Below are 230686 nucleotides of genomic sequence, written 5' to 3'. Positions count from 1 at the left end.
AACTGTTCCCGTTCGACCCCCACTGCACGTAGAGGCGTCCGTGCCCGATTGCCGGTGCCTTGCTCCGGGAGGCCCCCGCGTCGGTCTCGACGCTGTCCAGGACCGTTCCGTCGGTCGACATTGCCTGGACGCGGCCGTCGGTCATCGTCGCGTAGATCACGTCGCCCGCCGCGACTGCCGAGGCAGTGGCACCTGGCACCGACCACTCGAGCGACCCGTTCGACCCGTCCACTGCGTAGAGGTGCCGGTGTTTCTCGTGCGATTCGCCACTTTGCGCCGGTCGGCCCACGCCACCGACGACGACCTGGCCGTCGATGGGAAGTGGCGTTCCGTGGAGCGCAGCGTACTCGGGTTCCTCACACGACTCATCGTCCTTACAGAAGTCAACTGCGTCCTGACCTCCGAGGATCTCGTTGTACGGGGCCGGCTCCGGCCGGAACTGCCACTGCGTCTGACCGCTATCGACTGCGAACGCGTGGAGAGGGCCGCCGTAGACGTCGTCTCGCCAGTAGCCGTCGAACGGCCCCGCCACGTACCCGCTGTCCCCGACGAGCGCCGGCATCCCGAGCGTTTCCGGGGCTGCGTACGACGGATGTGATTCACGTTCGGGAGTCTGACGCCACTGAACGTCTCCGGAGTCGGTAGCCAGCGAAACGAGGTCGATCGAATCGTCGTCGGTGTGGCCAGCGTAGAGCAGCGATCCGTCGTGTACTGCCAGTGGTTGTCCGTCTGCCGTCGGCGTCGGTGGGTCCACGGTCCAGCGCTGCGTGCCGTCCGACGGATCCATCGCCTCTAGCGCATAATCGGCTCCATTCGGGGCCATCAGGTAGGTACTATTTTCCGTGAACGTCGGCGCGCCCCGCGTCATGCCCGGGTGGGCATGTCTGTGCACCACGTCACCCGACGTCGCGTCGGCGACGAGAACGTGTGGCTCGTCGGTGTCGGCGGTCATCGGATAGATCACGCCGAGATAGAGCTTTCCGGCGGCGACGGAGGGTGCCTGCATGATCGCCGGAGTGCCTGGTATCGTCCACTCGATCGATCCGCCGGCAGCGTCGAGTGCAACGACGCCACCCCAGGACGTGCCGTCCGTTTCCTCCTCGTGTAGCTGATAGTACATCGAGCAGAGCGCGAGGTCGTCGGTCAGGGTTACGTCGGAGCAGTAGCCAGTGGCGGCGGGTTCGTCGTCCGCCTCCGCCGGTCGCTCCGCGGAGACGTTCTCGCGCATCTCGATCAGGTCGTACACTGAGGTCTCCCACGCCACCGATAGCGACTCACCTGGACCGGCCTCTGCGGGTGCGCGACCGGTTCGCTGTCGATCGCCACGGTAGGTTGGCCAGCCCTCACTCGGTTCGAAAGCGGCCTGGGTTCCCCCCGATCCGTCGCTACCGCGATCCAGACAGCCCGCGACCGCGGCTGCCGCGAGGCTCGTGGCTCCAGCGAGGAATCGTCGTCTCTGCGTGGAAACTGGCCCGGACTGAGGGCCGTCGCGATCGGAGCGTGCGTGGGGGACCCGTGATCGCATATCGAGGCCCTACGCTACTCCCGGTAAATTTCTTGTGGTGATCGTTTCGCGAATAGATATCTGATCATATCTGCGGACGGCCATTCGGTTTCGGCCGCCTCTCGGATCGTCGCCCGTCTGCAACAGCACCACCCGCTCGGCCGCTTCTCGACGGCCGACTCTCGACCGATCGCCACCCTCATAGCAACCGCCCGCGAGCACCCTGACATGAACGTCACCATCGGCGCATCGACGGTCGGCGGGACCGCGAGCGCGCCACCGTCCAAGAGCTACACCCACCGCGCGATCCTCGCGGCGGGCTACGCCGACGGCGCGGTCGTCGAGGATCCGCTCTGGAGCGCGGACACCCGGGCGACCGCCCGTGCCGTCGAAGCGTTCGGCGGATCCGTCGAGCGGGAGGCGTCCGATGGCAGCCTCACGATCAGTGGGTTCGACGGGACGCCGCAGGTCCCCGACGACGTGATCGACTGTGCGAACAGCGGGACGACGATGCGGCTGGTGACCGGTGCGGCCGCACTCGCCGACGGAACGACGGTGCTCACGGGCGACGAGTCGCTTCGCTCCCGGCCGCAGGGGCCCCTCCTCGACGCCGTCGAGCAGCTCGGCGGGCGTGCAACCAGCACGCGCGGGAACGGTCAGGCGCCACTCGTGATCGAGGGGCCGATCGCAGGCGGCACGGCGTCGATCCCCGGCGACGTCTCCTCGCAGTTCGTCACGGCCCTGTTGATGGCCGGTGCGGTGACGGAGTCTGGCGTCGAGATCGACCTCTCGACCGAGCTCAAATCCGCGCCCTACGTCGATATTACGCGAGAGCTGCTCGCCGATTTTGGCGTCGAGACCGCCGACGTCGACGGTGGCTACGACGTTCCGGGCGGGCAGTCCTTAGATCCCGAGGGCGGCGTCTATGCGGTGCCGGGCGACTTCTCCTCGATGTCCTACCTGCTCGCTGCCGGCGCCGTCGCCGCACCGAACGGGCTGACCGTCACTGGTGCACGGCCGAGCGCCCAAGGCGACAGCGCGATCGTCGAGATTCTCGACGCGATGGGCGCGTCGCTGACCTGGGCAACGGAGGACGGCGACATCGACGTCTCGCAGTCCACGCTGTCGGGAATCGAGGTCGGCGTCGCCGACACGCCGGATCTCCTGCCGACGATCGCGGTACTCGGTGCGATCGCCGACGGCACGACGAAGATCGTCGACGCCGAGCACGTCCGCTACAAGGAGACTGACCGCGTGAGCGCGATGGCCGAAGAACTCTCCACGCTCGGCGTCGCGGTCACGGAGCTCGAAGACGAGCTCCACGTCCACGGCGGCGAGTCGTCGCTCGGTGGCGGTACCGTGGACGGCCGTGGCGATCACCGCGTGATCATGTCTCTGGCCGTCGCCGGACTCGTCGCCGACGGGCCGGTCGAGATCACCGGCGCCCAGCACGTCGACGTCTCCTTCCCTGGTTTCTTCGACGTGCTCGAGGAACTCGGTGGCGACGTGACGCGGGCTGGCAGGTAACGACGGTCCTCTGGATCGTCCTCCGCCGTTCGTCGCGGCTCTTCTTCGATTCCCACAGGTCAATCGTCGCCGGCACCGACGGCAGCAGGACCGAGCGCCACTGCCTCGTGGAGCTGGTCGATCATGACTGTGGCCTGTCCGTCGACGACTGGCTCGTCCTCGTGGAAGACGGTCGTGAGGACGCGGAAACGGTTGCCACCCAGCGCCTCCGTGATCTCGCAGGCAGCGGTGACAGTGGCACCGATGGGCACGGGCGCGCGGAAACTGAGGTCCTGGGAGAGGTAGATCGTGAGCCCGGGGAGCCGCGCGAGTGCCGCGCTGATGACGCCCGCGAGGAGTGTGCCGTGGACGATCCGCTCGCCGAAGCGGGTGCCGACGGCGAATCCCGTATCGAGGTGGAGTCGGTTGGTGTCGCCGCTGGCCCGCGCGAAGTCGGTTACGTCGTCCTCGGAGAGTCGTTTGGTGAACCGAACCGTGTCGCCGACGTCCGGCTCGTCGTCGGTCTGGAGGTCCGACGTCCACTCCGCGTCGTCGTAGGCCATCTCGGGTCTGCTGGCCGGCCCCTGGCGCGTCCCATCGGTTGGCCGACCCAGTGCGAGCTGTGGGAGAAAGTAGGACAGGTCGGTGACGGTGACGATGCCGACGAGGCTGCCCTCCTCGACGACCGGGAGGCGCTTGATGCCCTCTCGCGAGAGTACGGTTGCAGCGGCCTCGACGTTCGCGTCCGGAGCGATCGTGATCGGCGGCGCGCTCATGCACGCGGAGACGGGCGTCTCTGCGGGGCCGTCCTCGCCCGCGACCAGATCGATAACGTCGGACTGTGTGAGGATCCCGAGCGTCTCCTCGCCGTCAGCGACGACGAGCGAGCCGACGTCGCGCTCGGCCATGCGCTCGGTGGCTGTGCGGATCGACGCGTCGGGCGGGATCGTCGCGACGCCCTCGATCATTACGTCGCGAACGGGGATCGGGCTGAGCATGTACGGTTCGTCGGCTGCCCGCGGCTTACGTGTGGCGACGAATCTGCTCGCTTGCAGTGCTGACCAGTTTGGCTGTCGAGAAGGAATCGTCCGCCTCGCTCAGAACGTGCCGCCGGGTCGATCGACGAGAGAGAATCCGCCGGCCTGCTCGTGGACGGTGATTCCGCCCTGGCCGATCTCCATCGGGAAGATGTCGGTGTCGATGTTCTGTTTGCGCATCTTCGAGACCCAGACGTACCGGCTCACCCCGCTGTCTGTCGGCGTCTGGATCAGATAGACGTTACCGTCGGTGAGGAAGTTCTCGAGGTCGAGATCGGTCTCCGGGAAGACGGCCTCCTGCTCGCTGATCAGCAGGGAGGTCAGGTCGTTGGCCTTCAGGATGTCCGAGAACTTCAGCAGATAGACGCGGCGCTCGTGTTCGTCCTCGAAGAACAGCTCGAACATCGTCAGCGAGTCGAGGACGAGCCGATCGTAGCCGCCCTCCTGAACGACCTCGAGCAAGAGCTCCACGGCACGGGAGAACTCCTGGTCTCGGAGCATCTCCTTCTTGTCGAGGATCGTGATGGAGCCGTCGTCGACGAACTCGCTCCAGCGATCGAAACCGATAGACTCTGCGGCCATGCGGACGTCCTCGGCGTCCTCCTCGAAGGTGACGTAGATCCCCTGCTCGTCGTCTTCGAGGACGCCGGTGTAGAGGTACTGAATGCCGAGGATCGACTTGCCGGTGCCGGGGTTGCCGGAGACCAGCACCGTCGAGTGCTCCGTGATCCCTCCGTTCAGGATGGAGTCCAACCCTTCGACGCCGGTCGAGACGAGATCGGGCATGCCCGGAGGGAGGCATGGGGGCACCAAAAAAGGCCCGTCCGGCTATAGCGAGGTGCTCACCCGGCGAGGACGACCGATCGGGACTGGTTTCGTTCGATTCGTCGGATGGCAGGTCGAGTTGCGGATTGGCTGATCGGGTCGCGGTCTGATGGATCGACTCACGGGCCGATTGGTTCTGGTCGGCGAAGGTCAGGTCGCGACTGATGGCAGACTCACGTACTGATGGCCGGCTCACCGACGAAGCAACGGCTCACTATCGATCTCCCTCTCTTGCTACACCTCTCCGAGATACAGGTCTGGAACGGTCGGTCGTACGTTATCGGCGGCGCTCGGTCAGCGCCCGAACGGTGTTGTTCTTCTCGTCCTCGATGCGCTCGAGGAGTCTCGTCCCTGCGGATAACACCGGGAAATCGACGTCGAGGTCGGCGTAGAGGTAGTTGCTCACCGCGGTGGGAGACTGCAGGCGAGTGCCCGAGGAGGGCGTCCTGTCGCGGAGCTGCGCCTGCCGGCGTTCTAGCATCGAGGAACACTCAGATTGGAGTCCATCGAGACGGCGCCAGCGAGACTGGAGATCGGGGAACGTTCGATCGACGAGCCCCTCGCCGCCGGTGATCTCGAACCGTTTGGAGATATCCGATAGCTGACCTTCGGCGTCTTCGAGGTCGTCGAGCTCGTCGTGAAGCTGATCGGCGAGCACGCGTCTGTCGTGCGCGGCGCTCTTGGCGCTCTTTACCAGCGGCTGGCGCAACGCCGGTGTGAACTGGGACCCCTCGACGACGGCCGAGGCGAGCTCCGGACTCAGCTCCGTCGCCATATGCTCCTGTAGCGATTCGTCGTAGTCCGTCTCGAAATGCGGAACGGACATCACGGTGTCGCGGTACGCGCTTCGCACCTCACTGAGGCCGCTGTCCTGCTTCGCGCCGGAGACCAGCGGGCCACTCATCGGCCGACCGCCGTCGGGGCGGGGCGCGACGGGGACGTTCGCGACGCGGTCCGCGAACTCGAGGAAGGCGTCGTACTCGTCGAGGAGGCGCTCGCGCTCGAAGGAGACCGCGCCGCGTGCCCGCCGCACGCAGCCGAGAAAGGCCACGGTGCCGAGCGCGATTGCGCCGAGTAGAACGATAACGGTGAGCATCGAGTTCGCCTCGCAGGCGATCCCGGAGCAGCCGCTCTCGAGGGTGGGCGGATCGATCGCGTGCCGAGAGCCACCAACCTGTGCCACTGTGCTAGGTATTGTGACGGCGGCGTATAACAGTTGTTGCTACCCGCCACAACGTGCCAGTAGTTTATTCAAAGATCGATGGATAGGACTGGGTGATCGGCGACAATTTCGAACATCTGGCAAACGCTACCCCTCCCCGTCCAATGGGTGGGTGGCAGTTCCTGTGGGGTCTATCGACGGGTCGTTCCCCGTCGCCGTGCTTCGAAATCCTTTTGCGTTACTTCGACGGAGTCGGAGGTGCGCGCCGCCTTAGCTCAGATTGGGAGAGCACTCGACTGAAGATCGAGCTGTCCCCGGTTCAAATCCGGGAGGCGGCATACCACCTTTTTCATCGTCGGGTCGCCTTCGGCGACCACTCCTCGAAAAACGTGGGCGAAAAAGAACCGGACACTCGCTTCGCTCGTGTCCGGGGAAACAGCGGCTCGCAGCGCTCGCCGCGGTATGCTGGAATATCGGCCACTATCTAGCTGTCACCGCCCCCGAGCGACGCGAGCGGATTTGAATCAGACGAGTCGTTGCCCCATTCCTGCCCCAACGGCAGTACCTTCAGGTGCACAGGGTGCTTCGCTGCTCCTATGTCGGGAATCGTGTTCTTCCGGACCGAGCATCGCGACGATGTGACCGAATTCTACACCGACCGACTCGGCTTCGACCGCTGGCTCGAACAGGAGGGTGGCTGTACCATCCTCCAGCACGGCAATCTTCTCGTCGGGTTTTGCGACGCACCAGCGACGGAGACCGACGGCATCGTCACCGTGGTCCTCGAAGACGACGCAGCGGTCGACGCCCTGTACCAGGAGCTGTCCGACGTCGCCCAGGGCTCACCGGAAGCGAACGAGGAGTTCGAGATCTACCAGTTCTTCGCCGAGGATCCCGACGGACGGACGATCGAGGTCCAGACGTTTCGCCATCCGACGCCGCCGATCCCCTTCGATCACTGACGAGCCGATCCAAACGAGGGAGGCACCATTCCGGCGTTTTCATTGCCGGAGTTCTTCTTCTCGCTCGATTCGCTCGCTACGGCATCGTCGGCTCCGGCGGTTCGATGACGGTCGTCGTCACGGTCGTTTCCTGCCCGTCGCGGATGATCGTGACCTCGATTTCGTCACCTGGCCGCGTCTGGGAGAGCAGTATCGACGCGACGTCCTCCCCGTTCGCGACCGGCTGCCCCTCGATGGCGACGATGACGTCGCCGCCGACGGGAACGATTCGACCGTTGGTCCGAACGCGCTCCTCACTTCCCTGGAGCACCTCGGCAGCGGGAGCGTTCTCGTCGACGGCGGCCACGAGAACGCCTCGGTTCACGTCGAGGTCGTTCGCCTGTGCGATGGCTGGGGTGAGCGTGACGCCGCTCACGCCCAGCGTCGTGTGGGTGAACTCGCCAGTCTGGATCAGCGACGGGATCACGAGCTCCACCGTCGAGGCGGGGACGCCGAAGCCGATGTTCTCAGCGCCCTGCGCAGCGATCCCGGCGGTGTTGACGCCGACCACTGCTCCCTCACAGGTCACGAGCGGACCGCCGCTGTTGCCGGAGCTGATGGCTGCGTCCGTCTGCACGACGTTGGGAATGGTGTAGCCGCGGTTCGTCGGCATCGACCGATCGAGGCCGCTGATGATGCCGTGGGTGATCGTCGCCTCGAGACCGAACGGGCTCCCGAGGGCAGCGACGCGCTGGCCGTGGGCGAGGCTCTGGTTGGTCAGCGGGAGCGCGTCGACGTACTCGGGAACGTCCGTGACCCGCACGGTCGCGAGGTCACTGGACACGTCGGTCCCAACGACCTCGCCAGTTATGGACTCGCCACGATCGAACTGGACGGTCGCGTTCGCCGCGTCGCCCACGACGTGCGCGTTCGTGACCACGTACCGCGCGGAGTCGTTCCCGCCCAGCTCCGTCACGAATCCAGAGCCGAGGCCACCGCCTCGCTGGATCGTGACGACGCCGTCGATCGTCTGCTCGTACAGCGCCGTGTAGTTACACGCCTCGCCGGTCTGCTGTTGCTGTTGCAGGACGCCGTCGACGCTAGCGGCGTTCGCAGTGCCGCCATCGTCCGGCGTGAGCGCAGGCGTCCCCGCTCCCAACGGCGCGACCAGCCCGCCGCCGAGGAGCGCGATCGTTGCGATCGCCGCGATCGCCATCGCGTAGAATCCGCTTCGAGACATCGCTCCGATCTTCACGGCCCCGTCGAAAAGTTAGCAGATCCGTACAGATCGCCGCATTCGAAGTACGGTCGGCCAACGTATCGATATGCTCAGCCAATGTCCGGTACGGTTGTCCAACGCGTCGGGACGCCTGGCAAGCGTGTCGGCCATCCAACGAGTCCGGTGAACCGGCAACACCAGGCCTCTTCGTCGGCTCTGTGGATACAACCGCAACGCAACGATCTGCGGATTCTCGCTATTGCTCGCGTGTGGCCACGGTTACGGCCGTTGAACCGTCTCCCGGGTTTTTGCGGATCGGTGGCCTCCGAATGCACGACGCCACCGACTCGTCGAGTGGTTCGGCGGTTCCGTACGATTCGTCACTACCCACCATGAACCGACGACAGTTCGTTCGGACGGCACTGACCGCAACGGCGACCGTCGGCGTCGCTGGATGCTCCGGCAGCGGAACGAACAGCGGCGGGGCTCCCGACGTCGACCCCGACACCGCCGACGTCGAGGTGGCTATCGGGCGCAACGCTCCCCAGAACCAATCGCCATACGAGGACTCCGTCGGGAACGTGGTTCCCCGGGAATCCGAGGAACTCTCGATGAGCGACGTCATCTTCCAGCGTGCGGGAGAGCGTGGGATCGTGGTCGCTGGCGACGCGACCAACACCGGCGATCGGGTACTCCGTCCGCTCAACGCCGAGGTCGTCCTCTACAACAGGGACGAGGAGGGGCACGGCGTCAGGGACGCGACCAGCACCCAGGCCGAACGCGACCGTCTCGGGGCGGGCGACACCTGGCAGTGGGCGGTGACGTTTGGTAGCGATCCGTCCTTCCCCATCGACTACTTCACCGTTCAGATCGTCGCGAACTTCGCGTGAGCTAGCTGGCGAAATCCTGTCGTGGCGCGTGAATCTTGCCTGCGAGCGGCGCGGCTTCGGTGGTCACAGGACCGAGCGTTCACCCGCATCAATGCTCCGTCAGGAGGGATTCGGCGTCAGTCGGTTCGAACTGCACGATTTCCTCGAACCACTCTACGGCGAACCTGTCGCCATCCGTAATTCCGCGAGCGGTCGATTCGCCCAGTTCCCGATCGACGAACCGCCGAGCGACGAGTGCCATCCGACCGTTCTCGTCTTCGGCCAGACTGTGCTGTGCTTCTTCGAGCAGCAGTCCGGCGGTGAACACTTCGAAGACGTAGTGGGCCAGCCGCTTGGCGGAGAGCTGTGCGTACTCCTCGTCCTCGCTCGCGAGAGTCGCCAACGCCTCGACGAAATCGTTGTACTCGGCCTCGACGGTCGCGGCGGCGTCCGACAGCGCGGGATGGTCGACGGCGTCGAGCCGTTCCTGCATCACCTCGAAGAAGGGTTCGTGAGCGTCCTCGCGGTCGATCGCCCGCAACACGTCCAGGGAGAGGACGTTCTCGGTGCCTTCCCAAATCGGGAGCACCTGCGCGTCGCGGAGCAGCCGGTGGGTGACGAACTCGTCGACGTAGCCGTTGCCGCCCTGGATCTCCATCGCGTAGGAGGCCGTATCGATCGCCATTCGGGCGGTCCGGAGCTTGGCGATCGGCGTGAGCAGTCGGAGCAAGCGATAGGTGTGCCGGGCGTCTTCGCTGTCGTCCGCTCCGGCACGCACGGCTCGCTCGCGCTCGGAGAACAGCCGACCTGCCTCCTGGGTGAACGCCGTCGCCGCCTCGTAGTCGACTGCCATGTCCACGAGATCTGCTCGCATGAGCGGGTACTCGTCGATGGTGCTCCCGAAGGCCTCGCGGTTCGCCGCGCGGATCTTGCTCTCCAGCAGCGCGCGGCCCATCACGCCACACGCCGCCGCGGCGTTCGAGAGCCGTTCGAGGTTGAGCATCTCCGCCATCTGTCTGAACCCCGCATCCCGCTCGCCGACGAGGAACGCCGTCGTGTCCTCGAACTCGACCTCGCCCGTCGGGACGGCGATCGTTCCGAGTTTGTCCTTGAGTCGCCGGTAGCACTGGTCGTTGAGCGCCTCGGGCGGCGGCGCGCCGTCGAACGCGGTGCGGCGACCCTTCGTCAGCACGTCGCCGTCCCACGACGATGCGAACGGATCGCCGTGGGGAACGAGAAACATCGAGAGTCCGTCGGTGCCCGAGGGCGCGCCCTCGATTCTGGCCAGCACGAGCGTGCCTTCGGCGTCGATATTCGAGCAGAACCACTTCTCGCCCGTGAGCCGCCAGCAGTCGGCGTCCTCGTCGTAGCTCGCCGTGGTCTCGATCGCGCCGACGTCGCTGCCGCCCTGTTCCTCGGTTAGGAACATGGCACCCTCGATCATGTCGTCGTACTCCCGGCTGACGAGCCCGTGGTAGTACGCGTCGAGCTCGCCGTCGTCGAAGCGGTCGAGGACGAGCGCCGCGCCGGCGGTCATCGCGACCGGACAGGCAAAGCCACCGCCCTCCGCGTAGGAGAGGAACTGGAGCGTGCCGAAATACTGCGAGAACGGCATCGGTTCGTCCCGCCCCGGCGGCGCCTCGAAGGCGTCGCCGACGATCCCCGACTCGTAGACGGCCCGTTCGTTCTCGAACTGCTCGGCCGGATAGCTGACGAAGTTCTGCACCTCGCCGAACTCGTCGTACGTCTCGAGTTCGGGCCCGTGATCGTCGATGTAGTCGGCGTTGTCCGCGACGGTGGTGCCCACGAGTGCGCCGAACTCGGAGAGCCGCGGCTCCGCCCAGTCGAACGCCTCGCCGGGGAGCACCAGTTCGAGTTCGCGCTGGAGGGTCCGGTCGACGGCCCAGTAGTTCAGGTGACGTCCAGCGTCGTACTGGCTGTAGTCGATGCCGGCGTCCATGCCATGCTAGTCGTTTCCACCATCTGATGATTGTTTGGGAGGATATCGACAGTTCGATCGAGTAGCGTCGCCTGACCTGCCTCCAGGTACTGTGTCGCTGTGAGGTGGACCGCCGCAGGATCCGTCGTCCTGGCTCACTCGCGCTCGATTCGCCATTGGTAGGCCGCGAGTCCGCCGACGCCCGCACCGATCCCAGCGAGTACCGCTGTGGCACCGACGATCGTCACCAAGCCGCCCGCGAACGCCCCTGCCAACACGACAGCGGTGAGCGCGACGTATGCGAGGTGGATCTGGTACCAGGCCCCTTCGTCACCGTCGTCGCCCTCGCAGAGGTACTGCTCGAGGGCTGGCCCCGCTGCCCCGAGTTCGACCGTTCCTGCGCTCTGGTCGAACTCCACGAACTCCATGTCGTCGAGCCGTGGGAGGTGGCTCTGGTAGAGGCCGACGTACACTCGTTTTCGCTGATCGGAGGTGAGCTCCGCCGGCGTGGTGTCGTTCTCGAGGGCCGCGACGTGGTCGACGAGGTGGTTGACGGTCTCGGCCTCTCCTCTTTCGTAGAGATGCTGGAGCGTGAGCCGCCGCCGGCTGTTCTTGAGCGCGTCGAAGATAGCGTCCCGCGAGACGTTTGGTGTCGATCTGTCCTCTGTGGTCGCTTCCCCGCCGCTGCTAGCGGTCGTCGATCCGTCGTCGTCCGAGGAGGCGTTCCTCGGCCCCTGTTTCGCGGTTTGGCGCGTCATTGTAGCTGGTCCGGCCCGTACTCTCCGTGCCAGTTGGTGTGCTACTGGTCATCTGATAAACATTATGGTTCACGTCATATGTGCTCAGGCCACACATTGGCGCCGAGTCGGTGGGCGGCCCCGCCCGTGAGGCGGGGCTGGCAAGGGGTGCTCAACTGAACAGCTGACCGACGTTGTCGGTGAGCCGTCTGGCGGACTGGCGAAACAGTGCCGTGCCCCATAGCGCCACGATGATCGCGCCAACGGTGTTGAAGGTCAGATCTTTCACGATGTCACTGACGCCGTACTGGGCGAGCACCTCCCCACCGAGTAGCCCCGCCGCGATACCGCTCGTGAACTCCATTATCTCCCAGAGGACCCCGACGGCGAGCACGAAGAGAACCACGAACACTCCCCGAAAGCGCGGCGAAAACGACACTCGGTCCGTGTGCAACTCGATGCTGTGAGCGATCGCGTAGCCGACCCCCGCGACGAGGGTCGAGGATAGCGCGTGGGTCACCGTATCGTACCAGTCGGTCTGCTGGTACGGTCCGAGTGCGCCGACCGCGTGCAGCGTGGCGGCGAGCGCGATCAGCAGGGCGAGTCCGGCGTGCATCGGATAGCCGTATCGCCAGCGCGCGATTGCTGGCAAGAAGCTCAGCGCGAGTGGTACCCCACTGTTGATCACGAGCGACCACTGGACGGTGACGACCGAGTAGAGAAAAATTGCGACGAGCACGACCTGCAACGCCCGGATCGCCACGTGGAACGCCGGCGCATCTTCGACCTCCTCGGTTGCAGCCGATCCCTCGACGACGTCGTCACTCTTGGTATCGTTACTCTCCTCGCTCATCTCAGTACCCTTCTCGTCACCCTCCCCTCCGCTCCCCTCATTAGCCCCGTTCGCGCTTGCCGCTCCACTCGTCTCCCTACTTCCCTTCCCGCTCATCTCACCACTTCCCTCGGTCGCTGTGGTCGGCGTACCGAGTACGAAGGGGAACCGACGCCCGGAGAGGGGCGCGTCACCGTCGGTTTCGCGGAAGTACGCAGCGAACACGATCCCCGCGATCAGTCCGACGAGCGTCGCCGTCAGGAGATTCACATTCATCTCGCGTTGTCCATCGATGAACGTCGTTCCCAGGAGGAGGTCGGCGGCGTACTCGCCCATCGCCCAGCTGCCAGCGAACGCCATCGTCGTCACGACGACGAAGAGGATGGCGAACCGCGGCACCATCTCCAACGACGTGAAAGCGTCCAGCACGAGTACGATCAGCAACGCAAGGCCGGCCATCGTCGCGAACGGCGTCGTCTGGGCGAACAGATCGGTCGCGCTGAGAACCACGGGAAACGCGACCAGCGTAACGAGCTCGCCGGGCAGGGTCGTCGTCACGTCCCGCGTGAGAATCGGCGGAAGCAGAACGACGGCGAGGACGAGCACCGCGAACACTGCCCAGAGCAACGCACCCCTCGCGAACAGTCCGATCGCGGCGAGCAGGATCGCGATCGTTGCGACCCAGGCGACGGCGGCGTTGACGCGGCGGTCGTCGAAGAGGGCTCGAAACTCGACCATGCGGCATTCTACAACGCGACCACAGAAAACGGCTGAGGCGTCGGGAAACGACCGGTGCAGAGTGCAACACGCGGGTTTCTCGCCGGGCGAACCTTTTTGACGAAACAGCCGTTGGGGGGTCCAATCGAGTCGCGGCCTGCGCTCGACGGGTCAGCCGTTACGCGACTCGGGGCTGTCGTGCAGCACGATGGCGTTACTCGAAGTCGAAACTGACGTCGACGAGCAGCGTGAGGAGATGAAAGAGCGCGTCCCGACCTCGATGGCCGATCCGCTCGTCGCGGTCGCCGCTGGATCGGTCCTCCTGTCGTGGTACGAGTTCTACGTCAAAGGGGAGAAGCTGGACGGCATTTTCGTCGGGCTCTGGGCGCCGACGATGCTCGCACTCGGGAGCTATCTCCAGCAAAAGAGCATCGTCCGGAAGTTCAAGCGCGGCCTCGCCTCGTTCTGAGCGAGGCTGGCGCAGTGTAGGCCAGACGGACATCATCGATCGGCGGCTGGCGTTCCCCTCCCCGTCGATCGCTCCGAACTGCTACTCCTACTGCTGCTGTTGCTAGGCGCGCTCCTCCTGCGACTGCTAGTACTACCACTACTTCTGCTGATACTACCGCAACTGCGACGCGGTAGCCGAGTACGGACCACGTAGACGGCAGTCCGTCGCGGTAGGCAGCGAGAAACAGAGTGAAGAGGCTCGGAAAGTGCGACCGGTGTCGCCGGGCCGAGCTCCCCTGCCCCATCACCGCCGTCGATCGACCGCTGGCACGCCGACGACACGGACTCGGCCGTGAGTTCCACATCGGAGACCGGTCACACTGTACAATGGATGCTTTCGACGATGGCGACCACGACCGTGGCCTCTGGATCGCGATCGGGGCCGTCGTCTGGCTCCTCGTCGCGTTCGCGCTGTTCCAGTACGTGGGCGTGCTCGTCGCCGCGATCTTCCTCTACTACGCGACCCGGCCGATCCACCGCCGGATCGACGAACGGATCGGCCATTCCAACCTCGCGGTGACGCTCACGCTGTCGACGATCGTCGTTCCGATGGCCCTCGTCCTCGGCTACGCGCTCTTCCTCATCGCCGTCGAGCTCGAGGGCGTCCTCCGTGGCGGTCAGATGGAGTCCGCACGGCCGTTTGCCCAGCCGTATCTCCGACTCGCTCGCCGGGGGGAGTTCCAGGCGCTGGCCGACGCGATCGCGTCCTCGGGCAGCGGTGGAGCGACGACGGGACAGGTCCGAAGCGTCGCGAACAGCGTGTTCGGCGTGGCGTCACTGGTGTTCGAGGTCATCGCGCAGGTGTTTCTCCTGGTGGTGTTGCTCTTCTACCTGCTCCGGGACGATCAGCGGATCAGTGAGTGGTTCTACGACGCGGTCGATCAGGACGAACGGATCGTCGCGTTCACCCAGGCCGTCGACGACGATCTCGAGACCGTCTTCTTCAACAATCTCGTGCTGGTCGTGCTCACCGCTATCGAGGCGGCGGTGTTCTACGCCGGGATGAACCTGCTCGCACCAGGAGGATCCGTAGTCGGGACGCCCGTATTGCTCGGCGCACTGATCGGAATCGGAACCATCGTCCCGGTCGTCGGCATGAAGATCGTCTACTTGCCCTACGCGGCGTATCTGGGCGTGCTCGCCGTGACGGCCGAGACGCCGCTCTGGCACCCGCTCGTCTTTCTCGCCGTCTCGGCGATCGTCATCGACACGATTCCGGACGTCTTCCTCCGGACGTATCTCTCCGCACGGGGATCGATCCACCTCGGGCTGATCCTTCTGGGCTACGTCCTCGGGACGATGGCTTTCGGCTGGTATGGACTCTTCCTCGGCCCGATCATCGTGGTCGTCGCCTACCACTTCGCCCACTCCGTGTTTCCGTGGCTGGCGAGTTCCCCGCTCGCGGGGTGACCGCCCCGTTTCGTGAATCGCGGAGCAGTCTGTCCCCCGATCCGTCGCACGTCGTCGCCTCGCGTCCTCACCGGTAGCCGCTCACGACCAGTGCGAGACCGAACGCGACACCCAGCGCGGCGAGGACGGCCCCGCTCACGCCGTAGAGTGCCGGCTCGCTGTAGGATAGTTCGTCTCCGTACTGCAGGATAGCGGCCGAGATCAGGAGGGTGAGCCCCGACCCAGTCAGCACGGTCGCGACGTCGAAGCCAGCCGGATTACCAAAATCGACCATGGCGGAGCCACACGGCCGAGTGGAATAGGTAGACGGCGAGTACACCGAGTGGGCTCTGGATAGCAGTTGCCTAGGGACGAACAGAGCGGGATATCCTTCGTCAGCGTCCAGTCGGTCGATTTGATCGGTTCAGTCGTCCATGCCGTCGATTCCGCCGTCGATCGCTCCAAGTAGCGCGTCGATGTGATCGTCCCGCGATCGAGAGTTGAACAGTTCGTGGCCGCCATCGAAGCTGACCCTGTTCGCGGCGGGAGCGTCGGCCTCGATGGCGGCACCGCTGACGATCGGATCGTCCGGATTGTAGAACACCGCGTCTCGGTCGTCGAACGGTGGCATCGACGCCTGTGCTCGCTTTGCTTCCCGGAGAAACGTCGGCGCCGCGTACGACGGCGAGTCTTCGACCCACTCGTCGGAGGCCAGTTCGCCCAGATCGGATCTGGTTGTGGACACCGGGAGGATGGGCCGGGCGATAGGCACCCGCATCAGCGAGGAGACGATGGGGTTCTGGAGTCCTTCGTGGAATCCCCACCACGGACTGAGGTACGTCCGCGTCTCGAGCCCGTCGTCGGCCGAGACGTACCGGGTGATCAGTCCGCCGGTACTGTGACTCAGGAGCCGGTACGTGTCGAGCTCGGCAAGATGCTGCTCGACCGGTTCGAGATACTCGGCCTCGAAATCCTCGATCGTGCGCGGGAGCTCGAAGACGTCGACGCAGTATCCGGCCGTCGTCAGCTGGTCGACGAGCCACTGAACGCCGTCGTGCTCCGGCCGATTGCCCCACCCGAGGACGACGACGAGCCGTCGGTCGCCATCGCCGTACTGGACGCGCTTCATGCATTGTCGACCGCAGGAACGACGGAAAAAGCCTCGGGCGGATGGGCCCGGTCGTGTTTAGTGAGCGTTCAAACTGGGACGCATCCGGACGACATAGCGGTAGAAAGCCCTCAGCAGCTGGCCTCCCGCGACTCGCCGCGAGACGTTCCCGGTCACTCGCTCCGCTCGTTCCCGGGCTGCGTCTCTCGAGCCATTCGCTCACTCACGTTCGCGAAGACGCTGCGCGCTTCGGCCGCTTCGCGGCCTGCAGTGCTTGCGTCGTCGGGGTTCGGCCAGCGACCTCGCCCTTTCAGTTTGCCAGAAGACGCGTCTTCTGGCCGCCCGGAAATCTCCGATTTCCGCAGGCCACCAGGATGGCGGTTCCGAGGTCGGCTATCGCTCGTATTACTCGCAGTTTTAACTAAACACGACGGATGGGCCCGAAACTGGCCTTGAAACCCTTTCTCTCTCCCCCTCTCTCCCCCTCTCCCCCTTTCGCCCGACGACGACTGGAAAGGTAGAAGTCGGAGACGGTCACACTGCCACGCATGGCCGACGCCACCCTGCAAGAACTCGTCGAACGCAACGATCGCCACGCCGAATCGCTCGCCGCCGACCACTTCGCCGACGTACAGGACGGTCAGCGACCCGCCGCCGTCTCGATCTGCTGCTCGGACTCCCGCGTCTCCCAGGCAGGGATGTGGGACGTCGACGAACCGGGCTGGCTGTTCACGCCGAGTACGATCGGCAATCAGGTCTGGGATCGCCACGACGGCGAACTCGTTCTCGACGGCAGCACTTGCTACCCGCTCGCATTTACCGACACCGAGGTCGCAATCGTCGTCGGTCACACGGGCTGTGGAGCGGTGACGGCTGCTCTCGAAAGCGTGCAGGACGACCAAGCTGGGAACGACGATGACGAGGGCGCGATGCCTGCCGGCGTCGCGAAGTGGGTCGATCTCCTCGCACCGGTCGTGGAGGACGGGCTCGCGGACGATCGCGTCGATCCCGGCGCCGACGTGGGCCTCGTCGACCAGCTCGTCGAGTACAACGTCGATCAGCAGGTTGCCTTCCTTCGGGAGAGCGAGGACGTGCCGGACGCGGTCGACGTCTACGGCTTCGTCTACGACTTCCAGCGCGTCTACGGGGACGTTCCTGGGCGTGCCTATCTGGTCAACGCGGACGGCGAGACGGACCCAGCCGCGCTCGAAGCGCTCCTCGACGACGGGTACGGGGATCACGTCCACCGCCTGCTGTAGCTCGGGTAGTGGAAATCGGAAATAGAGCGTCCCGGAGTGGGACGGTTCCATCGTAGATACCCTCGTGGGTCGACGGTGCCGACAGTGGGGCGTTCGGCGGCCGTCGGTCGCGTCGTTCGCTTGGTGGCTCCACGGAACGTGTCGCGTTTCGCCGCAGGTCTCCGTCGCGGGCGCCGTTCGGCAGGGGAGCGCGATCGTGGCGACCGAAACGGGGGCCAGGCGGCCTCTACTGCAGATGCGGGCGTACCCGAGCGCAGCCGCGCGCTCGCCCTCGCCTCGATCCCATGGACGAGGCACGCCCACCTCGTGGTAAGTTCTCGTTGACACATGAGCGCTCCCACGGGATAGCTGCCAGAGCGTGGCCACGTGCGCCTCGTGGGTGGCCGCGTACACGTCCAGTCTTGACGACGTGCTGTCTGTGTGCAGGCGGGATGCACTCCCTCAATTTTGCCGGCAGATCCCCGGGCAGAAGGCGTTCGTTACCGCCGACAGTACTCGGTAGGCAGTCCGAAGGCATCGGAGAGAAGCCGGCGAACAGGCGTGGCGTACGCGGTTCGGATTCGTTGCGATCGGCATACGGAACGGCCGGAAGTTCTTTTTGTACACACGGTAACGACAGGCCAATGCGGTCGAAAGAAGACGTTACGCTGGCAGCCTCTCTCCGGCACGCACCAGTTCGGACCGGGCTCGTCGCCGTCGTCCCGGTCGTGCTCGCGGTCGTGCAGCTTCTCAACGGAATTTTCACCGAACTCCCGATCCTCGTCGGCTTCGCGTTCGCCGCGACGATGGTGACTGCTGCCGTCGTGTTCACCCGGCACCATCTCGCCCAGCTACGGCTCGAGGTGCTGGAGACGCAGGATCACGCTCGGCCCGCCGACTGACTGTTTGGCCCGCAAATGTCGCGCGGTCTGTTCTTTCAGTGGGCATGCTCTGCCCGTAGAGCGCCCGAGCTGTCGCTCCTCCTACTCCTCTCCCCCTTCTCTCCTCCTCCCTCTCTCGAGACGAGTGACGACCCGCAGCCGGCTCAGGCGCGGGTCCCCATCCCGGAGGTCTGGGCTTCGCGGTTCGCGTAGGCGTCGTACGCGGCGATCACTGCAACTGCAGCACCGGCGAGCACGTTACTGAACAGGAGCGCGTTACTCTCGAAGTCCATCGCGTACGGTGCCGCGGCGGTCCAGAGTCCGAGAAGCACGACCAGCGAGAGCGCGCCGACGGCGGCGAACATTCCGTTCGCGAGCTGGTAGTACGTGAACCCCGCGACCAGGAAGATCGCGAGCCCAACGGTGGCGTTGTTCCAGGTCGCCATGGTGGTCGTGTCGTACACGAACGGCGACGCGGCGATCCAGAGGCCGATCAGCGAGACGATCCCGCTGACCCATTTCATCGCGTCGGTGTCGAACGTGCGGGTGGTCGCACGCGTTTCGTCCGGGTCGCGATCCGGGTCACGATCGGTGCCGCGCTGCGTGTCCGCCGGGGATTGGCTCATGGTATGATCCCACGATCACGTTCGCCGCCGCAGTGCATGAAGGGGCCCGACGGTTCACGCGCTAACGCCGTCTTACCCGCCGGTACGGTCGGGGACGTTGTGTGCCTGGCTCGACTGACCCTTCTGTAGACGAGAACGGAGACGATCGGCAGCGCGAGTGGTGACTCCGATGGTTTCAAGCCAACCTGGCATGGAATATGCGCCGATGTCAGGACTGGGCCGCTCCGGCGTTTCGATCGGGACACTGTTCAAGATTGCTGCGATCGCGGCGCTGGCGATCGCCGGCGGTCAGTTCCTTCTGGACGTTCTGATCGATCTGTTGCGACACAGTGAACTGCGATTCGACGAGGTCGACAGGATCGTCGGGCTACTGATCGGCGTGGTAAGCACGACGGCGATCGTCGCCGGTGCGTACTGGATCGTCCAGGACGGGACCCAGGAGGCAGTTGTCGCGCAGGCTGCCGCCGCGGTCTACGTCGCGGAAATCGTCGAGGCTTTCCTCCGGAGCGCCTACTTCGACTGGGCCGAAGTCGAGGTGTGGCTGTTCCTCACGAGTCTCTCTACGGTCCTGTATTTCCTCACCTTCGTGCTGGCCTACCGGATGGCCTTCGAGGACCGTGACGTGAGGGATTGGGACCTTTCCGCGATCACGAACTGAGGACTCCGACCGTCGCAATTGGCCTCGTTTTCAGGGTTCGCTGAGGACCTCGTGGCGACGGTAGAGGTAGACCGCCCCAACGACGACGTTGACGACCCAGACCAGCATGAGCAGCACCCAGAGAGCGATCTCCGGGTCCCACTCGCTGTTTGCGCGCACGTACTGTCCGTCGAAGTAGACGGAGAGCGGGAGTCCGACCCAGACGGCCAGGACCACGAACCCGCCCGCCGCGCCGAGATTGGCACCCATCCCGGAGAGCACCAACAGCGCTGCCCAGACGATCGTACCGAGCAGAACGCCGATCCACCAGCTGTCCGAGACGCTCGTCTGGTAGTTCGTCGGATCGTGTCCGCCGCTCGAGCGGCCCGATCCGCCGCTCTTCCCGTTGCGAACGCCACAGTTCGGGCACAGCTGGGCCTCTTTCTTGATCGCCTCACCACACGACTCACAGAACACTTCGTCCGGTCCCTTCGATCTTCCTGAAGACATATCCCTTGAACACTCCCTGCCGATTCGCGTCGTTCGCATTCGACCCCTGCGGCCTCAAGTATGTGCTGGCCTCCGTCTCGGTGCGGTGTGGGTACAACCGGACTGACAGTTACGAAGCGCTATCCACGCCCTTCCGCCCTCGAGCGTGGATCAGCACGCAGGCGGTGAGAACGAGCCACATTCCAACCGTCGGCGGGAGAATCACGGAGAAGACCGACCGACCGAGATCGACGAGGGACGCGCCCAGCGAATCGGGGAGCGGCCCCGCGACGGCCTCGACGGTCCCCGGTCCAGCGAAGGTGAACGTGTGCAGCGTTCCCGCAAAGAGCGCCCGTCGCGGCCATCCGGCCTCGAGACCGACCGCGAGGACCACGACCGGCAGGAAGAGGAAGGAGAAGTAAAGCGGCTGGAGCGGCATGACGAGCAAGGTTCCGACGAGCGTAGCGAGCACTGCCGCCTGCCGCCGTGCGTCCGTGGACACGTCACGATAGCAGTACGCGACCGGTGGAACGACGATCGCGAACGCCAGCGGCGTCACGATCGCCGAGGAGCCACCGAAGATGGCGGCGAGCATCCGGCGGACCGTCGTATGATTCCGGTCCGGATCCGGCGTGCCCTCGAACGTCTGGCCCTCGAACCGCTCGAGGAGCACCTCGCCGAGATACTCGACCGTGAGATCGGGCCCGAAGACGAGCGCGCCGAGCACCAGTCCCCCGACGCCGGTCGCGATCGCGGCACCGACCGCGCGATACCGTCGGCTGCGTACCAGCCAGAGTCCGAGCGTCGCCGGAAAGAGTTTCACGAGTGCAGCGAGCGCGAACGCGATGCCGGCCGGCGTCGAGCGGTTCGATTTACCCTCTCGGTCCGCGGATCCTTCTCGCTCCGACGATCGGTCGAACCACTCCGCGTCGAGCCAGTCGATCCCGAGTGCGATCACCAGCGCGAGCCAGAGGTTCACCTGACCCATGACGAACTGGTTCGTGGACCACGAACACAGCAACACAAAGGCGACGAGGAGTAGCCGGTCGAACAGTTCGAGGTCGACGCTACGACGGCCGAGTGCCCGCACGAGCACCACAGCGATCCCGAGCCCCGCGACGACGTTGAGGGCCGTCTGCAGGGCGAAGGCCGCGGTCTCGCTCCCGAGCAGCGCGTGCGGCACGAACAGCGCGACGACGATCGGCGGATAGATGAACCGATACCCGGGGAGTTCCGGCGGCGACGCGTCGTAGAGATCGCCGTTCTCGAGCATCGCACTCGCCGCGTGGAAATAGACGTCCGTCGCGAGCGATAGCTGCTCGGGCTGTTCGAGCACGAGGAGCGTCGCGGAGTTGAGCCCGCCGAGGATTCCCAGGACGAGGAGGAGCCGCGTGGACCGACGCAGGCCGCCCCGCGTCGTCGGGTCCGAATTGGCCCGGGTCTCCGAATCGGTCGGCTCCTCGGAAACGCTCACGGTGGACCGTTCGCCCGCCGCGGCCAAAGCGTTGTGGAGGCGGGCGATCCGTCGTGGGCCCGACCCCCTGCGATTTTTACCTTCGGGCGCGAAGGACGCCCATGGCCGACGTTCTGGACAACAAGCGGGTCGCGACCCGTTTTCGGATCCTCGTCGAGATCGCCGAGCGACAGCCGGCGGTTAGCCAGGGCGAGATCGCAGAGGCCGTCGGCGTGACCAGCCAAGCAGTCAGCGAGTACATCCGGGAGCTGGTCGACGACGGCCTCGTCGAGATGGAGGGTCGCTCGCGCTATCGCGTCACGAAGGAGGGCGTCGATCTCCTCCTGCGCGAAGCGACGGAAGTCCGGCGGTTCGTCGACCACGTCACCGAGGACGTGCTCGGTAGCGTCCAGGAGGACGCCGCGATCGCGACCGACGACCTCGAAGAGGGCCAGACGGTCACGCTGTCGATGCGCGATGGACTCTTCCACGCATCTCCCGGCGGAGAGGGCGAGGCGACGGGCGTGACGACGACCGCTGCAGAAGCCGGCCAGGACGTCGGCGTCACCGGGTTCGAGGGCGTCGTCGATCTCGATCCTGGCAGCGTCACCGTCCTGCAGATTCCGCCGATCCGCTCCGGCGGGAGCCGGGTCGTCGCGGACGACGCCGTCGCCGACGCAGTCGCCGAGATGGACCTCGTCGTCGCCTCCGGGGTCGAGGCAGTCGTTGCGCTCCGGCGCGTGGATACCGAACCGGCCGTGGCGTTCGCTGCCGGTGCCGTTGCCGCGGACGCTGCCGGTCGCGGTCTCGACGTCCTGGTCGCCGCGACGACGGACGCCGTCGGTCGGGTCACCGACGCGCTCCGGGACGCCGACGTCACCTACGAAGTCTCCGAGGCCCGGTGAGCATCGCAGGATAGCTCCGACGCTCCGCTGGCGGCACGAATCTCCGTCGGCGGCTCGAATCGGCCTCCCGCGGGCGGAAACGTTTTGAGCCAGGGGGTTGGACCGTGGTACAATGACGTGGGGCTGTGGGATCGAAGGCTGCTCGGAGGTTTTCGATGCCGTCGAGGACGTCGTGGTCCACCAGACCAACGATCACGAACGCCACGAGTGCAAGGTCTGTGGAACGGTCGTTCCGGACGGCTATCTCGCGATCAAGCACGCGTTCGAGGAGCACACGCGAGCGGAGTACGTCCGCGCGTACGGCGCCAGCGCGGAGGAGGTCCGCGAGCGCGAGCAGATTCAGGACGAGATCGAGGCGGCCGCGGATCTGCAGGCGATCGTCGACCAGATTGACGAAGCGCGAATTTGACAGCGGATCGTTTTTCGTCGTTCACCTGACGCAGTGACTTGCTAGTCGGGTGTTCGAGGGTCTTCCGCCGTGCCCGAATAGGAGCCTTCTCGGTCGGCCGTGCCTGACATTCACACTCGCTGCATGGCAACGTTCAGGGTCTCGCGATCGAACCGTGCGTCCATGGCCGAGGACGGCGCCGTGGACAACGAGTGGGACGCCGATCGGTACGACGACGATCACGCATTCGTCTACGAGGCGTCTCAGGATCTGATCGATCTCCTCGATCCGGAGCAGGGTGAGCGAATCGCCGATCTGGGCTGTGGCACCGGCCACCTCACTGCGACGATCGCGGAGGCGGTCAACGCAGCCGACCGAGCGGGCGATTCGGACGGCATGGCCGTCGGATTCGATCGGTCCCGGGAGATGATCGCAGAGGCAAGATCGACCTACCCTGCCGTCGACTTCCTGCGCGCCGACGCCCGTTCGCTCCCATTCGAAAACTCACTGGACGCCGTCTTCTCGAACGCCGTACTCCACTGGATTTCCGATCAGGAGGCCGCCATCTGGCCGATCCACGACGCGCTCCGTCCCGGCGGCCGGCTCGTCGCTGAACTCGGTGGCGTCGGCAACGTCGCCACGATCACAGATGCACTGGAAACGGAGCTCGCTGCTCGGGGCTATCCCGCCGAACACGGCTGGTACTTCCCGTCGCCTGGCGAGTACGCGTCACTGCTGGAGTCTCGTGGCTTCGAAGTGCGGGATCTCCGCCTGTTCGATCGGCCGACGCCTCTCGACGGCGAAGACGGCCTGGCGAACTGGATTCGCGGGTTCGGCGACGATCTTCTCGCGCCGCTTTCGGCTGATGCACGCACTGCGGTCGTCCGGGCCGTCGAGGATCGCTGTCGCGACGCGCTCTGGACCGACGGCGAGTGGGTTGCAGACTACCGGCGGTTGCGAGTCGTCGCGGTCCGACAGGACGGGTAGTGGCGTGCTGGTGTCGGAGCACAGGTTTACGCCACATTTCGGCCGATTCGAGCCTGCCCTGCACTTCCAAACGGCGGTTTCCACCGTCTCGTAGGGAACAGACGTCCGAACCAACACGGAGTGCGACGTTCGGAACTCCTTCCCCGGCCGAACGCCAGGGGGAGTCGATTTCACATTGGTGTATTGATGTGTATTCGAAACTATGGTCTGGGTGGAAAAGTTTTCTGTGGATATGGACGTTCGTAGTTCGGCTGTGGAACTCGCTTTTTGGACTGTGGCTGTGGCCGTCGTGGTCTATACCGCGCTGAACGACGTGTCGATCGTCCACGGAGTCGGTTTCGTGGTCGTTCTCCGTGCGCTACTCCTGGGCGAGCGCATCGAGAGGAACCTCCGATAACGAGACGGTATCCGCCGACTAGGATCTCCATTTTTGCGCAGCGAACGATCGGGGAGTATCGCTACGGTCCCTGCGCTGCTTGCGAACCCGAGCCTTTGAAGGCCGCTGCCTGCGCCACTCTCCACATGGCCGACATCATCGACGGCAACGCCGTCGCGCAGGCGATCCGGGACGAGCTCTCCGCGGAGATCGACCGGCTCGCCGACCAGGACGTGACGCCCTGTCTCGCGACAGTCCTCATGAGCGAGGACCCCGCGAGTGAAACCTACGTCTCGATGAAACAGTCCGACTGCGAGGAGGTCGGCATCGAGGCCCGCGACGTGACCCTCGACGCCGAGGATCCCGCGGAGGAGCTCTACGACACCATCGAGGAGCTGAATGCCGATCCGGAGGTCAACGGAATCCTCGTCCAGCTTCCACTGCCCGATCACGTCGACAAATCGCGAGTTCTCCGCTCGATCGACCCCGAGAAGGACGTCGACGGGTTCCACCCCGAGAACGTGGGTCGCCTGGTCGCTGGCGAGGCCCGGTTCAAACCCTGCACGCCCCACGGCGTGCAGAAGCTGCTCGAAGACGCCGGCATCGATCCCGAGGGAAAGGATGCCGTCGTCGTCGGCCGCTCTGACATCGTCGGCAAGCCGATGGCGAACCTCCTGATTCAGAAGCAGCCCGGCGGCAACGCGACCACCACGGTCTGTCACTCTCGGACGGAGAACCTCGCGGCAAAGACCCGCGGTGCGGACATCCTCGTCGCCGCGGCGGGCGTCCCCGAGTTCATCGACGGCGAGATGGTCAGCGAGGGGACGACGGTGATCGACGTGGGGATCAACTCCGTCGACGCCGACACCGAGAAGGGCTACGAGCTCGTCGGCGACGTCGACTTCGAGAGCGTCGAGCCCAAGGCCGAGGCGATCACGCCCGTTCCCGGCGGCGTCGGTCCGATGACCCGGGCGATGCTCCTGTACAACACCGTCAAGGCCGCCGGTCTGCACCACGACGTCGACGTCGAGCTACCCTGACCGACGAGCACACCGACGAATAGCACCGTGCCAGACGACGACCTCCTCGATCGCTATCGGATCGACGACGCCGCCAGCGACGAGGAGTTTCTCGCCGCCGCGAAGCTCTACGCGCGAGCGGTCGCCGATCAGCACGACCTCTCCGTCGACGTCTCCGCTCTCGAGTGGTCGGTGAGCAAGCGTGCGAAGCGCCGCGCCGGTGCAGTCAAACACCGCGACGGCAATCCCGAATCCGTCGTCATCACGCGAGCACACTTCACCGAACACGGCTGGGAAGCGGCTGCCGCGACCGTCCGCCACGAACTGATTCACGTTCATCTGCTCGCCACGGACGGCGACGCGACCCACGGGGCAGCCTTCGAGGCGCTTGCCGAGGAGCTCGACGCGCCGATCAACTGCGAGCGGTTCACCGACCCCGAGTGGTGGGTGATCTGCGAGAACTGCGGAGCGAAGATCGCACGCTATCGGCGTTCGAAACTCGTCGAGCAGCCCGGACAGTACCGCTGTCGGGACTGTGGCGGCGAGTTCCGGGTCGAAGCAGCAACTGACGCCGCCGACTGAGGGTGCGATTCGGAGCTGGCGGGAAGACATCGGTTCGTGAGAGCACCACCTCGGACGGCGATCATCCCGTCGGCGAATGCCAACCATTACTTTTGCCGATGAAAATGTGTAATCATGCGACGACGAACCTATCTACTCGGCTGTGCCGGCGCGACTGCGGCACTCGCCGGCTGTTCGGCGCTTGGTGGGGATGGGGACGACTCCGGAGACGGTGGAACCAGTTCGGCTGACGAGGAGGGTGCTGACGGAACCAGTAGCTCCGACGACGACGGTGGCGACGCCGATAGCTCCGAAGAGGCCGCAGGCCCGTCGGGCCCGGCCGAAACTGCGAGGGCGTTCTACGAGGCGATCATCGACGGCGAGAAAGCGACTGCCAACGGCCTTCTCCACTCCAAGTCCACACCGGCGGAGATCGACGACTCCCTGATCGAAATGTATCAGTCAGCAGATGCAACGGTGGAGGGCGCGACGCTCGTCTCCACCGACGACGACGTCGCCACGGTTCACGTCGAGTTGAATCTCAAAACGACGTCGGGCGATCGAACGACGAGGACCATGGACGTCGGGCTGCGAACCGAGAACGAGGAGTGGCGTGTGTACGGTGAGGACGACTCAGGCTCGACCATGCCGACCGTGTCCTGGAACATCGCCACAACGACGAACGCCGATGGACAGGTCACGACCGTCGCATTCACGCACGAGTCCGGGCAATCCATCGACCCAGCCACGCTTTCTGTCTCCGTCGGGGGCAGCGAGGCCACGGCACCGGAGTCCGCGACGGAACTGACCGCGGGGGATACGATCGTTGCGACGCTCGCTGGCGACGGGAGCGGTGTCGATGCTGGCGCGCCAGCCCTTCTCGTCTGGAATGCGCCGGACTCCGGACAGTCCGCACCGGTTGCGACGATCGACCTGGAAAGTGAAGCCGCGGGCTCTCTCGCATCACCGTTCGAAATCGAGGGGTGATCGTTGGGCAGTGCCGCGGTTGGTCTGGTTCCTACTCGCGCTGGGTAGGTCTCGGTCCCCGACAGCGTGCGACCCTCACTCCGCGTCGTCGAGCCCGTCCAGTCGCGCCCGAGCGCTCGCGAGGCCGTCGGGATCCTCGGCACGGAGGTAGGCACCGAGGTCGCGCGCGGCGGCGACAAGCGCCTCGGCCTGTTCCGGGGGAACGTCGCCCTGCAACGCACGGACCCGCCGAACGTGCTCGTCGATCGTACCGAGCACCGCCCCGGCATACTCCGGGCCGGGCGGATCGTCGGCTGCGTCGAGCCACTGGCGAACGTCGCGGCGGTACTCACGGACGGCGTTTCCGTAGGCGAGCCCGCGGACGGGCCACATCGATTCTGGCACCTCGCCGGGGGCTGGTCGGTCGCCCTCGTCGGCACCGCCCAGTAGTTCGAGGAAGTACCACTCTTCGTCGTCGGTCAGAGAGTGAGCGCGACGGATCACGTCCGCGACACCGGCGAGCTCCCGTGCCGCAAGATATGTGTCGTCGATCGCCAGCAGCTCCCCGCCGCGGACGAACCCGCGCTGGCGGAGGTAATCACGGCACGTCGTCGCGATGGACTCGGCGAGCTCTTCGCGGGGTAGTTCGTCGAGTTGGCTCCGGAGTGGCGTGAGGTCGAACTCCGTGGGGGAGTCGGTGTGTACGGCGCGCTCCTCGTCGACGGCGACGGTGTCGGGGCTCGAACACTCCGGACAGACGATCGCGCCGGTCTCGTAGTACGACCACCGCGCGCCACAGTCCGTGCACTCGCGTTCGCCCCGGATCTCCATGGTCGGGCCGAGGGACGTGGCGTCAAAAAGTCCACCGTGTGCGGATTCGCGTCGGTGGCGCCATTCAGGTGTGCCCCGCGGCGCGTCGTCTGAGCGTCGGTCCGACGGCTTTTCCCGCTCCCGGCGTTATGAGTGGGTATGAGCGATTCCGTAGAGCGCGTTGCGCTCGCCTGTCCGGCCTGTTCGCCCGAGGCGGAGACCGTCCACGAGGTGCTCTCTCCGGGCGGTCAGGCCACCGTCCGCTGTACCGAGTGTGACCACGTCCACAAGGAGGCGCTTCCCAGCGAGGAGACCGTCGAGCGAGACGTCGTCGTCTCCCAGTCCGGCGACTCTTTCACCGCACGGACCGACGTCGATCCCGAGGAATCCATCGCAGAGGGTGACGAGTTCGTCCTCGAGAGCGAGGAGGGTATCTTCACCGTTCGCGTCACCAGCGTCGAACTCGACGGCGACCGCCGTGTCGAGGAGGCGACTGCAGAGGATGCAGCCACGATCTGGACCCGCGCCGTGGGCAACGTCGCGGTCAAGGTCACGGTTCACCCCAGCGACGGCGGCCGCGAGAACACCTACAGCACGACGGTCCACGTCCCCGGCGATTACGAGTTCGTCGTCGGCGAGAGCGACTCCTTCGGCGAGGAGGCCTTCGGTATCGAGGGGATCGCAGTCCGCGACGACGCCTCGGGCTACGAGTTCGAGAAGCTCTCCTACGACGGGGACGACGCCGTCGCGAAGGACATCAAGCGAGTGTACGCACGCGACGAGACCTCCGACGCCTGGTCGGCCTGGTGAGCGTCGCCCTCGCTCCTCGCTGATTCGATCCACGCATGGGACTGTTCGACGGCGATTCGGCCGACGACTTCGCCACGCGGCGTGAGACGATGGTCGACCGGCTCCTCGAGCACGGCCGGATCACGGAACCGGCGGTCGCCGACGCCCTCCGTGCTGTCCCTCGCCACGAGTTCGTTCCCGCGAACCGACAGAGCGAGGCCTACGCCGACCGACCGCTCCCGATCGGCGATGGCCAGACCATCAGCGCGCCGCACATGGTCGGGATCATGGCCGAACTGCTCGACGTGGGTTCCGCGTCCGATGCTGCTGGGGATACTCGCGATACTGGCGATGGTGATGATGCTGCGGATGCCGGAGATTTTGGCGATGCACCCAACAGCGACACGGAGAGCGACGCAGGCCTCAGCGTCCTCGAAATCGGAACCGGCTGTGGCTATCACGCAGCGGTGACGGCCGAACTCCTCGGTGACGCGGGCACGCTATACAGCGTCGAGTACAGCGCCGACCTCGCCGAGCGTGCCCGATCGACCTTCGACCGACTGGGCTACGACGTTCGCATTCGAGTCGGCGACGGCGCCGAGGGGTGGTCAGAGCACGCGCCGTACGACGCGGCCTATCTCACGTGCGCTGCGGAGTTGCTTCCCGATCCAATCGCCGAGCAGACTGCCGTCGGCGGCCGCATCGTCGCTCCGATCGGGTCGTCCAGCCAGACGCTCTACCGCTACACGAAACGCGAGGACGGCACGCTCGACCACGAGAATCACGGCGGCGTTCGGTTCGTCCAGATGCGGTGAATCACCACCACTCAGATCGGCCCCGATCAGAGTCACGCCTCGACCAGAATCACCGGCGCGTCGAGTGCGGCCGCGGCGGCTGTAGCCGACGCGAACCACTCGCCAGCGACGACCACCGGCGCTGAAATCGGGGCAATCCGACAAACCGCCAGCGCTCCGATCGCGTCCGGACCGTCGACACTCGCGGGAGCGTTGGCGTCGCTGGCTCCATACCTGTCGCTGACCACGTCGCTGTCGTTGGCTCCATAGCCATCGCTGGCTCCGTCGACGGCACCCGATCCGCAGGCACCGAGCGCCGACAGCGCTCGTTCGAAGGACGACTGTAGTTCGCCCGCGAGCTCCCGTCGCGCGTCGCGTTCGAGATTCCGCTCGCGATCCTGGAGCCGGAGCCGCTCTTCGCGGCGGTCCCGTGCCTCTCTGGCGTCTGTTCGGGCGCGCTCCAACGACTGCTCGGCAGCCAGTCGCTCGGTGCGGCGTTCGGTGAGGTCAGCGACCGCCCGCTCGCGTGCATCGGCGAGTGCCGCGGGGTCCTCGCCCCGATCCTTCGCGGCCTCCAGCTCTCCGCGGAGCGTCGCGACCTGTTCCTCCAGACCAGCGGCGTCGTCCGTCTCGGCGACCTGCCGGCGCTTTGCTTCCAGAGAGACCGATGGCAGATCGAGCGCGGCGAGCTCCTCTCGAACGTCCGCGAGCGCCTCGTCGACCGAGGATTCGTGTCCCCGAACGCGTGCGACCTCGGCGAGTGCAGTCTGCAGGGGGTATGATCGATCCGGTTCGACGATGCCGACGTGATCGTGGATCTCTCCGGGTTCCGGGCAGCGGACCGTCAGAGGCGAGTCGTCTGAAGCGTCGGAATCGTCGTCGGAATTGCTGCGGATCGCCGCCGCGACGGCCGCTACCTCGTACTCGCTATCGCGGAGATCGAACGCTCGACCGCGCTCGCCGTCGACGATCGGCACGGTCAGTCTCGCCCGTCCTCGGTGAGGTCCCGTCCCCGGAGCGCGTCCGGCGACGGGTGGTCGGTCCCAGCAGCGAACTTCGCGTAGGGGGTGCTCGGATGCTCCCGGCTCTCGTAGGCCGCGGCCGCGCTTCGCACCTCCTCCCCGACGGTCTCGAACTCGTTGAAGGGGACAGTACGTTCGAGCTGTACGTCGGCGCCGTGTTTCTCTCGCAGGCGGAGCCCGAGAAACGCGCCCATCGCGGACTCCTCGAACATGGCCGCACGACCGAGTCGCCGGACGACGCTCTCCTCGTGTGCGTTACAGACGTTGCGGAGGGTCTGTCGGGCGGCTCGCGAGTACGTCACGACGAGCAGCACGCTGTGGCCGTCGAACTCCTCTGAGTAAAATTCACCGATTCCAGTTGCGCAGAGAAGACGAAGCAGCGGCGACGGAGCCGTCGTCGTCGAGCGTGAGCCGGCCGTCGACCAGCGACGCGACCTGTGCGACGAGCTGGTCGTCGTGCGCGCCGGGATCCATGTGGAAGTGGCCGATTGCGCCGTGGCGATGGAGTCGCCCGACGAACACGTGGAGGAACTCGAAGGCGGTGTCGAGGTCGACGTACTGCAACAGCGCGGTAACCGAGTCGAAACAGACCGCCGTGGAGCCGTCGGTGCCCGAGAGCAGCTCCGTCACGGCGATCCCGACGCCGGTGAGGTCCGTCGGCGAGTTCACCGTCTCGATGGCGTCGAAAGAGTCAGATGGCTGGTTGCGGACGTCGCCGATGATCACGCCACGGGCCTGGCCCGCAGGATCGGCGTGCTCGTAGACGTGTTCGAGCCTGTCGGAAGGGTCGCCCGACCAGCTGACGTAGAGGAGGTTCTCGGCATCGCTGTCCGCGATCAGCCCGGTACAGCCCGCCGTTCCCGCGTCGCCGAACCCGGGTGCGAGAACGAGCACCGAGGCTGGCTGATCGCCGTCTGGAAGCTCCGGAATGGACATCGAGATACATCGTGAGGCGGCGCGCCCGAGACTAAACGGTGTCGGCCAACCGAGTGTGCAACCTCGATCGCTTCGAACCGAGATTCGTGGCAACCGACGCAGCAGTAGTCAGTCGCCGTTCGCGACCCGCTCGACGTCGGCGTGGGCACAGTCGGCGTCGACGTGCTCGGCCGCTCGGTCCCGGGCGGTGCCGGGCGAGTCGGCGACGATCACGACTGCCCGGTCGTCCGGTGGATCGACGCGGTAGACGGCGGTGCGCTCGTCCTCGAAATCACTCGCGTAGGTGCGCAGGACGGCCTGGACCTGCTGTTCCATGCTGGCGAGATCGGTCTCGCCCTGCTCGAACTCGCTCAGGGCGTCCTCGACGTTGCGAAGGGTGGAGATTCGGTCCATTCAGGTCGTGCGGACGTGGTCGGTCTTCGGCTCGTACACTTCGCCCTTCTGTTTGAGCTTCTCGAGCTCGCGTTCGGCCTTCTCCGCGCCGATACCGATCTCGTCGGCGCGGTCGTAGACGGCGTCGACGGGGACGCCGCCCTCGTACTCCTCGGCGAGGTCGTCGATGAGCGCCTTGAGGTTCTTGATGCGATCGCGCTGGCTCTTCGAGGTGCCAGTCTCGATGACGTCCGCGTCGAACTGTCCGGTCTCGGGATCGACGCCGATGTCCTGCAGCGAGGAGCGGACGATCTCGATGACGCGCTCGGCGTCCTGCTGGGCGACCTCGTCGGCGAGGCGGACGCGGGCGCTGGCCTCGGCGAGCCGGACGAGCGCCTCCAGCTTTCGGGCGGTGACCGGCACGGGTGCGTCCTCGTCGGCGCCCTTCGATCGGAGGTCGACGTAGAACTGCTGGATCGTCTCCCGGGCCTCGTCGGTCATCCGCGGGTAGCAGTTCTGCTGGGCGTAGGCCACGTACTTCCGGAGCAGCTCGGGATCGATCGTCGGCTCGACGGTCTCCTGGGCGGACTCGACCTCTTCGAGCGTGACGTCCGGCGCGTTCATCTGCTCGCGCTGGGTGTTGAGCTGGCCGGCGTAGTTCGCTTCGAGAATGTGTTCGGCCAGCTCGCGGTCCTCGTCGGGGTCTGGCTGGTCGGTGACGGTGAAGATGATGTCGAACCGCGAGATCAGCGCGGGTTCGAGGTCGATCTGTTCGCCCATCGGCTCGTACTGGTCGAAGCGGCCGTACTTGGGGTTGGCAGCACCGAGCAGCGAACACCGACTCTTGAGCGTGGCGTTGATCCCGGCCTTCGAGATCGAGATAGACTGCTGTTCGAGTGCCTCGTGCATCGCGGAGCGGTCGTCGGCGGCCATCTTGTCCAGCTCGTCGACCGCGGCGACGCCCTGGTCCGCGAGGACGAGCGCGCCCGCTTCCAGGGTCCACTGCTGGCCGTCGCCGAAGTCGTCGCGGACGGCGGCGGCCGTGAGCCCTGCCGAGGAAGAGCCCTTCCCCGATGTGTACACCGATCTCGGGGCGATGTTCCGGACGTACTGGAGGAGCTGTGACTTCCCTGTCCCGGGGTCACCGATCAGGAGAATGTGGAGGTCGCCCCGGATCCGGCTCTCGTCTGGGAGATGTTTGGTGACGCCGGAGAACAATTGCAACGTCATCGCGAGCTTCTCCTCGTCGTAGCCGTGGATCGTCGGCGCGATCGCGCCGATCATCTGCTCGTAGACGTCCTCGCGCTGGGAGAGTTCGAGGATCTGCGCGCGGTCTTCCTCCGTGATGTCCATGTCCTCGAACTGCTCTTCCTCGACCTCGACGGAGACGCCCTCCATGTAGACGTCGAAGATCGCGGACTCGTTCTCGCCGTCTTGGTCGAGCCGCAGGATCCCCGTCACGACGACGTGGTCGCCCGGCGTCACGTCGCCGGTGACGTCGTCCTCGATGTTGACGTCGATCGCCTGGGGCGTCTCGCCGCCGCGCAGTCCCTCGGGCGATTCCTGGACCCGAATGCGCTGGGCGTCGACGAACTCAGACTGGTCCTCGTTGAGTCGGAACGGGCCCTGTCGCTCACACGATCGGCACTGGTGGGGCTCCTGGAACTGACCGCCTTCCTGTGGAACCCGCGTCAGCGTCTCACAGCGGACGCAGCGAAACGCCGCCTCGGTACATTTCGGGCGAACGTCGGTCGCCTTGCGGACGATTCCTCGCACCCCGACCATGGTGTTGACGTCGCTCGCACGGATCTCGCGGATGTCCGTCGAGGACGGGAGTCCGCGCAGACGGACGTGGGCCTGCCCGAGCGTGACGTCCACCGGGAGGTCGTAGAGACGAAGCGCCTCTTCCGCGGAGCGCTGGAGCTGTTCGGGCTGTTCGAGATACTGCTCGGCGAGCTCCCGATCGAATCGGTAGAGGTCGTCGTAATCGACGACGAGAGACTTCTGCTCGCTGGGGTAGCCCTCGGCGAGTTCCCCGATCTCGCTCCGGTAGTACTCCCGGAAGAACTGCTCGAAGGTGTCGACGTACTCCTGTTGGTCCACCCCGGTTGCCATCGACACGTAGTCAGTCGTCCTGGTGTAAAAAGGGTCGCCTACGCCCGTCGGGACGGTAGGCGGTACGTAGATCCTACCAAAGGGATCCCGTCGTGTACGCAGCTGTAGCGAATGAGTCGTCCGAACTCCACGTCGACCGGGTCGGAATCGGGCGGTTCGTCGCCGACTGACACAGGGGCGACGAACCGCCAGCGCTCCGAGACCGTGGTACGCAGCTCGTCGTCCGATCCGACGATTCGGTGGTACGAACCGGGCGACGTCGAGCAGTTCCTCACGCTCTACGAGACAGTCTGGGGGACGCAGAAAGGACCGGCATGGTTCGACTGGCGGTTTCTCGAGAATCCTGCGGCCAGCGGCGTCGAGATGGTTCTCGCCGAGACCGACGGTCAGCTGGTGGGCGCCGAGCCCGTCATGCCCTACCGGCTGCGCGCCGGTGACCGCACCGTCGCGGCTCGACAGCCCGTGGACTGGATCGTCCATCCGGAGTACCGCCGGATGGGGATCTTCAGCTCGATGACAGAGCAGCTCGTCGCGGGGCTCAGCGAGGACGCTTCGCTGTTGTTCAACTTCCCGAACGAGGCGCTGCGTCCGGGTATCGAACGGTATGGCTGGCGAATGATCGACACTGTTGGCGCACGCTATCGCGTTCAGGATCCACGGGCGGCGCTCGAAATGGGGCCGTCGTCAACATCTGTCGCCGTGTCAAAGCGGGCCGCTCGCCTCGGGTCGCCGCTCGTCAGGCGCGGGCTGGGGCTGCTCGATCGTGTCGGCTCGCCGAGTGACGCAGTCACCGTCGAGCGCGCCCGCGGGGTTCCCGCCGGGACGGTCAGCTCGCTGTACGCCGAGAACGTCCCCGAGCAGATGCACGTCCCGCGTAACCGGGCCTTCCTCGAGTGGCGCTTCGCGAATACCCGGTGGGACGTCGAAACGTACGTGGCCAATCGCGATAGCGACGTGGTGGCGACCGGCATCGTCGCCACCGAGTCCATCGACGGCCACGATCTCGTTCGGTTGCTCGACGTCCAGCCGATGACGACCGTCGCCGGCGACGCCGACGCGTTCGAGTCGATGCTCGCGGCCCTCGTCGAAGCGCACGCCGACGCCGCCGTCCTCAAACTCCCGACTGGCCTCTATCCCGGCGTCTGCAGGCGGCATGGCTTCGTTTGCGACGACGGCTTCCTCTTCTCACGACTCTCCGCGACGACCTATCATGCGGTCAGACCGCTGGGTGGAGAATCTGTCACCATCGCCGGTGATGCGGCGGACGGTTCTATCGCTGCCGGGTCGGAAGATGGGCCTCCGTGGACTGCCCAGATCGAGTCGGCCGACGGATCGTTCGACCTCGCGGATTCCGCGGACTGGCTCCTCGCGCCAGGTGATATGGACGTTGCCTGATCACATTCGTGCAGCAGACTGTCTCGAGAACGGGATCTCGACGAGAGCGGTCGGTAGGCGCGAGATCACAGCTACGACTGACACGAGTCGGGTGCGAGCGGCTCCGATCCCAGCCGTGCGAGCTGGTGACAGGACTGCCGCAACACCAATACGCTTGCTGCCCCTTACTCGAAGCGGTACGGCCGATTACTTCGATCCGAAGGCGATCAATGGGTTAAGGTGGGACGATCACTCACCTCCGACGAACCGATCGGCCTCCGCTTTCCGGTGTCCCTCCATCGCACGCGGGCACACGACACAATGAGCAACACACCATCCGACTCGGACAGCGACACACCATCCGCCTCGAACGTGCTGTTGGTCACGGTCGACTCGCTTCGAGCCGACGCCGTCGGCGCCTACGACGAAGACCGATCGACGCCGGTGATGGACGGCCTGGCGGCGAATGGCACTGTGTTCGAGCGCGCCTACGCGAACGGCAACTGGACGCCCTTCTCCTTCCCCTCGATGTTGGCCTCGCGACACGTGTTTAGCGAGGACGGCTCGATCGGGGTCCACTCGGGGACGACGCTCGCGGAGGTCCTCTCCGACGCCGGCTTCTCGACGGCCGGATTCAACGCCGCCAACGGATTTCTGAGCTCGCACTGGGACTACGACGCCGGCTTCGACGAGTACGACTCCTTCGTCGCCAACGTCGGCTCCGATCTTTACGGAAAGTACCTCTCCACGCATCCGACGGTCGAGGCGTGGCTCCAGGTCGCGACGGCACCGGCCCGCCGCATCGGCCAACTGCTTCGCCGCCAGACCGACGACCGGCCGTTCCTCGACACCGCCAGAATGTTCGACGTCGAGCACGCTGCGACGGACTTTCTGTCCGAGACGGCCTCCCAGGACGAGCCGTTCTTCCTCTGGGTGCACTACATGGACGTCCACACGCCGTACGTCCCGGCCAAACGCTACGTGCAGGAGGTCACGGACGACCGGCTCGGCATCCACCGCAAGCTGCTCGCGCACACGTACACAGGCCTCGGCTGGGAGGTCGGCGATCGGACGCTCTCGGACCTTCGGACGCTCTACCAGGCGACGGTTCGCCAGGTCGACGCGAGCATTGGTCGCCTCCTCGAATCGCTCGAGACTGCTGGGGTCCGCGACGACACCGCCATCGTACTGGCCGGCGATCACGGCGAGGAGTTCCAGGAGCACGGCCACCTCTCCCACTACCCCAAACTCTACGACGAGCTGATTCACGTTCCGTACATCGTGGACGTGCCTGGGGCGGAGTCCCAGCGAATCGAGGAGCACGTCGGACTCGACTCCATCCCACCGACGGCAGCGGAGCTGGTCGGCGTCGACGGCCACCCTGGCTGGCAGGGGACATCCCTCGCCCGCACGATTACCGAGGGCGAGCGCCCCTCGCCCGAGCCGGTCGTGTCGGTTACCGTCCAGGCCGATTCGGTCACCAAACAACCGATCCCACGGACGCTCGACGACGGTGATCTTCTCGTCAGCGTTCGAGAGGGCCCCTGGACGTACATCGAGAACGTCGATACGGGCGACGCGGAGCTGTACGACCGCACCGGCGACCCGGCCCAGCAGACGAACCTCTCGGACGATCCCACGCCGGACCAGCGCGACGTGATCGAGTCGCTCCACTCGGTCGTCGAGACCCACGTCGCGACTCTCGGCGACGGTGATTCGTCAGATACTCCCGGGGAGGAGGACGTCGACGAAGACGTTGAAGCACGTCTCACGGCCCTCGGCTACCAGTAGCTCTGCGTCGGTGGTTGACTCTCTAATTTAGTAGATGATACGGTCATTCCTGCGGGAGCTGGTGAGCGGTCCGATCGCGCCACAGCTCCGCAAGTTCGTCGTCGTCGGCACGATCGCGGCCGGGCTCCAGCTACTACTCCTCTGGCTGCTCGTCGACAGTGCCGGTCTCCACTATCTCGTCGGCGCAGTGGTCGCCATCGAGTGCACGATCGTCTTTCAGTACGTGCTCAACAACCGCTGGACGTTCCGTGCCGATCGCAACGAGGGAACGCGGGCGTTTTTCGTCGGGCTCGGCCGGACCAACGTCGTCCGCGCCACTGCCATTCCGATCCAGATTGGGGTGCTTTACGCGCTCGTGGCGTTCCAGGGTGTGCCGTATCTCCTGGCGAACGCAGCGGGGATCGCAGTGAGCGGCGTCTATCGGTACGTCTTCGACGCGCGCTGGACGTGGGGATGACCCACCTGCGGACGGATACGATGCGGAACGATGCGCCTTACGCCGACGGCTCGGACACCTGCACGACCTGCTTGCCGATGTTGTCGCCGGAGAAGAGACCGAGGAAGGCCTCCGGTGCGCGGTCGAGCCCTTCCACGATGGTCTCGCGGTGTTCGAGTTCGCCCGCTCCAACCCACTGAGCGAGCTGTTTGCTGGCCTCGCCGAAGCGCGTGGCGTAGTCGCCGACGAGTAGCCCCTGCACCGTCGCGCGCGGTGCGATGAGCATGGGGAGCTTGCGCGGCCCCATCGGCACCGACTCAGCGTTGTAGTGGGCGATCTGCCCGCAGACCGCGACGCGGGCGTCGAGGTTGAGCTTCGTGAACACGGCGTCCGTAATCGGGCCGCCGACGTTGTCGAAGTAGACGTCGACGCCACCGGGTGCTGCGTCGTCGAGCGCCGCGCGGTAGTCCTCGGTCGTCTTGTAGTTGATCGCGGCGTCGAATCCGAGGTCGTCGGTGAGCCAGTCGGTCTTCTCCTCGGAGCCGGCGAAGCCGACGACGTGACAGCCGTTCATGCTGGCGATCTGGCCGACGACGGAGCCGACGGCGCCCGCAGCGCCAGACACGACGACGGTGTCGCCGGGCTTTGGTTCGCCTTCCTCCAGCAGCCCGAAGTAGGCGGTGCGGCCGGGCATTCCCAGCACGCCGAGATACGCCTCCGGATCCGCGATCGAGGGATCGACTGGCCCCACGTCGTCGCCGTCGAGCACGCTGTACTCGGCCCAGGCGCCCTCGCCAGTGACGAAATCGCCTTCCTCGTAGGAATGGTGGTGACTTTCGACGACTTCGCCGACGACCGCTCCCTTGAGAACGTCGCCGACGTCCCACGGCTCGGCGTAGGACTCCCGATCGTCCATCCGGCCCCGCATGTATGGGTCGACGGACAGGTACTGAACTTCGACGAGAAGCTCCCCCGGATTCGGGGACGGTCGCTCTTCTTCCCGTAGATCGAAACAATCGAGATCCGGTTCGCCCTGCGGTCGCTCCGCGAAGTACCACGCGCTGTGAGTCTCCGGCATACTACTACCTGCGAGCGTCCGATGCAAGGTTCTTGGGCCTGCGGCACGGCTCGCTGTGTCCCCGCGGTGCAGAAATGCTGTCGTTCGACCGGCGATGCTGGCACGTCGGTTACCGTTTGAAGGCGGCGAGCCCAATGCCCACGAGGACGCCGACGAGTCCGATCGCCTCGAGCGGCAAGTGGACGACGTTACCTGGGACAGGGGGTTCCTCGTTCGCGTAGAGCCTACGGGCCGGAGGCCCTCCCCGGACACGAGTAACGGTGACACCGCTCACTATCGTTCGCGGGTCGCGTCAGAAATGCCGGGGAGGGCTGTCGAACCACGGAAAAACATCGTTCGATCGCGGCGCTACCGCTCGCTCTACTCGACTTCCTGGCCCTGCACTCAGTCGCTCCCGTCGGTCGCTCCATCGCGCAGGACCAACGGGTTCTCGCGGACCCGGGCACTGCTTCCGGCGTCGTCACTCACGAACGTTCGTTCCTCGCGGAAAGACAGTGCCCGGGGAGGGCTTCGAACCCTCGATCTCCGCATGTCCCAGGTTCGAGGCTCGGCAGTCCCCGTATCGGACATGCGAACTCCGCACCGAAGCTCGGAACCCTATGAGTGCGGCGCTATGTCCAGCTAAGCCACCCGGGCTCGGTCGAGATTTCATCGCTGGTGCTCTTAAGCCCTCTCATCTTCGGGCACCCGTACGTGCCACCCGCGACGCCCTCGGCGCTTCCCGCCGCGCTGTCGCCTCGGGGTTTTAAGCCACCGGGCTGTGAGACCCTCGTATGGACGTTCCTGGCATCGTCGAGGAGGCGCTCGACGGCGAGGAAGTCGCCGCCAGCGTCGATCTCGGCGGGGACGACGCGCTGTTCGTCACGCCGACGCGAACGCTAATCTACCGTAGCGAGGGACTGCTCAGCGACGAATCCGTCGAGTCCTACAGCCACGAGGCGGAGTCGCTCTCACTCTCGCATGGTCGACGCAAAACGCGCATCACGCTCGACCACCCCATCGACGGCGTCGAGGAGTTCACGCTACCCTCCGGTGCCGCCGACGAGGCGATTCCCTCGATTCTCGCGGGAATCCTCGGGATGAACGACGTGCTCGAGGACGGCGAGTCCGTCGTCGACTCGTACCTCTTCTCGGAGCTGACGCTCGTGATTGCGGACAACCGTCTCGTCAAACACGTCGGCGAGACGGTCTGGGACCTCGACTTCGAGGAGTACCCCTTCGCCGACGTCACGGGAGTCTACGCCGAGAAGGGGAGCGTCGCGACCCAGCTCGTCATCGAGATCGACGGCCGCGCCGAGCGGATCAAGACGCCCAGCGACCGCTCCCGCGAGGTCAGGGAAGAACTCGAAGGGGCGATTCGCCGGTACCACGGTCTGGCCGCCGACGCGGACCTGAACGACGCGCTCGCACCAGCCGAGCCCGGGGATACCGCCTCCGACGACGTTTCCGAGGAGTCCGACGATGGGTCGGGCGGCGGGATGGACTTCGGTGAAGGCGTCGACCCCCTCAGCGCCGGCGACACGACGCAGGACGGCAGAAATCCAGATCCGGCGGACCTCGATGGGCCTGGGACGAATACGAACGATACGACCGATCGAACCGGTACGGACGCCGTGCCCACCGAGGACTCGGTCGGTGCTGCCGATGCGGGTGCGAGCAGCCAGCAGTCCAGCGCTGGCGGCGCCGCTCCGCAGAGCCGATCGTCGAACGACGCAGCGGCAGCCTCGGACGAGGTCACGCAGGAGTCCGGTGCGACAGACCAGGCACAGCCCAGCGCGACGAACGAGTCCAACGACGGGCGGGCGAACCGAACTGCGAGCGGGTCGGACCCATCAACGCAGCAGCGATCCGACGACCCCGACCCGACCTCGCCCGCTGCGGACCCGCCGGACGGGCCGGCTGCCGGGGATGCGAAGGCAGTAGACACCGAGGCGGCTTCGGACCGAACCGACGAACTCGCCGAGGAGGTCGAGGAGCTTCGCGTCGCGGTCCAGAAGCAGAACAAACTCCTGACGCGCCAGCACAAGACCATCCAGAAGCTCGTCGAGGAGCTTCGGCGCGGTCGATAGCTGACACGATCCGCCGCTGCGTTCTCACCAACTCATTCACTCGCGTCCAGTGATTCACTTGCGTCCAGCGGCTCACTCGCGCCCAGTGACTTTCCTGATGCACGAGGAGCCGAAGGCGCCGATCTCCCCACCGTCGACCTGGATGAAGTGGCCTTCCGAGATCGTCGTGCCACAGCGCCGGCAGTCGAACTCTCCCTCTCGGACGACCACCTGGGAATCGAAGCGGACGAACGCGTCACCGGCGGGGCGGACAACTGCTTCGTCTCGTTCGATCGCGCCACGGGCCTCGGCCTCCCGAAGGATCTGGCGCTGCATCGCGGGATCGACCGTGATCATCTCGATTCGATCCATGGCGTCGGCGACGCTGAGCTCCTCGTGTTCGAGGTGCTCCAGCAGGGCGACGCCGAGCTCGACCGGATCTCCGTCCACGGTCTGGCTCTCGACGCCCACCTGCTAATTCCTTGCGTCGACCTGCGGGCTGATCCGTCATTAAGCGATCCGATCCCTGGCTGCTCCCTCGCACCGATGGGAAACGTTCACTTCGATGGCCCTCCGCCTCGGGGACGTGCACCGCGGCCTGCGGACGGTAACGCTCGCGCTTGTGGTGGCCGGCGTCTCGCTGGCAGCCCTGCTTCACTCCCCGGAGCCCTTGCTCGACGCCGCGGAGCGGGCAGCTTCGGATCCGTTGCTTTTCGCTGGCGTGATCGCCGTCCTGTACGCCGTTCGCCCGGCCCTGCTCTGGCCACCGACGCTCGTCGCCGTCGTCGTGGGCTATGGCTACGGCGTCGTTCTCGGATTCCCGATCGCACTCGCGGGCGCCGTCGCGACCTCGATTCTCCCCTTCTACGTCACGCGATGGCTGGGGACCGACGCTCCCGGCGCCGATCGCGTGAGCGCCATCGGCGAGCAGTATCTCGCCACCGCTGGTCCAGTTCGGGGCGTGACGGCCGCTCGACTGGCACCGATCCCAGCCGACGCCGTGACCGTCGGCGCCGCACTCGCGGACGTCCGCTTCCGATCGTTCGCGCTGGGTGTGATCCTCGGCGAGATTCCGTGGACGATCGCAGCGGTCGCCGTTGGAGCGTCGCTCGCGACGCTCTCTACGGAAGGTGCGACTGCTGGCGGTTTCAGGCTGATCGCGCTCACGACGATCGCCGCCATCGCGGTGCTCGTCGGTCCGGCCTACCGCCGGTACGGCGAGCGGATTGGCCTGCCCGTCGGTGCGGGAAGCGGTGGCGGTGAGAGCAGATAACCTGCGGACGGACGATGTTGGCGTTGGCGAAGTGTCTTAACCGCAGATAGTGAGCGACCTGAGCAGTCAGCGACGCTGCTCAGTAGAACGTATCCGCGCAGTCGTAGACCACGCCGTGCTTCGGGCAGACGTACTTGCAGTGACGCCGGTACATCGACTCGCCACAGGCTGGGCAGGGCCGGCCCGCTGACTCCTCCCCGTCTCTATCAGTCCTTGGGTCTGTACGTGCGGCCATATATCACGTTTCGTCGTCTTCAGGCAAGAGTGCTCGGCAACCGGAGTGAAAGTGATCGCGAGGGAGAGCGTCGCGATCGCTGTGTGACAGCGTGGCCCACTGAGTACCGCCTCCAAAGCCCCGAGCAGGCCACGACGCCGTTCCGACGTACTTTTGGGGCGTCCCCGATTTTTCACTGCCATGGCACCATTTCAGGTCGTCGTTGCCGATCCGGACTCGGGTCGGACCTTCCAGCGGGAAGTCGACGGACAGGACGCGAACCGATTCGCCTCGCGATCCCTCGGCGACGAGGTCGACGGAGACGCAGTCGGCCTCGACGGCGCTACGATCGAACTGACCGGCGGCTCCGACGACGCGGGTCGGCCGCTCCGCGCGGACGTCGACGGCCCGGATCTCAAGGAGGTCCTTCTCACCGGTGGCGTCGGCTTCGAGCCCGACCACGATGGCGAGCGCAAACGCGTCACCGTTCGCGGCCGCGAGATCAGCGACGCCGTCGCCCAGATCAACGCGAAGGTCGTCGACGCAGGCGGCGTGGACGTGGCTGCGGCATTCGGCGACGAAGACGCCGACGGCGACGACGAGGAGTAACGCCGTTCCGACCCCACTCGCGCGGTGCCGAGTGGTCCCCTCACCGCACGTTCTTTCACCGATCTCATTTTCCAGATGTTTCTCTCGACGCCCCGTGGACCGACCGTCGTCGCGGGGCTCCACGCGGGCCTCCTCTTCGGCGTCGTCGGCATCCTCGCCGTCGCTACGGGACAACCGGCGATCTTCCCGAGTCTCGGGCCGACCGCCTACGTGCTTGCCATCGAGCACCGCGGCCCCCGCGTCGAGCGTCGGCGCGTGATCGGCGGCCACGCCATCGGCGTCCTTGCCGGGCTGGCCGCGTACTATGCTATTGCCCAGGGGATCGCCGTGACCGGTGGTCTTTCGCCCGGTTCGATGGACGCGATCCGGCTCGCCGTCGCTGGCGTCGTCTCGGTGACGCTCACGACGTGGGGGATGCTGGCGACCGACGCGACCCACCCGCCCGCCTGCGCGACGACGCTCATCGTCTCGCTCGGTCTCCTCTCTGGCGTCGTCGAGGGCGCGATCATCCTCGCGAGCGTCGTGGTTCTTTCAGAGAGTCACCGGCTGCTAGAGGGCGTTGCCGCGGGCACGCTCGATCGCGTGACTGGCTGAGTATCGACTGCTGTTCGGTGCTCCTGCCAGCAAGAACTGTCTGATCGGTTCACGGAACTGCGTTGCCGCCGTGCTCGGTCTAGCTCCCTCGATAGCGGCCGGGGAGATACGTCGCGAGTACGCTCGGAACGAGTTCGACGACTTTCTCGACGACGTCCGCGAGCCACTTTCGCAACGCTGCGTAGGTGATCCCGACGACGAGGGCGGCGATCACCAGCCAGCGAACTGGGGTCTCGGTCAGCACGAGCAGGGGAATCGCGAGCACTCCTGTCGCGGCGAGGTCGCCCGGTGAGCCGTCGTAGCAAATCAGCCGCCGCGGCGTCCGCCACTCCCCGTTGTGGTGGTCGTAGACGCCGCGATCGGACGTTTCGGCCCAGGGACGGAGTTCGAGACTGCCACCCAGCTCGTCCATCCGGCAGTGCAGGGCGGCCGCAGCGAGGAGGAACGTAATCCCGACCGTGACGGGCGTCGGGACTGCGAGTGTCACCGCCGCTGCGATCGTGGCTGCGAGCGGATAGTAGACTGGGTAGTGTAGCGTCCGCCGGTGGCCGGCGTAGATGTCGAGGTCGGGAACGACGCTACCTGCGGCGGCGCCAGCGAACGCTGCCGGTGCCAGATCTGGCGCGATCGCCGCCACTGGCAGTGCGATCGCGAGCCCGGCCAGAACGTGCGTCGGCAGCATCATTTGTACCGGAGGAAGGGCCGCGAGGCTCCTAATGGTTCCGCAGGATCGTGCGACGTGGACCCATCCGGGATGGATCGGGCGCGTCGCCGGGAACTCCGGAGCGTCGATCGGCCCTCAGAGCGTCGCCTCGTACGCCGCCAGCGTCTCCTCGACGTCTTCCTCCGTGTGCGCGTACGTGACGAACTGGGATTCGAACTGGTTCTGGCTCAACAGGATACCCTCCTCGGCCATCGCCGGGCGGAAGATACTCCGCCACCGGTCGGTCTCGCCGTCTTTCACGTCTGCTGCGTTCTTGACCTCGCCAGCGCCCTCGCGCGTGAAGTGGACCTTGAAGATGCCGTCGACGCCGGCGACCTGGTAGCTCGGCGCCCGCTCGGCGACGATCTCTCGGAGTCCCTCCCGGAGCTGCTCGCCGAGCCCGCTGACGTGTTCGTGGACGTCGTTCTCGGCGGCGTATTTCAGCGACTCGAGCCCTGCAGCCATCGTCACGGGGTGGCCCGAGAAGGTGCCGGCCTGGAAGACGTCGCCGCTGGGCGTGAACCCCTCGACGATGCCCGCGGGGCCGCCAATTGCGCCGACGGGGAAGCCGCCGCCGATGAGCTTTCCGAATGTGGTGAGATCCGGTTCGATGTCGTACTTGCCCTGCGCGCACTGGAGCCCGCCGACGCGGAAGCCGGTGATGACCTCGTCCCAGATCAGCAGGGCGCCGTGATCCTCCGTGAGGTCCCGAACGGTCTCGTGGTAGTCCTCGACCGGCGTGACGATGCCCTGGTTGGCGAGGATCGGCTCGATCAGGACCGCAGCGATCTCGTCGCCGCGCGCTTCGAACACGTCAGTAATCGCGTCGTGGTCGTTGAACGGCACCGGGATCGTGTGCTGGGCGAAGCTCGCGGGGATTCCCGGGCTGGAGGGACGAACGTGGTCGCCCTCGCCTTCGACCAGCGTGGACTCCTGTGCACCGTGGTAGCCGCCCTGCATGACGACGACCTTGTCCCGGCCGGTGTGGCCGCGGGCGAGCCGCAGCGCGGAGACGGTCGCCTCAGTCCCGGAGTTTACGAACCGGAGCATCTCCACGCTCGGGACGTGCCGCGCGACGAACTCCGCGTGCTCGACCTCGATCTCTGTGGGCATGCCGAACAGCGGCCCCTGGCTCGCGTGGGACTGGATCGCGGCGCTGACCGGCTCCGGCGTATCGTGGCCGTAGAGCAGCGGACCGAGCCCCATCAGCCAGTCGACGTATCGGTTGCCGTCTGCGTCGACGACGTGACCGCCGTCTCCCGACTCCGCGAAGAAGGGGTACGGTTCGGTGGCGCCGCGGACGGCGGAGTTGACGCCCCCCGGGAGGACCGACAGTGCCCGATCGTAGAGCTCGCGGGACCGCTCGTGATTCATGGCTGCCCGTTGGTAGCCGTCCCTAAAGTCGTCTCGGGAACGAACCGACGGTCGGCTCGCCGAGCCGTACTGTTGGGGGCGACCGCTGGTTTCGGACTGGACGCGAGATTTATCACACCGGAAACCGCTCCTCCAACTGTGTCGCGAACGACGATTCGGGATCTGCAGGACCGCTACGAGTCCGGGGAGCCCATCACAATGTTGACGGCCTACGACGCGCCGATCGCACGGCAGGTCGACGCCGGTGGCGTCGACGTGATCCTCGTCGGTGACAGCGCCGGCGACAACCACATGGGGTACGACGACACCCTTCCCGTCACGCTCGAAGAAGCGCTCTCGAACACCGCCGCAGTGAGCCGAACGGTCGAGGACGCGATGGTGATCGGCGACCTCCCGTTCCTCTCCTATGGCACCTCGATCGCCGAGTCCGTGGAGAACGCCGGCCGGTTCATGAAGGAGGCCGGCGCCGACGCGGTGAAACTCGAGACCGCACCGTACGGCGAGACGACGATCGAAATCGTCGATCGCTGCACCGAACTCGGCATCCCCGTCCAGGGTCACATCGGCTACACGCCTCAGCGGACGAACGCAATCGGCGGCGCGTTCGTTCAGGGGAAGGACCGCGACGTCTCCGCCGGGACGGAGGCACTCGTCGACACGGCAGAGGAACTCGAAGCTGCTGGCGCCTTTTCGATCGTCCTCGAAACCGTCAGCGAGGCCGCCGCGAAGGCCGTCACCGAGGCTGTCGACGTCCCGACGATCGGCATCGGCGCCGGCCGCTACGTCGACGGACAGGTGCTCGTGATCAACGACGTGCTCGGCCTCGGTGGCGAGTCCTACAAGCTGTCGCGGCAGTACGCCGACCTCGATTCGGAGGTTCGCGGTGCGGTCGAGCAGTACGTCGCCGACGTCGAATCTGGCGACTTCCCAGCCGCGGAGAACGCGTTCGATCCGATAGAGGAGTGAACGGTACCGAACGTACGGGCGTCGGACTGTGGCGCGTCGTACTGAGAAGCCCGGGCTGATGATCGCTACATGACGAGTACAGTACTCGGGAGGGCGTACGGCTGCGTGAGGTCTGGTTCGATCCGAACGTTTTAGGACGAAAGATTCCGTAGTACGGGCCAATGGTCGAAGCCTTCGCCGTCGCGAGCGGGAAAGGGGGCACCGGAAAGACGACCTCCGCACTGGCCCTCGGGATGGCGCTGGCAGAAGAGCACGACGTCACCGTCGTCGACGCCGACACCGGAATGGCGAATCTCCTCTTTCACGCCGGGCTCGCGGACGTCGACACGACGCTCCACGATCTCTTGGTCGAGGATCCGGCGCTCCCCGTCGGGGACGCAGTCTACGAGCGCCACGGAATGTCCGTGGTGCCCTGTGGGACCAGCCTCGCTGGCTTTCGCGACGCCCATCCCGAACGGCTCCGACACGTCGTCGCGGAGCTTGCAGCCACCACCGACGTCCTGTTGCTCGATTCGCCCGCAGCACTCGGATCCAAGAGCGCAGTCCTTCCGATCGTGCTCGCGGATCGGACGATCACGGTGCTCCAGCCGACCGTGCCAGCCCTCAGTGACGGGCTCAAGGTCAGGGAGTACGCCCGTTCCTACGGCACCGAGGGTGCTGGCGTCCTGTTCAACCGCGTCACCGACGAGAGTGCGGTCGAGCGCGTCGCGGAGTCGAGCGACCGCTACTTCGACGGCCCGGTCCTTGGGGTCGTCCCGGAGTCTGGGGCCGTTCGAGCAGCACGGGAAGCAGGTAAACCACTCCTCGCGCACGCGCCCGACTCCCCCGCGGCCGCTGCCTATCGCGACGCGGCTCGAACGCTCGACGTCGACGCAGGGGACGCGGACGTGGTCGCGGATCGGTTCGCCAGCGCGGTAGTCCCCGATCCACCATGACGGTACACGGCGGCCGGCTGGTGCACTCCCGGGTCGTCGCCGATCTCGGCGACGTACTCGATCTCGCACTCGAAGAGGCGATCACCGGCTATGCGACCGTTGAACCACAGGACGCCCTGTTGCTAGACGCAGAGGGCGTCGGCGTACTGGCGCTGGAGGCCGGCGTTCCAGTGGCTGCTCGCCACACCGGCACGGGGCGCGTGGGCCGCGAGACGCTCGCAGAGCTGTCGGTTCCCGGTCCGTGCCGGGTCGAGCTGTATGAACGCGACCGCCCCGTTCAGTTTGCGGATGACCCTTCGAACCGGATACCTCCCGGGCTGCCTGCTGACAGACTGGTCCGCGACGCCGACCTCGCGAACCGGACTCGCTCCGCCGCTGCTGAGCGGGGCACTGGCGAGCGGACAGACGCCGACGCCCTGGAGGCGTTCCTCACGGACGACGATCGCGTCGACGCGATCCGGCGGGAGGCCAGAACTGAAGCACGACAGCGAGCGGCCGAGTGGGGACTGACTGACGCACTTGCAGAACCTGTGGACAGCGATGTGGCTGTCGACGAGTGAGGCCCGAACCGTCGCTCTCACGGCGAAACCCGGGCGACTGAGGGGCTCGCTATGTGGTTCGCGCAGGTGAGAATTCTGTTATTTTCAGTGAAAACGCCGGACAAAGCGCCTGGAAACCGGCAATAACTTATTTGAGGCGTTTCCGGCTACTACACGGACATGGATCCGGTGGCACTGTTGAGCACGCTCGGGAACAAGTACAATCCCGAGATCCTCCAGACGACATACGAGCCGAAGTCGGCGCAGGAGCTCAGCGAGGAACTCGACATCCCGATCGCGACGAGCTATCGCCGGGTCGAGCAGCTCCAGGAGCTGGGGCTGCTAGAGCAAGAGGGCAAGGAGTTCTCCGACGAAGGGCGCCAGCGGAAGGTCTACCGACGGAGCGTGGACGAGATCGTAGTCGAGCTGGGGACCGACGATCTCGACGTCGACACCACCGAGCGTACAGAGGCGAAAAACGCGCTCAACGACGTCTGGAGTGATCTCCGCGGCTGACGCGGTCTCGGTTCTCGGCAGCTATCACAGCAGAGAATTCCCGGCGTGGATTTATGAGTCTGTTCGGATCATCGGGAGATAGTCCGCAGACGCGGGTGTCACAAATGAAGCTCATCGAACTCCTCTATCTGGCGTTCAGCGGAACCCTGGCAGCCGCGGGCCTCACCATGGTCGGCATGGCGGTCCGCGCGTACGCCCAGACCCAGCACCGTCACATGGTCCACCTGTCGGTCGGCTTCACCCTCATCGTCGGTGCGGCCGTGGCGACCACGATTAGCGCGTTCATGAACGACTTCCAGAATCCGCAGTCGCTGTTGACTGTCAACTACTTCGTGACCACGCTTGGGTTCGTGTTCATCGTTTTCAGTCTGGTTGCGGAGTAGCTCAAACAGGTGTTTTCACAGATTGATAACGCCGCTTGGCTCGTTTTCCGGCATGATATTCCGATCCACTCAGTTCCCGTAGGGGTCTACTTCTGTCTGATTCTCTCCTCTCTGGGTTCCAGCTAACCGAATATCCGACACCAGTTGACGTATATTGGTCGAATGGCCAACAGGCTTAACATACTAATCACGGCTGGCTGCTGCAGAGTTATCACGAGAAAAAATACTGCCACTGCATTTATCACCCACTCTCTACCCAGTTGGTAGTACGCCCTCGCAGCAGGGCTGCTCAACCAATGAATCTGATTCCAGACGAAGACGACCGCGGTCAGGTGGGGATCGGTACCCTCATCGTGTTCATTGCGATGGTACTGGTCGCCGCGATTGCCGCGGGCGTCCTGATCAACACTGCAGGCTTCCTGCAAGACCAAGCACAGAACACCGGCGAAGAGTCGACTGCACAGGTCGCCAACAACATCCAGGTCCAGACACAGAACGGCATCGTAAACAGCGTTCCTACTGGAGATAACATCACCCACATCGAAGTTGGGGTGCAGCCGGCAGCCGGTGCCGAGGCGATTAATTTAGAGGATCTGACGATTCAGTATACGAACCAGAACAGCACGAACTTCAACCACCAAGAATCGGACAATGAGGGTGACGTGGGCAACTTTACCACCACTCCTGTATCCGTGCAAGACTCCTCTGACAACGTGATGAGTCAATCCGGAGACTTCTACATGATCAACATTAATCTGTCCGACCACAACACCACGAAGCTGCTTGAACCGTCCGAGGAAGCTGAACTGACGATTACGACGCCACAAGGGTCCCAGACAGTAGTCAGCCTTCGCGCACCGGACTCACTGGCCACTGCAGAACCTGGCCAGACCGTCGAACTATAACGGTTCGAACGACCTTCATTTTCGATTTTTCTCGCTTGACGCCAGATACTTCTCCATCCAGTACTGTACTTCTACGGCTGTTTTTCGGTCGATAAGGGGCTGAACGGGCAAGCTTGACCATCCACTCTAGGTGGCGGAGGGTACGCGATGGATCGGTGGCCCATGAAGTTATGTAATCTGGCCTGCTAGTACAGTTCAATGGATCCCGAACCGGATCCGACGGACGAGGAAGGGAAGGTCCTCTCGCCGCAGGAGCTCGAACTCGCCAACAAGGACGGCGTCGAACAGCTCGAAGAGGGTCGATTCGTCGTCTCGCCCGACGGCACCGATCCGGACGTTCCCACGGAGCTCTCCGTCGACGGTGCGGACGTCGAGTCCTCGGCGCGCGAGCAGTCAGTGGCAGCGACGAGCGCCGAGCCCGCGGCCGAGGAACCGGCGACTGTCGAGGCCGAATCGCCACGGCTCGATCGGACGTCGATTCAGGACTGGCACGAGCAGCAGCTGAGCGAATCACCGTCGGCCTATGGCTACCACCTCTCTCTGAAGGCCGGTTCGGCGATCGACCACCACACCATCCACTCAGACGACGTTACGATGACGTTCAACAATCTCCTGTTGTGGTACGCCAGGACCGTCGACGGTGATCTGCCACCGGGTGCCGTCATCGGAATTTTGCTCTCGGATGCGAGCGTTCCCGTTCAGTTCCCGGTGAAAGCGCTCGAGCAGTTCGTGATGGACCAGGGACTCTCGACGGAGGATTCGATTGCCGACCTACTGGAAGCGGTCCGTGACGATGGCGGAATCGTGTTTCCGCCTCGGACGGAGTAGTCGCGACTCTCGGTCGCAGTCGGTTCGTGGCCGTACCTTCCATCTTGTCTCTAACCCTGTGCATCGTTCGGGAGTGAGCACATTTTCCAGCTTTCTTCTCTGCTCTCTCACCCGTTTTCGGGCGTGTCGGGCCCGCGGGCCAGAACCGTTGCAACTTCAAAGTACTGGCCGAATTATCCTTGGAGATAATTGGCGGTTTCGTTTGTTCACTGATGCGAAGGTGCACTCCGATTCCGGACGCGCGTACGCACGGCAATAAGACCTTTAAGAACTCCAGCAGTACGGATTATCACGACTGTACGCGGTAGCTATCCACAGCAAACCTCTGCGCAACAGACGAGAATTCGAAGACTACAATGAACGATAATCGGGGGTGGTAACGATGGGCAACGAGGCGCCGAACGACGCCGCTGGGCTGCTCGGAACCGTACTTTCACGGCTCGGGGGCGAGCCCGAGAACAGGTCTGAACAACAGGCTGGCGCAACCTCGGAGTCCTCTGGTCCTTCGGAAGCCTCCGACGGTCGCGGCGACGACGGCCGCCCGCTCACCGACGGCGGCGCGGAGGACGCACCCATTGGCGACAGCCCGTGGGCTGAAGACGATCCGATCGTCTTCGGCGACGACGCCGATACCGATCACGGCGACGCGCTCCTCGATGCCGTCACCGACTCCGACGACGAAGCTGCGCCACCGTTCTCGGCGTCGTCCAGCGACGAAGTAGTGGCCGATGTCTCTGGCGATTCCGCCGGATCGACGGCTGACGATACGGAGACAGACCGCCTCGACTCCCAGCGCCTCGACGAGCTCGAAGCCAGGATCGGCGCGCTCGAGTCCGATCACGTTCAGCTCGAGACGTCTCTCTCCGACGTCGCCGCTGCAACGACTGGTCTCCAGACCGAGGTCGAGACGGTCGGAACCGACGTGCGACAGCTCGTAACGATGCTCGGCGGACTCGCGGTCGCGTCGGCGCAGTCCGACTCTGCGGAATCCGCTGCGGCCGGATCCCCCGAGGAGTTCGAGGACGCGGAGTCCCTCGAATCCAGGCTCGACGACGCTCTGGACGGTGCCGTCGAATCCGTGCTCGAAGACGTTGTCGAGGACGCGATCGCGGAGTTCGGTGAGGCCATCGTGGCCGACGCGGCCGCCGCGAGTGAAGCCGATGGGGGCTCCCCGGACGACGGGACGATTCCGGACGAAGCAGCGCCCCAGGAGGACCCGGTGTCTCCTGACGAATTGCCGGATTCACGAGACGAGGCTAACGGGGCCGAATCGGCCGACGGCGGAGACGAGACGTCGGAGTTCGACGTGACGGGCGTGCCAGAGGGCATCCATCGCGGCGCAGGCGAGCCCCCGACGCCCAACTCCGCTTCTGACACCTCCTCTGACACTATCTCCGGCGGCTCCGCAGCAGCCACCGATGCCGAGAGCGGCCAGGACGACGCAGAGGCGCCAGCTCCGAGCGCCGACGTGCGCGCCGAGGAGTCTACTGCGGCCGCGACGGAGACCGGGCCGTCTTCCGAGCAGCCGTCTCGAGATCTCGTCGATCCGCGAACGGAGGCCGTCGGCGCACGCCTCCGTCAGTTCCGGGAGGGGTTCGTCGACGATCCGACGGCCGACCTCCCGACGGGAAACACCGCCGACGAGTTCCGATTCGAGAAGATTCTGTTACCGACCGATGGCGCAGCAGCACCGGATCTCTCGGCAGACGAGCTGGCGAAACCGTATCTCGAAACGCTCCCCGACGGCTACGCCGCGGACGCCGTCGTACTCGAGTGGCTCGACTGGCTCGTCTCTGCAGCGGACTGTGTGAGTGCGGCGCACGCGGTCGGCTACTACGAGTCGATCGACTGGGTGACCGAGGACGTGCGGGCGGATCTGCTCGGCTATCTCGACGGACTCGGGCAGGTCGAGGGAGCCGCGGACAGCTACTCCGTCGACGAGCCGCCCGAGGCGCTCGATCTGCAGGACCACCTCAGGAGTCTCCAGTACGTGACCGAGCTCGCGTCGGGGGAGGTGGGAGCGGATGGGATTTAGCGTCAGCGGGGCGACCGCGATCATCCTCATCGGCGGACTGATCGCGTTCAGCTTCGCGTTCAGTGCGGTTAACAACGGGTACGAGCGGGTTTCCGAGGCCCAGCAACAACAGGAGGACAGGCAGCTCCTGCAGACGAACTCGGACGTCGGCATCGCGAACGCGACTCACGACGCGACGGCATCCGAACTCACCGTACACGTCAACAACACCGGCTCCGCCGTGTTGACCATCGAGGAGCTGTCGTTGCTCGTGGACGGGACCTACCGTGGGAATCTCACGACCAGCGTGGACGGTGACAACGAGACGTCGGTCCTGTTGCCAGGGGAGCAGCTGGTGATGACCCTGGCGCAGACCACCCAGCCCGACCGCGTCAAGGTCGTCGCGGGGACTGGGGTTGCCGCGACGGAAACCGAGGTGATCTCGCTTGGCTAGCGTCTCCGTCTCCCATCTCGTGATCTTCATCGCGAGCATGCTCGTCGCGGCCACGGTCGCCGGCGCACTCGTTACCGGGGTCGATCGCATCAGCGACTCGGTCACCGACAGGAGCGTCGGCACGAGCGAGGAGGTGCGGACGGATCTCGTGCTCATCTCCGATCCGGGCAGCGGCGCGATCTACAACGACTCCGGCGGGGACGGCGTCGTGACCGTGCTCGCGAAAAATACGGGATCGACGAACCTCGCGGCGACGACCGACCAGATCGACGTCCTCGTCGACGGTCAGTACGTCCCCGGGAGCGATTTCAACGTGACCTCACTCGAGGACGATCCACAGAACTGGGTGACCGGTACGGTAGTCCGGATCGAGATCGAACGTACGCTCGACGCTGGCGATCATCGGATCCAGGTGTCGACAAACGGTGACGAGGAGGTGTTGCGGTTCCGCGTATGAGTGGACGCAATCTCGTCTCGCTGGGGCTCGACGATCGCGATCGGCTCAACAGCGAGCTGGGCGGAGGGATTCCCCGCGGAAGCATCGTCATCATGGAGGGACAGTACGGCGCGGGGAAGTCGGCGCTGAGCCAACGGTTCACGTACGGTATCTGTGAGGAGGGCAACACGGCGACCTTCCTCTCGACGGAGCTGACGGTCAAGGGGTTCATCGACCAGATGCACTCCCTGGACTACGGCGTCGAGGATCACCTGCTGGACGAGCGACTACTCTTCCTCCACGGTGACATCGACTCGACCGACGCCCTCCGTGGTGGCGATGACGAAGAGGAGGGTGAGCGAATGCAACTGCTCAAGCGGCTGATGGACGCCGAGACGATGTGGCAGTCCGACGTAATCATCCTCGACACGTTCGACGCAATCCTGCGGAACGATCCGAAGTTCGAACACCTCGTTCGGCAGGGGGACGAGCGACAGGCTGCCCTCGAGATCATCTCCTTCTTCCGGGACGTGGTAGCGAAGGGGAAGATCGTCCTCCTGACGGTCGACCCGACGGCGGTCGACGAAGAAGCCATGGGGCCGTTCCGGTCGATCGCCGACGTCTATCTCGAACTGCAGATGATCGAGGTCGGTAACGACGTGCGCCGAAATATTGCAGTAAAGCGGTTCACGGGTATGGGTGAACAGGTCGGTGACTCGGTCGGCTACTCTGTCAGATCGGGCATCGGAATCGTCATCGAGAGCAGGAGCGTGGCCTAACATGGCAGATCACGGAACCAAACAGATTACGCCGGAGCTTCGGAAAGTCGCGGGGCGACGGCCACATCTCGCGCAGCATCTCAAGGAGTTCAAGCGGATCACCGGCGAGTTCCCAGAGCTGATCGAGGAGCCGACTGGCGAGTACGAGACCCACCGTCCGAACGTGCTCTACCCCGTCGGCGGCCCGATCTACTGCCACGTTTACGGCGACCTGGGTCGCGACACGAAGTATTACGCGATCGAGCCGACGCTCGACGACACCGAGGTCGGGCTCTACAACGACGTCCGCCGTCGGCTGCTCGAACGCAGCGCCTCGAAGCCGGCACCGGAGAGCGAGGAAGAGTACGACCAGCGGATCGACGAACTGCTCTCCGAGACCGTTTCCATCGAGGGGGCAGAGGTCGGCACCGTCGACCAGCTGCTCGATCGGATCAGTGGCGGTCCAAAGACGGTCGATCAGCAGACCTACGAGAACATTCGCTACCAGCTGACCCGGGACATCGTCGGGTTCGGCCCGCTCGAACCGGTCATGCGCGATCCGGCCAACGAGGACATTCACGTGATCGGCCCCCAGCAGTGTTTCGTCGATCACGACACGTTCGGCATGCTCGAGACGACCGTCGAGTGGGGATCCGACGAGGAGTTCGACAACTGGCTGCGCAACATGGGCGAGCGCATCGGCGATCCGCTGTCGGACTCCGACCCGATCGTCGACTCGACGCTGCCCGACGGCTCCCGTGTCAACATCATCTACTCCGACGACGTCTCGATCCAGGGCTCTTCGCTCACCATCCGGCAGGGCGAAGAGGTGCCGCTGTCGGTCCTCCAGATCACGAAGTGGGGAACGCTCTCCCCGGAGCTGGCGGCGTACCTATGGCTCTGTCTGGAGAACGAACAGACGGTGTTCGTCGTCGGGGAGACCGCGTCGGGGAAGACGACGACGCTCAACTCCATCATGTCGTTCATCCCCTCGGACTCGAAGATCTACACCGCGGAGGACACCGCCGAGGTGCTGCCCCCACACGACACCTGGCAGCAGCTTCTCACGCGTGAGGGCGGGAAGGAGGGATCGAACGTCGACATGTTCGACCTCGTCGCGGCAGCACTCCGATCCCGACCTGACTACATCATCGTCGGCGAGGTTCGTGGTGAGGAGGGGCGTATGGCGTTCCAGGCGGCACAGACGGGCCACCCCGTCATGTTGACCTTCCACGCGAGCGACATCGTCTCGATGATCCAGCGGTTCACGGGCGACCCGATCAACGTCCCGGAGACGTTCATGGACAACGCCGATGTCGCGCTGTTCCAGAACCGCGTCAAGCAAGGCGACGACGTGTTGCGCCGCGTGACTTCGGTTCAGGAGATCGAGGGCTACTCCAAGGAGATGGACGGCGTCGTCACCCGCCAGTCCTTCTACTGGGACCCCGCTGCCGACGAAATCGTCTTCCAGGGCATGAACAACTCCTTCGTGCTCGAAGAACAGATCGCGACGCTGCTGGGCTATGAAGACACCCGCGAGATCTACGACGAACTCCAGTTCCGGGCCGATCTCATTCGTCGCTTGATCGAGGAAGACGTTTTGGGCTACCACGAGGTCAACGACGCGATCGCCGACTTCCAGCGCGACGGCATCGAGGGCCTCCCCTTCGATATGGCCCGGACGAGGTGATCGTCGTGCTGGTCGCACTCTCCCGGGATCGAACGATTCGATCGAGGTGGTCGTAGCCGTGTCTACCTCCGGCACCAACCCCGGTGCAGTCCGTGGCAATCTGCTGCTCGGAGCCCGGGCAATCGCCGACTCCTACGACGAGATGGAGATGCCGATGGAGCGGTACCTCCTGCTCGTCATCGCGCCGGCTGCTTCCTTTTTCATCTTCACGCTCGTAGCAACGCTCCAGGTACCGCTGCCGCTCGTCCTCCGGCTACCGATCCCTGCGCTGGGCTTTCTGGGCGTCGTCGCGGCGGTGATATATCCGAAGCTCTCTCAGAACCGGGCGAAAGCCGCGATCGGCGATCGACTGCATCTGTTCGTCACGCACATGACGATCCTCGCGACGACGAACATCGACCGCGTGGTCGTCTTCCGGAAACTGGCGAACGAAGACGAGTACGGTCCTCTCGCCGACGAAATGCGACGCATCGTCGAACTGGTCGACACCTGGAACCAGAGCCTCGACGACGCCTGCCGGATGCGCGCTCGACAGGTGCCAAACGATTCGCTCGGCGACTTCCTCGAACGGCTAGCGTACACTCTCAACGCGGGGCAAGAGCTGGGCGACTTCCTGCTGGCCGAGCAGGACATGATCATCCGGAACTACGTGACGCACTACCGGAGCAGTCTGGACAACCTGGAGGTGCTGAAGGATCTCTACCTCTCGATGATCCTCTCGATGACGTTCGCACTGGTCTTCGCGGTCGTCCTCCCGATCCTCACCGGATCGAACCCGATGGTCATGGTGGCCGCCGTGATCATCATGTTCCTGATGGTCCAGATCGGGTTCCTCTACGCGGTCCGGGTGATGACCCCGAACGACCCGGTCTGGTACCAGGACAGCGACAAGCGCCTACCGTACGATCTTCGCGTCACGGTGACCATCGTCGTCGCCGTGGTGCTCGTGGTAGTGATCGGTCTCGTCGCGATTCTCTCGGCGCTGCGGATTCCGCCGCTCCCGCCGGGGCTTCACGAATCGATCCCGCTGCCGTTCTACATCGCGATTCCGATCACACCCCTGCTGCTTCCCGGGATCGTGATCCGGCAGGAGGAACAGCGCATTCGGGGTCGCGACGAGGAGTTCGCGAGCTTCATCAGGGCGCTAGGAGCCAGCGAGAGCGTCAAACAGTCCACGACCTCGAACGTGCTCTCGACGCTTCGAACCCGCAACTTCGGTGCGCTATCGGACGCCATCGACAACCTCTACAAACGACTCAACATCCGGATCGACACGCTCTGGGCGTGGGACTACTTCGCGGCCGAGTCACACTCCTACCTCATCCAGAAGTTCAGCGAGATGTACGTCGTCGGCCGCGAGATGGGTGGCGAACCGAAGGTGCTCGGCGAACTGATCTCGAAGAACATGAGCGAGGTGCTCCAGCTTCGCGAGCAGCGCGCCCAGTCGACGGTGACCTTCGTCGGTCTGCTCTATGGGATCACCGCCGCGGCAACCTTCGCGTTCTTCATCGGGCTGGAGGTCGTCAACGTCCTGACCGCGATGTCCGCCGGCATCCAGACCCCGGACAACATGGCCGTCGGGAGCATCATCTACCCCGACATCTACAACGTCGTCCTGATCGAGTATTTCCTCCTGATGCTCGTGTTGCTCAACGCGCTCATCTCCTCGCTGATGATCCGGGCCGCCGACGGCGGAAACAGTGCCAACGCCTACATGCACTTCGTCTTGCTCACCTGGATCGGAGCAACCGTCGGCTGGTTCACCCGGGTCATGATCGGCGTCTTCCTGACGGTCGGATAGATCGTCGGCCGCCGAACCGGCCCCATCGTCGCGTTCGCTTCGGCAGGGTCGCCGCGGGGTCTTCGCAGCGATCATCGCTCCAGCGAGGCGCGATGCGCGGACGTTTTGCCGTCGGCGCCCTACCACTCTCGCATGGACAGAGACGCGGCCGTCGATCGCGTCGAGCGCCTCGTCGACACCGTCGTCGAGGAACGGATGCCCGTTCCCGTTCGCGAGCTCTGGGTCTACGGCGATCTCGCGCTCGGCGTGGATCCCGTCGACAGGCTCGACGTCTACGTGACGAAGGACGTGCTGCTCGAGGACGATAGCGACGTCGACGCTGGCGGGGTCGCAGAGACCACTGGCGTCGAGGGGATCGGGTCGACCGTCCGCGCCGACTGGGCTGTCGACCATCCCGAGTATCTCCGGTCGAACCCCAACGGCTACGCCGCACCAGAACGCTGTCTGGCCGCGCATCTGATCGAGGACGACGAGCCCATCCACCTGGAAGTCTGCAACACCGGGTTCGAGGACAACGTCACCCAGCGGCTTCGCGGCGCCGCAGCGCGGGAGGCTTACGAGCAGGTGCTCGATCCCCGCGGCGTCTGTCTCTGGGCAGAGGGCATGCGAAGCGAGACTGCCTTCGAGAAACTCCGAGAGTCCGCACTCCCGTTCCCACCGCTCTCCGACGCGCTCGAACAGCTCGGGCTCGACGCCGACGCGGCCGAGACAGCGGCACAGTCCGTACACTCCTGGCGTGAGGAACAGGAGGGCGCGACTGTCCGCGGCGACGTCGTATAGGGTCCGAACCGGTCGAGTGGTGTCGATCGTCGTGGGCTACTCGTCGGTGTCGGTCTCCTGGCGTTCCTTGACGCGCTGCATCGTCTCCTGAAACACGGCCTCGATCTCGTCGTCGGAGAGCGCCGCGGACTCCTCTTCCTCGTCGTCTCCTTTCTCATTCTGATCGCCATCTGACGTGGCAGACGGCTCCGCTTCGTCCCCGCTCGGTTCGCTCATTTCCGTTTCGTCCGCGTCCGATTCGTCTCCATCCGCTTCAGCCACGCCCCTATCCTCCGTGCCAGGTTCCTCAGGATCCGCCGTCGGTTCGACTGGTGTCGCGTCGTCGGGTGCAGGTTCGACGGGCTGGGGGTCTGGAGTCTCGAATCCTGCTTCGGCCGGTGAGGATGCGTCGGTCGTCTCGTCGTCGGACGGCTCGATCGCGTCGTCGACTCCGGTCTCGGACGCCGTCGACGGGGCCACATCGTCGTCTGCCGTGGTAGTTTCGTCTTCGCTGGTTCCAGGCGCGGGGTCACCGTCGTCTTCGCCGCTCGCCCCCTCGCCCATCTCTGGTCCCGTCTCCTGGCCAGCCGCTCGATTGGATCTCGCAGCAGCACCCGGTGGAATCACCGGCTCGTCGTGGTCGGTCTCTCTGACCCGAAGCGCGAGCTTCCAGACGCAGGTCGCGATCGGGCTATCTGGCTCCGCGCGGAGTACGGAGCTCCCCGACTCCGCGGCAGCACCGACCGTCGCATCTTCGGGTAGCACTCCCAGAACGGGCGCGTCGACCGACTCCATCGCCTCGAGCGCATCGTCGACTTCCTTGTGTGGGACCCGATTTGCGATCACGCCGCGAATCGGCACGTCAAAGGCGCTCGACAGTGATGCGGGCTCGGAAACGGCTCCGGCTACGTCGGGGTCCGTGACGATGGCGACCTCGTCGGCGTGGCCCAGCCACGGCGAGCGCGCGGGCGACATCGAACAGCCACAGTCGATCAGCACGAACTCGAAGCGCTCCCGGAGCGACTCGTAGAACGTATCGACGGCGTCGGGGCGGACGGCACCCCAGTTCGTCGTCGGATCCGTCGGGAACGCCGCCACGTCGTGGGGACCGGTGGCCTGTACGTCGGCAGGGGTCGTTCCCCGTCGGAGGGCATCGGCCAGTTCGCCCTCGCCGTCGACGTCGATCGCGTCGGCGATTCGCGATCCCTCTTCCGTCGCGTCCACGAGTGCGACGCGACGGCGCTGTTCGCCGAGCGCCGTCCCGAGGGCAGTTACGACCGTCGTCGTGCCGGCGCCGGCGATGGTCCCAGCGACGGCGATGACGGTGCTCATTGCGCGTAGCTACCGACTGCCAGGGCATAATGATTGCTTCGAGAAAGAAACATTTTGTAGCAGCGTCCGATTCCCATCGATAGTAGTGGCTACGGTTCCCCGGTCTCAGTCGCTCTGAGATGCGTCATCCGCTGCCGGCACGCTGCCCACTGTGACGTAGAAGGGCACCAGTTCACGCCGTCGGTACGCATCCTCACCGACCTGCGTGATCGCCTCCCTGCCCACTGCCCGCCATCGTTCCCGGAGTTCGTCGTACGCTGCTGCAGAGAGACCCCCGGCGAGCAGTGTCTCGCGATCACCGGCGAGCCCCTCGCCGCTGGCCGTTCGACGGACTGCTTCTAGGTCGTCCTCGGCGTAGGGCGGTTCGATCGTTCGGACGTGATCGTAGCGGGCCGTCCGAACGTCCGTGAGTCCAGCCTCCCTGAAGGCCTCCCGCGTTCCCGCACCACCGAGGGCGACGTCGGTCCCGACGCCACGGCGGTACGCGGTTCGCGCTTCGGCGGCGAGCTTCGCCTCCGCGTCGACCGTCGATTCGACCGTCACGTCGGCGTTGTCGGGTTCGATCGCAGCGACGTCGTCGCTAGCGACGCGAGCGAACTCCGCGACCGCTGCCGCCGGGTCGGGAAGGTTGATCAACAGCGCCTGACAGACGACCAGATCGACTGCGTTCTGGGTGGCGGGCAGTCGGAGCGCGTCGCCCGCGAGTGGCTCCCAGTCGCCACTCCGACCGGCGGCAAGCAGGTCGGGATCCGCGTCGAGGCCGTAGACCGACCCCGGCGATTCCTCGGCGAGCACTCGCGTCAGTTCGCCCGTTCCGCAGCCGACGTCGAGCACTCGCTCGCGATCGGCGAGCGCTAGCCCCGCGAGCGCCTCGCGGGAATCCGCCCACATCCCGCGACGGGTGCTCGTGAGATACTCTGCGGAGAACTCGCGCACGGACGAGTGGTCGGGGGCCGCCGGCAAAAGCGCCTCGTCTGCCCGGTTTCGCCGCACGCTTTCACTGCCTGGTTCAGCTGCCCGCCTCCACTCACCTTCGCTACCGTTCGTCGTCACCGCCCGCGGCGCGCTCGCGAAGGAACGCCCACCACCGATCGTCATCGCCCGCTTGCCGGCACTCAGCCCCCAGCGATTCGTAGAACGACAGGACGCGTTCGTCGAAGGTTGCGGTCAACGGTCCCCAGCGTCGACTGGCCGTTTGGAGCAGCGCACTGCCGATTCCGCTCCGACGGCGTTTGCGTCGAACCGCGATGGCCTCGACGTGAGCGCTCGCTTGCCATTCGGCTGGCGGTGATGGATCCGCCGACCCCGAGGCGTCGACCACGACCGCACCGACGACGGCACCGTCCCTCCTCGCGACGAGTACGGTTCCCGTCGCGATGCGCTCTCGCAGGTCAGGATGTTCGAGGAGCGCACCGTCGAGCACCCGGCTCACCGGAACGTGGTCCTCCTCGGTGGCGGTCTCGATCGACATCCCCGGCGGCACGCCGTCTGCCATACTGGTCGATCGGGCGTACTGGGAAAAAGTCGTCCGGTCGGCTGTGCCCTACCCGCCCTTCACGAGCTGGAGCACGGAGACGGCGTCTGCGTCGACCGGGGCGTCGGCGGGCACCGGCTGGCCGTCGACGAGCGCGGTCGCCTCGTGGCGCGAACAGTCGACTGCGTCGAGCAGGTCGCCGTAGGTGGCGTCGTCGGGGAGGCGCACCTCGCGAGCGTCGTCTCCAGCCACCGTGACGACCACGTCCATGGGTGATCGGACGCGCGCGACTCAGAAGAACGTCTCGCCTTCGACCGGGGCTCGGCGCTACGGGCCACGAGCGATCGGGCCGAGGCTGGTGGGTTGCTGTGATACGAAGATATCCGCGGTTGGAGGTTCATCCCGCCGCAGTCACGCGCTCGTCTGACGCGGATTTATTACCAACACTCCCATCGGCATCGACCGGGCGCGCACTGCTGCCCACTCCCCATCCTCTCGAGCGCGCCCGCACCACACTCTCCCATTCGATTCCGCTCGACCGTTTCGGACGGCGGCTCACCGCCGTCCGCTTCGATCTGTGGGAACTGGACTGCGCTGCCTGCCTCGACAGTACTCCAGCAACGCCGATCACGGAGCTGTCGCTGGGGTCGATTGTGACCGCGACAACGGCCCGTGGCTCCGAGCTGGCCCCGTCTAGCTCTCGCCGAGCAGCGCCTCGCGAACGCCGTCGACCCGCTCGGTCTCGACGATGACTGCGACGCGATCGCCTGCCGCCAGCTCGGTTCCCGGTAGCGGAATCGTCAGCGCGTCGTGTGAGCGCCCGTGCGCGTAGATCCGTCCCGAGGGCGGCAGATCGACCTCACTGACTCGCTTGCCGACTGCCGGCGCGTCCTCGTGGATCTCGAAGACGCTCAGCTGGAGGTTCTCTGTGAGATCTGCAATCACGTTGAACGTCCCGCCCAGCAGCGCGGTCTTCGCACCGGCAGCGCCGAGGCGTTCGGGGTAGATGATCTCGTCGACGTCGTCTGCGTACTTCTGGTAGATCTCCTCGCGGTAGTCCTCGTCGATGCGGAGGACGGTCCGGCAACCGTGGTGTTTGCCGATCATACACGCCGCGAAGTTGGTGTTGAGATCGCCGGTGAGCCCTCCGAGGGCGTCGACGGACTCGAGGTCGATCCCATCGTAGGCGTCTTCGCTGGAGCCGTCGCCTTCGTGGACCTCGAAATCCTCCATCCGTGCTCGCTCGATCTTCTCCTGGTCGTTCTCGATCAGCAGGACTTCGTGACCCTCCTCCTGCAGGATGCGTGCGGTCCGGGCGCCGACGCGCCCGTAGCCGACGATGACGAACTTCATACCACATGGGTTGGGGCAGGGACATATATACGGTCGGGTGATGGCCGTTCGCCAGTGCTGTCTCGGTGGACGAACTCCCATCAACCTGTGTTACCCGACGCCGAGATCCCGACGATCGTCCAGTGGTCGCCCCCGACCGGCACCACTAAAGTGACCGGGCTGCCGACGGACTGGTATGCGACCAGAGGACGCAATCCGCCGCCGTCTCGAAGAGCTCGAGGCGCGCTACGACGAGAACGACCCGCCATCCTCGCCGACCGCCGACGAGCTGGAGGTCGAGTTGCTCCGCGCGATCGCCGAACTCGAGTGGGTGCTCGACGAGCGCGACGACCCACAGGAGCTGCCGCCCGACGTCTGATTGCTCGCGATCCGGCCGATCGCCACGCTGGGCCGGTACGAGCGGTCGACAGAGGACGTTCTTCGGACTGATTCGTCGTATTCTACACCGATCCGTCGCTCATGAGGCAGGGCCCGATCGGTGCTGGCCTCCTGGTATCTTGTCCCGTCCTCGGCGTCTCGCCGGGCCTTGTCGTGGACAGCACCTCGCTGCTCACGGATGCACCGACGGGAAGCGTACGATTCGGTCGCCGCGAGCGGTATAACAAGGCTTATTCGGCAAGCTGTCGGAGCCGCTGGCATGCGTAGTTTCGACGTACCGGAACCGGATTACGACCGGTACACCAATCGCCAGCTCCTCGCGGTCCCGCTGGTGATTCTCGCACTCGCTCTCCTCGTCGTGGGCGCGAACGTGTTCCTGATTGGGGCCCCTGCACCGCTTGGCATCGAGTTCACCGGTGGGACGGAGCTGACCGTCGACACCACGGACGACGTAAGTACCATCGAGTCTGCGTTCGACACGGAGCCGACGGACATCCAGACCTCCCAGACGCAGTCCGATCGCTACTTCGTCACGTTCGGACCAGAAGCGGGTGACGGCGACACCTCGCTACAAGAACAGGCAAACGAGCAGCTGGAACCGTCCCAGGAGGGCGGCGACGTCGTCCAGGGAGTCAACACCTTCGACGCGACGTTCGCGGAGAACACCCAGCAGCTGGCGCTCATCGGGGTCGTCGTCGCCTTCCTCGGCATGAGCGTCATCGCCTTCGCGCTGTTTCGCGTGTTCGTTCCGAGCATCGCGATCGTCATCTCGGCGTTTTCGGACATCATGATCCCGCTCGCGCTGATGGGGCTGGTCGGCTACGAGCTGTCGCTCGGGACGGTGGCCGCACTCCTGATGCTGATCGGGTACAGCGTCGACTCCGACATCCTGCTCAACAACCACGTGCTCCGGCGGGGCACTGGCGGTGACTTCTACGACGACGTCTATCGAGCGATGCACACCGGCGTCACGATGACCGTGACCTCGATGGCTGCGATGGCGACGATGGCGATTGCGGCGTTCATCTTCGGTATTCCGCTCCTGTTGGCCATCGGGACGATCCTCTTCGTCGGACTCGCCGCTGACCTCATGAACACGTACATGCTCAACGTTGCGCTGTTGCGATGGTACCGGTTCGACGGGGTGAACCGATGAGCCTCCTCGGTCGAATCCGCACGAACTGGCGGATTCTGCTGCTCGTGGTCCTCCTGCTCGCGTCGATGTTCTTCCTGTTCGTCCCGGGGGCGCCGATCACCGGTGCTGCGGCGGACTCGGGCGGCTCGAACAACGCGACTGCGGCCGTCTCGAACATCCAGTTCGGAATCGATCTGGCCGGCGGTGCTCGGATCTCAGCACCCCCGCACGGCTATATTGCGACTGACGTACAGGTAACCGACCAGAACGATCAGGCGATAAAACAGGCGATCACCAACACGACCACAGCCGAAGAGGAGGACATCGTTACCTCCGTCGCCTACGGGTCCAGATCCGGGTTCCCGAGTGACGCGGTCGAAGTGCGGGCCGACGTCGAGCGGGCGGCGTTCCTGCAAGGGTTACAGAACGCAGGCCTCGACGTGCAAAACGGCGATATCCGACACGGGGTCTCCAAATACACACTCGACGAAATCATCGCGACGGTGGACGATCGTCTCGGCGAGACCGGTTTCGGTGGCAGTACGGTCACACGTGCACAGTCACCGAACGAGCCGCGCGATCGGGTCCAGATCGAGTCGCCGGGACAGACGATCGACGGGCTAAAGAATCTGCTCGATTCGCAGGGCGAAGTCGCCATCGTCGCCTACTACCCGGGCGAGAACGGCACGGGCGCCCAGAACGAGACGCTGCTCACTCAGAAGGACTTCGAGGCGGGGAGCGTCGACACGGAGGGCCCGCGCCCTGCAGTTCCCGTCACGCTGACTCAGTCAGCTGCGGCGGAGATGACTCAGTCCATGCAGGAGTCCGGCTTCGCCGAGGGGAGCTTGAACACCGCAAACGCCTGCAACACCAATGACCTCCAGCCGGGTGAGTACTGTCTGCTCACCCAGGTCGACGGCGAAACCGTCTACAGCTCGCCGCTCTCTCCTGATCTCGCGAACAGCTTCATCGACGGGTCCTTCACCGATAGCCGTCAGTTCATCGTCGAGGCTCCCGACATCTCGACCGCGCAGGACCTCCTCATCGACATGCGCGCAGGTGCGCTGCCGACCACGCTCGACTTCGACGAATCAACGGAGGAAATGGTTAGCCCCACCCTCGCAGAGGACTTCCGTCGGAACTCGCTGATCACCGGGCTCCTCGCCGTCCTCGCAGTCGTGCTCACCGTGTTCGCACGCTACGGCGATCCCCGGGTCGCGGTGCCGATGGCGGCAACGGCGCTCTCGGAGGTCGTCATCCTCCTCGGGTTCGCCGCGGCCATCGGCTGGGCGATCGAGCTCTCTCACGTCGCCGGGTTCATCGCCGTCATCGGAACGGGGGTGGACGACCTCATCATTATCGCCGACGAGGTGAAGGCCCAGGGTGAGGTCACCTCCCAGCGCGTTTTCCAGAACCGGTTCCGGAAGGCGTTCTGGGTTATCGGCGCGGCCGCCGCCACGACGATTATCGCGATGAGCCCGCTGGCCATCCTCGACCTCGGACAGCTGCGTGGGTTCGCGATCATCACGATCCTGGGCGTGCTGCTCGGGGTCGCCGTCAGCCGACCGGCCTACGGGAGCATCCTCCGGTCGCTGACCACCGACAGTAACCGACGCTCCTGAAGGGCTCCGAGGCTCGCTGCCCCGCTACGCTTTTCGCGGCTCGTCCGTTCCTGCCACCCTTCGAACTCGATCACTATCCATCGATTCGATACCCCGCATCGCCAGCTTCAATACGCCGTCACGCCCAACAGCTATCGATGGATCTGCGGCGGACCGTGGCGGCACCGTTTCGCCAGCGCGGGGTGGACGAACTGGGGGAGAGCGAGTTCGTCGCGGCGATCGCGATGGATCGCCGGTGGTACTCACCCGCACAGTCGAAACGCCTCCTCGACGTCGCCGCGGGCGAGGGGCTCATCGAACGATCCGACGACGCCGTTTCTCCGACGTTCGACGTCGGCGAGACGACGATTCCCGAGGAGTTCTCCCCCGGCGAGGAGCTCCTGCGCGATCGCTCGACGTTCGAACGCGTACTCGACGTGTTGACCGAGGCGGGCCACGAGAAGCGGGAGGCAGTCGCCGGGATCAATCAGCTGCAAGGTGATCTTGGCGTGACAATCGAGGCGGCTGCGGTTTTCTACGCACGCAAGCAGGGCGAGCCGGTGACGGATATCGCCGAGCGGTCGCTCGACGAACTGGGCAGCGACGAGTGAACTCCGTCCGTTTTTCCAGTCGCTACCGACCACCAGCCGGTGAGCGTCGGTGACCGCGGCGCACAAGTATGCGGCACGGAGAGTACCCCGTATGGTCGAGGAGCGGCTCAGCGACGGCTATCGCATCGGCGAGCTGCTCGCTTCGGAAATCGACGGCAGGCGTCGTGGCGCGCTGGGGGATCTCGTGGTCGCCAACGCCGACCGAACCGTCGAGGGAACGCCCGCAGGCGAACGCGCCTACGACGTACGTTTGGTCGAGGATGCGGGCGATTCGAGCCGAGACCCGCGCCGCGAACCGACCGAGCAGGACGTCGGTGCGCTGTTCGCCCGCGTGTTCGTCCACGAGACCGGCGCGACGCTCGTTCTCGAACCACCGTCCTCCCGATCCTCTCAGTCCGGTTCCTCGTCTGCAATCGACGCGGCGCGAGCGGCAGCCGACGCGGCAGACCTCGACGCCGATTCCCAGTGGGACACCGATGGGATCGCCGTTCGCCTCGCGTACGGCGCGCAGTCCAAACGGGCGCTCGACGTGCTCGAGGCTGCGGTCGAGGAGAGCGATGGTAACGGGTAAAGCCCGGGCGGTCACAGTCGCTGGCATGGACTGCTTCGATCGGCTCGCCGACCGGGTCGCCTCCGCCGACAGCCTGCTCTGCGTCGGGCTCGACCCCGATCCAGATCGGCTTCCCGCGGCCGTCGCCGACCACGATCTTCCACGGTGGGCGTTCAACCGCCGGATCATCGATGCCACCGCCGAACACGCTGCAGCGTTCAAGCCCAACGCCGCATTCTACGAAGATCCCGACGGGTGGCGCGCACTCGAGGAGACCCTCGCCTACGCCGAAGGGACAGGCGTCCCCGTCATCCTCGACGCGAAGCGTGCCGACATCGGGAACACTGCCCGGCAGTACGCGAAACTGCTCGACCGGGTGGACGCGATCACCGCGAACCCCTACATGGGTGAGGACTCCCTCCAGCCGTTCCTCTCCCACGAGTCGGCGGCAACCTTCGTCCTCTGTCGGACCTCGAACCCCGGCGGCGCCGACCTCCAGTCGCTCGAACTGGAGGACGGCGGGCAGGTCTACGAACGCGTCGCCGACCTCGCATCCGAATGGGACGACGGCAACGTTGGCCTCGTCGTCGGTGCCACGGCACCCGACGAGCTCGAGGAAGTTCGCGAACGCGTCCCCGAACTCCCCTTCCTCGTTCCAGGCGTCGGCGCCCAGGGCGGCGACGTCGAGGCGGCTGTCGAACACGGCGTTGCCGCATCTGGCCCGTACGAGGGCGTCGGTCTCGTCAACTCCACCCGTGGGATCATCTTCTCCTGGGAGGACGCACACGTTCCCGAAGACGAGTTCGCCAAGGCGGCTGGCAGCGCAGCTGCGACCCTCAAGCGCCGCCTCAACGAGTACCGGTAGCGTCCGACGGCCGGTGTGAGCTACCCGGCTACCGACCTGATGTCGCTCGCTGTTGGATTCTGATTCTAGAACTGAAACGTATCTCCTGACGGATCGACGTCCTCGCTGCCCTCGCCTCCGCGACCCTCGGCGGCACAGCTCGTACAGTAGCCGAGCGCCTCTGCGAAGTGCTCGCGACAGACGACGGTGCCACACCGATCGCATCTGTGCACAGCCTGTGCGCTCTGGCAGACTTCACAGAGGCCGGAGACGCTCATGTATCGAAATACGCCGTACAGACGTTTGAATCCACGGCCGGCCCGACCAGCAGCGGACTGCACCGGCGCACGTCGCTCACTCACACCCTCTCTCCCGTTCTTTCTCGAGCCGGCCCCCTGGCCGCGATCGGCGAGGGGCTTAACGCGATCGGCCACCAATCAGATGTGTGTACTCGGTGCTGCTCGGCTGGCTGGCGGCGCTCTTCGCAGTGATGGCAGCGCTGCTCACGCTCGCCGCCGTCGTCGTTGGGTGGCCGGTACTGCTGCTGGCAGTGCCGCTCGCGGGCGTCGCCTACCTCTTCTGGTATCACGCCACCGGTCGGCTGACCGAGCGACTACGCCAGCAGGCCCGACACGGGGCTGGTGGCGAAACGGCCGGGCAGCGCCGTCGACGTGCGTCGGCGACGGGCTTTGGCCCCCAGAACGACGGCCGATGGCGCGAGCGTGGCACCGACTGGCGCGACAAACGCCGCCGAGCGCAGCGCCGCACGGAGGCCGGGCGCCGCGGCGCTCGCGGACGTAGAACTCGGAGACGAGGGTTCGGCACGGAAGCAGGTGGTTCAGCGGGGTATTACGGGCAGGCGTCCTCCGCGCAGGCCGGTATGTCACCGGATCGGGCACGCGGCGTTCTGGGGGTCCGTTCGGATGCGGACGCCGACGCCGTTCGGGACGCCTATCGGGAGAAGGTCAAGGAGACGCATCCGGATCGCGGCGGCTCGACGGAGTCGTTCAAACGGGTCAACGAGGCGTACGAGACGCTTACCGGCGCGGCCTGACGTTCGATGTCGGCGGTGGGGTGATATAGTGTCACACACTGACCGGGGGAGTTTTGTCGTCACGATCCCAACGAAGAGTTACATGAGCCCGCAGCGGGCCGCGCTCGAGCAGGCGCTCGATCGTGGCGAGCGCGAAGGGGGCAGCGTGGAGTTCAAGGAGCGTCTCTCGAAAGACACCCATCTCTCCGAGGGACGCAGAGAGAGCCTGGCGGCCCAGCTCCGTCATCGCGTGCTCTCCGGCGACGGCGAGGCGACCTACGTCCTCGGCGTCACCGACGACGGCGGCATCGCTGGCGTCGCTCCCGACGTCTTCTCCGAGACGATGGACGTCCTCAGCCTGCTCGCCGATGAGGCAGAGTGCCACATCGACGAAGTACAGACGTGGGGCGTGCCGGCGGAGGAAGCGTCGCCCGACGTCGACGGATCGATGGACGCAGCGGAGGTCCCGGATCCCCGTCGCGGTCACGTCGGCACTGGCGACGCCGCGGACGAGGACCGCGGACTCGTCGGTCTCGCGACGGTCCGCGAGGGCGCGATTCTGGAGACCGACGACGAGCACATCGTCGTCGGGACGGCCGGCCACGTCGATCACGGCAAGTCCACGCTCGTCGGAACGATCCTGACCGGACAGGCTGACGACGGCGAGGGCGGCACCCGCTCCTATCTCGACGTCCAGCCCCACGAGGTCGAACGTGGTCTCTCCGCGGACCTCTCCTATGGCGTCTACGGCTTCGACGACGACGGTCCGGTGCGGATGGACAACCCCGACAGGAAGACCGATCGCGCCCGGATCGTCGAGGAGGCGGACCGACTCGTCTCCTTCGTGGACACCGTCGGTCACGAGCCCTGGCTCCGGACGACGATCCGTGGACTCGTCGGCCAGAAACTCGACTACGGGCTGCTGACCGTCGCTGCCGACGACGGCCCGACAAGGACCACGCGTGAGCATCTCGGCGTCCTGCTGGCGACCGATCTCCCGACGATCGTCGCGATCACCAAGACCGACCTCGTCGACGACGAGCAACTCGCCGAGGTCGAGCGCGAGATCGAGCGCCTGCTCCGGGACGCCGACCGAACGCCACTGCTCGTCAGCAGGCACGGCGTCGAGGCAGCTATCGAGGAGATCGACGAGACCGTCGTCCCGATCGTCGGCACCAGCGCGGTCACGATGGAGGGCGTCACCGTCCTCGACGAGCTGTTCGAGCATCTCCCCAAGACTGGCGGCGAGACGCCGGAGGATCCCTTCCGGATGTACGTCGACCGGACCTACGCCGTGACCGGCGTCGGAGCCGTCGCCTCCGGGACGATCACCTCCGGCACCGTCGAGAGTGGCGACGAGCTGTTGCTCGGACCGATGCCGGACGGCTCCTTCCGGGAGGTCGAGGCTCGTTCGATCGAGATGCACTACCATCGCGTCGATCGCGCACGGGCCGGACGGATCGTCGGCATCGCGCTGAAAGGCGTCGAGGAGCGGGAGATCGATCGCGGGATGGCGCTCCTCCCCCGCGACGCAGCGCCGATCCCGACTCGCGAGTTCGAAGCGGAGGTGATGGTGCTCAACCATCCGACCAGGATCGACGCCGGCTACGAGCCCGTCGTCCATCTCGAGACCGTCAGCGAGGCGGCGGCGATCTATCCCGAGGACGGCCCGCTGCTGCCCGGGGACACCGGTCGGGCTCGCCTACGATTCAAGTTCCAGCCCTACCTCCTTCAGGAGGGCCAGCGATTCGTGTTCCGCGAAGGACGGAGCAAGGGCGTGGGCACCGTTACGGACGTAGCCCCCGATTCGGAGTAACGCGCTGTATTCCCTCCCCATCGGCGCGAGCGCTGCTCAGAGGTACCCAGGGGCTGCGAAAACCGGAACCCGCGGGCATTTTTTGGTGCTGGATCCCCAGCTACCGGTATGTCCACCGAGTCGTCGCTGCTCCAGGGGATCAGACGCCCGGAGTACACGGGAGCGAACCGCTGTCTTCCGTGTACGGCAGTCAACGTCCTGATCGCGATCGTGGTAAGTTTGCTCGTCGCCGTCGTCGTTCTTCCGCTCGCCCCGGTCGTCTTCGGCGTCTCGTTGCTGTCGATCTACTACCGTGGCTACCTCGTTCCTGGCACGCCGGAACTCACGAAACGCTACCTGCCGGACCGGCTGCTCGCATATTTCGATCACGGCGACGAGCGGGTGCAAGCCGCCGATCCCGCGGCGAACGAGGAGTGGGAGACGCTGGAGAAACTCGAGTACGAGCGGGAACACGCCGTCGATCCCGAGACGTTCCTGCGCGACGCCGGTGCGATCCGTGCAGAAACGGACGTGGACGATACAGCTGCTGATCTGAGGACAACCGACGAGTTCGAATCCGCCCTCCTCGATCGCGCAGACCAGCTCGCAGCGGACGGCGTCACGGCGGCCGATCTCACCGAGATGTTCGAGACTGGCCCCGACTCGATCACGTTCAAGGATCGTGACTACCCTGCAGTCCAGATCGATTCGCGCGTCCGACCGTGGCCGTCCGATGCGGCGCTCCATGTGGACGTGGCCGCCAACGACGTGCTGGCCGAGCGGACGGACGGCTGGTACGACGTCCCCCTCGAGCAACGTCTGGATATCCTCGCAGCCCTCCGATCGTTCCACGAGCGCTGTCCAGTCTGCGATGGCGTCGTATCCTTCGACGAGGCCGTCGTCGACTCCTGTTGCCGGAGCTACGAGGTCGTCACGTTCGCGTGTGAGGACTGCGGCACTCGCCTCGTCGAACTTCCATCCGACGCAGCCCAGGGCGACCTGCTGGCGGACGCCGAGCGAGCCTGACTCGGAGGCGCTGCACGCGTCTAGCGTGCTGGACGAACTGTTCCCTCACTGGGACGACTTCTGGCCGGTTACTCAGTGATCGTCACGACGGTCTCGTCGGCGACGCTGTCGGTCGCATCCTCGACGTTGAGTCCCGCACGGATCGTGTACTCGCCCGGCTCGGCGCGTTCCCAGTCGCGTGGCCCGACGCGAAAGGACTGCTCCCAGGTTCGAGTGAACCGTTTGCGCTCGCCACGCCCGAACCGGAACCCGTGTTTTTGCTCGGGGGCGTGGTTGGTCGCAACCTCCGAGGCCTCGTTCAGGCCGTCGATCGACCACGTCCAGGCGATTCGTGACGCTGTGGGGATGGTTACCGGGAACGGGAACCGGTTCCGCAACGTGATCGCGAACGTGACCGGGTCGCCCTGGGAGTACTCTTCGCGCTGTGTGCTGACGTCGACGGCGATCGCTCGATAGCGGAGCCAGTAGGGGATGAGATGTCGGCTCAACAGATCGCCGTCGATCGATCGCATCGCCTGTGGCTCCACGTCGACGTCGCGCTCGTTCGGCACGAACGAATCGTCGTCGTCCCGCTGTATCGCCGACGATTCGTAGATTCGACGCATGCGAAGCCATTGACGATGGGCGGGCTAAAGGGTTCGGCCCGAAACTGAACGTGAAACGGAGGAACGGAAAACGGACGAACGCCACCAGCGTCCGCTCGATTGGCGTTCTAGTCGTCGGCAGCGGCGCTCGCGTCGCTACTGTCCCAGGACGGCTGCTCGGCGTCGACAGTGTCGTCGTACCTGAGACACGCGACCTGGTGCGTGCCACCGACTGCGATCTGCTGGGGATCCGTCGTCTCGCAGGGCGATTCGAACGGCTCGGAGAGCGCGTCGGTGGCACCCTCGAAGTCGGTCTCGTGGAGCCGCCCGACCGCGTCCCCGAAGGTCGACTCCGCCCGACTGTCCGAAATCGTCCGGGGGAGATCGAACTCCTCGCGGACGAGTTCGTCGAGCTTCGATTGTGAGACGTTCTCGGGTTCGAGCACCGCCGCCTCCCCGTCGTTGGACTCCGCTTGCTCGACTGCCGTCACCGACTCGAGGGAGTCGGCGCCACGGAGCCGGAGCTTGAAGTCCATGAGCGACCGCCAGACGTTCTGATCGAGGTCCATCTCCTCGGGCTGAATCACACGCGGACAGCGCGTGTGGAACCGGCAGCCAGACGGCGGGTTGATCGGGGATGGAACGGTCCCGGGAAGCAGGATCCGATCGCCCTCCCAGTTGGGATCGGGCTCCGGGATCGCCGAGAGCAACGCTTCGGCGTAGGGGTGATACGGCGGTTCGAACACTTCCCTGGTCGTTCCGACCTCCGCGAACTCGCCGAGATACATCACCGCGATTCGATCGGCGATGTGCTCGACGACGCTGAGGTCGTGAGCGATGAAGATGTAGGAGAGTCCGTACTCCTCCTGGAGATCCTCGAGCAGGTTGAGGATCTGTGCCTGCACGCTCACGTCCAGTGCGCTGACGGGCTCGTCACAGACGATGATCTCCGGGTCGACGGCGAGCGCACGGGCGATGCCGATGCGCTGGCGCTGCCCACCGGAGAACTCGTGGGGATAGCGGTGCGCGTGGCCTGGGTTCAGCCCGACAGTGTCGAGCAGTTCGCCGATCCGCTCCGTCCGGTTCTGCCCGGACGCGATGCCGTGAATGTCCAGTGGCTCGCCGATGATGTCGCCGACGGTGAGCCGTGGGTTCAGGCTCGAGAACGGATCCTGGAAGATGTACTGGAGGTCCGTCCGGAGCTCGCGGAGCCGTCTGCTCGAGACGTCCGTCAGGTCGATCTCCTCGCGGCCGGCTCCGTCGGGGGAGCGCTGCCGGTAGTAGACCGATCCCTCGGTTGGTTCGAGCAGTCGGAGCAGCGTCCGGCCGAGCGTCGTCTTCCCACAGCCACTCTCGCCGACCACGCCGAGCGTTTCGCCCTCGTACAGATCGAGGTCGATGCCGTCGACGGCTTTGACCATGTTCGTCCGCCCGAGGATGTCGTCGATGAACCCCTCGCTCGTGTCGAAGTATTTGGTGAGGCCGTTCGCACTGAGGATCGGCTCACCGCTCCGATCAGCCATCGACGTCACCTCCATTTGGTTGCACACTCGACGGATCTGGCCCGTCGCCGGGCTCACCGGCGACCTGGACCTCGTAGTCGAGGCCCTCCTCGAGATCGCCGGTGTACTCCAGACAGGCAGCACCCCGTCTGGACGATTCCGTCGCGACTTCACCCGTCTCCGGATCGACGAGTGCGGGCTCTTTCTCGGCGCAGCTCTCTTCCGCGTACGGACAGCGTGGATGGAAGCTACAGCCCGGCGGTAGTTCGACGAGATCGGGCATCGTGCCCGGAATCGTCATGAGTCGGTCGCGGTCGTCGCCGACGCGCGGGATCGAACTCATCAGCCCGACGGTGTAGGGGTGTTTCGGGTCGTAGTAGAGCTCCTCGACGGGTGCTTTCTCCACGGGTTTGCCGGCGTACATCACCATCACTCGATCACAGACCTCCGCGATGACGCCGAGGTCGTGGGTAACGAGCTGGATCGCGACGTCGAACTCGTCGGCGAGCTCCTCGAGCTGTTCGAGGATCTGCGCCTCGATCGTCACGTCCAGGGCAGTCGTCGGTTCGTCGGCGATCAACAAGTCGGGATCGCAGGACAACGCCATGGCGATCACGGCCCGTTGTTGCATCCCGCCGGAGAACTCGTGTGGGTAGTCGGAGTATCGCGTCTCCGCCTCCGGAATGCCGACCTCGTCGAGGAGCTGGATCGTCCGCTCCTTGGCCTCCTCGTCGGAGTAATCGAGGTGGTGGCGCATCGGCTCGGCGATCTGTTCGCCGACCGTGTAGACGGGGTTCAGCGCAGTCTGTGCGTCCTGGAAGATCATCGCGATGTCGTTCCCACGCAGCGACCGCACCGCTGCCTCGGGTGCACGCAGTAGTTCCAGATACTGCTCGCTCCCGTCGTGAACGATGAAGTCGTCATCCTCGATGATGCCGAGATCGGCGGCGTGCCCGCGGTTTACGACGTCTTGCATGTCGAAGGCACCTGCCGGCAGCTCGGTCGGTGCGACGTCGAAGTGGCGGTCGTTTCCGGTCAGATCGGATCCGTCGCAGCCCTGCTGTTCGAGTCGGCGTGCGATCTCGTCGAGGTCGTGCTCGGCGCGGAGCGTCTGGACGTCGACGGTCTTGTTCGGATACTGATCTTCGAGCCGCCTCGTCGTCTCTGCGTCGGAGAACCGGATCGATCCGCTGACGATCCGTCCGGGGTCGTCGATCAGTCGCATCAGGGAGAGCGCGGTGACGCTCTTCCCCGCTCCGCTCTCGCCGACGACGCCGAACTTCTCGCCCGGTTCGATGTGGTAGGAGAGGTCGTCGACCGCAGTGACGGTTCCTCCCTGGGTGTAGAACTCGACGGAGAGTCCTTCGACTTCGATCAGGGACATTTACCCACCACCCTGTCGGACGTTGCCGACCTCCTGTGCGTCGAGTGCGTCGTTGACCCCGTCGCCGATCATGTTCATGGACATCACGAACAGGAAGATGGCTCCACCGGGGTAGACGGTAGCCCACCAGGGAATCGATCCGCCGGGGCCCTGAATGAGCGTCTGGCGCGTCGAGTCGAGCATGGTACCCCACTCGGCGGTGCCCGGCGGCATCCCGAGCCCCAGGAATCCGAGTGCGGCCACGCCAATGACGACAGTCCCGATCGAGAGCGACGCCTGAACGATCAGCGGCGCCATCGCGTTCGGAACGATGTGTCTGAAGATCACCGAGAAGTCACCGGCCCCGAGTGCTTTCGCGGCAGTGACGTACTCCTGTTGTTTGACCTGCAGGATCTCTCCCCGGATGATACGCGCATAGCCCGCCCAACCGAACAGCGAGAAGGCGAGGATCAGCTCCCAGTACCCTTTGCCGAGCATCGTGACGATGACCAGCGCGAGCACCAGGCCAGGGAACGCGAAGATGGTGTCGACGATCCGCATGAGAATCTCGTCGACCCAGCCACCGTAGTAGCCTGCGATTGCACCGTAGACCATTCCGAAACTCGCCGTGAGTCCGACGACGATGAAGCCGATCGAAATGCTGTATCGGCCACCGATGAGGACGCGAGAGAACAGGTCACGGCCGTTCTGGTCGGTTCCCATCGGGTGGTCGGGCGTGGGTGCGCTGTAGATTCCAACGTCCGACGACGGATCGAGATAGAGGATCGTCTCGGGGTCGTACGGCGCCAGCGAGAACGGCTGGACGGTGAACCCCTCGATCGAAATCGGTCGGGCAAAGATCGCCGCCAGCGACATCAGGACGACGATCAGCACCCCGAACATCGCCGAGTAGTTGTGGACGAACCGCACGCCCGCTCGCTTCCAGCGACTCATCGTCTCTGTGCTACTGTCGTCACTCCAGTCCGAGAGGGACTCCCGCTCGGTCACGCGATCGGGATCGAACCCCGAAATCTGGATTCGGCCTCGTTCTGTTGCCATAGTTTAGTCGTATCTGATTCGCGGATCGAGCACCGCGTAGACGATGTCGGCGACCAGGTTCATGATGATGATCGCAGCCCCGATGAACAGCGTGATCGCCATGATCACGTTCACTTCACGCGCCGTCGCGGCCTGGATGAACTCGCGACCGAGTCCCGGCCAGCTGAACACCGTTTCGACGACGACGGATCCCGCGAGAATGTTCGCGGTGAGGAACGCCGCTACAGTCGTGACCGAGATCAGCGAGTTCCGTAGAACGTGTTTGAGGATCACCGTTCGTTCGGGGAGCCCTTTCGCCCGGGCCGCCGTAACGTAGTCCTTGTTCATCTCCTCGGCCATCGACGACCGCATGATCCGCATCAGCGTCGCTGCGGACGCGCTCCCGATGGTCAGACCGGGAAGGACGAGATACCACAACATCTCCGGATCTGTCAGTGGAACTCGTGGCGGTAGCACCGGCCACCAGCCGAGCTGTAGGGCACCGACCAGGATCAGCATGAGGCCGAGCCAGAAGTTCGGGACGGAGATGCCAAACAGGGCGATAAACCGGCTGACGGTGTCGCCGAGCTGGTCCTTTTTCACCGCCGCGTAGATTCCGGTCGGAATTGCGATGACGAGTCCGAACACCCAGCCGAACAGACCGAGCGCGATCGTCGGCGGCAGCCGATCGATGATCAGATCTGACACCGGCCGTCCGGTCTGGATGACCTCACCGAAGTCGCCAGTCGCTGCGTCGGAGATCCAGAGCCAGTACTGTTTCCAGACTGGTTCGTCGAACCCGTGTTTCGCGCGCAGCGTGGCTTCCCGGGTCGGCGACATGTCGGGATCCAACCCAACCATGATGTCGATCGGATCACCCGGCGTGAGGTAGACGAGCCCGAACGTGATGACCGAGACGCCCCAGAGGATGGGGATCGTCAGCAGTAGTCGCTTCAGTACGAACCGTCGAAGGCCGCTCATGGGACGAGATTTCCTGACATAGTCATCCGTTGAAACGAATGGCGACCGACGCGCTTACCTGTCGACGTAGACGATCTGCTCGTCGGCGGGGGAGTACATCGCGTAGGGGACGACGGACTGGGAGCTGGGATACGTGTTGTATCCGAACACCTCTCCCTGGCGGACGACGCCCACCGTCGTGCTGTGCGTGCCGTAGGAGTTGGCGTTGAGCTCGAGGATCATTTTCCAGATCTCGTCGTAGCGCTCCTGACGAGTCTGTCTGTCCTCCACCGCCTCGACTCCGTATCGAGCTTCCTGCAGGGCGGCGTTCAGGTCCTCGTCGTTGATGTTCATGAAGTTACAGCACTGTCGGTAGTTGTCGGGATGGTGGATGGCCTTGGCGTAGCCGTGGGGGCCGAATCCACTGGAGAGCCCGATGAACGACAGGACGCCCTCCTCTGCGTAATCCGCGGAGTAGAACTCCTGCGCCCACGTCGGGATGTCCGGGTACGTCTCCATGTTGGCAGAGAAGTAATCGCTCTGGTTGAGCGACTCGACGATCAGCTCGACCAGACGGACGCGGTCGTCGCTGTTGGAGTTCGTCTCGATCGTGACGTCGATCGGCGTCTCCCAGCCGTTCTCGTCGATCGCTTCCTGCACGAGCGAGTCGGACTCGTCGCGTGCGTACGTGTTGTAACTCTTCAGGTCGTCGACGAGCTGATCGTAATCGGACGTCCCAGACTGGGACGCGATCGGCGGCATCGGCACCCACGCAGGATCCTCCCAGCCGGAGAAGATCTGGTTCGCGATCTGCTCCCGTGGGATGAGGTGGTTGATCGCTCGGCGGACGCGGGCATCCGTGAACGGCTCGACGTTGACGGGGAACTGCAGGAAGTTGAACCCTGCACCGCTCGTTGCTGCCGTTCGGTAGTCCTCGGAGCTCTGGTAATCGTTGAGCGTCGAGGCGGTGAGCCCGTACGCCATGTCGAGCTCGTCGTTCTGCAGTGCGGCAGACCGCGTTGCAGGATCGGGGATGATGCTGATGTCGACTTCGTCGACGACTGGTCCGTTGGGGAACTCGCTCGGCCCATCGTACCAGTCCTTCTTGCTGGTATCGAACCAGTAGTTCTCGTTCTTGGAGAGCGTGACGTACTGGGCGTCCTCATAGTCCTCGAAGGTGAACGGGCCAGTACCGAGCGGCGTGTTGCCCTGACGGGGGTCGTTCTGTTCGGGGGGAAGATCGGTGACAGCGGTCGGGTACACTTCCCAGCCACCGAGGTTACGGATGGCCTGTGCGTCGGGAAGCTGCGCGTACAGGTGGACCGTGTAGTCGCCGTCGGCCTGGATGTCGAGCAGCGAGTCGTAGAGCTGCCCCGAGTTGAGCGACCCCTGGAGGCGTTCGTAGGAAGCGACGACGTTGTCCGCGGTCATCTCTTCGCCGTCGTGGAACTCGACCCCCTCGTGGAGGTCGAACCGATAGTGCATCCCGTAGGTACCGTCGTCGACGGCGTCGGGCGCCTCGTTGACAGTGAGGAACTGCCCCTCGGAGGACGTCGGATCGTTGTCGGGGTGGCGGAGGACGATCTGATCGTCGACCTGGGGAACACCGTCCTGGTACTCCGCAGTGATCATGTAGTCCTCGTAGTCGGCGGCCTCGACCTCCTGTACGTCGACCTGTTCGTAGGAGGACGCGAGCCAGGAGTTGATCTCACCGGAGGCGTTCGTGGTTATCATCCCCTCGTAGATGAGATTGTGTACGTTCGACGCCGCTGCCGAGCTACTGTACGGAACGTCGAAGGAGTCGACGGGCTCCGCGATCGCAGTGCGGAACGTGCCACCCTCGACGATGTCTTCGGGATCGACAGTTACTCTGTTCTGGACCGGGTCGATTCCATTATCACCACTTCCGCCGTCGCCGCCACCGAAACAGCCCGCAATGCTGGCGGCTCCCAGAGCACCGAGCCCCTGGAGGATACGTCGTCGGTTAGTGAGTTGGCTCACGCGATTGGCATTCTGCGCCATACCCGAGTGTTGGTCAAACGGTGCATAAATGCAATGGTTATTCATTGGTTTATGTCCAGTGAAATATAGGTCTACTGTGCGGATGATTACCATTGTTTGAGGTCCCAAACGCGACGTACGTTGTATAATGTTGTAGCTTATTGTGTACTACGGGACACACGTTCTGGTGGAGCGTACTTGCCGTTCGACGGTAGTAGAGAGTTACTACTGTCGATAATACTTCTCACCCGTCTCCGTACTACGTATAAGATATCATATGGGTATGAAACCGAAACGGGTGTTCGAACTCCATCTAGCGCGTGAAAACCGCCGATTCGACGTAGCCACGCCACGGCATCTTACAGTCGTCCAACTGCGCCCGCTTCGGCGAGATCCGGGATGCCGAGCGGTGACGAGCGGCCACCTCCGGTCTTCCATTGCTCGGCCAGTCGGTGGCGGTACACCTGGTTTTACTGTGGGCCCTCGCGTGGGCCCTGTATGGACGCTCGCGGGTCCGCTCGTACGATCTACCGCGAGTCGCTTCCAATCCTCCTCGTGAGTCTCTGCGGCGGGATCTTTGCAGGGGTCGTGCTCGGCACACCTGCGATGCGGAACGGACTGGAAACCTATCCGGGTCTCCTGCTCGCACTCCCGGCGTTTCTCGCCACCCGCGGTAACGTCTATGGCGCGCTCGGGGCCCGTATCGCGAGCGGACTCCACCAGGGCCTACTCGACCCACACATTGCGTGGGATCGACGGCTCGTGAACGCCGTCGTCGCGGCCGTCCTCAACGGCGTCGGCATATCGGCGTTCGTGGCAGTCGCCTCCTGGAGCATTCTCGCCGTCCAGCCCGGCCGATCGCCCGCGTCCCTGTTCGCTCTTCTGGGCATCTTGCTGCTCGCGAGCGTCCTCACTGCTTGCGTGATGGTCGTTGGGCTCCTTTCGGTCGTGTTCGCGGGCTATCGTCGCGGGGCCGACCCGGACAATCTGATCGGCCCGGTCGTGACGACGCTCGGTGACGTGTTCGGCGTCGTGTTTCTCGCGATCGCCGTCGCGCTCGTAGGGGTGATCGCGTGAGCGACGCGCCCGCGACGCGCGTGGATGCCTGGTCGATCGAATCCATCGTCCGCACGATGGCGCCACTCCTGCTGGTGCTCAGCCTGCTGGAGATGGGCTCAGGCATCGTCCTCGAGTCGTTCGAGGAGACGTATCTGGCGAACCCGACGCTGCTCGTGCTCGTCCCGGTGATGATCGGCATGGGTGGCAACCTCGGTGCGATCGTCGCCGCGCGGCTCTCGACTCAGCTCCACCTCGGGACGCTATCCTTCGATCCCCGGACGCCGGCACTGCGAGCCAGCATCCTCGCGGTCCTCGGGCTCGCTGTGACGGTGTTCTCCGTCCTCGGGGTCGTCGTCTACGCGATCGGGCACGCGATGGGGTCCCCGATGGCACTCGCAACGCTCATGACGATCTCACTCGTGTCGGGTCTCTCCCTCGCAGTGGTCGCGATCGTCCTCGGCGTCCTCGTAACGTACGTCTCCTATCGCCGCGGCTACGATCCCGACGACGTGACGATTCCCGTCGTCACGAACGCCTGTGACATTCTTGGCGTCGTGATCTTTTCGGCGGTGGTGCTCGTGGTGCTGTGAGATCGAGTTCGTTGCGACGCGCCGCTCGTGGTAAGTAGTTCCCCGTATATTATCAACCGCTCATTCCGCAGCCGCGAGCGACCGAACGCTGTCGGTCGCGGTCCGCGTGCCTTTCGCGATGAGAACGTCCTCGGCAGCGATCGTTTCGTCGGCGTGGCCGAGGAGCACCCAGCCCACCTCCGGGCGGCGGATCGCGATGACGGTGGTCCCCGGCCCGTCCGTGGGGACGCCCTCCTGGAGATCGACGCCAACGAGATCGCTGCCCGGCGTGACCTGGATTCTGCTGAGAACCTCGTCGCTCTCTCGGACCGCGAGCTCCACGACGGGATGAACGTCGATGTCGCGGAGCACGCCCTCGCTGATCTCCAATGCGGCGTCGCTGATCGTCTCCGTCGCGATACCCAGCCTGATGAGACCGCGGAGCGCGACCGGATCGTCGGCGTCGGCGGCCGCACCGAGCGTCCAGGCTTCGAACCGAGACTGGAGTGCGTCCACCTCGACCTCGAGATTCCGAACCTCCTCGGCGAGTGCGGTGTCGTCGAACAGCACCGAGCCGTACGCGAGGTCCACGGCCAGCTCCGAGAGGTTCTTCATGTGAACGATCGAGTCGACCGCCCGGTCCAGGTCGTCGATCGCCGGCTCCGGGTCGAGAATGGGCTGGTACGCCTCGCCGGAGAGCCGTTCGTAGACGTCGCCGATCGCGTGCTCGGGCCCGCGAATCAGCGTGACGTCGCCGGCTACGAGTTCGTTCTCCGGGCCGGGGTTGAGGAGCCACTCCTCGCCACGCCGAATGCCGATCACTCTGACGCCGGTCTCGGATTCGAGATCGAGCTCGCCGAGCGTCTGCCCGACGACGTCGGCGTTGCTGGCGATCGTCGCCCGCTCCAGCGGCTCGAACGCTTCGGGGAGTGCCGCACGCATCGCCTCGGGAAGTCCCATGTCTTCGAGCACGACCTTGGCCACGTCGCCGGCCGCGTCGCTGATCTTCTCCGCACCGCCCACGACTCCGAGCACCGGCGCGAGCATCTCCGTGTCGTCGGGGTTCCGCGCCGCCATCATGACGCTCATGCGCGCCCGCAGTTCGAGGACGTCCATTCGCTCCTCGAGGCGGAGCACCTCCTCGGCGATCGCGTCGCTTCGATGGAGCACCGCGGAGTACGCCAGATCGATCAACAGCTCCGAGGTGTCTTTCATCTCGACGAGGACGTCCTTGACGCTCACCGGCTCGTACTCGACGCGAACCGAGCGTGGGTCCTCGCCCTCAGTCGGCATAGTTCGACGGTCTCGGGCTGGTAGCAAAAGGGTTGCCACGGAATGGCGTGGATGCGGGGAGGCAGTGGATGCGGATAGCTGTTGAGGCGGGCCGGCGGTGCGATGTGGGCGTGCGTGAAAGGAGGAGCCGTCCTCGTGGATCAGGTGCGCGGACGTACTGTTCCTGCGAGAATCAGGCGTGGACGTAGCTGTCCTCGCGGTGCTCGGCGAGTCCCAGGATCGTCGCCCAAACCAGACGGCGTTCGGCACGGTCGCGCCACACTGCTCGCCAGGCGTCGCTCCGTCGGCGTTCCCACTCGGGCACGACCGGCTCGATGGCCTCGAAGGCGTCCTCGATCGTTACGGACTCTGGGTCGCCGCTCTCGAGAGCCTCACAGACCTCGGCAGCACCGAGGATCCGCTCTCGAAAGCGACTCTGCAGGGACTCGGGATCGAGGTCACCACGAACGCGAGCGTATCCGCTGTCCGTTTGCTCGGCGAGCCCGAGCGCGTGGAGGAAAGCGATCCACCCGTTCGCGTCGTCGCGGGAATCGATCCAGTCAATGCGCTCGACCAGCCGCGCGCAGCAGTCGTCTTCCGTGCGTGGCACCAGCGGCAGCGCGTCGCGAACGCTCGCGAGAGCGTCGAGACCGAGATCGTCCGGCGGTGCGGGTGGGACCGTCTTGTAGCGCATGCGCGTCGAATCTGGGTTCGGTCGATTTCAGAGCCCGAAGCTCTCCGCGACGAGCTCCTCGTCGCGCTCTCCGAGTGCGTAGGTCGGGCCCTCCAGCACGTCGATCGTTACCTGTGCGGGCGCGAACACGTCCTCGGGGAGGTCGTAGAAGTCCCAGTCGGCAGCGTCGAAGATGTCGTAGAACGGCTCGCCGTACTCCTCGCCCGCGCTCGACGGAATCTCGTCGAATCGGTCGAAGTCGTCCTCGACGACGAGGTGGACCTGGCCGCCGTAGGCGAGTGCGTCGTTGGTCCGCGCGAGCGCGGTCTCCTCGTCGCCAGCCACGGGCGCGACAGGCGCAACGCCGCTGGCGGAGACGATCTTCGTCGGATCGTAGCCAAGCTCGGCGAGGCGGAACGCGGCGAGCTCGGGTGCACGGGCGGCGACGGTCACGCTCCCGGCGAGACTCGCTGTCGGGTAGGTCGGCAGGAACACCGAACCCGCTTCCACGTTGGAGCGCTCAGCCACGTGCTCGGCGACGTCCGCGGTCGGCAGCGCCTCGCTCTCCAGCGCGAGGACGGCGAACTCGGACACGTCGGTGTAGCCCAGCCGGTCGAAGATCGTCTCCTCGGCGACGAGCGCGCGGGCCGGGCCGCTGCCCAGCGCCTCGTACTCGTCGACGGAGACTTCCCAACCGGTCTTCTGTGCGCCAAGGAGCGCGAGTCCGGGCTGATCGGTCGTCAACTCGACGTGGCTGATCGGCGTGCCGTCGAGTTCCTCGATGCGAGACTGTACGGTCGCGAGCCCGGCGGACTGGATCTCCGCGAGCAACATTCCCGCCTCCAGTCCGCCCGTGAACTCCACGCCGAAATCCAGTACCGTCGCGCCGTTGGCGAGCTCGCGTGCCCCGACGTCGAGTTCCTCCGCGAACTCGAGGGCCTCGTCGACGAGCTCGAGGGCCGTCCGATTGAGACTCTCCATACCGGGGGCTGGGTCGGTGACCAGATAAAGGGTTCCGAAGCCATTCCCTGCAGGTCTCGATCCACGTCGCCAGCACGCGCCAGGGAGTTCCGCCTCGTGGACTTCTCCATCGTCGTACGGGCCGCCGAACTGTACCGAATCGATGACTTCTGCCCGCACTGCGCCCTGACCGAACAACTCTCAGAACTGGGGCGCGACCTCGTCGATAAACCGAACCGTCGTCTGGCGCTCGTTTTTCGGCACCTGAATCTGGAAGTTCTCGATCCCCAGATCGCGGTAGGTGTCGATGCCCTCGGCGACCTCCGCCGGCGTCCCGACGAGCCCGCGGAACTCGTCACGATCGGCGGGGCCGGCCTCGGTGTCAGCCTGCAGCTCCTCGTAGGCCTCGTGGGCTGCGTCCGTGGAGTCGCGGATGACGGTCGTGATCGTCGCCGTTTTCGTGATCTCGTCGTAGTCGCGGCCGGCGTTGTCGCAGTGATCGCGGAGCACGCCTAGTTTGTGCTCGTAGGTTTCGGGATCGGCGCCGGGAATGTTCCACATGTCGGCGTACTCCGCGGTCACGCGTAGGGTCAGCTGCTCGCCACCGCCACCGACGAGAATCGGCACGTCGTCGGGTTTGGGCTCGAGAATCAGATCGTCGAGGTCGTGGTACTGCCCATCGTAGTTCACCGGTGATTCCTGGTCCCACGCAGTCTGGCAGAGCTCGATGACGTCGCGGAGCTCGCGAATCCGCTTGGCCGGCTCCTCGAACGGCACGTCGATAGCGTCGTACTCGTCCTCGTACCAGCCAGCGCCGATCCCGAGGATCGCGCGGCCCTCCGAGAGCTGATCGAGCGAGGCGACGACCTTCGCGAGGTAGGCTGGGTTGCGGTAGTGGATGCAGGTGACGAGCGCGCTCAGATCGATCTCGTCGGTCGCGGTCGCGAGGGCGGACAGTCCCGCATAGCATTCGAGGAAGTCCTCGTCGTAATCCCCGTGCCACTGGAGCTGCCAGAAGTGGTCCATCAGCGAGAACCACTCGAACCCTGCCTCCTCCACGAGCTGTGCGCGATCGACGAGTGAATCGACGAGTGCGCGGTCGTCTGGGTCGTCGACGTACTCGAACGACGCGTTGTGGTACCCAAAGTCCATGTTCGGGTCTGGTCCGCCCAGCGACGTGAGTGTTGTTGCTGCGGTGATCCTACGTGTTTGATTAGACTACTAGGTGTATCATTTCTAGGCGGGGCGAATGGTACAGCAGACAGCCACGGAAGCCCCCTCTCGCTCGACCGTCCGCGACTCGCTGCGCGCTTCGCTCACTACGTTCGCTGCAGTGCTTACGTCGCCGGGGCCGGATCGAGCGGTCGGCCCCTTCCGAATTCCTACCCGATTACTTGCTCAACCGTGCTACGCTCGGTGGGTGCTGTGGCGCGCGTTTCGCGGGTGCGCCAGCAGCCGCGCAGCGTGCGAGGGACGACCGAGCCTACGCGAGGGAGGAGGTTGGGGAGGACGAGGTTGCGGTAGCTATGGATGGGCATCGAAAGGGGCCGGGCTCTCGGCTGTCCCAGGGTGACGTAAGCACCGCAGCCCGAAGGGCGAGGAGCGCAACGAGCCCCGGGTCATCGAGCGTCCGGGGGCTTTCGGATGCCTCCGATCCTTAAATTCCACCACATCCAATTTGCAATACCAAGTAGTCGTGTGTAGCAAATCACTGACTCCGAACCGTACTTGCAGTCGCTATTCGCTCCCGCTTCGAGCGTCCCGTCCCAGGTGCTCCTCGACGTGCTCAACTTTCTCCGCAGCGGATTTCGAACTCGTCCGCTTGTCGTCGATTTTCAGGAAGGTACTGACCCGATCCGCATCGACCGCGCGGTGCGCCGCCTCCACGGCGTCGAACAGCTCCCCGACGTCCTCGGTTTCGATGACGGTGCCCATCGGCGTGGTCTCGTACTCGACGTCGAACTCCTCGAGCGCGTCGACGGCGTCGGCGACGTCTTCGGCCATGCTCCCTTCACGCACCGGTGCGACCGAGAGGAATGCTACGACTGTCATGGTAACCCCGTCGCGTGTCACCGACTTGTAGCTCCCGTCGCGGAGGACGATAGACGCCGAGATCGACTCCCGGATCGCCGACCCTACTGTGATAGGCAGATCCTTCGACGGCGGCGCTCCGTCGGGGGCATCTAAACCTTTAACACCACTCCGAAAGACGTTGGATTTGGAGGAACATTTCCATGCCCGAACAATCGAATCCCGAACTGCCGCCGCTCCCCTACGACTACGACGCGCTCGAGCCGCACATCTCCGAACAGGTCGTCACGTGGCATCACGACACCCACCATCAGGGCTACGTGAACGGTCTCGACAGCGCGGAGGAGACACTCGCCGAGAACCGCTCCAACGGTGACTTCGGCAGCTCCGCGAGCGCGATCCGCAACGTCACCCACAACGGCTGTGGCCACTATCTCCACACGCTGTTCTGGGAGAACATGGACCCCAACGGCGGCGGCGAGCCCGAGGGCGATCTCCGCGAGCGCATCGAGGAGGACTTCGGCTCCGTCGACGCCTGGAAGGGCGAGTTCGAGGCCGCAGCCTCTGGCGCAGGCGGCTGGGCGCTCCTCGTCTACGACCCCGTTGCGAAGCAGCTGCGCAACCTCGTCGTCGACAAGCACGACCAGGGCGCGCTCTGGGGCGCGCATCCCATTCTCGCACTGGACGTCTGGGAGCACTCCTACTACCACGACTACGGCCCCGCCCGCGGCGACTTCGTCGACAACTTCTTCGAGGTCGTCGACTGGGACAACGTCGCGAGCCAGTACGACGACGCCGTCTCGCTCTTCGAGTAGACGATCCGTCCCACGCGGGAGGAACGTCGTGGGTCGGTGCTCGATCCCACACTCGTATTTCACTTCGTGATCGTCGCAACGGAGCGAGAGCGCCGCCTACCTTCTTCTACTCCCACAGATACGTTTGCTTCACGAGCCCAGGTTGATGACATCGAACTCGGCGAGGGTACCGATCGATCGGTCGCTTTACCGGGACCCCCTGCGTAGATGCTGCTATGCCGGAACCCAAGGCGGAGTTCGACGGGCTCTACCCCTGCGATTTCTACGAGCCCGAGGAGCTCCTCGACGCCGAGCAGTGTTACACCGTCTACGAAATCGCGCGGCTGCTCCAGGATCTCGATCCCGACGCTTCGATCGAGCCCGAAACCGAAGCGGTCCTCCTGGACTGGGCGATCCCGTGGATCATGACCAACGCGGAAGCGCTCGTCGTCGCGGATCCCCGTAGCGACGACGAGCCGGGGTACTACGGGCTCCGGCGGCCCGAGGATCTCCCGGATGGAAGCGAGTGAGCGGCGCTGCTTCCAAATTCAGTGTAGCGGTCTCCGACATTCTGTTGCAGCGATCCACTGAGGACTGACAGTCCGTCTCTCTCCCTTCCGTCGTAGCGTAGCTACTGCAGTCCGATACAGTACGTACTCCGCTACAGTGCTACAGCAGCTGTTTTTTTTATCGCGCGCGAGCCGACCGAGCGGCGAGCTCGACGTGGTGGAAGGCGTCTTCGGTGACGCTCGGGCCGTGTCCGGTGTGGAGCTCCCGCAGATCCTCGTCGATCACGTCAAGCACTCGCTGGATCGACGCGAGCAGCGTTTCGCGATCCGCGCCCGGGAGATCGGTCCGTCCGTAGCCGCCGTTCTGGAAGACGAGATCGCCAGCGAACAGCACGCCGGTGGTATCCGCGTACAGACAGCAGTGATCGGGCGCGTGCCCGGGCGTGAACAGCACCTCGTACTCGTGGTCGCCCAGCTGGACGACGTCGCCATCGGCGAGTTCGTGATCGATCGCCTCGTGGTCGGCGTCGAATCCGTACATTGGGGCGTCGTAGGCCGATCGCAACGACTCGACGTTGCCGACGTGGTCGGGATGCGCGTGCGTGAGCACGATCGCGTCGAGGTCGCCGCCGCGGTCCTCGAGCCGGGAGACGACGTCGAAGCCGGCACCGGCGTCGACGAGCACCCGCCGCTCGCCCTCGACGAGAAAGACGTTGCTCGTAAACGCCTCGATCTCAGCGGCGACGTTGACGATCACAGATCCCTTTCGACCCTCCTCCGCTTGTGTTTGCCGGTATTTGTACAGTTCCTCACGACGACCTGCTGGGATCGGCTGGCGTATCAGCGCAGGTGCCAGCGAGGCCGATGCTGAGTTGGTCGCCTCGGGATACCGAAGCGACGTCCCCGATACGGGCGTCGTCGCAAGGTCTATGAACAGGCCACATGACACTCTAGTCAGTATGGGTCGGCCCGAGTGGATCCTGGTAGCCGTGCTCCTCTCGTTCGGACTGCTCGGGTTCGGCGTCGCTGGCGCCGGGGCTTTGCAGACCGGCTCCCCAGCTGCAGACGGGCTGACAACCGGTGCGGAGACGTTCGCTACCGGCGACGGCGGATCGGGAGCGCCGGCGTCCACGATCGCTACCGCATCGGCCGGGGCCAGCGCGTCCGATCGGTTCTTCACGCCCCAGCAAGGGGAGTTCGAGCGATCGACCGTCCGCGTCCGCGTCGACGCAGATGCCGACGCGCGCTGGACGTTCCGCTACGAACGACCGATCGACTCCGACGACGAACGGTCGGCGTTCGAGACGTACGCCGAGCGGGTTCGCACTGAAGAGACCGATCTCTATCGCAACTTCCAGAATCGGTCAAGCGAACTGACGGCCGCCGCAAGCGCAGAGATCGGCAGGTCGATGGCTGCAACCAATGTCACGCGCGACGCGGGAATCGAACAGACGCCCACTCAGGAGGTGGGGTACGTCGAACTCTCCTTCGAGTGGACGAACTTCGGCCAACTCGACGGTGGAACCGTGACCGTCGGCGACGTGTTCGAAGGCGGGCTCTATCTCGGCGAGACGCAGTCACTGATCGTCGTCGCTGGTGATGGTCTACGCTTCGATTCGATCGATCCAGAGGGATCGCCCTCCGGCGATACGCTCTCCGAGAGCCACTCCGTGACCTGGACTGGCGAGCAGTCGTTCGCGGACCGTCATCCACGAGCCGTGTTCCAGATTCGGGGGAGCGGTGGCAGCGATTCCGGCGTGAGCATGCTCTGGCTCCTCGGCGGGGGACTGATCGGCCTCCTGCTGGTCTCGGTGATCGTCGTCGCCCGGTATCGCGGCATCCCAAGCACGACCTCGAGCGAGGGCGGCGCTGCAGCTGCGGCGGCCTCGGTGTCGACGACCGACGCACAGGACGGTGCCGAGACCGACACCACCGAGACCGAACCGGTGCCACCCCAGGAGCCGCTTTCCGACGATCGACGCGTCCTGCAGCTCCTCGAGGACGGCGGCGGTCGGATGAAACAGACCGCCATCGTCGAGGAGACGGAGTGGTCCAAATCCAAGGTTAGCATGCTGCTCTCCGAGATGGAAGCCGACGGCGAGATTCGGAAAATCCAGATCGGCCGCGAGAACATTATAGCGCTGGAGGGTCACGAACCCGAGGCAGCGACCTCGCCGTTCGACGATACCGAGTAGCTGGGAGCGCGTGCGTCACTCCCTGTCGCGGGCGGGTGGAAACGCAACTGTTTTACTGTGGTCTCGGCTACCGAAAAACGCGCTCCGGTGGTGTAGTCCGGCCAATCATATTGCCCTCTCACGGCAATGACCAGGGTTCGAATCCCTGCCGGAGCATTCTCGTCCTTGCGCCTTCACGCGGTTTCGGTCGTCGTGATCGACCATGACCGCACGACTTACCACGTACGCGACAGGATCGACCCCGACGCCCACTGGCGATTCGGTTGGAATTAACGGCAAACACATTAGCTTGGGTTTTCCCGACGCCGTCTTGCGATCGGGCAAAATCGACAGGCAACGACGAGGGTGGGGAGGTGACGCCGAATGACGGGGACAAATGGTGGCGATGATGGCCTGTTGGACGGGATTACGCTCGTTCCTGAACCAACCCACGAACGACTCAACGAGCACCAGCTAGTCGACTATCGAACCGAGCGAGAGCACTGTCTCAAATGGCTGCTCGCCTTCGGAAAGGATCCGAACCGCGCTGATGGCTACGCCCAAGGTACGGTCGAGACCCGGGCCTACCGGATGGACAAATTCTACCGTTGGGTGTGGAATGAACACAGCTACACGACGGATGTCACGACGACGCACGCCGACGCGTACCTGCGGCACCTGGCGCACTTGGACAAGTCAAACGCCCACAAGAACGCCTGCAGGAAGTCGCTGATGATGCTCTATTCGTGGCGCCATCACCAGCGCGGCGCCAACGCGTGGGAACCGGAGATCACGTTCTCGCAGCCTAACCAGAGCTCAATTCCCAGGGACTACCTGACCAATGCCGAACGCGGGAAGGTTCGGAATGCCGCGCTTGAAGACGGTACGGTTCCGTCCTTCGACAACGCGTACGGTGAGCGTCGCGATCGGTGGAAGGCGTATCTCGCGCAGCGGTTTGGGACGCCCAAATCGGAGTTGACGCGTGAGGATTGGGAACGGGCGAATAGCTGGAAAATCTCGACCCTGGTCTGGACGAGTCTCGACGGCGGCCTTCGCCCGATCGAAGTCGAGCGGGCGCGAACGTCTTGGGTCGATCTCGATAACGAGGTGTTGAGGATCCCGCGGGAGGATGCCGCGAAAAGTTCGACGGACTGGATCGTCAGCCTCCAATCCAAGACCGTTGAGATGCTCGAAAAGTGGCTCACTGAGCGTGCGACTATCGAGAAGTACGAGGACACGGACAAGCTCTGGCTGACTCGATTTGGCAATACGTATCAGTCGCAGTCGCTCCGACGGTTGCTCCATCGGCTGTGCGACGCCGCGGACATCGACACGGAGAACCGGAAGATGAGCTGGTACAGCATCCGTCACTCCACAGGGACGTACATGGTGACCGAAGAAGACCTGTCAGCAGCCCAAGCTCAGCTTCGCCACCGATCGCCTGAGACCACGATGAAATACTCACAGGCCCCACCGGAGAGCCGTCAGGACGCCCTGGACCGGATGGGGTAACGGCGTCGTAGCGGTACTGAGAGCCGCGATATCTGCGGTCGGTTTCGACTGCGATTGTCAGTCGTCATCCAGGAGTTGTTGTGTGACGTCGACTTTCGCGTCAGTGTTGTCCTGGATCATGGCGTCGACATGGATAGTCCCGTTATCGTTGCGCGTGATAGCGTCGTCCGGGCTCGTTTCCCCGGTCGCCGCGTCATTCTCGTCGGCGTACGGGTCGTAGGTCGGGTCGGCCGCCGCACGTGCGGCTTTGTCGTGTGACTCATTGATCCGATTCCGCAGCTTCGCGACGGGGGTTTCATCGTACTCCTTTGTGGACTCGAGGAGTTCGTGCCGAAGTTGATCGTTCGCTTCAGAGAGGTCTCCTTCCTGTGTGAGGTTGCGACCCATGGATTTTCGGAGGCTATACCACCGGATTTTCCGGGAATCGGCTTCGATTCCGGCTTCCTCACAGAGTTGCTTGATCAGGTAGCACAGATTCGCAGAGTCGTAGGTGTTCCCGTCGCGGTTGAGCCAGAGCTTGCTCGTGTCGTCGTACTTCTCGAGAAGCCGGCGTTCGCGCAGCCATCGACTCAACGCTTCGGCTGATCGGTCTGAGAGGGCGACGATTTCTTTCCCCCGCTGTTTGCACGCGTGCTCCGTCGGGATCCGCAGGGTTTGACGGCTAGAGTCATACCAGCTCGGTTCGGCGTTCTCGATCTCAATTGGAGCGAGCCCAGCGTCGTAGCTAACGGCGACGAGTGCGTGGGTTTTCGCGCTGTCGTCAGCGTGCAGCCAGTCGTTCTGGGTGACAGCGTCTTTCTTGATGCCGAGGCGCTGGGCGACGAGCGCGCTGATCCGACCGCGCTCCTCTTCTGAAGCGGAGTGGTATGATGGCATTGAGCTGTACGTCTCAGCAGTCTCAAGGAGCCGCCCGAGCTCCACGTAGTTGAATTTGTACGTCGTAGTCTGTTTCTCGTCTGAGAACGCGATCTCAGGCTTCCACTGGTAGTCCAGGTCTCCTTTGTTGTATCGCCACAGGAAGTATTTCTGGAGGGTGTCCGCGAGTTTTCGTTTCGATGATTCGCCGTACTCGTCGCCGTTTTGCTTCGTGATGTTGCCACTGTCGACCAAGTACAGGTAGACGTCAGCGTGGTCGTCGCGGATGTACGAGTCGTCTTCTGGATGAATGTAGTTGAGAATTTGCCTGTGGATCCGGTCTAGACGCTGAACGTAGTTTTCCGCTGTGGGTGCTCGGAGGGGTTCGCGTCGATTTGGATCTGCGCCTGCGGTCAGCATCCACTCGTAGAATTCGCTGTAGTGGCGTTGGACGGTGTCATGGTTGTCGACGGCATCGGTGAGTGCTGCGGTGATCTCTGGGGGGTGTTCAGGGGCTGTCATGAGCGAAGTGACATTCTTATTTATTATTTACTTATAAAGACTTGGCCGCAGCTGGTCTCCGTATTCTCCCTCCCCTCTGGATTTCGAGCAATCGCTCAACGCCGTCGGTGGGCGCGGTAGGACGGATAGTAATCCGATGAAGATGTCGAGACATAATTGCCGTGAGAGGGCAACCTCCGCCTCACGGGTTCTGACCGGTCGCCGGATCACGTCCAGGCCCTGAACCACCCGGAATCGGCCGTCTACACAGATCAAGTTGCTCGATACTTAAAAATCACCCAGGTAATTGCCTCAGCGGCAACTTCGATTGAGATGGGTGCGATTCTGCCGAACACGCCAATGGTCACGCGACCTGCTCAAGCCGATACCGTGCCAACCCCTCTCCGTCGGCGAAGGAGAACTGCGCGACGATCGGGCCTTTCTCCCCGAGCGCCATTCGAACCCTCGCTTCGTTCGGGATGGTGTCGTAAATCGAGGTGACGTTGTCCAGCGCGAGGACTGCCTCGACGCTTGGGATCTGTCCTCCTTCGGTTGTCTCTTGGTGGATTGTATACTCCAGCGAATCGTCGTCACCGTGAGCTGTGATCGATAGTATGTTCCCGTCTTGGCGATCTTCGATTGCGATTCGTGCTGTGAGGGGCTCGGCTAATCTGACTGGGACGTGCAGCGCGTCGCCAGGGAACCGGATCGCCACTGGCCGTTGCGGCGGGTGTCGCGCCGGGATTCCCGGGACGTACTTTGAGACGATAGGTGGGAACGAGTACGACACGTTATTCGCTCGGAGCGCTGCGCGGCCAGCATCATCGTCGAAGTCGAATTGGACGGTGTCGGTCCCGGCAGCGAGTCGTTGGAAGCGCTGGAAGTTTTCGAGGTTGATCGTGGCGTCGATTCTGTCTCCGTCGAGATCGAAGTCCTCGAACGCTGCCTTGCTGACCTCGACTCTGACCCAGCCTTCGCGGGTTTCGTTTGTTCCGCGGAACGTGATCCCATCATCGGTGATGGTGAGGTGGCACTCTTCATCAAATGTCGCCGCGGCGTCCACGGCGGTTGCGAGTCGCTCTGCGGGAAGCACTGCTGTCAGCATGGATCGGTCGGGTGCTTTCGTGTGAATGTGGTTTCGACGATGGCGTTGAGGACTTGGTAGAATTCGGCGTTGAGGGGATAGCCGAGCCCGGAGGTGGCGCGGTTGATCAGCGTGTGGATGTTGTAGAAGATTGTCGCGACGTTCAGGTAGAACAGCCGGAGTTTGGGTGAGGGACTCTCTGTGGTAGGTGCGAACCTATGTTTCAGCTGTCTGAAGTACGTCTCCGCACTCCACCTGTACGCATACTGGTAGTATATGCTCCGCAGGTCTGTATCCTCTTTTGGCAAATCTGTGATGAACGGCATGTGCGTCTTGTCGGAGTTACTCCGGTGTTTCTCTGGGCGGGGATGCGCGTAGAAGTCAACGTTTTTTCGGAGGTTCGCGAATTCGAGACTGGTGTCAGCGATCGGAGCTTCCCCCGAGATATTGTTGATCGCGTCCGCGACATCGCCGTTCTCTTGTCGCTTCGCTCGGATAACCCAGTGATTCCCCGCAAGCACTCGGAATGCTGATACCGCGTCACCAGCGAAGAATTCTCGATCGGCATGGATTCGCCCGATCTCACCTTCTTGGGCAGCCATCCGTAACAGCCGCCTGAAATGCTGGATCGTCGCTCCTTTCTCACGCACTAGGTCCAGACCAAGCGCGAATCGCGCATCTGTGTCGCATACCGTCACGGCTGCGAAGCACCAGCCCTTCCCCGACGCGCATTCTTTCGGATTGTTGATTAGTTCCATCCAGTCCTCCGCATCCCGGCCCCAGTCGATCCACGTCGTGTCAACCGCGTAATCGTACTCTTGGTCAAAGAATCCCAGATCCGACGCGCACCGAATGAACAACCGATTGACTTGCGTGAACATGTCTGTAATCTCATCGAACTCCAACTCCCTGACTAGCTCACTAACGTGCGCAGGTGTCGGTATCTCGTCTGAATCGAACCGCCACTTCCCGGTGTCGTACCCTGCTGTCGGGCTATTGCTTAACGCGCCTAACGCGATTGAGCCGAGCACTTGCTTGACTGTTTTTGAGCGATTCGGGCGGCGACCGAACGACAGTGGATCCAGGATCGCATCGAAGACGAACTCGATCCACTCCATCAACTCGTGATGGTACGTCGCTTCCAATGCGGGGTCGGTGATCGTCTCGTGAGCTTCCAGTTCGTACGCGGTTTTGACCTCAGCAGGCGGCTCAACTCCGTTGCGGTACGCGGCGAACACGGCGTGAATCGCTGCTTCCTGCACAGCCTGCCGGTACCCGGTGTCGGCCATCTCGCCTGCTTTCAACGCGAACGTGGATTGGTCCGGGGTAGACTCGAATCCGATGCGATCGGAGATTTCGGGATTGTTCTCAAGATGCCGCGTTAATCCTGGCCGGGAGTTCATGCACCACGCGTCGTGAAGTAGTAGGGCTTTGACGTACTGCGGATCGACTGGAAGTTTCGATAGTGGCGCGTCTACAACTGTGAGCGCTGGGTTGGCGAGATCGAGTATCGCCTTGTCGAATACTGTGGTTCGGTCGCCGCTGTACTGGATTTCCTGTCGATTCGTTTCGTGGAGTATTGCTTCGAGGGGGCGTCGGTGCTGATAGGTAGCTATGTCGTCGGGTGGGGATTCGATGGTGACATCACGGCCGTACGTCTCGTCGACGCCGTCCTCGTACTGTGCATGCCCTGTGTAGTTTCCGTCGCTGCCCGTGAGGGTGCTTGTGAACGAGTCGGTGTGTGATACGGGGTGTCCTGCTTTCTTTCCTGTTCCCATAGGTGAATTGGTCCTTTGCTTACTAATAAGACCTCGCCCCGAAAGTCAATATTATTCAAAGAATTCCACATATCTTTACCACTTCTCAAGACATATTCTCCTAACGATTATATAGGTGTAAATTCGCGTACGGCTATTCACCTGCCGAAGCTCCGCTTCTCGGGGCTTCGCTCATCAACTCTACCTGCCTCACTATCAAACCTGGAGTGATCAACCACTGCAGTTCCTAATATCGGGCGACAGACGCTCTTTACCGGCAGATTCAAAGAACGTGCTATATCATGGAAAACTGCTTTTCTACCCAGCCTGTACATACGCAGCCTCGAAACCCCGGCCCAACGATGGAAGAGCTCGCGGAGGACTACCCAGAAGCAACGGAGTACATCCAGCAAGCCGTCGAAGACCACGGCGAAGAATAGGTGCTGGAACACTACTACGAGAAGATCTACCCGCTCGGTCAACTCATGACGGTTCCGGAGAAAGAGGAGCTCCCCTTCTTCGACGAGGACAAGCACGACACGATGAGCGAGGAAGAGCGTGTCGAGATGTATGAAGCATGGGCGCAGTATCGGGAGAATCTCCGGAACGCCAGTACTGAGGACACGGAAAAACACGACGAAGGCCCGCGTTGAGTAGCTGATAGGTCTAGGTGGACGCGTTCGGGCCCTACCGAAGCGGCTCTCGATTCTGATCGCGCTTCCCAGCCTGGGTCTGGAATTTCTGGAAATCACCCGATTCCATTTATGGGAATCCGGGCACTAACACGCTATAATGATCGAAGACGCCCGATTCCTGCGCGAAGGCTTCGTTCCTCACGAGGTCGTACATCGCGATCCCGAGGTCGAACACCTGTCCGGCGTTCTCGATCCCGTTACGCGCGGTGAACCAGCCGAAACAGCGCTGCTGACCGGTCCGTCCGGTGTCGGGAAGACCTGCATCGCGAAATTCACCACCGACCGGCTCCGTGAGGAACGCCTCGACATTGAAACGCTGTACGTCAACTGCTGGCAGAACTACTCCGCATACCGCACGCTCTACCGGATCCTCGAAGGCCTCGGGGGAAACCTCGACATCCACAGGCAGTCCACGCCGCGCGACGAACTCATCGAACGACTCCGAAACTACACTGGGGAACACTGCGTCCTCGTGCTCGACGAAGTCGATCAACTCCAAGGCAAACGCATCTTGTACGACTTGCATGAATTCTCGCAGTTCTCCATGGTGTTGATCGCGAACAGCGAAAACGAGTTGTTCGCCGACACGGACGCCCGGTTGACGAGCCGCTTGCGAGGCAGCGAGCGTGTCCACTTCGACCGGTACGGTCTCGATGCCCTCGTCGCGATCATGGCCCAACGCGTAGACAAAGGCCTTGCACCGGATACCATCGACCCTTCTTTTCTGGAAACGATCGCCGACGAAGCGGCCGGCGACGCCCGCTTCGCACTCTCGATTCTTCGTAGCGCCGCTCAAGCCGCCGACCGCGACGGTGCCGACGCGATCACCGATGAACGGATCATGAACGCCATCCCGCAAGCCCGCGAAGCAGTCCGGCAGAAAAGTTTGGAGACGCTCACTCCGCACCAGCGAGCAATCTACGACATTATCGAGGAAGCCGGCACCATCGAGCCGCCCGACTTGTACGACGCGTACCGTGACCGCGTTGATGACGCAAAAACCGACCGGACCGTTCGAAACTACCTCTCCAAAATGGAGCAGTACAACCTGATCGACGCCGAGGGAACCAGTCGCGACCGCATCTATCAATTAGCTAGGGCCCAGTGACGACTGCTACAACCACGAAGCTTAGCGGACGCTTGTCTCGGCCGTATGGTGGTTGGCTCCAAGGTAGTACCTATCCGGGCCCGCGCCATCAACTCCTGCATGACAACACAGCGCGCCAAAGGGGTGCTGCTCGGTCTGGCGTGTGGCGACGCGCTCGGCTGGCCAGTCGAGTTCGATTCGCTCAGAGATCGTCGGTGCTCCGCTAAGAATCGGCTTCAGAGCCACAGAAAGACTGCCGCTCCAAATAAGTCCGAACTCGCCAGTAGCAGGCACCCGGCCAGGGTATTAGAGTAACACACTGCCGTGGCACCCTCTCCGGGCACGAAGCACCTCGAAGCGAAGTCTGCGATACAGTTTCATTATGACCTGTATAACTGTTACTCTGGCCGGTTTCTTTACGTTGGGTGGAAGGTAGATTGAACGGCGATTCAGGAATGGACTTGATATGACTGAGTACGCCCCTGAGTTAGAAGCCGAGGAATTGGAAGACTTCATCGAGGCGTACATGGAACTTGACCGAACTGTAGAACGCCCCGTGAGCCTCTTCTCAATACTCCCCGGGTCAAGAGAGGCGAGCTACCAATACACGCTGCAGTACTTTCTGGACCCGCAGAAACCACACGGGTTTCGATACACACTTCTCAAAACGTTCTTTGAAAGCATCGAATTCCACGAATTCAATCTCACCGGCCAGCACATCGAAATTGAGGAGGAAGTCGGTATCGTCGACGACGAATCGGGCGGACGAATCGATCTCGTTATCGCCGGCGGCAGCTCCTTGAGCGACCACCCTCGGTGGGCGGTGTTTCTGGAGTTGAAAGTCGGCGCCGAAGAAGGCCATGGACAAACGAGGAAATACGCTAAGACGGACAAGTGGAGGTTCAGCTGGTTTGATTCGGACGAACTGATCGTCGACCGATTAGATGACACCGAGTACCTCTACGTGAAACGCGACACCGCTCCACCACCTTCAGATAAGACGTTCGAACCGGTCGCCTGGGCTGATATCGTCGAGAGCTTTGAAGCAGAGATCGACGACGCCATCTTCGACTACCCCAACCGGAGCGTTATTCAGTTCACAGATTTCATTCAGTCGCTGAAACAAACCGAGAACATGGACTCATCTATCGACGAAGACGAACTGAACGAGCGACTCACCCTGTACTTCGAGCACAGAAACCTCATCCAGCAGGTCGAAAAGGCAAACAGTCAGTTCGAGAGTGATTTCGAAGAACTGAGCACTTATCTGACGAATAGCTGGGAGGGGAAACTTACCCAGAAGTACGATTTCCAGACCTCTGGATGGACGACCTCACCGTCCAGTAACGCCAAGTGGCAAGGCATCCTCCCCGAGTACTGGCAGCAAGACCCGCTCAACCAGTCGAGTACCATCAAACTGTACTTCCGGCATGCACCGACGACCGATTCTCTCCGGAATCGAACCCTCTCCGTCCGGCTTCGGCTACCACCAGCACGGAATGTACACAACGAAGAGCATCATGCTGGCAGGTCGTTTAACTCTGTGTTCACTGAGAAATGCACCGACGACTATGCTGAGCGGCTAAGCGCCGCGATCAATTCCATCGGCGCAGATGAACATCGACTGGGAAGCGCCTCTGCACTCGTAACGAAAAAATACCAACTGGACCCACACAATCTGGCCGAATCGTACTTCCAACAGCTCGATACGGCCGTTAATGAATTCTGCAGTAGTGAGAATGACCTCCTGTACACGATCAACGACGTATTCGAAGAGACATATCGGGAGGTGTTCCGGGAAGGGCCTGCAGGCGAGTTCCCAGGGTATCTACCTGACCGGGAGTAGAAATCACACTGTCTGGCATTCGTAGTTTCGTATCGCAGATCACCCGGAGAGCCCCTCCCCGGCCTACTCACTTTGTCACGGGTCTGGTGGACCGACCCGAAAGTACTCACCTGCTGTCGGCTCGATACGCACCGTGACCCTGTGGGAGAAGTATTGTTGCTGTCAAAACTTCTCAAAGTGGCGGCCTGATTGGGCTACTGCTCGCGGTCGAGTGACGCTTCTAACGCTTCAAGCTCGGCCTCGAGTTCGTCTTCATCGACCTGGTCTGGTACCACACCGGCGTCTTCCGGTTCGCCTCGTTCAGCGAACATTCGGTGGAGTTGCTCGAGTGAGGTGACGTACCGCCTGAGATCGTCGCGCTGGTCGAGTGCGTGGTAGTGACTGTCGCTCGTTTTCCCGATGTACCCCTGCTCGTGAAGGCGTTTCAGCGTCGTTGTCGCGGTTCCTCGCGGGGTATCGAGTGCGTCTCTGATCTCGGCTGGCCGGTATCCGTACTCGGGGTTGCTGTAGAGGAACGCCACGAAGTCAGATTCCGTGGTGCCCGGCGTGAGCTCGACGTCGGGTTCGTGCTCGTCGAGGCGAACCGGCATTGTGTAGCCGATTGTAGCCAGTTGTGCTTAGTTGTTGCTTCCCCTACCGAAGGTTCCCCGAGCAACGTCGAAGCCTTCGAAGCGGACTGGTCGCGACATCGGAGGCGATGGGTGTTGCTCGCTGGGCCGTCCTGGAGCTTGGCTACGCCCTCCAGAGCATCGCGTCGACCGGCGGCAATCGGCGTGCAGCGACACGCTATGCCGGCACAGCTGCCGGCGTCGCGGCCGCGACAATGCTCATCATGTCGAGCGAGCCAGTACCGTCGATCGACGTTGATCTCCTGACCCTTGGTCCCGTGCTCTTCGGCGTGTGCTTTGCTATCTACATCGTCCACGGCGAGAACGACCGCTGGCGGTTGCCGGGAGCCCCGTCGGCGAGGAACTCATCACTCAGCACATTCGGCCGGTAGTCTCGCTAGTGGGCGCAGGTGAGAGGCGACAGCCAACGAGCCGGATACGTTCACCGTGAAACTGGTTCGAGAACTCCACACTCAATAGCTCACAACCTCACCCAACACGTTGGCGACTCTCGGTGCGGTGTTGGGTCACGACGTCACTAGAATCCCTCTCCATTACCCTCTCTCCGCGCCGTTCCTCGAGGGTGTATAGTCTGGCGAGCAGTCGGTCCGAGCGTCCATTGCGACGGGGTTTATCGGGGCTCTGTCCGTCGAGCGACAGTATGGTGGTCGTTGAGCACGTCACCCGATTGAGCGAGCGCCGCACCCAGACCTCTTCAGAGACATTTCCCGAACCCGCCCTGGAAGCGATTCATTCAGCTGTCGAAGCCGTTCCGGTAACTGTCTTCGAGGACACGTCGAAGCACAACGAAATCGGTGCGTTCGACGCCGCGATTGCCGATAACCTCCCGCAGTACGAGTATGAAGGGGACGCCGCCGGTGGCTACAACCCCAACTGCAAGCTCTGGTCGCATCAGGGATTCAACTACAGCGTTGACCTCTACGACGCCACTGACCGCATCGCCATCGAGGTAGAAAAGAGCGAGCGGAAGAACGTCAGCGACGACCTGCTCAAATTCCAGAAAGGGTACCGGACACAGAAGGATAGCCGGCCGAAAATCGAGTTCGGCTGCCTCATCGTCCCGGTGAACTATCTGGGGCGGCACAACCTCTATCAGCACAGCCTGACCAAGCTCGACTTCATGAAAGGCGTCCTGTTCATCGACGACGTCGCCGTCATCGGCTATCGCGATCCTCGACCTGACTGACGCCCTCCGACTGGTCTGTTTGGCGGCGCCGGGAGGCGTGCAGCGCGCGACAGCGTGCGCAGCGTGGTTCATCATGCCTGGTCCCGATCCGCACGACGACACGAGTGCCGACCACGAACAACTCGAGACCGAACTCCTCGCACAGGACCGCGACGCCGCGAGCGTCGCGACCGCGGACGTCGACGACGCGACGGCCCGGAGCCTGGTTGACGACCTCATCGACGCGGACGTCGTCACTCCGGTTCCTGAGGACCAAGTTCTGGTTCACGAGCCGAGTGGCACTACCTTCGACTCGGCGACGCAGCTGGCCGTCTTCCATCGTGGCTGGACGGCCGGCCGCGAGGCCGACGCGGAGAGCGAGTGATGCAGCAGACGCTCACCGGGTGTGCGTTCTGTGACGCGCCACCTGGCACCAAGGTGGGCGAGGCGCATACCTGGGGCGAAGACGAGCGGGTCACCCACCCGATCTGCGTCGACTGCGCGATCCAAACGGAACCGGATCCCAACGAGCGCGATCACTCGCCTGCGACAGCTGTGGGCTCGTCGTCGACGCGCTCGCGGCGCTGACGCGCTTCCGCGTCGAACTCGGTCATCTCGAAGGCCCGGTGCAGCTGTGCGAGCGCTGTAGCCCAGGTGGCCTGGCGACGTACTGGACGCGCGACCTCGAGGAGCACCTCGTCAGAACGCCGGCGGAGTGACCCAAACACTCTTTACTGTTTCGCTGTAAACTGTAATCAAGAACGGCCCGTGTCACGCACTTCAGATCGCGCCGACGGCGACATCGTCCGGGACTTCCTCTCGGTCGCGGACCTGCTGGAGGAGCCACAGCTCGCTCAGCTGTACGCCTACCTCGCTCGTGAGGGTGAGGCGACCGTCCAGGACGTGATGGACAACCTCGAGCTCGCACAGGGAACGGCCTACAGCTACGTCAATCGGCTCGTCGACGCCGGCGTCGTCGACGTCACCGACGACGAACAGCCCCGTCGGTACGCCGCCCGAGATATCGACCTGACCGTGACGACGGCCGCCGGCGACCGCGAGTACACGATCACGCCGGCGCTCATCGACGCCGTCGGCCGCCGGGAGACGAACGCCGACATCGACACCTACATCGACCGCCACGGCGTCGCCGGCCTCGCGACCGCGCTCACCTACGCGGTCGCTCGCGAACGCGGTGAGGTGACCCACCGGCTGATGGCCGACGACCTCGATATCTCCCCGCTGGCCGCGGAGATGATCCTCCAGGCGCTCCGGCCCGTCGTCCACGAGCACTATGACATCGAGGAAGCGGGGGCGGGACTCGACGAGTTGGATATCGACGACGGCGACGCGGCTGACGACGCGTGAGCCGGCTCCACATCGCCGATACCGGGCTGTTCGTCGCGATGGGACAGCCGAGGAACAGTCGCTACCAAGCAGTGCGCCGATTCGCTCGCCGGAACGACGTCACCTTCGTCCTCCCCGAGCGAGTGTACGAGGAGTTGACCGTCGACGACCCCGACGTCGAGGAGTTGACCGTCGACGACCCCGACGTCGAGGAGGTCCCGGTCGACGCCGCGATCGACGAGGGCTGGGCGACGGTGGCGGCGCCGCTCGAGTTCTCCGAGCCCATCGTGTCTCGGGTGATGGACGGCGTCCAGCGGTACATCGCGAACGCTGACGACCGTCCTGCCGACGAGGTTGAACGGGCGGACGCTGCGCTCGCCGCACTGGCTGCCCAAGAGCTCAGCGCGGGGACGGCCACCGAGGTGTACATCTACACGACCGATATCGCGGCCGGCGAAGGCGCTGAAACCGTGCTCGCCAGCGAGGGGTACGGTGACTCGGTGACGTTCGTGAACGGCTTCCGGTTCATCGAGGAGCTGCGTTCCACCGGTCACTAACGGGTACTGAGCTTCGATCGACCGTCCACGACACCTCGAAAGCCCTCGGCCGCTCGACGTCTCGCGACCGCCGCTACGCGCCTCGTCCCTGCGGTGCTTGTGGGGTCGGGGGACGACCGAGACGGCCTCGCCCTTTCTGAGTCCACCAGAACGCGAATGGCTGCGCCGAGCGGTGGAACCAGTTGGACAGGTGTGTACGTACCGGGCCGCCCCGCTCCCCGCTGCCGCCCTCCACGTCGCTCGCGACCGACCATCGATTCTCAGCAAAGAGAGGTTATGACGATGGGGTTCGAGATATTCGGTCTGCAAAATAGCTATGAGCAAAATTCAAGAGCGCCTCATCAACATCCGGATTATGACCTTCGGATCGGAAATGGAAGATCTGATTGCGGACATCCCCGACCTCATTGATTAGTCGACGAACGAAGTCGCCGTTCTCTTCAAAGTACGACTCAAACTGGGGCCAATTCTGACACATGAACTGTGGGTAATGGCCGAAACTACAGTCGGTCAGCCCCACGGGCGTCCGGATATCCTTATCTTGGTAGAAGTTTTGCAGTTCAGTATCGAGATCATCGGTAAACGCTTCTTGGAGGAGCGTTCTAATCGCGATTTCGATGTCCTCAATCATCAGAAAGGGTTCGATCGAGTCCCGGAGATAATGAAGAAGATCGTAGTTCGTGAGAATCTGCAACGACTCTTGGTCGGGATCATCAACCAGCACATACGGATCTTCGGCCAACAAGTCAAAGAGGAGGACGAGATCTGCCGTGGGCTTCACCACGGGTTCGACATCTTCGGTAGCGATCTGTACCGTTCGCCCGGGGAGATTCTTATCAGCCCCCAACTTACGTAGTATGGACAGCACTCGTGAGATTGATCGATAGGACACCATCCCGATCAGTTCCCCGCCACGTTCGACGCCCAATTGAGAATAGTCCTTTTCGAACATTATCTCAATCGCAGAAATCAGGTTGTCCTGAGAATCAACCGAGGCAAGTTCGTAGCTCGGGACATCAGCCACGGTTCGAACCATACACCGTTGAGAACGTGCGTCGCTAATGAAACCTCGTGTGACCATCCTTGGGGAAATGAATTGGTCCGGATACTCTGCGTTGTTTATAGGCGCCAGCAAAGGGTGCAGGCGCAGTCGGTCATGCCTGTACTTGACGAGGTGATTCGAAATGTGCCATCACCGTCAGCGACAGGTGTATAGTCAGCTGGAGGGACGATGATCGATGTTGGTTGAACTCAACGGATCGAAGAGGCGGAGGCCGAACTGGAGGAGCGCATTCAAGCGCGGGAAGCCGAACTGGAGCGCATCAGTGCCCAGGCCGAACTCGGTACGCAGGACGATCGCGAGCAGCGCACGCGTGAGGTCATCAGCGAGCTATGTGGCCGTGACGAGCCGGCGTCGACGGAGCGCACGATCCCTGAGAGGAGCTGACGCAAAACGAACTCGCGGCGGTGAACAAGCAGACGATGCGGATCACCGACGAAGTGCAGGGCGGCTGGTCGAGAGCGGTCGTCGCGAAGCAGCTGGCCGAGAAGGTGGCGCGCGGCCGGGACGTCACGAAGGCGGTGCTCGAGACGCTATAGGAGGTGAAGGCCGCGCCGCGGGCAATCGTGCCCATCGCGGATGTGCCGGACGTCCCGGTCGGTGAGGTGACGATCCAGGGTGAAATCACGCAACTCTGGGATCCGAGCGACACCTCGATTTCTCAGGTCGGGCTGATCGAGGACGATAGCGGGAAAATCAAGCTCACCATCTGGGAGGCATCCCGGAAGACGGTGGTGAGCGAGGGTGAGACGGTCCGGTTCCGGGCCGTGAAGAAGAACTGGTATGAAGGACGGTGCTCAATCGCGCTGACCGGGTGGTCGGACATCCACTTCCCAGAGCGTGGCCGCTGGTGGGAAGCATAGCCAGCTGACGCACACTTCTTTTTATTGTGTGCCGGGCCGACCCAGACCCCACCACCCCACCCTCCGCTCCGTGCTCGCTCCCGATGGTCGCTGCGCGCGCAGCCACGACCATTCACGTGTACTTCCGTGTTCACTAGATTGTATCGCTAAGCGATTTTTGTGAGCCTATCGATCGGTGGATAGTCGCAGGTGGCCTTCGAACTGGCCTCTGACACTCTCGCACTACTTACCCCTGTTCCCTTTCGCTTTCAACCTACGCGAAAGATTCATCGTGCGTTTGTATCGACATGACCACCTAGTACCCCGTTACGAGTTGCGTTGGAGATAGGGCATCCGCAAGCCGTACAGAATACATAGGAGACCGGCAATCTGGCTGATCTCCCCCAGCATTCCATACACGAATGGACCGACGAGTGGGACGAGATACGGACCGGCGACGAGGAGCACCGGCGTCCAGAAGACGAGGAAAAACCCAACAGCGATGAACAGCATCGGTCGTCGTCGGCTCTGCCAGTACCCACGCAGCGCGAGATACCCCACCGCAAGTCCGAGAAGCGTCGACGTGATCGTGAGGACGAACGCGATCTGGGACTGGAGACTCGGACTCACCTGGAGCGGGATCATCGGTCACGCACCTCGTCGACGAACTGCGTGAAGCGAGCGGCCATCCGCTCGCGGAGTGAGAGTTCGAGCGTGAATCCATCCGACGTCAGTTCGATGATGACGCGGTCGAGCGTCGCAGTGTACACGTTGTAGTGATGGCCGTCGTCGTCTAGTTCGAGGTCTTCGGTAACCATGCCGTATTCGATCAGGTCCTCCAATCGCCGGTAGACGGTCTGTGGCGAGACGTCACAGGCGTCGCTCAGTTCGTCCGCAGACATCGGTTCAGTGGTTGTTTCGATGAGTATCTGCTGGGTTGTCTCGTCGGCCAGTAGCGCACCGATCTCACGGACGTCCTCATCCACGTGTTCCATGCAGTCTTCCCCAGCTATCAAGATAAACCGGATCCCACAGTTCCACGTCTTGGAGCCGTGACATTCCTGTTTATACTATGGGCTGGTAGTCGTTTCGTATGCTCCCCAAACGCGATAGCTCGACGATCGGCACCATAATCGGCCTCATCGTAGTCGTCATCGCCGTCGGTGGCTCCGTTCTCTTCGACTGGGAATGGGGTGCGTTTCCCAACCAGCCGGTTCCGCTCGTTATCGGCGCGATTGCAGCGATTGCCGCAGTACTCATCACGATTCAACGAAACACGTAGTGGTGGCGGCTTCTTCGGCGGCGGAGTCAATCGAATTCCCAGAGCGCGGTCGGTGGTGGGAAGAGTAGGCGAGCGCGGCGCCGTTCTTTTTTCCTGTGTGCCGGACCGACCCTGACCCCACCGCCCCACCCTCCGCTCCGTGCTCGCTTCGCTGCGCGCGCAGCCACAACCTCGATCACGAATCGACATCGAACTCGGAGAGATCGGCCTCTCGGTAAACCCATTCTTCAAAAGCAGCATCAACCAGTTCTTCGAGGGAGTTGTAACCGGAATTAGTTCGAATCGTTGTGTCAACAGATTCTGGAAGATCGTCTACATCCGTCATCTCATCAAGGTAGATCGGGAGCGCGTTCTCAAACTCCGATTGTGACTCAAACTCGGTCTGTTCACGTACGAATTCGTCGGTGAACAGCACTGTTGCGCCGACGTAGTTTAGAGCAATATCGGTGATATCTTGATCGGCCCACTCCTCCAATCGGTCTCGTTCGTCCTCCTCTAGTTCTTCGGCAGCCGCTGCGAACGCATCTTGGATGTCGCTCACGAGTTTTTCCATACCCTTCATTTCCGCTATATGAGTCGCAGACGACTGCCACTCGATGAACGCAAACGTGATTTGTGCCAAGGAAACCGCCGTTAACTGGCCTGGACGGGCCAACCCTGCGTTCGACGGGCCAGCCAGTAGGAGGTCGGGCTGTTCAACATCGGGAATGTCGATGATACCGAGCCGGTCAAGCGTCCCCTTCGAACCTCCATGAACCGATTCGCTGGCTAACCGGTAATATGGCTGGTAGTGATCCAGATCACCAGCTTCCTGGAGGCCTCTAATCGACGGCCCGCCACCACCTTCGTAGGCGTCTGCCGCCCACCCGGTTCCGTACCCGTTATCGTCGAAATCGGATCCAAACCGCTCTACCAGCTCCACTTTCCCCTCTTCGAGTGACGCCATCGTCTCACCAGCGATCGGTTCCTCATCGAGGTCGTCTGCGTGTTCTTGATACGTCTGAGCGAAGTAGTATTCCCAGAGATATCGGTAGTGCAGAAAACGCTCGGCTGTGTCGGAGCCTGATTGCTTAATGAAGGTAGTAGTGATCGAGAGTTCGTGAAGGGACCGCCAGCGGGCAAAGGCTCCATCAGCAAATCCACCTTTGAGCAGGTGGTGGATCTCCATCCCGATCTGTACTGCCCGCGCGTGAAGTCGAGTCAGAGCGTCAAAGACGAAGTCCTGTTCCTGAGCTGCCTGGAGCCGATATTCCGAGTTAATTGCATCACCGGTTTCCTGCGACCAGATAATAAACCGTTCAAGCAGTTCCAAAGGTTCCCCCCAGCGATCTTCGATCCCGCGCTGAAATTCTGCCTTGGTTTCATAGAGCCGTCGCAATCCCTCGTCATCCTCGCGGACCTGCTGGTACATACTATCCCCGACAGCCTCAATGACCTCGCTAGTAGCTTCCGCGATCTCGTCTTCGGTGGTTTCCTCATCGATTTCTCCTTCCTGAAGAAGCTCCAGAAGCTGATCGTGGATTGTCTGAGAAAGTGGGTCAGTATCGCTGGGCATTCTGAGTTACTCTTTCTTGTGTTTCAGCAGAGTAGATGATGGAGCTTTGGGAGCAATTGGAGTTTATTTACCCCTTGATGGGTGAGGGGCGTGCCATACTGGCGGGTTCCCTGAACACGGTGACAACGATGGCAACCAGAGACATCTACGAGAACGGATTCGACGAAGACGTCCGAACGGAATCGAGTGCAAACCAATGCCCCGAGTGCGACGGCCGGGTCACACGAACGCGGTCGAAACGGTCTGCGAGGACTGTGGGCTGGTCATCGACGAGCAGCGTATCGATCACGGGCCGGAATGGCGGGCGTACGACGACGAGTGCGAACGTACGGGCGCACCGCTCACTGCCGCTCGCCACGATCGAGGGCTGTCGACGGAAATCGGTCGTGGAACCGACGCGAAGGGGAACCACATCTCTGGGCAGAAGCGGCAGCGGCTGGCTCGAATGCGCCGTGAGCAGTCCCGTGGCCGCTGGCAGTCGAAAGCGGAACGGAATCTCGCGCACGGGCTGGGCGAAGTCCGCCGGTTGACAAGTGCCCTCGAACTCTCCGATTCGGTCCGCGACCAGGCGTGTCAGCTCTTCCGGAGCGCCCAAGACGAGGATCGCTTCGAGGCAGATCCATCGAGGCCATCGCCGCGGCCAGCGTCTACGGCGCCTGCCGGTGCAACGGTCTCTCACGGTTAGTGGACGACGTCAGCGAGATGGCCCGCGTCGCGGAGTCACGCGTCACGAACGCGTACAAAACGCTGAACGAAGAGCTGGGCAATCCCGCTGAGCCCGTCTCCCCCAGCATGTTCGTGCCGCGCCTCGCCTCGGACCTCGAGTGTCCAGACGAGACCCGACAGCGGGGCCCGAACGCTCGCGGAGCAGGCCGAGGAACGCGGCGTCACGACGGCCGTCCATCCAGCCGGGTTCGCAGCGGCCTGCCTCTACAAAGCAGGGGTAGGGGGGACGCATAGTGCCGTCGTCGACTCCGGGGTCGTCACGCCAACGAGTGTCCGTACGTATCACGAGGCGGTAGAGGGGCAAGTAGCCTGACAATGCTCCTGCACAAGCATCATCGAACGGAATATTTTTCCCAGGAAATTATTTGTTCCTGGGGCGTGTAACCCCAGTATGACCGAGTCGCGGGATGACGTCAACGAGCAGGTCAAAGCAGACTGGAAAGACGACACGACACCGTTCGAACGGGTGTACGAAATCGTCGAACAAACCCACGCCGGGCAGTCAGCAGCCGAGATCGCCGCCCGCGCGCTTGTAAGCGACCCACGGCACGTCGGCACTGCAAGTCGCTCGTGAACACTGGCTTCGCCGAGACGGAACCGGACGGCCAAACAACGCTGTACAAGCGAAACAGCGACCGAGTATTGATGTCCCGGATCCACGAACTTCGTGAGGAAGTCACCCGGCCGGAGTTGCTGGACAGCATCAAGGAGATGAAGACCGAGGTTCGGCGTTATGAAGACCGTCACGACGTAGTATCACCGGAGGAACTCGCCCAGCAACTCGACGCCGAGGAGACGGACGGCTGGGACGACCTCACCGCGTGGCGAACGACGCGGCAGAATCTCGCCGTCGCCCAAGCGGCACTTGCCTACGACGAGGCCAGCCACCAGCTCGCGGTATGAGCGACGACGATCGAGCCGGCGAGTTCGGCCCGATTTATCTCCCGGCGCTCCAACGAATTCGTGATCTCTGGCTCGAACTCGAGCCGTTGGTCGACGCAACGTCCTACGATGACGTCGTTGCACCCACGGAACTGCCGCCGACCGGCGAGACGCCCCAAAATTATCCGCTAACTGCACTAGGGCGGCGTTTGGGTCGTCGAACGCTTCGTGACTCAAGCGACGGACCAGTCCCTCAAGCGGTGAACCAGAAGCGAAGCGTCGACACCCTTGTCGGTCCAACACGACCTGGATCACGCTGACGAGTAACTCTCCTCAATCCTCAATTTCGGATAAGTGGTTCTTGATGTTCGTCGCTACCTCTTTCTCAGATTCTTTGACCGATTCTACTACAACCCTCACAGTTTGTTCCCCCGTGTCGGGGTGGAGGAACGGCTCAGCTACATAGTCGAAATCGGTTAGCAACGTCTCGTTCAACCCTTCCACAGCGTGATCCACAGCCTCCCTGTCATCATGCGCACCGATCAGGAAGTACTCGTCAGCAACTTCAATCTCCCCCTCTAGAATTTCAGACTCATCCGCACGTTCCATCAGCAGATTTTCAAGCTCTTCGTGGCTATCTTTATGTCCCATGTGCTAATTTAGCCGGCATTTATTTAAAATACTTTGGGCTGTACGCGGTTGAATCGAAGTTTCCTCACTAGCAAACCGATTCAGCTAGCCACAACAGCGCTTCACAGTGAGTCGCACTCACACGATCGCTCGAATCACCACTGCCAAGCTCCCCACAGACACACTGACAGGCTCCACAGGACCTTGGTCACCGGTCACTGCCCCTCGATTATTATCTCAGCAAGCAATTCCGCGACTCTCCTCCCAATCCTCGCCAGGATGTGGCACCACGGACCAAACCGAAGCAGGGTCACGGTCCACACACGAACAGCGTCGCCTTCGCACGCTCGAACATACCCAACTCCCGACCGTTCGCTACAACTCCCCAGTCGCCCCGAAAAACGACACGTCACCAGCATCCATATGGAGAAACGAGCGGAACTCCGCAGTCACGAGCTCACTTGATCCACCAGTCACTTTGTACCAGTCAATCAACGATCGCGATCCTGGATCATACTCGATACGGTAAAACGTCCCCTCCTCAGGGACCGTCTCAATAACCTTCTTCCACCGCGAACAATCCACACCCCCGGCTTCAACAACCTCGTATTCAGTGGGTGTCCACATCCTGGTTTCACGCACCTGACGGAACAACGGGTACGAGGGTGACCAGCCGCGCACCGCCACCGAGTTCACAGGAACCGTGCACCGCACCACCTCCAATAACGACTCGTCAGGAGATGACTCGTACAACCCCAGATCGTCATGCGGGCACGACTCTTCCTCCGGGTGCGGATCACCGCCACCCTCCCGGAACCGCCCGCAAACACCACACCGATCCATGCCCGCATCCTCACCAGCCACGTACAAAACCCCTCGTGCTACCGTTGTTCTCCGCGAACCGTCTCCAGATTCACCACACCGTACCCCGCAGTCTCTTGCGTCCGGCGTAACGCGTCCTCCTGCTCACCGAGCACCTCGTCGACCGTCTGAATCGACGTCGGCTGATCACCGCTTGCCAGGCTCATGATGAAGCCACCAAACATGAACAACGCCTGCTCATACCGACGCGGAGCAACGCCCGCACGACTCTCCTGAAAACGCTGCGAAAACCTCCCGTACTCATCCGTGCTCTTGCTTGCCGCCCAGGCCAGTCGCTCGTCTGCACCGCGCAGCCCCCAGAGATACACGTACGCATTCCACACGCGCCGATCGTAAATCGGGAACGTCACAGACGAATCACCAGGTGAACTCGCTCCAAGATGCAGTAGGAAGGCCGGCGTCACAAGCCCGTCCCCATCTATCGGGCCGTTCTCCCGAAGCTGGTCCAACACTTCCCGCACCGCGGCGTCCGGCTCCAAGTCGACGTACCGGTCAATGTCAAGATCATCGATTGCCGGCCGGATATCCTCAAATTCAACGCTGCGATTCAATCCCTTCCACTCCCAGAGACGCTCCGCTTTGTCAACGAGACTTGATTCACCGAGCGCCGCCTCGTACTCCTCATTATCACGCTCGTACACCCGGTACCGTGACGCCCAAAAGTCGACGTTCAACGGCGGTTCATTCATTGAGTCAATTCCCGTACCTCTCTCATATTAGTCTTTGCCGAGTTGATGCTGAGTACTAGTCACCGCCCTCGCCTACGCCGCGTCACTCCGCGCGCCGGCATATCCAATATCTGATCCCCACCGCCCTGCTCGCCGACCCCTTCGCCTTCGAGGGTCACATCGCATCCGGCTCACTCCGCCTTTCATCGGCGTGTGCGCAGACGACCCATATCACTACTGGAACGGCGGGTTCATCGAACCTCGTTCTGCACCCGGCAACGAGTATCTACCCGATCTCATCGGCGAGCAGATCGAATGGGACGGCTTCGAACCCGCGTCAGGAACTGGCCCATGCCGGTCACCCAGCCAAGTACGGGATTCCCGTTGCAGAGACTGGCACGCAATAACGCTGATTCAACCGCCTCGTTCGCGAAGTTTGTTCAGCACTTGCGATTCGACCTTCGGGTGCAGGTTCATCCCTTCGTCTACGAGGTCATACAGGAGGTCCGCTGCCTCGTCGCCTGTCGTCTCTCCATTTTTGGTGCAACTGAGCAACAGTGTCGTCACCCACCAGCACTCAACGCCGTGGCTCCGTGCAACCTCGAGTAGCCCTTGTCGTTGGCGAGGAGAAGTTCCCCACCTGTCTCAGCAAGCAGGATCACTGCCGCGTCGTCCACCGCGGTTCCCTCCATCGACGCTACTTCCTCGGCCCTAGCAGGCGTGTCGTGAGCCGTCACGTCCGCCAGAAATCCCTTGAGCGCAGCGGTCCCAAGATTCCCCTCTGTAAGGACTTACTCCCGAACCGCTTCGGTTGTCCGCCCCTCATTGAAAGCGGTCTCGATGAGATCGAGCCGCCCGACCCGCGCTAACGGAATCAACGCGGACGCGTCGACGACAACCATTTGATGCAGTCGAGGTCCCGCTCGAGATCCTCCGTCGTGTATCCAACGTAGATTCCTTCCTCAGCGGCGAGCGTCAGAAGTTCGACGTACGAGATATCTGCGAGTTCCGACGCCTTCCGCAGCGTGATGCGGTGGTCGATGGGTTGATCGAGTACTCGCTCCTTGCGCCAATCACCGAGGCCCTGCCGGATGGGCCGCCGAAGCACCTCTGACCGATCAGCACTCATCTCCTCTTCCAGCTCAGCAAGTGCCGCTTCGTCGTCATCGGGGGATTCGTGTCGTGACCGTCTTCACCGTTCCAACACAGTGCGTCACGATACGCAATAGATGCAACGGGGGTTCTAGTCTGCGTCTCTCAATCGATCAAACCAGACTGGACCAAAACCAAATCAACCTCACAACCCAGTGCATCAGCACGCGCTCAGAATGTCCCTGCCCGAACATTGCAATCACCTCTCTATGGGCTGGAGCTACTCCTCCGAGTTGACTACTGCTATGGAATGAAATGCCGAAAGTGGATGGAAGCTACTCTTCTGCTACCACGTCGAGCAGGTCCCACTCCAATTCTGCGACGTCCTCGGCGACGTCACTCTCTCGATTGATTCGGTACATGGGGCTACCGCCTACCTTTCTTGTTTCTTCGATGACCTCGAGGTTTCGCAGGTCATCGATGTGGCCATGAACGGTTGTCCGGTGGAGTCCCGCTAATTCGGCGATCTGTGTCACGTTCAGATCGACGTCACTCTCGGACAGCAATGCTGCGATTATCTTGACCTTGGGTGTTTCACCGAATAGTTCGGTGAGGACCGTTCCTTCTGCGTACGATCCGGTCGGTTCTTTCTTTTTGGCTTCCATGTTGCGTTCCCGCCAATCTTCATCACCAACAGGCGGGGGTCAGCATATACCCGGCGCTATCTATCAGTCTCAATACCCCTTCTAGTCAGGGCACCTCCTACGGTGTGATGTCTCCATTGCTATTAGCGATTGAATCATTCGTCGGCGCTGTCCCAGCTGGTTGGAGCCGTCGTGGCATACACGAGAAATTGACCCCCATAGAATTAAAGGTAGTGGTTTTCATATACACTCGCAGGCTTTATCAGAAACATGGAAGAGATTCAAACCGACTCTATGTAGATATTGAACAACACTTATGTGGGACAGGATCAAATATATCCACGATGTCTGACTGCGATTCTAATCTTGAGGTCAAAGTTGTGAGAAAACTCGCCTCAAACAAGGTTACAGGGCAGCACAAGAAGCAGATATCAACTGTGCAAGGATGGGGATTTGCGAGCCACAATAAAGGGAAAGTCGGAAACGTTCTGGAAAATCTCGCTCGAGATCCAGAAGCTCCAGTCGAAATGTACGGCGGCCGCGATGTAGTAAGGCTCACATCATTGGAAGACGCCAAGGATTTCATCGAAGAGCGGGGCGGTGACCCTCCCTGGTTTCTACAGGACTGATAAACCCCTCAAACGGAAAGTTGTAGCTGCTTCGTGCATTCTCATATGCCCGAAGAGTAAACCTCGATCCGGTGAATTCCTGCATCGATGGCTGAGGACACGTTCTTCCGGCATATTCGTGGGGAGGAGTCACAGAACGACTTCTTCGCTTCCCTGCTGTCCCTCTCTCTCTCTGGAACACGGCCCAGCGGTACTGAATTCGATTCATGACACTCTCGAGTTCTCCGAGGAGGCAACTGTCGTTGCAACCCAGCGTGACCGACTGCCACGTACCCCCCGGGACGACGACACGGACTGGATCCTCGACTGGGTCGTCGAAGACACGGACGAACTCGTCGGATACGAATCAAAGACGGGGAACGCCGTCCCCAGCGACGCCCAACTCGACGGGGAACTTCGGAAACTCGAACGCAACAGTGGCGGGCGAACCACTCACTTGTACGTCTTCACAGACCATCCGACGAACCCGCTCAGTCGGACCGACGTCGAATGGCTCAGTTGGTACGACGTCGCCGAACGCGTCCAGGCATTCGACCCTGACACCGACTCCATCCGGATGCTTCAACGAATGTTCGAGAACGAAAACTACGAGACTTTCAGTGGCTTCGAGCCGTTCGAACAGACACGCGAGTGGTTCGCCCGGCACGATGAACACGTCGTCGAATTGGCGTTCGAGCTTCACCGACAACTCTCCGGGATCGACCTGTACACACGGTACGACAATACCGTCCCGCACCACGCCACAACGACCAGTCTCTCCGTTGCGGAGCGGAACCGATCGATCTCACTGAACCAATCCGTCCACATCATCCCCTTCCACCCGCAGGACCACCCGGAACACGTCGACGCCAAATACCACCCAGTACTCCTGATCCCAGCGATCCGCAACGAACTCTTCGTCGCCCACCACGTCCACGCAGTCAGCGACGACGCCGGTGCCTTCGTAGAAGCAAACCAAGACCGACTCGCTGAACTCGTCACGGAGAATGGCATGACGCTCCGCACGTCCTGAAACAGATTCAATCACCCCGAACGAGACATCCAGGAGTACACCGACCCCGACGAAGTGAAAGACATCCTCCGGAACAAGCACGGTTCCGACTACTGGAAGCGCCTCTACTTCGGATGGGAAATCGACACCGATCAAGACGCTACCACAATCATCGAGAAAACCGTTGAGAGGATGATCTTACTAGACCGGCTATTTCACGACATTGCGGATGGATTAGACGAGATTCCAGTTTAGCCCGTTGCTCCAAGATCCGTTCTCAATTTCCCAAGAGAAAACGCAGCGCCTCTACTGGGACACACCGAGGCACGGAAGGACTAGCAGCGTCGGTGACTGTCGAACACATGTGCCGGCAGGATTGACTTCACAAACATGAAACAGCCGAAAATAGCAAGCACAGCACGAATGACGTTCGAATTACATCTCGGGCCAATCGACTTGGTGGCGACAGTCAGGTGCTGATGTCTTCGGGTCAAGCGATGTCTTCCTCGACGAGAATCGGGTGAATTGTAGTAGACAGGTGAATCAGCTCATCTACTATCGCTTCAATGTGGTCCTCGAAACCTGGATCCTGAAGCGCATCTTCGTGCCAGATTGTCGTAGACACTATGTTCACTTTCCTGTGAAAATGGCATTCGTATCCAGGAATCGCTTCGGTGTGTCGGGATATGGTCGACTTGAGGGCGTTTCGTCGTTCCTCCGTCAATTCCTCAATACTCTCGATATGCAGCCTGACGGTTGTCCTGCCGGACTCACCCGTTTTCCCGATGAATGCATCGTACCAGACGGCGTCGGGATGGTCCGGGTGGCTTGACTGAAATGACACTCGTTTCCGTCCAGTAAATGCGGTGGTCAGTGGGAGCCCTGTCTGTGCATGAACTCGATTCTCGATCGAAGCAATCGTCGCCGAAGCATCAACAGTACTCGATTTCCGCATCGCCGTCTCGAATATGTCTTGAAAGAACGGCGCCCCATCGTGTGAGAGCTCCACGAGCTGAGCCTGAACCGCCTCATAGTGAATAACCGAGTCAACGCCCGTCTCATCAGCCTTCGAGACGTATCCCTCCGGCGCCAAAAGACAGACTGAGAACGAATCCCACTCGTGACGTTCAACCCGGATCTCGCCTCGATTGTAGTAGCGTTCGATCTGATCAGGCTGTTTCGCAGCGTTGATTTTATTCTCGATCAAAACGACGTGCCGATCTCCCGCCTGTGTCAGGAACCCGAATTCGATGTCCGACTCTCCCTCACCAGCGTAATGCGCATGCGTAATTACGCCGATAAATTCCCCAAAATGGGCGTCGGGAACGACTTGCTCAACGAACCAGCGTCTGAACTGCGGCGATGTAGACAGCAGCTGAGCTACCGTGAAGTCAATTTCACGCTCACCAACCGCCTCGATCGCAGGTCCCTCCTCTATGTGCACAATAGCAACCGCTAGTTGACTAGATAATAACCCTTTGCCCCTATTGAGAATGGTACATCAATGCGAAGGTAGACTCCCTGCCCAAGGATTGTCGTCGACGAAGGCCTCCCCGTACTATTTGAGTGAATCTTTCAACTGCGGTATGACGGTGGGGGCTCGTCAGTCGTTGTTTCCCCTGTGTCTTCGTACATCCAGATCACATTATGGACATCTAGCATCGACACCGGCTGCTCACCACCTAACTCACGTACGGCGCTTTGAATTTCATCACGGGACGTTCGAAGCGCGTGCCCCACTGCGCGGTACTGGCGTGGTCGGAAACCAGATTCGTAGTCGTCTAACGTCGTCTTCGCCTCCACGAATGATGCTGTCTTCGATGGTGGAAGCCCGATTTGCTCATCCGGTTCAAACACCATCATGAGCGACGTCGCCATCCGCTCGATCTATTCGGGACTGCGTCCCTCTTCGTCCTTGATGTGGATGGTGTCCTCACGAAAGAGCCGCAACCGCGTGACGACGAAGCACCAGAGGATTTCGGACGTCTGATTAACGAGATGGCGATGCAATGCGTTGAGTCCGTTTACCGATGCATACAGGCGTGGATGGACGACGGAGAGCCAGGAGGAGCACGCCATACTAACTCCGCCAGTTGAGGATTAACGGCCCCCACTATCGGCGTCATTCGGGCCGTCGAACGCAGCACTTGACGGACGCTCGTTGGAGGGCCCACATCTTGCGTCGTAGTGAAGTGGCCAGGGTGTGACCCATAGGCTTCACCACCTGTCCGAGGGATAATTCGAAAGAACGTCCTCAATCTCGCTGTCGCCCATCAACTCGTTGCACCGGCTATGGACCATTTCCTTCGTGACAACGAGCAGCCGTTCCCGGTTGAAGTATTCGCCCTGATAGCTCTTCTCGCCTTTTGTGGGAGATTCGTCGTCGAGCCGCGTCGTGAATCGGATGTCGTCGATCAGACGGCGCTTGAACAGCCGATAGTTGAAAAATGGCCTGAATGCGTCGACGATTCCACCTCCGTTGGCCAGGTTAAGTTCGTTCCGCTGGGCCATCGAGAGGTGCGCGTTGACCATCTGTGCTAGCGCGTCTGCGTACAGGACCACCATCGTTGCGTCCGTTCCACCGCGATACTCCTTCTCAATCGCATCGTACCAATCAATCTCGTTGGCCTCCCGTCCGCTCATAGAGAAGACCACGAACACGTGGGCGATGTGAGTGTCGTCGAAGCTCGGGTGACTGGCCTGTCGAAGGTAATTGGCGTGTTTTCGAGCGATTTTCTCCGTGCTGAGGTTAGTCTCCGAACCGGACTTCGTGTCCGTGAGACCGAGAATGCGTCCGCCGTCCTCCTTCAAGCGGGAGGACGGTGGTATGAGAAACGCGATATCCGTCACGTTCTCGAAGCGGTCTGCCGTGCCGCCGAATGCGGGGTCGAGGGTGAAGTCCATGGTCGAGAAGGCGGCCTTGCAAACCTCCTCCAGTCTGTCCCCGAGTTGCCCCGAGTACGCCGTCTCCCGGAACACGCGGCTGTAATACAGGTCGGACTCGATGAGTCGAGGGTTCTGGTCCAGATTCTGGTGGAGGTCTCCCTCCTCCCAGCCGCCCTCGCTGAGTGCGACCTCAGACCGTTCACGTGAGAGCCGAGAGGCTTCGACTGTCTCGGCCACGGCCTCTGGGCTCGCGAGCATTTCGAGCGGGAACGTCGGCGCGAGGGGCCCCAAAGGGTACTTCGTCGCCGTTTCGTACGCGATGCCCTCAAACGCGTCTGGAATCAGCAATGCGTTGACGCGGTGATTTTTGATGGCGTCGACGAACAGCGCGTCGAGGGTGCGCTCGTAGTCAGTTCCGTTGCAGACGAGCACGACGCGGACGCCACGTTCGGTCTCCGCGATGACGTACTCGGGATAGTGAGTCGAGACTGTCGTCGGCGTAAGGTCCAGCACCTCGCAGGCGTCCTCCACCACGCGGTCGCCGCGCAGCCTGTACCTGACGTTCGCCCCTTCCGGCGCTTCGAATTCGTGCCCTTCCTTGCAGACCAGCAGGCGCATCCCGTCGGTGTCCGATTCAGCTTCCCCTGCGATATCGGCCCCGCACTCCTCGCACGTCTGCTTGTCCGAAAACGATTCAAGGTAACCCGCAGCGTCGAGTTTGTCGTCCCGTTCGGTCGCGAAACTCGTCCCGTCGCTCAGGTACTTAGACAGTGCGTCTAGTTTAGATTCATTCATCGTGGGACCGGAAGAGCAATTTGAGGCGGTTCTTCGCGGCGTCGGAGAGGCCACCAGCACGCGATTTCCAAATGCCGTCCTGTAGAATGAACTCCTCCGGAGGGTCGTCCGCTCCGCGAAGGTGGGCTCGGAAGACCAGGCCAATCGATGCGGGGTCGGCGTCCTCGACGACGCGCTTGAGGCTGTCGCTGTTGCTCACGTTCCGGTCAGTCCAATCGCGGAGGGTAGCTGTCGAGCGAACCTGGAATGAGTCCGTGAGTGCCTCCTCGACGCCTTGGACGCTGATGCCGACAAGTTCAATCGACTCGTAGATGTCCTCCAGCTCGTCGATGGACTCGTCCACTTCCTCCGTAGCGTCAGTTTCCATTGCTCGGTCGGAAACCTCCTCGACACGCTTGTCGACGGCGTCAATCACGTCGTCATCCGTCGCTTCTTCGTCGTCGAGGGCATCGAGGGCGGACTCCAGAACGTCTTCGACTGTGTCGGTTCGTTTCCGCCGACCGTCGTCGAAAGGGTCCTTCCATCCGAGCACATCCCCTGAGAACCTCTCTAGCAGTCCGTTCCAGTTGTTGAGCGCTTTCGAGTAGGTCACTTCGTAGGTGTCGCCGTCGTGGGCGATGTTGGCCGAGAGTGTCTTGACGGCGTACGTGGAGTCGTATTCGATGTTGGGTTCGAGCGGGTTACCCTCCTCCCCGTCACGCCTGATATCAAACACGGGCTGGGCGATGCGGGCGCTCTCTTGGTAGAAGTCCAGCACGTATTCCTCTTCGCCTACATCGTGGCAGTCAATCGAAAGGGGTCGGGAATCGCCCTTGTTGTGCGAACGGACGAATGAGGTGACCCGCCCCTCCAATCCATCAAGGTCCAACTCGTCGTACTCGTACGTCAGCTTGCTCTGCGATTTGAACAGGCGAGCTTTCGCCAACAGGAGGTCGTAACCCGGCGTGTCGCCAGTTTCGGAATCGTACAGGGCGTGATATGTCAGCAGCAGCCGTTCTGTCCACGACCCGACCAACTCCTCAGAGACTCGGCGAGAAATCCCTTCTTCCGCGAGAAAATCGATCACGGAGTTCTGTTTGAGGTTGTGGTGGGTAAACTCCACATCGGCCCGATTCATGAACTCTGCTGATTGGTCGGGGTAGGAGGCGGCCAGATATGAGGCCCACTTGTGGGGGTCGTCGAATGCGCTTCCCCCATTCTCGTAGTAGGTCGCTGGCTCCTTAGTCTCACCGCGAAAGATATCGTAGAGGTGTCGGAGGCGGTTCGCTTTCCGGAGGGACTGGCGGAGTTCATCAGCGAATTCCCCCTCGTCACCCCTTCTTGGGTCGACGAATCCCCTTCTCCCAGAGTTTGGCATATATTGGTACACTGGGCTGAATAAAATCAAGCTTTCTCCGTTTTTGCCCGTACGCTCCGCATTGACGATGCCATTCTTCTGGGTGATGTTTCAGCACGGGACTGCTGGCGTACTCTGCTGAAAGCATTTGCAACGGACACTCAATCCCGATATATGGCCGACGTCGAGGTACATCGCTGAGAGGCGGATTGCTGACAGTGTGGATATGAGACAACGGTCGTCTGGCCGCAGGAAGGGACACTCAACACCCAATTGGGGAGCAGCTTGCAGAACATCCCGAGTACAACGTCCAGAAGGTGTTCAGCAAGTCGCTCGGAAGGAGGGGCAACGTGTGCGATTCGCGCATAGAGCACGTGCAGGTGCTGTATGACGGTCGAGAACACAAGGTGAGCATCATCTATCTGCCCGGCGAAGAGTACTCGCTGTTCACGGTGAACGGGTGGGTTGACTCGGACAAAGCGAATGCGCTGACGAAGCAGTATCGACAGCGCTGGACGATTGAGAACGAGTACAAGACCATCAAGGCGAACTTCCTGCTGCAGACTGCGACCAAGGATTCTCGGATTCGGTTCCTGTACTTCGTGATTGGGGTGATTCTGTACTACGTATGGCGGCTTGCGAACTTCGTGTTACGTGAGGAGTGTATGTGGGCCTCGGCGAGGACACGCCGCTTAAGTGGGGAAAATCGTCGAACCGATTGGGTTCTGTCTGTTCGACCCAGGCGGCTAAGCTGGATGCAGTTCCGTGCCCGTTCTCATTCTGGTGAGCGACTGCGTTAGCGAAATCGTTTGATTTGAGGGCGTTTTTCGGCTTGGTTGGCGATTCAAAGCGGAAAATTCATGCGCTGCGTTAGGTGACGAGACTTTCAGTCCTCAGAGAGCCCTCCATCCCCCAGTTTCGGTTATAATTTCGGCCAAGCGATCATGTTCAGAAAGTCAGCCCCGGCAATATAATTGTTTGAGAGTTTTCGCCCCAAACCGGGGAGAGAACCGCGAAATACTGTCTCAGGAGTTGGGCTCAGCTAGTAAGGTCCCGTTCGCCTTCCAGGTAATCATGACCGATGTCGAGAAGGGATACATCACCGGCTTCAGATACGGATATCACATTCTGATCTTCGAGAGCCGTACACCGACGGTTGACATAGTCCTCTTGGTAGTTTAGTCGGTCGGCAATTGCCGAGATTGATTGAGCCTCGCCCTCCGCTACTGCATTCAATATATAGTAGTCTCCGAAGTCCTCTACTGAACGGATATTCTCAGCAGTGTGAAGCGTCTGGAAGAGGAGCCAGATCAGTTTGGCAGAGAGCTGCTCGTTCTCGGCATAATCTGTTCGCTTTCCATGGAGAATATCGATACGATTTGGCCAAACTTGGCTGCTGTAGTATTCGCGGAACTCCTCGTCGATATCGGAAATGTGCCTAGGGCTACCTTCTCCCTTCCCCACGACCTTGACGCCATTCACTTCATGGCCGGGACGCCAAAGGCCGATTTCGAGAGCGAGGTCAATGAAGATGCCGTCTAGCTGGGTGAGGAGAGTAGGAATGCTAAGTGCATACCTTGCCTCAGCATGAGCGTCAAGTGCTTCGTTGAGAATGGCTTCTCGTTCCTTGTAATCCTTGAATGAGCTGAAGAAATCTTTGAAGCCCTCGATGTCTTCGTTGTCCCGAAGCTGAGCAGCAAGGAGTTCAGCCGCTGCTTCGTTCCCTTCATTTTGGTATTCCCTGTAGAGTTTGATGAAAGCCGAGTGGCGTACGTCTGAAAGCCATTTAAACTCGAAGTCAGATTCCTCTATTTCTCTATATTCGCGGGAGAGTTCTGCCAGTGGTTCTAATGAGTCAGTTATCAATGAGTTTAGAATACTGCCAAAGTCAAATGTATTGGTGAGCTGCTGCTGGTAAGAGGTCGTAATCGCGTTGATCGTCTCCGTGAGACCGGTAATTTGTGAAGTAGGAAATTGTACGTCAAAGGTAGGATATGGGGGAGCCTCTGGCAATTCGTCATTGAACGATACTTCGTCAACGTCTACTTCATCAACATGAGCTCCTACAAATCCTCGGAGGTACTCTTCTGCTTCCTCCACGGAGTCAATGTCAGATTCGGTAAGAAGATTCTCGAGGCTATCCTCCGAACTGAAATAGAGTTCACCAATATTGAGTCCGTTCGAAGAAACTCGTTTCGAGGGGTATGTAAATATCTTGATATAGAGTCCAACAAGCCACTCAGCCTGTTCCCCAGAAACCTCCATTCTTTTGGAGACTCGCTCAACGGCGTCCTGCCAGCTCCCCGCTGATCGAACGTGCTTACCTGTACTACGGATTCGCTCGCAATCATCGAAGGAAGCGTTTTCAACTCTCTCCTGTCTCTCCATTTTGATCTGTTCCATTAGATCCTCAGTAGATGGAATCTCCTCTGCTTCGTTCTGACTACCATCCTCTGTCATTGACGAACAAATTGTACTTGAAGTTTAGATCACTTCCCCATTTTAGGAATTTCAGTCACCATACGCCGCCAGACTCCCGTCGGTCCTGCTGTCCAGATACCCCTCTATTTCGTCTCGACGCCACCCGACAGGTGACACCACGCTCTCCGCAGCCCGAAGCAATAGTTCCCGGTAGAACCCGACGTCGTACCCTTCCCCCTCTTCGTGTTGCAGCCGGACGCGGTCGCGTGACTCAGCATCCTCGTCGACGACCACGTACTCGACGTCCTGGCCCGGCGCCGTATCGAGGCCTGCATCCGAAGCCCGCTCCAGCGCGGCGACGGTCCTGGTGTACTGATCGTACTCGCTGGCTGGTTTGGAGGTCCGATTCTTGACGAGCAGCGCCTCATCCTCGACGTCACCACGCTCCAACCGTTCAATCCTGGCCGACAGCATCGCACACACGGCCTTGGGTGTTCGCTCCGCGTCGTAGGCCTCGATCATCGCCTCCTGAGCGCGAGAAACGAACTCCGGCGTTGAACGCTGCCGGACCTCTACGCCGCGGAACTTGTACTCGTCCTCGTGATCGGGCGGATCAGCGCGTTTCCCGAAGTACTTTGTCAGCGCGCCGGCGTCGCTGGTCCGCATCGGCACGAACGCAATCCACTCGAACTCAGACTCATACTCCAACTCGATGCGCGCCGCCTCAGAAATCTTCGTGGCCAGCTCGTGCAAATCTTCCTGCTCCTCGCCTTCGCGTGCCGTCACCCAGAGGCTGTCGACGATGCCGTGGACGAGTCGCCACCCGCCGGCCTCCAGCCGTGCCTTCGCGTCGAGAAGGATCTCGCGAGCGAACGCGTTGATTGCCTCGTGGCACTCGATGCGGCCGAACTTCGCGTTCGAGAACCCCTGGTAGCCGAAACAGGAGACGAGAATCCACTTGATCGCAGAAGACTGCCCCTCGAGGGCGGCGCGGCGTTCGGGATCATCACACTCCCGGATCCGCTGTTTGATCTCGGCGCGATCATCGATCAACGGCTGCAGCACGCTTTCGAGATACCCCTGCTCATCACAAATCGAGTAACCCAGGCCCGGCACGTCGTCGCTGTCGTGACAGTCACACCGAATCACGTCCGGCGAGACGTTGTACTGGCAGATAATGTTCGGATACAGCGACGCGAAGTCAAGCTCGTGCACCTCCTCGTGCACGCCGACGTCCGGCGCGAACGTGTGCCCGCCGCGATCCGCCTCATGCAGCTGATCCATTCGCTTCACGAACTCGTGCCGCCAGGAGTTCCAGGGCACGAGCACATCCCGAGACATTGCCTCGCGGATCTGCATCGCGGTCAGGACGTTCCCCATCGACGCCCACGCGAGCTCCTGGACGGGCTTCCAGGACCGCCCAACGAGGTCGGAGATCCCCGCCATCCCGGACTCCGTATGGAAGAAGCTGTTCGATCGATCGACGATCGCCCGGCCCGGAACGGAGTACCGCGCCGGCGAATGACCCACGCGCCCGTAGCTCTCGTACGTCGACTCCCCAGCGAGCTGCGTCCATCCGGGGCGCCGCCCCAAGTGAAGGTCCAGCCCGACGGCGTCGGCAGTCTCGTCGAGACGCGGCACGAGCTCGGCCGTCGAGAGCACGAGCACGTCCGGGTCGATCCGGCGTAACGCCCCGCCGATTCCCTCGACGACATCCCGCGGCGACCCCTCCAGTTCCGCACTCGTCTCAGTCCCGTCCGGCCGCTCACCTTCAAGCGCGACCGTCGTGATCGGGCCGTCGACGAGTTCGCGTTCGGGCACCGCGAGTTCGAGCGTCGAGAGTTCGGCGTCGGGCTCGGGATCGATGCCGCGCTCCAGACAGTACCGGAACTGCGGCGAGAGATCCACGTTGAAACACCGATACGCACCAGGCCGGCCCTCCGCGCGAACACGGTGAGCCACATCGGTCACGGCATCAACACGATCGACATCGACGGCCATCAGCTCCTGCAGATCGTGCCGGAAGCCCGGCCGCCACATCTCGGCACGCAGCGCCTCGACGCGCGGATCGGGATCAAGCAACGTCGCGATCTCATGCAGATCCGCGTCGTCGCCGTGGGCCTGGACGTAGAACGTCGGCGACCAGCGATCAATCCGCTGGACAGTCGCGTCGCTGCGTGTGGCCGTCCACTCCAGCACGTGGTCATCCTCGAAATCGAACGTGAAGGGCATCTATTCGATGCGCTCCTCGAGCTCCGCGACACGCTCGGCCAGCCGTTCGCGCTCCCGTTCCTGAGCAAGCACCATCGAGAGCAGGACGGCCGGCATCGGATCCGTCGGGTTCTGATGGCCCGCAGCATCAGCGTAGCGCCGCGCATGCTCGAACAGCCGATCGAAGTGCTGCTGATCCTCCCGACGAAGCGCCCGCTGGAACTCCGACCACTCCGACTCGATGCCCCGCAACGTATCGCGATACGTAGCGTTCGTCCGACCCATCTATGCCTCCGAGGAGATCGCCCCGTCGACCGGTTCCAGCGCGCCCTCAGGGGCACGGGCCTCGAGGATGCGCCGCCAGTACGCCAACGTCGTCTGGACCAACCCATCCTCGACGGGGTAGACCAGCGTCTCGAACTCATCCGTGACGAACCGCGGCCCCATCGCCGTCTGCTCACACCGCAAGGTGTCCGCCGCGGCGTTCGCAATCGGCGCCGACAGCGCATCGTCACGGGCTCGCGTCACGAGCACCGGGACGTCCACCTCACGGGCAACGCCCGCCAGGCGAGCCACGGCGCGGACGAGCATCCGCTCGCCCTCATCGCCGCGAAGGTTGTCCTCGCGATACCGTGCGTCCAGGGCCGGTGCCACGATCACCCCGAGCTCGTCCTCGGCAGCAAGTCGCCGGGCCTGCGACGTGATCACGTCGACCAGCGCGTAATGCTGGAACGCGGTGAACCCCCGCCCGACGTCGATGCGCTCGAGAACGCGCTGGCTGGGCGCGACATCGGCGAGGCGTCGTGTGCGCGCCTCCCGGCCCGCGTCGATCCAGAGCGCGCGCTGGCCGTCCCTGAGTACCTGATCGACGACGAGCGCCGGCAACGCGCCGCTGGCGTCCGCATCGAGGAGTTGGATACCGGGTTCAAGATCCGGCAGTTCCGGGATCAATTGAGGTTCCATGTACATCCCACTCCGTCAGTCCAGCGAGGGTTATACCGAGCCCTGAAGCTCGGTGAAAGTGAAGGTGGGGCCCGGCTAATTCTTGAACTCCGCAAGGAAATCGCTCATCATTTCCTCCAACAGATCGTCCTCTGACTCCTCGAATTTCTCCTCATAGAACTCCCCGTGACCCATCCCGAGCGTTCCCGCATGCGTTTCTCCGAGGAAGACCAGGATTTGATTCGGATGGATCGTTGTCTCGGAGTTCCGGCCGGGCAGGTCAGAAACGGTTCTCTCCTCTTTGATATGTGCATTCATTGCAAACGTCCAGGACGCCTCTCTATCTTGAGCGGGGAACTCGAGGGTAGAGGCCTCCTCCATCGGGATATCAACATACTCGAAAATCAGGACGTACGTGTTTGCTGCCTCTTCAGCATCCATACACGGGGATGTTGGCATCCCGACTTAACTATTGGCTGACAGCGGGGTAAAGTCGGTCGACCAGTTTGCAGAGCCGTCAGGAGTTCACGTCCAACGTTTCAGTATAGACGTACTGGTCGCCGTCGATATCAACGGTTACCTTGACCTCATATGTGCCGTCGGTGTTGTACGTGTGCTGGAAGTACCATCCGGACTCAGTCCGGCCATCTCCGAAGTCCCATTGCGGATTCGCCACATTATGGTTCTCAGCAGTTATCTCGAACTCGTAGCCACGGTCGCCCATCCAATTCGGCTGAGTAATCGTATAGACTTCCTCTGCTGGCGGTTTTTCTCCAGGCGGTGGGGAACTCGTATTGACCTCGAGATATTCGGTGTAGGTCTGGTCCTCTCCATCGATTTCTACCGTTAGCTCGACTGGGTATGTCCCGTCAGCTGCGTACTCGTGCTGGACGTACCACTCTGACTCAGTTCGTCCATCGCCGAAGTCCCAGCGGGGATTTCCGACGTTCTGGTTGGTGACCTCGAACTCATAGCCCCGCTCACCTATCCAGTCCTGCTGGGTGATCTCGTACACATCCTCTGCAGGTGGTGAACCGGATGGTGGTCCACCTGGGCCGGGACAGTCTCGTGGGATTTGGTACGTTTCGGTGATTCCGGAAATGGTCGTAGAATCACTAACTGCAGAATGGACTGTCACTTCAACTTCTGTCTCGCCGCCTCCGGATCCAGATTCACATGTCACCGCATAATTCGTGCTCGCACCTGCCATCAGCGCTCCATCGAAACCATCCGCTTCTTGGAGTCCAGCTTCGTTTATGGAAACCTCTACACCGAGCGTGACATCCTCATCGAGGTTGTTCGTGAGAACAAGGATCTCCTCGGCCTGGTTTTGATCGGAAACCGTGACATCGTATTGCTCGATCGCGATCAACGCGTCCGAGGTGTTGGCCGTCCCGATTTGGACACCCCGATCGGCAGCAATCGACGAGTACCCAAAGGAAGGAACTGCAACCATGGCGCCCCCGATTATCAGGAGTATGAAACCAAAATATGTTACCTTATTCCTCATAAAAAACTCCGAATGGGTGCTCAACTCTGGCGACAGTGAAGCAAATCTATGTATTCGATTTATGAAAACCTACCGGCTCATCCATGCCGAACAGAACTCTGGCACAGTATCGATTGTGACGAACTGTCCAGAAAACCTCGTGGCGAAAATTGTTCCTCTGAGTAGCAAGGTACACCGTCCACGACTTACTCAAGACTTGCTTCAACCCGCGACCTTTCCAGGGACAAGGATTCGTCTATTGGCCTTGGAACAGTCGGATACTCGAGAGCATTGCCAGCCTGCTTACGTAGCGTCACCTCCGCCTTCCTGTACCGTCGTAAACGGACCCCCACCCCTGTCCTCGCCGTTCCCGTCATCCTCAGGCGGCCACACCGCATCCGGCTCACCAAGCCCCTCAACGGCGTCTTCACCGCTCTCACGCGACGCTTCACCAGACTGCACGGCACCCAACTGCCGCTGATCCTCCCCGTCCGCAGCTCCCGTCGACCGCTCACCCGAGGTCGCCGGGACCCCTTCATCCGCACCGATCGCATCGCCTTGCTCTAACGCGTTCAACGGGAACGCGTACGCCTGCGCTCGCCGCTGCTTGTACCACGACGTGCGCTCCGCGATACCCATCACGTCGATCACCGTCGACCGATCCACACCGCGCGCCAGGGCTTCACGGACCCGTTCATCCTGCACGCGGCGAATCAGCGACTGCAGGTCCGACGGGATGCGGCCGCGCTCAGACGTCCCGATCTGCCCCGGCAGCCCCCACGCGCCGGTCGCCGCGTCCTGATCCACCAACGGCTCCTCCCGAGATTCGACTTCCTGATCTAACCCCATGAGCAACCAGAGTCGCTCGCGAACCGCGGTCGTCGACAGGTCAAACGACAACCGATCCTGCACCTCGCCCGTCGACAACGGCCCGGACTCATGCAAGATCTTCAGAATCCGGTAATCGTGCGGCAGCAGCGCCTCTCTGTCCGCGTCCGTGATCTCGACAGGGACTTCGTCGCTCGTTGGGCGCTTGTGAATCCAGGAGTGACACCCTTCACACAGCGTGATCAGGTTGTCGACGTGATGCAGCAGTTCCCCTTCGAGGTCCGGGTTCTTGTGGTGCACTTCCAGGTTCGCAACGCCGCCGGCTTTCGGCGCGTCAGCCGGGCACACCGCGCAACTGTACCCGTCCTTTCGTAACCGGGCACGGCGCTGCGCTGCCGGGATCTGCTCGGCCCCCTCAGGCATCGCTCTCCACCTCCACGGCACCTGCGAAAGCCAATCGTGAGGCGTGCACTGCTGCCTGTGTTTCTCGCATCGATTCCTCGCCGTTGTACCGCGTAGCATCGAGTGTCATGTGTCTCACTGATAGGCTGCGTGCCGCCGAGCTTCGACTGGAGTATCGCTTCAAAACCGCGCCCCGGCGCCGCTCTGCACACGTCATGACCGGTCCTCACTCACCAGACTCGACACTCACCTCCAGTCCAGCACAGCCACCTGCAACACGCCACCAAACACCTCCCCCAACGCCCGTCACGCGTCACTCACCTCGCCGTCATCACGCCGCGACGCGTTCACCGCACGCTCCGCGACCCGATCCTGTCCAGCCGGCCTGACGCGCAGCTCCCCGAACCCGAACCGGGAGTGCGTCCCGACGCGCGTCACGCCGTTGCGCGCCGTCGCCACCGGATCCGACCCGGCATACCCGACGACTTGCCCGTGATCGACCGTCGCCAACTCGTACACGTCCGCCCCTTCCACCAGCCGCTCCTCGCGTCGACGCACCCCGTCTGCGTCCCACCACCATGGGATCGACTGGTCATCCGCTCCCGGGTACTCACTGGATAGCACGTACGGCGTCACCAACTCCACCACGAACTCGTCCGCCGCGCTCCCCGTCAGCCCGGAGTAATCCAGCTCGTCCAAGTCCACCACCTGCGTGTCCTGCACTGCTAATTCACCGAACCCGTAGTTCCGCGCCCCTCCAACGCGAATCCCGTCCAGCACGTCCTCTGCGAGCGGTACCACGCCTGGCTCCTCAGCATGCACATAACACTGGAGGAACCACTGGACGGTCCGCTTGGAATTTCGCACCTCCGGTGGCCGCCCGAAATGACACTCGGAGGCGAACGCCAGCCGGCCGCCGTGCCGCTGCACGTCCAGCGTGTTATGCGCATCGCGCGGCCGCTCCTCTTTCAGCCACCGTTGCGCGGCATCACGGAACACGAACAGGTCCTCATACGCCTCGACCGGTGGCAGCGACGTTCCGAGCTTCCCCGACACGCTTGACCGGGAATGCGTTTCCGGAACATCACCCCATTCGCCCGGCACGAACACCCCGTGACTCACGCACAGCGACCGCCGCGCAGATTCATCAACACGCCGCGCGACCGCGTTGAACAACGCGTTCCCAGACACGTAGTACGGGTTCCCGAGATACGTTGCTTCCACCGCGAACAACACCTGCTGCACCACCGTCACGCCAAACCACCCCAGTCACCCGGCGCATCCCAGCGCGACAACACTGCGTGCTCTGCACGAGGACACACCCCGTTTCCAGTGTCATCACACCGCCCGCCCAACCACCGCCACCCCCACACCCCGTTTCCAGTGCCACGACACGCACACCGCCCCACACGCCCGAACCCACGCAGCTGTCCAGCAGACGACCCCCATCGAGGAGCCCCTCCACCCCACACCCCGTTTCCACTGTCCCACACGCTACGCATCCCGACCACCACCCGGAACCTCGCCCGGCCCGAACGTCGACACGAAGTCCTCGATAAACTGCAACGCCGTCGACCAGGATCTGATTCGTCGCAACTCCGCATCCAACACCCGCCACCGACGCGCCCCACCCACATCCAACGGCTGCTCACCCAACCGCGACCACACATCCGCAAACGACCGCGCCGGCCCACCACCCAACCGCGCCACCCCGCCACCACACGGGTCACCCGTCACACGCAACGACACCACCGGCGTCGACAACACCGTCCGCACCCCCGACCCGCCCTCCCCACCAGGCCACGACGCCTCCAGGAACAGGTCCTCAAACCCGAACCCAGCCCGGTAATTATCCAGCAATGCCGCCGCCAGCAACGTGTGGAACTTCAACGACGTGTACGGGTAAAACACCGACTCGTTGAACCGCGCCGCCACCTCGCTATCCAACCACGCCGCATGCAGTTGCTCTGGATCCGACGATCCCACCAGCTCTCGGATCTCCGCTCGCGACGCCGGAACATCCCCGGCCCCTGCCACCCGGTCACCACTCACCAGCGACAATCGCGCCGGCGACGCGTGATTCGCCACCGACTGCTCCGGCGACCCCGATGGCCGACTCACCAACGCCGCATCCCGATCCGCACCACACGGCACCGCCTCATTCACCCGCACCCCTACACACGACTCCACCGCATCCTCATGCCGCCGCCCACGCAACTTATGCACATCATGCCGAAACACCGCCACCAACCCCGACACCCCGCCCGGCCCGCCACTCGACGCCGACACATCACGCATCCCCACCACCCTCCTCACCCTGCTCCTGCGCTGGATCCAACGCCGACTCCACCGGCTGCAACTCATCCAACCCCTCCCGCTCCGACGCCCCCACATCCTCTTCATCCACAGTACTCTCCTTCTCATCCGCCTCGCCATCACTAGATTGCGCCGGATCCAACGCCGACTCCACAGGCTGCAACTCATCCAACCCCTCCTCACCAGCATCCGACGACTCATGCGATCCCGTCACGCCGATCCACCCCCATCAGGCACCGGCACATCACCATCCCTCGCCGCAACCCTCGCCTGCAACGCCCGCACAAACGCCGGCCGACACTCCGACCGCCACGTCTCATCCTTCTCCTCCATCACCGACGTCACCTTCTTCGCCCTGTCAAACACACGCCGCACCTCCGACTCCGAATACAGCGGATTGATCACCCACGCATCCGCAATCCCACCGCCGAAATTCCGAGCACCACCCAACTGGAACGCAAACTCATCACTATGCGCATCCAGGTACGACACCGCCTCCAACACCAACCCCACAAACTCCGGCTTCGCATCCCGCAACGTCAACTTCCACGTCCCCTCCACATTCCCAAGCACATCACGCTCCGCATGCCGCAACGGCTGCCCACCATCCTCCGCATTCCGCGACCGGACCTGCGAGGACACCTGCCGATAATGCGCCTCCGCCTCACCGTCAAGAACGTCAACGTTCCGCCGGATCGGCGAAAACGACACTGGGCGACGCAACAACGACCCCGGCCGATCACCAAACCCACCAAACAAATCATACACCACGCACCCATCATCATGATCCTCCAGACAACTCCCCTTCTCGTGATACCCTGACTCTAGGTCACGCTCGTACACGTCCTTGCGCATGTAGTCCGCATTCGACTCTCCTGGGTGGCACGCCGACGCACCGGCAACCTGCACCACCTGCTCACATCCATGCCGCAGCCACCCACTCAACGTGAATGGCGAAATCTGCCCCTCAATCTGATTCATCGCATCATCCGCCTCATACCGATCCGCCGACGCATGATGCCGATCCGTCACAATCCCATCACCCGGCGACAACAGATCGATCTCCAGCCCCACGAACAGGTCCGGGAACAGGAGATCCTCCGCCGAACACGGCACGTCATCCTCGACATCCAACTCTGCCCCCTCAAACACCGACTTTTTCTCCGTCATTGGCCCACCACACCTCCATCATCACAGGCGGCACCATCCCCAACCGAACCCTCACTGGCATTCCTCGTTTCACCCTCGCTGGGTCCACTCACTCTGAGTACCTCCTGAGCGACTAGCACACGGCACGACGAATCCATCGCATCATCCACATCCCGCCCAACATGCCCAGCCACAACCAACTCCCACACGCCTAGCGTGCACAAATACGGGTGACGATGTTGACTACCACCGCATCGCAACTGCCCAATCTCGGCTGTCGTATCGCCTGCCGGACAGAAGGCATACGCAATAACGTCCTCGCCTTCAGCGAAAGGAGAACCGCACACTTGACATGTCGCGACCCCTTCCCCGAGCGCAATTAGTAATATTTGTGATATGTCTTCAACCGATTTATTGCCAATACATTCTTGCAGTTCTGGTGTTGATCCAATCATGGGTTCCTCAGACCTTTCGTTGAGAACCCGTCCCGGCGGCCCTAACCGCCGGGGACTTTCTATCATGACGGGTTCTCACCCACAAATTGAGCCCCCACTGACTTAATAGTTAGCATATTTGCGAACGTATTCCTATTCGCGAACCTTGTACATTTGCTAATGGTGGGTATATTTGCAAGGTCGTGGAGTAGTGATGCACATGGCTCGGACTCGGGCTCTTATGACTGATACCGAGAGAGAAAGAATAAAAAATCGCGGATCTGTTGAAGAAAGTAAACGGTATCAGGCAATTTCACGCGTCAGGAATAGAATTGAGGATGAATTACCTCGGGATGTTGAAGTACTTGAGAAACACCATCCTGAATTATTTGAGGAATTAGTGGACGTCGTCTGTAATGATTAGAAATAATATCAGTATTTCTTAATTGCCATGTGGGGTATATTTGAGCCACAGTTCTCGAGAGCAATTCCGCTAAAACGAGAATACCATACTGGGTACTGACGGTCGGTCCTCATGGCAAACAACCATTTAGCAACTGAGGAGGTGTCATTGATACGGATGCCCAACGAAGAGTTCGACGGAGAGCTGACGGAGACGGAGCGCGACATTGTAGAGGGGATGGCCGTCACCTATCGCGAGGGGGCCGACATTGAGACGATCGAAGAGCTAGTCACCGATCCCGATTGGATACGAGGGTGGGCCGAAGAGAGTGATCATAGCGATCTCTCACCGGAAGAAAAGATCGCGAGACAGGTCCTGCAGACGCGGAAGTTGGATGATCCTGCAGCGGCCGCACCCTTACTTCACTTAGGCCATATGAAAAAGTTGATTGACAGTGGTGTAGAGATACTCCGTGACGAAGCGGTCTACTACCGTTACGAGGCCTGCGTTGAGTGTATTTTCGAACTGAACGCTGGCCAGTTGGAAGACGCGTATGGCTTCGTGATGGACTTCGAAACCAGCGATCACGGAAATGCTCTGGCACAGTACCAAAATGAAGTGATCAACCATATGTCAAGTTTGCAGGAGGTGAGCCCTGTCTCGAAAGGAGTACCGGAGTTGTTTGACACATATGCGGACATAGCTGCATTTTACGAGAGAGGCTTCCCGATCTTGCTCGCGCTAAAGCGCATCCTCGACGGGGATTCGCCGGAGAACGAAATTCTCCAGAGAGTCAGTTCGTCAGCAGTCCGGCACGAGTTGACCGCTGACGACGAGATGAACAACGTATTCTTCGACCTGATCGTCGAACAGTTCGATACCACCCTCCGCAACGGGATCGCCCACGGGGATACGATCAACGACAGCGTGGAACAAGAAATCCGAATACCAACGACACGTGTCACTTATTCATACGAGGAACTCAAGGAAGTGATCTTTGTCAACTATTTGAACGTGTTGTTCATGACTGGGATGCTTCCTTCTCTAATCAAGTGGCGATTTCACACGATAGAAAGCGATGACATCACCAGGGACCAGCTCGCGGTCTAGCAACCGGGCCAGGGGCGAAGAGCCCGATCAGTCGATCGGGTGTCACGGGATATGGTCGACGTTCGGATTCCACGTGTAGGGACCGTGCCCGCGACCCGATTCGTGCTCGCGTCGGGAGAGTTCGGCCGCAGCGTAAACGATAGCGGGGAGTTCGAAGTTCAAATTTGCTGAAACTGACTCCTGCCTGCATACATCGAAACGTCGAAAGAAAACCGCTCGCTGGTTCTCTACTGCCTCTACGAGCGCCGCGACGTTCTCTTCACTGGTGACGACCGAGAAGAGGCACTCCCCGAAGTCTTGGTCGCTGCCGGCTGGCGTTTCGTCCGGATCGTCGATGTGGTGGAGAAATCTCTGAACCTTTGCCCACCCAGTGGGCGGCGGAGTGTACGGACCTGCGTAGTCACACCCCTTCCGGTCGAGCTTCTCCTACAGCTCCTCCGCACGTACTCACAAGGACGATGAACTCTACACATTCCTAGATTCAATTGTGCCCGCAGAGCCGGATGCTGCGCGACTGTTCAACCTCGCGTTACTCGATCTCCATGATGCGATCTGTGCCGAAGTGACTCACGAACCCCGGTGTCCGCTGATGAAGAGTTGCAGCCAGCGGGATAGGCGACAAACCGGCGATAGCTGAGCGGCTCCAGGAGGCTTAAGTACTCGGAGAGAGACGACAGGTACATGCCGGATAATCCGTCGACTGCTGCCGGATCAATGTCACCCGAGATCCGGGAAACCGCGACGACGGAGCGAACACAGCACCGGAGTCTTGTGCTGCGACACGTGGATTTTCTCGCGGAGCTGCTGGCAGCCGATCAGGAGCTCGAGGGATGGAATTCCGCTGCGGGCTGTCCTCACGCCACACCGGAGACCATCGCTCGCACGCGGAAATCGTCTGGAGTATACCCGTGTATCCACTCCCGGGTTTTCAGGTATGAGGGGACCGGTGTCAGATCTGGAACAGAGACCTCCTGTGGGTGTGGCGATCCGCTCGCCGGAAGCGATGACCCGCTCGATACCGTCGCTTCAGTGGTTCTCGCGGGCGAACGGGGTTCACCGAGCGAGTACTTCCTGACACACAGCTGGCGGGGGCTCGTCAGTGCGCTCCGGGATCGTGAGGGCACTTGGAAGGAGATCGCCCGCCTGACCGTATCCGAACTCGAGTCGGCGATTGAGTCGGCAGGCGGGCGCCGCGTGGCTCGTTTTCGTGTTGCCCGGCTCCATGCGGTCCTCGGGGAGATCAGGGACGACGATCGAGTCGACGGAGTGAGCCTTGCGGATCTTCCGCCCCGGCCCTACAGTTCGCTCGTCGACATGCTCTCATCGCTCCCGGGCATCACAAATGAGGCTGCATGGTGGCTGTTGCCAACGGCCTTTGACAAACCAGTCTGGCCCGCAAACCCCCAAATCGACCGGTTGCTGACTGATCTCGCCCTCCTGTCCCCAGATGGCACCGGATACAGTCACCGCCATACACAGCTCGAATCGGATCTGACCGATCGCCAGATCCCGGCGCTCTACCGTGCGATCGGCGGCTATGCCGCCCGGGGTCTGAAACATCTCGGTTCGAGGGAATCGGCACTTCGAAAGTTCTCCCTTACCTACCGGTTTCGCCGGCAGGTCGAACACAGAAATGAATCCCGTCCGGTCGCCGTCGACCTGTTCGCGGGCGCCGGTGGTCTCTCCCACGGGATCCTCGAGGCCGGATACGATATCGGGCTCGCTGTCGATAACGATCGCAGCGCCACCGACACTTACCGGTTGAACCATCCCCAAATCCCCCATAGGCGGGTCATCTGCAGTGATATCGAGGAACTGCTTGATCGTGAGGAGTGGCCGGAGATCGTGGACGGAACACCGGAAATCATGGTCGGCGGTCCGCCCTGTCAGTCGTTGTCCCAGGCCGGATACAGGGCACGCCGTGCCGACGATAGCAGCTACAGTATCAGAGACGATCCCAGGACAGATCTGTACACCAACTATCTGCGGGCCGTTGCGGCCCTGCAACCCCGGGCATTGATCGTTGAGAACGTCGAGGGCATGGCCAATGAGATCGGGGATACCGACGACAGAGTCGTCGATCAGGTGATCGCGGATCTCGAGAGCCTCGACGATACCGGCGGCCAAGGCTATCGGGCCGACTTCACGAACGTCGACTGCTCCCGGTTCGGAATCCCTCAGAAGCGCAACCGGATTATCATCGCCGGCATCCGAGAGGATCTCCTCCAAGAGGATATCAGACCGGAGGATGTCTTCGACGCCTTTGAGAGACGAGCACGGGACGATGAGCGCTACACGCTCCGCCAGGGCCTTTCGGGGCTGCCAAGGATACGATGTGACGAGGGCGCGAACATCGTGATCGGCGGGATACGGGGCACCCGAAGCAGGTACGTCCGCGAAAACGGGCTTGCCGACGGCACCAGACTCTCCTTCAATCATCGTGCCCGGGAACATCCCATGGAGAAGGACAGGAAGCTGTTCGACGTGATGGATCCGGGCGACACGGGCTGGTTCATCAAGTACAGGAAGGACGATGGCCGGTGGAGCCACCTAATCGAATACAACGTGGGCACCGAGGAGAATCCGGCGTTCACTGACAAGTACCGGATGATCCACTGGGACGAGCCGGCACCGACGGTCGTTGCCCACTTCGCAAAAGACACGAACAACTACGTCCTGCCGGACTACTACGAGTATGTCAGGCCAGATCCGGAGCGGGAAGATCCTCTGCGCAACCGTGGTGTCACACCTCGGGAGGCCGCCCGACTGCAGTCCTTCCCTGACGACTTCATCTTCCTGGGACCGTTCACCAGACAGTTCCGACAGATCGGCAACGCTGTCCCGCCGGTGGTTGCCCGGGAATTAGGGGCCACGCTACAGGATCTATTCCTTGGACCCGATATCCGAGCCACTTCACCGGTAGACCGAGTGCGACCGGTTTCCACAGTTGACGACTAGAGGCGGACCCGGTTTGCAGCATCCGATTTGAGGAGGAACTCGCACAGATCTTGGTAGCTGTCTACGGGCGGGCCGCGAAGTAGGACGCCAAGCTCGAGATAGCGATCGAAGCCATAGTCGGTCATGTTTGCGCTCCCGATGTAAGCCGCGGATCCATCAAAGACCATCAGCTTCGCATGCAGCGTAAACACTGGTTTCGCACCGTCCTGACGTCGCTGATCGGCCGGGACATCATCTGCCCATACGGTGTAATCGATAGTCCGGACCTGGCCGCCAGACCGAGTTTGCTTCCGGAGACTATCCACGAGGTCGCCGATAACAGCACGGTTGTGGGACTTCGGATCTGTGAGATAACGAGTGATGATCGTGAGATCGACGCCGCGCTCAACGGCGTTTTCGAGGACGTCGCCGAGCCGATCGAGGCCGGTGCCCTCGAAGAACGGGGCCACGATTACGACCGACTCGGACGCGTCCTTGATCTCGCTGGCCAGCGCGGATACGAGGTGGTTCATTCCCGTGTCTGCCGGCGTATGGCCGGCAAATGCGGGATCATTCGGAAATGTAATCAGCGGCTCCGCGACCGTGTCCGGAGGCTGGCGTTCACGGTACGCGTCGATACTCCGGATCGCCTCCCTAGTCGTCTGGAACAGCGACCGGACCTTATCCGTAGTGATCCGGAACTCGCTCTCGATGATCTGCCCGTCGAACGTGGTCCGTTTCACAGCGTCGGCCGAGAGAAGCTGGCGGAACAGGTTGCCGGCTGATTCCCTGAACAGGTCCGTCTGATGGGCAAGGGCGACCGGAGAAACAGTTTCATCGCGACCGCCCGCGGCCAGTAACACCCCTTCGATCTGATCGGCTCGGTCGAGATCGTACTCGAGGATTCCCGCGAGCGAGATTGCTGCCGACATTCGATCATCCGTCATGGTTTGATAGTGATCCTCGAACCACGTTGTCAGTGGCGCTACAGTTAGTTAAGATTCAGCAGCTCCCAGTACCCATTGATCTCCCTGTCGGTGTTCGGGCGACTGCCGTAGAGATAGTCACGGGAGAGTACTTGGTTGAAGTACGAACAGCTGATCTCGCTGACGTGGAGACAGGATAGGCACGCCCCGTCCCGCTGCGAGCAGACCGGATCGTAGACACATTCGTTACCGTGCGTCTCGGCCTGGCCCAGCAGGTTGTCGAGTTGCTGTTCGACCATAGTGTTCATCCCGCCGATATTGAACTCCTCACGGTTGTTCGCGTAGATCACCACCGACAGCGCACGCGGGAAGAGAAACTCGCTGAGGTTCGTCCGGTCGAATCCGCTGATCGTGCTCGCCTGCTTGAGGACGACGTGGGAGAACGTGTGGAGCAGCTTGAACACGTGCTCGGTGACCTGGCACTCCAGATCGTCATCGTCCATGTCCGTGATGAACCGGCCGTAGTCGTCGACGGGATCGAGATGGTTGATCAGGAAAGCCCACTGCTCGGGCTCGGTCAGATCGTCGATTTCCCGGCGGGCGCGGTCCAGCGTGTCGGGGTTGGGATCGTGTACCTCCGGAAGCGACACCGGGCCCCGGGTTGCGTTCTCGTCGCTTGCTGCCGGGACGTTCACTGCCAGCCAGAGCAATACCTCCGAGATGTTGAGATCGAACTGGACGGCCTCCGTCTCCGAGGTGTCGACGAAGATCGGCGTACCGTCGCCGTCGCTGGCGTTCCGGGAGAAGGCATTGATACGGGCCTGCCCCTCCTCTCTGCCCCCCCGCGTATAGCCATACACGAATGTCTGAACCGGGAAGTCCTCGACGACCCGGACGGCATCGATTCCGAGTTCATCTATCACGTCATGGTAGGTGTCGATCCTGTCAGCTTTCTGTGAGAACCCCCGATCCCGTGCACGCCGCTCGAGATCGGCCAGCGTGCGTGTCGTCAGGTCGTCAAGGCTCAGGACGTACTGCAGCACTTCATCCCCCGCAGCCGTTAGCTCTTGTTCGTCTGTGGTGTTGACGAGGTCGATCAGCTCGTCCAGCCGGCGGCCCACCGACTGGCTCGTTGCCTCGCCCTGTCGGCGGAGCCACTCGCGCGCCTCGTCGAGACTCGATATTCCGTCCTCAGTCTGGAAGACCTCGACAACACGGTCGTCGTTGAGATCTCCCTCGCCGACCTGCTCGTCGAGCGAAACAGCCTGGACAGATGGGGAGTTCGAGAGGCCGAACAGTCGGGCGAACGCCTTCTGCGCGCCATCCTCGTTGTTTCGTAGGTGCCCGATACCTGCGGAGTGCAGGTTGACCGTGGTCAGGTAGTGCGGGTAGTAGGTGCTACCTGCCCGATGGACCGTCGTGTACATCTTGTCGTCGCCATCGTCCTCGGGTGGGTCGTAGTCGCACCCGCAGTTCTGATAGTTGACGACGCGGGTCTCCCAGCCGCAGCCATCGACGTTGCAGCGCCAGTGGAAGTTCTGGGCACGCTGGCTGTCACGGGTGTCCAGCACGATGTACTGGTCGCCGTGCGTTGGACATGTCTGGGGATAGAGCCGCCGAAGCTCGCCACAGCTGTGGACGCTGACGAACTGATACTGCTTCAGATCACCGCCGCACCGGGAGCAAAGCAGCTCTGGGTTCTCGTCTGAGACGTCATCCGGTGAATAGTAGCCATGCGCCTTCTGACAATTCTGACAGAAGAACGTCGTCGGGAAGGGGCGGGCGAGCACACCTTCGGGCTCGCCGAAGTGGTAGTGCTCGCTGTTGCGGGAGTTGAATCCCTGATGCCCGCCATCCCAGTTCTGGGCTCTCGCGACTACGCGGTCGAGCACGTACTGCGTGTCGATCGCCCCGCTCTTGTCTTTCGTCCGGAGATAGCTCACCTGCCAGATACCGCGCTGGTTGCTGTAGTCGAACGTGTTGCCGGGCAGGAACTGGAACAGGACCTGCTGTCGGCTGCGTTGCATTGACATTGGTGTCACCTCGAATCCATCCGCTCGAAGATGTCTTTGTAGCTGTACCCTGCCTCGATATCCAGCTGCTCATCGATGTCCCTGAGACTCTGCATAGCCGACCGCGGCAGCCGCTCGCTCGTCCACTGGTTATCGTCCAGCCGGATCTCATCGATCGATGACTGGGTCAACGCCTCGGCGTCTTGCATGAACTCCTCGTGTCCCTCGCCGTTGCCGTACATCTCGATAATGTGATTAGCAAGCTCATCTTCGTCGACTTGGTCGATGAACTCCTCTGCGGTGTCCCCGAAGTAGAGTGGATCAACGCCCTCTTGGTACATGTAGTGATTCAACAGCAGCCCCATGAACAGCCCCGGATGGGTGCGGTCGACGCTGTTCTTCGCCCACCGATTGACGGGGACGGGCTCGACGAGCCGGTCCAAGAATTCGTGGTACTTCTCGAAGAAGTGGTAGTGGCTCAGGTCGCGCTCGCGAATCGGATGACACACGTTGAACACCAGCCCGGGATGGCTTCGCCCAGCGCGGGAACTCGACTGGATGTACTCGGCAGTCTTCCGGGGCATTCCGAAGAATACCATCATATTGAACCGGTCGACGTCCACACCGTGGCTGATCATGCTCGTCGCAGTGATGGCATTGAGCCAGCTCGTCAGTAGCCATCCAAGGCCCTCCCGGGCCGCGGAATTTGCCTCGCGTAGCGACCGGCGGAAGTCGTCGCTGGTCACCGCATCGTCGTCCGGATCGAGGCTGACCTCGAGCTCATCCCGCAGCTCTAAGACGGTGTCCCCCGTGTCGGCCGAGACGAGGGACCGGTCCACGAGCCGCTGGTAGATCTCCTCGCTGGACTCTGCCTCCCAAGGATCCTCGAGCCGGTCAAGCAGATCCTGGACCTCCTCGAAGGGAGTGCCGCCGGTCATCCGCTCTGAGGCCAGTGGTGGTCGGCCCTCCTCGCGCATGTAGGCATCCAGCTGACTGACGATGGACTGGTCGAGCCGGTCCCCGTCCTTTTTCGAGAGCAGGTATGTGAGGCTCGTACTGTAGAGAGTGAGGGTCTGCAGGACCTCGTCGATGCTGTCAGCCTCGAGAGGCTCCGTCGTGTCGGTCCCCTCGAGAGCCGCGCCCGTCAGCAGGTCATCCGGTGATTCGATCGCTGTCTGGACAAGCTCCTGAATCTCCCGGTGGTAGTAGAACAGGAGATCGATGATGGCGTTGATATGAGTCTTGCCGTGCGGGATGAGCCCGATGTAGTACCGCTGGGTGTCGGGCTGCTCCTGAGCATAGAAGTTCTCACGGAGGTACGGGCCGGGAGCCGGGAATCGTTCGGCACCCCGCATGAACAGATGATGCACCTGGTCTTCGTACTCCGTGATCGTGGCAGTTGGAGCGATGATCTTCGTCCGCCCGGCGTCCGCTAGGTCCTGGAGCGCGTCGACGCCGGTTTCGTAGTGGCCGTCGAAGCTGCCGACGCTTTCCTCGAGGAGGTGGAGTTCGTCGGGGACCATCACCGATGGTGCAGGATCGTACGGATCCACCGTGTTAGCCATGCCATTCTCGCCTTCAAACTCTTCACCGTCGAGCTCGCACCCGTACTTCTCGGTGCATTCTCCGAGGCTTGCAAACCCGTGGATCGGACACTCGTGATCCATCTGCCCGGTGAGGATGTGGGCCATCTTCCGCTGGTAGCCGATAGCGGTGATCTTGTCGATGGTCCCTGCCAGAATGGTTGGTGCGTAGCGGTAGAGCTCGTTGTCGACGACATGGATCGGCAGCTCATCCTCTTCATACGGCTCCGACGGATCCGTCTCGCGTGCCTGCCAGTCACATTCGAAGGAGTTGCCCTGGCAGACGTGAGCAAGCCGGTGATCATTCGTGATTCTGATCCGGACCTCGGATCCGCAGGCTGGACATGTCGGGACGACCTTCGCGTCTTCGCGTAGCTCCTCGTTCTCCTGGTAGCGACTGAAGTTGTCGTTGTTGTAGCCGGTGAGCGCGTTCGGGGTGTTGGCCTTACCGACCAGGTAGCCCACACTGAAGGAGCGACTCGGTTGGCTGCCGATGTCGGGTTGCTCCCTGCGGACGATGTCGGCGTGGACGATCGTCTCGGACATCCGCTGGAGCTGCTGAAGCGAAAGCAGTCGCAGTGGGAACCGAGTCCAGGCGGTCACGCCGAAATCCTTCCCGCGGATGCGGTCGAAGAACATGTTCCAGACCGAGACACCGAGGAAGGCCTCCGTCTTCCCCCCACCGGTGGGGAACCAGAGCACGTCGACAACTTCGATGGCCGAGTCGGCCTGTTCGACGCGATCATCGGTCTCGCCATCGCGCCACTCGACATCGTCCCAGCCGTCGTGCTCTCTGCTTGCGATGTCCGGGATCTCGATGACGATGAACACCAGCTGGAACAGCCGCCAGCTGTCGAACTCATGCATCCGGTCCATCGTCTCATTCATCAGCTCGAATGCGCGGCCGACAGTTTCGGGATGCTGGCGGAGACACCTGATACCCCGCCGAAGACGCTGGAGTTCACGGTCGAAGGCCATCTTGTCGGATTCGAAGTCGGCCTCGTCCTGATCGGACCAGCCGCGGTCAGCGTAGCCCTCCCTTGCGTCGGGGTAAGCGTCTTCGAGGTAGGTCCGCATCGCATCTGCGACATCATCCAGAACCTCGAAGCCTCCGTTCTCCAGGTCGCTCAGCGCTTCGAAGGTAGCGTTAACACTCCGATCCGCAGATTCGTAGGCGCGTTGCCGGTACTGGGGGATGAACTCCGTGACGAGGCGACCCGCGGACGGATCGGCCGGTGGTGCGCTCCTGCCCGGAGTCCGGTCGGGATTGGTGACGGCGTCCTCGTCCGGGGCGACGATCGTGCAGTTCCGTCCGTGTCCCCAGAGATCTCGATTGTACCGGAAATCTTCGGGGAGCGGGTCGAATGTGAAGGGAATGAACTCCAGGTCCCCCTCGGTCTCGAGCTCGATCTGGACCTCGAAGAGCGTCGGATCCCGGACCGTGTAGATCGCATCTTCGCGGTTCTGGATCGCTGTGTTCTTGAACTCGATATCGAGCAGGAGACTGCCGTCGTCGGCCTCTCGGTCGGGCATAGCCGAGAACGACAGGCCGGCTCGCCACTCGGGGACAGCTGGGGTTCCCTCTCTCGTGTCGAGATAGCCCTCGAAGGCGGATTCGCTCTCAAGGGCCGCAGCAGGGACCCCTTCGTCGTCATCGTCTCCGGGGTCCAGGTAGAGATCGATGTCCTCACTCTCGATTGCCTGTTCTCGAATCCGGCCGATCGCCGTTCCGATCTGTTCGCGGGCCCGCTCTCTAACCACATCTGGCGTATCCGAGGGAGTGTCCGCGATTGTCTCGTAGGGGATCCGGATCGGAGGGATGTCGAGTTCTAGCCGCTCGAAGACGGGCAACAGTTCATCCGTCTCATCGTCATCCTCCTCTCGGTCACCGAGTGCGACGAAGGATTCTCGATCCCGCATCTGATCGTAGGTTGGGTTCACGCGAACCCAGACGCTCCCAGAGATCGAGAGGACTAGCTCATCACCGGGAGAGCCGTTCTGAACGCGGACGTTCACGCCCAGTGCGCTTGGTTCCATCTTCGACTGGAGATCGTCGTCGGGATCGTCCAGCTGGTTCTGACTCTCGGGTGCGAGCGCACCCGCGAAGAACCGATCACTGGGAAAATCCCGGACGACCTGCTCGTCGACATCCCCGCTGACTTTCTCGAGCACGCGCTTTCTGAGGTGGCGTGCGATTCTTTCATCATCCGACGGCGGGGCGTGGCCCGCCGAATGGGAGCTCACGCCCCCGGCCGGTTCTGACACCGTGCTAACCACCTTCAGAACAAAGGGCCTTAAAGATTTCTCTGAAATCGGCCCTTTGTCTGAACATCTGGACGCACATGGGCGCGCGCTGCGCACGGCCGCCCATTCGAGGGCGTACGCACACGTGGGCGAAAGGCCGGCCACCGTCAGATTCAGCGACAAGGATTATGTACCGGACGGGAGTGGTGTCCTCCATCACCGTCCGCGTGCCGAAACGGGGGGTCGCACGCACGGAGTTAGTCATCAATGCAAGCAACGCTTACCTATCGCACGAATCGGGACCTGTTTTCCAACTACTATCTCGAGGAGCACCTGCCGGAAACCGAAGTCTGGGACGAACTCGGCGACGATGAACTCCGCGAAGCGAAAGCGGATATCATGGAGCTCTGGGAACGCGAGAAAGACACTGCCCCGAAGCGAAACGAGTCCCAGCTCGAGGAGAAGTTCATCCGCCCGGTGTTCCGTAAGCTGGGCATCCCTTTCGAGGTGGAGGAGAGCACCAGCCGAACGAATCGTCGGCCGGATTACGGCTTCTTCGAGTCCGAGGACGCTGCGCGTGGTGCATTCGAGCGACGCGAGGGGGGTGGTGATTTCTACAGGGACGCCGTCGCCGTCGCGGACGCGAAACGCTGGGGGCGACCTCTCGACACCCGTGGGAGTGGCGAACACGAGCGCGACTTCGAAAACCCGAGCTACCAGATTCACGTCTACCTCCAGGAGGTGGACGACGCCCGGTGGGCCGTGCTCACCGACGGGAAGAAGTGGCGGCTCTACTACGGCCCGACGAGCCACCGGCTTGACTCCTACTACGAGATCGATCTGCCGACGGTCCTAGAGAAAGGCGATCTTGAAGACTTCAAATACTTCTACCTCTTCTTCAGCCACGGCGCCTTTCTCGAGGATTCCGGTGGCGACTGCTTCCTGGACGAGGTCTACGACGAGTCGAACGTTTTCGCTCAAGAGTTGGGGGAGGATCTCCAGGACAACATCTACGATGCGATCAAGGTTCTCTCGGAAGGGTTCATGCAGTATCCGGACAACGACCTCTCCGAAGAGGACCTCGACCTGATTCACGACAGCTCGCTCATCTATCTCTATCGGCTCATATTCGTGCTTTACGCCGAGAGTGAGGGACGTGATCTGCTGGACACGAACAACGACATCTACGAGGAGTCCTACAGCCTGAACTCTCTCAAGCAGGATGTCGCCGAAGAGCTGGACAGCCCAAGTCCGAAATATCAGGCCTGGCAGGGCAATCTCTGGGACCGGCTCGACGAGCTGTTCAAGCTCATCGATCAGGGGAGCAAGTCTCGTGGTATTCCCGAAGAGGACCTATATATCCCGGCGTACAACGGAGGCCTGTTCCGGACCGATCCAGACGAAGATGATTCGTCAGAAGCACAGTTCCTTGCGAATCATCAGGTCGGTGACTCCTACCTCGCGGAAGTCATCGAGCTACTGACGCGGAGTCAGAACGGCGGCGGGAAGATCTTCGTCGACTACTCGTCGCTGGACGTCAGGCATCTGGGAAGCATTTACGAGGGGCTGCTCGAGTATCAACTCGATGTCGCTGACGAGCCGCTCGCCCTAGAAGACGGAGAGTACGTCTCCGCCGAGGAGGGCGACGAGGTGATCGTCGAGAAGGGTGAAGTCCACCTCACGACCGGATCGGGTGAGCGGAAGGCCACCGGCTCGTACTACACGCCGGAGTACGTGGTCGAGTACATCGTCGAGGAGACGCTCGGTCCTCTCGTCGAAGACATACGGAGCGACCTCGTGGGACAGAGTGCGTTCGACGAGGGCGGTTTTGCCGAGGAGTTCGCCGAGGAGATATTCGACCTCAAAATTCTCGACCCTGCGATGGGGAGCGGCCACTTCCTGACCAGCGCGATCGATTATCTCGCCCGGGAGATTATCGACGCCCAAGAGCAGCAGGCAGCGCAAGAAGGTATCGAGACCGTCGACGAGAAACACGACATTAACTGGGCCCGCCGGCAGGTGGCCCAGCGTTGTATCTACGGGGTCGACCTGAATCCGCTGGCTGTGGAACTGGCGAAGGTGTCCTTGTGGCTTCGTACGCTCGCAGCCGAACAGCCGCTCGCGTTCTTAGACCACCATCTGAAGACCGGAAACTCGCTGGTTGGGAGTGACATTGAGACGGTTTTGGACAACGGTGACCCTGACAACGGGACCCAGGAGGGTCAGCTAACACTGCAGGAATCCTTCGACCGCACGCGCCGGCAGGCCTTAGAGCACGTCACTGACCAGTTTGAGGACCTCCTTGCTATCGACAACCAGACACTTAACGATATCAAGGAGATGGAGGCCGTCTATGAGGAGGCACGTGACGATCCGCTGTATCAGCACCTCATCTCTATGGCAAACGTCCACACCGCGGAGCAGTTCGGACTGGACGTGCCGGGCGACGCTTACAAGCGCATGGCCGAAGCCCTGCGATACGACTCTTGGGAATCTATCGAAGAGCAAGACTGGTATCAGTCGTCACAGACGTTGGCAGAAGGTGAACGATTCTTCCACTGGGAACTAGAGTTCCCCATTGCGTTCTACGAGCATGATGGGGGTCGGAAGGAAGATGATGGGTTCGACGCGGTGATTGGGAATCCACCATGGGTGAACGTTGGCCGGATGAAGGGAAAGCCTGCAGAAGCGGACTATTACAACGAACAGTTTAAAACTGCCGAGTATCAGGTAGATCTTTACACCTTATTTCTCGAAAGGGGGATTAATCTGCTCTCAAAAGGTTCTCCAATTGGGTTTATTGTGCCCGATCCTTGGTTGGCGAATTACCGAACACCAAAAATCAGGGAGTTTTTGCTCATCCAAAACCAACCTCGGAAAATCATCCATTCCCCCCAATCTGCGTTCCCAGAGGTCGGTGCAGAACATCTAATCTATGTCGGTGAGCGGTCAGATGGGTTTGAAGATCCTTTCCACCGTGGTGAGATGGGAGACGATGCTCAAGTGGAGATTAACGACGAATTTTCCAGCTCCCTTCTGAGGGAAGAAGACGGATATGTGGTCTATACTCATAGCAAAGTCGCTCCGATATTAACCCAGATCGAGAATCGGTCCCAAAACCTTGGTTCCCTATACGAAACTGTTCGAGGAGTAGGTCCGTACCACCATAGTCAGCAGGATCAGGAGATTATAGACGAGAGAGCCTATCACTCAGATCATAAAGAAGACGATACATATGTTCCAGAACTGAAAGGAAAACACCTCTCGCGGTATAGTATACAGTGGGAAGGAGATACATGGATCAGCTATGGTCCTTGGCTCGCTGAACCCCGGGAGAAGAGATTCTTTGAGGGGAAACGTCTACTGCTCCGGGAAATTCTCGGTAAGCGATTCGAAGTAGACGTGATTAGTGAGAAGTTCGTTGTCGACCGCGGAATCTACATCGCTCTACAAGGTGAGCAAAAAATCGATCTGCTCTACACGCTCTCAATACTCGGATCCAAAACTTCCGTGTTCTGGTTCCGAGAAAAGTACAGCGAGAATGACGAATTGTTCCCGAAACTACGGGTAGCACACTTCGAAAAACTCCCAATTCGAAATATTCAATTTGATCTACCCGAATCTAGGCGGGAAAGTATCGTTGAGGAATTATTCTCAAAGTATAAGTTGCTACTAGATGGGGGGGCCGGTCAAAAAGAGCTCCTGTCAGCTATCTTCGAGCATACTGACAACAACATGGGAATTGTCCACGATCTGCTCGTGAAGGTTGCCGAGGAACAAAAATCCCACATTGAAAAACGCAACAACTTCAACATCTCCCTTTTCGATTACCTCGGAATTCCAAGTGACGAATTGCCGAATTCGATCGCGGGCGAGACGCTTGAAGACTTGCAGATGCCGGTCGCGGGGGTCGCAGACACGCCGCTGACCGAGACTACGGAAGTCTTTGAAGACCTGCGAATCGAGGAAATATCATTTGCAGACGCCGGTGGGCGGTTAGTGTTATCGGCCGATATCAGTTACAAAATCGACGAGGACGACCCACGCGAGACCGACCGCTGGGGCCGGCTCGCAGAGTCAGAGTTCGAAACCTACGACGCGATGGCCTTCGTCGAACTATCGGAAGCCCAGAAAACGCTACTACGCGAGTTCGTCCCTGTCGCCCTTGAGGAGGCTGAGGGCTTCGCAGGTTTCCGACAGGGGGCGAGCAAGACTATCTCATTGTTAGATCGGCTGGGGGCGCTGACAGTCCCCGATATCGACGAGGTGCAAACAGGGCTGGAGAAGTACACCGAAGTACGGGGCCGTGCCGACGAATTCGATGAAAAGATCGAGAAGACGGACCACCTCATTGATGAAATCGTCTACGATCTCTACGGACTGACCGACGAGCAAATCGAGATTGTCGAATCGGCAGTGAAGGATGACTAACTTCGAGGTCGGCGGCTATGTCAAGTGCGCTGGCGGGCGTGGAGAAGTCACGAAAATCGAGTAACGGCCAAACGGTGGCCACCTCTTCCTCGTCTACACCTCTGAGCGACAGCTCTGCAAACTCCCCAGTGGCCCCCCTCACATCGAGAGACTCGATTCGCTCGTCGACCGCATCGCGGCGGGACAGTCTGACGCACCGCTTCACTACGACCTTCGAGAACGTGCGATCAGGCTTGATCTCGCATCCAAGTACGACCGCTTTCTCTCACTGACCAGCAGCCGAATCGAAATCAAACCGTATTAGGTCAGGCCGCTAGGGGCTCATCAATTCCTACGATCACCGCTACCTCATCGGCGACGAGTTAGTGGCGGTATCGTCCGACGAAGATATTGTTGACGTCGTCCAGAGTCATTCCGACCATGAAATGGAGGCTGTTTCTGGGAGGTAGCTCTGATTTGAGCAACAAATGACGCTTCTGAACCTCTGCACATTGAATCGGAGCAAGCGGTGATTCAGTAGATTGGGTGAGGCCACAGATTGCTGCCTGGATCGTTCTCGAGTGTTGAATTGCAACACCCATGACAGAAGACAATACCGACGTTCTGGACGAGCTAGCTGAACAGGTTGCTGAAGAATTCGAGGTGTATCGACACTCGAACGGGTTCAAGAAAGTCTCACTGTTGGTCGAAGATATTGATCCGGATCATCCGACACTGATCATTCACCTGAACAGGAGGATGCGACGCAGTTGACTGACCGGATTGAAGAGTTCCTGCGTGATCGCGGTGTGCGAACAGAACGAGAGCGACGCTCCGATACGGATGTGTACATACTGGAAATTGCCGACTGATCGTTATGATATAGCGAAACTTCTCCTCCATCCTCGAGGCACTTCATTCGTTACCATAGACTATCTAATCTACGGTAGAGTTGGCCCCAGATCAATCAACAACGGGGAACTAAGTACGGCTGCAGATTTCTCTGAGCAAGATGCCTCCGGACTGGATTGCTGACGTCCGTTCTGACATGAGGGATGGAGTCCAGGCTGTAATCGAACGCCACGCCGATGTGGAAGGGGATCCGCCCGAGCGGACGTTCCATCTGCTAAGCTCCCGGGGATTTCTGGACAACACGAAGGAGCTCTCTGTACCTGCTCCTGGGAATGTATTTGGAGATGCTGATGTCTTTGATGCCCTGTATGCAGGTGAATTCGAGGAGCCAGCCCGCCAGATCTACGAGCACCTTCCTCAATCGAGTGCCGATGAGCCTGGGTCCGATGAGAACGCTATCGAATCGATAGAACGCGGACTGTTCGAATTCGTGGGTGTTGTTCTGAATTACACTGGAAGATGGGAATTTGACGAAGTGGCCTTCCGTCTAGCATTCGAGGAGCAATTCGAACCCCGTCTCACTGATCGAGAAACGACCAAGTTCATCCTATGTCTGAAGAATACCAGCATCGAACCGGCTCTCTCAATCGATCTTGCGACGGATATCCACGGTGAACCGGAGTATCTTGGTCCGTACGCTATTGAGACACTCCAGATCAGACCGGCTGACGATCTCGAGGAAACGGGGATTGCGTCACGAGAAGCGCCGGGCACTCCTGTAGTTGAAACGATTGATTCTCTCGACTACGGTCTGACGAATCCTGTCTTGGAGATCGTCCTGCACAGACGTCGCCCCTACAGCGAGATCGTTGGCGGGACTGACCTGTCTCACATCTTCCGACCGGGCCGACCACATTTTGATGCCACTCCTGCCGACGTACATCCCTGGGAGGAGCTTACAGAACTGGTCCGATTTCTGGCTACTGGCATTCGCCGATGCCTCAGACTTCTGGATCCAGAAGGGACTCCCGGGTACGAACGGGGGTATCACCTCACACCCGGCTGGGAAACGTACCGCGGGATCTCCACTCCGGTGAATTTCACACTTGATTTCGACTGTCCGGTAGCGTCAGCCAGCACATATCTGGACGCGGATCGGCGGAGTAAGATCACACAGCTCTGGGATGCCCATCGAAACCGGCTCTGCGACGGTGGCACCTCATTCCGCAGTCCACTATCGAGGTTTGAGAGGATGTTCAGTCGAGAATCACTGGAGGATCAGATCGTCGATTGTGCGATCGGCTGTGAGACGACCCTGCTGAAGGGCGGCTCTCCAGGCGGGAACAGGTACCGGCTCGGCGTCCGGGCTGCAGTCCTGATTGGAGACGACAATTCCAGAGACTGGTCTCCATTACTGGTTTCGAGATTTCTGAGGACACTGTACGATTACCGAAACAAGGTCGTCCACGATGATGCATCACTGCCCGCCGAACCTGCCGACGATGAGTGGATCAGCGTCGATGATATGAATTTCCTGGCGGGGACATTTGCCCAGAGGGCACGCGAACTCTATGCGGACATCATCCGCGAATATATGCTACTGAGCGAACAGCAGGATATGTCGATTCACGATCTTAACAAGCAGATCGATGCCGGTGTGCTTAGACAGGGCGGTGAGATCAGGGAACTGCTTTTCTAGCGTGGTTCCGGAGGTCAGCAGCTGTAGATTCGCAACCTTCTCGCGGATGTTCTCGATGACTTCGGCTCTTTCAGGGTTCATGCCATAATCTTCGATTAGTACGTCTGCCTCGAGGCGCTTCTCCGGGAAGACGTGTTCCCTGTTATACGGGTTCAGCAGACATTTGGCGACCCTATCCGTCGTGGGCCGCCTCGTCGAGCAGACTCTGGATATCATCGATGACGTCCAAGAGTTCACGGATGTCCTCGCGGTCACGCACAAGGGAGCTGTTGGCGTGCATAACGCCGTTTCGCAAATCCCGGGTTGCCCGGAACTCATCTAGCCCGTGCTCGTCCGAGAAGCCACAGATCCTCGAAAGGACCGGCCGGCTGTGCTCCAGCACCCCCCGTATTTCGGTCAGGTTCATGTGCTCTGCAATGTGCACCTCCACGTCATTCAGGCAGTCCTGATACCACCCACCGACGGTCGCCGCGTTGATACAGCCGTCAGGCATGTCCCGGATCAGCTGCTCCGAGTCGGGGTGTTTATCCCGAATTCGTGAGGCGATGACCGAGGCAAGCTGAGCCACCGGAGGGTAGAGCATCTCCCGTATCCCCCGGGAATTGAGATCGGCGACGTTGATGATCTTGTAGCTACTATCCGGTTCAGCATACAGTAAAAATGGCTGTTCCGTGAGCAATTCAAGGACATCCAGTAAATGCATCTCGGGACTGATCCACTGGTCGTCGGAAAGTGACTTTGTCAGGCCCTCCTTGACGTTGTAGTACTTGTCCTCCTGAGGCAGTGGAATGTACGTGTAATTCAGCTCCCGAAACTCCTTGAGATGATTTTCGAATGTATCGAGGCTCTCTGTGCGTGCGTCCACTGCTATCATACTCGCCGGATATTCCCGGTCTCGCAGGTTCATGCGAGATGTCACCGGATGGCTAACCGAAATACCCTGTGGCGGGAAGAACGTAGCTGGAAAATTGCAAATGCCTGTCTAAGTCGCGGCCGAGGACAATCGTGAAGACGGTATCGTGTCAGTCCAGATCAGCACCCGGTGCCGGATGGTGGTGGGACATCATCCGTGTTGAAGCTCTCCAGTCGATCAAGCTCATCCAGACAGTCATCCAGGCGATTTTCCCCGTTATCGAGTTGCTCCACTGCCTGCCGTGTTGTGTCCGAATCGAGGATCTCCACCCGCACCGAGCGATGGGAATCCACGAGATCGGCCAGTGGGACGGCATCGTCGAACGATACGAGCCTGGTGTCGCCACGCACCGCAAGGTGATCTCCCATATCCAGCTTCTCTTCCTTATCAATGTATCCGACAACGTACCGCCGATCGTCGTGTTCCCCAAGATCACTATTCCGACACCGTGTGAACAGGAGGAGGTACCGACGGCTGTTGTCGTTAAGGAACGACCGAATATTCGGCTGGTAGCACTCGTTGCAGTAGTTCTCCGCTCGTTTCTCGATGTGGGGTTCCGTCTTACCCAGCTCCGCCGCCGCACGGACCGGCAGTTCGGACTGGGCCGAGTGAAAGAAAAACTGTAGCTGCCCTCCTTCGCCAAGCTCCACAGCTTCGACTGATTCACGGGAATGGACTGCCGGTCCTGCTGGATCGGCTCGGTGATATTCTTCGCGTGCCTCGAGAAGGCGCTCGGTGCTGCTTTCATCGAACGTGAGCGGTCGGCGATACCACGGACCGCCACCGGGGTCACCGGAATGTTCGGTGACGAACTCGTTTGGCTCCGTTCCCTCCTTGCCGCTGAGCGGCACTGGTGTCCGGTACAGGGCCGATTTCTCCCTGTCGCCCAGCACGATGTACTCTGCATCGAACTCTGGTCTGCGGGCGTGTGCGTTCCCTTGGAGGCGTTCGCGAAGTTCGGGCGGGGCATTCTCGTACTCCTCTCGCGAGATCGGATCCCGCTCGAGCGTGAAGTGACCGATGATGTAAGCGCCCCAATCCTCGTTGATCCAGTCCCGGCGAGGGCTATCATCGCTTGCGTGGTCCAGTGTAGCGTAGAAGAACAGGACATCTCCCGTCTCCAGTTCTGCAAGCCGGTCGGTCTTGGGGGAGTGTCGATCGCCGTAAGTATACTCACGACCGAGGCTGTACTCCGGGAATTCCGGATCGAAATGTACAGCCCTCTCAGCAGCGTGATTTGGGCGAGTGCCATCGATTCCAAGGCTGTCGTAGGTTGGCTTCCGGACCGTCGAGTGACTCTCCGGGATCGGGATATACTCGAAGGAACCATCGGCATAGATCGGGCCTCTGCCACCAGGGTGCTTCGAATTTGCTCCAACGTTGATTGCAACCGACTTCATAATTCCCAGGTCTCTGGAGACACTGAAAAATCATGTGGCCCGGCCAACAGTAACGGAATTGAACCGGGTCGGTCCTGGCTACAACCGCAAATTCCGATATCTATTCGATAATTATCAGACCCGACACTTGGGCGATTTTTCTCGTGTGGACTGGATCTCGAGCACCTCGCCAGTAGCCGAGCGCCCAGTCAAGATCATCCTCGTAGGCCGACCGGTTATAGCAGATGTAGTGAACATACACAGCAGAATCTTGCTGGAGCTGATGTCGCTTCTCGCCTGAACAGAAACATCTGAAGTTGTTTGGCGACGTCCCCCTCCGGTTCCAGGCCGTGGGTCAGGATCGTCAGCAGGAGATTCTCCTTTCCGAACCCGAGATTCTCGAGGTTGCGGCCATAGAGCCGGATCTGGATCCGCTTGTTCTTGTACAGCTGCTCCGGTCGATACGATCTTCCGGTCAAGAATCAGCTGGGGCTGTGCTTCATTGAAGAGTAAGATCTCTAGGATGCCGATGGCAATGAAGTCCTCGAGATCGGCGGCCATCGGGAGTTCAATGAGGATCGTTCGCTTGCCATCCTAGATCTCTTCGTGATCGACCTCAACGGCATCTTCGGCAGCCTTATTGTGGACATCCCCAGCGTTCCCGTCGCCGCCTAGATGTCGCCGTGCTTGCGCTCCAGATCGTTTTTCCTCTGGCAGATAAACTGCCCCGATCTTGCTTCGAGCAACCGTCTACGACTTGGGAATCTCTCTCCGATGAGTTCATCCAGCCGGTCCTGTAGGTTCAACGACACAACCTGTTGCATCATCCCATTTGTGCGTTCTTACCGCCGGGGTATCGACTGTGCGGAAATCATCCACAACCCGCCCGGGCAAAGGTGTTAATACAGCTTGCCATGTCTGTGCCAGACAGTGAGTTCGTGCGAATGCGGTTTCGACGTCGGTGACAGAGTTAGCTTTCCTGGGGGAGATGGTGAGATATCCAAAGTCGACCACCGCGACGGCAATCCCTGTTTGCTCCATATCCATACCGAGGAGGGCCCGAAGACGCGGCCGACCGCCTTGCCAATCCAGAGAATCGACACAGGTTCCGAACTGATAGCCAAGAGTGAGTTCGGCAAGCCCAGCCATTTCGATCTCCTGCAGCAGGCTGCAGAGCTCGATCTTACCCGACCCGAAGACCGGTTCGTTGCCCTCTCTGGCAGCCGGATCGACATCGAGCCATACCAGGTCCAGGCCGCTTACGAGATCCTCACGTCTTACGATCACCGTTACCTGATCGGCGACGAGGTCGGCCTTGGAAAAACCATTGAGGCTGCAATCGTGATCGAGGAACTGATCGCCAGAGACCGGGCCAGCCGGGTTCTCATCGTCACGCCAGCACCCTTGACCGAGCAGTGGCAAGCCGAGATGCGCGAGAAGTTCGATCGTGAGTACATGGTCTATGAGCGGGAGTATGTCGAGGCGAAACGCAAGGCCACACCATCGGCCAATATCTGGGAGGAAGACGACCGGATCATCACCTCGATCGACTTTGCAAAGCAGGACGACATGCTGGCCGCGCTGAAAAATCTCGACGCGGAGTGGGATATTGCTGTTTTTGACGAGGCACATCATCTCACTGCCAGGCGCGACAGTGAGGGCAACATGGACCGGACCGAGCGCTATCGCGTCGGGGAAGCCGTCTCGGAGAATTCGGACGGGCTGATCTTCCTGACCGGGACACCCCACAAGGGAAAACCCGACCAGTTCTTCTTCATGCTTCAGCTGCTTGACCGGTATCGCTTCCGCGATGAACACGATATCACTCCGGACGGACTCGAGGATCTGATGATACGCCGGCTTAAGGAGGATATGTACGAGACCGACGGGACGCCGATGTTCCCGGAGAAGAACATCGAGACGCTGCCGGTTCAGTTCTCTCAAGAGGAACGCAAGCTCTACGAGGCCGTCACCGACTACATCACTGAAAACTACGATCTCGCAGGGCGGGAGGACAGTACTGCCGTTGGATTTGCAATGGCAATCTACCAGAAACGACTGGTCTCCAGTATCTACGCCATCCAGAAGTCGCTCGAAAAACGAAAGCAGGCCATCCAGGCCGGCGGGAAAGATCCCGATGATCTCTCACAGGCAGTCCGAAGCCTGCTCCCCCAGTACCGCGAGGATCCGGAACTGCTAACCGATGTCCAGCGGGAGCGCCTCGAGGAAGAGCTCGGCACGGTTTCCGTGGCCCGGAACGAGGAACAGCTCCAACAGGAGTACGAGATCGTTAGTGAGCTCCACCAGCAGGCAAAGTCAATCGAAACCGACCGTAAGGCCGAGGAGCTCCAGAAGTACATCGACGGCGTCCTGAAGCAGGATCCAGAAGAGAAAATCCTGGTCTTCACGGAGTACACGGACACCTTGGAGTACCTCCGTGACCGGATCTTCGCCGACATGGACGTTGCGGAAATCTACGGGGACCTCGGAACGACGCAGCGTCGCGAGCAGATGGAGAAATTCCGGGAGGAGGCAAATGTAATGCTGGCGACGGACGCGGCCCGGGAGGGGATCAATCTGCAGTTCGCCCATATCATGGTCAACTATGACCTCCCGTGGAACCCAACCAGGATCGATCAACGAATTGGCCGGTTGCACCGGTACGGGCAGGACCAGACCGTCCAGATCAGAAACCTGTTCGTCGAGAATACCCGCGAGAGCGAAATTCTCGAGCTTCTGCTCGAGAAGATCGACGAAATCGAGATGACCCTCGGGATGAACTCCGACGTACTGGGACTCGTCCTCGACGATTTCGATCTGGAGTCCCAGATTATGTCTGCCGTCGAAAGCGATAATTCGGCCAGTGAGGTCGCCGCAGACATTGACCGGCAGATCGAGCAGCAGAAGGACGCCATCCGCAGGATAGAGGACGATTTCCTGATCCGGGATCGCTTCGATCTGAGCGCGGAGGACGGTGAGATCCTGGATGTGCTTGAACGCAGCCGCGAAGAATCAATCAGCGAGGATGACGTCAGGACGCTCGTTCGCTCGTTCTTTGAGGAGTTTGGCGGCGAACTCCGGGGCGCCCACCCGGGCCCGGTGCGTGAGGGTGGGGACGTGTTCCGGCTGGATGTCCCGGTGGCCATCAGTGGCGGTCAGGTAGACGATCGTTACGAGCGAGCCACGTTCACCCGGGAGATCGCCGTTGAAAAGGACGATATCGAGTTCATTGCCCCGGATCATCCCCTTATCGAGCGAATCGTGGAGTTTACAGTGGGTTCCGGAGAGATCGACGGTGAGACCGCCATCAAGGTCAGCGCCGACGCGATGAACACCCCGGGCCTTCTCTGCAACTTCCGCCTCCGCTATCTCTCCGGTAGCGGTGAAACCGTCACGGAGCGTTTGCAGCAGATCTACGTTACGCCCGAAGGGACCGTGCAGACAGACGAAATCGAGCTTGTCGGGGGGATCCCACCCGAGAACGCTGGCTCCTTCAGCGGGATCGATCCAGTTTCCGAGAATGCCGAGTCGCTCATGACTCGGGCAGAAGATCGCGCCTGGGAGCTCGTCACCGACGTGGCCGATGAGGCAGCAGCGGAACGATCACGGGAGGTCGCGATCAAACGCGAGCACACCGAGCAATACTTCGAGAGCAAGATCGCCGAGCTTCAGGAACGCCTCGAAGCAAGAAAGGAGCGCGACCGCGAGGAGGATACGGACATGACCCCCGAGATCAACCGGATTAGAAGCCAGATAGGTGATCTGGAGCAGGAACGGGATGCGGAGCTCCAGCAGCTGGAGATCGACGAGCAGGTCGTTCCTGACGAACCCGAGCTGGTCAATGTCGCGGTCGTGATAGGCGCCTAGCCCGCTATGAGACGGCCGTCGCATTGTCCGATGTAGCACGTTATGGGTCGATCCGGATCGAAAAAGCACCAGCAACTGTGTTGGTGACTGCGACCCGGAAGTGATTGCAGAAGCTGGGTTCGTGGAGCGCCTGAATAGCAGCAACGGGGCAGCGAGACGACTATATTCGCACTGCTCAGGGCAACAGCCCGCGGGACGATCTACGGGGAATTCCACCCGACACCCCCTGTGAACCCGAGGGACTACTTGGTCTCGTGATGCCGGTGGTCCATGAGGCCAAGAGTACCCTCCGAACGGTGGGCAGCAATCAGGGTCACCGATACAAGGACGAGGAACACACCGAGTCTTGCGACCTCGTCGGCGTGATCACCAATTGCCACGATCTCGGCCTCACCGCGTGGCGGGAGGAAATCCAGCCGCGTGATATTTTGTCTCATTCTGTATACGGTCTTCACCTCCTGTTGCCCGAGTGGACGTCGGTATTTCACGTTCGGCAACACAGGGGTGCTTAGAGCCCCATACACATATACTGTCAATCAGGACATCGCCATCATGCGATTTCTGGAAGAGGTGATGTACTTGATATTTCCAACACCGGCGCTTCGTGGGGCAAATTCAGGACCTCGTCGGAACAATCGATATGTTGGGACACGCCGTCAATCCTACCACCGACCGTCCTGGCAATGTGTTGGAGATGATCCCGGTTGTAAGAATGAGTCCCGCTCCGCCGAACAACGAAATCCGATTCTCGAGATGGAACATATTGTCGTCGGGCATGACAAACATTTTGCCAGTATTTAGCAACAGCAATTCGGCCACTTGGGATGCTATTAGTGGTGATTCTCCGGGATACATACTCCTGTTCGGGAGATCTGGCTAGCCGGTCATGAGCAGGCACGTTGGTCTCGGCTGACATCTAAAGAGTTAGAGACCAACCATGTCACATGGCTTTCGGGGATACGTCACGCTATTATCGTTCCCGACCGAAAGAACTCACATGACCGGTGAGCCAACAGCGATCGATCTCTTCAGCGGGGCTGGTGGTTTTACCGAAGGGCTCACCCGGGCTGGCTTTGACGTTCTATGGGCCATCGATAGCAAGGAAGAATGTGCCACAACGTTCCGACAGAACCATCCCGAAGTGGAGTTCGAGGTCGCCGATATACGGGAAATCGAACCCCCGGAACTTCCGGTTGAAGACCTGGATTTGCTTGCCGGCGGACCACCCTGTCCGACATTTTCTGTCGTCGGGCGCAGCAAGATGAATTCCTTGGAACAGCACGTACTGACCGACGACCGGCATTATCTATTCGAGGAGTACATCCGCTTCGTCGAGCATTACCGCCCTCAGACGTTGCTCATGGAGAATGTTCCCGGCATGCGGAGTGCGACTACGGAATCAGGTGAGAACGTCGTCAGGCGGATCAAGCGGGAACTCCGAGATGCCGGCTACCGGGTCACCGTGCGAGAAGTTGAGGCTGCGGATTTCGGTGTCCCGCAGCGCCGGAAGCGACTCTTTTTCATCGGCAACCGGAGCGGTATCGACAATCCGATCCTCGAGCACTGGGCCACCCACCGCAAGCCACGAAACGACGACGAGCGAGAACTCACTCCTGCGAGAAAAGACGACAACCAGAGCACGCTCGATGATTTCGGGGCCGATATCACACGTTCGATCGGCTCGTTCTGCGGCGAGAGCAATCACCGGGAACCGTGGGTGACGGTCGGCGATGCGATTCTCGACCTCCCCCCTGTATCACCCAGCGGCGAGAAACCGCCAACCGAAGCTGAAGAGTACACAATTCCACCGGTTTCAGAGTACCAGCAGTGGGTTCGAGACGCACTACCCGATGCCGATCCAACGGACATGGAACTCACGGATCACGCATGCAGGGGTCACAACATGTACGATCTGACCCTCTACAAGCTTCTCGGTGCATCGGCCGGCTGGAGTTCGGCGAATCTCGATGATGAACTTCATCCGTATCGTGCGGACGTCTTCGAGGACCAGTACACGAAACAGGCTTCACGGGAGCCGGCTTCGACAATCACCGCCCATCTTGCCAAGGACGGTCATATGTCGATTCATCCCACGGAGGCCCGCTCGCTCACGGTCCGGGAGGCCGCGAGGCTCCAATCATTCGAAGATAGCTTCCGATTTCCTGTTCCACGGTCAAGCGGATACGAACAGATCGGCAACGCTGTGCCACCGCTCGTCGCGGAGGCCCTTGCCACGGCACTGCTGAAGGACGTACTTCGGGGGTGAACACTGCCCGTGGCAACAGTACCTGCCGCCGGTCGAACCGACCGTGGAAATCAGCATCGCCAGGCTCCGATTGCAGCTCAGAGTTGCAAAAATGGAGTAATATCGGCAACACTGTAGCGGTAGATCATCTCTCTCATTGTGCGTTGCTCGACTGAACCAGCGGTATGCTCGCAGCGCTCATGGAGTTTGACACTGTACGTGCTTATATCACTCAAGAACGAATTCCTTACGCTCCTTGGGTGATAGAACAGAGAGATTCCGATTCTGCTGGAATCACGCTTTACGAAGATTGGGGTGTGAAAGGGGTGATCGTTAACGGCACTGATGCTGCTTCTTTGTGGGCAAGAAATCAGTATTCTGCGCTTCGAGAGACAGCATCTGAACTCACCCAGCGGTAATAATTTATCAGGTTCTGCACAACATTTCTCATTCCACTAGTCTCAGTTACGAACACGCGTCTGGGTTAGTTCTAAACGGGTTCGGAGTGACTGATTTTTTAGGATGGATGAGTCGGCTGTGTTCGGGCATGTGGTTGATGAGTTGGATGCTCGAGGCTATGAGCCGCTGGTCCACGTTCCAGGGTCGCATGAGGCGACGTATGAGGATGTTTTAGATCGGTGCGAGTCGCATCGGATCACAATTGGTGGGCGGTATCCGGATGTGCTTGGGTTCACGAATGCGGATCGTGTGTTTGCGGTTGAGGTGAAGGGGTCGAGTGGGTTGCTTCGCGGGATTGGGCAGGCGTTGACGTATCAGCAAGGGGCGCACGTGTCGTATCTTGCTGCGGATGAGGAGACGGTTGGGCAGCATTCGGATTTGCTTCGGTCTAAGGGGGTTGGAGTGATCGGGGCGAGTGAGACGGGAGTGGCGCGGTGGTCGAGTCCTCCGAGATCTGAGTCGCACGAGCAAGTAGTGGATATTGAGGGGCAGTTGTCGGTGCGGTTGCGTCGGGGCGATATTAGTGGGGATATTATGCGGCTGTCGCTTGCGCAACCGTTGAATTATCTTGCACCTGTGGTTGCCGTAGACCGTTACGGTCCATTGGCTGGTGATGAGCTGGTGGATGTGTTGGCTGAGGAGTACGGGTTCGGGGCGGGTGATGGTGCTCGGCTGGGTGCATTGACGTTGGGGTTGTTGGAGCGTGGTGATCGGCATTCGTTGACGGATCAGGGTGATCTCGCGGCGACGGTGCTGCGTGGATCGGGTGTGTCGACATTGGCGGAGTTGGATGCGGTGAAGCAAGCAGTGGGGCGATCGACGGTTGTGGAGGAACGTGAGTCGCTTGCGATTTTGCTGCGGAACTGTTTCGAGCGGCACCCGGGGTTCCGGTTGTTGTTGGATGCGTTGCGGAAGGAGGGCCCGTCGTTCTTGTTCCCGGATTTGCTCCGTCGACTGGTGCATGAGTATCCGAACGTGTTTCTCAGCACGTTCTGCACGCAGGCAGGGCGGACGCGTGCCAGGGAGTTGATCGAGGCTGGACGCACGTCGCGGTTGTACGAGGAGGAAGCAGTCTGGAAGGATGTGATTCGGACGAACGTGTTGTTCAATTTCGTGCAGCAGCTCAAACACGTCGGGGTGTTGGCTGCGGAGACGCGGAGTCACAGTGGGAAGATCAGCGAGTACGATGCTGCGGCGAAGCCGTGGGTGGTGCTGGACTGAGCAGGCTCTCCTAGTAAGTTGGTGTACCTCTTTGTGAGTGGCTTGAGTCTTTTTTAGACGCCTGAATTCATGCGTTTGAGGCGATAAGCGCGAGTTCGACGTTTCTGACAGCGCACTTCAGCACGAGTTCGCGGAATTGTCCGAATCACGTTCTCGGTCGCACGATTTCGCCGTACTTTCGCCGGAGCGGGAAAAATGTCGCTTCGATGTTCGACCGCTGGTGGTTGGTCGTATCATCGATCAATACATTGTTGGCGACGCCGTGCCAGCCGAATCCGCGGTGCTTGATCACCGGTTTTATGCCCTCAGAACTGAGTCTTCGACGAAGAAGTTCCCAGTCGTAGCCTTTGTCTGCAGTCAGTACACTCAGTCTGTCGAGGTTTCGCGTGAGCAGTTGCCACGCGATCTGCGTATCGTGCGGTTGTTTCATCGAACAATGTAAGTCTAGGATCGCGCCAGTTTTGCAGTCGATCAACGCGGTCGTTTTGACGGCTCTGAACGTGTAATTCGTCCGATTCGCGTAGTGTTGGCTCGCGGCGATCCGATCCATGCCGGTTGCGTCGATCACCTGGATCTCGCCGGTGTCGTGCAGCTCCGCCGACAGCTGCAGCAGCAGCGGCAAGATCGGCATTTTCAGTCCCTGCATGCGCGCACAGACGGTGGTAAAATCGGGTAGCTGAGATACCTCTAGGTCAAGGATTCGGGCAATCCGCGGCATTTCGTGAAGCACGTCCAGCAGCCGCCGATACGGAAGATCGAGATACGTCTTGAGGCCGTGAATCGACACGATCACCCAGTCGGAGAAGCCGTTCTCACCGGGTCGAAAAGCAGGATTTGGGGTCCCGACGACGGCTTTTTGAGCGAGCGAAACAACGCGGCTAGTGAAGCGGGCTAGTTTGCTGGACACAAACGATCCGTCCCGCTTCACTTCCTAGTAGGTTAGACATTTAGCGTGAACTACTAGGAATACATACTAGATCGAGAGCCGCTGTACTCCTCGGTTTCGACAGTCTAAACAAGGTCCAAACCACGTGAAAATTTGGGGAAACGGGCGCGAGAGCGCCAATACACCAATTTTTAGCTATCTCTGATGAAATAGCTGAATTTCTTTCCACACCCAGAACAATCTACCCTATTATCGTACAGGGTAGAATTCTTTGAGTTCTTGATTTTCCACACATCCCTTTCGCCTGCAACGTGCCCGCAATACGGACACTGAATCGATGCCATACCTAAACCTACCCTTATTGGAGTATATAGTTGTTGGCCTTGTTTAGACGATTGAAACCAGACAGCTCAGCAATTCACCAACTAATATCCTCCTTTTAATAGCTCCCACTAAATGTCTAATCTGGTTTGGCCAGTTCCGGGAACTCATTCTCAAGTGAGTCGTCAGAATCCTCAAACTGTCGCTGAGCGCCTCAAACAAGTTATCTCAGACGTCTAAACAAGGCCTTTTCACACTTGTATGGGAAACCAAGATATTCAGAAACCGACGCGACCATAGTACTCATTTACCATTGTATGTCCATTCGACCACATTATTATAATCAAGCCGTCCTTATCTTCTAATTACTGTCGAATTGCACGATCCCCCGGCTCGAAAACCGATCCTTGATCGTTCGGCCGGGACAATCCGCATGTCGCGAGTTCGCCGCGGACGGAGGTCTCGGACCGATATCCTTGGAGGAGGTAATCCACTGTAGAGCTTTGGCGAGGCTTGCCGACGTAGCTGTATCGTCTAAGAAAATGCCGAGTCCTCGCTCGAATCGTCTAGGCAAAGTACTGAACCCTCTCAGTGAGGATTTGGTACTGCTTCGAGAGCCATCAGCAGCGAACGGCTATTCATCAACCGTATGTAAAACAAGTTAGAACAAAAAGCCTCGTCTCGATTGCCCTTCGAGTCGGCGGGGCCGTTTATGCCCACTTGAAAAGTAGGGCGTGAATGACACCGCCCGTAGAGAGCAAACAGAGGAAGACTATTGCCATCCGTGGGTGGAGTGCTCCGGCATCGACGAGGGGAACCAAGAGCACCAGGACGGTGGCGTAAACAGAGGCGACTTTCGCACCCCTGATGGAATCGAATGACAGAACATACAGGCTGTTGAGCACCAGCGTGAAAGCTCCCGTACCGACGCCGAACGCCAGGACGCTCAGGGCGAGCAGGTGCGGGCTATCGGTACCGAGTGAGACTTCGGGGAGGCGAGCTACCGCGTACCCGGCGAGGCCGACTGTTGCGGTGACGAAGGCAGCCCCCATTGCATACTGCTTGTAGATGGGGCGCTGCTCGGGGAACAACTCGTCGCCGTCGTTTGTGGAGTCAGTCCGGGTCATGGTTCGTGTTGTGAAGCCGATTTTGTTCTGTATCGCTGACTTCGAAGAATCCCTGATATGTCTGTTACATATCTCGACGTGGGGTTACCCGCAGACCTATATAAAACCCTTACAATTATGCTGATTTGACATTCTACTAACCCTGATAAGGCGTGCTGATCCTCCGATTTGGACGAAAACAGACCTATTCGAAGTAGAATTGCCAGCAAATTTGGACTTCTCGGAGCCTTCAGTCGCTGGCGCGCGGTTGCATCTCGACGTACTCCAACTCCTTGTCTGTGAGTGCGTCCACGATGCTGTCGCTGGCACTGGGAGCGACCAGCATCGCGCACGCATCCTCGTAGAAGTTTGCGTATCGGTTGAGTCGGTCAACGTCTTTCAACTGACCTCTTCGCCCTCAGCTCGAACGAGTGCAAGGACTACCTCCTCGCCCAGGGAGAGCTATCGTCGAGGTGCACGCCGACGCGGCCGACGCCAACCCCATCACTGCCGAGGCTATGGCTGAGAGTAAGGTTTGAGACTCCATCAAGAAATCCAATACTCCCTAGGAGTCGACTTGGGCTTCGGTGACACGACGGAAACCATCGAATTCGACGGACCGAATGCCCGATACCCTGACTCTGACGAGTTGAACCAGCATTCGGAGTTGACCGATATGATTACAAATATGACGGCCAACGGCAACCTCAATCCCGGTTCACTTACCCATTAGCGATCGAGTCGGGACTTGCCGATTTTATACCCGCCACGGCCCCGGTCTAGTTTCTTCTTCCGCTCACAAGCCTTCTCCAGGTCTTCCCACGAGTGGCGGAGTCTGGCGTGAATATCGTGCGACGGTTGGCACCTGTCGATGACCCTCTCGATATGGTCTGTGAAGAGGAAGCGCAATCACCTGATGGACCTGGAATGTAATCGCCTCAATCAAATTTCTCTAACACCACGTCGCGATGGCGAACGTACGCCTTGAATACATCCGCAGGAATCCGTCCTGCATCAACGCCTTCCTCGACAAGTTCATCCAAGTGTTCTTCAACCGAATCAGCATCAGTCGTGTTCGACTCAATACGGTCGAACGTTGCCTTGACAGCATTCTCGCTGAACTTGGCGGATTTCGTACTGGGAATCGTTTCGAATCCATTGGTTCTTGCGAATGAGTTGAACTCTCGGACTGCTTCTGAGAGCCCCCACGGCCCATCGCCGTTCTTGGCAGCCTCTCGGTTTGGCTTGCGAACCGTTTTCTCATAATAATCCGAACCACGACCTAGCCCTCCCTTGGGATGTTCGAACGCACCCGCGCCCTGTGACCCACGCCATATGATGTATCCAACGCCAGCGACGAACGTCGTGAACGCTCCCACGATAGCAATGTTGGATGCACCTGCACCTACCACGAGCATATACACCGGAATGAGCAACGGCACTCGTGATAGCGAAATCCATACGGGAATGTTCGGTGACAAACGCTTGAATCCAGCATCGTCTTTGTACAGCATATAGCGAAATCTCCGCGCTGCTAGTAGCATAAACAGGACAAACACGAGAAACGAAACCTCCATCGCTCCACCAGATATCGGAAGATAGTTCGCGTATCCAAACGGGAACGCCGCCAGGACTACCGTCGTTAGCACGGAGAGTTCGTACAACCCGTATTTAACAGCAACGTGGTTGTGATTCCCCGTGATGTATCGGATTTTGTAAAACTTTAGAGCAGGCACTGCCAACACAAGATGAGCAGCGAAGCCAAGAGCGAAAGCAGTTGTCTCCGTAATCTGTATGAAACTAGGGTCCCATCCCGTGTAGAGGACTGCGAACATCACTGCTGGGAATATCGCAACGCTCAGGATGCCCAGCAGACGCTCCCACTGATACGGCGCGGTTGCGGTCTTCTTATCTACTCGATACAAATCCGACCTGTCTCGCGTTCGTGGCGTATAGGTTATTGCACCGAGGGCGTACACCACCGAGAGTGCGACCGCAACGTACTCCGGCGTCGCCAGGGCGATTGTCCCCCACGACTGCAATGTGGTCGCCGACGCGGTCATCGACTCGACGAACTCGGCGTAGCCGACCGACAGCGCGGACAGCCCAAGGGCGAGCGCAATAACGGGTATCGCCATAGCCAGCGAGAACGCGTACTGCGCAAAGCCCCGAATCGACGCCTGACCAAACGGCATGAATACGTTGAATACCCAAGTGGTCGTGACCCGCTCGACTGCCGACTTCCATCGCCGACTCAATTTGGCGAGAGGCCGACCGATTGGCGTGTCGGCGTACGGTCGTACGTTGTGGGTTCCTGAGTTCATCGTATCGTGACCAGCAGTCGGACGAGGTCCGCACGCAACGATATCCTCGGACGTTACTCAGACGTTCGAATCAAAGCCGTATAAAGATGGACAAATCCTGGTCACGGCATCGCACTCCCCTCCCGCACGATTTCCTGTCCTAACCCCACTCAATCACCGAATTATCGGAGTTCTAAGACTCCGCCGCTCTGAAGTACTGAAGTATCACCTCTATTCTCAGGCTTCCAGCTTGATCACCCGGCCATCTTACTTGTAATTAAGATGAGGGTACATAGTAGCCGATCTTCTTAATGACCATGCTAAAGGGCCTCCCGCCCGGTCAACCCACTCAACACCCTATTTCAACTGATGGTAGACTTCACACTGCTTTGACTCAAAGACGCGCTCGCCGAGTCACTCCAAGAGCCGACATGGCGCGTCTGAATCGAAGAATTCAGCGAAGATACCTCTACGTCTCCGGAACACAAGGAATAACATACAATTCTTGATACAATCGAGAACTCGATAATATCTAAGTATATTGATAGGTGTTTATGTCGATACGCATCGTAGTGACAGTTGATGCCTTGCAACTTAGCAAACACCACTCTGGAGCTCGCAATAGGGGCATTCGGAATATGAACGACAAAGCCAACCTCCAAGCCGAACTCCGTGCCGTCCGTGAGGAACTCGTCCACCGCAACCTCTCCAATCGCGTTACCAGTAACGCGTCGCTCCTGTGCCCGCCGATTGATGTAGAGTTTGCCCGACTCACTTGCTTGACCAACGAGCAGTTGAAGCAGCACGAAGAACGCCTTGTACGCGACCTCCAGGACATCGAGATCGAAAATCCGAGACAGCTGTATCGCCCCACCGACAACGACGAACCTGTGGAGTCCAAATGAACGCGCCTACCCAGACGTTGAGCAGCGCCCTCCTCGCGATCGAACTCGGCACGCAGCAACCTCCAGGAAATCCGGCTCGTCATCGATGAGTAGTACCCGGAATGGCTGGATTATTCCGCTCATGTTCGGGTTTCAATGCAGATTGTCTTATTAGCCGACAAGTTTTGACAGTTGGTCTGAGAAGCCGATGAAAGGAAGTGATCTGTGCGCTTCACAGGTATCCGAACGTCGCTGGATGAGAGTAGGTGTAGACGGTCGTCGTTGTGAACGACTGGTGTTTTTCGCCGTCGACGAAATCGAGGTTCACTGTTGTGACTATCGTTTAGAAGCCCGTCTTTTGACAACCTAGTGCCAAACCGTTTATCCCCTTGTTGGTCGCGGCTAGTGTAAGATGAGCGTTCGATTTCTCCAAGCAGCAGATTTCCATTTAGGAAGTCAACTTTCAACGATCGCTGATCGAGGCAGTACTGTCGAGGACCCTCTCGAGTCGGCGTTGTACACGTCCGTCGAGCGATTATTCGACGTCGCTATCTCTGAAGCAGTTGACTTCATGATCGTTGCAGGTGACCTGTACGATCAAGATTCCAGAAGCGTCACTGCGAATCTCTTTCTCCAAGAGCAGTTCGAACGGCTGGCTGAGGAAGGCATCCCCGCCTACGTGGCGTACGGAAATCACGACCCGGTGGGGAGCGCCACAACGTACGTAGACCTGCCGGACAACGTCAACGAGTTCGATCACGAGGATCCGGAGGAATTCCTGTATCCTGACGCAGGGAGCCCCGAGGCCAGAATCTGGGGACAGTCGTACCGCGATCGGTCCGAGAGCCGATCGATGTACCGCCAGTTCACGCCAGCGGATGATCGGATTCCAAACATTGGTGTGTTGCACACCAGTCTGGATCCGGAGGGGCGACTGTACGTGCCGGTGGCGCGAAGCAAACTAGAGAGCAAAGACGCAATTCAGTATTGGGCTCTCGGACACGTACACGATGCCCGTATTTTCGAATCAGAACAACCAGTTGCGTATCCTGGTGTCCCGCAAGGCCGGGATATCGGGGAACTCGGTCTTGGCGGCGGGTATCTCGTCGAGCTCGATGATGGAGGGTCGCCTGACATCGAGTTCATCCCGACATCGCCTGTTGTGTGGCAAACTGTTACCGTGGATGTTGGTGATGAAGGAGTCTCATCGATCCCCGATCTCAAACGGCGTCTCGAGCATGTCATCGACGACCTTTCGACCCCGATGGACAGGTTCGACGGAACGAGCGTGAGTATCCGCGATCCCGAGTGGGGCGTCGACGGATTCGTCTGCCGATGGACGCTGACCGGAAACGGTCCTGCGCATGAAACGTTATCACAGGATGACGAAGCGATTCAAGAGCTCACGCGCAGGGCACGCGAGCAGTTCTCCTCGCGGCAGCCCTTCGTCTGGACTGAGGCGATCCGTGACGAAACCGGCCCCCCAGTACCACCGATCGACGAGTTACGTGATAGCGATCGCGTGATCGAGGAGTTCCTCAGCGTCTCGGAGGAATTTGACGGCGAGGCGTCTCGAGCCGTCTTCCGGGAAACCGTCGGGGAAGCTTGGGAACCTGTCGACGACCACGAGGAGATCCGTGCTGACGAGTTACCGCTTACAGAGGAATGACTGGATGCTCTCATCGAGAGAGCTCGTGAACGTGTGCTCGAGGAACTCGCTCGACGGAGGGCGACGTAATGTACGTAACCGAACTCCGCATTGATGACTTTGGCTGCTTTCAGAACGCGCGGATCGAGAATGTCGATGACGGTCTCGTCGTTATCGGCGGTCCACAGCGAGCCGGGAAATCTACGTTCATGGAAGCGTTCAGGCAGTTCCCTACCGGGGTTGGGAAACAAAGCGACCTGCCCCCTGCAACCGATGAGTATCGCATCGATGCCGAGATCTCCCACGACGGTCACTCCTACCGATACGTCCTGAACGGGCATTCGTCTCCGTCGGTTTCCGCGATTGGTGATGGCCCGGAGTTGGAGAGTTCCGATATTTTCGGGCCTGTAACGGACCGTCAGTATCGCAATATTCATACGATCAGTCTCGACGAGCTACGGCAGCTCCCGCCCGGAATCGACGATACCGAGGACCTCGCGCGGGTGCTTCTCGGCGGCGCGTACGGCGACATTGCGGAAATCCCTGACCTCCGAGGTGAGTTTCAGGATCAAGCGCACGATATCGGGTTGAAACGTGGGTCACCCACCGCTAAGACGACCGATCTTCACGACCCCTATCAGCAAATTCGGGACGGGCTGCAACAGCGAGAGGAAGCGAGCAAGCAAGTCGAGGAGTACCGCTCGGTGACGGAGGAACTGCATGATATGCGCGGCGAGCAATCCGACATTGATACGGAGCTCAGTTTGAAGCAACGCCGTCGGGACCGTCTCAATATCTTGACCGAACTGTTCGACCCGATTCAGGAAATCGACAGTCTCGACACCCGTCTTGCCGACGAAGAGACCGACAGCATCGAGGAGTTCCCGAGTCACTTGACTGACCGGCTCGAACACTTTGAAGCACAGTTCAACACCGCGACCTCGGACCTTCGCGATGCCAAATCGGAGTTCGAGCAGACTGCTCGGCTCGATACATCTGAGGAATACCGCGAGTGGCTGCATGACAACGAATCCGAAATCGACGAATTGGCAGATAATCGGAACCTGTGGTCTCAGACGGTCGAGGACCTCTCCCAGACCGAGACCGAACTCGAGGCCACTCGTCGAACGTTGGAAGATGATATCGAATCACTCCATCCTGAGTGGGACGGTTCGTTCGCTCACATCGATGCAATCGATACGAGCACGATCGATTCCGCTCGCATTGCTGACCAGGCCTCGTCCGTCGAAGCCCTTCAAGAAGAGCAAGGTAACCTCGAGGCAGAACTCGACAGAAAACGCTCGAAGCGTGACGAGCTTCAGTCACAATTAGAGGAGATGGATGATGATCGCGATAGCACAGAAGAGGTTAGCGTTCCGATCCGGAAACCCGCTATCATCGCTGGAGTGGCCCTCCTGGTCGGTACCGGTGCAGGATTTTTCATCAACCCAATCGTTGGTGGTGTGATCGGCTTCATTATCCTCGGAGCCGGCATCTATACGATCGACACGACCGTCAACGTGGAGTCAACTGTCGATACGGACGCCTATCGCGAAACCAGCGGTCAAATCACGACGCTTGAAGGGGATATTAGCAGTGCCAAGGATCGGCTCAGGACGGTCGAAGAGGCTCTCGAAGAGGAGCAACAAGCAATCCAATCCCTTGCAGAAACGATCGGTCTTCCCGATGACCTTTCCCCAACGCACGTCGCCCAGTTCTACGATCAAGTCGGTGAAATCGACGACCGAATCGATGCCTATAGACGTGAACGAACGCAGTGGGAAGAAAATCGTGACGAACTGATAGATGACCTGGAGGAGCTCTCTGGTTTGTTCGAAGAGATTGCTGATATTTCGTGGTCGGAAGAGACGGTTCTCGAAGACGCTCCAGCGCTTCTCTCAGCACTCGATGATGCGTCTGCTGATCTCGAATTGGCTCGAGAGGTTTACACCGCTGAACAGGAACGAGCAGAAGAAATCGAAAACATCGATTCGGTTCTCTCTGAGTGGGATGCCGAGCGGAGCATCGGTGAGTCGACGAGCGACGACGAGGTGTACCGGCACGTCGAGGCGTTCAAAGCGGAGGCTGAACGGGTCAGTGAGGTGGAGGCGGCCGAGTCCGACCGTGATAGCTTCACGACCCAGATTAAAAGTCGATTTGACGGCCCGTCTGCTCGGGAGGCGTTCGAACCGTTTCGAGAGGCAGACGAACCATGGATCGACGTCGTTCGTAGCGCTGCCGAGGAGTACGCGGACACGGACGCGATCGGTGATGACATCCGCGAGCTTCAGGGTGAGATCGATCGTTTAGAAGACCGGCGAGAGGAACTTCAGGAAGCCTGTATCGAGTTAGAACAGCGGGTAGATGAGCTTGCATCCGAGACGGATCTCCAGGAGGCCCAGGCAACGATCGACGAGGCTCGCGTCGAATTTGAGCGTCTCGGAGAGGCGTACGCCGTTAACCGGATTGCTGAATCGATGGTGAAGCAGTTACACGAGCGACTCATGGAGGATGTCGTCCATTCGCTCGTGGATGACGCGAGTACGATTTTCCAGAATATCACGCAGGAGTACGATGGTATTGAGCTGGGCGATGACGTGCAAGAACTCGAATTCCGAGCGTTACGAGACTCCGCCCCCGATCACAGAGTTGGCGAGTTAAGTCGGGCAACAGCCGAGCAGTTGTTCCTTGCAATCCGACTCGCTCGCATTCGCCAGACCGACGTCGCACTTCCTGTCATTATCGACGACGCTGCGACCAATTTTGATCCTGGCCACGTCTCCCGTGTCTTTCAGGTCGTCAACGAACTCCTCTCCCACAATCAGGTCTTCTTCCTCACCTGCCACCCTGATTTCGTTCGTTCAGCGGCGCGAAACGGAACGTCGGCACAGTACTGGCCGCTTGATCAGGGACGGTTCGAGGGCCACACCAGTGCAGATAAACTCGCAGAATTCCTGGATGTCGACTGAGCGCTTCGACGGCAGGTCACGCAGTCCTTCGCTGGAAATGAGCGGTGGTCGTGCGATGGATGCTGTGGCCACTAATCACCGAACAGTCGGGAGAAGAAACCGCCAGAGTTGTTCTCCTCAACCATGTCTTGTGTCTCAGTCGACTGCACGGTGTCTCCATCAGTTTCGGTAGTGTCATTCAGAAGCTCGTCGACGGAGTACCCAATCCATTCGGCGAAGTCTTCTGGTGCGCCAATGTAGACGCTGGTGGAGGATTTTTCGGACATGAACCGTTTGGGGAGGCGCTTCTCGTAGTCGTACACTTCGTATTCTTCGCGTTCGAAGTCTGCCGTGATCGCGTCAGGTTCGGACTCGAACGTGACGCGGCCACCTTCGATATCGCGTTGCCATTTCAGTCGGCCCGTGTCGTACGTCTTTTCAGCTGGCTCTTCGGCGGGGAAGTACTCCGGTTGCTCCCGACCCGCTTCGTTGTAGAACTCGCGGACGATCCGACGGACGTCTTCAATTGTGCCGTTCCCGTCCGTCCACGGTTGTTCGGTGAGCATCCGGCGAGCGACGTAACTGAAGATCGGGTTCTGGCGCTCCAGTACGGCTGCCAGATCCTCTTGGGCTTCGCGGAAGCCCGGGTCTTCGGGGTTCGAAGGGAAGGAGACGTCCATACTCAGGATCTTCATTCGGTTCCTGAACTCGGATTTCGGGAGCGCGTCGTTCGTGGTGAATATCAGGCACGGCTGGTCGACGTTGGTCGGCGTCCAGTCTCCCCAGTAGTTCCGGATCGGGCTCCACCGCTGTATCTTCTCTTTCTCCGCGTCGATGATGGCGTACGGGAAGCATGTATCCCACTCGCGGACTCCGCGAACCTCCTTGACGCCGACGTCGTCAGCGTCTACGCCGGAGATAACCGTGTTGTCGGAGACGAGCCGAAGGATGTACTCGGTGAGCTTGTCCTTTCCGGCGTCGCTCTTCCCTTCGATGTAGAGGTGTTGCAGGACGTTATCGAGCGTCCGCGAGGGTGAGGACATCGCGTCGGCGTACTGGTTGGCGAACGGCGCCCAGAACCCATAGAGGAACGCTTCGTACATCTGCGCCATCACCGCAGTCTCGGATTGGGTGTGGCCGTGATCGTCGACGGTCTGGATGTAGTTCTCGATGGTTTCGAGACAGTGATTCAGGACTTCGGGCGTCGGTTCGTCGGTGGCGACGAGAATCATCTCGTCATCCTCCCCGATCACGACCTGCTCAGCCTCAGGCAGGACTGACATCGTCGGAATAGCCGTCGATTCCTTGACCTGGTTATTGTACGCGCTCAGCGGCGCGGTGATGCTGTGATCCTCGATCGTCGCACCACGGTCACGAAGCCCGGTCCCGAACTGGTCGGCAGTGTCCTTGTCGACCTTGCTGGTCCCCATTCGGATTTTTTCGTCGGGCGCACGAACTCGGGGCCTGTCGAGCGTATCCGTCAAGTCCGTTTCATGGTCTGATTCGACGAGTCCGACGTCCGGCGGATCCTCGCTCTCACCCGTATCTTCGGAGTCCTCCCTGTCTGGAGAATCGTCGGGATCGACGACGTTCCGGTCAGCATTCTCTGGTTCTTCGACGAACGCGACAGTCTCGTCGGACTCCGCCGGATCGTCCACCACTGCGGTGACGTGGTCGGCGATGTCTTTCATATCCTCGACGGCATCCTGGTTCAACGCTGCTGTGTCGCTCACGTCGAGATCGCCGGCGCCGACCCAGTACTCAATTCGGTTCTCCCGTTCTTCGGGTGAATCAGCGTCCTCGAGCGCGTCGATCAGTCCATCAAGAAGCGTTTGGTCGCTGTATCCCTCGCGGTACTCGTCGATGAATGCCAGGAATTCATCGTCCAGTTGCGTTCCGACTTCGGTCGTGAAAACGGAGATCTGATTCGTGTGGTACTCCCATGAATTCCGGGAGAGGTTCGCGGAGCCTTGCACGAGCTTCACTGTATCGTCGGGCATCACGATCCGGTAGATCTTCGAGTGGACGGTCTTCCGATTCTTCAGCCGAACAGTGAGACGGTCATCTTCCCGAAGCCGGACGAGTGACCTGGCCGTCGAGACTTCATTCACCTGGTCCGCGTACTCTTCAGCGTTCCCGATGAGTACGTCCAGCGAATCGATCTCATACTCTGTCAACATTTGCACCATCAGCTCAGGTGTCTCCGCGTACGTCACCGCATCCACATGGCGGGCACCTTCGAACAGGTCGAGGAAATCGTCCCGTTCTTTCACCATCGCCAAGCGATACCCGGCTGCACCTGAGCCGTAGAACTCCGGCATGTCCGCAAACCGGTCGAACGAGATATTCGCCGTCAGCTCATCCATACAAACTTCACTCGCGTAACACGAATAAATCCGCGCCGCAGACTGATAGTAAAGCTAGCCGTCGACGCTCGGAAACACCAATGACCAGTCGGCGTCGTCCTCTATAAATCGCGTATTCTGGATATTCCAGTTGCTGGTGAGGGTGAATGGAATCTGGATAAGGTCGTCGAGGACGGCGCTTAGTGTTGCTGTCCCGGGTCCTCAACGGTCAGGTCTTTGTCTGTGCAGTTTGCACAGATGATCCCTGACTCGTCTTCCGGGCTAATGGCCGGGCCGTCGATTTCGGTGCCACATTCGCGGCATTCGGGGAGATCGTGGAATCGGTACGCGTCGATCAGTTCGGAGATCCAGATGGCGTCACCAACCTTCTCCTTCCCCCGCTGCGCTGCGTCCTCGAACTCAGCCATGTCGTCGAATCCAATCGTCTGGATCACGTCGTCCGCTTCGTCCGAATCGTGGGGGACAGGGGGAAAGTTGTCGTGGACGCCCCATGCGAAGCCGCGTGCTTCAGCTTCTGTGAGGTGGGCCGTAGCTGCGAGTGCTTCGGCCAGTTCTCCTGACTTCGGATTGTGAGGGTTCTCGAACACGTCGTCTGTGCTTTGCTCATTCCCGTAGTGTCGGGAGTTCGGTTCTTGCTCGGACCGCGATTTGTCATCTGGATTAGCTACCATCTGCACAACCCTGAAGAAACTATTTGTTAAAAAGACCTTGCCCTGAGAGCAATAATCCGCGTCGTTAATATCTGATGTTCTCTACTGAGGGCTCCTTTACAATTTCCAATCTATATATCGGGGAATATTGTTGGCCAGGTTCGGCAGATCGCAATGGATTACTAGAATCTGCTCCCCGATCAACGGATTATCCGGATCCATGGCCGCAGAGCCAGCTATGCTCAAGGCTCGCGGGCGAGTTCCTCAATGGAATCTATGTAATCGCAGGAGGGGAATACGACTGGATGTATGTCGACACTGGATCCATTCACGATGGGAACACGTGTTGGCTTCTCTCTGCTGGGGGCCGTGTCGGGTCTCCCTAGATTCCATGGCGCCCCATAAGTAGGAATGATCGCATGGCCTTCTTGCGGTTTCACAGATATCATTCTACATCGCGCTCTCACAGTGGCCGATCTGAAAATCAATGGGCGATATGGTCGTGCTGTGAGTCCGTCCACCGCACCCACAGTCCGTGTTTGTGTGGTTATTGGGCTTAAGATTCGATGTATGTATCTATACCAGGACAATCTTTTAAGTCAGAGTGGAGGTTTACCCTGTTCGGGTGATAACCCTATGCAGAACACAAATCACGTTAATACCGATGCGCCGCCGCAAAATCAGATTGAGACACTTATTGTGAGTGTCGATGAGATCGTTGAAGCGTTGCGATTTAATCGCCGGCCAGAAGGGTATAAGAACCGTCGGGACGCTGTTCTTCGGGTAAAGCCGCAGTTTGAGCAAACGTCGGAAGCATCTCTATTCTATAGGGAGCGAGGGACACGTTATGATCGGAAACCGTACCCGTTTCACATTGATCCAGTCGTCTTTGTTGAAGACCGGGACCAAGCCGAACCTCGTACTCGAAATGAATATCACGCCCAGGCGAATGAGCATATGGATGATCCGAGTGGAGAAGAAATCTCGGAGAGTGTCGAGATGGCCTACGAGTGGTGGGAAGATTACGTCCGAAGTAATCTTCTCAGCGAGGTAGATATCAACAATTCTGATTTCGAGCGCAGTCCTCCAAATATCGTAACGGTACAGTACAAAGACGGATAGGGATCAGTTAGGAGCAATTCGAGAAGCGGCCCGCCAGGCAGAACTGAATATCGACGACTGATACCGTGACGTGGTACGGACCGGTCTTTCTGGGGTTGATTGCAGTTGTGGAGACTTCACGGGCGCTGTATCGGCGCTTTGCCGGGTCGATCGATTCGCGCCGCGTGATGGCGTGGTTGCTCCGTCGTTACTGACGGAGCCGTTTGCGACCGAGCACGCCTAGTGCACCGATCACCGCACAGAGTGCGGCTAGCATGCCGAAGCCGCTGGTGGGATCGCTCGATCCCTCATCATCGTCGTTGTCGTCGTTGCCGTCGAAGCTGTCGCGCTCTTCGACGTGAACCGACTCAGTGGCGTTTCCGACGGCGATTTCGTAGGTGTCGGCGGGTCCGAACTGGTGATCGAATGCGACAGTCGTCTGTTCGCCTGGTTCGATGACGACCGGTTCGGTGGTCGCAACCGCGTCGTCGACGACGAGTTCGGCATCGAACTCGGCGGTCGTGGTACCGTGGTTCACCAGCGTCGCCTCCACTGTCGCCGACTTGTTGGGCGCTGGAGTCGACGGGACCGTGAGATCAGCGACGGTGACGACTGCCAGTTCGGTGCGTACGCCGCCGACGTGAACGGCGTCGTTCGTCGCCGATGCCAGTGGAACGGTCGTTTCGATGACTCCTTCTTCGTCGGCGTCGAGTGTAATTGATTCACTGACTGCATTGTCGTCACCGACCTTGATCGGAATGGTCGCTTCGCCCTGCTCGGTCCCCGTGTTCCGTACCGTGGCCACGAGATCGATCGTTCCGTCCGTGAGGAGTCCGTTCGTCGTGACGTCGCTCAGGAACAGCGCCGATCCAGTTGCTCCGATGCCGAGCGCGTCGTCTCCGTCTACCCTGCCCGAGACGAGGACGTCATCACCGTCGTTCTCGGCGTCGGTTTCGATCGCCGTCCACTCGTCGCCGTCCGCGCTCGTGTACGCGGTGAGATTGCTCGGCGACACGCCAGCCGCGTCCAGGATGTTGGTGCTGATCGCGAATTCGTACGCGATGCTATCGACATCGTGTGAGGTGTTCGCGGCGATCGCCGGCGATTGGGAGAATCGGCCGGGGACGTCGCTTGCTGCCGGTTTGAACTCGATTGTCATCGTCTCCGCATCCTCCGCGGGGGTTACTTCGAGTGATCTGTAGTCGATCGCGTCAGGGGCTATCGAGTCCGCTGTCGAGAGGTTGACGTCGAACGGCTCGCCGGCCTCGATCCCTCCCTCGGCAGTGACGATCAGCGTCCCGTTCACCATCTCGGCGCTCGTCTCGACTGGCTCGCTTGGTGGTGATGGCGGCGCGTATCCGCCGGAAACGCCGGAGTTGTCGGTCTCGTCGTCGGAACCACTGGTGTTGTCACTTTCGTCGTCGGAGTCGTCCGTCTCCTCCTCGACGGTGATGGTGCGGTTGGCTGTGTCGGTGCCTCCCTCGTCGGAGGCCTTCACGCGGAGGTCATACTCGCCCGCGGTGAAGGAGAGGCGGAACGTTGAGCGACCGTCGGTCGTCTTCTTCGATTCGCCCTCGACGATCCATTCGTAGGTTGCACCGGGGCCGACGTCCGATGCGCTGGCGTTCAGTGTCACGATCTTCCCAGGAACGACGGTGTCGGGTGCGTCCAGCCGTGCGACTGGTGGATCCGGGGACTTGACGATTTTGACGGTCGTGGACGTGGTGTCCGTGTGGCCGTCGTCGTTGATGACCGTAAGCTCGACTGTGTAGGTGCCCGGCGTGTCGTAGACGTGGGAGGTTGAGTGAGTGTTGGTTTCGGTTGTGTGTCCGTCGCCGAAGTCCCATTTGTAGGTGACGACGTCGCCGTCTGAAGCGCTCGCGTCGAAGTGGACTTTACTGCCGGCGGTCACTTCCTCGACTTCCTCCAGTGCTGCGGTCGGCTCGGACGGAGTAGCTTCCGTGACCGTGATCGTGGTGTTGGCAGTGTCGGTCCCGTACTCGTCTGTTACGTTCACCTGGACAGGGTAGCTCCCGTTTGCGGTGAACGTGTGATCGTAGGTCGGGCTGTCGGTCGTCGTCACGGACTCTCCGTCGATCAGCCACTCGTAGCTGGCGTCAGGACCGGCGTCTGAGTTGCTTGCGTCAAGCGTCACCGTCTCGCCGACCGTTGCTGACTCGGGTGTGTCCAGCCGTGCGACTGGCGGTTCTGGGGACTCGACGATTTTGACGGTCGTCGACGTGGTGTCCGTGTGGCCGTCGTCGTTGACGACTGTGAGTTCGACGGTGTAGGTGCCTGGCGCGTCGTAGACGTGGGTGTTTGAGTTCGTCTCGGTTTCGGTTGTGTGTCCATCGCCGAAGTCCCATTCGTAGGTGACGATGTCACCGTCCGAAGCGCTCGCGTTGAAGTGCACCGTGCTGCCGACGGTTGTATTCTCGATCTCGTCCAGTGCTGCGGTCGGTTCGGACGGAGTGGCAGGTTCCGTCACCGTGATCGTGGTGTTGGCGGTGTCGGTCCCGTACTCGTCTGACACGTTCACCTGGACAGGGTAGCTCCCGTTTGCGGTGAACGTGTGATCGTAGGTCGGGCTGTCGGTCGTCGTCACGGACTCTCCGTCGATCAGCCACTCGTAGCTGGCGTCAGGATCGGCGTCCGAGTTGCTCGCGTCAAGCGTCACCGTCTCGCCGACCGTTGATGATTCGGGTGCGTCGAGGGTTGCGGTCGGCGGAATCGGATCGACGACGACGGTCGCGGTACTGGTGTTGGCGTTGCCCGAGCTGTCTACCGTTGTGAGTTCGACTGTATAGGTTCCGGGCTCGTCGTAGGCGTGGGTCTCCGTGTCGTTCCCGTTGGCGATCGTCGTGCCGTCGCCGAAGTTCCATTCGTAGGTTTCGATACCGATGTCGTCAGTACTTCCGGAGCCGTCGAAGGTGAGGTCGTCGCCAATGACGCCGGCGTCAGGAGCGTCAAGGCTTGCGTTCGGCGGCGTCTCGTTGAGGACCTCGACGGATCGAGTTGCCGAGTCTGTCTGTCCGTGAATGTCGACGACGGTGACGGTGACGTCGTGTTTGCCAGCCGTCTCGAACGCGTGGTTGATCTCGGATTCGTTCGTCGTTTCGTCGACCGTGCCGTTACTAGTGAAGTCCCACTCGTAGCGATCGATCTCGGCGTCCGCGTCAGAGCTGCCGGCATCCAGCGTCACGGTTTCACCGACGGCCGTCGGCGGTGTCGTGTCGTTCACTTCGAAGTCGGCGGTGGGGGCGTCTGCGCAGTACCCGGCCTGGACGGTTACTGACTCCTCCAGGCTCCCGAGCGTTGTCCGTTCGTCGTCGCTCGCTCCCTCTGCGACTTCCCAGTCGTGGACCCAGCCGGTGTACTTGTAGCCATTGTACCGTTCGTCGGCGGCCTCGTTGAACGCCGGATCGATCCGGATGTCGGTGTCGTTGCCGAGGCCGCGATACGCGCCGCCGTCGGTCCGTCCCTGTGCCCATACCCAGTTCATCCTGCTGTACGTTTCTCCGTGTTCGAACGTGTCGTCTAGATTGACGTAATCGTCATCCTCGACGGCCCAGCCGTCACCAGGCTCGATACCGGTGACGTTGAACGTAATCGAGCTCCCGTTGGTCCCGTTCTCCTCGGGGTTGTGGAGCTTCTCGTGAATGAACACGAGGCTCGTCCCTTCGGAGCCGTTGTAGAGCAACATCGTGCTCGTGTTGTCCCGCTGGTACTCTCCAGTTCCGTAGGAGCTGAAGACCCCTTCAGGGTCTGTCTGGTTGGACCGGTAGTCGTAGAACTCCTCGACGGATTGACTCCCGTCGCCGATGGGATCGACGTCGATACACTGGTCGCCCTGTTCGACCGTGTACGAGTCGGGGGCAGCGATCGCTGTCGGTGTCAACGCGAGCAGCGCGACGGCAAGAATCGCGAGCGTGACGACTGTCGCTATCGTCTTCGATTGTCGTTCGCTGTCAGTCATCGGTGATTCTCCGGTACGGGGGTGTTCGTGCGCAGTTCGAGCGATGGTACGAAGTCGGTGTCATGGTAGAGCAGCGTGCGAACGTCCGCGGGATTCGCGGTCCGCTGCAGCTACCGGATGCACAGCAGGATTCCCCCTTTGTTATAGATCGCTAACGCGGGTGGACCAGGTGGCAAGTATTCGTAGCGTTCCGGGACGGGACTGCGACCCATGTGATGGTCGTTCGTGGAGCAGCCGGCGTGCGATTGTATGCTGGCGGGATCCACGAGGGTCGTACGTGCACGTCACAGTAGGGACCGTTTGACCGGCAGCACTGGTGCTTGCGCTGGTTGGGATTCGACCGAACGCGCCGTCCCGTTCGAGCACCAGGCTGGAGACCATGATCGGTCGGCTCACTGAGCGCATTTGTACACTGCTGTGACCTCGTCGGTGGGTGTCGAACTGGACGTCAAGCAGTAGTGGGTCCACACCACCGGATTGAACTTGGCGTTGTACCCACGGAGTCGCTGTTCGTTCACACCAATGAGGCCGATACGCGTGCGACACGCTGCCTGGGTTTCTGCATCACCGTGCAGTCGATGAGGTCGGCGATCGCGGACTGGTCTCCGAGTTCACGATCAACTACGTCGGATTTCAACTACTTCATCGAAACGTTGTATTGAACGGACGATGGGGAGTACTTCCTTCGCGGAGAAGGCGGCGCAAACACGATCTACGCGAGGAAGGTCAACAGCAGGTACGCTGGCGGGATAGTGATCAAACCATTCTCCGAGGACGAAGCCCTCGATTGGTGCGAAGAGAAAGGAATCGATGGCGGCTTGCTCATTGAGGAGTTCGGCCACCTGATTGAGACGTAAGACACGGATTCCACCCTCAGCAGATACGGTATACGCAGTTTCTTATTGGAGCCGTTCGCTGGAGAGTTCTCCTTCCGCCCACTTGAGGAGGTGTTCCACGTCTGGCCGGGTTAACGTGCGGTGACGAACGTCGCCGGTGTCGGTATAAATGAGTGCGATCGTGACCTGTTGGGCATCGTGGTCGTTTTCGAAGAGGGCGCCGGCGTACGCGAGGAGCTGTGGGAGGTAGTGTTCGGTGTAGCTGGCGATCGATTCCCCAGACAGACTGCTGGTCTTGTAGTCTGCGACGAGGTACCCGGTGTCGGTGACGGAGAGGTGGTCGATGTCGCCGACGATCGTGGCGGTGTCGAGGTTGAGGGTGACGGTGAGTTCGTCGTGTCGGGACCGGATGTCGTGGGTGGCTTCGAGGTCTTGGAGTGCGGTGAGGCCGGCGTCGGTGTGGCGTTTGATGGTTTGGATGTCGGTGTCGGTGAGTGCGTCCGGGTCGTCGACGGTGCGGCGGATGATGGGGTCCCAGCCGTCGCGGGGCGGGGTGAGTTCGCAGAGTTTGTGGACGATGGTGCCGAGCGTGTCACTCTCGATGGCGGGGTCGGCGTTGATGTGCCCTGTGTTGGTCTGGTCGGTGTCGGGTTCGCGGAGGATGTCGGGTCGGGTCGGAGTGTCGGTGAGTCGGTCGCGGAACTGGGAGGCAGATAGGCGGAGTTTCTGCAGTGCCCTGGCGGGTTCCGGAAGTTCGATGTCGGAGGGGATGGTGTCGTCGGCGCCTGAAGGGGTCCAGTCGCGTGGTTCGGGGGGTCGGCGGATCGTGTATTGCTCGGTACCGATGTTGACGTTGATGGCGTCGTTGGCGGCGAGTTGGGCGGTGAGGTCGGGGATGTTGAGGAGCGTGGGTTGGGTCCAGTCGTTCCAGGAGCTGGCGTCGTCCCAGTCGCCGGCGGATTCGAGCCCGGTGTCGGTGTCTGGGTCGGTGCTGTGGGTGCCGGTGAGGATGAGGTGGTCGCGGGCGCGTGTGGCGGCGACGTAGAGGAGGCGGCGTTGCTCGGCGCGTTCGCGGCGCTGGTAGTGGTCGCGGATGTGCCGGTACGTGGCGGTTTTGGTGTCGTCGAAGACGGTGTCGCGGCTGGGGGCTTTGAGGGCGAGGACTGGGTCGTCGTTGATGCGTTCGAGGTGGGCTTTGGTGATGCGTGACTGGTGGTTGAAGCGGCGGGTGAGTTCGGGGACGATGGTGATGGGGAATTCGAGGCCTTTGGCGGAGTGGATGGTGCGGAGTTGGACGCCGTCGATGTCGCCGGGGATGGTGGCTTTGCTGGGGTCGTCGGTGCCGTCGCGGGCGCGTTTGATCCGGTTGAGGAGTGCGGTGATGGGCGTGGCGTTGCCTTCTTCCCAGTTGCGGAGTTGTTGGCGGAATTTTTCGACGTTGGCGACGGCTTGCTGGGGGCGGTCGTCGGCGCCGATGCTGATGAGGTAGGCGGTGTCGTCGATGATGCGGGAGAGCAGCGTGCTCCATTGCCCTACGGTCGGGTCGGTGCCGGCGCCGGCGGCGTCGCGCCACGCTTGAAGTTGGTGACGGGCGGATTGGAGGTCGGGCGTCGCGGTTTCGAGGGCGTCCCACAGCGGCGTGTCGGATTGGTAGGCGGCGGCGAGGTCGTTGTCGGTGAATCCGAATAGTGGGGAGCGGAGCACGCCGTACAGCGGGATGTCGGCGTGCGGGTCTTCGAACACGCGGAGCAGGTTGATGAGCGGGCGGACTTCCGGGGTTTCGTAGAACCCGCTGCCTGCAAGGTTCGTGTAGGGAATGTGGTTGGCGTCGAGTTCGCGTTCGAACGCGTCGAGGCGACGCGAGGAGCGGAAGAGGAGCGCGACGTGCTCGGGCTGGGCGGTCACGTAGTCGCCCGCGTCGGGGTCGTACACCTCAGTGTCGCCCGCGAACAGATTCGTGAGGTGGGCGGTGATGGCGGTGGCTTCGCGTTCGGCGCGGGAGAGGTACTCGTCGTCCGTGTACCACGTGTCCTCGAGGCCGAGCGCGGCGTCTGCGTCTTCGTCGTTCGGGACGAGCAGGTACTCGACGGTGCCTTCGACGTTGGTTCCCTCGTCGCGGTTGGCGGTGAGGGGTTGTGGTTGGGCTTCGTAGGGTTCGTGCGCGGGGGTGTTTGTGTCTCGGTTGGCTGGTTGGAGGATCTCCTCGAAGAGTTCGTTGATGATGGTGAGTGTGGTGTCGAGGGTGCGGAAGTTGCCGGTGAGTTCGAGGTCGCCGTCGATGCCGGGCGGGTTGTCGGTGATGAGTGTGGTGCGGGCGTCGCGGAACTGTGTGACGTCGGCGTCGCGGAACCGGTAGATGCTCTGTTTTTCGTCGCCGACGAGGAACACGTTCTGCCCGTCGAACCGGTCGGGGTCGTCGCCGGAGAGGAGTTTGATGAGGTGCCATTGCCGCGGGTCGGTGTCCTGGACTTCGTCGACCATGATGTACGCGAACTGGTCGCGGAGGGTTTGGCGGGCGTCGTCGTGGGTTTCGAGGAATTCGATCGCGCCGCCGATCAGATCGGAGTAGTCCAGCGCGGTGCGGCGTTGTTTCCGGGCCTGGTACTCGGCGCGTGTGACTTGGAAGACGCGGGCGAGGGCGATGGCTTGCCGCGCGGCGTTGCGCTCGACGACAGGGTCGTGATCGAGGTTCCTGTCCTCGGGTTCGATGAGCGCGGTGAGCGTGTCGAGCGCGTCTTGGAGGGCTTGTTGCTCGTCGGTGTGGCTGCTCCAGTTGCCTTTGGTCCCGGCGTAGTAGTGCGACCGGGAGTAACGGTCGCCGTCGCTGGTGGTGACGGCGTTGGCGAGTGTGAGGCAGAATCGCTGCCGGTCTGCCGGGGCGCCGTCCTCGGTGTGGGCGCCGGTGTTGCGGAGGAATCCGGTGAGGTCGTTGAGGAGTGCCTTGCCGTTGTCGTCGTCGGGAACGTCGAGGTCGGTGTCGGCGAGGCGCAGTAACTCCTTGATGGCGGCCTGCGCGTCGTCCGTGTCGAGGAGTTGGTCGGCGTCGGGTTTCGGGATGGAGACGTCGATGAATTCCGCGCAGTGGTCCTGGTAGGCCTCGGGGGTGCTGTCGGCCCACTGGTCGGCCCATTCGACGGTGTCGGGTCGTTCGCTGAACAGGCTCGTAAGGGCGGACTGGAGCGAGGATCGGGAGTAGAGTTGGGTGAGTGTGGCGAGTTCTTCGTGCGTGTCCCAGGACCACTCGCGGTCGGCGTCGAAACTGTTGCGGTCGAGGGGGTTGAGGCGGCCGGCCGGGCGTGGCGGGCCGTTGTCGACGCCGTACTGGTCGAGGACTGCCGTGACGGCCTCGTCCAGCAGGTCGTCGGCGTCGCCTTCGTCAAGGGTTTCGAACTCGGGGTGGACGTCGGCTTCGACGGCGAATTCTGTAAGGATGCGGCTGCAGAACGCGTGAATCGTGTGAATGTACGCGTCCTCGAGATCGTCCTTGGCTTGGCGCCACCGGTCGTACTCCTCACCGGTGGCATCGGCGAGCTCCTCATCGATCACCTCACGGATCTCATCGCGTAGCTCGCTCGTCGCGTCGGTGGTGAAGGTGAGTGTCGGGATGTTCTGCGGGCCGACGGTCGGGTCGGATTCGAGGATTGCGCGGTAGCGTTCTTTGAGTGTCGTGGTTTTCCCGGTGCCGGCGCCGGCCGTGATGGCGATGTTCCGGTCAAGGGCTAGGGCGTCGCGTTGCTCGCCGGTGAGCGAGACGTCATCCGCGTCGTTGGGGTCGTTACTCATCGGCGCTCCCTCCGATGAGGTCTTCGAGGTCGTCGCCGCTGGCACCGGCCGGGACGTACGCGTGGTGTCCGGCGTCGCCGATGTGGTCGATCACGTCGTATCGTCGGTGGTGTCGGACGTCGCAGATGTCGCTGAACTCGCAGTAGGAGCATTGCGCGGTGTCGTCGCCGACGACGGCTGGGTGGAATGCGCCGTTCTCGATTGCGTTGACTGCGGTGTTGAGTCGGTCGGGGATCACGTCGGTGAGGAACGCGTCGTAGTCGATGTCGTCGAATCGGTCGGCGAGGCTTCGTCGTGGCTTGACTTGCGGGTTGTCGTTGATGATGTAGTACCGTGCGGCGACGTCGGTCGGGTCGAGGTCGTCGTCGGTGAGTGCGCGGGCACCGAGTGAGTAGATGGGGAGTTGGAAGTCGACGCCATCGCGCGCCTGGTTCTCGCGGCGCCGTGCGCCGTGTACGCTGGAGGCTTTGTAGTCGAACACGGTGAGGCCGTCCGGTGTGGCGTCGACGCGGTCGATGCGCCCGGCAGCTGGGAGTGTGCGGCCGTCCGGGAGGTCGACGCCGTCTCCGTCGCCGATGTCTGCTTCGAAGTACAGGGGTCGGTGGCCGTCGCCGGCGAGGTCGTACTCTTCGTCGAGGAATGTGGCGAACGTGCCGTCCGGGTCGCCGTACTCGGCGCCGCCCGGCGGGCCGTAGTACTCGTTTTCGGCCGGGGAGGCGAGTCCGGCGAACAGTGCGTGCATGGTTTTCTCGCCGAACACGTCGTGCAGCGCAACGTCCTCGTCGTTGACGGCGGTTCGTGCCGCGGTGAGGAGGCGTCGTTCAAGCTCGTCGCGGTCGTGCTCGGTGAGGTTGATCGGGTCACCTGGTTCGGATTGCAGGTCGCGGTAGAACGCTTCGACGGTGTCGTGAACGATCGATCCCAGGGTCAACGGGTCCATGCCGGGTTCGATGTCGTCCTCTTCGTCGAGGCCCCACCCGGTGCTGAGCAAGTATTTGAACCCGCATTTGGCGTACTTCGTGAGGCGACTGTAACTGTACGGCGCACTCGTCAGCTTGTCTCCCAGCGATTCGAGGGTCTCCGTTTCGAGTTGCCCGTCGTGCTCGGTCAGGTCGGACACGCCGCGATTCGCACCGCACCCGGCGCCGCGCGTTGCCGCTCGAACGTGGCCCTCAGTGACGTGCCCGTTCTCGCGGGCTGTGGCGAGCGATGTCTCGAGGGTGCTGGGGTCGGCGCCGGCCATGGCGCGTTGCAGGTCTTCCCTGGCGCCGCGAGGCTCATCCTGAATCGTCCCGGTTGGTTCGAGGCCGGTGACGCGAGCAAGCTCGTTAACGAACGGTGAGATGAGCAACGGGTCATCATCGATCGTCGCTTCCGGCGTCGTGATGTGGACGCGTTGGGCGTTGGCCAGCAGCGTCCCGAACCGGTACCGGTCGATGTCCCGCTTCGCGTGGCGTTCGAACACGTCGAGTGCCTCCCCGAGTTCCTGGAAGTACCGCGGCCGCGTTTCGGATCCCGAAAGATGCTCGGCAGTCGCGCCCAGCACGTACAGTTCGTCGAAGTCGGCCATCGGGGCGTCTTGGAGCCCGATGATTTCGACGCGCCCATCTGTCACTTGCGTTGGCGACGCGATACGGACGCCTTCGAGCGCGGTGCCGACTTCCGCGAGTGGTTCCTCCGGGTCGAATTCCTCGCACACGGTCTGGACGGAGTCGAGAATCGCGTCGACTCTGGAGTATGCGCGGGCTTCGTACCCGGCGTTGATGTCGCCTGAAGCGTCCAGCGTGTCAACGGCGTCAGAGAGGCCGATGTACTGGAGTAAGTCCAGGACGGCCGGGACGACCGTGTTCGCATCGGCTTGCCTGACGGCCATGATCTGATCGAGGAACTGCTCGATCCCGCTCGTTGACGCGTCCAGTTCCTCGATGTACGCATCGATGCTGGTCGTGTACAGGCGGCGTTGCACGTCGGCGAGTTCGACCGGGTCGGTCCCGGGAATGTCGACGAGCGGATTGCTGACGAGTCCGGCGATCCTGTCGGCTCGCGGGTGCTCACAGCACTCGACTATGTCGAGCACGGCGCGCCCTGCGTACGTGCGTTCCAACAGGATACTGACGTTGTACGCGTGGTCGACGCCGTACGCGTCGAACACGTCCGCGATTCCATCACGGTAGGACAGCAGCCCCGGGGCGAGCACGAGCAGATCGTCCGGGTCGCACTCGTCGTCGGCGAGGCGTGTCCGGAGGCGACGGGCGACGTGCCGAATTTCCCGGTCTGGAGTGGGGGCTTTGTGCCAGGACAGTTCCGATGTCGGGGTGTCCGGCGTGTCGACGGGCTGGTAGAGGCTCGTCGCCACGTCTCGAAGCGGCAGGTCCCCGGCTGGTGGGATGCAGGTTTCGTCGAAGCCGAGGGCTCGAAGCTCGGTGATGCAATCCTCCAGCGCCGTGCTAACCCCGTTGGTCGGGGTTTCGGGCGTGGGCGTTGGGACGAGGACGAGGACTGGGAACTCCTCGGCTACCCGTTCGAGAACGGCAAGTTCGGTCATCGAGGGGTTCTCGAGGTTGGAGATGACGATCGCATCGAGATGCGGGAGTGCGTCTCGAAGGGAGCGATCGGTGTGTGCGACGGTTTCTAGCTTTTCGTTCCGTGTCGTGACCTCGGGGTGCGCGATTCGTTCTCGGAGTTCGACGTACCCGTCGAATGCTTCGGTCAGGACGGTGCGCTGGTGGTCGGTGCAGTCGGTATCCTCAAGCCGTGCTGTGAGTTCTGAAACGTCATGAACGCCGTCTGCTTCGAGCTCGCGGAATAGTTCCGAGATCGACGGCGTGTACTGCTGGGCGTCGGTGAGAGCGCCGGTGTCGTTGAGTCGACGGAGTGCCTGTTCGATCGTGCGTCGTCGTTCGAGCGTTTCGAGGCCAGGGTACGGTCCGTGGAGTTGCTCGTGGATGTCGACGGCGAAGTCGGCGATTCCGGTGACGGTGAGGCGAAGGGCGTCGTGCTCGCCGCGCCACGCGTCGGCGATCGCGTCGCGTTGATGCGCGTTCGACTCGAGAAAGTACGCGCTTTCTGGTGTTTTCGAAGTGTTCGTGTCGAGCCAGTCGAAGGCGTGGTTTCGCAGCGTGGTGAAAGACGGACTATAGCAAATGGATCCCTCGACCATCGGGTGGACATGAAGTCTCCGGGGAGGTACTTGGAGATTGTGGCGGGAGCAACCGTGGGGCGAGGGAGGTCTTCTATTCTTGGGATCCACCGTCAATGGATCTCTCTGATCGATTGCGGGTGCGGAGATTCTCCTGATATTGGTCAGTAATCGGACAGACTCGTCTTCGATTGGATCTGTTCATAATGTATGAGGAATAGCAAAAAGGCGATACGGCCATGAAACTCGATATATTTCAGATGTCGAGATTAAATATATTGAATTGTCGCTAAAACCACGAAACCACCCACAAGTATATAACCAACCCTAGGTTACCGTGTGTTGCCGTGGACGTGACAGTGAAATAGAGTGTCGGTGTGAATCAATCTGGATTGCACCGACACGCGAGTCCCAACGCCGCCCAAATCGGCTTGGTGAGGCTCTGTTCCGTCCTTTCAACGAAAAGTGAAAACAATGCAAAAAGTACCAAAATCACGAAAGAATAGCGCGGAACAATTGCAACACACTGCTGACCACTGGTATGCCGAGGAGTCGCTCCCTGCGGACACCACGTGGCCTGACGTTGAGGAGTATCTCGACCGCGTGCACGATTCGCTCAACGACAGGATCGAATCCTACGCAGAGGAGACCGCACTTACAGACCTCGAAGCAGTAACGTGGGTCCTCCAGAACACCGCTGTCGATCACACATGGCTGACCGATGACGCCATCGCTTTCACCCTCGCCGTGAACGCAAGTCCATTCGGCACCCACCAGCCAGACGCGGACTCCCGCGTGGCTTCCTCACCAACTCCAAATGAGATTCGAGAAGTGTACGAGCGTGCAGAACGCAAGCACGACGAGGCTGAAGAATTCCTGGGACTCGAGTCGTTCCCCGAGCGCGAACAGAGTCTGGATAATCCACTGGTCGTCTGGCTCGACAGTGCTACAATCCGTCGACTCCAGGATGCCGGAGAGGAACCGGACGGGTCGCTAAACGATGTCGTGAACCGCCTGCTCGACGAGTCCGAAACGCACCGATCCCTCGAGGAGTTCCTTCGAGCGTATCTCGAGGAACGAGGCGAAGACAACGTCCACAAAGTCACGATCCAAACGACGACGGACAGCAACACCCTCTCCCTCATCGGGCACGCAGACATCCAGCACGACGTGCCGGACGTCGTCAGAAACACTGACGCGATCACGATCGACGACGAGGAATATAGGTTCCTCTTCGACGAGGATCCCGACTGGCCAAGCGATCAGGGCCGAACCGTTCTCTACTGCACGCTCGGTGAGGACGACGACTTGGTCGACCTTGGAGACGGCCTCGAAACCGCGCGGAACGAAGTCGAATCCTAAGCAGCCTGTCGGATTCCGTCTCTCAAGCTAATCGGTTCGCAGCAACGGCCCTAGGTGTCGGTTCCTGTGCATAGGGCCACTTGCCTCAAATCCGGGAATCATACGATAGCTGAACGAACCAACACTCCTCACTCGACTTGACGGATATCGTCTTGGACTTTGTCCATCTTGCACTGGACGCAGAGGTCGTCAGCGAAGCAGGAAATGTTGTCGTACGGGCAGTCGTACTCTTCGACGTCAACGCCTTGCCGTAGCTTCTCCTGTTTCCAGATGGACTCCCACGTGTCGATGTCATGGTCGACCGAAGAGAACACGACATCGCCGTCACGGTCAACGATCTTCGTTTCCACGTGGGTGTACTGATTCTCCTTCACAATCTCGATCGCTTCCACAAACGACGAGCAGCGCTCGAGACGCTTCCCAGTCTCATCGTCCAGAATACGGACCGTGATACTACCGTCGTAGGATTCAGTCGGCTCCCCACCCTTGCCCATGGAGGGTTACACAGTGATGCCAGCCAAAAGCCTGGTGTCCACTTCGGTTGACTGCTGCTCCTGCCTGATGAGACGCCACGGCAAACTCGGGTATCGAGCACGGCCGTATCACGGCGTCGCCTCAGAGACTCGCTTTCCATTGGAAACTCCTCCACCACGATTAATGCGTGCTGCTCCACAGGTACAGGCATGGCTCAATCCTGGGTGACCACCGCCAGTACGAACGTGGAGGCGATGGTCAACAGTCTCACCGCTGCGTGTGACCAAGGGTTCGTTCCCGAGGAAATTCACGTGCTCTCCCTTCCGAGCGTTGAGGCTGAAGTCGACGAGGCAATGGAGTACGCCGACCGAGTCGTCCAGGCGTACGGCGGGCCGGAACCGGAGATTCACCGGACGAGTGTTGACGTTGAAACTGAGTTCGGGCAGATCCGTGACCACGTGCAGTCCGCGATTGAAGCCGCTGACAGTGAGGGGAATGAGGTTGCTGTCGACATCACGCCGGGCCGGAAATTCATGTCGGCGATCGCGTTCGCGACCGGGATGCGGTACGGCGCCGATCACGTGTACTACTTATACATCTCTTCGACGGACTACTTCGGGCAGTTCTACCCTGAGATTCCACGGACAGGGCTGCACCTGTACGATTTCACGGAGGGGTACTGATGGAGCTCCCACGCCCGCAACTCACGGTTCTGTTGAACGCGTTGTACGACAGCGGCGACGCCCGCTTCATTGTCCGTCATCCGAGCGACGAAGTCGGCGACCTCCTCCGGGTTGATCTCGATGAGCCTGATGCGTCGACGGTCCGGTTCTCCATGGATCGTGATGCGTACGTGAACGCGTGTCGGGCTGTGGAACGCGAGTACGGGTCTGGCGTCGTGGACGAACTGCCGGATCCGCGGTCGTACTGTAGCGGCCTGCTTGCTGGTGGGTTGCTTCCTCCGGCGAATGCAAACGATATCGAGGCGTTCCTTGAGCAGAATGGGACACCGGACTTGACGGCCGGGCACCCACCTGTAGTTGCCGGGTTTGACACGAACTTGCTGCCGTGGCGGATCGCAGACGTGCTCGGCCTCGAGCCAGGCCCGGAAGCGACGGTCAACGGGTTCGCGTTAGCGACCGGTGTTCGGGACGAACTCAAGTGGGATCACAAGCGCTCAGACACCGGCCGGATCGAGTCCGCGTTTGGCAGCGAGTTCAGCGCGCTGTGGAACCAACCAGCCGGGTCACGCCGTGAAGGCCGCCTCGGGGAGAACTACTATCGATTAATCCGTGATCACCGGTACGCCGACGAGGTCGTCACAGAGCGTGGTGACGAGGAGATCGTTCAAGGGTATGATGCGTACCAGGATGACAACCGGAAGGACGTTCTGCTGTTCAGCAACGATCGGGATTTCATCGAGCGCGCCCGGTCCCACCGCGTGCTTGCCCAACGCGTCGAGATCCCACAATCGATCCCGCGGAAGACCGAGGCCTCCTGGGAAGCGATCCAGAACACGCTGTACGTGCTCACGGTGCTGTTCGGCGTGTTGGAACTGCCGAAAGTGACGCTCTACGGCGTCTGGCAAGGGAAGGGAGGCAGGGCCTGGCAGCACGAACAGCTCAGGGTGGATTGTCGGAGTCCGAAGATCGAGTCGCTGATCGAGCGGGATCTCTCGATCATTTCCCCGTTGGCGTGAAACCGCGGCGAATGGAGACCGGCCGACCGGTCCGTTCGCCAGTTGATCCCGTTGCGGTGGGCTGGCAGCTGCTCTGAACCTTCACGGTACCGTCTGAGGTATTCGTTCGTCTCTGTAACCAGAATGGCGTGTGCTGCACGCGGGTAATCATCCCTCGTATTGACAACGAAGCTGTCGGGTACGGCGATGGAAGCTCCTCACGCATCGGCTCGCTGGTATGGTCCCTGCTCGATTGCGCGGTCGTGCACCTCCACCTCGAACGTGCTGTCGCTGAGCGTCGGGTCGTGGTCCTTCACCACGGCGATGATCCGCTCGATTGCCTGGGTGACCGCGATGGCCTCCACCGCAGGGATACCGAGTTCGTCCGCGACGCCGCGACGCGTCGTCTCATCCTGCAGGTACGCGAGCGTGGCCATGACCGCTGGTGCGAGCGCGGCCTTCCCATGGCGGTCAACGAACAGTTCGAGATCCTCGTCCACGCTCGTCGCGCCATACACCGCGATGATGCCAGGGCCAAGTTCGAGGGTTGTTTCGTCCGTCCAGTCACCGCTCACGGGGTCGGCACGCCAGAGTGACGCGCCGTCATCGTACTCGTCCAGTTTCTCGGCGATACCCAGTTCGGCGAGCGTGTTCGCGTACTTGTAGCCAGTGCTCTTGGAGAATCCCTGGCGTTCACGTGCGGCCGTGACCGTCGTCGGGGAGTTGATCAAGAGATCGGTGTAGAAGCGCGCGAGGTCAGGCGTGCCCAGCAGCTCCTGCACGACGAAAAACCGATGGGCGGTGTGTCCTGCGCCCGAAGGCTGGACGGAGGGTGATGCGTTCGCCATAGTCCATAGTACGCGAACTATGAACTAATGGTTGTGGATGCCAATTCGATTAGTCACCGAAGAGGAGTAAGCGGTGTAATTCCCAGATCCCTCCCCATTACAACACGAGTCTTGTTCGGGGAAAGCCCCGTTCGGACCGCGGCTCACCGCGCTGGCAGGAACGGTGCTCCGGGCCACGAACGCCCACCGTGAGACGACCCAAGCAACGTCACCCCTCCGCGCAGATAATAATTCGCAACTCCCCAACGCCAGTCAGACGACACCGAAGAGCCCGAACGCACCGACCGCAATCATTGCGAGCCCCAGCAGCAGGATCAACGCTTGGCGTGGCCCGATCGCATCGCGGAACTCACCGATCATTGATCAATGAACGTGACGCGATCACTTCAGCGTACCGCGCGATGATCATGTGGCATATAGCGCACTCCTGTTGCAATATCCCACATGGTACTGCACGCGAGTAACCACGGCAGAGGAAGGATCCTCGATTACCTGCCGTAGTATGCCTTCTCAACCGAATCTTCAACGTTCAGATTACATCAGTCGAATCCACCTATTGTTCGGAGAGCTCCGCGGCGTCGAGCTCACCGGCCAAGTACTGCTCTCCCTCCCGGGTGATATCGTAGACGCCGTTGCCAAGATGGACCAGTAATCGATACTCCACGAGAGTCTTGCATCGCTGATTGATGTGCTGACGCGAGAATCGAACTCGCCCACTCTCTGCCATCGCCTTCGGCGAATCTGGGCCTTCCTCGCTCAAGTGCTCCAGAATCCGATCATCGGCCCGGGACATCCAGTCCGCGTCCAATCGCATGGACAACCGTGCCTGCTCCAATGCTATCGCCACAGCGCTACGATAACTAACTCGTCTTATCGATGCTTTAGACGACTCCAAACCTTTACAGCGGTAGAAGACGAACGACTGAGGTGTTCTCATGATGGGGGGACGGGACCGGATGAGATGACCGTGCATGTTGAACAGTTCGTCGAGACCTTAGAAGAAAGCGGGATTAACCCGGACGAGTACCGACTGCACGACAGCGTGGATTTCGAGGCGCTGGAACGACTTATCGCCTCAACCGACGATCCGATCAAGATCAGATTAACAGTGGAAGGCGTCCGCCTCCTGATTGAGAAAAATGGAGAATCTGGTCCGATATCGGTCTCTCGAATCGACGGGCACAACTGAACAAATCCACCGCAATGAACGAGCGACCTCTTCCAAATCCGCGTAGGACAAGTTAGACGACCGCAGCCGGACTGGAGCCTGAGAAGTTGTCCCGAAACGAATCGCGCGTCACGACACCTAATACGGCGAGGGTAGAAGAAGGGGTAAGATGGCTGGGAACAACGACAAAATCCAGTTCCGAGGGGAGGCAGAAAAGGAAGCCTCACAAGTCGTTGATCAGCTTCGACTCGGAGGAATCAATATCAGCGAACTCGCTCGACAAGGCCTCCAGAAGAAACTCCGTGAAACACTGTCGGACGAAGAGAAGATCCAAATCCACCAACAGTACAAGAACGAGGAGATAACACCGGAGGTCGCAGAAGTGCTGATCGGAGACGGGTTAGAAGAGATTCAGCGAGAGAAAGCGGCGTTTCAGGAAGCGATGGAGTTGGACACAAGCGAGATGCTCCAAGAATAGTAGTGGAGGAGGGACGAGAACCGGCACCGGATTTTTGTCGACACAGATGCAGTAGTCGCAATATCGATCACTGGACTCAAAGAGTGGATCGTGGCTCCCTCCAACTCACGACGATAACATCGGTCTTGTTTAGCAGTAGATAGTAGCACGGTTTCTTTATCAGCCATCGGTACTCTAGTCGAAATTCGTAATCATGCCCAGTCGTGGTCCTTGATGCCCTCATAATGTTTCAGGCGACTGTCGATTACCCAAGACTCCCAGCCACATTCGTGGTAGAGGATATCGGCGAGTATGTCGAAGTTGCTCTTGTTGAGTTCGATACCGCGGTTTCCGCGGTAGGTTATGTAGGGTTCGCTGCGAAGGTCGGCGTAGACATCACGTGCGGTCGGGTAGTCTCCGTCGATTGCTGAGAGGTTGAGGAGAATTTCCTCCGTGATCGGTGTGCCCCACTTGTGTTTCGCTATCATCGTCGCCAAGAGGGCGCATTTAACCGACGGCTTCTTCATATCAAGGGGTGAAGTCACTTTCATATAAAAGCTGTTAATGGCGGTTAACGCTAGTGGAAGCACTTATGCACACGCGGCGGTGTTTCTCCGTATGAACAGTATGGAGCACGCGGATGACCGCGGGGCGAAGAAGGACCTCCGGAAGGAGCACCCCAGCGGGTGGCTCTACCTCACGCAGCACGACGCGATCCCGATACTCGTCGACGCGTTGCTCGATCTTCCGCCGAACCGCGAGTTCAACAAAACCGAACTTGCAGAGCACGCTGGCGTCACGCGCCAAACCGTCGGCAACTACACTGACCTCCTGCTTGAGGTCGAACTCATCGAGGAGGTTCCGGACACCTCTCCGCGTCGGTACCGGGTCGCGGACAGCAACGTCGTCCGCGAACTCTTCGAACTGAACAGCGCGCTCAACAACGTCGGCGAGTAGCAGCAGCCGAGGAACTGGTAGAGTCGAGAGGAGGGGAATATCTATATTTTGGTATATTGGGCGGGAATGATGTTGGTGCAACGCGCTACGTGTACTTCGGTACCCGTCGATCCACCCTGCTACGAAGTTGCGAATTTCGACTAGAGTACCGAGGACTGTTATTCAAAACAGTCGTTGTGCCTTATCTCGTCACTATCACGGATCGGTGTGTGGTGCTACCGGTAGGACCATCACCGTTGATGTCATAGGACACGGTATGTCTCAGCCCGATCCCGACGGTGGCGGCCCACCTGACGGTCGCATCGCTGAGCGACCTCGCAAACAGGACGAGTTCGCAACTGACCTGAATTCCCGCGGGTACACGGATGTTCTTGTCCTGCGCCGAGAGAACGGGCGCGACATCCTCACCGACAGTCGCCTCGCCATCACGCAGCATCTTGATCAGCACGGTGAGAAAGTCGAATCGGTTAGCGACCTCGCTCGCCGACTCGACCGGGACAAAGGCGCAGTCAGCAAGGATCTGCGCCGACTCGCCGAGCTCGACATTATCGCGTACGAAGGGGAGGGAGACGGTGAGGCGAAACGACCCATCCTGAATCACGACCACATCGTCATCGAGCCCGTCATCTACTAACTGTGTGAAGTGGTCTCAATAAGTTAGGGTAGGGACTGTTCGAAGCCACGCCTGGGGAGACAGCGCTCCCTGCGTTCACTCCTCATGACCCTACGGCGCGTTCACGAGACGTACCGGTTGGTGACGCGTTGGACGTTCAAGCGCGCGCAAACTGCGCCGATCATTGCGGTGAGCGAGCGGGCGTTCGGCACGGATTACCGGGAACCGATCTTCAACCAGTGGGACGGCAGACCGGGTCTCCCCGAGTAACACACTGAGAAGTATTATTCCGTCGGGAAAGGGCATATTTCCTTTGGGTGCGTTGGGCGGGTATGGACGAGCCTCGCGCGGAACTCAAAGCTGACCTCAATGAGCGGTCGAACGCCCCGGACTTCGATGAATTAGCGCCAGCCGAAGATATCGTTCACGGCGATCGGACACGCGATGACTTCTTCGACGCAGTGCTTGGTCTTGACAGTCCAGCAACGGCAACCGAAGTCGCGGACCGTGCCGGGCACGGCGTCGATGCTGCTCGGGAATACCTGGAGTGGTTCGACCAATTGGGAATCGTGACACAGGTAACCGAGTCGCCGGCCTCCTATGAGCGGAACCAAGAGTACCTTGACTGGCGGCGGGTTCAGAATCTCCGCGAAGAGTATGACAGTGAAGAACTCCTCGATATGCTCAGTGAAGCATCTGACCGAGAAACGGACCTTGCGAGTGAGTTCACTGTGTCCTCACCAGATCGCGTTTCGGTCGCTCAGCACGCTGAGAAGACAGACCAGTCGATTGACGAAGTCTGGGAACGCCTGTCTGCTTGGCGGACCGCCGCCCGGCGCGTGACACTTCTCGAACGAGCGCTCATCCCGTAGAACTGCAGTCGGGCTTGACGACGAGCGTGACTCTGTCACGGTACTCCTCCTGTTGGTCGGTGCCGTAGACGACGGTGCAGTCTCTTGCGAGGACGCAGACGCTGCTCCCGCCGTCGCCGAGTATCTCGGTGGTGGTCGACATGGCGATGATTCGCCGCGGTATCGGTCATAAACGTGTGTCTGCATGGACTCGAATTGTCACGCGCTCGGGCGCGTAACCGTCTTGGAGCATCAGCACACCCATCTAGTGGCTGTCGATCCGCTGTGCGAGGCCATCACTGGAGTCACTGCTCGAACTACCAGCAACCCTCGCTCTAACTGTCGAGCGCCCCGAGCACGTGCCGTTCCCGACGATGCTTCCTTCTGGTAATCCAACACAACGTGGCGATTCGCGAATAGATTTGACTTGGTATGAGTTTGGAATGTGGGTTCCCTGATGGTGCATTCCAATCGTGTTTCGAATTCCAAGCCGGACTACGGCAAGCCATTCTGCGCGTTCACCAAGTTCCCATCACCGTTCTCGACCGCTGTCCACCACGTCTTTAGTACAGCAATTGTGACAAGTTTCGGAGGTTGGTCAACTCCGATACAGGATTGCTGATGTGCTTCGAGAGTATCCGGTGGGTGAAAATGCCGTTCCGGCTTATCGGTGGGTTCATTCGCCGCCTCGCGGCCGAACCTGAATTCCAGTCCATCCTCCCGGTAGTGGTATTTGTAGTCTCCATTTTCCCACCACTGTATATCGAAATATCCACCACGCTCGTGAATCCCTGGGGTGACAGTGACCCGTGCCGCTCTGACATCTTCTCCGTTCCGCGTTGTGAACGGGTGCCCTTTCCGATACCGGAATCGGACTTCAACGACCCCTCTGCCGAGTTGCTGGCGCATCTGCTCCACGCTCTCATCGATCGCTTCCGAATCGATTGGAGAGCCATTCCCCATCCCCATTACTGGAGCGGGGGGTGATTGCCGCCCGGGGACGTTGTCTGATTCCCCGTCTGTTTGTCTCGCGGTTCAGTTTCGCTGGCTACCGTATCTTTTGCCTCTTTGAAGCGGTATGCTGCTCTGAGGTAGCCGAGTTCCCGTTCTGCTGTCCGCCAGTGAGAGACATCATCGAGCTCATCCTGGTCGAGGTCCTTGTCTGAAACCAGGAGTTCCGCTGGATCGGTTGCGTCGTATTTGGCGTTGTACGCTGCGATTTCCTGTTTTACTCGCTGGATTTGATCGACGAGCGTTTCGCTACCGGCGAGTTGCCTGATCTGTTTGAGGAGATGCCACTCTGGGTCTCGGGCGTACAGTTTTCCAGAATCTGTCTGATGGCTTCTTACAATGCCTTCTTCGGCAAGCTTGTTGAGCGTGGCTCTGGCTTTTGTTTCCGAGACGAGAGCTGCATCTGCGATGTCGCCCGCCGATTTCAAAACTGTCGTTTTGTTGATCACCGTGCGAATTCGCTCGTCCGCAGTGGTCTCGTTTTTCCACTCTGCAGCTGCGAAGTCATCGATGTCCTCGAAGCCATCGTCATCGACAGTGAACGGGGTAATATCGTCCACGGTTACCGTTTCGTCCGGTAGTTCCTCGTCGGTGGGGAACTCGTCGGGGCCGTCAGGAGATGGTGGCTCGCCGGTCATACACTATGCTATGTCCTTAGAACACATATATTTTATTGGCTTGTATATGTGGGGTCGATCGTTGGTCTCGTTGCTCTTGAGACTGAAGTAGCCAATATTTGGCAAAAGTACCTCCCCCTCGGAGAGACTGGCGACTGCTTCAGCGTACTGGCTGCGGTCTGCGCTACTCATCGTCCAGCCCGTGATACTGGTCCATTAGCCGGTTGCCCGCCTCGACAGCAGGCCCGTCCTCGTCGAGAAGGTCCACGATGAGTTGCGGAGTGGATACCGTGGTAACGTCATCGACCGTTTGGGCGTTGTAGAAGACGTGTTCGTCGGTCGATCGCAGTTCGGTGTTGCCGCCGCCGACGAATCCCTCCTCCGCGACCAGGTCCAGCCATTCCTGGATGTCGGCTTCCCGGACGTACAGTGCGGTCGTCGAGGGGAAGAGAAATCCCTGGTGGACCTGTTCGGCCTCGTCGGTCGTGAGGGCGTAGTCGAGTCCGGATTCTCGGATTCGATCGAGCGGTTGCTGCAGCGACACCTGCACAGTATTCGGTTCGATACGCGTCTGCCGCCAGCGCTCGTAGAGCGCCGGCGGATCCACGACGCTCGCGTCCTCCACGATCCCCTCGTCTGCGAGCAGGTCGTCGTGGCGCCGGGAAAACAACGCTCCTCCACCAGTTCATCCACCACCGCATCGAGACCGGTACTGACCCCGAACAGTTCCTGTACCTCCCCTTCGACGCCGATCCCCTCTACCAACTCCAGTCTGACGACCAGCTCTCCCGAGCAGTCCGATACTACGAGAACCGAGTGCTTGCCGACACCGACAGCCCGCATTTTCTCCTGCTCGATGACGTCCACAAGATCGAACACCCGGACAAAACCTCGATCGAAGGATGGGGGACCCCGACTGCCGAACTCATCGACGCCGTGCCGAACAGGCACGTTGCCGTGACGGCAAGCGCCGGCATCCAGATCGAACGAGAACTCGACCGGGCAGGCATCGATACGGACGCGTACCGCCTCCAACCGATTCTCCCAGAGAAATTCCGCGACTACAACTTCTCACTCTACCCCGATCTCGAATCAGGTGACACGCGCATAAGCCCGACAACATTACGAAAGGGGTCGAATAGTCTGCCTGCAGTCGTCCGTTGCGAACCGATCGAGGGACTACTCGAGGATCTTCGCAGCAAATACGACCAGATCGAAAATGAGGACCGTCGAATCCAATCACATGTTATCGATTACCTCGCCGCCGGCGGCATCCTGAGCTACGCGATGGGCGGCGCCATCGATTCGGCTACCGACCTCCGTTCCGAGGTTTATGCTCGTCTCAGAGGGGATGTCCGCGACGCGCTCTACCAGGATGTCCCAGGATTCGAATCCATCCAGACGATCAGCGACTTGGAGCGACTCTGCGCTCTCGCCGCCCAGAACGCTGGGCGAACCCCGCTCGAGTACAAACACCTCGTCGACCTGTTCGATGTCGACCGCCGCACCATCGTCGACAGCTACCTGCCCGCCCTCGAAACCCTGTACCTCCTGACCAGCGTCACCGAATACGACAACAGTCGCCCCCGCGCCACACGCCTCTATCTCCGAGACACAGGACTACTGACCGCATTGACCGGCGGCAACGCCGACAGCGTGCTCAGCGACTACGACAGGGAAGCGGACGTCGCGCGAGTGGCGGCATTCGATCACACGATGCGGTTCGCCTACAACCTCAACGCCATCCAGGGACGCGACGAACCACCGACAGTCCAGTACTGGAAGGCGAGCAACGGCGAAGTCGACTACGTCTTCGAAATCGACGACACACCGGTCCCCATCGGGTTGGCGTACCGATCGGGCGACCGGGAAGGCACTCACCGCGCTGCACGAATTCATCGACATGTACGATGCTCCTGTTGGGTTCTTACTCGCTGGGGACACGCTCGGCGGCCAACCCATCGAGCAACTTGATCAAAGAATCATCCAGCTTCCGTACTGGTTTTACTTGCTGCTGTGCTGATCACGTCGAGCACCTCTTCCGGTGAACTGTATCGCACTGCAACTACCCTGAACTGACTTTTCGGAAGTTCCGGAAATCGCCCACCGGCCTTTTTGCCTCCCACCACCCAGGGGATTGCTATGGGCGTTGGAGCCGACGAGGAACTAGCCGGCGACCGCAGTCTCGAGGAACTCGAGGAGCGCCTCGGCAGCGATGACGTCGTCCTCGTCGACGCTCTCAACGACCAGATCGAAGGCATCATCGAGAACGCGCCGGATCTCCGCGTCGATTACGTCGTTGGCGACGCATCGGACGTCTTCGTTTCTTCAGGCGGCCACCTTCACTTCGACGTCGTCCACGAGGGATCGTCGATCCACTGCGTAGTATTCGCGTTCCGACTTGATGGCCTCGAAGCTGACCTCGAGGACGGTCTCCAGATCGCCGTCAGGGGTGACCTCTCCTACCACGAGGACGAGGGTCAGGTTTCCATCCTCGGCGAAGACGTCCTCACCCTTGGTGAGGGACTCTACGAGCGGACCTACCAGCAGAACCGCGAAGCCCTCGCGGAAGATGGGCTCCTCGACGACGATGTTAAACGGGAGCTCCCGGCGTTTCCCGAGCGGATCGGGATCGTGACGAGCGCCGAAAGCGACGCCCGCGAAGACGCCGTCACGAGCATCCACGGTCGGTACCCCGACGTCGACATCGTGGTTCACAACGCCGCGATGCAAGGAACGACCGCGATGGAGTCGATGATGGCAGCGATCAGCGCGCTCGACGACGACGCACGCATCGACGTCATTGTCCTGACTCGCGGCGGCGGTGCCGACAAGCACCTCCGCGTGTTCAACGAGACCCCGCTGTGCCGGGTCGCCGCGAACACGCAGACGCCGATCACGGCGGCCGTCGGGCACGAGAACGACCGGTCGCTCGTCGACGAAGTCGCCGATCGTCGGGTTATGACGCCGACCCACGTCGGCGAAATTGTACCTGAGAAGGCGGAACTGGAGGAGGATCTCCAGACGCAGGCCGAACGCTTCGATGGAGCGTATCGACGGACGGCGACTCTAAGCCTTCGTGAACACGATCAGGCGCTGACGACCGCCTATAGTGATCACGTCACCTCGCGACTCGACACCCACGAAAACGAACTGGAGAACGCCTTCAAAAGCACCAGCAAGGAGCGGCTCCTCGAATTAGAAGCAAATCTCGATCACGCGTACGATACCGTCGAACAACAGGCGGCGTTCGAACAGGAGAAGGCAGCAGTCACTGAGTCCTACGAACAAAAGCAACGGCGCCGACAAGCGATTATCCTTGCCCTCGTCGCGTTAATCGCCATGTTGCTCGCGTACATCGTCCTAACCTAATACCATGACTGACACTGCAGACCCCACGACAGCTGCACAACCGGAGACGATCGCTGAGAAGCGCGATCGTATCGAGACGATCACTGAACAACTCGAGGACGGTGAAGTTTCCCTCGAGCGGGCGAAGCAATTACACGAACAGGGGCAGACCCTCATCGAGGATCTCAGGGGCGATCTGGATCTCGGCGACGGCTCAGTCACGGTTCGGGAGTAATTTCGATAGCTCCTGAGAACTGGCGTGCCCGTGTCTGTGGCACTACGTACTGCGGTACTTTGCCTTCTAATCTGTGAAGTCGGCCTCTCAGGGTGGCTCGATCAGTGGCTGAACAGCAGTCCCGCACCCACGACGATCACGCCGAGAGCAACGAGCAGGAGCAGCAACTGACGAGGGCCTACTCCATCGTGTCACTCGTCGAGCAGACGTGCATGGACGGAACAGCCCGCGGAAAATTGTGGGTGGGTGGTTCTGGTTCAAGTCGATAGCACTCGCCGAAGGACTATCGACCACTGGAATCTTCACGAATCTCGCCTTCGAGTTCCGCACGTTCACGCTCTCCTTCTTCTTCGTCAACGTCGTTCATCTCTGGCGCGGATCTGTAGCGCGATCTGGCACCTCCAGCAGTCGATCGAGTTCGAATCCCTGCCGGAGCATGCTTGACGGAACTACACTGGATAGTTGCTGCAGTTCGCCTCGCGCAAGATCACAGATCTCGCCGTCCCCGCTACTCGAACACTGAAGGGTCGAGCACTCGAAGGGAAGCCATGGCTGTGCCGTTTCTCGGCGATGACGGGTGGTCCCTCGACGATGTGCCGGACCAATCCGGCCGCACTGTCGTGATTACCGGCGCGAACAGCGGGCTGGGATTGCACGCGACCAGAGCCTTCGCGTCGAAGGGCGCCGACGTCGTCATGGCATGTCGGAGCGTCGAGCGCGGCGAGCAGTCGAAAGCCGACATGCAGGCGGACGTTCCCGCGGATCGCCTGACGGTCGAACGGATCGATCTCTCGGATCTCTCCTCTGTCGATTCGTTCGTCGAGGCGTTCGAGTCAGATCACGACGCGCTGGACGTGCTCGTCAACAATGCCGGTATCATGGCGATTCCGCGGCAGGAGACTGCCGAGGGCTTCGAGTACCAATTCGGCGTGAACCACCTCGGTCACTTCGCGCTCACTGCAGGGCTCCTCAACGTCCTCGAATCCACAGACGGTGACGCCAGAATCGTCACGCAGAGCAGCGGCCTCCACACGAACGGCGAGATTCACTTCGACGATCTGCAGTGGGAGGACTCCTACGACGCGTGGGGTGCCTACGCGCAGAGCAAGCTCGCAAACGTGCTCTTCGCCTACGAGCTCGACCGGCGACTGGACGCGGCTGGCTCGACCGTGACCAGCGTCGCCTGCCATCCCGGCTACGCGAACACGAATCTGCAGCGACGCGGGCCCGAGATGCAGGGATCGACGGTTCGGATCTGGGCGATGAAAGTGGCCAACGCGCTCGTTGCGCAGTCCGCGAAACGAGGGGCGCTCCCGACGCTGTACGCGGCAACCGACCCGGCGATCGCTGGCGGCGAGTACGTCGGCCCCGGCGGCCTCGCCGGGATGCGGGGCGCGCCCGAAATCCAGGCGTCCAGCGACCTGTCCTACGACGAGTCGCTGGCGACGCGGCTGTGGGAGGTCTCCGAGGAGCTGACCGGCGTCGAGTACGAGTTCGCGGACGGTTGAGCCACTGACGCAGATTCGTTTCGACGGTCGATTCAACTGCACTTTTCGGTCCTTTTCTGGGCGAGAAACGCTGCGAATCCACCTTCCCCACAGTCCTTTCAGTCTGAAATGGAGGCAGCGGACGGCGTCGACGCGACGTCTCCACGACCACCTCCAACCCGAGTAGCTGCTGCAACCACACAACGATAGCCCCCCATCGATGTCGATCGAACACACCTCTACCGATAGCGGTACGCCAGACGAACAGTCTCCCCAACAGAAATCCACGGCGACGGCCGTTCTCCTCGCTCTGGTGTTCGCTCCGATCGCGTACTACTACGTCGGGCGGACGAAGTGGGCGATCATCAACCTGCTGACGCTCAACTATCTCCTGCTTGGCATGGTGATCGCGCCGATCCACGTGTACACGATCGTCTCCGGCGACGGTTCCTGAGGCGGCTGCGCGACATTTCGAATAGCCCGTCGTCGCTCAATGCTCCGTTCGGGGTTCCTCACGATCGAGTACCACCTCGCCGAATATACCGAACTGACGGCCAGTGACGTCGAGTTTGCGACGCTGGTGTTCGACTTCCTCCCGCTCGCAGCTACGATGCAGTCCGCATCGGAGCGAGGTACCGTCAAACGAAATCAGGAATCGTCGTCCATCGCATCCGATAGGCCATCGAGCGCGCTGCCGGATTCCTGGTCGTTTCCCTTCGCCGCCATCGGATCCTCATCGACGTCGACTTCGTCGGGGACGCCGTGGCGGTCCTCGTACCGTTTCACCGCGATCACCTCTTTCTCGCGGAGGTAGTTCTCACAGTTCTCGTTCTTGCAGGACGCGAATAGCCGTTCGGCCTTGAACGGCGAGAGCGTGGTGCCACACTCGCTGCAGACCCCGGTGGCGCTCAGATCCGACGCGTTCGCGAACGCCTTGAGGTAGAGCTCCTTCTGCTTCGACGGCATGAAGTTCGGCCCCGTTTGCTCGATAGATTCCGCTGAGTCTTCGACATCCTCGTCGTTCGAGGACTCCGCGTCGTCGCTGGATCCGCTGATCGTTTCGCCGAGCTTCGTGAAGAGGCTCATCGCCGATCACCCCGTGCGAAATCTGGCCGTGACAGCACACTCATTGCACCCCGCGTTCGCTGCGTTGCGCCCGTGAATCGCGGCTCTCCCCAGTCCATCATGGTCGATCAATGAAGTCATTCTATTAAAGCGTATTGGCAGAAACGGAAATCAACTCGACGATTAGTTTAATTGGTGTGGGTATGGGGTCCCATTTGGCAGAATTGTTCCCTTAATAGCGATTACACTTCTGAACCCTATGTGTCGGGCTCGGCTGCTCCCCCGCAGCCAACCGACTGCCAATTACACCGATGCCGACGCCGTCGAGGTGACGGTCGTCGATTCGGAGAACCGTTCCAACGTGGCTCAGGATCGCTCGTCGAAGGCCGCCGTGATCAGCTCCGGCGCTCGCGCGAGCTCGTATCGGTTGAACTTCCCGCCGCTCTCCGTCCGGACCTCCTCCGAGTCGACGAGATCGATTTCGACGAGTCTGCGGAGGTAGTTCTGGAGCGACCGTTCGGTGTTTGGTGCCTCGTCTGCAGCGTCGCAGGCTCGGGCGTAAGCGTCGAATGCCGGCCCAATCCGCGCGGGCAGCTCGTCGCTGGCTGCGAGGTCACACAGTCCACGGAGCGCCAGCACGTGGTGTGTCCGGAGCGCGTCGAGAAGCTGGACGACGTCGTCGACAGCAACGCGCTCCCGAGCGCGAACGAGATGCGATCTGTTTACGGGGAGATCGCAGTCCGATTCGGCGATCTCACAGGCTGCTGCGACGAGTTCGAGGCCGAAGCCGACGTCGCCTCCGCGATCCAGCGCGGCCTCGACGGCGCCCTCGACCAAATCGTCCCCGACGCTCCCTTCGCGGACGGCCCGTTGGAGCCGCCTGTCGAAGATCGACTTGAGGTCCGAACGATCGTAGGGTGCGAGCGCCCGCTCGCTGTCGCTGATGGTCGCGAGTTCGACGGCATCGAGGTCGTTTCGCAGTGCGAGCCGCTGACTCGTGACGATCGTCGCGACCGCTGCGTCGTCGCTGACAGCCCCGATCACGTCCACGAGAAGTTCCCGCCGTACGTCGTCGTCGAGACGATCCAGGTCGTCGAGGACGACACACCGCGGGGACGGCGCCGTCGAGAGTCGATCGATCACCCGTTTTCGAGCGGTGTCGAGGGCGAGTCCGGTGTCCGGAAGGTCGGCACCGAGCTCGTTCGCGAGCCGCTGGCAGCAGGCGAACACCGTGTCGTCTGCCGCGCACTCGAGGTGGACGGCGGTTCCGGTCGCGCGCTCGAACCCCGCAGCGCACTGGTGCACGAGCTCCGTCTTCCCGCAGCCGGAGGGACCGTAGAGCGCGACCCCGACCGGTGCCTCCCCGTCGCGGCTCGGTCGCAGTATCGACTCCAGTGCCTCGAGATCGTCACTGCGCTCGGGCATCCCGTCGGCGACGCCGGTCGCCGTCAGTGTCCCCTCGTCGACGAACGGGGAGCAACTCGGCTGCCGGTCCAGTCCAGCCATGCGGCTGTGTATCATACGAAGCTGTATAAGGATCTTTGTACTGAAACCGGGGCCGATCGCCGGGAACACTCGAAGTGAACGGTCGTCGGGGACGGTACGCTGGAACGGTCGACTGGAACTGCCGACTGGGTCCCGTCGGCGCCGGCCATTCAGCGGATGTCGACGTCGGTGAACTCGAAGCGGCGACCGCCGCTGCTCACCGTCGCGTTCCAGCCGTTGGCGTCCGCGATGCTGACGACGATCGTCATCGCGAGACCGAGTGACGCCGACGCGTCGTCGACGCGGCCCTCCATCAGCGCGTCGCGCTCCTGTGGCGTCAGCGGGGCGCCGCTGCGCTCGACGTAGAACCCCTCCTCCAGCTGCCCGACCTCGATTCGTACGCCTGTGCCGCCGTGCCCGACTGCGACCTGGAGGAGATTTCGGAGGAGACAGTGGAGTTGCTCCTCGTCGGCGAAGAGGATCGGATCGGCTTCGATCGCCAGCTCGCCGTGCTCTGCATCGAGATCGTCCCAGACCGTCTGGAGCATGTCGCGGAGCTCGATCGAGCTGCGTTCGGAGGGTGTTCTCGTGTAGCGCGCGAGCGTCATCACGTCGGCGAGGAGCCCGTCCAGCACGTCGAGGTGATCGGCGACGGCGTCGAGTGGCTCCTCGGAGGCGTCCGTGGATGCGTTTCCTGCCGTCTGGACGTTCGATGGGCCGTTACTAACGTCGGCGTCCCGTGCCCGCTCGACGGTCTCGATCGCGCGCTGTAGCTCTTCGCGCAACGTCGTTGTGAGGACGCGTTCGAACTGCTCCAGGCGGCCGTCGAGTGGGGACTCCTCGCGCAAATTGTGCTTCTGCTCGGTGACGTCGACGGTGATTCCGGCGACGCCGGCGACCTCGCCGTCGGGTCCATACCAGGGTGCCTTGCATGTTAGGACCCAGATGTCCTCGCCGGTGTCCGAGTGCGTGTACTCCTCCTTCAGGTCGATCGGCCGTTCGGTCTCCATCACTTGCCGATCGTCCTCGACGGTCAGGCTGGCGTGGTCGCCGTGGTAGAGGTCGAAATCCGTCTTGCCGACGACGTCCTCGCTCGTGGGATGGCGCTTGCCTTCGTCGTTGACCAGATACTCCTCGGCGGACATCCCGATCTGCGCGTCGCTGACCTTCACGTGCCGACTCTGCTGGTCCTTGAAGTAGACCGAGACGGGGATATCATCGAGCAGGGAGCGTAGCATCGACTCTTCGCGCGACGGCCGGTCCGGATCGCCGCCGGTGGGATTGACCCAGAGGGCAAGTACCGCGCCGCCGTCGCTGGCGGCCGTCACCTTGACGCGTCGTTGTTCCCCGTCGGGACGCTCGATTGCGCCGGATGCGGAGCCGCTGCTTGGAGGGGTACAGAGCGACCGGAGATCGCCCTCTCCTTCGACGACGGCGTCGAACACCCTGTCCTCGCGGATCGGTGGCGATCCGACGCCGAACGCGTCGGCGAAGGCCTTGTTGTGATAGGTTACCGCTTCTCCTCGGAATACGCACGCTGGAACGGTGCTCGCGTTCAGGAGCGTCGCCAGCTCGTCGGCCACTGGATCGAACACCGACGGGTCCCGTCGCCGTGGGACGAGCGATTCGATTCGGTTGGCCAGCAGGGCGTATGCTCCGCTGGGCGAGCCGGGATTGCCGTCCGTTGCAGTCGCTCCGGCGGCGCCCGACCCGGCGACAGTCGCCGTTCCGCCGTCGGATTCAGGTGTGCCGATTCGCGGGACGAACGACGTCTCGGTGTCGAGCGCGTCGACGACAGCGTCGGGCTCGCAGGCGTCGAAGAAGACGATCGGCAGGTCCGGAACCACCTCCCGCGCTCGCGCAGTGATGTCCTCTGGCCGGTCGTATCCCTCGCCCCCGAGACTGGCCACGAGGCAGTCGATGGCTTCGCTTTCGAGGAGCGACAACGTCGCCTCGAGCGTGTCGGCGACGAGCACGCGCAGTCGATCGTCGGCTGCCTCGAGGTCGGCGGCTGGCAGTTCCGTGTGGGCTGCGTGGTCGTCGAGGTGGACGACGGTAAGCGGCTGCTTCGCGTGACCGACGCTCATGGGTTGCGATGACGGTCACCACGCGCAAATGGGTGTCGGTGCTCCCGACGAGTTACCAGCTTCCGAGCACTATGTCAATAGGCAAATCATTTCGCCCGGCTGCCTGCACTGGGTGTGACCGAACACAACTGCGAACGGTAACGCCTGAATGGAGTCGGTGGCATCGTCGCTCGATCTCCACTCACACGGACAGATTGGCCGAATGACACTGTTGTCATCGTCCACGTGAAAGTCGGTGAAACCAAAGGAAGAGAAACGATTCACTCGGATATGTGTACATATTTGTGCAATACTACCCGACGTGAAATTCGGGGCTACCTTTCATTTCCGTTGGCAAATACTATCCGCCATTCTCGCTAGTGAGAGGCTACGGGAGGGCCACGACAGGCAGTCACAATCGTGTCCTGACCCAGCCACACCCATGGTAGATAACGACTCGTCCGCCGGGGAGCAGACTCCGTCGGCGGACGCGCGAACGGATGGTGGATCGAACGCCGAACCGAACGTATCGGCACCAGAGAGATCTGACAGTGGACTGGACTGCTCGCGGCGGACGGTCCTGAAGGGCGTCGGTGCCGCCGGAATCGCCGGTACCGGACTCCTCGGGAATGCCTCGGCGGCGTCGGTCGGTAGCGGCGGGTATCACGACACGCCGCCGGCGGGCGCCGCGACGCACGCCTACGGCCGGCACACGACCGCCAACTTCGGTAGCGGTCCCGTCCCGACCAACGACTGGTACACCACGATCCCACTCGAGGGGATCACCGGTGACGACACGCTGCTGGCTGGACATCCGCTGGTGTTCGACACGCTCGGCGAGGGCCTCGCCGTCGGTCACCCCCAGGAGTGGACGACGAGCTGGGACGCCGGCAACCAGGTCGGGAACGCCATGAAGTCCAGCGCCTCGCAGTTCACCGTGAGCCACTCCGGCGCTGGCACGTACAGCGATGTTCGGCTGGACGACCACGGCGACTGGTCCGCGACTGGCGTCTTCGGCGAGGGAACGGGCACCTCGACGCGCTTCACGATCGCCCAGGGGTCGCCCTTCGCATTCTTCGAGTTCGCCGGTGGCGGCGGCGAGATCACCTTCGCGAGTAGCCCGACGGTGTTCCAGGACGACGGCAACGTCGTCGGCGTCTCCGTCGACGGCAGGGACTACGGCCTGTTCGCACCGAGTGGCAGCACCTGGTCCGGCGTCGGCACCCAGACCGTGACGACGGGGGCGTCGTTCGTCTCGATCGCGGTGTTGCCTGATCAGGCGTCGCTCGGGACTTTCGAGCAGTACGCGTACAACCAGATCACCGACACGGTCTTCGACTGGAACTACGACGAGGCGAACGCGACCGTCTCGACGACGTTCTCGTTCACCACGAACGACCGTCCCGACAGCGCGGCCTCGGGAACGATCACCGCGCTCTATCCACACCAGTGGAAGCACAGCAGCGAGCCGACGATGGGGGTCACCTACCCCTCCGCACGCGGCGAGATGCAGGCCGTCTCGGGCTCGTCGTTCTCGGTGAACTACGACTGGCACGGGTTCGTCCCCTTCCTCCCCGACGAGGGGAGCTACGATACGGCCCGCCTCGAGGGCCTGGTGTCGAACGTCGACGAGTCCGTACAGGGCGGCGTCGATCAGGACACCTATCGGTTCGGCAAGGACACCGCGAGCCGGCTTGCCAAGGTCGCCGCCATGGCCGATCAGCTCGGAATGACTGGCAAGCGGGACGCGCTGCTGGACTCGGTCCAACAGGGACTCGAGCAGTGGTTCACGCAGAGCTCCTCGGCGACGTTCTACTACGACGACTCGCTCGGCGTGCTCCAAGGTATCCAGGGGAGTCACGGGTCGGTGACCGACGTCTCCGACCACCACTTCCACTTCGGACACTACGTCTGGGGCGCCGCACGGATCGCTCGCCACGATCCCACCTGGGCGGACTCCAGCAACTGGGGCGGCATGGTCGAGGAGCTGATCGACGACTACGCCAACCCCTCCCGGAACGACGCCGACTACCCGTTCAACCGAAACTTCAGCGTCTATGCGGGCCACTCCTGGGCACACGGCTCCGGCAACTTCGCGGACGGGAACAACCAGGAATCCTCCTCGGAGGCGATGATGTCCTACGCGGCGATGATTGAGTGGGGCGAGTACACGGGCAACGACGAGATTCGCGACTTCGGCATCGCCCTGTACTCGATGCAGGCTCGCGCGATTCAGGAGTACTGGTACGACAAAGACCAGACGAACTTCCCGGACAGCTGGGAAGCCGACTTCGCCGGCATCGTCTGGGGCAACATGGCGGCGCACTCGACGTGGTGGACGTCGGACAGCGAGGCCGTCTACGGCATCAACATGCTGCCGCTGTCGGGCTTCTCGATGCATCTTGGCTGGGACGATTCCCTCGCGTCCAGAACGTTCCAGCAGATCTCGGATCTGAAAGGCGGTTCCTTCAGCTACTGGCCCGACATTCTCTGGATGTACGAGGCGTTCTCGGATCCCTCGGACGCGCTGTCACGCTTCAACGGCCGTGTCGACAGCTACTCGCCAGAAGCAGCACAGCCCAAGGCGCACACGCTCTACTGGCTTGGCAACCTCGACGCGATGGGGTCGCCGGATCCGAGTGTCACCGCCGACACGCCGCTCTATCAGGTGTTCTCCGATGGCGGCACTCGCACCTACTGTGCCTACAACGCCAGCAGCGGGAGTACGACCGTGACCTTCTCCGACGGCACGACGCTCACGGTGCCCGCCAACTCGATGGCGACCACCACCGGCTCTGGTGGCGGTGGCGGCACGGCGCCCAGTGCGCCGACGAATCTCTCTTCCCCGGGCCAGACCGAGAGTTCGGTGGACCTCGACTGGGACCACGACGGCTCCAACACGGCCTACTACAACGTCTACCGTGACGGCTCATTCGAGACGACATCCTCGAGCACGGCCGCGACGATCACCGGCCTCTCGGCGGGGACGTCCTACTCGTTCCACGTCACAGCCGACGACGGCAACGGGAACCAGTCGCCGGATAGCAACGCGATCACGGTCTCGACGGACTCCGACGGCGGCGACGGCGGCGCCTGGTCGAACCAGGACGTGGGCTCGGTCTCCACGGCCGGCTCGACGAGCACGAGCGGCGGCACCCGGACTGTCCAGGGCGCGGGCTCGGACATCTGGGGCAGCGCCGACGCGTTCCACTACGTCTACCAGGAGGTCAGCGGCGACGTGACGGTGACTGCGAACGTCACCAGTATCGAGAACACCCACGGCTGGGCGAAAGCCGGCGTGATGGTCCGTGAGACCCTCGACGCCGGCTCCGTACACGGCATGGCCAGCGTGACGCCGAGCAACGGAACGGCCTTCCAGCGCCGCACGTCGACGGGTGGCTCCTCGGCCACCACCGCTGGCGCGGACAGCTCCGGCGCGTACTGGGTGCGGATCGAGCGCTCCGGCGACACCATCACGGCCTACGAATCCGGCGACGGCAGCAGCTGGACGGAGATCGACAGTGCGACGATCGCGATGAGCGACTCGGTCTACGTCGGGCTTCCAGTGACGAGCCACGCCTCGGGGACGCTCTGTGAGGCTACCTTCGAGAGCGTCTCGGTCGACACCGGCGGCGGTGGCGGCGGAGGCGGCAGCGGCGGGGACTACTCAGGCTCGAGCGGCGATGGCTGGAGTGCCAGCGTCGAGTCAGTCGGTAGCGATCAGGACGAGTGGACGTTCGAGCCGAACAACGCCGCTGGCTGGGCCGACGTCCAGTTCGCCGATCCAGGGACTGACGGGTGGGTCGGCTACCGGATGGACGGCAGTGGCACGAGCCACACCTACACTCGGGATACCAGCGACGACGGCAGTTCGATCGACTTCCGATTCGTCTACAACGACGGCAGCGGCGGTCAGTACGTCTCCGAACGACGGACGCACGAGTACTGATCGACTGGCGGCTGTCGGGTCGCATCGTCCCGCCGAACACACCCCAGACGAACTTTTTTGGTGCTACTGGTACTGGCGCCTGTCGACTCCGGCCCGCGATCAGAGCACGCCGATTGCCGTTACGCCGGCGATGAAGACGACGAGCACGAGTAGCGCCACCAGCCCGTCGTTCTCGCGAATCTTCCGGTGGATCGGCATCTCGGCGTAGGCGGCTGCGAACGTCTCCCGGTTCGTCTCGTCGTAGAAGTGTTTTGTCGCGCCCGCGAACCGGCCAGTGACTGCACAGCCAGTGCAGACCGGCTCGCCGACGAGCCGTTCGGTCTCGGTGTGTTCGGGACAGGCGATCGCGCCGCAGTTCGCACAGTAGGTCAGGGTCGGGGCGTGCTCCCTGTCGGCGTCGTTGTCCTCGCTCGCGTCGGCAGGATGCGATCCGACGTGCATGCGATCGTCCTCGCAGTGTACGCAGTGGCGAAACTCCGCGTCCTGGATGAGCGTTCGACCGCCTGCGGCGTACAGCTCGAGTTCGTACTCGTACTCGCCAAGCGAGGTCGCCACGGCGACGTGCGGGAGGTAGACGGGATCGAGCGATTCGACGCTGACGTCGGTCGGGCCGGGGCGGCACGTTTGCTCGTACTCGACGCCGTTGTCGCCAGTGTAGCGGACCGTCGTCTCGTGGCGGTCCTGGCGGTCCCCGACGAGCCACTCCCGGTAGGCTCCGAGGTCGCCCGCGAACCGTTCGACGTCGGTGCGATCGTACGCGCCCTCGAGCGACTGGTGGTCGATCGAGAGCCGATCCTCTCGCGTCGCGTCGACGAGCTGCGCGACGTCGTCGCTCGACCGTGCGATCTCGCCGTGGCCGTCGAGGACCGACCGTTCGCGATCCGTCACCTCGTGAATCACGCCGACGTCGGTCTCAAATTTCGCGTCGACGGCCGTCTCGGCGGCGAGCACCGGCTCGAATCGCACCGCTGTCAGGGTGGCACCGACGGTCCACTCGTCGAGATTTGCGACGTCGGTGGCGGCGCTCTCGAGGTACCCCTCGAGCGTTTCGCGATCGGTCGGTGGGGCGATGGACTCCTCGCAGACGATCTCGACGGTGCCGTTGTAGAGATCGAGGCCGATGGACTCGCCAGTCTCGATGAGGTCCTCGCCGTCGATCAGTTCGAACTCGACGTCCTGGGGATCCTCGTGGACCCGTTCCGCGTACTCGCGTGCCGGTTCGGTGAAGCGGCCGGTCGTCGCGATTGCGGCCCGCACTGGGCCGTCGTACTGGTAGGTGTGTGCCGCGGAGTGGGTCTTCTGAACGACGGGACGGCTCACGACGTCGGTGTGTTTGCACTCGACGACGACCGCTGTCGGCGGGCCGTCGGAGACGCTGTCGTCCCCCACGGTACCGTCGTCGAGCATCGTCACGTCGCGCCCCTCGTCCGCGATCCGCTCGGCGCGTTCGACGTCGCGGTAGCCCTGGTGGCGGAACACCTCGACCATGACCGCCTCGAACTCGAAGCCGGAGAGCTCGTCGAGGAGGGTCATGGAGCTACCGGGAGATCCCGGCGCGTCGCTCAAATGGATTCCGCCACGAGATCGTGGCGCTCTCGACGCCTGTCAGAAAGTGAGGCGTCTAGAGCCCGACGTTCACGGCGTAGGCCCACTCCGTCCCGCTGACCGCGAGGAAGAGTAGCGAGGCGCCGAGCAGCTCGACGTTCTTGATGAAGTGGATCATCTGGTCCTGTTTCTGGTCCTCTTCGACGGCCCAGAAGTCGTGCATGAGCGGCGTGGTGACGAGGAGGAAGACGGCAAGCGCGCCCGCGGCAATGGCGGGGAAGATTCCAAGCAGGATCCCCAGCCCGCCGCCGACGAGCATGACGCCGCTGGCCGCCACCGCGACGCCCGGGACGGGCACGCCTTTCATGCCGGCGTAGCCAGTCAGACCCTCGTGATCGAGGAAGTGGTTCAGTCCCTGGTACGCGATGAAGGCGCCAAAGAGCACTCGTGCGCCGAGCAGGAACGCGCCCTCGAGACCGGACTCGAAGACCATCAGGCGACCACCTTGGTCGACTGGCCGTGATCTGTTGCTGTATCTCGATCGGTTCGCTTGGGGCGTACGTCGTCCGTAACAGTAGGTAGTTGCATCACACTACCAGGTTCGGTCGCGAACCTATATATGCGCTCGGCGACATAGCTGCCACCGGGTAACATCGATGACAGTAGGGAAGCAATCCGACGCCGCGAACGAAACGACATCGGGCACAACGACGGAGCCGGGCCCGTGTTCTCTCGTGGAACCGTTCGAGCAGATCGGATCGAAATGGCGACTCGTCGTGCTCAACGATCTCCTCGAAGGCGAAAAACGATTCAACGTACTGAAGCGATCGACGGGCGCCAGCTCGCGGACCCTCTCGCGGGTGCTCGACGATCTCGAGGAGATGGGCTTTGTCACGCGGCGCCTGGAAGAAGACGCGCCCGTAGCGACGTACTACTCGTTGACCGACAAGGGCGAGTCCCTGGCGCCGATGTTTGCGTCGATCGAGGAGTGGGCGATGGAGTGGCTGGATGCCGACGACTGATCGCGGGCGCGACAGCCGTCAACTGCCGTCACGGCGGGTCGGTTCGCCATCGATGACGATGGATCACATTAGCTGACAGAAATTGTATTCTATCTGAATCGGGTGAACGCGCTACTTCGCCGGGAGAACGTATCGGGCAGCAGATTGAAGACCATTTACTCCCTTTTCAGGGCATGGTCGTTACAGGGATGGACACGTCACTGGTGCTCCATTCCGTCTACGTGCTGGCATTCGGTCTCTCCGCAGTGGTGTGTTTCGCGATCGTTCCGAAGGCGCGGTCGGTCGTCGACGCCGACTCGCGCCGTGGGTTAATCTGGCTCCTCCTCCTCTGTGGTGGATGGGCCGCCGCCCACGTCGGGTTCCTCTTGGCTCCGTTCCGGGAACTGCAGGTCGCCTTCTACGTCCTGGGGCTCGTCTCGGGATTCGCCGCAATCGGTGCCTGGATATACTTCTGCTCGGCCTACACAGGCAGGACTTACCACCGACGATCGGGGTTCCGGCTTGGCGCACTTGCGCTCTTCCTCGCGGTGGTCGCGCTCAAAGTTTCCAATCCGATACACGGGCTATACTTCTCGGCAAGCCCTGCGACAGAACCGTTCGCACATCTGGCGGTCCAGCACGGGACCCTCCACTGGCTTGCGATGGGACTGGCCTACGCACTCGCGAGCGTGGGGTACTTCATGCTCCTCGAGCGGTTCCTCACCGTCGGGCAGGATACTCGCCCACTCATTGCGCTCGTCGGACTCACCGGACTCCCACTGCTCGCGGATCTCGCTGGGCTACTCTCCCCCCGACTGATCGACATGACCTACGAACCGGTCGGGGTCGCGGCGTTCGCAGTTGGCGTACTATATCTCTACCTCGAGGAGTTCCAAGCCGTGCAGCTTGCGGGGGGCCAGGACGAACCAGTGCTCGTCCTCGATCCCGACGGAACGATCCGGGAGTACAACCGGGCGGCTCGAACACTCTTTCCCACCCTCGCAGGCGCGATCGGCGACGACCCTGCGAACGCCGTCCCTGCGCTTTCTCACGCCATGCTCGGTGAAATGCTGCTGACTGTCGAACGCGACGACGGTCCCGTCCACTACCACGTCACCGAGACGCCGATCAGCGCTGGCGACGTGCCACTCGGCTCCGTGCTCTCACTGGAGGACGTGACCGCGGCCGAGGAGTCTCGCCGCGCGCTTGAGCGGCAGACTGAACGGCTCGACCGGTTCGCAAGCGTCGTCGCCCACGACCTCCGGAACCCGTTGAACGTCGCAGAAGGCCACCTCGAACTCGCCCAGGATCGCATCGACGCCGGACGATCGAGTGCCGAGGTGTCTGACGAACCTGCGGGGGCTGCTGATGGGTCTCTTGCTGAGCACCTCGAGGCGGCCGCGGAGGCGCTCGAACGGATGGAGGCGCTCATCGACGATCTCCTCACGCTCGCCCGACAGGGACAGGACATCGACGAGGTCGAAACGGTCGCGATCGGTGATCTCGCCACTGACTGCTGGACCACCGTCGAGAGCCAGGACGCGTCACTCACCGTCCAGAGCAATCCCACTGTCGACGCCGATCCCGACCGAGTCCGCCAGCTCCTCGAGAACCTCTTTCGAAACGCGATCGAACACGGGGGCGACGACGTGACTATCACAGTCGGAGCGCTCGCGTCCGTCGACGGCTTCTTCGTCGAGGACGACGGGCCCGGAATACCCGAGGAGGACCGTGAAGAGGTCTTCGAGGCTGGGATGACAACGAACCCGGACGGCACCGGGTTTGGCCTCGCGATCGTCTCGGAGATCGTCGACGCCCACGGCTGGTCGATCGCACTGACAGCGGCAAACGACGGCGGGGCCAGGTTCGAAATCCGGACCTGATCGACCGGCTCCCCCGTCTCAGTGCAATCGCGTTCGGAGCAATCCTACTCGCCGATCGCCTCTGTTTTATTCGCGTTTCGGTCGTGGTTCGTTCGTGCTTCGAACCTGCGTGTGGCGAGTGCGTTTCGTTGGCGCCTCGATCGTATCTCTGTCGCATCTCGGTCTCGGAACGGCCGTCGAAAGCAGCGGTGGCGTACTAGACAAACCCCCAACACAACGCTGCGTTACTTCGTGAACGGTATACCGATGTTTTGGGGCTTCCTGTGGTCGCATGCGTACGATGAACTCCCTTCAGCGGCTCCAAACTGTCCGTATTCGTCCCAGTCCCCTCCGCTGCCTCTCTCGCTTCCACCGGTCCCAAAACGAACTGTCTCTGTCAGAGCACGTCCAGCCCGCGGTGAGTGAGGACGCCGATGAGTGACCGATCCGTTTCCGTCGTACGGAGCGTCGAGGAGATCGGTGAGGGGCCACTTCGGAATCTCGTCGAGCAGGGTACCGGCGGCAGCTTCTTCCATCGGTACGACTGGCTGCGTGCCGTCGAGGATGGGCTGCCGTGGCAGCCCCGGCACGTGGTCGTTCGGAAGGGCGAGAACCCGGTCGGCTTTCTGCCGACCTTCGGCCGGCGTCTCTCACTGCCCCACGACGCCGCCGAGCGCGTCGCCGAGGCGGCCGACATCGAGTCACTGGTTCCGCCGCCACCGGGGTACGGCGGTCCCGTCGCCACCGGCGACGAAGAAGCGATCGTCGGAGAACTCCTCGATGGCGTCTCCTCAATCGACGGATCGAACGCCATCTTCCACCGAATCCAGAGCTACGACGTGGGATCGATCCGGTACGGTCGTCCGCTGGAAACTCGCGGGTACGAACCCCGGATCGATCAGTGTGCGTTCGTCCTGCCCCTCGATAGCGACTGGGAGACGCTGCTCGACCGAATGGACTCGGGCCGCCGGAAGGCGATGCGCCGGAGTGCAGAGCAGGACGCAGAGGTGACAATCGAGAGTATCGCGGACGACCTTCCTGCCACGTACGAGATGTACGCGGCGAACATGGGGCGCGTCGGCGCGACCACCCGGCCACGCTCGTTCTTCGAGGCGGTCGCCGACCACCTGCCCGATCGCGTTCTCGTGGGACGAGCGACCGTCGACGGCCGCGAGGTCGGTCGATACGTCTTCATGCTCGACGACGAACAGGACGTGCTCCACCACTGGCTCTCCGCGATCCCTGACAGCGACGACTTCGACGCGTACCCCTCAGAGCTGCTCCATCGTCGGGCGATTCAGTGGGGCCTTGAGGAGGGGTACGACCGCTACAGCTTCGGGCCAACGGCGCCGGATCTCTCAGACTCTGTCTTCCGGTTCAAGGAGCAGTACGGCGGCCGACCGGTACCGCTCGTTAGATGGGAGAAGGGGACGCTGCCGGTGGCCTGGCAGGCCTACAAGGTCGGGCGGTCGTGGTACCGGGGGTCCCAGATGGAGTCCTGAGCCGGGGTCGCCCATCACGCTCCCGTTGCATTGACCGAACTACGCTGCTGTGCGGTATAGGATCCTCCTACTATGATTTGGTTCCTCTAGAGAAATCCCTACGAACGCGTATCAGTCGAACCGCGACAATGCTCGGGCAGATGTGGGTGGGTGTACTGTTCCTCCTTTCCTCGCGCTCGGACTCACAGTCTGTGCCACCCTCCTCGGCCACAGACCGGAACCGCCTCGCGATCACCTCTTCGAGGACGAGACCGGCGACCGCGAGAACCCGTTCGCCGACGTCTCTGCCGGCGCCGCCGATTCCGGTCCGTACTGTCGGGAGTGTGGTAGGGCCGTCGAACTCTCTACGTATCGGCTCTGCCGATCGTGTCTCGGTCGGCCGCTTCCCGGCGACTGAGTTCGGGATGCCCCGACTTTCGATTCAGTTCGCCGCTTCCCAGCTCCCGGCGACGACGAACCACGCCGCGTGGGGTATCCACTGCTCCGTCCAGCGCCAGTTGTTCTCCGGGTCGTCTGCGTACTCCGGCGGCCGGAACGCGATGTCGGACTCGTCCTCGACGCCGGCAGTGATCCCGTTGACGATGCCACCGGGCGTGTTCGGAGCGCCGGGGACGAAGGGGACCGGGTCGTTGCCGACGCCTTCCAGCATACACGTGTCGTAGGGGTTCCGCCCGAGGATCCAGGCGAGCTGGTCCCGTGCGAACTCGGGAAGCGACGATGCCAGGTCCACGTCCGCGTCCACTTCCAGGTCCGAGTCCACGCCTTCGAGCACCGCCGCGCTGTGCTGGGCGGCGGCAGCCAGCGACGCGAGCCGGGCGTTTTCGCCCTGCCACCAGTAGCCAGTCTCGTTCTCGTGGGGGACGAAGAAACGAGCGGCGGGCTCGTCCTCGTCCGTGGCCTGGGCGAACTCGCGGGCGTAGCCGAAGGGGTTCACGACCTCGTCGGTGAGTGCGAGTTCCCAGTCCCAGTATGCCGCGAGGGACTGCTGAATCTCGTCGGCGAGCTGTCCGTCGGCAGTTGCGTGATCACCGGCGTCGACGACGTCGAGATACCGGCAGAGCGCGACGATCGGGAGTCCTTCGTCGGACGCGTGGAAGAACGGTCGGTCGCCGTCGTTCGCGACGAACCAGCCCTCCTCCGTCTGGCGATCGAGGAGCGAGCGCGCTCGCTCGGCGGCTGCCGCTGCGAACCGCTCGGCAGCGTCGGCGTCGCCGCGCTCGTCTGCGGCTCCCGAAAGCTCGGTGGCGGCCAGCAGCGCACAGTAGTCGTCGATCACGTTCTCGACGCCGTCGTCGAGGTAGGACTCGTTGTGCGTCTGAAGGTGATCGAAGCCCCGAACCGCTGCCTCGTAGTAGGTCTCAGCGTCGAACTCGCCGCCGTGATCGAGCCGGCCAGCTCGGGCGAGAGCTGCGATTGCGACGCCGCCGCCCTGGCGGAAGCCGGCCTCGTACTCCTCCGTCTTCGTGCCGTCGAACCCCTCGTAGGTACAGACGTCTCGCTCCTCGGGGTCGGAAGTCCACGTGTCGAAGACGGTCATGTAGAAGTAGCCGTCGTCGTGCTGGGCCCGAACGAGGAAGTCGGCGCCGAAGCGGGCCTCTTCGAGCGCGTCGAACCCGATCGCGTCCCGGGTCGTCACGTCGCCGCCGAGTCGCCCGGTGTCCGTCCGTGTCGAGAGCCGCTCCCGCGCGTCCAGTAGACTCCAGACGACCAGCGGAATCTGCTGGGGGTTCATGTAGTTCGCGTAGCTGAGGTGGGAGAGGTACTTGCTCACGTCGCCGGAGGCGTCGTACCAGCCGCCGCTGACGTCTATGGTCTCGCCTTCGGCACCGAGGATCGGGGCATTCCGGTCGTACCGGTCGTAGATGCCGGTGCAGCGCTCGGCTCGGAAGTAGCGGACGACGTCGGAGAGGACGGTGTCGACGAACGGATCCTCTGCGATCTCGAACTCCCGTGACCGTGCCTGCTGTGGTTGGTCGGCATCGCTATTCTCGCCGGTATCGTCGCCCGCTTCGTCGCTCCCGTCGCGGTATTCGACGGAGACGACGTATTCGCCCGCACGATCGAGCTCCGAGAAGTCGGCCGTCCAGTACTCCCAGTCCTTCCAGTCGTCGACGTGTCCTGCGTGTTCGATGGCTGCCTGTGCGACGACCTCGCCCGTTCGGGCGTCTTCGACCACCGCTGACGCCGGATCGCACGCCGACGATCCTTGCAGAACTGCGCGCTTGGATGCGGTCGGCTCGAATCCCAGCTGATCGACCAGAACGTCCATGTCCGTGATCCTCGACGGACCGAAAAAGCAGTATCGACTGCTGGCAGGCGACTCTTCGTGGTGATCGCGCGTCATGCCCCAGCCACCAGCTTTAAGCACAACTCCGACGCCCTTGAAAGCATGAAAGCTACGGCGATCGCCCATCCGATCCAGGGCATCGTGAAGTACCACGGGATGCGCGACTCCCAGCAGCGGCTCCCCTACCACGACTCGATCAGCGTCTGCACGGCGCCGAGCCACTCGAAGACGACGGTGGAGTTCTCGATGGACAACGAGGACAACACCTACGTCATCGACGGCGAAGAGGTCGAGGGCAGCGGCCGCGACCGCCTCGACCGCATCGTCGACGCCGTCCGCGAGCGATCCGACGCGCCCCACGCCGTCTACGGCGTCCGGATGGAAAGCGAGAACAGCTTCCCGACGAACGTCGGCCTCGGATCCTCGTCGTCGGGCTTCGCCGCGGCCGCCACGGCGCTCGCCGAAGCCGCCGACCTCGACGCCACGCTGGGTGAACTCTCCGCGATCGCCCGCTACGGCTCTGCCTCCGCGGCGCGCTCTGTCACCGGCGGCTTCTCGCACCTTCGCGCAGGGCTCAACGACCAGGACTGTCGCTCCCACCGCATCGACAGCGAGATCGCGGACGATCTCAAAGTCGTCGTCGGGCTCGTCCCCGCCTACAAGGAGACCGACGACGCGCACGAGGAGGCCGAGGACAGCCACATGTTCCAGGCGCGGATGGCCCACATCCACGAGCAGATCGCCGAGTGCCGGGACGCGCTCCGGTCGGATGACTTCGATCGAACGTTCGAGCTGGCCGAACACGACTCGCTGTCACTGGCTGCAACCACGATGACAGGCCCCGAGGGCTGGGTGTACTGGTCGCCGAAGACCCTCCAGATCTTCGCGGCCGTCCGCGAGCTGCGCGAGGAAGAAGACGTCCCCGCCTACTTCTCGACGGACACCGGTGCGAGCGTCTACGTCAACACGACCGAGGAGCACGTCGACGAGGTCGAGGAGGCCGTCGCGGACTGCGGCGTCCAGACCGCCGTCTGGGAGGTCGGTGGCCCCGCGCGCATTCTCGAAGACGAGGAGCAGGCGCTGTTCTAAGCCCACCTTTTTTCGAGGAGGGTTTCCTCGCTCGCTCCGCTCGCTGTGGGAACCCTCCTCGAAAAAATCTGGACCAAAAAATACCGCGAGCCGGCCTCGCTCCCAACCGCGTCGCTCGGCCGCTCGCGGAGGATTTCGTGACCAACAGCAGGTCGGGAACGACGACGGCTGTCCCGGCACTGTCCGCTCCCCGCTTCGGCTCGGTTTCCGAACTCCAGCGGTCTCGACCGAACGCTTACGTCGTCCGGCGATCATCTCCAATTCGTGACCGACTGGACGCGGGAGTTTCCGTTCGAACTTCGCGTCTGTCAGTGGGCCGAGCGCGAGTGGCCACCGGGTGAGTCACTCGATCCTGGGAAGCAGGTTCTCGTGGGCCGGCAGCTCGGGACGCGGGACCGTCGATGGGACACTGTCGTCGCAGTCTGTGACACGGAAGCGCTCCGACAGCGTGCTGTGTTCGGGGAGCAGGCGCTCGATCGAAATCTCCTACGGGTCGTTCGAAACGCGCCCTTCGAGTTCGAGTGGTACCGCGACGCGCTCACGCTGTGGACGACCGACTGGCGCTACGTTCGGGAGGCGGTCAAGGACGCCGCAGACCGTGATCTGATCGAAACCCGTCGGCGGAACAACCGCATCGAGCTTCGACGGCGCTGGGAGTACCCCGACTGGCTCGACGCGCTGATCGCCATCGAGAACAAGCCCGATCTCGACCGAAGCGCTGCGGACGCGCTCGCCGACCAGATGGAGCGAGACGTCGCCTTCGGCCTCGCCGACGAGGCGTGGGTCGCGACGCTACAGACAGGCGACGCCGCCGAGCCCGGCCTCCTGGCAGACATGCCCGTCGAGGCCGGCGTCCTCGCCGTCGATCCGGCGGGCGGGGATTCGTCGAGCGATCAGTCCACCGTCCTCTGGCACCCGCGAACGCTCGCCGTCGAGGACCCTGGGACGCGAATCCTCGATCGGCCGAGTGACAGCGAGTACGACCACTCCGCCGCGGAGTTCGAGTACGTCGACGCCGACTGGAAGGCGCTCGCGCGGCTGGCCATCGGCGAGCGGCTCTACGAACGGGGCTGGCGCTCCTATATCGACTCGATGCGGCCGGATTGCCGGCATTTCGGCCTGGAGACCGTGGGCGAGGACGCGACAGCCTCGCTTCAGCCACAGTGCGCCGCGAAGGACCGGTGTCCGTCGACCTGGGAGTGTGGGGGGCGCTGCAGTGAGTTCGAGCCCGAACCGCCGGCGTGGCGCTCGATGGGGTGGCCGATCGAGGGCGGCCCTGGGAAGGGGCTCCGGTCGGTGCTGGAGGCGCGAAGAGAGCGAAAACGGCCGAAATGAAGCGTTTGGGGGTGCTGTCCCGGGCTCTCCCGGGTTGTCCTGAACTGTCCGTCCGGTCAATCCTTGATTTCGACGGTGAGGTCCTCGCGCGCCATAGCGAGTCGGAAGGTCGGCACCGCTCGGTACTCGACCTCGACGGCCTCCTGTCGGCGTAGCCGCTGGAGCGCCGAACGGACCTCCTCCACGTCGGGATCGCGGTCGGTCTCCTCACGAAGAGCTTGCAGGACCGCCACCACGCTCATCGATCGCCCGTCGGGCCCGGGCAGCACCTCGATGACGGCCGCCTGGAGCTCCGTGACGCGAACCGTTCCGACGCCGTCGCCGTCCTCTCCGGGTTCAACGCCGGGCTCGACGTCGACGAGGTCGGCCGCTTCCGCGGTCGCCCGGATCAGGCTGTTGTCGTCCCGAAAGGTGTAGTCCGATAGCTCGCCTGTGAGATAGGAGTGAACGTCGCTACCGGAGTCCATCGCCCAGCGATCCTGCAGCTCACTGTTCTTCGTGGGCTGGAGCTCCACCACGTCGGCGAGCCGACTGCGGGCCTCATCCGAGAGGGTCATCGGACTGGACTCGTCGGGGCCGGATAGTGGGTGCTTCGGTTCCGGTCGATGGAACGGGAACCGAGATCGGCAGGGGTGGCGACGACTCGCTCCCCTGCCATCTACTCCGCTGCCTGAACAGGCACGCGATTCTGCGTGCACTCTCCCTCTCTTTTCTCTTTCTCCCACTCTCCGACACCTATCGCTCTCAATCGGTGCGGCGAAGGGCAGAACATGTGGGTAGACCGGAGTGGTGCCGGCCGGAATCAGAGGTCGCCGAGCTTCCGAAGAAGCTGCCCGCGCTGTTCCTCGTCGCTCTGGATGCCCTTCAGCTCGAGTACGTTCCGCTCGAGCTTGTCCAGTGCGACGTGGAATGCGTTCCGCGCGCCGTACCCTTCGCCGCTGCCAGCGATCTGCCCCTTGTTGGTCCGGAGGCGGATCTGGCACTGGATCAGCGGGGTGCCACGCAGCTTCTCCTTGTGTTTGTGGTACCGCACGTGCGCATGCTGGACCTGCATCTTCTGGTACTTGTCCGCGACCTCCTCGATCGCCTCGCGGACGTCCTGCCGGGAGATGGTGTCCTGCAGACGGATGTTGGTGATCTGGACGTCGAGGTGGGTCTCCTCGGTGTAGGAGAGCGCACGAAGCACGTCGGTCTTCGTGAGGATCCCCTGGACGAGCCGATCGTCCTCGGCCGGGGTGATGACGAGCCCGCCGATGCCGGCCTCGAGCATCTGCTCGACGGCAGCCTTCGCGGAGGTGTCGGCGGTCGTCGTGTCCACGGGGCTGCTCATGACGTCGTAGACCGGAATGTCGAGGATGCGATCCGCGTCACCGGCGCGGTCGCCCTCGCCCATCACGTCCATGTTCCGCACTGCGATCTCGCCGATGTCGTGGGTCGTGACGATTCCGGTGAGGTAGCCGTTGTCGTTGACGACGGGAAGCCGGGAGATCCCGTTCTCCCGGAGGCGGTTGATCGCCGTACCGATCCCGTCGTCCTCGTTGATCGAGACGATCTCGTCGGTGTAGATGTCAGCCACGTCGAGCGCGTCGAGGTGGTCGAGCACGGATTCGAGGATCGCGTCGGCGGTGACGATCCCCCAGAGCTGACCGTCCTCGAAGACGGGTGCGACCTTCGTTCCGCCTTCGACGAGCTGGCGGGCGGTGTCTCGCAGATCCTCGTACCGGTCGATCTTCGGCGCGGGATCGTTCCGGCTCGGCTTGATCAGCGCGCCGACCTTGGCGTCGTCCTCGACGTGGGACTGCAGGAGTTCCCGCTCGCCCAACACGCCCGCGTACTCACCGTCGCGCATGACGATGATGCCCTTGGAGTTGTCCTCCTGAAAGCGTGCGCGAGCCTTCCCGAGGCGGGTGTCGACGTCGATTGCGACGTACTCCTCGGTCGCGATCGTAGAAACGTCCATAGTGCTCACGTCTGGAGATTTGCATGCTACGGTCTTCAACGTACCGACCCAACGAGTGGCTCTACCTCGTTCGTTGACTCACTCTCTCTCGGGATGCCACGGACCGCCCACTGGCTGCCAGCTGTCCTGCGGTCTAGAGATGCCTGGATTCGATCGAGACGCATCGCACAGCGAGACCTTATATGTAATAATATACCTTCAACACCTTGTACTTATTAATATTCGGGACATACACCTGACCGCGTATGATCCACGATGCTCCCGACGAGAGTACGTCCGAATCCACGTACGAGTGTCTCCAATGTGGCGCCGTCATCACCAGCGACGAGAACCCCGGAAAATGCGAGGAGTGCGGTGGGGATCTACACAATCGTGCGATGGCCCTCGAATAGCGACGGAGTCTCTGAATCTATCTATGTCCTCTGATCAGTCGTCGGTCTCGTCGGGCTCCGCGTCCGACGACGCCGCCAGTCAAGCAGAATCGGCGCGTGCGACCGCTCGCAAACAACTCGAGCGAGCCGCTACTGAACTCGATCTCGACCGGAACGCCGTCGAACGGCTCCGGCACCCCGCCAAAATTCAGGAGGTGAATGTCCCCGTCGAACGAGACGACGGTTCAGTCGACGTGTTCACCGGCTATCGCGCCCAACACGACAGCGTCCGTGGTCCGTACAAAGGCGGGTTGCGGTACAGTCCACACGTCACGAAGGAGGAGTGCGTCGGCCTGTCTATGTGGATGACCTGGAAGTGCGCGCTCATGGACCTCCCCTTCGGCGGCGCGAAGGGTGGTGTTCGCGTCAATCCAAAAGAGCTCAGCACCGACGAGAACGAGCGATTGACGCGCCGTTTCGCACACGAACTGCGTAACGTCATCGGCCCGATGCAGGACATCCCCGCCCCCGACATGGGGACGGACTCGCAGACGATGGCCTGGATCATGGACGCTTACAGCATGGAGAACGGCGAAACGGAACCCGGCGTCGTCACCGGGAAACCCGAGGTCATCGGCGGTAGTCCTGGACGTGCGGCAGCACCCGGTCGCAGCGTTGCGATCATCACGCGGGAGGCGCTCGATCACTACGACCAGTCCCTTGACTCCGCCAGCATCGCGATCCAGGGGTTCGGGAGCGTCGGCGGCCACGCAGCCCGACTTCTCGACGAGTGGGGCGCGTCGATCGTCGCGATCAGTGACGTCAACGGGGCCGTCTTCGATCCGTCGGGGCTCCCCGTCCACGAGATCCCACTCCACGAGGACGAGCCCGAAGCAGTAGCAGGGTTCGACGGCCCAACCGTATCCGAACTCTCGAACGAGGAACTCCTCGAACTCGACGTCGACGTGGTCATCCCTGCGGCGATTGGGAACGTCCTCACCGAACGTAACGCTGGCGAGGTCCAGGCCGACCTGATCGTCGAAGGAGCGAACGGGCCAACCACGAGCGTCGCCGACGGCATCTTCCGGGAACGGGAGATCCCCGTTATTCCCGACATTCTCGCGAATGCGGGTGGCGTCACGGTCAGCTACTTCGAGTGGCTCCAGGACATCAACCGGCGGAGCTGGTCGCACGAACGCGTCAACGACGAGCTCGAGACTGAGATGCTCGGCGCGTGGGATCACGTTCGGTCGGAGGTCGAGGAACGCGACGTCAGCTGGCGCACAGGCGCCTACGTCGTCGCGCTCTCGCGGGTCGCCGAGGCTCACCGACACCGCGGGCTCTGGCCCTGACGACGTCGACGGTTCGTCGGCAGACCGTTTTCGCGGAGACTGCCACGGACGATCACCACACTGCTCCTGCGCATCGCAACCGGTAAGACCGTCCCGTCCGGACCGCGCTATATGGACTTCGCGGCACGCGTCGAGCGCGTTGAACCGAGTGCGACGGTGGCTGTCTCGAACCTCGCTTCACAGCTCGAGGCCGACGGCGTCGACGTCGTCGACCTGAGCGTTGGCGAGCCGGACTTCCCGACGCCGGCGCCGATCGTCGAGGCCGGAAAGGATGCGATGGACGCCGGCCACACCGGCTACACGCCCTCGAACGGTATCCCGGCACTCCGGGAGGCGATCGCCGACAAGCTCTCCGACGACGGTCTGGACTACGCTCCCGAGGAGATCGTGGTCACCCCCGGAGGGAAGCAGTCGCTCTACGAGATCTTCCAGACGCTGCTCGACGACGGCGACGAGGTCGTCCTGTTGGATCCGGCGTGGGTCTCCTACGAGGCGATGGCGAAGCTCGCCGGCGCGGAGCCGACCCGCGTCGACCTCGCGCAGTACGACTTCCAGCTCGAGCCCGGGCTCGACGACCTCGGCGCGGCCGTCGACGACGACACGGAACTCCTCGTCGTCAACTCCCCGTCGAACCCCACCGGCGCCGTCTTCTCCGACGCCGCGCTGGAGGCCGTCCGCGATCTCGCCGTCGAACACGACGTCACCGTCGTCTCCGACGAGATTTACAAGGAGATCACCTACGGCACGGAGGCGACCTCGCTCGGTACGCTCGATGGCATGGCCGACCGAACCATCACCGTCAACGGCTTCTCGAAAGCCTACTCGATGACGGGCTGGCGGCTGGGCTACTACGCAGCCTCCGAGGATCTGGTCGAACAGTCCGGCAAGCTCCACAGCCACTCGGTGACCTGCGCAACGAACTTCGTCCAGCACGCCGGCGTCACCGCATTGGAGGAGGTCGAGGACGAGATTCAGGAGATGGCCGACGCCTTCGAGGAGCGGCGGGACTTCCTGATCGAGGCCTTCGCCGAGCGCGGCGTCGAGGTCCCCGAACCCGACGGCGCCTTCTACATGATGCTGCCCGTCGACGAAGACGATCAGGCCTGGTGTGAGGAGGCAATCGAGGAGGCCCACGTCGCGATGGTTCCCGGGAGCGCCTTCGGCACGCCCGGCTACGCGCGAATCTCGTACGCGGCGAGCCTCGACCGACTGGAGGAGGCAGTCGAGCGACTCGACGACGCTGGCTGCCTGTAAGCGCGGATCGCCACCCCAGCGCGGGACCGGGCACCGTCGCCAGACCTTTTTCAGCGGACGCGGACGCACAGATATGGCCAAATCCGAGGACCAACGACGCTCGCGAGCGATCGGTGCCGGCATCGGAATTGGCGTCGGCGTCGGTGCCGGGTGGGGAGTAGTGATGGCGACGGCAATGAACGGTGATATCGCGACCGGGCTGACGATCGGCGCCGGTGCGGGCATCGTGATCTCGCTTCTCTCCGGCGCGGTGACCTATCGGGCCGCGGTCGAGGAGTAATCTCTACGACCGACGCGTCGTTTACTCCGCCTCGACCGCATCCTCCACGACCGACCACGCCGTGTCGACCACCGCATCCACGTCCGCGTGCTCCGCGTAGATTCGGATGTAGGGCTCGGTTCCACTGGGCCGCACGAGCACCCAACCGCCGCCCTCGAGCTCGACGCGAACGCCGTACTCCGTGTCGACGTCCGTTGCGGAGAACTGGGCTGGAAGCTCGGTTTCGATCTCCGCCATCACAGCGGTCTTCGCGTCGTCCGGGCAGGCGACGCTCTCCTTTCGGTATGGCCGCTCCACGACGTCGGCCGTCAGCCGTTCGATTCCGCCGGCCTCGGCGGACAGCGCGGCGATCAGTCCAGCGGAGACGATCGCGTCGATCCACCCGCCGAAGGCCGGATGGACGTGCTTCCAGGGCTCGGCTGCGAAGACGACCTCGGTGTCCACGCTGCCGGCCGCGCGCTCGCGAGCGATGCCCTCGTGGAGGACGCCGAGCGCGACCCGCTCGGTCCGACCGCCCGCGGCAGCGACGCGCTCGTCGATCCGGCCCGAGGCGTTCGGCGTCGTGACGACGACCGGATCCACGGCGTCGGCCTTCCGGACGTAGCGCTCCGCGATCACGGCGAGGACGGTGTCCTCGTGGACGATCTCTCCGTCGGGACCGACGACAGCGAGGCGGTCGCCGTCGCCGTCGTGGCCGATCCCGATCCGTAGCTCGTCGTCGCCCTCGACGAATCGGCGCAGCGCCGTGAGGGACTCGGGGGTCGGTTTGCTCTCGCGGGCGGGGAAGGATCCGTCGACGTTCGCGTTGAGAGCGACCGGCTCCGCGCCCAGTGACCGAAGAATCTGCGGGGTGGCGAGCCCCGCGACGCCGTTTCCGCAGTCGACCGCGACGCGCTGCCCGGCGAGTGCGCCGACGGCTTCGGGGAACGTCTCCTCGAGGTACGCACAGACTGCCTCGCGGTACGCTTCGAGCGTCTCTCCCTCACGGATGCCGCCCCACTCGTCCCAGTCGGCAGGGGAGGTCTCCGCGGCGACGATTCGCTCCACGTCGCTCTCCGCCTCGCTGTCGTACTCGACGCCGTCGTCGAATAGCTTGATCCCGTTGTCCGTCGGCGGGTTGTGGCTCGCGGTGATCATCATGCCGCGTCGGCCACGGCTCGCGTGGGCCAGCGCTGGCGTCGGCAGGCGACCCACTCGATCGACGTCCGCGCCGCCGCTCGCCAGCCCGGCTGCTGCCGCGGCAGCGAGGCCATCACCCGTGGTTCGGCCGTCGATTCCGAGCGCGAACGACGGCGACGTCCTGCCGTCGGCGGACAGCTCCTCGCCGAACTGGCCGTTGCCCGACGGATCGTCGCCGGATTGCTCTGCGGCGTGGCGGGCAGCGGCGCGACCGACGGCCATCGCTAGTTCCGGATCCACGGCGTCTCGCACGTCACCGCGGATTCCCGCGGTGCCGAACAGCGTCATGTCCGATTCTTTCGGGCACGACCACTTAGCTTGGGGCGATCGGACGAGGCGTCGTGCCCACTCGACCGATCAACGCACATCGCCCAGACCGCGAACCAGGCTTCGACGACCGTTGAAACCCCGGCAAGAACGCGATATGTCCCGCAGCCTTATCGGGGGAGCAGCCACACAATCTGTTATACAGTTAACATGGACGACCGTTCTCCGGACGTCTCCTCTCTCGCCGAGGGAGCCAGCGCCCTCCTCTCCGCCACCGGCAACTCCGACTGCCGCCGACGATTGCTCGACGCGCTCGGTCACGTCGATCTCGAGACCGCGGTCTTGCTCGTCGCGACAAGTGACGCCGACGAGCTCGTTACCGGCCTCCGTCGGCGCGGCGTCGCTCCGGAGGCGATCGGGGTCGTGGACGCCTCGCCAACGGACTCGGCGCCGTCCGGCGTCGCCGAGACGGACTCGGTCGTGGGGCCGGAGTCGCTCTCTGCGGTCGGCGTCGCCACCTCGGATCTCGTGGAACGACTCTCACACCGGTACGATCACGTGGTCGTCGGGCTGGATTCGACGACGCCGCTGCTCGCTGCGACGACGCTGCCCGCCACCTTCCGCTTCCTGCACGTCCTCGGCGGGCGAGTGAAGGCCTCCGACGGCGCCCTGATCGCGACGTTCGACCGGTCGGCCCACGACGAGGAGACGCGGCGGACGATCTCGCAGCTCTTCGACGAGACGGTCACGGTTGCATAGGTGGAGTGGGCACTGTCGGCTTCGCTGAGACGGAGCGGTATCGCAACGGGAGGGCGGTTTCAGAGTACTGGCCACCCGGCCGGAATAAATTTCTCCCTACTCTCTCTCAATTTCTCCCTACTCTCTTCGGCGTGGGGGACGTTGGACCGCCTTTACAGCTCGACCCCGGAGGGGATCAGACTGTGTTTGCGCAGGAGATTCCCGGCGTCGTTGTAGACGAGGAAGGTCCGCTTTTCGTACTCGAGGAACGGCTCACCGTCGATGAGCACGCGGACGTCGTAGCCGCCGTCGTCGTCGGCGATCTGCTCGCCGTACCGACGTGCTGCGCGGATAAACTGGAGGACGTCGTCTGCGTCCTGGTTGAGTTCGAGCACGAAGTCGCCAGTGATCCGGTTCGTGACGCTAACGACGCCGGTCGCGTCCTCGGCGTCGAGGTCGTCCTGCAGCCGAAAAGCGACGTCCGTCTGCTGGGCGTCCAGCAGTTTGCCGTCGCCGTCTGAGAACCGCTCCTCGAGAGAGGAAGCAGGCCCCTCGAAGTCGATTGCGACGCCGGGCTTCGCGGGATCGCCGTCGCCCTCGACCCAATCGACGTTCTCGACGTCCAGGCTGAAGTAGTCGCGTCGCATTCCCTACTCTACGATAGTGGGCCACGTGGCTTGAACGTAACGCCCGGAGGCAGTTTTCTCGCCTGAATAGGGCGCGTTTCCGGCCGCGTCGGCCGCCGAGCGTCACAAACTGTTGTGACTCTCAGCAGTCCCGCGACACTGGTTCACACTACTCTGGCGCGAACGCGTCCGCGGACCTACGTGCAGAGACCAACGACCAGAATCGCAGTCTGTCGGAGCGGTGCGGCCACCCAACTTAAGGCCGATCACTGACATACTCAGGCAGACGACGGTTCCCGTCGATATCTCGCATGGCCGGAACACCCGACCCAGAGCCCACGTCCGAGGATACGAACGGCGAGGACGCCGGTGCCGATCCCGCCGACAGCACCGGCGCTGCCGATAGCGGCGAGCATGGCGCCAGCTCCGAACCCGGCAGCCGGTCTGACGGTGACGGCCCGATCCCGACCGATCGGGACGACGTCGCGCACCGTGGCGACGTTACTACGCACGGGGACGCGAGGAACGGCGACGGGGACGATCCGGGCGCATCAGGTGACTTCCAATCGAAGTTCGCCTACGTTCGCCGGCAGTTCGTCCGAGCCGGCCAGCTACTGCAGGGATCGACGATTCCGACCGACGAGTACAATCCGACCGAGGACGGCCCGCTGGTTTCATTCGAGGGGCTAGACGGCTACGAAGAGATCGAACGCTACTGGGTGAACGCGCCCTTCGCGTTTATCTCGATCAACTACGACGATCGAGCGAACGAGTACCGCTACGAGGTCGTGGAGCCGGAGCTGACTGACGACGAGTTCGCACTCCTCGAGAAGGCCATCGAAGACGTGCGCGACCCGCTGATCTACCGGACGACCGTCGACGTCGACAACGATGCCGAGACGGTTCTCCGGGACGAACTCCGGGAGCAACTCGAGCAGTACGGCGCGGATCTCGACGTCGGCGCGTTTCACAAGCTCCTCTACTACGTCTACCGGGCGTTCAGGGGGTACGGCAAGATCGACCCGATCCTGCACGATCCCCACATCGAGGACATCTCCTGTGACGGCTACGACCTCCCGATCTTCGTCTACCACGACGAGTACACCGACGTCGAGACCAGCGTGAGCTTCGCGAAGGAGGAACTCGACAACTTCGTGGTCCGACTGGCCCAACAGTCCGGCCGACACATCTCCATCGGCGATCCGATGGTCCAGACCACGCTGCCGGATGGCTCCCGCGTCGAGATGGCGCTGGGCGAGGAGGTGACCCCGCGGGGATCCGCGTTCACGATCCGGAAGTACGCAGAGGACCCCTTCACGCCGATCGACCTGTTGAACTACGGCACGTTCAGCGTCGAGCAGATGGCCTATCTCTGGCTCGTCATCGAGCACAACAAGTCCCTGATTTTCGCGGGCGGCACTGCTTCGGGGAAGACGACCTCGATGAACGCAATCTCGATGTTCATCCCGCCCCGATCGAAGGTGCTCACGATCGAGGACACCCGGGAGCTCACCCTCTATCACGACAACTGGCTCTCGAACGTCACGCGCGAGCGCCTTCACGAGGGCACCGACATCGAGATGTACGACCTCCTCCGCTCCGCGCTCCGCCACCGGCCCGAGTACATCATCGTCGGCGAGGTCCGCGGCGAGGAGGCGATCACGCTCTTCCAGGCGATGAACACCGGCCACACGACGTACTCGACGATGCACGCCGACAGCGTGCAGACGGTGATCAACCGGCTCGAGAACGAGCCGATCAACGTGCCACGCTCGATGGTGCAGTCCCTCGACGTGCTCTGCGTGCAGACCCTCACGAGGTTCGAGGACGAACGCGTCCGCCGCAACAAGACGATCGCGGAGATCGAAGGCATCGACCAACGCACCGGCGAACTCGACTACTCGACCGCCTATCGCTGGGACGCCGACGACGACAGCTTCGGCGGCAGTGGGAGCGCCGTGATGGGGGAAATCCGGGAGGACCGCGGCTGGACCCAGAGCGAGTTTCTCACCGAACGCCGCGACCGACAGCGGTTCCTCGAGTATCTCCGGGACAACGACGTGACGGACTACCGCCAGTTCACCGCGCTCGTCAACGAGTACTACGCCGACAAGGACGCCGTCATGGATCGGATTGCAGGAGCCGACTCTGGCTCCGCAATTGGCGAGTAACATGGCTGCAACGGCCGCTTCGTTCGCACCCCTGATCGCACTCCGACCGTTCGTCCCACTCGCGCTCGCGGCGCTCCTTTTGCTTCCGATCGTGCTCGCCATCGGCGTCGATAGCATCGACCGCGTGCTCCGCCGGCTCTCCGTCGTCACGTTCGGCGGGTACGTGGACCGAAGTGAGCGCAAGAAAAACAGTCGCCGGCACCGGCTCCGGGCCGCGCAGTTCCCGACGACGTACCGAACCTACGCCGCGACGACGATCCTCTACTCGATGGTCGGCGCACTTGTGGGTGGAATTCTCGGGCTGTACGTCGTCTGGGGCGTGCTGAAGGTGCTCGCGATCGACCAGGAGCGTGCACGCGAAATCCTCCCCACTGCGCTGGAAGCGCTCTCGAATTTCGCCGGGCTCGGCACGCTGACCCCGACAGAGCTGCTAACCGTGATGCTGGCGAGCGGCCTGACGTTCGGGCTCCTCGCCGGCCTCCTGACCTACTGGCTCCGCTGGTGGTGGCCCGGCCACGTCGCGGCGGTCCGGATGCGATCGATCGAGGCGACGATGCCTCACGCGATCGCGTTCATGTACGCGCTCTCCCGATCGGGAATGTCGTTCAAGAAGGTGCTCTCGATCATGGCGGCCCACCGCCGCATCTACGGGGCGACGGCCGCGGAGGTCGACGTCGCGGTACGGCAGATGGATCTTTTCGGTCGGGACATGATCACGTCGATCCAGCGAATGGGACGTCGGACTCCCAGCGAACAGTTCCGGGAGTTCTCCGAGAACCTCGCTTCCGTCCTGCAGAGTGGCCGGAACCTCGCTGGCTTTCTCGAGGATCAGTACGCCGACTTTCAGGAGGAGGCCGAGGCACAACAAGAGCAGCTCCTGAACCTCATCTCGACGCTCGCCGAGGCCTACGTGACGGTGTTCGTCGCCGGGCCGCTCTTTCTCATCACGATTCTCGTCATCATCGGCATCGCCGGTGCGGACACGATCACGCCGCTGCGGGTGTTCGTCTACTTCCTGCTGCCGATCGGAAACCTCGGCTTCATCCTCTATCTCGACACGGTCACGGCTCGGTTCGGGCGCGGCGAGCGCATGGAATCGCT

The 230686-nt window shown here is 61.8% G+C and carries 206 protein-coding genes, 3 tRNA genes and 7 pseudogenes (2 of these 216 running past the window's edge); 113 read left to right on the top strand and 103 right to left on the bottom strand.

The genetic code is table 11. The features are described from left to right. Window positions 1–1525, bottom strand: the 5' portion of a protein-coding gene (locus MXF70_RS14865) for an outer membrane protein assembly factor BamB family protein (protein ID WP_248516487.1). 35 nt of this gene lie to the left of the window's left edge; only the first 1525 of its 1560 coding nucleotides appear in the window; the start codon lies at window positions 1523–1525; the stop codon falls past the left edge of the window. Between the two features lie 207 nt (window positions 1526–1732). Between MXF70_RS14865 and aroA the strand changes: the two genes are divergently transcribed. Further along, window positions 1733–3031: a 3-phosphoshikimate 1-carboxyvinyltransferase gene (aroA, locus tag MXF70_RS14860; protein ID WP_248516486.1), complete on the top strand. Its 1299-nt coding sequence runs from the start codon at window positions 1733–1735 to the stop codon at window positions 3029–3031. Window positions 3032–3090: 59 nt separating this feature from the next. On the opposite strand, the gene MXF70_RS14855 is transcribed toward aroA, so the two are convergent. From MXF70_RS14855 to MXF70_RS14845, 3 genes are all read right to left on the bottom strand, one after another. Then, entirely contained in the window at window positions 3091–4008 is a 918-nt protein-coding gene (locus MXF70_RS14855) for a CBS domain-containing protein (RefSeq protein WP_248516485.1), read from the bottom strand. A 99-nt stretch (window positions 4009–4107) separates the two neighbouring features. Beyond that, on the bottom strand, window positions 4108–4833 hold the full coding sequence (locus tag MXF70_RS14850) for an RAD55 family ATPase (RefSeq protein WP_248516484.1): 726 nt from the start codon (window positions 4831–4833) through the stop codon (window positions 4108–4110). 316 nt (window positions 4834–5149) lie between these two features. After that, window positions 5150–6055: a DUF7260 family protein gene (locus MXF70_RS14845; protein WP_248516483.1), complete on the bottom strand. Its 906-nt coding sequence runs from the start codon at window positions 6053–6055 to the stop codon at window positions 5150–5152. Between the two features lie 243 nt (window positions 6056–6298). Between MXF70_RS14845 and MXF70_RS14840 the strand changes: the two genes are divergently transcribed. After that, a tRNA-Phe gene (locus MXF70_RS14840) sits at window positions 6299–6372 on the top strand. Between the two features lie 258 nt (window positions 6373–6630). After that, the gene (locus MXF70_RS14835) at window positions 6631–6996 is read left to right on the top strand and encodes a VOC family protein (protein ID WP_248516482.1); all 366 of its coding nucleotides are present in this window, start codon (window positions 6631–6633) and stop codon (window positions 6994–6996) included. Between the two features lie 76 nt (window positions 6997–7072). Here the strand turns inward: MXF70_RS14835 and MXF70_RS14830 are convergent, their stop codons facing one another. Next, the gene (locus tag MXF70_RS14830; RefSeq protein ID WP_248516481.1) at window positions 7073–8215 is read right to left on the bottom strand and encodes a S1C family serine protease; all 1143 of its coding nucleotides are present in this window, start codon (window positions 8213–8215) and stop codon (window positions 7073–7075) included. A 308-nt stretch (window positions 8216–8523) separates the two neighbouring features. Between MXF70_RS14830 and MXF70_RS14825 the strand changes: the two genes are divergently transcribed. Continuing rightward, window positions 8524–9084, top strand: a complete 561-nt coding sequence (locus MXF70_RS14825; protein WP_248516480.1) for an FxLYD domain-containing protein — start codon at window positions 8524–8526, stop codon at window positions 9082–9084. Between the two features lie 88 nt (window positions 9085–9172). Here the strand turns inward: MXF70_RS14825 and MXF70_RS14820 are convergent, their stop codons facing one another. The 3 genes from MXF70_RS14820 to MXF70_RS14810 form a co-directional block, all read right to left on the bottom strand. Continuing rightward, on the bottom strand, window positions 9173–11023 hold the full coding sequence (locus tag MXF70_RS14820) for an acyl-CoA dehydrogenase family protein (protein WP_248516479.1): 1851 nt from the start codon (window positions 11021–11023) through the stop codon (window positions 9173–9175). A gap of 134 nt (window positions 11024–11157) precedes the next feature. Further along, window positions 11158–11760, bottom strand: coding sequence for a DUF7344 domain-containing protein (locus tag MXF70_RS14815; protein ID WP_248516478.1), 603 nt, complete (start codon window positions 11758–11760; stop codon window positions 11158–11160). A gap of 151 nt (window positions 11761–11911) precedes the next feature. Next, the gene (locus MXF70_RS14810) at window positions 11912–13309 is read right to left on the bottom strand and encodes a DUF2238 domain-containing protein (protein ID WP_248516477.1); all 1398 of its coding nucleotides are present in this window, start codon (window positions 13307–13309) and stop codon (window positions 11912–11914) included. A 187-nt stretch (window positions 13310–13496) separates the two neighbouring features. Here MXF70_RS14810 and MXF70_RS14805 point away from each other — a divergent pair, with 187 nt between their 5' ends. Together MXF70_RS14805 and MXF70_RS14800 are read left to right on the top strand one after the other, a co-directional pair. Next, window positions 13497–13757 (top strand): hypothetical protein, encoded by a 261-nt coding sequence (locus MXF70_RS14805; protein WP_248516476.1) that lies wholly within the window; start codon window positions 13497–13499, stop codon window positions 13755–13757. A gap of 368 nt (window positions 13758–14125) precedes the next feature. Next, entirely contained in the window at window positions 14126–15208 is a 1083-nt protein-coding gene (locus MXF70_RS14800) for an AI-2E family transporter (protein WP_248516475.1), read from the top strand. Between the two features lie 67 nt (window positions 15209–15275). On the opposite strand, the gene MXF70_RS14795 is transcribed toward MXF70_RS14800, so the two are convergent. Then, a complete protein-coding gene (locus tag MXF70_RS14795; RefSeq protein ID WP_248516474.1) occupies window positions 15276–15482 on the bottom strand; it encodes a hypothetical protein in 207 nt (68 codons plus the stop codon). A 129-nt stretch (window positions 15483–15611) separates the two neighbouring features. Further along, window positions 15612–16316, bottom strand: coding sequence for a lipase family protein (locus tag MXF70_RS14790; RefSeq protein WP_248516473.1), 705 nt, complete (start codon window positions 16314–16316; stop codon window positions 15612–15614). A 527-nt stretch (window positions 16317–16843) separates the two neighbouring features. Between MXF70_RS14790 and MXF70_RS14785 the strand changes: the two genes are divergently transcribed. Both MXF70_RS14785 and MXF70_RS14780 read left to right on the top strand, forming a co-directional pair. Continuing rightward, window positions 16844–17554, top strand: coding sequence for a carbonic anhydrase (locus MXF70_RS14785; protein WP_248516472.1), 711 nt, complete (start codon window positions 16844–16846; stop codon window positions 17552–17554). A gap of 623 nt (window positions 17555–18177) precedes the next feature. Beyond that, window positions 18178–18435, top strand: a complete 258-nt coding sequence (locus MXF70_RS14780) for a hypothetical protein (protein WP_248516471.1) — start codon at window positions 18178–18180, stop codon at window positions 18433–18435. Window positions 18436–18578: 143 nt separating this feature from the next. Here MXF70_RS14780 and MXF70_RS14775 read toward each other — a convergent pair whose 3' ends face one another. Continuing rightward, window positions 18579–19040 (bottom strand): SPW repeat protein, encoded by a 462-nt coding sequence (locus MXF70_RS14775; RefSeq protein ID WP_248516470.1) that lies wholly within the window; start codon window positions 19038–19040, stop codon window positions 18579–18581. A gap of 205 nt (window positions 19041–19245) precedes the next feature. On the opposite strand from MXF70_RS14775, the gene MXF70_RS14770 reads away from it, so the two are divergent. After that, a complete protein-coding gene (locus MXF70_RS14770) occupies window positions 19246–19698 on the top strand; it encodes a hypothetical protein (RefSeq protein ID WP_248516469.1) in 453 nt (150 codons plus the stop codon). Between the two features lie 30 nt (window positions 19699–19728). On the opposite strand, the gene MXF70_RS14765 is transcribed toward MXF70_RS14770, so the two are convergent. Beyond that, the gene (locus tag MXF70_RS14765) at window positions 19729–20187 is read right to left on the bottom strand and encodes a zinc ribbon domain-containing protein (protein ID WP_248516468.1); all 459 of its coding nucleotides are present in this window, start codon (window positions 20185–20187) and stop codon (window positions 19729–19731) included. 109 nt (window positions 20188–20296) lie between these two features. Further along, window positions 20297–21640 (bottom strand): glycosyltransferase family 87 protein, encoded by a 1344-nt coding sequence (locus MXF70_RS14760; protein WP_248516467.1) that lies wholly within the window; start codon window positions 21638–21640, stop codon window positions 20297–20299. A 101-nt stretch (window positions 21641–21741) separates the two neighbouring features. Here MXF70_RS14760 and MXF70_RS14755 point away from each other — a divergent pair, with 101 nt between their 5' ends. The 7 genes from MXF70_RS14755 to MXF70_RS14725 all read left to right on the top strand — a co-directional run bounded on the left by MXF70_RS14755 (window position 21742) and on the right by MXF70_RS14725 (window position 26842). Continuing rightward, entirely contained in the window at window positions 21742–22524 is a 783-nt protein-coding gene (locus MXF70_RS14755; protein WP_248516466.1) for a DUF7839 domain-containing protein, read from the top strand. A gap of 112 nt (window positions 22525–22636) precedes the next feature. Further along, on the top strand, window positions 22637–22933 hold the full coding sequence (locus tag MXF70_RS14750; RefSeq protein ID WP_248516465.1) for a DUF7565 family protein: 297 nt from the start codon (window positions 22637–22639) through the stop codon (window positions 22931–22933). Window positions 22934–23095: 162 nt separating this feature from the next. Further along, entirely contained in the window at window positions 23096–23899 is an 804-nt protein-coding gene (locus MXF70_RS14745; RefSeq protein WP_248516464.1) for a class I SAM-dependent methyltransferase, read from the top strand. Window positions 23900–24101: 202 nt separating this feature from the next. Further along, the gene (locus MXF70_RS14740; protein ID WP_248516463.1) at window positions 24102–24296 is read left to right on the top strand and encodes a hypothetical protein; all 195 of its coding nucleotides are present in this window, start codon (window positions 24102–24104) and stop codon (window positions 24294–24296) included. Between the two features lie 125 nt (window positions 24297–24421). Further along, window positions 24422–25315, top strand: a complete 894-nt coding sequence (gene folD / locus MXF70_RS14735; RefSeq protein WP_248516462.1) for a bifunctional methylenetetrahydrofolate dehydrogenase/methenyltetrahydrofolate cyclohydrolase FolD — start codon at window positions 24422–24424, stop codon at window positions 25313–25315. A 27-nt stretch (window positions 25316–25342) separates the two neighbouring features. After that, a complete protein-coding gene (locus tag MXF70_RS14730; protein ID WP_248516461.1) occupies window positions 25343–25876 on the top strand; it encodes a SprT-like domain-containing protein in 534 nt (177 codons plus the stop codon). 114 nt (window positions 25877–25990) lie between these two features. Next, window positions 25991–26842, top strand: a complete 852-nt coding sequence (locus tag MXF70_RS14725) for a hypothetical protein (RefSeq protein WP_248516460.1) — start codon at window positions 25991–25993, stop codon at window positions 26840–26842. Window positions 26843–26917: 75 nt separating this feature from the next. On the opposite strand, the gene MXF70_RS14720 is transcribed toward MXF70_RS14725, so the two are convergent. Next, complete coding sequence (locus MXF70_RS14720) at window positions 26918–27652, bottom strand: DUF7117 family protein (RefSeq protein ID WP_248516459.1); 735 nt, start codon at window positions 27650–27652, stop codon at window positions 26918–26920. A gap of 138 nt (window positions 27653–27790) precedes the next feature. Between MXF70_RS14720 and MXF70_RS14715 the strand changes: the two genes are divergently transcribed. Both MXF70_RS14715 and MXF70_RS14710 read left to right on the top strand, forming a co-directional pair. Then, window positions 27791–28441 (top strand): HVO_0476 family zinc finger protein, encoded by a 651-nt coding sequence (locus MXF70_RS14715; protein ID WP_248516458.1) that lies wholly within the window; start codon window positions 27791–27793, stop codon window positions 28439–28441. Window positions 28442–28476: 35 nt separating this feature from the next. Then, window positions 28477–29235 (top strand): protein-L-isoaspartate O-methyltransferase family protein, encoded by a 759-nt coding sequence (locus tag MXF70_RS14710; protein WP_248516457.1) that lies wholly within the window; start codon window positions 28477–28479, stop codon window positions 29233–29235. 32 nt (window positions 29236–29267) lie between these two features. Here the strand turns inward: MXF70_RS14710 and MXF70_RS14705 are convergent, their stop codons facing one another. From MXF70_RS14705 to MXF70_RS14685, 5 genes are all read right to left on the bottom strand, one after another. Continuing rightward, window positions 29268–30191 (bottom strand): DUF7856 family protein, encoded by a 924-nt coding sequence (locus MXF70_RS14705; RefSeq protein ID WP_248516456.1) that lies wholly within the window; start codon window positions 30189–30191, stop codon window positions 29268–29270. Between the two features lie 2 nt (window positions 30192–30193). Next, a complete protein-coding gene (locus MXF70_RS14700) occupies window positions 30194–30550 on the bottom strand; it encodes a DUF7855 family protein (protein ID WP_248516455.1) in 357 nt (118 codons plus the stop codon). Window positions 30551–30581: 31 nt separating this feature from the next. Continuing rightward, a complete protein-coding gene (locus MXF70_RS14695) occupies window positions 30582–31172 on the bottom strand; it encodes a DUF7504 family protein (protein ID WP_248516454.1) in 591 nt (196 codons plus the stop codon). A gap of 108 nt (window positions 31173–31280) precedes the next feature. Next, window positions 31281–31565: a DUF7854 family protein gene (locus tag MXF70_RS14690; RefSeq protein WP_248516453.1), complete on the bottom strand. Its 285-nt coding sequence runs from the start codon at window positions 31563–31565 to the stop codon at window positions 31281–31283. After that, a complete protein-coding gene (locus MXF70_RS14685) occupies window positions 31566–33659 on the bottom strand; it encodes a minichromosome maintenance protein MCM (protein ID WP_248516452.1) in 2094 nt (697 codons plus the stop codon). A gap of 204 nt (window positions 33660–33863) precedes the next feature. Here MXF70_RS14685 and MXF70_RS14680 point away from each other — a divergent pair, with 204 nt between their 5' ends. The 3 genes from MXF70_RS14680 (at window position 33864) to MXF70_RS14670 (ending at window position 37281) form a co-directional block, all read left to right on the top strand. After that, window positions 33864–35054, top strand: coding sequence for a GNAT family N-acetyltransferase (locus tag MXF70_RS14680; protein ID WP_248516451.1), 1191 nt, complete (start codon window positions 33864–33866; stop codon window positions 35052–35054). Between the two features lie 300 nt (window positions 35055–35354). After that, window positions 35355–36824 (top strand): sulfatase family protein, encoded by a 1470-nt coding sequence (locus tag MXF70_RS14675; protein WP_248516450.1) that lies wholly within the window; start codon window positions 35355–35357, stop codon window positions 36822–36824. 34 nt (window positions 36825–36858) lie between these two features. Further along, a complete protein-coding gene (locus MXF70_RS14670; protein ID WP_248516449.1) occupies window positions 36859–37281 on the top strand; it encodes a GtrA family protein in 423 nt (140 codons plus the stop codon). Window positions 37282–37318: 37 nt separating this feature from the next. Here the strand turns inward: MXF70_RS14670 and MXF70_RS14665 are convergent, their stop codons facing one another. Further along, window positions 37319–38338: an NADP-dependent oxidoreductase gene (locus MXF70_RS14665; RefSeq protein ID WP_248516448.1), complete on the bottom strand. Its 1020-nt coding sequence runs from the start codon at window positions 38336–38338 to the stop codon at window positions 37319–37321. Window positions 38339–38833: 495 nt separating this feature from the next. Continuing rightward, a tRNA-Met gene (locus MXF70_RS14660) sits at window positions 38834–38974 on the bottom strand. A 137-nt stretch (window positions 38975–39111) separates the two neighbouring features. Between MXF70_RS14660 and MXF70_RS14655 the strand changes: the two genes are divergently transcribed. Beyond that, window positions 39112–40407, top strand: coding sequence for a DUF7115 domain-containing protein (locus MXF70_RS14655; protein ID WP_248516447.1), 1296 nt, complete (start codon window positions 39112–39114; stop codon window positions 40405–40407). 72 nt (window positions 40408–40479) lie between these two features. Here MXF70_RS14655 and MXF70_RS14650 read toward each other — a convergent pair whose 3' ends face one another. Then, the gene (locus MXF70_RS14650) at window positions 40480–40836 is read right to left on the bottom strand and encodes a DUF5830 family protein (RefSeq protein ID WP_259370369.1); all 357 of its coding nucleotides are present in this window, start codon (window positions 40834–40836) and stop codon (window positions 40480–40482) included. Window positions 40837–40972: 136 nt separating this feature from the next. Here MXF70_RS14650 and MXF70_RS14645 point away from each other — a divergent pair, with 136 nt between their 5' ends. Further along, the gene (locus MXF70_RS14645) at window positions 40973–41659 is read left to right on the top strand and encodes a TVP38/TMEM64 family protein (RefSeq protein WP_248516445.1); all 687 of its coding nucleotides are present in this window, start codon (window positions 40973–40975) and stop codon (window positions 41657–41659) included. A gap of 79 nt (window positions 41660–41738) precedes the next feature. Here MXF70_RS14645 and MXF70_RS14640 read toward each other — a convergent pair whose 3' ends face one another. Further along, complete coding sequence (locus MXF70_RS14640) at window positions 41739–41894, bottom strand: HVO_2523 family zinc finger protein (RefSeq protein ID WP_248516444.1); 156 nt, start codon at window positions 41892–41894, stop codon at window positions 41739–41741. 180 nt (window positions 41895–42074) lie between these two features. Between MXF70_RS14640 and MXF70_RS14635 the strand changes: the two genes are divergently transcribed. Continuing rightward, window positions 42075–42482 (top strand): 30S ribosomal protein S6e, encoded by a 408-nt coding sequence (locus tag MXF70_RS14635; protein ID WP_248516443.1) that lies wholly within the window; start codon window positions 42075–42077, stop codon window positions 42480–42482. A 75-nt stretch (window positions 42483–42557) separates the two neighbouring features. After that, window positions 42558–43076, top strand: coding sequence for an HPP family protein (locus MXF70_RS14630; RefSeq protein ID WP_375140850.1), 519 nt, complete (start codon window positions 42558–42560; stop codon window positions 43074–43076). Between the two features lie 79 nt (window positions 43077–43155). Here MXF70_RS14630 and MXF70_RS14625 read toward each other — a convergent pair whose 3' ends face one another. Continuing rightward, on the bottom strand, window positions 43156–43761 hold the full coding sequence (locus MXF70_RS14625; protein ID WP_248516441.1) for a metal-dependent hydrolase: 606 nt from the start codon (window positions 43759–43761) through the stop codon (window positions 43156–43158). Between the two features lie 114 nt (window positions 43762–43875). Next, window positions 43876–45153, bottom strand: a complete 1278-nt coding sequence (gene hemL, locus MXF70_RS14620; protein WP_248516440.1) for a glutamate-1-semialdehyde 2,1-aminomutase — start codon at window positions 45151–45153, stop codon at window positions 43876–43878. Window positions 45154–45291: 138 nt separating this feature from the next. Here hemL and panB point away from each other — a divergent pair, with 138 nt between their 5' ends. From panB to MXF70_RS14550, 14 genes are all read left to right on the top strand, one after another. Continuing rightward, window positions 45292–46119: a 3-methyl-2-oxobutanoate hydroxymethyltransferase gene (panB, locus tag MXF70_RS14615; protein ID WP_259370368.1), complete on the top strand. Its 828-nt coding sequence runs from the start codon at window positions 45292–45294 to the stop codon at window positions 46117–46119. A 161-nt stretch (window positions 46120–46280) separates the two neighbouring features. Beyond that, the gene (locus tag MXF70_RS14610) at window positions 46281–47054 is read left to right on the top strand and encodes a nucleotide-binding protein (RefSeq protein WP_248516439.1); all 774 of its coding nucleotides are present in this window, start codon (window positions 46281–46283) and stop codon (window positions 47052–47054) included. After that, window positions 47051–47614: a DUF8054 family protein gene (locus tag MXF70_RS14605; protein WP_248516438.1), complete on the top strand. Its 564-nt coding sequence runs from the start codon at window positions 47051–47053 to the stop codon at window positions 47612–47614. The genes MXF70_RS14610 and MXF70_RS14605 overlap by 4 nt, the downstream gene beginning before the upstream one ends. A 159-nt stretch (window positions 47615–47773) precedes the next feature. Beyond that, window positions 47774–48109 (top strand): ArsR/SmtB family transcription factor, encoded by a 336-nt coding sequence (locus tag MXF70_RS14600; protein WP_248516437.1) that lies wholly within the window; start codon window positions 47774–47776, stop codon window positions 48107–48109. A 104-nt stretch (window positions 48110–48213) separates the two neighbouring features. Beyond that, window positions 48214–48492, top strand: coding sequence for a DUF7521 family protein (locus MXF70_RS14595; protein ID WP_248516436.1), 279 nt, complete (start codon window positions 48214–48216; stop codon window positions 48490–48492). A gap of 296 nt (window positions 48493–48788) precedes the next feature. Beyond that, a complete protein-coding gene (locus tag MXF70_RS14590; protein ID WP_248516435.1) occupies window positions 48789–49397 on the top strand; it encodes a flagellin in 609 nt (202 codons plus the stop codon). A gap of 198 nt (window positions 49398–49595) precedes the next feature. Next, on the top strand, window positions 49596–50225 hold the full coding sequence (locus MXF70_RS14585) for a DUF7500 family protein (protein WP_248516434.1): 630 nt from the start codon (window positions 49596–49598) through the stop codon (window positions 50223–50225). A 382-nt stretch (window positions 50226–50607) separates the two neighbouring features. Next, window positions 50608–52260, top strand: a complete 1653-nt coding sequence (locus tag MXF70_RS14580; RefSeq protein WP_248516433.1) for a FlaD/FlaE family flagellar protein — start codon at window positions 50608–50610, stop codon at window positions 52258–52260. Beyond that, window positions 52250–52693, top strand: a complete 444-nt coding sequence (gene arlF / locus MXF70_RS14575) for an archaellum stator protein ArlF (protein ID WP_248516432.1) — start codon at window positions 52250–52252, stop codon at window positions 52691–52693. The genes MXF70_RS14580 and arlF overlap by 11 nt, the downstream gene beginning before the upstream one ends. After that, entirely contained in the window at window positions 52686–53150 is a 465-nt protein-coding gene (gene arlG, locus MXF70_RS14570; RefSeq protein ID WP_248516431.1) for an archaellum stator protein ArlG, read from the top strand. The genes arlF and arlG overlap by 8 nt, the downstream gene beginning before the upstream one ends. Continuing rightward, window positions 53147–53908: an archaellum protein ArlH gene (gene arlH / locus MXF70_RS14565; protein WP_248516430.1), complete on the top strand. Its 762-nt coding sequence runs from the start codon at window positions 53147–53149 to the stop codon at window positions 53906–53908. The genes arlG and arlH overlap by 4 nt, the downstream gene beginning before the upstream one ends. Before the next feature lies 1 nt (window position 53909). Beyond that, complete coding sequence (gene flaI, locus MXF70_RS14560) at window positions 53910–55577, top strand: archaellum flagellar ATPase motor FlaI (protein ID WP_248516429.1); 1668 nt, start codon at window positions 53910–53912, stop codon at window positions 55575–55577. 58 nt (window positions 55578–55635) lie between these two features. After that, a complete protein-coding gene (gene arlJ, locus MXF70_RS14555) occupies window positions 55636–57378 on the top strand; it encodes an archaellar assembly protein ArlJ/FlaJ (protein ID WP_248516428.1) in 1743 nt (580 codons plus the stop codon). A 132-nt stretch (window positions 57379–57510) separates the two neighbouring features. Then, window positions 57511–58158: a DUF7095 family protein gene (locus tag MXF70_RS14550; RefSeq protein ID WP_248516427.1), complete on the top strand. Its 648-nt coding sequence runs from the start codon at window positions 57511–57513 to the stop codon at window positions 58156–58158. Between the two features lie 36 nt (window positions 58159–58194). Here the strand turns inward: MXF70_RS14550 and MXF70_RS14545 are convergent, their stop codons facing one another. From MXF70_RS14545 to MXF70_RS14525, 5 genes are all read right to left on the bottom strand, one after another. Further along, window positions 58195–59469, bottom strand: a complete 1275-nt coding sequence (locus MXF70_RS14545) for a ParA family protein (protein WP_248516426.1) — start codon at window positions 59467–59469, stop codon at window positions 58195–58197. Between the two features lie 105 nt (window positions 59470–59574). After that, window positions 59575–60405, bottom strand: coding sequence for a class I SAM-dependent methyltransferase (locus MXF70_RS14540; protein ID WP_248516425.1), 831 nt, complete (start codon window positions 60403–60405; stop codon window positions 59575–59577). 100 nt (window positions 60406–60505) lie between these two features. After that, on the bottom strand, window positions 60506–60964 hold the full coding sequence (locus MXF70_RS14535) for a GNAT family N-acetyltransferase (RefSeq protein WP_248516424.1): 459 nt from the start codon (window positions 60962–60964) through the stop codon (window positions 60506–60508). A 48-nt stretch (window positions 60965–61012) separates the two neighbouring features. Continuing rightward, a complete protein-coding gene (gene samp2, locus MXF70_RS14530; protein WP_248516423.1) occupies window positions 61013–61213 on the bottom strand; it encodes a ubiquitin-like small modifier protein SAMP2 in 201 nt (66 codons plus the stop codon). A 423-nt stretch (window positions 61214–61636) separates the two neighbouring features. Further along, window positions 61637–62296: a potassium channel family protein gene (locus MXF70_RS14525; protein ID WP_248516422.1), complete on the bottom strand. Its 660-nt coding sequence runs from the start codon at window positions 62294–62296 to the stop codon at window positions 61637–61639. Between the two features lie 175 nt (window positions 62297–62471). On the opposite strand from MXF70_RS14525, the gene MXF70_RS14520 reads away from it, so the two are divergent. From MXF70_RS14520 to pyrF, 6 genes are all read left to right on the top strand, one after another. After that, window positions 62472–62654 carry a hypothetical protein gene (locus tag MXF70_RS14520; protein ID WP_248516421.1) on the top strand — a complete coding sequence of 61 codons (183 nt, stop codon included), beginning with the start codon at window positions 62472–62474 and terminating at the stop codon, window positions 62652–62654. Between the two features lie 279 nt (window positions 62655–62933). Continuing rightward, window positions 62934–63830, top strand: coding sequence for a protein translocase subunit SecF (gene secF, locus MXF70_RS14515; protein ID WP_248516420.1), 897 nt, complete (start codon window positions 62934–62936; stop codon window positions 63828–63830). Continuing rightward, window positions 63827–65431, top strand: a complete 1605-nt coding sequence (locus MXF70_RS14510; protein ID WP_248516419.1) for a preprotein translocase subunit SecD family protein — start codon at window positions 63827–63829, stop codon at window positions 65429–65431. Before secF ends, MXF70_RS14510 begins: the two co-directional genes overlap by 4 nt. Before the next feature lie 137 nt (window positions 65432–65568). After that, window positions 65569–66021 (top strand): DUF2240 family protein, encoded by a 453-nt coding sequence (locus MXF70_RS14505; RefSeq protein ID WP_248516418.1) that lies wholly within the window; start codon window positions 65569–65571, stop codon window positions 66019–66021. A 91-nt stretch (window positions 66022–66112) separates the two neighbouring features. Further along, window positions 66113–66592: a DUF7993 family protein gene (locus tag MXF70_RS14500; RefSeq protein WP_248516417.1), complete on the top strand. Its 480-nt coding sequence runs from the start codon at window positions 66113–66115 to the stop codon at window positions 66590–66592. Between the two features lie 25 nt (window positions 66593–66617). Next, entirely contained in the window at window positions 66618–67436 is an 819-nt protein-coding gene (gene pyrF, locus MXF70_RS14495; protein ID WP_248518412.1) for an orotidine-5'-phosphate decarboxylase, read from the top strand. Between the two features lie 65 nt (window positions 67437–67501). Here pyrF and MXF70_RS14490 read toward each other — a convergent pair whose 3' ends face one another. Then, entirely contained in the window at window positions 67502–67693 is a 192-nt protein-coding gene (locus MXF70_RS14490) for a hypothetical protein (RefSeq protein ID WP_248516416.1), read from the bottom strand. A 167-nt stretch (window positions 67694–67860) separates the two neighbouring features. Here MXF70_RS14490 and MXF70_RS14485 point away from each other — a divergent pair, with 167 nt between their 5' ends. The 3 genes from MXF70_RS14485 (at window position 67861) to MXF70_RS14475 (ending at window position 71269) form a co-directional block, all read left to right on the top strand. Next, window positions 67861–68469 carry a DnaJ domain-containing protein gene (locus MXF70_RS14485; RefSeq protein WP_248516415.1) on the top strand — a complete coding sequence of 203 codons (609 nt, stop codon included), beginning with the start codon at window positions 67861–67863 and terminating at the stop codon, window positions 68467–68469. 82 nt (window positions 68470–68551) lie between these two features. Beyond that, on the top strand, window positions 68552–70264 hold the full coding sequence (locus MXF70_RS14480; protein WP_248516414.1) for a GTPBP1 family GTP-binding protein: 1713 nt from the start codon (window positions 68552–68554) through the stop codon (window positions 70262–70264). Window positions 70265–70372: 108 nt separating this feature from the next. Continuing rightward, entirely contained in the window at window positions 70373–71269 is an 897-nt protein-coding gene (locus MXF70_RS14475; RefSeq protein ID WP_248516413.1) for a DUF8054 domain-containing protein, read from the top strand. A gap of 68 nt (window positions 71270–71337) precedes the next feature. On the opposite strand, the gene MXF70_RS14470 is transcribed toward MXF70_RS14475, so the two are convergent. The 6 genes from MXF70_RS14470 to MXF70_RS14445 all read right to left on the bottom strand — a co-directional run bounded on the left by MXF70_RS14470 (window position 71338) and on the right by MXF70_RS14445 (window position 78738). Then, window positions 71338–71874, bottom strand: a complete 537-nt coding sequence (locus tag MXF70_RS14470) for a DUF7974 family protein (RefSeq protein ID WP_248516412.1) — start codon at window positions 71872–71874, stop codon at window positions 71338–71340. Window positions 71875–71981: 107 nt separating this feature from the next. Next, the gene (locus MXF70_RS14465) at window positions 71982–73376 is read right to left on the bottom strand and encodes an ABC transporter ATP-binding protein (protein WP_248516411.1); all 1395 of its coding nucleotides are present in this window, start codon (window positions 73374–73376) and stop codon (window positions 71982–71984) included. Further along, window positions 73369–74739 (bottom strand): ABC transporter ATP-binding protein, encoded by a 1371-nt coding sequence (locus tag MXF70_RS14460; RefSeq protein WP_248516368.1) that lies wholly within the window; start codon window positions 74737–74739, stop codon window positions 73369–73371. The genes MXF70_RS14465 and MXF70_RS14460 overlap by 8 nt, the downstream gene beginning before the upstream one ends. Continuing rightward, the gene (locus tag MXF70_RS14455; RefSeq protein ID WP_248516367.1) at window positions 74740–75777 is read right to left on the bottom strand and encodes an ABC transporter permease; all 1038 of its coding nucleotides are present in this window, start codon (window positions 75775–75777) and stop codon (window positions 74740–74742) included. It lies immediately after the preceding gene. Between the two features lie 3 nt (window positions 75778–75780). After that, the gene (locus MXF70_RS14450) at window positions 75781–76737 is read right to left on the bottom strand and encodes an ABC transporter permease (protein ID WP_248516366.1); all 957 of its coding nucleotides are present in this window, start codon (window positions 76735–76737) and stop codon (window positions 75781–75783) included. 54 nt (window positions 76738–76791) lie between these two features. Beyond that, entirely contained in the window at window positions 76792–78738 is a 1947-nt protein-coding gene (locus tag MXF70_RS14445; protein ID WP_248516365.1) for an ABC transporter substrate-binding protein, read from the bottom strand. Between the two features lie 477 nt (window positions 78739–79215). Between MXF70_RS14445 and MXF70_RS14440 the strand changes: the two genes are divergently transcribed. Continuing rightward, on the top strand, window positions 79216–79794 hold the full coding sequence (locus MXF70_RS14440; protein ID WP_248516364.1) for a magnesium transporter: 579 nt from the start codon (window positions 79216–79218) through the stop codon (window positions 79792–79794). 56 nt (window positions 79795–79850) lie between these two features. After that, window positions 79851–80366 carry a magnesium transporter gene (locus MXF70_RS14435; protein ID WP_248518411.1) on the top strand — a complete coding sequence of 172 codons (516 nt, stop codon included), beginning with the start codon at window positions 79851–79853 and terminating at the stop codon, window positions 80364–80366. Between the two features lie 60 nt (window positions 80367–80426). Here the strand turns inward: MXF70_RS14435 and MXF70_RS14430 are convergent, their stop codons facing one another. The 5 genes from MXF70_RS14430 to MXF70_RS14410 all read right to left on the bottom strand — a co-directional run bounded on the left by MXF70_RS14430 (window position 80427) and on the right by MXF70_RS14410 (window position 85302). Continuing rightward, the gene (locus tag MXF70_RS14430; RefSeq protein ID WP_248516363.1) at window positions 80427–81638 is read right to left on the bottom strand and encodes a potassium channel family protein; all 1212 of its coding nucleotides are present in this window, start codon (window positions 81636–81638) and stop codon (window positions 80427–80429) included. A 172-nt stretch (window positions 81639–81810) separates the two neighbouring features. Continuing rightward, on the bottom strand, window positions 81811–82311 hold the full coding sequence (locus MXF70_RS14425) for a double winged helix-containing putative transcriptional regulator (RefSeq protein ID WP_248516362.1): 501 nt from the start codon (window positions 82309–82311) through the stop codon (window positions 81811–81813). A gap of 27 nt (window positions 82312–82338) precedes the next feature. Further along, the gene (mch, locus tag MXF70_RS14420; RefSeq protein WP_248516361.1) at window positions 82339–83271 is read right to left on the bottom strand and encodes a methenyltetrahydromethanopterin cyclohydrolase; all 933 of its coding nucleotides are present in this window, start codon (window positions 83269–83271) and stop codon (window positions 82339–82341) included. Between the two features lie 180 nt (window positions 83272–83451). After that, window positions 83452–84402: a TIGR03560 family F420-dependent LLM class oxidoreductase gene (locus tag MXF70_RS14415; RefSeq protein WP_248516360.1), complete on the bottom strand. Its 951-nt coding sequence runs from the start codon at window positions 84400–84402 to the stop codon at window positions 83452–83454. 585 nt (window positions 84403–84987) lie between these two features. Beyond that, window positions 84988–85302, bottom strand: coding sequence for an MTH1187 family thiamine-binding protein (locus MXF70_RS14410; protein WP_248516359.1), 315 nt, complete (start codon window positions 85300–85302; stop codon window positions 84988–84990). Window positions 85303–85484: 182 nt separating this feature from the next. Between MXF70_RS14410 and sod the strand changes: the two genes are divergently transcribed. Together sod and MXF70_RS14400 are read left to right on the top strand one after the other, a co-directional pair. Beyond that, complete coding sequence (sod, locus tag MXF70_RS14405) at window positions 85485–86096, top strand: superoxide dismutase [Mn] (protein WP_248516358.1); 612 nt, start codon at window positions 85485–85487, stop codon at window positions 86094–86096. 215 nt (window positions 86097–86311) lie between these two features. After that, the gene (locus tag MXF70_RS14400; protein ID WP_248516357.1) at window positions 86312–86605 is read left to right on the top strand and encodes a DUF5827 family protein; all 294 of its coding nucleotides are present in this window, start codon (window positions 86312–86314) and stop codon (window positions 86603–86605) included. Between the two features lie 157 nt (window positions 86606–86762). On the opposite strand, the gene MXF70_RS14395 is transcribed toward MXF70_RS14400, so the two are convergent. After that, window positions 86763–87341 (bottom strand): MBL fold metallo-hydrolase, encoded by a 579-nt coding sequence (locus MXF70_RS14395; protein WP_248516356.1) that lies wholly within the window; start codon window positions 87339–87341, stop codon window positions 86763–86765. A gap of 202 nt (window positions 87342–87543) precedes the next feature. Between MXF70_RS14395 and MXF70_RS14390 the strand changes: the two genes are divergently transcribed. From MXF70_RS14390 to MXF70_RS14380, 3 genes are all read left to right on the top strand, one after another. Further along, window positions 87544–88779 (top strand): helix-turn-helix transcriptional regulator, encoded by a 1236-nt coding sequence (locus tag MXF70_RS14390; RefSeq protein ID WP_248516355.1) that lies wholly within the window; start codon window positions 87544–87546, stop codon window positions 88777–88779. Between the two features lie 81 nt (window positions 88780–88860). Continuing rightward, window positions 88861–88935 (top strand) — tRNA-Glu (locus MXF70_RS14385). Between the two features lie 207 nt (window positions 88936–89142). Beyond that, window positions 89143–90270, top strand: a complete 1128-nt coding sequence (locus MXF70_RS14380) for a tyrosine-type recombinase/integrase (protein ID WP_248516354.1) — start codon at window positions 89143–89145, stop codon at window positions 90268–90270. A 57-nt stretch (window positions 90271–90327) separates the two neighbouring features. Here MXF70_RS14380 and MXF70_RS14375 read toward each other — a convergent pair whose 3' ends face one another. The 3 genes from MXF70_RS14375 to MXF70_RS14365 all read right to left on the bottom strand — a co-directional run bounded on the left by MXF70_RS14375 (window position 90328) and on the right by MXF70_RS14365 (window position 94488). Continuing rightward, complete coding sequence (locus MXF70_RS14375) at window positions 90328–91647, bottom strand: tyrosine-type recombinase/integrase (RefSeq protein ID WP_248516353.1); 1320 nt, start codon at window positions 91645–91647, stop codon at window positions 90328–90330. 343 nt (window positions 91648–91990) lie between these two features. Further along, window positions 91991–92731 (bottom strand): beta clamp domain-containing protein, encoded by a 741-nt coding sequence (locus MXF70_RS14370; RefSeq protein WP_248516352.1) that lies wholly within the window; start codon window positions 92729–92731, stop codon window positions 91991–91993. Beyond that, entirely contained in the window at window positions 92725–94488 is a 1764-nt protein-coding gene (locus tag MXF70_RS14365) for a transposase (RefSeq protein ID WP_248516351.1), read from the bottom strand. Before MXF70_RS14365 ends, MXF70_RS14370 begins: the two co-directional genes overlap by 7 nt. 341 nt (window positions 94489–94829) lie before the next feature. Here MXF70_RS14365 and MXF70_RS14360 point away from each other — a divergent pair. The 4 genes and pseudogenes from MXF70_RS14360 (at window position 94830) to MXF70_RS14350 (ending at window position 98095) form a co-directional block, all read left to right on the top strand. After that, window positions 94830–95120, top strand: a pseudogene (locus tag MXF70_RS14360) (DUF8110 family protein). 139 nt (window positions 95121–95259) lie between these two features. Beyond that, entirely contained in the window at window positions 95260–96270 is a 1011-nt protein-coding gene (locus MXF70_RS14355; RefSeq protein WP_248516349.1) for a Cdc6/Cdc18 family protein, read from the top strand. A 99-nt stretch (window positions 96271–96369) separates the two neighbouring features. After that, window positions 96370–96450 (top strand): annotated as a pseudogene (locus tag MXF70_RS15525) (ADP-ribosylglycohydrolase family protein); the annotation flags it as partial. A gap of 265 nt (window positions 96451–96715) precedes the next feature. Beyond that, a complete protein-coding gene (locus MXF70_RS14350; protein WP_248516348.1) occupies window positions 96716–98095 on the top strand; it encodes a PD-(D/E)XK nuclease family protein in 1380 nt (459 codons plus the stop codon). Between the two features lie 194 nt (window positions 98096–98289). Here MXF70_RS14350 and MXF70_RS14345 read toward each other — a convergent pair whose 3' ends face one another. Further along, window positions 98290–98685 carry a MarR family transcriptional regulator gene (locus tag MXF70_RS14345; protein ID WP_248516347.1) on the bottom strand — a complete coding sequence of 132 codons (396 nt, stop codon included), beginning with the start codon at window positions 98683–98685 and terminating at the stop codon, window positions 98290–98292. 107 nt (window positions 98686–98792) lie between these two features. Between MXF70_RS14345 and MXF70_RS14340 the strand changes: the two genes are divergently transcribed. The 6 genes and pseudogenes from MXF70_RS14340 to MXF70_RS14315 all read left to right on the top strand — a co-directional run bounded on the left by MXF70_RS14340 (window position 98793) and on the right by MXF70_RS14315 (window position 101793). Beyond that, window positions 98793–99095, top strand: coding sequence for a hypothetical protein (locus MXF70_RS14340; RefSeq protein WP_248516346.1), 303 nt, complete (start codon window positions 98793–98795; stop codon window positions 99093–99095). A gap of 269 nt (window positions 99096–99364) precedes the next feature. Then, window positions 99365–99910, top strand: coding sequence for a hypothetical protein (locus tag MXF70_RS14335; protein WP_248516345.1), 546 nt, complete (start codon window positions 99365–99367; stop codon window positions 99908–99910). Window positions 99911–99983: 73 nt separating this feature from the next. Continuing rightward, window positions 99984–100274 (top strand): DUF8069 family protein, encoded by a 291-nt coding sequence (locus MXF70_RS14330; RefSeq protein ID WP_248516344.1) that lies wholly within the window; start codon window positions 99984–99986, stop codon window positions 100272–100274. Then, window positions 100274–100533: pseudogene (locus tag MXF70_RS15475) on the top strand (DUF7558 family protein); the annotation flags it as partial. The gene MXF70_RS14330 and the pseudogene MXF70_RS15475, both read left to right, overlap by 1 nt. Window positions 100534–100657: 124 nt before the next feature. Beyond that, complete coding sequence (locus MXF70_RS14320) at window positions 100658–101257, top strand: DUF7437 domain-containing protein (protein WP_248516343.1); 600 nt, start codon at window positions 100658–100660, stop codon at window positions 101255–101257. Further along, window positions 101254–101793: a PIN domain-containing protein gene (locus MXF70_RS14315; protein ID WP_248516342.1), complete on the top strand. Its 540-nt coding sequence runs from the start codon at window positions 101254–101256 to the stop codon at window positions 101791–101793. Before MXF70_RS14320 ends, MXF70_RS14315 begins: the two co-directional genes overlap by 4 nt. Before the next feature lie 274 nt (window positions 101794–102067). Here the strand turns inward: MXF70_RS14315 and MXF70_RS14310 are convergent, their stop codons facing one another. Then, on the bottom strand, window positions 102068–102829 hold the full coding sequence (locus MXF70_RS14310; RefSeq protein WP_248516341.1) for a CBS domain-containing protein: 762 nt from the start codon (window positions 102827–102829) through the stop codon (window positions 102068–102070). Between the two features lie 240 nt (window positions 102830–103069). Here MXF70_RS14310 and MXF70_RS15470 point away from each other — a divergent pair. Continuing rightward, window positions 103070–103716 (top strand): annotated as a pseudogene (locus MXF70_RS15470) (DNA-binding protein); the annotation flags it as partial. Window positions 103717–104022: 306 nt separating this feature from the next. On the opposite strand, the gene MXF70_RS14300 reads toward MXF70_RS15470, so the two are convergent. Then, a complete protein-coding gene (locus MXF70_RS14300) occupies window positions 104023–104340 on the bottom strand; it encodes a DUF7521 family protein (protein ID WP_248516339.1) in 318 nt (105 codons plus the stop codon). Further along, on the bottom strand, window positions 104337–104690 hold the full coding sequence (locus MXF70_RS14295; protein ID WP_248516338.1) for a winged helix-turn-helix domain-containing protein: 354 nt from the start codon (window positions 104688–104690) through the stop codon (window positions 104337–104339). Before MXF70_RS14295 ends, MXF70_RS14300 begins: the two co-directional genes overlap by 4 nt. Window positions 104691–104788: 98 nt before the next feature. On the opposite strand from MXF70_RS14295, the gene MXF70_RS14290 reads away from it, so the two are divergent. Further along, window positions 104789–104977 (top strand): multidrug transporter, encoded by a 189-nt coding sequence (locus tag MXF70_RS14290; RefSeq protein ID WP_248516337.1) that lies wholly within the window; start codon window positions 104789–104791, stop codon window positions 104975–104977. A gap of 175 nt (window positions 104978–105152) precedes the next feature. Here the strand turns inward: MXF70_RS14290 and MXF70_RS14285 are convergent, their stop codons facing one another. Continuing rightward, the gene (locus MXF70_RS14285) at window positions 105153–106532 is read right to left on the bottom strand and encodes a DUF5677 domain-containing protein (protein WP_248516336.1); all 1380 of its coding nucleotides are present in this window, start codon (window positions 106530–106532) and stop codon (window positions 105153–105155) included. Window positions 106533–106660: 128 nt separating this feature from the next. On the opposite strand from MXF70_RS14285, the pseudogene MXF70_RS14280 reads away from it, so the two are divergent. Both MXF70_RS14280 and MXF70_RS15465 read left to right on the top strand, forming a co-directional pair. After that, a pseudogene (locus MXF70_RS14280) lies at window positions 106661–107571 on the top strand (transcription initiation factor IIB). 78 nt (window positions 107572–107649) lie between these two features. Beyond that, a pseudogene (locus MXF70_RS15465) lies at window positions 107650–108161 on the top strand (winged helix-turn-helix domain-containing protein). Between the two features lie 312 nt (window positions 108162–108473). On the opposite strand, the gene MXF70_RS14270 reads toward MXF70_RS15465, so the two are convergent. The 5 genes from MXF70_RS14270 to MXF70_RS14250 form a co-directional block, all read right to left on the bottom strand. Beyond that, window positions 108474–108791: a hypothetical protein gene (locus MXF70_RS14270; protein WP_248516335.1), complete on the bottom strand. Its 318-nt coding sequence runs from the start codon at window positions 108789–108791 to the stop codon at window positions 108474–108476. A gap of 354 nt (window positions 108792–109145) precedes the next feature. After that, the gene (locus MXF70_RS14265) at window positions 109146–109634 is read right to left on the bottom strand and encodes a hypothetical protein (protein WP_248516334.1); all 489 of its coding nucleotides are present in this window, start codon (window positions 109632–109634) and stop codon (window positions 109146–109148) included. 17 nt (window positions 109635–109651) lie between these two features. Then, window positions 109652–110341, bottom strand: coding sequence for a hypothetical protein (locus MXF70_RS14260; protein WP_248516333.1), 690 nt, complete (start codon window positions 110339–110341; stop codon window positions 109652–109654). A gap of 853 nt (window positions 110342–111194) precedes the next feature. Further along, entirely contained in the window at window positions 111195–111449 is a 255-nt protein-coding gene (locus tag MXF70_RS14255; RefSeq protein ID WP_248516332.1) for a UPF0175 family protein, read from the bottom strand. A 298-nt stretch (window positions 111450–111747) separates the two neighbouring features. Further along, a complete protein-coding gene (locus MXF70_RS14250) occupies window positions 111748–112077 on the bottom strand; it encodes a winged helix-turn-helix domain-containing protein (RefSeq protein WP_248516331.1) in 330 nt (109 codons plus the stop codon). 323 nt (window positions 112078–112400) lie between these two features. On the opposite strand from MXF70_RS14250, the gene MXF70_RS14245 reads away from it, so the two are divergent. From MXF70_RS14245 to MXF70_RS14235, 3 genes are read left to right on the top strand one after another with little or no spacing between them, the layout of a single operon-like run. Continuing rightward, window positions 112401–112685, top strand: a complete 285-nt coding sequence (locus MXF70_RS14245) for a hypothetical protein (protein WP_248516330.1) — start codon at window positions 112401–112403, stop codon at window positions 112683–112685. Continuing rightward, the gene (locus MXF70_RS14240) at window positions 112657–113697 is read left to right on the top strand and encodes a hypothetical protein (protein WP_248516329.1); all 1041 of its coding nucleotides are present in this window, start codon (window positions 112657–112659) and stop codon (window positions 113695–113697) included. The genes MXF70_RS14245 and MXF70_RS14240 overlap by 29 nt, the downstream gene beginning before the upstream one ends. Before the next feature lie 54 nt (window positions 113698–113751). Then, a complete protein-coding gene (locus MXF70_RS14235; RefSeq protein ID WP_248516328.1) occupies window positions 113752–113931 on the top strand; it encodes a hypothetical protein in 180 nt (59 codons plus the stop codon). A gap of 235 nt (window positions 113932–114166) precedes the next feature. On the opposite strand, the gene MXF70_RS14230 is transcribed toward MXF70_RS14235, so the two are convergent. The 3 genes from MXF70_RS14230 to MXF70_RS14220 form a co-directional block, all read right to left on the bottom strand. Beyond that, complete coding sequence (locus MXF70_RS14230) at window positions 114167–115120, bottom strand: PD-(D/E)XK nuclease family protein (protein ID WP_248516327.1); 954 nt, start codon at window positions 115118–115120, stop codon at window positions 114167–114169. Between the two features lie 773 nt (window positions 115121–115893). Beyond that, window positions 115894–117357, bottom strand: a complete 1464-nt coding sequence (locus MXF70_RS14225) for a hypothetical protein (protein ID WP_248516326.1) — start codon at window positions 117355–117357, stop codon at window positions 115894–115896. Then, a complete protein-coding gene (locus MXF70_RS14220; RefSeq protein WP_248516325.1) occupies window positions 117350–118714 on the bottom strand; it encodes a hypothetical protein in 1365 nt (454 codons plus the stop codon). Before MXF70_RS14220 ends, MXF70_RS14225 begins: the two co-directional genes overlap by 8 nt. Before the next feature lie 329 nt (window positions 118715–119043). Here MXF70_RS14220 and MXF70_RS14215 point away from each other — a divergent pair, with 329 nt between their 5' ends. Next, entirely contained in the window at window positions 119044–119493 is a 450-nt protein-coding gene (locus MXF70_RS14215; RefSeq protein WP_248516324.1) for a hypothetical protein, read from the top strand. Between the two features lie 238 nt (window positions 119494–119731). Here MXF70_RS14215 and MXF70_RS14210 read toward each other — a convergent pair whose 3' ends face one another. The 12 genes from MXF70_RS14210 to MXF70_RS15520 all read right to left on the bottom strand — a co-directional run bounded on the left by MXF70_RS14210 (window position 119732) and on the right by MXF70_RS15520 (window position 130906). Then, window positions 119732–121153 carry a hypothetical protein gene (locus MXF70_RS14210; RefSeq protein ID WP_248516323.1) on the bottom strand — a complete coding sequence of 474 codons (1422 nt, stop codon included), beginning with the start codon at window positions 121151–121153 and terminating at the stop codon, window positions 119732–119734. Between the two features lie 51 nt (window positions 121154–121204). Next, window positions 121205–123346, bottom strand: a complete 2142-nt coding sequence (locus MXF70_RS14205) for a type B DNA-directed DNA polymerase (protein ID WP_248516322.1) — start codon at window positions 123344–123346, stop codon at window positions 121205–121207. Beyond that, window positions 123347–123610 carry a DUF8156 family protein gene (locus tag MXF70_RS14200; protein ID WP_248516321.1) on the bottom strand — a complete coding sequence of 88 codons (264 nt, stop codon included), beginning with the start codon at window positions 123608–123610 and terminating at the stop codon, window positions 123347–123349. Then, on the bottom strand, window positions 123611–124288 hold the full coding sequence (locus MXF70_RS14195) for a P-loop NTPase family protein (RefSeq protein WP_248516320.1): 678 nt from the start codon (window positions 124286–124288) through the stop codon (window positions 123611–123613). 75 nt (window positions 124289–124363) lie between these two features. Next, the gene (locus MXF70_RS14190) at window positions 124364–124708 is read right to left on the bottom strand and encodes a hypothetical protein (protein WP_248516319.1); all 345 of its coding nucleotides are present in this window, start codon (window positions 124706–124708) and stop codon (window positions 124364–124366) included. 76 nt (window positions 124709–124784) lie between these two features. Then, window positions 124785–125777, bottom strand: a complete 993-nt coding sequence (locus tag MXF70_RS14185) for a PKD domain-containing protein (protein WP_248516318.1) — start codon at window positions 125775–125777, stop codon at window positions 124785–124787. A 282-nt stretch (window positions 125778–126059) separates the two neighbouring features. Next, window positions 126060–127007 carry an HNH endonuclease gene (locus MXF70_RS14180; RefSeq protein WP_248516317.1) on the bottom strand — a complete coding sequence of 316 codons (948 nt, stop codon included), beginning with the start codon at window positions 127005–127007 and terminating at the stop codon, window positions 126060–126062. A gap of 285 nt (window positions 127008–127292) precedes the next feature. Continuing rightward, window positions 127293–128240: a hypothetical protein gene (locus MXF70_RS14175; protein ID WP_248516316.1), complete on the bottom strand. Its 948-nt coding sequence runs from the start codon at window positions 128238–128240 to the stop codon at window positions 127293–127295. Window positions 128241–128480: 240 nt separating this feature from the next. Then, window positions 128481–129284 carry a DUF8168 family protein gene (locus tag MXF70_RS14170; RefSeq protein ID WP_248518410.1) on the bottom strand — a complete coding sequence of 268 codons (804 nt, stop codon included), beginning with the start codon at window positions 129282–129284 and terminating at the stop codon, window positions 128481–128483. Next, entirely contained in the window at window positions 129277–129516 is a 240-nt protein-coding gene (locus MXF70_RS14165) for a hypothetical protein (RefSeq protein ID WP_248516315.1), read from the bottom strand. The genes MXF70_RS14170 and MXF70_RS14165 overlap by 8 nt, the downstream gene beginning before the upstream one ends. Beyond that, window positions 129513–130472 carry a hypothetical protein gene (locus MXF70_RS14160; RefSeq protein WP_248516314.1) on the bottom strand — a complete coding sequence of 320 codons (960 nt, stop codon included), beginning with the start codon at window positions 130470–130472 and terminating at the stop codon, window positions 129513–129515. The genes MXF70_RS14165 and MXF70_RS14160 overlap by 4 nt, the downstream gene beginning before the upstream one ends. Beyond that, on the bottom strand, window positions 130469–130906 hold the full coding sequence (locus tag MXF70_RS15520; protein WP_510631682.1) for a DUF8112 family protein: 438 nt from the start codon (window positions 130904–130906) through the stop codon (window positions 130469–130471). The genes MXF70_RS14160 and MXF70_RS15520 overlap by 4 nt, the downstream gene beginning before the upstream one ends. Window positions 130907–131126: 220 nt before the next feature. Here MXF70_RS15520 and MXF70_RS14155 point away from each other — a divergent pair, with 220 nt between their 5' ends. The 3 genes from MXF70_RS14155 to MXF70_RS14145 all read left to right on the top strand — a co-directional run bounded on the left by MXF70_RS14155 (window position 131127) and on the right by MXF70_RS14145 (window position 135356). After that, window positions 131127–131309 carry a hypothetical protein gene (locus MXF70_RS14155; RefSeq protein WP_248516313.1) on the top strand — a complete coding sequence of 61 codons (183 nt, stop codon included), beginning with the start codon at window positions 131127–131129 and terminating at the stop codon, window positions 131307–131309. A gap of 156 nt (window positions 131310–131465) precedes the next feature. Beyond that, window positions 131466–132398, top strand: coding sequence for a hypothetical protein (locus MXF70_RS14150; protein ID WP_248516312.1), 933 nt, complete (start codon window positions 131466–131468; stop codon window positions 132396–132398). Between the two features lie 681 nt (window positions 132399–133079). Further along, the gene (locus tag MXF70_RS14145; RefSeq protein WP_248516311.1) at window positions 133080–135356 is read left to right on the top strand and encodes a DNA cytosine methyltransferase; all 2277 of its coding nucleotides are present in this window, start codon (window positions 133080–133082) and stop codon (window positions 135354–135356) included. Here MXF70_RS14145 and MXF70_RS14140 read toward each other — a convergent pair. Genes MXF70_RS14140 through MXF70_RS14130 form a run of 3 tightly spaced genes read right to left on the bottom strand, consistent with a single transcriptional unit; the run spans window position 135353 to window position 142121 of the window. Then, on the bottom strand, window positions 135353–136282 hold the full coding sequence (locus MXF70_RS14140) for a phospholipase D-like domain-containing protein (RefSeq protein ID WP_248516310.1): 930 nt from the start codon (window positions 136280–136282) through the stop codon (window positions 135353–135355). The genes MXF70_RS14145 and MXF70_RS14140 overlap by 4 nt on opposite strands. 44 nt (window positions 136283–136326) lie before the next feature. After that, window positions 136327–138294, bottom strand: coding sequence for a DUF8724 domain-containing protein (locus MXF70_RS14135; RefSeq protein ID WP_248516309.1), 1968 nt, complete (start codon window positions 138292–138294; stop codon window positions 136327–136329). A 5-nt stretch (window positions 138295–138299) separates the two neighbouring features. Beyond that, on the bottom strand, window positions 138300–142121 hold the full coding sequence (locus MXF70_RS14130) for a helicase-related protein (protein WP_248516308.1): 3822 nt from the start codon (window positions 142119–142121) through the stop codon (window positions 138300–138302). A gap of 246 nt (window positions 142122–142367) precedes the next feature. On the opposite strand from MXF70_RS14130, the gene MXF70_RS14125 reads away from it, so the two are divergent. Further along, a complete protein-coding gene (locus MXF70_RS14125; protein WP_248516307.1) occupies window positions 142368–146531 on the top strand; it encodes an Eco57I restriction-modification methylase domain-containing protein in 4164 nt (1387 codons plus the stop codon). A gap of 1027 nt (window positions 146532–147558) precedes the next feature. Beyond that, complete coding sequence (locus MXF70_RS14120) at window positions 147559–149061, top strand: HEPN domain-containing protein (RefSeq protein ID WP_248516306.1); 1503 nt, start codon at window positions 147559–147561, stop codon at window positions 149059–149061. 172 nt (window positions 149062–149233) lie between these two features. Here the strand turns inward: MXF70_RS14120 and MXF70_RS14115 are convergent, their stop codons facing one another. Together MXF70_RS14115 and MXF70_RS15335 are read right to left on the bottom strand one after the other, a co-directional pair. Next, window positions 149234–149968 (bottom strand): hypothetical protein, encoded by a 735-nt coding sequence (locus tag MXF70_RS14115; protein WP_248516305.1) that lies wholly within the window; start codon window positions 149966–149968, stop codon window positions 149234–149236. A 125-nt stretch (window positions 149969–150093) separates the two neighbouring features. After that, window positions 150094–151374 (bottom strand): Nmad3 family putative nucleotide modification protein, encoded by a 1281-nt coding sequence (locus MXF70_RS15335; RefSeq protein ID WP_248516304.1) that lies wholly within the window; start codon window positions 151372–151374, stop codon window positions 150094–150096. Between the two features lie 909 nt (window positions 151375–152283). Between MXF70_RS15335 and MXF70_RS14105 the strand changes: the two genes are divergently transcribed. From MXF70_RS14105 to MXF70_RS14095, 4 genes are all read left to right on the top strand, one after another. Then, entirely contained in the window at window positions 152284–155220 is a 2937-nt protein-coding gene (locus MXF70_RS14105) for a DEAD/DEAH box helicase (RefSeq protein WP_248516303.1), read from the top strand. A gap of 997 nt (window positions 155221–156217) precedes the next feature. Beyond that, on the top strand, window positions 156218–157486 hold the full coding sequence (locus MXF70_RS14100) for a DNA cytosine methyltransferase (RefSeq protein ID WP_248516302.1): 1269 nt from the start codon (window positions 156218–156220) through the stop codon (window positions 157484–157486). A 164-nt stretch (window positions 157487–157650) separates the two neighbouring features. Next, window positions 157651–157884: a transcriptional regulator FilR1 domain-containing protein gene (locus tag MXF70_RS15500; RefSeq protein ID WP_445677848.1), complete on the top strand. Its 234-nt coding sequence runs from the start codon at window positions 157651–157653 to the stop codon at window positions 157882–157884. Between the two features lie 514 nt (window positions 157885–158398). Next, on the top strand, window positions 158399–159145 hold the full coding sequence (locus MXF70_RS14095) for a hypothetical protein (protein ID WP_248516301.1): 747 nt from the start codon (window positions 158399–158401) through the stop codon (window positions 159143–159145). 67 nt (window positions 159146–159212) lie between these two features. Here MXF70_RS14095 and MXF70_RS14090 read toward each other — a convergent pair. From MXF70_RS14090 to MXF70_RS14075, 4 genes and pseudogenes are all read right to left on the bottom strand, one after another. Then, window positions 159213–160073: pseudogene (locus MXF70_RS14090) on the bottom strand (IS5 family transposase). 989 nt (window positions 160074–161062) lie between these two features. Beyond that, entirely contained in the window at window positions 161063–161479 is a 417-nt protein-coding gene (locus MXF70_RS14085; RefSeq protein ID WP_248516300.1) for a hypothetical protein, read from the bottom strand. Between the two features lie 229 nt (window positions 161480–161708). Then, the gene (locus MXF70_RS14080; RefSeq protein WP_248516299.1) at window positions 161709–161861 is read right to left on the bottom strand and encodes a hypothetical protein; all 153 of its coding nucleotides are present in this window, start codon (window positions 161859–161861) and stop codon (window positions 161709–161711) included. Between the two features lie 535 nt (window positions 161862–162396). Continuing rightward, window positions 162397–163653, bottom strand: coding sequence for a hypothetical protein (locus tag MXF70_RS14075; protein WP_248516298.1), 1257 nt, complete (start codon window positions 163651–163653; stop codon window positions 162397–162399). Between the two features lie 746 nt (window positions 163654–164399). Here MXF70_RS14075 and MXF70_RS14070 point away from each other — a divergent pair. The 3 genes from MXF70_RS14070 (at window position 164400) to MXF70_RS14060 (ending at window position 169262) form a co-directional block, all read left to right on the top strand. Next, window positions 164400–164666 carry a hypothetical protein gene (locus MXF70_RS14070; RefSeq protein ID WP_248516297.1) on the top strand — a complete coding sequence of 89 codons (267 nt, stop codon included), beginning with the start codon at window positions 164400–164402 and terminating at the stop codon, window positions 164664–164666. Between the two features lie 391 nt (window positions 164667–165057). After that, a complete protein-coding gene (locus MXF70_RS14065) occupies window positions 165058–166314 on the top strand; it encodes a metallophosphoesterase family protein (RefSeq protein WP_248516296.1) in 1257 nt (418 codons plus the stop codon). A gap of 68 nt (window positions 166315–166382) precedes the next feature. After that, the gene (locus tag MXF70_RS14060) at window positions 166383–169262 is read left to right on the top strand and encodes an AAA family ATPase (RefSeq protein ID WP_248516295.1); all 2880 of its coding nucleotides are present in this window, start codon (window positions 166383–166385) and stop codon (window positions 169260–169262) included. A 71-nt stretch (window positions 169263–169333) separates the two neighbouring features. Here MXF70_RS14060 and MXF70_RS14055 read toward each other — a convergent pair whose 3' ends face one another. Both MXF70_RS14055 and MXF70_RS14050 read right to left on the bottom strand, forming a co-directional pair. Further along, on the bottom strand, window positions 169334–171607 hold the full coding sequence (locus MXF70_RS14055; protein ID WP_248516294.1) for an Aq_aa27 family P-loop NTPase: 2274 nt from the start codon (window positions 171605–171607) through the stop codon (window positions 169334–169336). Between the two features lie 179 nt (window positions 171608–171786). Next, complete coding sequence (locus MXF70_RS14050; RefSeq protein ID WP_248516293.1) at window positions 171787–172278, bottom strand: hypothetical protein; 492 nt, start codon at window positions 172276–172278, stop codon at window positions 171787–171789. Window positions 172279–172893: 615 nt separating this feature from the next. Here MXF70_RS14050 and MXF70_RS14045 point away from each other — a divergent pair. Beyond that, on the top strand, window positions 172894–173379 hold the full coding sequence (locus tag MXF70_RS14045; protein WP_248516292.1) for a DUF8009 family protein: 486 nt from the start codon (window positions 172894–172896) through the stop codon (window positions 173377–173379). 187 nt (window positions 173380–173566) lie between these two features. Here the strand turns inward: MXF70_RS14045 and MXF70_RS14040 are convergent, their stop codons facing one another. From MXF70_RS14040 to MXF70_RS14030, 3 genes are all read right to left on the bottom strand, one after another. Further along, a complete protein-coding gene (locus tag MXF70_RS14040; protein WP_248516291.1) occupies window positions 173567–177334 on the bottom strand; it encodes a PKD domain-containing protein in 3768 nt (1255 codons plus the stop codon). Window positions 177335–178233: 899 nt separating this feature from the next. Next, entirely contained in the window at window positions 178234–181953 is a 3720-nt protein-coding gene (locus MXF70_RS14035) for a UvrD-helicase domain-containing protein (protein WP_248516290.1), read from the bottom strand. After that, entirely contained in the window at window positions 181946–185113 is a 3168-nt protein-coding gene (locus MXF70_RS14030; RefSeq protein WP_248516289.1) for a PD-(D/E)XK nuclease family protein, read from the bottom strand. The genes MXF70_RS14035 and MXF70_RS14030 overlap by 8 nt, the downstream gene beginning before the upstream one ends. A 495-nt stretch (window positions 185114–185608) precedes the next feature. Between MXF70_RS14030 and MXF70_RS14025 the strand changes: the two genes are divergently transcribed. Further along, window positions 185609–186454, top strand: a complete 846-nt coding sequence (locus MXF70_RS14025; protein ID WP_248516288.1) for a hypothetical protein — start codon at window positions 185609–185611, stop codon at window positions 186452–186454. A 128-nt stretch (window positions 186455–186582) separates the two neighbouring features. Here MXF70_RS14025 and MXF70_RS14020 read toward each other — a convergent pair whose 3' ends face one another. Beyond that, entirely contained in the window at window positions 186583–186948 is a 366-nt protein-coding gene (locus MXF70_RS14020; RefSeq protein ID WP_248516287.1) for a hypothetical protein, read from the bottom strand. 189 nt (window positions 186949–187137) lie between these two features. On the opposite strand from MXF70_RS14020, the gene MXF70_RS14015 reads away from it, so the two are divergent. Next, a complete protein-coding gene (locus MXF70_RS14015) occupies window positions 187138–187611 on the top strand; it encodes a PDDEXK family nuclease (protein WP_248516286.1) in 474 nt (157 codons plus the stop codon). Continuing rightward, entirely contained in the window at window positions 187611–188627 is a 1017-nt protein-coding gene (locus MXF70_RS14010; RefSeq protein ID WP_248516285.1) for a hypothetical protein, read from the top strand. Before MXF70_RS14015 ends, MXF70_RS14010 begins: the two co-directional genes overlap by 1 nt. Window positions 188628–188824: 197 nt before the next feature. Here MXF70_RS14010 and MXF70_RS14005 read toward each other — a convergent pair whose 3' ends face one another. Both MXF70_RS14005 and MXF70_RS15460 read right to left on the bottom strand, forming a co-directional pair. Continuing rightward, the gene (locus MXF70_RS14005; RefSeq protein ID WP_248516284.1) at window positions 188825–189454 is read right to left on the bottom strand and encodes a DUF7437 domain-containing protein; all 630 of its coding nucleotides are present in this window, start codon (window positions 189452–189454) and stop codon (window positions 188825–188827) included. A 553-nt stretch (window positions 189455–190007) separates the two neighbouring features. Next, window positions 190008–190268: a winged helix-turn-helix domain-containing protein gene (locus MXF70_RS15460; protein WP_248518409.1), complete on the bottom strand. Its 261-nt coding sequence runs from the start codon at window positions 190266–190268 to the stop codon at window positions 190008–190010. Between the two features lie 147 nt (window positions 190269–190415). Between MXF70_RS15460 and MXF70_RS13995 the strand changes: the two genes are divergently transcribed. Continuing rightward, complete coding sequence (locus MXF70_RS13995) at window positions 190416–190643, top strand: hypothetical protein (RefSeq protein WP_248516283.1); 228 nt, start codon at window positions 190416–190418, stop codon at window positions 190641–190643. A gap of 148 nt (window positions 190644–190791) precedes the next feature. Beyond that, a complete protein-coding gene (locus tag MXF70_RS13990) occupies window positions 190792–191100 on the top strand; it encodes a DUF8065 family protein (RefSeq protein ID WP_248516282.1) in 309 nt (102 codons plus the stop codon). A gap of 191 nt (window positions 191101–191291) precedes the next feature. On the opposite strand, the gene MXF70_RS13985 is transcribed toward MXF70_RS13990, so the two are convergent. Beyond that, a complete protein-coding gene (locus tag MXF70_RS13985; protein WP_248516281.1) occupies window positions 191292–191606 on the bottom strand; it encodes a hypothetical protein in 315 nt (104 codons plus the stop codon). 91 nt (window positions 191607–191697) lie between these two features. Between MXF70_RS13985 and MXF70_RS13980 the strand changes: the two genes are divergently transcribed. From MXF70_RS13980 to MXF70_RS13970, 3 genes are all read left to right on the top strand, one after another. Further along, window positions 191698–192036, top strand: coding sequence for a hypothetical protein (locus tag MXF70_RS13980; protein WP_248516280.1), 339 nt, complete (start codon window positions 191698–191700; stop codon window positions 192034–192036). Between the two features lie 256 nt (window positions 192037–192292). Next, window positions 192293–192670, top strand: a complete 378-nt coding sequence (locus MXF70_RS13975) for an HVO_A0114 family putative DNA-binding protein (RefSeq protein ID WP_248516279.1) — start codon at window positions 192293–192295, stop codon at window positions 192668–192670. Window positions 192671–192981: 311 nt separating this feature from the next. After that, a complete protein-coding gene (locus tag MXF70_RS13970; RefSeq protein ID WP_248516278.1) occupies window positions 192982–193521 on the top strand; it encodes a DUF7342 family protein in 540 nt (179 codons plus the stop codon). Here the strand turns inward: MXF70_RS13970 and MXF70_RS13965 are convergent. The 4 genes from MXF70_RS13965 to MXF70_RS13950 all read right to left on the bottom strand — a co-directional run bounded on the left by MXF70_RS13965 (window position 193511) and on the right by MXF70_RS13950 (window position 195798). After that, window positions 193511–193663, bottom strand: coding sequence for a hypothetical protein (locus tag MXF70_RS13965; protein WP_248516277.1), 153 nt, complete (start codon window positions 193661–193663; stop codon window positions 193511–193513). The two genes, MXF70_RS13970 and MXF70_RS13965, sit on opposite strands and share 11 nt — an antisense overlap. Window positions 193664–193995: 332 nt before the next feature. Beyond that, entirely contained in the window at window positions 193996–194469 is a 474-nt protein-coding gene (locus MXF70_RS13960) for a toxin-antitoxin system TumE family protein (RefSeq protein WP_248516276.1), read from the bottom strand. Then, complete coding sequence (locus MXF70_RS13955; protein ID WP_248516275.1) at window positions 194469–195149, bottom strand: winged helix-turn-helix domain-containing protein; 681 nt, start codon at window positions 195147–195149, stop codon at window positions 194469–194471. The genes MXF70_RS13960 and MXF70_RS13955 overlap by 1 nt, the downstream gene beginning before the upstream one ends. 163 nt (window positions 195150–195312) lie before the next feature. Further along, entirely contained in the window at window positions 195313–195798 is a 486-nt protein-coding gene (locus MXF70_RS13950) for a hypothetical protein (RefSeq protein WP_248516274.1), read from the bottom strand. On the opposite strand from MXF70_RS13950, the gene MXF70_RS13945 reads away from it, so the two are divergent. From MXF70_RS13945 to MXF70_RS13925, 5 genes are all read left to right on the top strand, one after another. Further along, entirely contained in the window at window positions 195765–197102 is a 1338-nt protein-coding gene (locus MXF70_RS13945) for a DUF8612 domain-containing protein (protein WP_310736361.1), read from the top strand. The genes MXF70_RS13950 and MXF70_RS13945 overlap by 34 nt on opposite strands. Before the next feature lie 168 nt (window positions 197103–197270). Then, on the top strand, window positions 197271–198500 hold the full coding sequence (gene xseA / locus MXF70_RS13940) for an exodeoxyribonuclease VII large subunit (RefSeq protein WP_248516273.1): 1230 nt from the start codon (window positions 197271–197273) through the stop codon (window positions 198498–198500). Window positions 198501–198504: 4 nt separating this feature from the next. After that, window positions 198505–198714: an exodeoxyribonuclease VII small subunit gene (gene xseB, locus MXF70_RS13935; protein WP_248516272.1), complete on the top strand. Its 210-nt coding sequence runs from the start codon at window positions 198505–198507 to the stop codon at window positions 198712–198714. Window positions 198715–199262: 548 nt separating this feature from the next. Beyond that, window positions 199263–200222 carry an oxidoreductase gene (locus tag MXF70_RS13930; protein WP_248516271.1) on the top strand — a complete coding sequence of 320 codons (960 nt, stop codon included), beginning with the start codon at window positions 199263–199265 and terminating at the stop codon, window positions 200220–200222. A 199-nt stretch (window positions 200223–200421) separates the two neighbouring features. Next, window positions 200422–200655 carry a TM2 domain-containing protein gene (locus MXF70_RS13925; protein WP_248516270.1) on the top strand — a complete coding sequence of 78 codons (234 nt, stop codon included), beginning with the start codon at window positions 200422–200424 and terminating at the stop codon, window positions 200653–200655. A gap of 194 nt (window positions 200656–200849) precedes the next feature. Here the strand turns inward: MXF70_RS13925 and MXF70_RS13920 are convergent, their stop codons facing one another. The 3 genes from MXF70_RS13920 to MXF70_RS13910 form a co-directional block, all read right to left on the bottom strand. Next, window positions 200850–201287 carry a hypothetical protein gene (locus MXF70_RS13920; RefSeq protein WP_248516269.1) on the bottom strand — a complete coding sequence of 146 codons (438 nt, stop codon included), beginning with the start codon at window positions 201285–201287 and terminating at the stop codon, window positions 200850–200852. Between the two features lie 345 nt (window positions 201288–201632). Then, window positions 201633–202772 (bottom strand): Cdc6/Cdc18 family protein, encoded by a 1140-nt coding sequence (locus MXF70_RS13915; protein WP_248516268.1) that lies wholly within the window; start codon window positions 202770–202772, stop codon window positions 201633–201635. 149 nt (window positions 202773–202921) lie between these two features. Beyond that, complete coding sequence (locus tag MXF70_RS13910) at window positions 202922–204838, bottom strand: PAS domain-containing sensor histidine kinase (RefSeq protein ID WP_248516267.1); 1917 nt, start codon at window positions 204836–204838, stop codon at window positions 202922–202924. 421 nt (window positions 204839–205259) lie between these two features. On the opposite strand from MXF70_RS13910, the gene MXF70_RS13905 reads away from it, so the two are divergent. Beyond that, window positions 205260–208766 carry a glycosyl hydrolase gene (locus tag MXF70_RS13905; RefSeq protein ID WP_248516266.1) on the top strand — a complete coding sequence of 1169 codons (3507 nt, stop codon included), beginning with the start codon at window positions 205260–205262 and terminating at the stop codon, window positions 208764–208766. A gap of 99 nt (window positions 208767–208865) precedes the next feature. On the opposite strand, the gene MXF70_RS13900 is transcribed toward MXF70_RS13905, so the two are convergent. Further along, the gene (locus tag MXF70_RS13900; RefSeq protein WP_248516265.1) at window positions 208866–210299 is read right to left on the bottom strand and encodes a restriction endonuclease; all 1434 of its coding nucleotides are present in this window, start codon (window positions 210297–210299) and stop codon (window positions 208866–208868) included. A gap of 88 nt (window positions 210300–210387) precedes the next feature. Then, window positions 210388–210804 carry a DoxX family membrane protein gene (locus tag MXF70_RS13895; RefSeq protein ID WP_248516264.1) on the bottom strand — a complete coding sequence of 139 codons (417 nt, stop codon included), beginning with the start codon at window positions 210802–210804 and terminating at the stop codon, window positions 210388–210390. A 163-nt stretch (window positions 210805–210967) separates the two neighbouring features. Between MXF70_RS13895 and MXF70_RS13890 the strand changes: the two genes are divergently transcribed. From MXF70_RS13890 to MXF70_RS13875, 4 genes are all read left to right on the top strand, one after another. After that, window positions 210968–211333 carry a winged helix-turn-helix transcriptional regulator gene (locus tag MXF70_RS13890; RefSeq protein ID WP_248516263.1) on the top strand — a complete coding sequence of 122 codons (366 nt, stop codon included), beginning with the start codon at window positions 210968–210970 and terminating at the stop codon, window positions 211331–211333. A gap of 173 nt (window positions 211334–211506) precedes the next feature. Next, window positions 211507–213195 (top strand): sensor histidine kinase, encoded by a 1689-nt coding sequence (locus tag MXF70_RS13885; RefSeq protein WP_248516262.1) that lies wholly within the window; start codon window positions 211507–211509, stop codon window positions 213193–213195. A gap of 413 nt (window positions 213196–213608) precedes the next feature. Beyond that, the gene (locus MXF70_RS13880; RefSeq protein ID WP_248516261.1) at window positions 213609–214676 is read left to right on the top strand and encodes a GNAT family N-acetyltransferase; all 1068 of its coding nucleotides are present in this window, start codon (window positions 213609–213611) and stop codon (window positions 214674–214676) included. Window positions 214677–214818: 142 nt separating this feature from the next. After that, a complete protein-coding gene (locus MXF70_RS13875; RefSeq protein ID WP_248516260.1) occupies window positions 214819–215073 on the top strand; it encodes a hypothetical protein in 255 nt (84 codons plus the stop codon). Window positions 215074–215097: 24 nt separating this feature from the next. Here the strand turns inward: MXF70_RS13875 and MXF70_RS13870 are convergent, their stop codons facing one another. After that, window positions 215098–216945, bottom strand: coding sequence for a glycoside hydrolase family 9 protein (locus MXF70_RS13870; protein ID WP_248516259.1), 1848 nt, complete (start codon window positions 216943–216945; stop codon window positions 215098–215100). Between the two features lie 120 nt (window positions 216946–217065). Here MXF70_RS13870 and mvaD point away from each other — a divergent pair, with 120 nt between their 5' ends. Both mvaD and MXF70_RS13860 read left to right on the top strand, forming a co-directional pair. Continuing rightward, the gene (mvaD, locus tag MXF70_RS13865) at window positions 217066–218052 is read left to right on the top strand and encodes a phosphomevalonate decarboxylase MvaD (RefSeq protein WP_248516258.1); all 987 of its coding nucleotides are present in this window, start codon (window positions 217066–217068) and stop codon (window positions 218050–218052) included. A 264-nt stretch (window positions 218053–218316) separates the two neighbouring features. After that, the gene (locus MXF70_RS13860; RefSeq protein ID WP_248516257.1) at window positions 218317–219387 is read left to right on the top strand and encodes a DUF5787 family protein; all 1071 of its coding nucleotides are present in this window, start codon (window positions 218317–218319) and stop codon (window positions 219385–219387) included. Window positions 219388–219443: 56 nt separating this feature from the next. Here MXF70_RS13860 and MXF70_RS13855 read toward each other — a convergent pair whose 3' ends face one another. Both MXF70_RS13855 and MXF70_RS13850 read right to left on the bottom strand, forming a co-directional pair. Continuing rightward, complete coding sequence (locus MXF70_RS13855) at window positions 219444–219944, bottom strand: DUF5797 family protein (protein ID WP_248516256.1); 501 nt, start codon at window positions 219942–219944, stop codon at window positions 219444–219446. A 245-nt stretch (window positions 219945–220189) separates the two neighbouring features. Continuing rightward, window positions 220190–221347 (bottom strand): CBS domain-containing protein, encoded by a 1158-nt coding sequence (locus MXF70_RS13850; protein ID WP_248516255.1) that lies wholly within the window; start codon window positions 221345–221347, stop codon window positions 220190–220192. Window positions 221348–221592: 245 nt separating this feature from the next. Between MXF70_RS13850 and MXF70_RS13845 the strand changes: the two genes are divergently transcribed. The 4 genes from MXF70_RS13845 (at window position 221593) to MXF70_RS13830 (ending at window position 224604) form a co-directional block, all read left to right on the top strand. Beyond that, complete coding sequence (locus tag MXF70_RS13845; protein WP_248516254.1) at window positions 221593–221739, top strand: rubrerythrin-like domain-containing protein; 147 nt, start codon at window positions 221593–221595, stop codon at window positions 221737–221739. A 23-nt stretch (window positions 221740–221762) separates the two neighbouring features. Continuing rightward, complete coding sequence (gdhB, locus tag MXF70_RS13840) at window positions 221763–223070, top strand: glutamate dehydrogenase GdhB (protein ID WP_248516253.1); 1308 nt, start codon at window positions 221763–221765, stop codon at window positions 223068–223070. 111 nt (window positions 223071–223181) lie between these two features. Next, the gene (locus MXF70_RS13835) at window positions 223182–224324 is read left to right on the top strand and encodes a pyridoxal phosphate-dependent aminotransferase (RefSeq protein WP_248516252.1); all 1143 of its coding nucleotides are present in this window, start codon (window positions 223182–223184) and stop codon (window positions 224322–224324) included. A gap of 73 nt (window positions 224325–224397) precedes the next feature. Beyond that, the gene (locus MXF70_RS13830; RefSeq protein ID WP_248516251.1) at window positions 224398–224604 is read left to right on the top strand and encodes a hypothetical protein; all 207 of its coding nucleotides are present in this window, start codon (window positions 224398–224400) and stop codon (window positions 224602–224604) included. Between the two features lie 21 nt (window positions 224605–224625). Here MXF70_RS13830 and MXF70_RS13825 read toward each other — a convergent pair whose 3' ends face one another. Further along, window positions 224626–226071: a phosphohexomutase domain-containing protein gene (locus MXF70_RS13825; RefSeq protein ID WP_248516250.1), complete on the bottom strand. Its 1446-nt coding sequence runs from the start codon at window positions 226069–226071 to the stop codon at window positions 224626–224628. Window positions 226072–226260: 189 nt separating this feature from the next. Here MXF70_RS13825 and MXF70_RS13820 point away from each other — a divergent pair, with 189 nt between their 5' ends. Continuing rightward, window positions 226261–226809 (top strand): DUF7504 family protein, encoded by a 549-nt coding sequence (locus MXF70_RS13820; RefSeq protein WP_248516249.1) that lies wholly within the window; start codon window positions 226261–226263, stop codon window positions 226807–226809. 152 nt (window positions 226810–226961) lie between these two features. On the opposite strand, the gene MXF70_RS13815 is transcribed toward MXF70_RS13820, so the two are convergent. Continuing rightward, window positions 226962–227435 (bottom strand): DUF5793 family protein, encoded by a 474-nt coding sequence (locus MXF70_RS13815; RefSeq protein ID WP_248516248.1) that lies wholly within the window; start codon window positions 227433–227435, stop codon window positions 226962–226964. Window positions 227436–227725: 290 nt separating this feature from the next. Between MXF70_RS13815 and MXF70_RS13810 the strand changes: the two genes are divergently transcribed. Together MXF70_RS13810 and MXF70_RS13805 are read left to right on the top strand one after the other, a co-directional pair. Next, entirely contained in the window at window positions 227726–229585 is a 1860-nt protein-coding gene (locus MXF70_RS13810; RefSeq protein ID WP_248516247.1) for a type II/IV secretion system ATPase subunit, read from the top strand. Window position 229586: 1 nt separating this feature from the next. Continuing rightward, a protein-coding gene (locus MXF70_RS13805; protein WP_248516246.1) for a type II secretion system F family protein crosses the window boundary here: on the top strand, window positions 229587–230686 show its 5' portion. Its footprint extends 1066 nt past the window's final position; 1100 of the gene's 2166 nt are visible here — the first part of the coding sequence; the start codon lies at window positions 229587–229589; its stop codon lies off the right edge, out of view.

This window comes from Salinarchaeum laminariae (genome assembly GCF_023204835.1).
Lineage (GTDB): Archaea > Halobacteriota > Halobacteria > Halobacteriales > Salinarchaeaceae > Salinarchaeum > Salinarchaeum laminariae.
The sequence above is the reverse complement of the archived record's forward strand: the minus strand, read 5'-3'. Positions and strand labels throughout refer to the sequence as shown.

Excerpts from the sequence above, each read along its gene's own strand:
- aroA (WP_248516486.1), top strand. The coding sequence starts at position 1,733 with ATGAACGTCACCATCGGCGCATCGACGGTCGGCGGGACCGCGAGCGCG.
- MXF70_RS14855 (WP_248516485.1), bottom strand. The coding sequence starts at position 4,008 with ATGCTCAGCCCGATCCCCGTTCGCGACGTAATGATCGAGGGCGTCGCG.
- MXF70_RS14850 (WP_248516484.1), bottom strand. The coding sequence starts at position 4,833 with ATGCCCGATCTCGTCTCGACCGGCGTCGAAGGGTTGGACTCCATCCTG.
- MXF70_RS14835 (WP_248516482.1), top strand. The coding sequence starts at position 6,631 with ATGTCGGGAATCGTGTTCTTCCGGACCGAGCATCGCGACGATGTGACC.
- MXF70_RS14830 (WP_248516481.1), bottom strand. The coding sequence starts at position 8,215 with ATGTCTCGAAGCGGATTCTACGCGATGGCGATCGCGGCGATCGCAACG.
- MXF70_RS14825 (WP_248516480.1), top strand. The coding sequence starts at position 8,524 with ATGCACGACGCCACCGACTCGTCGAGTGGTTCGGCGGTTCCGTACGAT.
- MXF70_RS14820 (WP_248516479.1), bottom strand. The coding sequence starts at position 11,023 with ATGGACGCCGGCATCGACTACAGCCAGTACGACGCTGGACGTCACCTG.
- MXF70_RS14815 (WP_248516478.1), bottom strand. The coding sequence starts at position 11,760 with ATGACGCGCCAAACCGCGAAACAGGGGCCGAGGAACGCCTCCTCGGAC.
- MXF70_RS14810 (WP_248516477.1), bottom strand. The coding sequence starts at position 13,309 with ATGGTCGAGTTTCGAGCCCTCTTCGACGACCGCCGCGTCAACGCCGCC.
- MXF70_RS14805 (WP_248516476.1), top strand. The coding sequence starts at position 13,497 with ATGGCGTTACTCGAAGTCGAAACTGACGTCGACGAGCAGCGTGAGGAG.
- MXF70_RS14800 (WP_248516475.1), top strand. The coding sequence starts at position 14,126 with ATGGATGCTTTCGACGATGGCGACCACGACCGTGGCCTCTGGATCGCG.
- MXF70_RS14795 (WP_248516474.1), bottom strand. The coding sequence starts at position 15,482 with ATGGTCGATTTTGGTAATCCGGCTGGCTTCGACGTCGCGACCGTGCTG.
- MXF70_RS14790 (WP_248516473.1), bottom strand. The coding sequence starts at position 16,316 with ATGAAGCGCGTCCAGTACGGCGATGGCGACCGACGGCTCGTCGTCGTC.
- MXF70_RS14785 (WP_248516472.1), top strand. The coding sequence starts at position 16,844 with ATGGCCGACGCCACCCTGCAAGAACTCGTCGAACGCAACGATCGCCAC.
- MXF70_RS14780 (WP_248516471.1), top strand. The coding sequence starts at position 18,178 with ATGCGGTCGAAAGAAGACGTTACGCTGGCAGCCTCTCTCCGGCACGCA.
- MXF70_RS14775 (WP_248516470.1), bottom strand. The coding sequence starts at position 19,040 with ATGAGCCAATCCCCGGCGGACACGCAGCGCGGCACCGATCGTGACCCG.
- MXF70_RS14770 (WP_248516469.1), top strand. The coding sequence starts at position 19,246 with ATGTCAGGACTGGGCCGCTCCGGCGTTTCGATCGGGACACTGTTCAAG.
- MXF70_RS14765 (WP_248516468.1), bottom strand. The coding sequence starts at position 20,187 with ATGTCTTCAGGAAGATCGAAGGGACCGGACGAAGTGTTCTGTGAGTCG.
- MXF70_RS14755 (WP_248516466.1), top strand. The coding sequence starts at position 21,742 with ATGGCCGACGTTCTGGACAACAAGCGGGTCGCGACCCGTTTTCGGATC.
- MXF70_RS14750 (WP_248516465.1), top strand. The coding sequence starts at position 22,637 with ATGACGTGGGGCTGTGGGATCGAAGGCTGCTCGGAGGTTTTCGATGCC.
- MXF70_RS14745 (WP_248516464.1), top strand. The coding sequence starts at position 23,096 with ATGGCCGAGGACGGCGCCGTGGACAACGAGTGGGACGCCGATCGGTAC.
- MXF70_RS14740 (WP_248516463.1), top strand. The coding sequence starts at position 24,102 with ATGGTCTGGGTGGAAAAGTTTTCTGTGGATATGGACGTTCGTAGTTCG.
- folD (WP_248516462.1), top strand. The coding sequence starts at position 24,422 with ATGGCCGACATCATCGACGGCAACGCCGTCGCGCAGGCGATCCGGGAC.
- MXF70_RS14725 (WP_248516460.1), top strand. The coding sequence starts at position 25,991 with ATGCGACGACGAACCTATCTACTCGGCTGTGCCGGCGCGACTGCGGCA.
- MXF70_RS14720 (WP_248516459.1), bottom strand. The coding sequence starts at position 27,652 with ATGGAGATCCGGGGCGAACGCGAGTGCACGGACTGTGGCGCGCGGTGG.
- MXF70_RS14715 (WP_248516458.1), top strand. The coding sequence starts at position 27,791 with ATGAGCGATTCCGTAGAGCGCGTTGCGCTCGCCTGTCCGGCCTGTTCG.
- MXF70_RS14710 (WP_248516457.1), top strand. The coding sequence starts at position 28,477 with ATGGGACTGTTCGACGGCGATTCGGCCGACGACTTCGCCACGCGGCGT.
- MXF70_RS14695 (WP_248516454.1), bottom strand. The coding sequence starts at position 31,172 with ATGTCCATTCCGGAGCTTCCAGACGGCGATCAGCCAGCCTCGGTGCTC.
- MXF70_RS14690 (WP_248516453.1), bottom strand. The coding sequence starts at position 31,565 with ATGGACCGAATCTCCACCCTTCGCAACGTCGAGGACGCCCTGAGCGAG.
- MXF70_RS14685 (WP_248516452.1), bottom strand. The coding sequence starts at position 33,659 with ATGGCAACCGGGGTGGACCAACAGGAGTACGTCGACACCTTCGAGCAG.
- MXF70_RS14675 (WP_248516450.1), top strand. The coding sequence starts at position 35,355 with ATGAGCAACACACCATCCGACTCGGACAGCGACACACCATCCGCCTCG.
- MXF70_RS14670 (WP_248516449.1), top strand. The coding sequence starts at position 36,859 with ATGATACGGTCATTCCTGCGGGAGCTGGTGAGCGGTCCGATCGCGCCA.
- MXF70_RS14665 (WP_248516448.1), bottom strand. The coding sequence starts at position 38,338 with ATGCCGGAGACTCACAGCGCGTGGTACTTCGCGGAGCGACCGCAGGGC.
- MXF70_RS14655 (WP_248516447.1), top strand. The coding sequence starts at position 39,112 with ATGGACGTTCCTGGCATCGTCGAGGAGGCGCTCGACGGCGAGGAAGTC.
- MXF70_RS14640 (WP_248516444.1), bottom strand. The coding sequence starts at position 41,894 with ATGGCCGCACGTACAGACCCAAGGACTGATAGAGACGGGGAGGAGTCA.
- MXF70_RS14635 (WP_248516443.1), top strand. The coding sequence starts at position 42,075 with ATGGCACCATTTCAGGTCGTCGTTGCCGATCCGGACTCGGGTCGGACC.
- MXF70_RS14630 (WP_375140850.1), top strand. The coding sequence starts at position 42,558 with ATGTTTCTCTCGACGCCCCGTGGACCGACCGTCGTCGCGGGGCTCCAC.
- MXF70_RS14625 (WP_248516441.1), bottom strand. The coding sequence starts at position 43,761 with ATGATGCTGCCGACGCACGTTCTGGCCGGGCTCGCGATCGCACTGCCA.
- hemL (WP_248516440.1), bottom strand. The coding sequence starts at position 45,153 with ATGAATCACGAGCGGTCCCGCGAGCTCTACGATCGGGCACTGTCGGTC.
- MXF70_RS14610 (WP_248516439.1), top strand. The coding sequence starts at position 46,281 with ATGGTCGAAGCCTTCGCCGTCGCGAGCGGGAAAGGGGGCACCGGAAAG.
- MXF70_RS14605 (WP_248516438.1), top strand. The coding sequence starts at position 47,051 with ATGACGGTACACGGCGGCCGGCTGGTGCACTCCCGGGTCGTCGCCGAT.
- MXF70_RS14600 (WP_248516437.1), top strand. The coding sequence starts at position 47,774 with ATGGATCCGGTGGCACTGTTGAGCACGCTCGGGAACAAGTACAATCCC.
- MXF70_RS14595 (WP_248516436.1), top strand. The coding sequence starts at position 48,214 with ATGAAGCTCATCGAACTCCTCTATCTGGCGTTCAGCGGAACCCTGGCA.
- MXF70_RS14590 (WP_248516435.1), top strand. The coding sequence starts at position 48,789 with ATGAATCTGATTCCAGACGAAGACGACCGCGGTCAGGTGGGGATCGGT.
- MXF70_RS14585 (WP_248516434.1), top strand. The coding sequence starts at position 49,596 with ATGGATCCCGAACCGGATCCGACGGACGAGGAAGGGAAGGTCCTCTCG.
- MXF70_RS14580 (WP_248516433.1), top strand. The coding sequence starts at position 50,608 with ATGGGCAACGAGGCGCCGAACGACGCCGCTGGGCTGCTCGGAACCGTA.
- arlF (WP_248516432.1), top strand. The coding sequence starts at position 52,250 with ATGGGATTTAGCGTCAGCGGGGCGACCGCGATCATCCTCATCGGCGGA.
- arlH (WP_248516430.1), top strand. The coding sequence starts at position 53,147 with ATGAGTGGACGCAATCTCGTCTCGCTGGGGCTCGACGATCGCGATCGG.
- flaI (WP_248516429.1), top strand. The coding sequence starts at position 53,910 with ATGGCAGATCACGGAACCAAACAGATTACGCCGGAGCTTCGGAAAGTC.
- MXF70_RS14550 (WP_248516427.1), top strand. The coding sequence starts at position 57,511 with ATGGACAGAGACGCGGCCGTCGATCGCGTCGAGCGCCTCGTCGACACC.
- MXF70_RS14545 (WP_248516426.1), bottom strand. The coding sequence starts at position 59,469 with ATGAGCACCGTCATCGCCGTCGCTGGGACCATCGCCGGCGCCGGCACG.
- MXF70_RS14535 (WP_248516424.1), bottom strand. The coding sequence starts at position 60,964 with ATGGCAGACGGCGTGCCGCCGGGGATGTCGATCGAGACCGCCACCGAG.
- samp2 (WP_248516423.1), bottom strand. The coding sequence starts at position 61,213 with ATGGACGTGGTCGTCACGGTGGCTGGAGACGACGCTCGCGAGGTGCGC.
- MXF70_RS14525 (WP_248516422.1), bottom strand. The coding sequence starts at position 62,296 with ATGAAGTTCGTCATCGTCGGCTACGGGCGCGTCGGCGCCCGGACCGCA.
- MXF70_RS14520 (WP_248516421.1), top strand. The coding sequence starts at position 62,472 with ATGCGACCAGAGGACGCAATCCGCCGCCGTCTCGAAGAGCTCGAGGCG.
- secF (WP_248516420.1), top strand. The coding sequence starts at position 62,934 with ATGCGTAGTTTCGACGTACCGGAACCGGATTACGACCGGTACACCAAT.
- MXF70_RS14510 (WP_248516419.1), top strand. The coding sequence starts at position 63,827 with ATGAGCCTCCTCGGTCGAATCCGCACGAACTGGCGGATTCTGCTGCTC.
- MXF70_RS14505 (WP_248516418.1), top strand. The coding sequence starts at position 65,569 with ATGGATCTGCGGCGGACCGTGGCGGCACCGTTTCGCCAGCGCGGGGTG.
- MXF70_RS14500 (WP_248516417.1), top strand. The coding sequence starts at position 66,113 with ATGGTCGAGGAGCGGCTCAGCGACGGCTATCGCATCGGCGAGCTGCTC.
- pyrF (WP_248518412.1), top strand. The coding sequence starts at position 66,618 with ATGGACTGCTTCGATCGGCTCGCCGACCGGGTCGCCTCCGCCGACAGC.
- MXF70_RS14490 (WP_248516416.1), bottom strand. The coding sequence starts at position 67,693 with ATGAGCGTCTCCGGCCTCTGTGAAGTCTGCCAGAGCGCACAGGCTGTG.
- MXF70_RS14480 (WP_248516414.1), top strand. The coding sequence starts at position 68,552 with ATGAGCCCGCAGCGGGCCGCGCTCGAGCAGGCGCTCGATCGTGGCGAG.
- MXF70_RS14475 (WP_248516413.1), top strand. The coding sequence starts at position 70,373 with ATGTCCACCGAGTCGTCGCTGCTCCAGGGGATCAGACGCCCGGAGTAC.
- MXF70_RS14470 (WP_248516412.1), bottom strand. The coding sequence starts at position 71,874 with ATGCGTCGAATCTACGAATCGTCGGCGATACAGCGGGACGACGACGAT.
- MXF70_RS14465 (WP_248516411.1), bottom strand. The coding sequence starts at position 73,376 with ATGGCTGATCGGAGCGGTGAGCCGATCCTCAGTGCGAACGGCCTCACC.
- MXF70_RS14460 (WP_248516368.1), bottom strand. The coding sequence starts at position 74,739 with ATGTCCCTGATCGAAGTCGAAGGACTCTCCGTCGAGTTCTACACCCAG.
- MXF70_RS14455 (WP_248516367.1), bottom strand. The coding sequence starts at position 75,777 with ATGGCAACAGAACGAGGCCGAATCCAGATTTCGGGGTTCGATCCCGAT.
- MXF70_RS14450 (WP_248516366.1), bottom strand. The coding sequence starts at position 76,737 with ATGAGCGGCCTTCGACGGTTCGTACTGAAGCGACTACTGCTGACGATC.
- MXF70_RS14445 (WP_248516365.1), bottom strand. The coding sequence starts at position 78,738 with ATGGCGCAGAATGCCAATCGCGTGAGCCAACTCACTAACCGACGACGT.
- MXF70_RS14440 (WP_248516364.1), top strand. The coding sequence starts at position 79,216 with ATGGACGCTCGCGGGTCCGCTCGTACGATCTACCGCGAGTCGCTTCCA.
- MXF70_RS14435 (WP_248518411.1), top strand. The coding sequence starts at position 79,851 with ATGGCGCCACTCCTGCTGGTGCTCAGCCTGCTGGAGATGGGCTCAGGC.
- MXF70_RS14430 (WP_248516363.1), bottom strand. The coding sequence starts at position 81,638 with ATGCCGACTGAGGGCGAGGACCCACGCTCGGTTCGCGTCGAGTACGAG.
- MXF70_RS14425 (WP_248516362.1), bottom strand. The coding sequence starts at position 82,311 with ATGCGCTACAAGACGGTCCCACCCGCACCGCCGGACGATCTCGGTCTC.
- mch (WP_248516361.1), bottom strand. The coding sequence starts at position 83,271 with ATGGAGAGTCTCAATCGGACGGCCCTCGAGCTCGTCGACGAGGCCCTC.
- MXF70_RS14415 (WP_248516360.1), bottom strand. The coding sequence starts at position 84,402 with ATGGACTTTGGGTACCACAACGCGTCGTTCGAGTACGTCGACGACCCA.
- MXF70_RS14410 (WP_248516359.1), bottom strand. The coding sequence starts at position 85,302 with ATGACAGTCGTAGCATTCCTCTCGGTCGCACCGGTGCGTGAAGGGAGC.
- sod (WP_248516358.1), top strand. The coding sequence starts at position 85,485 with ATGCCCGAACAATCGAATCCCGAACTGCCGCCGCTCCCCTACGACTAC.
- MXF70_RS14400 (WP_248516357.1), top strand. The coding sequence starts at position 86,312 with ATGCCGGAACCCAAGGCGGAGTTCGACGGGCTCTACCCCTGCGATTTC.
- MXF70_RS14390 (WP_248516355.1), top strand. The coding sequence starts at position 87,544 with ATGGGTCGGCCCGAGTGGATCCTGGTAGCCGTGCTCCTCTCGTTCGGA.
- MXF70_RS14380 (WP_248516354.1), top strand. The coding sequence starts at position 89,143 with ATGACGGGGACAAATGGTGGCGATGATGGCCTGTTGGACGGGATTACG.
- MXF70_RS14375 (WP_248516353.1), bottom strand. The coding sequence starts at position 91,647 with ATGACAGCCCCTGAACACCCCCCAGAGATCACCGCAGCACTCACCGAT.
- MXF70_RS14370 (WP_248516352.1), bottom strand. The coding sequence starts at position 92,731 with ATGCTGACAGCAGTGCTTCCCGCAGAGCGACTCGCAACCGCCGTGGAC.
- MXF70_RS14365 (WP_248516351.1), bottom strand. The coding sequence starts at position 94,488 with ATGGGAACAGGAAAGAAAGCAGGACACCCCGTATCACACACCGACTCG.
- MXF70_RS14355 (WP_248516349.1), top strand. The coding sequence starts at position 95,260 with ATGATCGAAGACGCCCGATTCCTGCGCGAAGGCTTCGTTCCTCACGAG.
- MXF70_RS14350 (WP_248516348.1), top strand. The coding sequence starts at position 96,716 with ATGACTGAGTACGCCCCTGAGTTAGAAGCCGAGGAATTGGAAGACTTC.
- MXF70_RS14345 (WP_248516347.1), bottom strand. The coding sequence starts at position 98,685 with ATGCCGGTTCGCCTCGACGAGCACGAACCCGACGTCGAGCTCACGCCG.
- MXF70_RS14340 (WP_248516346.1), top strand. The coding sequence starts at position 98,793 with ATGGGTGTTGCTCGCTGGGCCGTCCTGGAGCTTGGCTACGCCCTCCAG.
- MXF70_RS14335 (WP_248516345.1), top strand. The coding sequence starts at position 99,365 with ATGGTGGTCGTTGAGCACGTCACCCGATTGAGCGAGCGCCGCACCCAG.
- MXF70_RS14330 (WP_248516344.1), top strand. The coding sequence starts at position 99,984 with ATGCCTGGTCCCGATCCGCACGACGACACGAGTGCCGACCACGAACAA.
- MXF70_RS14310 (WP_248516341.1), bottom strand. The coding sequence starts at position 102,829 with ATGGTTCGAACCGTGGCTGATGTCCCGAGCTACGAACTTGCCTCGGTT.
- MXF70_RS14300 (WP_248516339.1), bottom strand. The coding sequence starts at position 104,340 with ATGATCCCGCTCCAGGTGAGTCCGAGTCTCCAGTCCCAGATCGCGTTC.
- MXF70_RS14295 (WP_248516338.1), bottom strand. The coding sequence starts at position 104,690 with ATGGAACACGTGGATGAGGACGTCCGTGAGATCGGTGCGCTACTGGCC.
- MXF70_RS14290 (WP_248516337.1), top strand. The coding sequence starts at position 104,789 with ATGCTCCCCAAACGCGATAGCTCGACGATCGGCACCATAATCGGCCTC.
- MXF70_RS14285 (WP_248516336.1), bottom strand. The coding sequence starts at position 106,532 with ATGCCCAGCGATACTGACCCACTTTCTCAGACAATCCACGATCAGCTT.
- MXF70_RS14270 (WP_248516335.1), bottom strand. The coding sequence starts at position 108,791 with ATGGGACATAAAGATAGCCACGAAGAGCTTGAAAATCTGCTGATGGAA.
- MXF70_RS14260 (WP_248516333.1), bottom strand. The coding sequence starts at position 110,341 with ATGAATGAACCGCCGTTGAACGTCGACTTTTGGGCGTCACGGTACCGG.
- MXF70_RS14255 (WP_248516332.1), bottom strand. The coding sequence starts at position 111,449 with ATGAGTGCTGATCGGTCAGAGGTGCTTCGGCGGCCCATCCGGCAGGGC.
- MXF70_RS14250 (WP_248516331.1), bottom strand. The coding sequence starts at position 112,077 with ATGGAAGCCAAAAAGAAAGAACCGACCGGATCGTACGCAGAAGGAACG.
- MXF70_RS14245 (WP_248516330.1), top strand. The coding sequence starts at position 112,401 with ATGTCTGACTGCGATTCTAATCTTGAGGTCAAAGTTGTGAGAAAACTC.
- MXF70_RS14225 (WP_248516326.1), bottom strand. The coding sequence starts at position 117,357 with ATGAATGAATCTAAACTAGACGCACTGTCTAAGTACCTGAGCGACGGG.
- MXF70_RS14220 (WP_248516325.1), bottom strand. The coding sequence starts at position 118,714 with ATGCCAAACTCTGGGAGAAGGGGATTCGTCGACCCAAGAAGGGGTGAC.
- MXF70_RS14210 (WP_248516323.1), bottom strand. The coding sequence starts at position 121,153 with ATGACAGAGGATGGTAGTCAGAACGAAGCAGAGGAGATTCCATCTACT.
- MXF70_RS14205 (WP_248516322.1), bottom strand. The coding sequence starts at position 123,346 with ATGCCCTTCACGTTCGATTTCGAGGATGACCACGTGCTGGAGTGGACG.
- MXF70_RS14200 (WP_248516321.1), bottom strand. The coding sequence starts at position 123,610 with ATGGGTCGGACGAACGCTACGTATCGCGATACGTTGCGGGGCATCGAG.
- MXF70_RS14195 (WP_248516320.1), bottom strand. The coding sequence starts at position 124,288 with ATGGAACCTCAATTGATCCCGGAACTGCCGGATCTTGAACCCGGTATC.
- MXF70_RS14190 (WP_248516319.1), bottom strand. The coding sequence starts at position 124,708 with ATGGATGCTGAAGAGGCAGCAAACACGTACGTCCTGATTTTCGAGTAT.
- MXF70_RS14185 (WP_248516318.1), bottom strand. The coding sequence starts at position 125,777 with ATGAGGAATAAGGTAACATATTTTGGTTTCATACTCCTGATAATCGGG.
- MXF70_RS14180 (WP_248516317.1), bottom strand. The coding sequence starts at position 127,007 with ATGCCTGAGGGGGCCGAGCAGATCCCGGCAGCGCAGCGCCGTGCCCGG.
- MXF70_RS14170 (WP_248518410.1), bottom strand. The coding sequence starts at position 129,284 with ATGCGTGATGTGTCGGCGTCGAGTGGCGGGCCGGGCGGGGTGTCGGGG.
- MXF70_RS14160 (WP_248516314.1), bottom strand. The coding sequence starts at position 130,472 with ATGACGGAGAAAAAGTCGGTGTTTGAGGGGGCAGAGTTGGATGTCGAG.
- MXF70_RS15520 (WP_510631682.1), bottom strand. The coding sequence starts at position 130,906 with ATGATTGGATCAACACCAGAACTGCAAGAATGTATTGGCAATAAATCG.
- MXF70_RS14155 (WP_248516313.1), top strand. The coding sequence starts at position 131,127 with ATGACTGATACCGAGAGAGAAAGAATAAAAAATCGCGGATCTGTTGAA.
- MXF70_RS14150 (WP_248516312.1), top strand. The coding sequence starts at position 131,466 with ATGCCCAACGAAGAGTTCGACGGAGAGCTGACGGAGACGGAGCGCGAC.
- MXF70_RS14145 (WP_248516311.1), top strand. The coding sequence starts at position 133,080 with ATGCCGGATAATCCGTCGACTGCTGCCGGATCAATGTCACCCGAGATC.
- MXF70_RS14140 (WP_248516310.1), bottom strand. The coding sequence starts at position 136,282 with ATGACGGATGATCGAATGTCGGCAGCAATCTCGCTCGCGGGAATCCTC.
- MXF70_RS14135 (WP_248516309.1), bottom strand. The coding sequence starts at position 138,294 with ATGTCAATGCAACGCAGCCGACAGCAGGTCCTGTTCCAGTTCCTGCCC.
- MXF70_RS14125 (WP_248516307.1), top strand. The coding sequence starts at position 142,368 with ATGCAAGCAACGCTTACCTATCGCACGAATCGGGACCTGTTTTCCAAC.
- MXF70_RS14120 (WP_248516306.1), top strand. The coding sequence starts at position 147,559 with ATGAGGGATGGAGTCCAGGCTGTAATCGAACGCCACGCCGATGTGGAA.
- MXF70_RS14115 (WP_248516305.1), bottom strand. The coding sequence starts at position 149,968 with ATGAACCTGCGAGACCGGGAATATCCGGCGAGTATGATAGCAGTGGAC.
- MXF70_RS15335 (WP_248516304.1), bottom strand. The coding sequence starts at position 151,374 with ATGAAGTCGGTTGCAATCAACGTTGGAGCAAATTCGAAGCACCCTGGT.
- MXF70_RS14100 (WP_248516302.1), top strand. The coding sequence starts at position 156,218 with ATGACCGGTGAGCCAACAGCGATCGATCTCTTCAGCGGGGCTGGTGGT.
- MXF70_RS15500 (WP_445677848.1), top strand. The coding sequence starts at position 157,651 with ATGCTCGCAGCGCTCATGGAGTTTGACACTGTACGTGCTTATATCACT.
- MXF70_RS14085 (WP_248516300.1), bottom strand. The coding sequence starts at position 161,479 with ATGACCCGGACTGACTCCACAAACGACGGCGACGAGTTGTTCCCCGAG.
- MXF70_RS14075 (WP_248516298.1), bottom strand. The coding sequence starts at position 163,653 with ATGCCGTTTGGTCAGGCGTCGATTCGGGGCTTTGCGCAGTACGCGTTC.
- MXF70_RS14070 (WP_248516297.1), top strand. The coding sequence starts at position 164,400 with ATGAACGACAAAGCCAACCTCCAAGCCGAACTCCGTGCCGTCCGTGAG.
- MXF70_RS14065 (WP_248516296.1), top strand. The coding sequence starts at position 165,058 with ATGAGCGTTCGATTTCTCCAAGCAGCAGATTTCCATTTAGGAAGTCAA.
- MXF70_RS14060 (WP_248516295.1), top strand. The coding sequence starts at position 166,383 with ATGTACGTAACCGAACTCCGCATTGATGACTTTGGCTGCTTTCAGAAC.
- MXF70_RS14055 (WP_248516294.1), bottom strand. The coding sequence starts at position 171,607 with ATGGATGAGCTGACGGCGAATATCTCGTTCGACCGGTTTGCGGACATG.
- MXF70_RS14050 (WP_248516293.1), bottom strand. The coding sequence starts at position 172,278 with ATGGTAGCTAATCCAGATGACAAATCGCGGTCCGAGCAAGAACCGAAC.
- MXF70_RS14045 (WP_248516292.1), top strand. The coding sequence starts at position 172,894 with ATGCAGAACACAAATCACGTTAATACCGATGCGCCGCCGCAAAATCAG.
- MXF70_RS14040 (WP_248516291.1), bottom strand. The coding sequence starts at position 177,334 with ATGACTGACAGCGAACGACAATCGAAGACGATAGCGACAGTCGTCACG.
- MXF70_RS14035 (WP_248516290.1), bottom strand. The coding sequence starts at position 181,953 with ATGAGTAACGACCCCAACGACGCGGATGACGTCTCGCTCACCGGCGAG.
- MXF70_RS14030 (WP_248516289.1), bottom strand. The coding sequence starts at position 185,113 with ATGGTCGAGGGATCCATTTGCTATAGTCCGTCTTTCACCACGCTGCGA.
- MXF70_RS14020 (WP_248516287.1), bottom strand. The coding sequence starts at position 186,948 with ATGGGCAAGGGTGGGGAGCCGACTGAATCCTACGACGGTAGTATCACG.
- MXF70_RS14015 (WP_248516286.1), top strand. The coding sequence starts at position 187,138 with ATGGCTCAATCCTGGGTGACCACCGCCAGTACGAACGTGGAGGCGATG.
- MXF70_RS14010 (WP_248516285.1), top strand. The coding sequence starts at position 187,611 with ATGGAGCTCCCACGCCCGCAACTCACGGTTCTGTTGAACGCGTTGTAC.
- MXF70_RS14005 (WP_248516284.1), bottom strand. The coding sequence starts at position 189,454 with ATGGCGAACGCATCACCCTCCGTCCAGCCTTCGGGCGCAGGACACACC.
- MXF70_RS15460 (WP_248518409.1), bottom strand. The coding sequence starts at position 190,268 with ATGCGATTGGACGCGGACTGGATGTCCCGGGCCGATGATCGGATTCTG.
- MXF70_RS13995 (WP_248516283.1), top strand. The coding sequence starts at position 190,416 with ATGACCGTGCATGTTGAACAGTTCGTCGAGACCTTAGAAGAAAGCGGG.
- MXF70_RS13990 (WP_248516282.1), top strand. The coding sequence starts at position 190,792 with ATGGCTGGGAACAACGACAAAATCCAGTTCCGAGGGGAGGCAGAAAAG.
- MXF70_RS13985 (WP_248516281.1), bottom strand. The coding sequence starts at position 191,606 with ATGAAGAAGCCGTCGGTTAAATGCGCCCTCTTGGCGACGATGATAGCG.
- MXF70_RS13980 (WP_248516280.1), top strand. The coding sequence starts at position 191,698 with ATGAACAGTATGGAGCACGCGGATGACCGCGGGGCGAAGAAGGACCTC.
- MXF70_RS13975 (WP_248516279.1), top strand. The coding sequence starts at position 192,293 with ATGTCTCAGCCCGATCCCGACGGTGGCGGCCCACCTGACGGTCGCATC.
- MXF70_RS13970 (WP_248516278.1), top strand. The coding sequence starts at position 192,982 with ATGGACGAGCCTCGCGCGGAACTCAAAGCTGACCTCAATGAGCGGTCG.
- MXF70_RS13965 (WP_248516277.1), bottom strand. The coding sequence starts at position 193,663 with ATGTCGACCACCACCGAGATACTCGGCGACGGCGGGAGCAGCGTCTGC.
- MXF70_RS13960 (WP_248516276.1), bottom strand. The coding sequence starts at position 194,469 with ATGGGGATGGGGAATGGCTCTCCAATCGATTCGGAAGCGATCGATGAG.
- MXF70_RS13955 (WP_248516275.1), bottom strand. The coding sequence starts at position 195,149 with ATGACCGGCGAGCCACCATCTCCTGACGGCCCCGACGAGTTCCCCACC.
- xseA (WP_248516273.1), top strand. The coding sequence starts at position 197,271 with ATGGGCGTTGGAGCCGACGAGGAACTAGCCGGCGACCGCAGTCTCGAG.
- xseB (WP_248516272.1), top strand. The coding sequence starts at position 198,505 with ATGACTGACACTGCAGACCCCACGACAGCTGCACAACCGGAGACGATC.
- MXF70_RS13930 (WP_248516271.1), top strand. The coding sequence starts at position 199,263 with ATGGCTGTGCCGTTTCTCGGCGATGACGGGTGGTCCCTCGACGATGTG.
- MXF70_RS13925 (WP_248516270.1), top strand. The coding sequence starts at position 200,422 with ATGTCGATCGAACACACCTCTACCGATAGCGGTACGCCAGACGAACAG.
- MXF70_RS13920 (WP_248516269.1), bottom strand. The coding sequence starts at position 201,287 with ATGAGCCTCTTCACGAAGCTCGGCGAAACGATCAGCGGATCCAGCGAC.
- MXF70_RS13915 (WP_248516268.1), bottom strand. The coding sequence starts at position 202,772 with ATGGCTGGACTGGACCGGCAGCCGAGTTGCTCCCCGTTCGTCGACGAG.
- MXF70_RS13910 (WP_248516267.1), bottom strand. The coding sequence starts at position 204,838 with ATGAGCGTCGGTCACGCGAAGCAGCCGCTTACCGTCGTCCACCTCGAC.
- MXF70_RS13905 (WP_248516266.1), top strand. The coding sequence starts at position 205,260 with ATGGTAGATAACGACTCGTCCGCCGGGGAGCAGACTCCGTCGGCGGAC.
- MXF70_RS13900 (WP_248516265.1), bottom strand. The coding sequence starts at position 210,299 with ATGACCCTCCTCGACGAGCTCTCCGGCTTCGAGTTCGAGGCGGTCATG.
- MXF70_RS13895 (WP_248516264.1), bottom strand. The coding sequence starts at position 210,804 with ATGGTCTTCGAGTCCGGTCTCGAGGGCGCGTTCCTGCTCGGCGCACGA.
- MXF70_RS13890 (WP_248516263.1), top strand. The coding sequence starts at position 210,968 with ATGACAGTAGGGAAGCAATCCGACGCCGCGAACGAAACGACATCGGGC.
- MXF70_RS13885 (WP_248516262.1), top strand. The coding sequence starts at position 211,507 with ATGGTCGTTACAGGGATGGACACGTCACTGGTGCTCCATTCCGTCTAC.
- MXF70_RS13880 (WP_248516261.1), top strand. The coding sequence starts at position 213,609 with ATGAGTGACCGATCCGTTTCCGTCGTACGGAGCGTCGAGGAGATCGGT.
- MXF70_RS13870 (WP_248516259.1), bottom strand. The coding sequence starts at position 216,945 with ATGGACGTTCTGGTCGATCAGCTGGGATTCGAGCCGACCGCATCCAAG.
- mvaD (WP_248516258.1), top strand. The coding sequence starts at position 217,066 with ATGAAAGCTACGGCGATCGCCCATCCGATCCAGGGCATCGTGAAGTAC.
- MXF70_RS13855 (WP_248516256.1), bottom strand. The coding sequence starts at position 219,944 with ATGACCCTCTCGGATGAGGCCCGCAGTCGGCTCGCCGACGTGGTGGAG.
- MXF70_RS13850 (WP_248516255.1), bottom strand. The coding sequence starts at position 221,347 with ATGGACGTTTCTACGATCGCGACCGAGGAGTACGTCGCAATCGACGTC.
- MXF70_RS13845 (WP_248516254.1), top strand. The coding sequence starts at position 221,593 with ATGATCCACGATGCTCCCGACGAGAGTACGTCCGAATCCACGTACGAG.
- gdhB (WP_248516253.1), top strand. The coding sequence starts at position 221,763 with ATGTCCTCTGATCAGTCGTCGGTCTCGTCGGGCTCCGCGTCCGACGAC.
- MXF70_RS13835 (WP_248516252.1), top strand. The coding sequence starts at position 223,182 with ATGGACTTCGCGGCACGCGTCGAGCGCGTTGAACCGAGTGCGACGGTG.
- MXF70_RS13830 (WP_248516251.1), top strand. The coding sequence starts at position 224,398 with ATGGCCAAATCCGAGGACCAACGACGCTCGCGAGCGATCGGTGCCGGC.
- MXF70_RS13825 (WP_248516250.1), bottom strand. The coding sequence starts at position 226,071 with ATGACGCTGTTCGGCACCGCGGGAATCCGCGGTGACGTGCGAGACGCC.
- MXF70_RS13820 (WP_248516249.1), top strand. The coding sequence starts at position 226,261 with ATGGACGACCGTTCTCCGGACGTCTCCTCTCTCGCCGAGGGAGCCAGC.
- MXF70_RS13815 (WP_248516248.1), bottom strand. The coding sequence starts at position 227,435 with ATGCGACGCGACTACTTCAGCCTGGACGTCGAGAACGTCGATTGGGTC.
- MXF70_RS13810 (WP_248516247.1), top strand. The coding sequence starts at position 227,726 with ATGGCCGGAACACCCGACCCAGAGCCCACGTCCGAGGATACGAACGGC.